The organism is Pantoea sp. GABEPS69, from assembly GCF_045780835.1.
Taxonomy (GTDB): Bacteria; Pseudomonadota; Gammaproteobacteria; order Enterobacterales; family Enterobacteriaceae; genus Pantoea; species Pantoea septica.
Genome location: NZ_CP118618.1, coordinates 3280843 through 3511528, shown reverse-complemented (window position 1 = coordinate 3511528; position 230686 = coordinate 3280843). Strand labels below are relative to the sequence as shown.

At 59.9% G+C, this 230686-nt stretch carries 202 protein-coding genes, 3 tRNA genes, 1 pseudogene, 1 CRISPR repeat array, 1 riboswitch and 1 other annotated feature (1 of these 209 cut by a window edge); of the genes and pseudogenes, 111 read left to right on the top strand and 95 right to left on the bottom strand.

Features of this window, described 5'->3' with window-relative positions:
• The first annotated feature begins 164 nt into the window (after window positions 1–164).
• Complete coding sequence (locus tag PVE98_RS17125; RefSeq protein WP_033749368.1) at window positions 165–674, top strand: RcnB family protein; 510 nt, start codon at window positions 165–167, stop codon at window positions 672–674.
• A gap of 252 nt (window positions 675–926) precedes the next feature.
• Here PVE98_RS17125 and PVE98_RS17120 read toward each other — a convergent pair whose 3' ends face one another.
• The 4 genes from PVE98_RS17120 to PVE98_RS17105 form a co-directional block, all read right to left on the bottom strand.
• Complete coding sequence (locus PVE98_RS17120) at window positions 927–2039, bottom strand: FAD-binding oxidoreductase (RefSeq protein ID WP_096072524.1); 1113 nt, start codon at window positions 2037–2039, stop codon at window positions 927–929.
• A gap of 37 nt (window positions 2040–2076) precedes the next feature.
• Complete coding sequence (locus tag PVE98_RS17115) at window positions 2077–2838, bottom strand: amino acid ABC transporter ATP-binding protein (RefSeq protein WP_033749370.1); 762 nt, start codon at window positions 2836–2838, stop codon at window positions 2077–2079.
• A gap of 8 nt (window positions 2839–2846) precedes the next feature.
• Window positions 2847–3659, bottom strand: coding sequence for an amino acid ABC transporter permease (locus PVE98_RS17110; RefSeq protein WP_096072525.1), 813 nt, complete (start codon window positions 3657–3659; stop codon window positions 2847–2849).
• A 72-nt stretch (window positions 3660–3731) separates the two neighbouring features.
• Window positions 3732–4544: an ABC transporter substrate-binding protein gene (locus tag PVE98_RS17105; RefSeq protein ID WP_033749372.1), complete on the bottom strand. Its 813-nt coding sequence runs from the start codon at window positions 4542–4544 to the stop codon at window positions 3732–3734.
• Window positions 4545–4739: 195 nt separating this feature from the next.
• Here PVE98_RS17105 and PVE98_RS17100 point away from each other — a divergent pair, with 195 nt between their 5' ends.
• A complete protein-coding gene (locus PVE98_RS17100) occupies window positions 4740–5810 on the top strand; it encodes a LacI family DNA-binding transcriptional regulator (RefSeq protein WP_096072526.1) in 1071 nt (356 codons plus the stop codon).
• Here PVE98_RS17100 and yfaU read toward each other — a convergent pair.
• The 5 genes from yfaU to PVE98_RS17075 form a co-directional block, all read right to left on the bottom strand.
• Entirely contained in the window at window positions 5804–6604 is an 801-nt protein-coding gene (yfaU, locus tag PVE98_RS17095; protein WP_096072527.1) for a 2-keto-3-deoxy-L-rhamnonate aldolase, read from the bottom strand. The genes PVE98_RS17100 and yfaU overlap by 7 nt on opposite strands.
• Before the next feature lie 13 nt (window positions 6605–6617).
• A complete protein-coding gene (locus tag PVE98_RS17090) occupies window positions 6618–7907 on the bottom strand; it encodes an MFS transporter (RefSeq protein ID WP_096072528.1) in 1290 nt (429 codons plus the stop codon).
• A gap of 51 nt (window positions 7908–7958) precedes the next feature.
• On the bottom strand, window positions 7959–9161 hold the full coding sequence (gene rhmD, locus PVE98_RS17085) for an L-rhamnonate dehydratase (protein ID WP_407568524.1): 1203 nt from the start codon (window positions 9159–9161) through the stop codon (window positions 7959–7961).
• 13 nt (window positions 9162–9174) lie between these two features.
• On the bottom strand, window positions 9175–9957 hold the full coding sequence (locus PVE98_RS17080) for an IclR family transcriptional regulator (RefSeq protein ID WP_096072530.1): 783 nt from the start codon (window positions 9955–9957) through the stop codon (window positions 9175–9177).
• A 154-nt stretch (window positions 9958–10111) separates the two neighbouring features.
• Entirely contained in the window at window positions 10112–11572 is a 1461-nt protein-coding gene (locus PVE98_RS17075; RefSeq protein ID WP_096072531.1) for a PLP-dependent aminotransferase family protein, read from the bottom strand.
• An 87-nt stretch (window positions 11573–11659) separates the two neighbouring features.
• On the opposite strand from PVE98_RS17075, the gene PVE98_RS17070 reads away from it, so the two are divergent.
• Window positions 11660–12373, top strand: a complete 714-nt coding sequence (locus PVE98_RS17070; RefSeq protein ID WP_096072532.1) for a GNAT family N-acetyltransferase — start codon at window positions 11660–11662, stop codon at window positions 12371–12373.
• A 1-nt stretch (window position 12374) separates the two neighbouring features.
• Here PVE98_RS17070 and opgB read toward each other — a convergent pair whose 3' ends face one another.
• Window positions 12375–14666, bottom strand: coding sequence for a phosphatidylglycerol--membrane-oligosaccharide glycerophosphotransferase (gene opgB, locus PVE98_RS17065; RefSeq protein ID WP_096072533.1), 2292 nt, complete (start codon window positions 14664–14666; stop codon window positions 12375–12377).
• A gap of 199 nt (window positions 14667–14865) precedes the next feature.
• Window positions 14866–15255: a tautomerase family protein gene (locus tag PVE98_RS17060; RefSeq protein ID WP_033749377.1), complete on the bottom strand. Its 390-nt coding sequence runs from the start codon at window positions 15253–15255 to the stop codon at window positions 14866–14868.
• A 186-nt stretch (window positions 15256–15441) separates the two neighbouring features.
• Here PVE98_RS17060 and PVE98_RS17055 point away from each other — a divergent pair, with 186 nt between their 5' ends.
• The gene (locus PVE98_RS17055; protein WP_407568599.1) at window positions 15442–16359 is read left to right on the top strand and encodes a LysR family transcriptional regulator; all 918 of its coding nucleotides are present in this window, start codon (window positions 15442–15444) and stop codon (window positions 16357–16359) included.
• Here PVE98_RS17055 and PVE98_RS17050 read toward each other — a convergent pair.
• Complete coding sequence (locus PVE98_RS17050) at window positions 16333–17352, bottom strand: glycosyltransferase family 32 protein (protein WP_096072534.1); 1020 nt, start codon at window positions 17350–17352, stop codon at window positions 16333–16335. The genes PVE98_RS17055 and PVE98_RS17050 overlap by 27 nt on opposite strands.
• Before the next feature lie 429 nt (window positions 17353–17781).
• On the opposite strand from PVE98_RS17050, the gene PVE98_RS17045 reads away from it, so the two are divergent.
• Complete coding sequence (locus PVE98_RS17045; RefSeq protein WP_333620440.1) at window positions 17782–18735, top strand: YncE family protein; 954 nt, start codon at window positions 17782–17784, stop codon at window positions 18733–18735.
• On the opposite strand, the gene PVE98_RS17040 is transcribed toward PVE98_RS17045, so the two are convergent.
• Window positions 18728–19282, bottom strand: a complete 555-nt coding sequence (locus PVE98_RS17040; protein ID WP_096072536.1) for a histidine phosphatase family protein — start codon at window positions 19280–19282, stop codon at window positions 18728–18730. The two genes, PVE98_RS17045 and PVE98_RS17040, sit on opposite strands and share 8 nt — an antisense overlap.
• A gap of 576 nt (window positions 19283–19858) precedes the next feature.
• Here PVE98_RS17040 and PVE98_RS17035 point away from each other — a divergent pair.
• The 4 genes from PVE98_RS17035 to PVE98_RS17020 all read left to right on the top strand — a co-directional run bounded on the left by PVE98_RS17035 (window position 19859) and on the right by PVE98_RS17020 (window position 24760).
• On the top strand, window positions 19859–21247 hold the full coding sequence (locus tag PVE98_RS17035; protein WP_096072537.1) for an MFS transporter: 1389 nt from the start codon (window positions 19859–19861) through the stop codon (window positions 21245–21247).
• A gap of 124 nt (window positions 21248–21371) precedes the next feature.
• Window positions 21372–22361, top strand: coding sequence for a LacI family DNA-binding transcriptional regulator (locus PVE98_RS17030; RefSeq protein WP_051905596.1), 990 nt, complete (start codon window positions 21372–21374; stop codon window positions 22359–22361).
• Window positions 22358–23344, top strand: a complete 987-nt coding sequence (locus tag PVE98_RS17025) for a nucleoside hydrolase (RefSeq protein WP_033749382.1) — start codon at window positions 22358–22360, stop codon at window positions 23342–23344. Before PVE98_RS17030 ends, PVE98_RS17025 begins: the two co-directional genes overlap by 4 nt.
• Before the next feature lie 195 nt (window positions 23345–23539).
• Entirely contained in the window at window positions 23540–24760 is a 1221-nt protein-coding gene (locus PVE98_RS17020) for an MFS transporter (RefSeq protein ID WP_096072538.1), read from the top strand.
• Here PVE98_RS17020 and PVE98_RS17015 read toward each other — a convergent pair.
• The 3 genes from PVE98_RS17015 to PVE98_RS17005 form a co-directional block, all read right to left on the bottom strand.
• Window positions 24757–25221 carry a YbaK/EbsC family protein gene (locus tag PVE98_RS17015; protein ID WP_033749384.1) on the bottom strand — a complete coding sequence of 155 codons (465 nt, stop codon included), beginning with the start codon at window positions 25219–25221 and terminating at the stop codon, window positions 24757–24759. The two genes, PVE98_RS17020 and PVE98_RS17015, sit on opposite strands and share 4 nt — an antisense overlap.
• 93 nt (window positions 25222–25314) lie before the next feature.
• Window positions 25315–26106 carry a siderophore-iron reductase FhuF gene (fhuF, locus tag PVE98_RS17010; protein ID WP_096072539.1) on the bottom strand — a complete coding sequence of 264 codons (792 nt, stop codon included), beginning with the start codon at window positions 26104–26106 and terminating at the stop codon, window positions 25315–25317.
• 127 nt (window positions 26107–26233) lie between these two features.
• Complete coding sequence (locus PVE98_RS17005) at window positions 26234–27328, bottom strand: diguanylate cyclase (RefSeq protein ID WP_096072540.1); 1095 nt, start codon at window positions 27326–27328, stop codon at window positions 26234–26236.
• 228 nt (window positions 27329–27556) lie between these two features.
• On the opposite strand from PVE98_RS17005, the gene PVE98_RS17000 reads away from it, so the two are divergent.
• Window positions 27557–27841, top strand: a complete 285-nt coding sequence (locus tag PVE98_RS17000; RefSeq protein WP_096072541.1) for a DUF1435 domain-containing protein — start codon at window positions 27557–27559, stop codon at window positions 27839–27841.
• A 45-nt stretch (window positions 27842–27886) separates the two neighbouring features.
• Here the strand turns inward: PVE98_RS17000 and PVE98_RS16995 are convergent.
• From PVE98_RS16995 to rsmC, 4 genes are all read right to left on the bottom strand, one after another.
• Window positions 27887–27973, bottom strand: a tRNA-Leu gene (locus PVE98_RS16995).
• Between the two features lie 33 nt (window positions 27974–28006).
• Window positions 28007–28093 (bottom strand) — tRNA-Leu (locus tag PVE98_RS16990).
• 32 nt (window positions 28094–28125) lie between these two features.
• Window positions 28126–28212 (bottom strand) — tRNA-Leu (locus tag PVE98_RS16985).
• A gap of 130 nt (window positions 28213–28342) precedes the next feature.
• Window positions 28343–29374 (bottom strand): 16S rRNA (guanine(1207)-N(2))-methyltransferase RsmC, encoded by a 1032-nt coding sequence (gene rsmC / locus PVE98_RS16980; protein WP_096072542.1) that lies wholly within the window; start codon window positions 29372–29374, stop codon window positions 28343–28345.
• Window positions 29375–29481: 107 nt separating this feature from the next.
• Between rsmC and PVE98_RS16975 the strand changes: the two genes are divergently transcribed.
• The 3 genes from PVE98_RS16975 to yjjG are packed head-to-tail and all read left to right on the top strand — an operon-like array spanning window position 29482 to window position 31002.
• Entirely contained in the window at window positions 29482–29892 is a 411-nt protein-coding gene (locus tag PVE98_RS16975) for a DNA polymerase III subunit psi (RefSeq protein ID WP_033749389.1), read from the top strand.
• Window positions 29864–30304, top strand: a complete 441-nt coding sequence (rimI, locus tag PVE98_RS16970; protein WP_033749390.1) for a ribosomal protein S18-alanine N-acetyltransferase — start codon at window positions 29864–29866, stop codon at window positions 30302–30304. The genes PVE98_RS16975 and rimI overlap by 29 nt, the downstream gene beginning before the upstream one ends.
• Window positions 30305–30321: 17 nt before the next feature.
• Window positions 30322–31002: a pyrimidine 5'-nucleotidase gene (gene yjjG / locus PVE98_RS16965; RefSeq protein ID WP_096072543.1), complete on the top strand. Its 681-nt coding sequence runs from the start codon at window positions 30322–30324 to the stop codon at window positions 31000–31002.
• A 195-nt stretch (window positions 31003–31197) separates the two neighbouring features.
• On the opposite strand, the gene PVE98_RS16960 is transcribed toward yjjG, so the two are convergent.
• Complete coding sequence (locus PVE98_RS16960) at window positions 31198–31857, bottom strand: YtjB family periplasmic protein (RefSeq protein ID WP_033749392.1); 660 nt, start codon at window positions 31855–31857, stop codon at window positions 31198–31200.
• A 108-nt stretch (window positions 31858–31965) separates the two neighbouring features.
• Between PVE98_RS16960 and serB the strand changes: the two genes are divergently transcribed.
• The 3 genes from serB to nadR are packed head-to-tail and all read left to right on the top strand — an operon-like array spanning window position 31966 to window position 35625.
• Window positions 31966–32943 carry a phosphoserine phosphatase gene (serB, locus tag PVE98_RS16955; protein ID WP_033749393.1) on the top strand — a complete coding sequence of 326 codons (978 nt, stop codon included), beginning with the start codon at window positions 31966–31968 and terminating at the stop codon, window positions 32941–32943.
• A gap of 10 nt (window positions 32944–32953) precedes the next feature.
• Complete coding sequence (gene radA, locus PVE98_RS16950) at window positions 32954–34336, top strand: DNA repair protein RadA (protein ID WP_033749394.1); 1383 nt, start codon at window positions 32954–32956, stop codon at window positions 34334–34336.
• 50 nt (window positions 34337–34386) lie between these two features.
• Window positions 34387–35625 carry a multifunctional transcriptional regulator/nicotinamide-nucleotide adenylyltransferase/ribosylnicotinamide kinase NadR gene (gene nadR / locus PVE98_RS16945; protein ID WP_033749395.1) on the top strand — a complete coding sequence of 413 codons (1239 nt, stop codon included), beginning with the start codon at window positions 34387–34389 and terminating at the stop codon, window positions 35623–35625.
• 29 nt (window positions 35626–35654) lie between these two features.
• On the opposite strand, the gene PVE98_RS16940 is transcribed toward nadR, so the two are convergent.
• The 4 genes from PVE98_RS16940 to deoR form a co-directional block, all read right to left on the bottom strand.
• Window positions 35655–36941, bottom strand: a complete 1287-nt coding sequence (locus PVE98_RS16940) for an MFS transporter (protein WP_096072544.1) — start codon at window positions 36939–36941, stop codon at window positions 35655–35657.
• Window positions 36934–38091: a mandelate racemase/muconate lactonizing enzyme family protein gene (locus PVE98_RS16935; protein WP_096072545.1), complete on the bottom strand. Its 1158-nt coding sequence runs from the start codon at window positions 38089–38091 to the stop codon at window positions 36934–36936. The genes PVE98_RS16940 and PVE98_RS16935 overlap by 8 nt, the downstream gene beginning before the upstream one ends.
• A 230-nt stretch (window positions 38092–38321) precedes the next feature.
• Window positions 38322–39989 (bottom strand): energy-dependent translational throttle protein EttA, encoded by a 1668-nt coding sequence (ettA, locus tag PVE98_RS16930; RefSeq protein ID WP_033749401.1) that lies wholly within the window; start codon window positions 39987–39989, stop codon window positions 38322–38324.
• Between the two features lie 132 nt (window positions 39990–40121).
• Window positions 40122–40895 (bottom strand): DNA-binding transcriptional repressor DeoR, encoded by a 774-nt coding sequence (deoR, locus tag PVE98_RS16925; protein WP_096072546.1) that lies wholly within the window; start codon window positions 40893–40895, stop codon window positions 40122–40124.
• 347 nt (window positions 40896–41242) lie between these two features.
• On the opposite strand from deoR, the gene sltY reads away from it, so the two are divergent.
• Complete coding sequence (gene sltY / locus PVE98_RS16920; protein ID WP_096072547.1) at window positions 41243–43162, top strand: murein transglycosylase; 1920 nt, start codon at window positions 41243–41245, stop codon at window positions 43160–43162.
• Between the two features lie 45 nt (window positions 43163–43207).
• Window positions 43208–43555 carry a trp operon repressor gene (gene trpR / locus PVE98_RS16915; protein WP_033749406.1) on the top strand — a complete coding sequence of 116 codons (348 nt, stop codon included), beginning with the start codon at window positions 43208–43210 and terminating at the stop codon, window positions 43553–43555.
• On the opposite strand, the gene yjjX is transcribed toward trpR, so the two are convergent.
• On the bottom strand, window positions 43530–44048 hold the full coding sequence (gene yjjX, locus PVE98_RS16910) for an inosine/xanthosine triphosphatase (RefSeq protein WP_333620439.1): 519 nt from the start codon (window positions 44046–44048) through the stop codon (window positions 43530–43532). The two genes, trpR and yjjX, sit on opposite strands and share 26 nt — an antisense overlap.
• A 51-nt stretch (window positions 44049–44099) precedes the next feature.
• Between yjjX and gpmB the strand changes: the two genes are divergently transcribed.
• Complete coding sequence (gene gpmB / locus PVE98_RS16905; protein ID WP_033749409.1) at window positions 44100–44747, top strand: 2,3-diphosphoglycerate-dependent phosphoglycerate mutase GpmB; 648 nt, start codon at window positions 44100–44102, stop codon at window positions 44745–44747.
• A 34-nt stretch (window positions 44748–44781) separates the two neighbouring features.
• Here gpmB and robA read toward each other — a convergent pair whose 3' ends face one another.
• Complete coding sequence (robA, locus tag PVE98_RS16900; RefSeq protein WP_033749410.1) at window positions 44782–45660, bottom strand: MDR efflux pump AcrAB transcriptional activator RobA; 879 nt, start codon at window positions 45658–45660, stop codon at window positions 44782–44784.
• A 193-nt stretch (window positions 45661–45853) separates the two neighbouring features.
• On the opposite strand from robA, the gene creA reads away from it, so the two are divergent.
• Window positions 45854–46330 carry a protein CreA gene (gene creA / locus PVE98_RS16895; protein WP_033749411.1) on the top strand — a complete coding sequence of 159 codons (477 nt, stop codon included), beginning with the start codon at window positions 45854–45856 and terminating at the stop codon, window positions 46328–46330.
• A 99-nt stretch (window positions 46331–46429) separates the two neighbouring features.
• Here the strand turns inward: creA and arcA are convergent, their stop codons facing one another.
• Window positions 46430–47146 carry a two-component system response regulator ArcA gene (gene arcA / locus PVE98_RS16890; RefSeq protein ID WP_033749412.1) on the bottom strand — a complete coding sequence of 239 codons (717 nt, stop codon included), beginning with the start codon at window positions 47144–47146 and terminating at the stop codon, window positions 46430–46432.
• 609 nt (window positions 47147–47755) lie between these two features.
• On the opposite strand from arcA, the gene PVE98_RS16885 reads away from it, so the two are divergent.
• Window positions 47756–48451 (top strand): tRNA/rRNA methyltransferase, encoded by a 696-nt coding sequence (locus PVE98_RS16885; protein ID WP_096072549.1) that lies wholly within the window; start codon window positions 47756–47758, stop codon window positions 48449–48451.
• An 11-nt stretch (window positions 48452–48462) separates the two neighbouring features.
• On the opposite strand, the gene PVE98_RS16880 is transcribed toward PVE98_RS16885, so the two are convergent.
• The gene (locus tag PVE98_RS16880; RefSeq protein WP_127908366.1) at window positions 48463–48678 is read right to left on the bottom strand and encodes a hypothetical protein; all 216 of its coding nucleotides are present in this window, start codon (window positions 48676–48678) and stop codon (window positions 48463–48465) included.
• Here PVE98_RS16880 and thrL point away from each other — a divergent pair.
• From thrL to thrC, 4 genes are all read left to right on the top strand, one after another.
• On the top strand, window positions 48647–48718 hold the full coding sequence (gene thrL / locus PVE98_RS16875; RefSeq protein WP_127908399.1) for a thr operon leader peptide: 72 nt from the start codon (window positions 48647–48649) through the stop codon (window positions 48716–48718). The two genes, PVE98_RS16880 and thrL, sit on opposite strands and share 32 nt — an antisense overlap.
• Window positions 48657–48774 (top strand) — a sequence feature (Thr leader region). (Overlaps the previous gene by 62 nt.)
• 25 nt (window positions 48775–48799) lie before the next feature.
• On the top strand, window positions 48800–51262 hold the full coding sequence (gene thrA, locus PVE98_RS16870) for a bifunctional aspartate kinase/homoserine dehydrogenase I (protein ID WP_096073866.1): 2463 nt from the start codon (window positions 48800–48802) through the stop codon (window positions 51260–51262).
• A gap of 2 nt (window positions 51263–51264) precedes the next feature.
• Entirely contained in the window at window positions 51265–52194 is a 930-nt protein-coding gene (gene thrB / locus PVE98_RS16865) for a homoserine kinase (RefSeq protein ID WP_096073867.1), read from the top strand.
• A 3-nt stretch (window positions 52195–52197) separates the two neighbouring features.
• The gene (thrC, locus tag PVE98_RS16860; RefSeq protein WP_033749414.1) at window positions 52198–53484 is read left to right on the top strand and encodes a threonine synthase; all 1287 of its coding nucleotides are present in this window, start codon (window positions 52198–52200) and stop codon (window positions 53482–53484) included.
• 64 nt (window positions 53485–53548) lie between these two features.
• Here thrC and PVE98_RS16855 read toward each other — a convergent pair whose 3' ends face one another.
• From PVE98_RS16855 to yaaA, 5 genes are all read right to left on the bottom strand, one after another.
• A complete protein-coding gene (locus tag PVE98_RS16855; RefSeq protein ID WP_033749415.1) occupies window positions 53549–54655 on the bottom strand; it encodes a fimbrial protein in 1107 nt (368 codons plus the stop codon).
• 16 nt (window positions 54656–54671) lie between these two features.
• The gene (locus tag PVE98_RS16850; RefSeq protein ID WP_313619337.1) at window positions 54672–57215 is read right to left on the bottom strand and encodes a fimbria/pilus outer membrane usher protein; all 2544 of its coding nucleotides are present in this window, start codon (window positions 57213–57215) and stop codon (window positions 54672–54674) included.
• Between the two features lie 60 nt (window positions 57216–57275).
• The gene (locus tag PVE98_RS16845; RefSeq protein WP_369799147.1) at window positions 57276–57953 is read right to left on the bottom strand and encodes a molecular chaperone; all 678 of its coding nucleotides are present in this window, start codon (window positions 57951–57953) and stop codon (window positions 57276–57278) included.
• Between the two features lie 51 nt (window positions 57954–58004).
• Window positions 58005–58598, bottom strand: a complete 594-nt coding sequence (locus PVE98_RS16840) for a fimbrial protein (RefSeq protein ID WP_096073869.1) — start codon at window positions 58596–58598, stop codon at window positions 58005–58007.
• A gap of 421 nt (window positions 58599–59019) precedes the next feature.
• The gene (gene yaaA / locus PVE98_RS16835) at window positions 59020–59796 is read right to left on the bottom strand and encodes a peroxide stress protein YaaA (protein ID WP_096072550.1); all 777 of its coding nucleotides are present in this window, start codon (window positions 59794–59796) and stop codon (window positions 59020–59022) included.
• Between the two features lie 207 nt (window positions 59797–60003).
• Between yaaA and tal the strand changes: the two genes are divergently transcribed.
• The 3 genes from tal to PVE98_RS16820 all read left to right on the top strand — a co-directional run bounded on the left by tal (window position 60004) and on the right by PVE98_RS16820 (window position 63072).
• A complete protein-coding gene (gene tal, locus PVE98_RS16830; protein WP_033749420.1) occupies window positions 60004–60957 on the top strand; it encodes a transaldolase in 954 nt (317 codons plus the stop codon).
• Between the two features lie 115 nt (window positions 60958–61072).
• Window positions 61073–61660, top strand: coding sequence for a molybdopterin adenylyltransferase (gene mog / locus PVE98_RS16825; protein ID WP_033749422.1), 588 nt, complete (start codon window positions 61073–61075; stop codon window positions 61658–61660).
• Window positions 61661–61770: 110 nt separating this feature from the next.
• Complete coding sequence (locus PVE98_RS16820; protein WP_096072551.1) at window positions 61771–63072, top strand: MFS transporter; 1302 nt, start codon at window positions 61771–61773, stop codon at window positions 63070–63072.
• Between the two features lie 19 nt (window positions 63073–63091).
• Here PVE98_RS16820 and PVE98_RS16815 read toward each other — a convergent pair whose 3' ends face one another.
• The 4 genes from PVE98_RS16815 to PVE98_RS16800 form a co-directional block, all read right to left on the bottom strand.
• Window positions 63092–64390 carry a cytosine permease gene (locus PVE98_RS16815; RefSeq protein ID WP_048782354.1) on the bottom strand — a complete coding sequence of 433 codons (1299 nt, stop codon included), beginning with the start codon at window positions 64388–64390 and terminating at the stop codon, window positions 63092–63094.
• Between the two features lie 20 nt (window positions 64391–64410).
• A complete protein-coding gene (locus PVE98_RS16810) occupies window positions 64411–65100 on the bottom strand; it encodes a PAS and helix-turn-helix domain-containing protein (protein WP_033749426.1) in 690 nt (229 codons plus the stop codon).
• 24 nt (window positions 65101–65124) lie between these two features.
• Window positions 65125–65535 carry an N-acetyltransferase gene (locus tag PVE98_RS16805; RefSeq protein ID WP_033749427.1) on the bottom strand — a complete coding sequence of 137 codons (411 nt, stop codon included), beginning with the start codon at window positions 65533–65535 and terminating at the stop codon, window positions 65125–65127.
• A gap of 147 nt (window positions 65536–65682) precedes the next feature.
• Complete coding sequence (locus PVE98_RS16800) at window positions 65683–66018, bottom strand: hypothetical protein (protein ID WP_096072552.1); 336 nt, start codon at window positions 66016–66018, stop codon at window positions 65683–65685.
• Window positions 66019–66082: 64 nt separating this feature from the next.
• Between PVE98_RS16800 and dnaK the strand changes: the two genes are divergently transcribed.
• The 3 genes from dnaK to nhaA all read left to right on the top strand — a co-directional run bounded on the left by dnaK (window position 66083) and on the right by nhaA (window position 70586).
• Window positions 66083–67993 carry a molecular chaperone DnaK gene (dnaK, locus tag PVE98_RS16795; protein WP_033749430.1) on the top strand — a complete coding sequence of 637 codons (1911 nt, stop codon included), beginning with the start codon at window positions 66083–66085 and terminating at the stop codon, window positions 67991–67993.
• Window positions 67994–68093: 100 nt separating this feature from the next.
• The gene (gene dnaJ, locus PVE98_RS16790; protein WP_033749431.1) at window positions 68094–69239 is read left to right on the top strand and encodes a molecular chaperone DnaJ; all 1146 of its coding nucleotides are present in this window, start codon (window positions 68094–68096) and stop codon (window positions 69237–69239) included.
• A 174-nt stretch (window positions 69240–69413) separates the two neighbouring features.
• On the top strand, window positions 69414–70586 hold the full coding sequence (nhaA, locus tag PVE98_RS16785; RefSeq protein WP_096072553.1) for a Na+/H+ antiporter NhaA: 1173 nt from the start codon (window positions 69414–69416) through the stop codon (window positions 70584–70586).
• A 127-nt stretch (window positions 70587–70713) separates the two neighbouring features.
• On the opposite strand, the gene rpsT is transcribed toward nhaA, so the two are convergent.
• Entirely contained in the window at window positions 70714–70977 is a 264-nt protein-coding gene (rpsT, locus tag PVE98_RS16780) for a 30S ribosomal protein S20 (RefSeq protein ID WP_033749434.1), read from the bottom strand.
• Between the two features lie 317 nt (window positions 70978–71294).
• Here rpsT and ribF point away from each other — a divergent pair, with 317 nt between their 5' ends.
• The 10 genes from ribF to PVE98_RS16730 all read left to right on the top strand — a co-directional run bounded on the left by ribF (window position 71295) and on the right by PVE98_RS16730 (window position 84242).
• The gene (ribF, locus tag PVE98_RS16775) at window positions 71295–72218 is read left to right on the top strand and encodes a bifunctional riboflavin kinase/FAD synthetase (protein WP_033749435.1); all 924 of its coding nucleotides are present in this window, start codon (window positions 71295–71297) and stop codon (window positions 72216–72218) included.
• A gap of 28 nt (window positions 72219–72246) precedes the next feature.
• On the top strand, window positions 72247–75066 hold the full coding sequence (ileS, locus tag PVE98_RS16770; protein ID WP_033749653.1) for an isoleucine--tRNA ligase: 2820 nt from the start codon (window positions 72247–72249) through the stop codon (window positions 75064–75066).
• Window positions 75066–75569: a signal peptidase II gene (gene lspA / locus PVE98_RS16765; protein ID WP_033749436.1), complete on the top strand. Its 504-nt coding sequence runs from the start codon at window positions 75066–75068 to the stop codon at window positions 75567–75569. The genes ileS and lspA overlap by 1 nt, the downstream gene beginning before the upstream one ends.
• A gap of 3 nt (window positions 75570–75572) precedes the next feature.
• Complete coding sequence (gene fkpB / locus PVE98_RS16760) at window positions 75573–76043, top strand: FKBP-type peptidyl-prolyl cis-trans isomerase (RefSeq protein ID WP_033749437.1); 471 nt, start codon at window positions 75573–75575, stop codon at window positions 76041–76043.
• Window positions 76024–76977 (top strand): 4-hydroxy-3-methylbut-2-enyl diphosphate reductase, encoded by a 954-nt coding sequence (gene ispH / locus PVE98_RS16755; RefSeq protein ID WP_033749438.1) that lies wholly within the window; start codon window positions 76024–76026, stop codon window positions 76975–76977. The genes fkpB and ispH overlap by 20 nt, the downstream gene beginning before the upstream one ends.
• Window positions 76978–77191: 214 nt before the next feature.
• Window positions 77192–78007, top strand: a complete 816-nt coding sequence (dapB, locus tag PVE98_RS16750) for a 4-hydroxy-tetrahydrodipicolinate reductase (RefSeq protein ID WP_096072554.1) — start codon at window positions 77192–77194, stop codon at window positions 78005–78007.
• Entirely contained in the window at window positions 78004–78306 is a 303-nt protein-coding gene (locus tag PVE98_RS16745) for a hypothetical protein (protein ID WP_127908367.1), read from the top strand. The genes dapB and PVE98_RS16745 overlap by 4 nt, the downstream gene beginning before the upstream one ends.
• 170 nt (window positions 78307–78476) lie before the next feature.
• The gene (gene carA, locus PVE98_RS16740; RefSeq protein ID WP_096072555.1) at window positions 78477–79625 is read left to right on the top strand and encodes a glutamine-hydrolyzing carbamoyl-phosphate synthase small subunit; all 1149 of its coding nucleotides are present in this window, start codon (window positions 78477–78479) and stop codon (window positions 79623–79625) included.
• Window positions 79626–79639: 14 nt separating this feature from the next.
• A complete protein-coding gene (gene carB, locus PVE98_RS16735) occupies window positions 79640–82864 on the top strand; it encodes a carbamoyl-phosphate synthase large subunit (RefSeq protein ID WP_033749444.1) in 3225 nt (1074 codons plus the stop codon).
• Window positions 82865–83102: 238 nt separating this feature from the next.
• Window positions 83103–84242 carry a porin gene (locus PVE98_RS16730; protein WP_033749446.1) on the top strand — a complete coding sequence of 380 codons (1140 nt, stop codon included), beginning with the start codon at window positions 83103–83105 and terminating at the stop codon, window positions 84240–84242.
• A gap of 39 nt (window positions 84243–84281) precedes the next feature.
• On the opposite strand, the gene PVE98_RS16725 is transcribed toward PVE98_RS16730, so the two are convergent.
• Window positions 84282–84659 (bottom strand): DUF805 domain-containing protein, encoded by a 378-nt coding sequence (locus PVE98_RS16725; RefSeq protein ID WP_096073870.1) that lies wholly within the window; start codon window positions 84657–84659, stop codon window positions 84282–84284.
• 263 nt (window positions 84660–84922) lie between these two features.
• Between PVE98_RS16725 and folA the strand changes: the two genes are divergently transcribed.
• The gene (gene folA / locus PVE98_RS16720) at window positions 84923–85402 is read left to right on the top strand and encodes a type 3 dihydrofolate reductase (RefSeq protein WP_096072556.1); all 480 of its coding nucleotides are present in this window, start codon (window positions 84923–84925) and stop codon (window positions 85400–85402) included.
• 220 nt (window positions 85403–85622) lie between these two features.
• On the opposite strand, the gene apaH is transcribed toward folA, so the two are convergent.
• The 6 genes from apaH to lptD are packed head-to-tail and all read right to left on the bottom strand — an operon-like array spanning window position 85623 to window position 92439.
• A complete protein-coding gene (gene apaH, locus PVE98_RS16715) occupies window positions 85623–86477 on the bottom strand; it encodes a bis(5'-nucleosyl)-tetraphosphatase (symmetrical) ApaH (protein WP_033749448.1) in 855 nt (284 codons plus the stop codon).
• 58 nt (window positions 86478–86535) lie between these two features.
• Window positions 86536–86913 carry a Co2+/Mg2+ efflux protein ApaG gene (gene apaG / locus PVE98_RS16710; RefSeq protein WP_033749449.1) on the bottom strand — a complete coding sequence of 126 codons (378 nt, stop codon included), beginning with the start codon at window positions 86911–86913 and terminating at the stop codon, window positions 86536–86538.
• 3 nt (window positions 86914–86916) lie between these two features.
• A complete protein-coding gene (rsmA, locus tag PVE98_RS16705; protein ID WP_096072557.1) occupies window positions 86917–87738 on the bottom strand; it encodes a 16S rRNA (adenine(1518)-N(6)/adenine(1519)-N(6))-dimethyltransferase RsmA in 822 nt (273 codons plus the stop codon).
• A complete protein-coding gene (gene pdxA / locus PVE98_RS16700) occupies window positions 87731–88723 on the bottom strand; it encodes a 4-hydroxythreonine-4-phosphate dehydrogenase PdxA (protein ID WP_096072558.1) in 993 nt (330 codons plus the stop codon). The genes rsmA and pdxA overlap by 8 nt, the downstream gene beginning before the upstream one ends.
• Entirely contained in the window at window positions 88713–90008 is a 1296-nt protein-coding gene (surA, locus tag PVE98_RS16695) for a peptidylprolyl isomerase SurA (protein WP_033749453.1), read from the bottom strand. Before surA ends, pdxA begins: the two co-directional genes overlap by 11 nt.
• A gap of 55 nt (window positions 90009–90063) precedes the next feature.
• Complete coding sequence (lptD, locus tag PVE98_RS16690; protein ID WP_096072559.1) at window positions 90064–92439, bottom strand: LPS assembly protein LptD; 2376 nt, start codon at window positions 92437–92439, stop codon at window positions 90064–90066.
• 182 nt (window positions 92440–92621) lie between these two features.
• On the opposite strand from lptD, the gene djlA reads away from it, so the two are divergent.
• Window positions 92622–93422: a co-chaperone DjlA gene (djlA, locus tag PVE98_RS16685; protein ID WP_033749456.1), complete on the top strand. Its 801-nt coding sequence runs from the start codon at window positions 92622–92624 to the stop codon at window positions 93420–93422.
• A 13-nt stretch (window positions 93423–93435) separates the two neighbouring features.
• On the opposite strand, the gene rluA is transcribed toward djlA, so the two are convergent.
• From rluA to polB, 3 genes are all read right to left on the bottom strand, one after another.
• A complete protein-coding gene (gene rluA / locus PVE98_RS16680; RefSeq protein WP_033749457.1) occupies window positions 93436–94089 on the bottom strand; it encodes a bifunctional tRNA pseudouridine(32) synthase/23S rRNA pseudouridine(746) synthase RluA in 654 nt (217 codons plus the stop codon).
• A 50-nt stretch (window positions 94090–94139) separates the two neighbouring features.
• Window positions 94140–97046 (bottom strand): RNA polymerase-associated protein RapA, encoded by a 2907-nt coding sequence (gene rapA, locus PVE98_RS16675; RefSeq protein ID WP_033749458.1) that lies wholly within the window; start codon window positions 97044–97046, stop codon window positions 94140–94142.
• Window positions 97047–97202: 156 nt separating this feature from the next.
• Complete coding sequence (gene polB / locus PVE98_RS16670; protein ID WP_096072561.1) at window positions 97203–99563, bottom strand: DNA polymerase II; 2361 nt, start codon at window positions 99561–99563, stop codon at window positions 97203–97205.
• A 154-nt stretch (window positions 99564–99717) separates the two neighbouring features.
• On the opposite strand from polB, the gene PVE98_RS16665 reads away from it, so the two are divergent.
• Window positions 99718–100482 (top strand): DedA family protein, encoded by a 765-nt coding sequence (locus PVE98_RS16665; RefSeq protein WP_096072562.1) that lies wholly within the window; start codon window positions 99718–99720, stop codon window positions 100480–100482.
• Here the strand turns inward: PVE98_RS16665 and thiQ are convergent.
• The 4 genes from thiQ to sgrR all read right to left on the bottom strand — a co-directional run bounded on the left by thiQ (window position 100459) and on the right by sgrR (window position 105571).
• Complete coding sequence (gene thiQ, locus PVE98_RS16660; protein ID WP_033749461.1) at window positions 100459–101181, bottom strand: thiamine ABC transporter ATP-binding protein ThiQ; 723 nt, start codon at window positions 101179–101181, stop codon at window positions 100459–100461. The two genes, PVE98_RS16665 and thiQ, sit on opposite strands and share 24 nt — an antisense overlap.
• Window positions 101165–102775 carry a thiamine/thiamine pyrophosphate ABC transporter permease ThiP gene (thiP, locus tag PVE98_RS16655; protein WP_033749462.1) on the bottom strand — a complete coding sequence of 537 codons (1611 nt, stop codon included), beginning with the start codon at window positions 102773–102775 and terminating at the stop codon, window positions 101165–101167. Before thiP ends, thiQ begins: the two co-directional genes overlap by 17 nt.
• On the bottom strand, window positions 102751–103737 hold the full coding sequence (gene thiB / locus PVE98_RS16650; protein WP_033749464.1) for a thiamine ABC transporter substrate binding subunit: 987 nt from the start codon (window positions 103735–103737) through the stop codon (window positions 102751–102753). Before thiB ends, thiP begins: the two co-directional genes overlap by 25 nt.
• Before the next feature lie 44 nt (window positions 103738–103781).
• Window positions 103782–103874, bottom strand: a riboswitch (TPP riboswitch).
• 35 nt (window positions 103875–103909) lie between these two features.
• Window positions 103910–105571: an HTH-type transcriptional regulator SgrR gene (sgrR, locus tag PVE98_RS16645; protein WP_096072563.1), complete on the bottom strand. Its 1662-nt coding sequence runs from the start codon at window positions 105569–105571 to the stop codon at window positions 103910–103912.
• A 16-nt stretch (window positions 105572–105587) separates the two neighbouring features.
• On the opposite strand from sgrR, the gene PVE98_RS16640 reads away from it, so the two are divergent.
• Together PVE98_RS16640 and PVE98_RS16635 are read left to right on the top strand one after the other, a co-directional pair.
• Window positions 105588–105857, top strand: a complete 270-nt coding sequence (locus PVE98_RS16640) for a hypothetical protein (RefSeq protein ID WP_127908368.1) — start codon at window positions 105588–105590, stop codon at window positions 105855–105857.
• Window positions 105823–107001, top strand: coding sequence for an MFS transporter (locus PVE98_RS16635; RefSeq protein WP_096072564.1), 1179 nt, complete (start codon window positions 105823–105825; stop codon window positions 106999–107001). The genes PVE98_RS16640 and PVE98_RS16635 overlap by 35 nt, the downstream gene beginning before the upstream one ends.
• 177 nt (window positions 107002–107178) lie before the next feature.
• On the opposite strand, the gene leuD is transcribed toward PVE98_RS16635, so the two are convergent.
• The 5 genes from leuD to leuL form a co-directional block, all read right to left on the bottom strand.
• On the bottom strand, window positions 107179–107784 hold the full coding sequence (gene leuD / locus PVE98_RS16630) for a 3-isopropylmalate dehydratase small subunit (protein WP_048785141.1): 606 nt from the start codon (window positions 107782–107784) through the stop codon (window positions 107179–107181).
• A gap of 2 nt (window positions 107785–107786) precedes the next feature.
• A complete protein-coding gene (leuC, locus tag PVE98_RS16625) occupies window positions 107787–109190 on the bottom strand; it encodes a 3-isopropylmalate dehydratase large subunit (RefSeq protein ID WP_096072565.1) in 1404 nt (467 codons plus the stop codon).
• Between the two features lie 4 nt (window positions 109191–109194).
• Window positions 109195–110286, bottom strand: a complete 1092-nt coding sequence (leuB, locus tag PVE98_RS16620; RefSeq protein ID WP_033749469.1) for a 3-isopropylmalate dehydrogenase — start codon at window positions 110284–110286, stop codon at window positions 109195–109197.
• 2 nt (window positions 110287–110288) lie between these two features.
• Window positions 110289–111845 (bottom strand): 2-isopropylmalate synthase, encoded by a 1557-nt coding sequence (gene leuA, locus PVE98_RS16615; protein ID WP_033749470.1) that lies wholly within the window; start codon window positions 111843–111845, stop codon window positions 110289–110291.
• 90 nt (window positions 111846–111935) lie between these two features.
• A complete protein-coding gene (gene leuL / locus PVE98_RS16610) occupies window positions 111936–112019 on the bottom strand; it encodes a leu operon leader peptide (RefSeq protein ID WP_127908400.1) in 84 nt (27 codons plus the stop codon).
• A gap of 728 nt (window positions 112020–112747) precedes the next feature.
• On the opposite strand from leuL, the gene ilvI reads away from it, so the two are divergent.
• The 22 genes from ilvI (at window position 112748) to mutT (ending at window position 138722) form a co-directional block, all read left to right on the top strand.
• On the top strand, window positions 112748–114472 hold the full coding sequence (ilvI, locus tag PVE98_RS16605) for an acetolactate synthase 3 large subunit (RefSeq protein WP_333620456.1): 1725 nt from the start codon (window positions 112748–112750) through the stop codon (window positions 114470–114472).
• A 2-nt stretch (window positions 114473–114474) separates the two neighbouring features.
• Entirely contained in the window at window positions 114475–114966 is a 492-nt protein-coding gene (gene ilvN / locus PVE98_RS16600; RefSeq protein ID WP_033749472.1) for an acetolactate synthase small subunit, read from the top strand.
• Window positions 114967–115154: 188 nt separating this feature from the next.
• On the top strand, window positions 115155–116165 hold the full coding sequence (gene cra, locus PVE98_RS16595; RefSeq protein ID WP_033749474.1) for a catabolite repressor/activator: 1011 nt from the start codon (window positions 115155–115157) through the stop codon (window positions 116163–116165).
• Window positions 116166–116652: 487 nt separating this feature from the next.
• The gene (mraZ, locus tag PVE98_RS16590) at window positions 116653–117111 is read left to right on the top strand and encodes a division/cell wall cluster transcriptional repressor MraZ (RefSeq protein ID WP_033749475.1); all 459 of its coding nucleotides are present in this window, start codon (window positions 116653–116655) and stop codon (window positions 117109–117111) included.
• Between the two features lie 2 nt (window positions 117112–117113).
• Window positions 117114–118055: a 16S rRNA (cytosine(1402)-N(4))-methyltransferase RsmH gene (rsmH, locus tag PVE98_RS16585; protein WP_096072567.1), complete on the top strand. Its 942-nt coding sequence runs from the start codon at window positions 117114–117116 to the stop codon at window positions 118053–118055.
• Window positions 118052–118372, top strand: coding sequence for a cell division protein FtsL (gene ftsL / locus PVE98_RS16580; protein WP_033749477.1), 321 nt, complete (start codon window positions 118052–118054; stop codon window positions 118370–118372). The genes rsmH and ftsL overlap by 4 nt, the downstream gene beginning before the upstream one ends.
• 16 nt (window positions 118373–118388) lie before the next feature.
• Complete coding sequence (locus tag PVE98_RS16575; RefSeq protein ID WP_033749478.1) at window positions 118389–120155, top strand: peptidoglycan glycosyltransferase FtsI; 1767 nt, start codon at window positions 118389–118391, stop codon at window positions 120153–120155.
• Entirely contained in the window at window positions 120142–121629 is a 1488-nt protein-coding gene (murE, locus tag PVE98_RS16570) for a UDP-N-acetylmuramoyl-L-alanyl-D-glutamate--2,6-diaminopimelate ligase (RefSeq protein ID WP_096072568.1), read from the top strand. The genes PVE98_RS16575 and murE overlap by 14 nt, the downstream gene beginning before the upstream one ends.
• Complete coding sequence (murF, locus tag PVE98_RS16565; RefSeq protein ID WP_096072569.1) at window positions 121626–122984, top strand: UDP-N-acetylmuramoyl-tripeptide--D-alanyl-D-alanine ligase; 1359 nt, start codon at window positions 121626–121628, stop codon at window positions 122982–122984. Before murE ends, murF begins: the two co-directional genes overlap by 4 nt.
• Entirely contained in the window at window positions 122978–124060 is a 1083-nt protein-coding gene (gene mraY, locus PVE98_RS16560) for a phospho-N-acetylmuramoyl-pentapeptide-transferase (protein WP_033749483.1), read from the top strand. The genes murF and mraY overlap by 7 nt, the downstream gene beginning before the upstream one ends.
• A gap of 2 nt (window positions 124061–124062) precedes the next feature.
• Window positions 124063–125379, top strand: a complete 1317-nt coding sequence (gene murD, locus PVE98_RS16555; RefSeq protein WP_096072570.1) for a UDP-N-acetylmuramoyl-L-alanine--D-glutamate ligase — start codon at window positions 124063–124065, stop codon at window positions 125377–125379.
• 20 nt (window positions 125380–125399) lie between these two features.
• A complete protein-coding gene (gene ftsW / locus PVE98_RS16550) occupies window positions 125400–126605 on the top strand; it encodes a cell division protein FtsW (protein ID WP_369799151.1) in 1206 nt (401 codons plus the stop codon).
• On the top strand, window positions 126602–127660 hold the full coding sequence (murG, locus tag PVE98_RS16545) for an undecaprenyldiphospho-muramoylpentapeptide beta-N-acetylglucosaminyltransferase (RefSeq protein ID WP_096072571.1): 1059 nt from the start codon (window positions 126602–126604) through the stop codon (window positions 127658–127660). Before ftsW ends, murG begins: the two co-directional genes overlap by 4 nt.
• 69 nt (window positions 127661–127729) lie before the next feature.
• Window positions 127730–129205 carry a UDP-N-acetylmuramate--L-alanine ligase gene (murC, locus tag PVE98_RS16540; protein WP_033749488.1) on the top strand — a complete coding sequence of 492 codons (1476 nt, stop codon included), beginning with the start codon at window positions 127730–127732 and terminating at the stop codon, window positions 129203–129205.
• On the top strand, window positions 129198–130118 hold the full coding sequence (locus PVE98_RS16535; protein WP_096072572.1) for a D-alanine--D-alanine ligase: 921 nt from the start codon (window positions 129198–129200) through the stop codon (window positions 130116–130118). The genes murC and PVE98_RS16535 overlap by 8 nt, the downstream gene beginning before the upstream one ends.
• Window position 130119: 1 nt before the next feature.
• Window positions 130120–130956 carry a cell division protein FtsQ gene (gene ftsQ, locus PVE98_RS16530; RefSeq protein WP_048783799.1) on the top strand — a complete coding sequence of 279 codons (837 nt, stop codon included), beginning with the start codon at window positions 130120–130122 and terminating at the stop codon, window positions 130954–130956.
• Window positions 130953–132209, top strand: a complete 1257-nt coding sequence (ftsA, locus tag PVE98_RS16525) for a cell division protein FtsA (RefSeq protein WP_033749492.1) — start codon at window positions 130953–130955, stop codon at window positions 132207–132209. The genes ftsQ and ftsA overlap by 4 nt, the downstream gene beginning before the upstream one ends.
• 69 nt (window positions 132210–132278) lie before the next feature.
• Window positions 132279–133433 (top strand): cell division protein FtsZ, encoded by a 1155-nt coding sequence (gene ftsZ, locus PVE98_RS16520; RefSeq protein WP_033749494.1) that lies wholly within the window; start codon window positions 132279–132281, stop codon window positions 133431–133433.
• 101 nt (window positions 133434–133534) lie between these two features.
• On the top strand, window positions 133535–134452 hold the full coding sequence (gene lpxC, locus PVE98_RS16515) for a UDP-3-O-acyl-N-acetylglucosamine deacetylase (protein WP_033749496.1): 918 nt from the start codon (window positions 133535–133537) through the stop codon (window positions 134450–134452).
• 302 nt (window positions 134453–134754) lie between these two features.
• Entirely contained in the window at window positions 134755–135261 is a 507-nt protein-coding gene (gene secM / locus PVE98_RS16510) for a secA translation cis-regulator SecM (protein WP_200879026.1), read from the top strand.
• 70 nt (window positions 135262–135331) lie between these two features.
• Window positions 135332–138037, top strand: a complete 2706-nt coding sequence (secA, locus tag PVE98_RS16505) for a preprotein translocase subunit SecA (RefSeq protein ID WP_313619161.1) — start codon at window positions 135332–135334, stop codon at window positions 138035–138037.
• Window positions 138038–138326: 289 nt separating this feature from the next.
• A complete protein-coding gene (mutT, locus tag PVE98_RS16500; protein ID WP_033749499.1) occupies window positions 138327–138722 on the top strand; it encodes an 8-oxo-dGTP diphosphatase MutT in 396 nt (131 codons plus the stop codon).
• A 24-nt stretch (window positions 138723–138746) separates the two neighbouring features.
• Here mutT and yacG read toward each other — a convergent pair whose 3' ends face one another.
• The 3 genes from yacG to coaE are packed head-to-tail and all read right to left on the bottom strand — an operon-like array spanning window position 138747 to window position 140309.
• Window positions 138747–138944 carry a DNA gyrase inhibitor YacG gene (yacG, locus tag PVE98_RS16495; RefSeq protein WP_033749501.1) on the bottom strand — a complete coding sequence of 66 codons (198 nt, stop codon included), beginning with the start codon at window positions 138942–138944 and terminating at the stop codon, window positions 138747–138749.
• An 8-nt stretch (window positions 138945–138952) separates the two neighbouring features.
• The gene (gene zapD, locus PVE98_RS16490) at window positions 138953–139696 is read right to left on the bottom strand and encodes a cell division protein ZapD (RefSeq protein WP_096072574.1); all 744 of its coding nucleotides are present in this window, start codon (window positions 139694–139696) and stop codon (window positions 138953–138955) included.
• Window positions 139697–139700: 4 nt separating this feature from the next.
• Window positions 139701–140309 carry a dephospho-CoA kinase gene (gene coaE / locus PVE98_RS16485; RefSeq protein WP_096072575.1) on the bottom strand — a complete coding sequence of 203 codons (609 nt, stop codon included), beginning with the start codon at window positions 140307–140309 and terminating at the stop codon, window positions 139701–139703.
• Between the two features lie 216 nt (window positions 140310–140525).
• Between coaE and PVE98_RS16480 the strand changes: the two genes are divergently transcribed.
• The gene (locus PVE98_RS16480) at window positions 140526–141566 is read left to right on the top strand and encodes a GMP reductase (protein ID WP_096072576.1); all 1041 of its coding nucleotides are present in this window, start codon (window positions 140526–140528) and stop codon (window positions 141564–141566) included.
• A 32-nt stretch (window positions 141567–141598) separates the two neighbouring features.
• Here the strand turns inward: PVE98_RS16480 and hofC are convergent, their stop codons facing one another.
• From hofC to nadC, 4 genes are all read right to left on the bottom strand, one after another.
• On the bottom strand, window positions 141599–142798 hold the full coding sequence (gene hofC, locus PVE98_RS16475; RefSeq protein WP_096072577.1) for a protein transport protein HofC: 1200 nt from the start codon (window positions 142796–142798) through the stop codon (window positions 141599–141601).
• A complete protein-coding gene (gene gspE, locus PVE98_RS16470) occupies window positions 142785–144176 on the bottom strand; it encodes a type II secretion system protein GspE (protein ID WP_313619159.1) in 1392 nt (463 codons plus the stop codon). Before gspE ends, hofC begins: the two co-directional genes overlap by 14 nt.
• Entirely contained in the window at window positions 144163–144618 is a 456-nt protein-coding gene (ppdD, locus tag PVE98_RS16465) for a prepilin peptidase-dependent pilin (protein ID WP_033749508.1), read from the bottom strand. The genes gspE and ppdD overlap by 14 nt, the downstream gene beginning before the upstream one ends.
• Before the next feature lie 181 nt (window positions 144619–144799).
• Window positions 144800–145696 (bottom strand): carboxylating nicotinate-nucleotide diphosphorylase, encoded by an 897-nt coding sequence (gene nadC / locus PVE98_RS16460; protein WP_333620457.1) that lies wholly within the window; start codon window positions 145694–145696, stop codon window positions 144800–144802.
• 198 nt (window positions 145697–145894) lie between these two features.
• Here nadC and ampD point away from each other — a divergent pair, with 198 nt between their 5' ends.
• On the top strand, window positions 145895–146446 hold the full coding sequence (gene ampD / locus PVE98_RS16455; protein WP_096072580.1) for a 1,6-anhydro-N-acetylmuramyl-L-alanine amidase AmpD: 552 nt from the start codon (window positions 145895–145897) through the stop codon (window positions 146444–146446).
• Window positions 146447–146462: 16 nt separating this feature from the next.
• Window positions 146463–147317: a beta-lactamase regulator AmpE gene (ampE, locus tag PVE98_RS16450; protein ID WP_033749511.1), complete on the top strand. Its 855-nt coding sequence runs from the start codon at window positions 146463–146465 to the stop codon at window positions 147315–147317.
• Here ampE and PVE98_RS16445 read toward each other — a convergent pair.
• From PVE98_RS16445 to aroP, 3 genes are all read right to left on the bottom strand, one after another.
• Window positions 147299–148258, bottom strand: a complete 960-nt coding sequence (locus PVE98_RS16445; protein ID WP_096072581.1) for a family 43 glycosylhydrolase — start codon at window positions 148256–148258, stop codon at window positions 147299–147301. The two genes, ampE and PVE98_RS16445, sit on opposite strands and share 19 nt — an antisense overlap.
• Window positions 148255–149667 carry a glycoside-pentoside-hexuronide (GPH):cation symporter gene (locus PVE98_RS16440; protein WP_096072582.1) on the bottom strand — a complete coding sequence of 471 codons (1413 nt, stop codon included), beginning with the start codon at window positions 149665–149667 and terminating at the stop codon, window positions 148255–148257. The genes PVE98_RS16445 and PVE98_RS16440 overlap by 4 nt, the downstream gene beginning before the upstream one ends.
• Window positions 149668–149834: 167 nt before the next feature.
• Window positions 149835–151190, bottom strand: coding sequence for an aromatic amino acid transporter AroP (gene aroP / locus PVE98_RS16435; RefSeq protein ID WP_096072583.1), 1356 nt, complete (start codon window positions 151188–151190; stop codon window positions 149835–149837).
• A 515-nt stretch (window positions 151191–151705) separates the two neighbouring features.
• Here aroP and pdhR point away from each other — a divergent pair.
• The 6 genes from pdhR to yacL all read left to right on the top strand — a co-directional run bounded on the left by pdhR (window position 151706) and on the right by yacL (window position 162419).
• The gene (gene pdhR, locus PVE98_RS16430) at window positions 151706–152470 is read left to right on the top strand and encodes a pyruvate dehydrogenase complex transcriptional repressor PdhR (RefSeq protein WP_033749516.1); all 765 of its coding nucleotides are present in this window, start codon (window positions 151706–151708) and stop codon (window positions 152468–152470) included.
• 132 nt (window positions 152471–152602) lie between these two features.
• Window positions 152603–155269: a pyruvate dehydrogenase (acetyl-transferring), homodimeric type gene (gene aceE / locus PVE98_RS16425; protein ID WP_096072585.1), complete on the top strand. Its 2667-nt coding sequence runs from the start codon at window positions 152603–152605 to the stop codon at window positions 155267–155269.
• Window positions 155270–155283: 14 nt separating this feature from the next.
• Window positions 155284–157179, top strand: a complete 1896-nt coding sequence (aceF, locus tag PVE98_RS16420) for a pyruvate dehydrogenase complex dihydrolipoyllysine-residue acetyltransferase (RefSeq protein WP_096072586.1) — start codon at window positions 155284–155286, stop codon at window positions 157177–157179.
• Window positions 157180–157477: 298 nt separating this feature from the next.
• Window positions 157478–158902, top strand: coding sequence for a dihydrolipoyl dehydrogenase (gene lpdA, locus PVE98_RS16415; protein ID WP_033749657.1), 1425 nt, complete (start codon window positions 157478–157480; stop codon window positions 158900–158902).
• A gap of 403 nt (window positions 158903–159305) precedes the next feature.
• Entirely contained in the window at window positions 159306–161903 is a 2598-nt protein-coding gene (gene acnB / locus PVE98_RS16410; RefSeq protein WP_096073871.1) for a bifunctional aconitate hydratase 2/2-methylisocitrate dehydratase, read from the top strand.
• 153 nt (window positions 161904–162056) lie between these two features.
• Window positions 162057–162419, top strand: coding sequence for a protein YacL (gene yacL / locus PVE98_RS16405; RefSeq protein WP_033749520.1), 363 nt, complete (start codon window positions 162057–162059; stop codon window positions 162417–162419).
• Window position 162420: 1 nt separating this feature from the next.
• On the opposite strand, the gene PVE98_RS16400 is transcribed toward yacL, so the two are convergent.
• Both PVE98_RS16400 and PVE98_RS16395 read right to left on the bottom strand, forming a co-directional pair.
• Window positions 162421–162849, bottom strand: a complete 429-nt coding sequence (locus PVE98_RS16400) for a type II toxin-antitoxin system VapC family toxin (protein ID WP_033749521.1) — start codon at window positions 162847–162849, stop codon at window positions 162421–162423.
• A complete protein-coding gene (locus tag PVE98_RS16395; RefSeq protein WP_033749523.1) occupies window positions 162846–163100 on the bottom strand; it encodes a type II toxin-antitoxin system Phd/YefM family antitoxin in 255 nt (84 codons plus the stop codon). The genes PVE98_RS16400 and PVE98_RS16395 overlap by 4 nt, the downstream gene beginning before the upstream one ends.
• A 179-nt stretch (window positions 163101–163279) precedes the next feature.
• Between PVE98_RS16395 and bla the strand changes: the two are divergent.
• Window positions 163280–164147, top strand: a pseudogene (bla, locus tag PVE98_RS16390) (class A beta-lactamase).
• A 51-nt stretch (window positions 164148–164198) separates the two neighbouring features.
• On the opposite strand, the gene PVE98_RS16385 reads toward bla, so the two are convergent.
• From PVE98_RS16385 to PVE98_RS16370, 4 genes are read right to left on the bottom strand one after another with little or no spacing between them, the layout of a single operon-like run.
• Window positions 164199–165518, bottom strand: a complete 1320-nt coding sequence (locus PVE98_RS16385; RefSeq protein ID WP_033749525.1) for an MFS transporter — start codon at window positions 165516–165518, stop codon at window positions 164199–164201.
• A 42-nt stretch (window positions 165519–165560) separates the two neighbouring features.
• Complete coding sequence (locus tag PVE98_RS16380) at window positions 165561–166514, bottom strand: phosphoglycerate dehydrogenase (RefSeq protein ID WP_096072588.1); 954 nt, start codon at window positions 166512–166514, stop codon at window positions 165561–165563.
• Between the two features lie 59 nt (window positions 166515–166573).
• A complete protein-coding gene (locus tag PVE98_RS16375) occupies window positions 166574–167458 on the bottom strand; it encodes a dihydrodipicolinate synthase family protein (RefSeq protein ID WP_033749528.1) in 885 nt (294 codons plus the stop codon).
• Between the two features lie 10 nt (window positions 167459–167468).
• Window positions 167469–168617 (bottom strand): iron-containing alcohol dehydrogenase, encoded by a 1149-nt coding sequence (locus tag PVE98_RS16370; RefSeq protein ID WP_033749529.1) that lies wholly within the window; start codon window positions 168615–168617, stop codon window positions 167469–167471.
• A gap of 189 nt (window positions 168618–168806) precedes the next feature.
• On the opposite strand from PVE98_RS16370, the gene dtnK reads away from it, so the two are divergent.
• Genes dtnK through PVE98_RS16355 form a run of 3 tightly spaced genes read left to right on the top strand, consistent with a single transcriptional unit; the run spans window position 168807 to window position 171807 of the window.
• Window positions 168807–170066 carry a D-threonate kinase gene (gene dtnK / locus PVE98_RS16365; protein ID WP_096072589.1) on the top strand — a complete coding sequence of 420 codons (1260 nt, stop codon included), beginning with the start codon at window positions 168807–168809 and terminating at the stop codon, window positions 170064–170066.
• Window positions 170059–171039, top strand: a complete 981-nt coding sequence (locus tag PVE98_RS16360) for a D-threonate 4-phosphate dehydrogenase (RefSeq protein ID WP_033749531.1) — start codon at window positions 170059–170061, stop codon at window positions 171037–171039. The genes dtnK and PVE98_RS16360 overlap by 8 nt, the downstream gene beginning before the upstream one ends.
• A 6-nt stretch (window positions 171040–171045) precedes the next feature.
• Window positions 171046–171807, top strand: coding sequence for a DeoR/GlpR family DNA-binding transcription regulator (locus tag PVE98_RS16355; RefSeq protein ID WP_096072590.1), 762 nt, complete (start codon window positions 171046–171048; stop codon window positions 171805–171807).
• 329 nt (window positions 171808–172136) lie between these two features.
• Window positions 172137–172459: a CRISPR direct-repeat array (repeat unit 23 nt; unit sequence GTTCACTGCCGTACAGGCAGCTT).
• 90 nt (window positions 172460–172549) lie between these two features.
• Here PVE98_RS16355 and speD read toward each other — a convergent pair.
• The 3 genes from speD to PVE98_RS16340 form a co-directional block, all read right to left on the bottom strand.
• On the bottom strand, window positions 172550–173359 hold the full coding sequence (gene speD / locus PVE98_RS16350) for an adenosylmethionine decarboxylase (RefSeq protein ID WP_033749534.1): 810 nt from the start codon (window positions 173357–173359) through the stop codon (window positions 172550–172552).
• Window positions 173346–174227 (bottom strand): polyamine aminopropyltransferase, encoded by an 882-nt coding sequence (gene speE / locus PVE98_RS16345; protein WP_096072591.1) that lies wholly within the window; start codon window positions 174225–174227, stop codon window positions 173346–173348. Before speE ends, speD begins: the two co-directional genes overlap by 14 nt.
• 107 nt (window positions 174228–174334) lie before the next feature.
• Window positions 174335–174682, bottom strand: coding sequence for a YacC family pilotin-like protein (locus tag PVE98_RS16340; protein WP_033749537.1), 348 nt, complete (start codon window positions 174680–174682; stop codon window positions 174335–174337).
• Between the two features lie 181 nt (window positions 174683–174863).
• Here PVE98_RS16340 and cueO point away from each other — a divergent pair, with 181 nt between their 5' ends.
• Entirely contained in the window at window positions 174864–176456 is a 1593-nt protein-coding gene (gene cueO, locus PVE98_RS16335; protein WP_313620202.1) for a multicopper oxidase CueO, read from the top strand.
• On the opposite strand, the gene PVE98_RS16330 is transcribed toward cueO, so the two are convergent.
• Window positions 176457–177740: a cystathionine gamma-synthase family protein gene (locus tag PVE98_RS16330; RefSeq protein WP_096072593.1), complete on the bottom strand. Its 1284-nt coding sequence runs from the start codon at window positions 177738–177740 to the stop codon at window positions 176457–176459. It lies immediately after the preceding gene.
• 270 nt (window positions 177741–178010) lie between these two features.
• Here PVE98_RS16330 and hpt point away from each other — a divergent pair, with 270 nt between their 5' ends.
• The 3 genes from hpt to PVE98_RS16315 all read left to right on the top strand — a co-directional run bounded on the left by hpt (window position 178011) and on the right by PVE98_RS16315 (window position 180461).
• Window positions 178011–178547, top strand: coding sequence for a hypoxanthine phosphoribosyltransferase (gene hpt / locus PVE98_RS16325; protein ID WP_071997496.1), 537 nt, complete (start codon window positions 178011–178013; stop codon window positions 178545–178547).
• Between the two features lie 223 nt (window positions 178548–178770).
• Window positions 178771–179694 (top strand): ABC transporter ATP-binding protein, encoded by a 924-nt coding sequence (locus tag PVE98_RS16320; RefSeq protein WP_033749543.1) that lies wholly within the window; start codon window positions 178771–178773, stop codon window positions 179692–179694.
• A complete protein-coding gene (locus PVE98_RS16315) occupies window positions 179691–180461 on the top strand; it encodes an ABC transporter permease (protein WP_096072594.1) in 771 nt (256 codons plus the stop codon). The genes PVE98_RS16320 and PVE98_RS16315 overlap by 4 nt, the downstream gene beginning before the upstream one ends.
• Before the next feature lie 180 nt (window positions 180462–180641).
• Here the strand turns inward: PVE98_RS16315 and panD are convergent, their stop codons facing one another.
• The 9 genes from panD to thpR all read right to left on the bottom strand — a co-directional run bounded on the left by panD (window position 180642) and on the right by thpR (window position 187734).
• Window positions 180642–181022, bottom strand: coding sequence for an aspartate 1-decarboxylase (gene panD, locus PVE98_RS16310; protein ID WP_033749547.1), 381 nt, complete (start codon window positions 181020–181022; stop codon window positions 180642–180644).
• 37 nt (window positions 181023–181059) lie between these two features.
• Window positions 181060–181914, bottom strand: a complete 855-nt coding sequence (gene panC, locus PVE98_RS16305) for a pantoate--beta-alanine ligase (RefSeq protein WP_033749549.1) — start codon at window positions 181912–181914, stop codon at window positions 181060–181062.
• A 15-nt stretch (window positions 181915–181929) separates the two neighbouring features.
• Window positions 181930–182724, bottom strand: a complete 795-nt coding sequence (gene panB, locus PVE98_RS16300; protein WP_096072596.1) for a 3-methyl-2-oxobutanoate hydroxymethyltransferase — start codon at window positions 182722–182724, stop codon at window positions 181930–181932.
• 88 nt (window positions 182725–182812) lie between these two features.
• On the bottom strand, window positions 182813–183298 hold the full coding sequence (gene folK, locus PVE98_RS16295) for a 2-amino-4-hydroxy-6-hydroxymethyldihydropteridine diphosphokinase (protein ID WP_033749551.1): 486 nt from the start codon (window positions 183296–183298) through the stop codon (window positions 182813–182815).
• Window positions 183295–184716, bottom strand: coding sequence for a polynucleotide adenylyltransferase PcnB (pcnB, locus tag PVE98_RS16290; RefSeq protein WP_222707493.1), 1422 nt, complete (start codon window positions 184714–184716; stop codon window positions 183295–183297). Before pcnB ends, folK begins: the two co-directional genes overlap by 4 nt.
• 39 nt (window positions 184717–184755) lie before the next feature.
• Window positions 184756–185685, bottom strand: coding sequence for a tRNA glutamyl-Q(34) synthetase GluQRS (gene gluQRS / locus PVE98_RS16285; protein ID WP_096072598.1), 930 nt, complete (start codon window positions 185683–185685; stop codon window positions 184756–184758).
• Between the two features lie 69 nt (window positions 185686–185754).
• Complete coding sequence (gene dksA / locus PVE98_RS16280) at window positions 185755–186210, bottom strand: RNA polymerase-binding protein DksA (RefSeq protein WP_033749555.1); 456 nt, start codon at window positions 186208–186210, stop codon at window positions 185755–185757.
• Window positions 186211–186496: 286 nt separating this feature from the next.
• Window positions 186497–187201: a DNA/RNA nuclease SfsA gene (sfsA, locus tag PVE98_RS16275; RefSeq protein WP_096072599.1), complete on the bottom strand. Its 705-nt coding sequence runs from the start codon at window positions 187199–187201 to the stop codon at window positions 186497–186499.
• Complete coding sequence (gene thpR, locus PVE98_RS16270; RefSeq protein ID WP_407568523.1) at window positions 187180–187734, bottom strand: RNA 2',3'-cyclic phosphodiesterase; 555 nt, start codon at window positions 187732–187734, stop codon at window positions 187180–187182. The genes sfsA and thpR overlap by 22 nt, the downstream gene beginning before the upstream one ends.
• Before the next feature lie 36 nt (window positions 187735–187770).
• On the opposite strand from thpR, the gene hrpB reads away from it, so the two are divergent.
• The 6 genes from hrpB to fhuB all read left to right on the top strand — a co-directional run bounded on the left by hrpB (window position 187771) and on the right by fhuB (window position 198994).
• Window positions 187771–190254 (top strand): ATP-dependent helicase HrpB, encoded by a 2484-nt coding sequence (gene hrpB / locus PVE98_RS16265; RefSeq protein WP_096072600.1) that lies wholly within the window; start codon window positions 187771–187773, stop codon window positions 190252–190254.
• 97 nt (window positions 190255–190351) lie between these two features.
• Window positions 190352–192904 carry a bifunctional glycosyl transferase/transpeptidase gene (gene mrcB / locus PVE98_RS16260; RefSeq protein ID WP_096072601.1) on the top strand — a complete coding sequence of 851 codons (2553 nt, stop codon included), beginning with the start codon at window positions 190352–190354 and terminating at the stop codon, window positions 192902–192904.
• A gap of 193 nt (window positions 192905–193097) precedes the next feature.
• Complete coding sequence (fhuA, locus tag PVE98_RS16255; protein WP_096072602.1) at window positions 193098–195296, top strand: ferrichrome porin FhuA; 2199 nt, start codon at window positions 193098–193100, stop codon at window positions 195294–195296.
• Between the two features lie 35 nt (window positions 195297–195331).
• Window positions 195332–196129 (top strand): Fe3+-hydroxamate ABC transporter ATP-binding protein FhuC, encoded by a 798-nt coding sequence (fhuC, locus tag PVE98_RS16250; RefSeq protein ID WP_369826148.1) that lies wholly within the window; start codon window positions 195332–195334, stop codon window positions 196127–196129.
• A 10-nt stretch (window positions 196130–196139) separates the two neighbouring features.
• Entirely contained in the window at window positions 196140–197015 is an 876-nt protein-coding gene (fhuD, locus tag PVE98_RS16245; protein ID WP_096072603.1) for a Fe(3+)-hydroxamate ABC transporter substrate-binding protein FhuD, read from the top strand.
• Window positions 197015–198994, top strand: a complete 1980-nt coding sequence (gene fhuB / locus PVE98_RS16240) for a Fe(3+)-hydroxamate ABC transporter permease FhuB (protein WP_096072604.1) — start codon at window positions 197015–197017, stop codon at window positions 198992–198994. The genes fhuD and fhuB overlap by 1 nt, the downstream gene beginning before the upstream one ends.
• 189 nt (window positions 198995–199183) lie before the next feature.
• Here the strand turns inward: fhuB and hemL are convergent, their stop codons facing one another.
• Entirely contained in the window at window positions 199184–200464 is a 1281-nt protein-coding gene (gene hemL / locus PVE98_RS16235) for a glutamate-1-semialdehyde 2,1-aminomutase (RefSeq protein WP_096072605.1), read from the bottom strand.
• Window positions 200465–200675: 211 nt separating this feature from the next.
• Here hemL and erpA point away from each other — a divergent pair, with 211 nt between their 5' ends.
• Entirely contained in the window at window positions 200676–201023 is a 348-nt protein-coding gene (erpA, locus tag PVE98_RS16230) for an iron-sulfur cluster insertion protein ErpA (protein ID WP_033749565.1), read from the top strand.
• Window positions 201024–201055: 32 nt separating this feature from the next.
• Here erpA and PVE98_RS16225 read toward each other — a convergent pair whose 3' ends face one another.
• From PVE98_RS16225 to mtnN, 3 genes are all read right to left on the bottom strand, one after another.
• Entirely contained in the window at window positions 201056–201307 is a 252-nt protein-coding gene (locus PVE98_RS16225) for a hypothetical protein (protein WP_096072606.1), read from the bottom strand.
• Between the two features lie 123 nt (window positions 201308–201430).
• A complete protein-coding gene (btuF, locus tag PVE98_RS16220) occupies window positions 201431–202225 on the bottom strand; it encodes a vitamin B12 ABC transporter substrate-binding protein BtuF (protein WP_096072607.1) in 795 nt (264 codons plus the stop codon).
• Window positions 202218–202916: a 5'-methylthioadenosine/S-adenosylhomocysteine nucleosidase gene (gene mtnN / locus PVE98_RS16215; protein WP_033749569.1), complete on the bottom strand. Its 699-nt coding sequence runs from the start codon at window positions 202914–202916 to the stop codon at window positions 202218–202220. Before mtnN ends, btuF begins: the two co-directional genes overlap by 8 nt.
• Before the next feature lie 99 nt (window positions 202917–203015).
• Here mtnN and dgt point away from each other — a divergent pair, with 99 nt between their 5' ends.
• The 3 genes from dgt (at window position 203016) to PVE98_RS16200 (ending at window position 207399) form a co-directional block, all read left to right on the top strand.
• Window positions 203016–204506 carry a dGTPase gene (dgt, locus tag PVE98_RS16210; RefSeq protein ID WP_048781343.1) on the top strand — a complete coding sequence of 497 codons (1491 nt, stop codon included), beginning with the start codon at window positions 203016–203018 and terminating at the stop codon, window positions 204504–204506.
• Window positions 204507–204641: 135 nt separating this feature from the next.
• Window positions 204642–206069 carry a serine endoprotease DegP gene (gene degP / locus PVE98_RS16205; protein WP_033749572.1) on the top strand — a complete coding sequence of 476 codons (1428 nt, stop codon included), beginning with the start codon at window positions 204642–204644 and terminating at the stop codon, window positions 206067–206069.
• 172 nt (window positions 206070–206241) lie between these two features.
• Complete coding sequence (locus PVE98_RS16200) at window positions 206242–207399, top strand: CdaR family transcriptional regulator (protein ID WP_033749573.1); 1158 nt, start codon at window positions 206242–206244, stop codon at window positions 207397–207399.
• A 55-nt stretch (window positions 207400–207454) separates the two neighbouring features.
• On the opposite strand, the gene PVE98_RS16195 is transcribed toward PVE98_RS16200, so the two are convergent.
• The 4 genes from PVE98_RS16195 to map form a co-directional block, all read right to left on the bottom strand.
• Window positions 207455–207847, bottom strand: coding sequence for a DUF3461 family protein (locus PVE98_RS16195; RefSeq protein ID WP_033749575.1), 393 nt, complete (start codon window positions 207845–207847; stop codon window positions 207455–207457).
• 223 nt (window positions 207848–208070) lie between these two features.
• Window positions 208071–208895: a 2,3,4,5-tetrahydropyridine-2,6-dicarboxylate N-succinyltransferase gene (gene dapD, locus PVE98_RS16190; RefSeq protein WP_033793560.1), complete on the bottom strand. Its 825-nt coding sequence runs from the start codon at window positions 208893–208895 to the stop codon at window positions 208071–208073.
• 75 nt (window positions 208896–208970) lie between these two features.
• Window positions 208971–211625, bottom strand: a complete 2655-nt coding sequence (gene glnD, locus PVE98_RS16185; protein ID WP_096072608.1) for a bifunctional uridylyltransferase/uridylyl-removing protein GlnD — start codon at window positions 211623–211625, stop codon at window positions 208971–208973.
• A 67-nt stretch (window positions 211626–211692) separates the two neighbouring features.
• The gene (gene map / locus PVE98_RS16180) at window positions 211693–212487 is read right to left on the bottom strand and encodes a type I methionyl aminopeptidase (RefSeq protein ID WP_313619328.1); all 795 of its coding nucleotides are present in this window, start codon (window positions 212485–212487) and stop codon (window positions 211693–211695) included.
• 316 nt (window positions 212488–212803) lie between these two features.
• On the opposite strand from map, the gene rpsB reads away from it, so the two are divergent.
• The 16 genes from rpsB to dnaE form a co-directional block, all read left to right on the top strand.
• Window positions 212804–213529 (top strand): 30S ribosomal protein S2, encoded by a 726-nt coding sequence (gene rpsB / locus PVE98_RS16175; protein WP_033749579.1) that lies wholly within the window; start codon window positions 212804–212806, stop codon window positions 213527–213529.
• A 181-nt stretch (window positions 213530–213710) separates the two neighbouring features.
• Window positions 213711–214562 (top strand): translation elongation factor Ts, encoded by an 852-nt coding sequence (tsf, locus tag PVE98_RS16170; protein ID WP_033749580.1) that lies wholly within the window; start codon window positions 213711–213713, stop codon window positions 214560–214562.
• A gap of 154 nt (window positions 214563–214716) precedes the next feature.
• Complete coding sequence (pyrH, locus tag PVE98_RS16165) at window positions 214717–215442, top strand: UMP kinase (RefSeq protein ID WP_033749581.1); 726 nt, start codon at window positions 214717–214719, stop codon at window positions 215440–215442.
• Between the two features lie 141 nt (window positions 215443–215583).
• Complete coding sequence (gene frr, locus PVE98_RS16160; RefSeq protein ID WP_033749583.1) at window positions 215584–216141, top strand: ribosome recycling factor; 558 nt, start codon at window positions 215584–215586, stop codon at window positions 216139–216141.
• Window positions 216142–216286: 145 nt separating this feature from the next.
• Window positions 216287–217489 carry a 1-deoxy-D-xylulose-5-phosphate reductoisomerase gene (gene ispC, locus PVE98_RS16155; protein ID WP_033749584.1) on the top strand — a complete coding sequence of 401 codons (1203 nt, stop codon included), beginning with the start codon at window positions 216287–216289 and terminating at the stop codon, window positions 217487–217489.
• A gap of 168 nt (window positions 217490–217657) precedes the next feature.
• On the top strand, window positions 217658–218410 hold the full coding sequence (gene ispU / locus PVE98_RS16150; protein WP_096072610.1) for a (2E,6E)-farnesyl-diphosphate-specific ditrans,polycis-undecaprenyl-diphosphate synthase: 753 nt from the start codon (window positions 217658–217660) through the stop codon (window positions 218408–218410).
• Between the two features lie 18 nt (window positions 218411–218428).
• Complete coding sequence (gene cdsA / locus PVE98_RS16145) at window positions 218429–219286, top strand: phosphatidate cytidylyltransferase (protein ID WP_033749587.1); 858 nt, start codon at window positions 218429–218431, stop codon at window positions 219284–219286.
• A gap of 12 nt (window positions 219287–219298) precedes the next feature.
• Complete coding sequence (gene rseP, locus PVE98_RS16140) at window positions 219299–220648, top strand: sigma E protease regulator RseP (protein WP_033749588.1); 1350 nt, start codon at window positions 219299–219301, stop codon at window positions 220646–220648.
• A 51-nt stretch (window positions 220649–220699) separates the two neighbouring features.
• On the top strand, window positions 220700–223111 hold the full coding sequence (gene bamA, locus PVE98_RS16135) for an outer membrane protein assembly factor BamA (RefSeq protein ID WP_033749589.1): 2412 nt from the start codon (window positions 220700–220702) through the stop codon (window positions 223109–223111).
• 113 nt (window positions 223112–223224) lie between these two features.
• Entirely contained in the window at window positions 223225–223722 is a 498-nt protein-coding gene (skp, locus tag PVE98_RS16130) for a molecular chaperone Skp (RefSeq protein WP_033749591.1), read from the top strand.
• Window positions 223723–223725: 3 nt separating this feature from the next.
• Entirely contained in the window at window positions 223726–224751 is a 1026-nt protein-coding gene (gene lpxD / locus PVE98_RS16125) for a UDP-3-O-(3-hydroxymyristoyl)glucosamine N-acyltransferase (RefSeq protein WP_033749592.1), read from the top strand.
• A gap of 151 nt (window positions 224752–224902) precedes the next feature.
• Window positions 224903–225358, top strand: coding sequence for a 3-hydroxyacyl-ACP dehydratase FabZ (fabZ, locus tag PVE98_RS16120; RefSeq protein WP_013507953.1), 456 nt, complete (start codon window positions 224903–224905; stop codon window positions 225356–225358).
• A gap of 3 nt (window positions 225359–225361) precedes the next feature.
• Window positions 225362–226150, top strand: coding sequence for an acyl-ACP--UDP-N-acetylglucosamine O-acyltransferase (lpxA, locus tag PVE98_RS16115; RefSeq protein WP_033749595.1), 789 nt, complete (start codon window positions 225362–225364; stop codon window positions 226148–226150).
• A 3-nt stretch (window positions 226151–226153) separates the two neighbouring features.
• Window positions 226154–227302 (top strand): lipid-A-disaccharide synthase, encoded by a 1149-nt coding sequence (gene lpxB / locus PVE98_RS16110; protein ID WP_033749596.1) that lies wholly within the window; start codon window positions 226154–226156, stop codon window positions 227300–227302.
• The gene (gene rnhB, locus PVE98_RS16105) at window positions 227295–227921 is read left to right on the top strand and encodes a ribonuclease HII (protein WP_033749598.1); all 627 of its coding nucleotides are present in this window, start codon (window positions 227295–227297) and stop codon (window positions 227919–227921) included. The genes lpxB and rnhB overlap by 8 nt, the downstream gene beginning before the upstream one ends.
• A gap of 31 nt (window positions 227922–227952) precedes the next feature.
• Window positions 227953–230686: the 5' portion of a DNA polymerase III subunit alpha gene (dnaE, locus tag PVE98_RS16100; protein ID WP_096072611.1), read on the top strand. It continues 749 nt past the right edge of the window; 2734 of the gene's 3483 nt are visible here — the first part of the coding sequence; the start codon lies at window positions 227953–227955; its stop codon lies beyond the right edge, outside the window.

Sequence of the window (230686 nt, the reverse complement as noted above, 5' to 3'; positions counted from 1 at the left end):
TCTCTGTTCAGTCGCGCCAGCAGAAACCTGCTTTGGTGTGAGGGTTTATCCCGACAGAGAACTGTAATTAGAACCTTTCCTGCTCTGCTACGGAACTGACAGGCTGTACAGATTGTCTTTATCCTGATCTACTCTTAACAAAATTAATCAACGTGGAAAACATTATGCGCAGGACTCAAAACGCACTCTTTTTAGCGGGATTACTGTTTGGCTCCCTGAGCCTTGTTCCCGCCGCACAGGCTGAAGGCGAGGCCGCCGATACCGTTCCGCCGCCGCCGCAGGTTCAGCAGCAGGCGCCAGCCGATGCGCAGCCGCAGCAGGGCGACGCCACCGACAGCAGCGGTCAGCCGCCGCTGGGACCAAACGCCGAAGAGCCGGAAGCGGGCAGCACCCCGTCCCCCGCGCCGGATGCGAACGCCGGCACTCCGCAGGCGCAGTCGAAATACGATCTCAACCGCATCATCATCGACTATAAAGAGTTCAAAATCGGCGACAACGTGCCGCAGCAGTATCTCGACAAATCCTACAACATCGTCGAGTGGCAGAAGCGTAACCTGCCCGCGCCGGAAACCGGCAGCCACTGGACCTATATCGGCGGCAACTATCTGTTGATCACCAACGACGTCGGCAAAATCCTGAAAGCGGAGTCTGGCGATATCTACTATCGCGGCTAAGCGCGCAATGCAAGCTTATGCAGGTGAGAAGGCTCGATCGCAAAGACGCAAAAACGGCATCCCTGCCAGCTCGACCCGCGCGATTACGCCCCTCATCCCTGAGGGGCCCCCGTAAACGGGCCAACGCGCTGCGTTGTTCAAAAACGCTCCCGGCGTTTTTGTCCTTGTCGCGGGACGCTTTGCTCTTCGAGCCATCTCACCTGCTTGTGGATATTGTCAGTTGGATAAAGCCGGTCACGCGACCGGCTTTTTTTATGCGAACCGTTCCGGCCGGAAGCTCGCCAGCATCGGCTGCTTCTCGCCGGTCACGATCTCTTCCGCCAGCAGCTCACCCGCAATCAGCGCCAGGGTGGCGCCGGAGTGGGTAAAGGCGACAAAGCAGCCGGGCACGCTCTCCAGCTCGCCAAACACCGGCTCGCCGTCGCCGGGGATCGGTTTTAACCCCAGCTTCCAGCTGGCGGCGCGCAGCGGCTCGCCTTTCACTAACTGGCTCGCTTCGGCGGCGAGCTGCGCTACCACGCTCTCATCAATGGCGTAGCTGCCGTCCGCCTGTTGCTGAATATCCTCTTCATACCAGTCGTGATCCAGCGCAAATGTGTTGCCCGGATTGGGACGCACCGCCGCGCGCGGCGTGTTCAGCACCGTCTTCAGCCCGTGCGCGCCCGGCTCGGTGATCACCAGCATCGACACGGGCGAGCCGTTGGGAATGGTGACGCCGAGCGGCGCGACCACGTCGGGCGTTGCCGGGCCGCAGGCGACCAGCACCGCGTCGGCGCGCAGCTGATCCCCGCTCGCCAGCCTGACGCCGCTGGCGCGCGAGCCGTCGCGCAGCACCTCGCATTTTCCGGCGTGCTCGACGATCTCGCCGCCCAGCGCGCGCAGCTGCTGCGCCAGATACGCTACCAGGTGCGGCAAACTGACCCAGCCTTCGCCAGGATTAAAGATCGCCTCCTGCGCCAGCGCCGCGCCCTCGACCTGCGCGTCGGCCTGCGCCAGGCTGCTGCGCGTCACCAGATGCGAGTCGTAGCCGTGCGCCTTCTCATACGCATGCCGCGCACGCGTGCCGCTCTGGTCGTCCGCCGCCCAGAACAGGCCGCCGTCGAAGCGCAGCCAGTCGCGCGTCGGATCGGCGGCGAACAGCGTGCGGTAGCGGTCGATGCCCGCCATGCGCAGCGCGTGATAGGGCAGAGAGCGCTCGCCCGCCGAGTTAAGCCAGGAGAGCGAACGGCCGGAGGCGCCGGAGCAGAGCGCCGCCTCGGTCACCAGCGTGACCGCCGCGCCGCGTTTCGCCAGATGCAGCGCGCTGGAGACGCCCAGCGCGCCGCCGCCCAGTACCACTACGCGACGCAGATCTTCTAATGCCATGATTCAGTTCCTTGTTCAGTTCGAATAGGGGAAGGGCCTACAGCACTTCCGACAGAAAACGTTGCAGGCGCGGCGACTGCGGCGCATCGAACAGCGCGGCGGGCGGGCCCGCCTCGACAATCTCGCCTTCGTCCATAAACACCACCTGATCGGCGACCTTGCGCGCGAAGCCCATCTCATGGGTCACCACCACCATGGTCATGCCGCGCCGACAGAGATCGGCCATCAGCGTCAGCACCCCTTTCACCAGCTCGGGATCGAGCGCCGACGTCGCCTCGTCAAACAGCATCACCTCAGGATCCATCGCCAGCGCGCGGGCGATCGCCACGCGCTGCTGCTGGCCGCCGGAGAGATCGCGCGGGCGGTGATCGGCGCGCTGGCCTAAGCCCACCTCCTCAAGCCGCTGGCGCGCAATCGCCATCGCCTGCGCCTTCGGCAGGCCTTTTACTTTCCAGGGCGCCAGCGCCACGTTCTCCAGCGCGCTGTGGTCGGGAAAGAGGTTGAAGTGCTGAAACACCATGCCGATGCGCAGCCGCAGGGCATCGGGCTTGTCCTGCAGCACCGAGCGTCCCGCCAGCAGCACGTCGCCCGATTTGGGTTCATGCAGGCGGTTGATGCCGCGCAGCAGCGTCGATTTGCCGGAGCCGGACGGCCCGATAATGCAGGTGGTGCTGCCGGGCGCGATACGCAGCGATACGCCGCGCAGCACGTCGATCGGTCCATAGGAGAGCGACAGATCGCGCAGCTCCAGGCTCGACCCTTTCCAGCTCGCCGCAGCGGGCGGCTCGCTCAGTTTCATTGCAACGCTCATGATTGCCCCCGATTGCCGGTTAAGGGTTGTGCGGTCAGCGCGCCCTCGGGGCGCTTTTGCACTTCTTCGACCTCTTTCAGGCCGCTCTGCGGCGCGGTAAGACGCCGACGGCCGGTGCGATAGCGCACGTCGATCACGTTTACCGCGTGGGTCAGCGGCACGGTGATGATCAGATAGAACAGCCCGGCCAGCATCAGCGGCGACAGGTTGCCGCTGAGCACCGCCGCGTCCTGACCGACGCGGAACAGCTCGCGCTGGCCGGTCATCAGGCCGAGCAGATAGACCAGCGATGAGTCTTTGATAATGGCGATAAACTGGTTAACGATGGCAGGCAGCACGCGGCGGATGCCCTGCGGGATCACCACCTGGCGCATGGCGCGGCCGTAGCTCATGCCGAGCGCGCGGCACGCCTCCATCTGTCCGCGCTCGACGCTCTGAATGCCGGCGCGAAAAATCTCGCCCATATAGGCGCTGGCGATCAGGCTGAGGGCGAAGATGCCGAGCGGATAGGGCGTCGGGCCGAACAGTTGATAGCTGAAGCGCGCCAGACCCTGGCCAATCAGCAGAATGGTCAGAATCGACGGCAGGCCGCGAAACAGATCGGTGTAGATACGCGCCGGCAACCGCAGCCAGCGCGACGGCGAAATGCCCATCAGCGCCAGCAGCAGGCCGAACAGAGTGCCGAGCAGCGTAGAGGCGATCGAGATGATCAGGGTGTTGACCAGCCCGGTCGCCAGCAGCTGCGGCAGTACTTCCTTCATTGAGGCGAAGTCAAAGAAGGTGCGGGAAAGCATTGTCAGAAGATCCATCGCCGTACTCCACGGGTACGCGTGACGGGCGCGCCGTCACCGGTAAAAAGCTGAACGCTTAGCGCTCACGCACTACTGTCCGCCAGGCAGATACTGCTCTGGCATCGGCGAGCCGGGAAACCACTTCTGATAGAGCTGTTTCCAGGTGCCGTCCTGCATGGCGGCCTTGATGGCGCTGTCGAGCGCGGCCTTGAATGCCGGTTTGTTTTTGGCGATGGCGACGCCCGCCGGGGCATCGAACGACGGAATATCGGCGGCGGAGATCAGCTTGAAGCGCGCGGCGTAGCTTTTGGCGGCTTCGTAGTCGAGGAAGACCGCGTCCAGCGTGCCGTTGTTGAGCGCCGAGACGGCGGCGTTATTGTCGGGAAAGCGCACCAGGTCGGTCTGGGTGAAGTGCTGCACCGCGTAGCTCTCCTGCAGCGTGCCCTGAATCACCCCAAGGCGGCGCTTCGCCAGCGTCTCGACGTTCTTCACGCCGCTGTCGCTGCGCGTCAGCACCGTCAGGTAGCCCGCCAGATAGCCGGTAGAAAAGTCCACGGTCTTTTCGCGCGCCGGGGTGATGCCGATGGCGGCGACGGCGGCATCGAACTGACCGTTGGCGACGGCGGGCAGGATGGCGGAGAAATCCTGCCCGACGAAATCGACCTGATCGATGCCCATGCGGTGCGCCACGTTTTTAAAGAACTCCACGTCGAAGCCGGTGAACTGGCCGCTGGCGTCGGTGAAGGTATAGGGTTTGGAATCGCCCACGCTGGCGATGCGCAGGTGGCCCGGTTCCAGCAGGCCGTAGGGGTTATCGCTGCTGGCCGCCAGCGTACTAAAGGAGAACGAACAGAGTGCGATTGCGGCGCCGCACAGGGCGCTCAGGTGAATTGGCGATTTCATAGCTCATCCGTTTTTGCAGGTTAAACATCAGAGACGGTTGAGCCGGTAATAATAGTGTTATGAGACCGGTCTCAACGCAGGTAACGACAAGAGAACAGTTGTTGTGAGACCGGTCTCAAGGCGATACAATGAGTTTAAGCACAGCCTTTTTTCGACGTCAATCTCTCTGTCATCAACCTGTGATTCGAATTAATTATGACCAACCAGAAAGCACGCATTAAAGCGCCCACCGTCGCCGACGTCGCCCGGGCGGCCAGCGTATCGAAAGCGCAGGCGGCCAGGGCGCTCGGCGGTTACGGCGCCGTCAGCGAAGAGGTCCAGACGCGAGTCAACCAGGCGGCGGCGGCGCTGGGCTACCGGCCCAACGAGGTGGCGCGCACCATGAACACCGGACGCTCCAACACTATCGGGGTGATCGTCGGCGATATTGAGAACCCGCACTTCGGGCTGGCGCTGCGCGGCATGGCCGACGTGGCGCGCCAGGCGGGCTTTCATCTGCTGCTGGGCAACAGCGACGAGAAACTGCAGGCCGAACAGGATGCGGTGCGCGTGATGCTGGAAAAACGGGTCGACGGCATCATCGTCGCGCCCAGCCACTCGGCGCGCGAAAAAAATGGTCATCTGCTGCAGGTGCTGGAAGAGGGACGCGCGCTCCGGCTGTTCGATCGCGCGGTCATTGGCCTCGATGTCGAAGCGATCTGCTGCGATTTCACCGCCGTGGCGCGCGAGGCGACGCAGCGGCTGCTGGCGGCCGGGCACGAGCGCATCGCCTACATCACCAGCATGGAGCTGGAGGGCGCATATCGCGACGCAGCGGACTTTGGTCTGACGCCGGTGGCGCAGCGCGTCAGCGGCATCATGGACGCTTTTGCGGCGGCCGGTCGGGACTACGATACGTCGCTGATCCAGGCGAACGCCGGCGACGACGCGCAGATTGCGCGCATCGTCGAGGCGCTGTGGCAGCGCGCCGCGCCGCCGACCGCGATTATCGCCTCGGACAGCCTGGTTGCCATGTCGCTGCTGCGCGCCGTGGCGCAGCGCGGACTGCGCATTCCGCAGGATCTCTCCTTTATCATGTACGACAACTTTCCCTGGAGCGAAATCGTCGCGCCGCCGCTGACGGTGGTGGCGCAGCCGGTCTATGAGATGGGCCGTGAAGCGGCGCGCCGCCTGATCGCCGATATTCGCGGCGAGCGCGTCGGACCGCTGCCCGCTTTCGGTGCCGAGCTTATCTTGCGGCACTCCATCGCCGCGCCCGCTCAGTAGCTGCTGCGCGGCGCGCCTGAGGCCTGCTGGCGGAACTGCGCCAGCCGGCGATCCAGCGCATCGGTGTAGAGCATGGTATCAACGCCGATGGCGACAAAGTTCGCGCCCCAGCTAATCGCTCGCTGCGCCATTGCGCTATCAACCGCCAGGAAGCCGGCGGCTTTGCCCGCCTTGCGGATGCGGCGGATGCTTTGCTCGATAACCTGCTGCACTTCCGGATGCGAGGCGTTATCGGGATAGCCCAGCGAGGCGGAGAGGTCGGCCGGGCCGATAAAGATGCCGTCTACCCCCTCGACTTCCAGCAGCGCATCGAGGTTATCAATCGCCGTTTTGCTCTCCGCCTGGATCAGCAGGCAGAGCTCCTCATTCGCGCGCGCCATATAGTTTTCTATCCGTCCCCAGCGCGCCGCCCGCGCCACGCCCGCGCCGACGCCGCGCGTGCCGGCTGGCGGATAGCGCGTCGCCGCGACCAGCGCGCGCGCCTGTTCGGCCGTATCGATCATTGGCACCAGCAGCGTACGCGCGCCGATATCCAGCACCTGTTTAATCAACGCCTGCTGAAACTCCACCGGCCGGATCACCGGCTGGCTGCGGTAGGGCGCGATCGCCTGTAACTGATGGTAAAGATCCTGCACCGTATTCGGCGCATGCTCGCCGTCGATCAGCAGCCAGTCATAGCCGCTGGTGGCGGCGATCTCCGCCAGATAGGAAGAGGTGCTGCTCAGCCAGAGTCCGAGCTGGGTTTCGCCGCGTGCCAGACCAGCTTTAAACGGGTTATGTAAGGGATCCTGCATGGTGCCTCCAGAATTAATGTTTAGCCTGCGATGCCAGCGCAACGCGAGAGTCGGGGTTCAGGCCGAAAATCATCAGCGCGCCTGCGGCGGCGATAGCGGCGAGCACCAGCAGCCCGGAGCTGCCGTTGTTGAACAGCGATTCGGCATTGACGCGGATCAGCGGCGCGAGAAAGCCGCCTGCCGCGCCAAACAGATTGACGAAACCGATGCCCGCCGCCAGCGCGCTGCCGGAAAGCAGCTGCGTCGGCATGGTCCAGAACACCGGCTGTACGGCAATAAAACCAACAGCAGCCACGCTCAGCGCTACGATAGCCAGCACCGGCGAAACCAGCCCGGAAACGCCGATACCTGTGGCGGCGGCCAACAGCGTCACCGCCGCGATACGGCGGCGTTCGCCGCTGCGATCGGCGTAGCGCGGGATCAGCCAGGTGCCGAACAGCGCCGCGACCCACGGAATAGCGGCCACCACGGAGGCGATAAAGCCCACTTTGGTGCCCAGCAGCGCAGCGACCTGCGAGGGTAAAAAGAAAATCAGGCCATAGACCGCAATTTGAATGGTCATGTAGATCAGCGCCAGATGCCAGACGCGTCCCTGACGCAGGGCGTCGCGCAGCCGCGCAGTGGGCTTTTGCCGCTCCTCGCTCTCCAGCTGCTGTTGAAGCGCCGTTTTCTCTTCAGGGCTCAGGAAACGGGCCTGTGCCGGGCTGTTGTCGAGCCAGGCGAAGGTAAACACCCCGGCGGCGACCGCCATCAGCCCCTCGATCATAAACATCCAGAACCAGCCCGGATGGCCGAGAAAGCCGTGCATCTCTAGCAGCGCGCCGGAAAGCGGCGAGCCGAAGGTCAGCGCCAGCGGCGCGCCCATATAAAACAGGCCCATTACGCTGGCGCGCTGCTGCTGCGGAAACCACTGCGAGGTGAGATAGATCATGCCGGGGAAAAAGCCCGCTTCGGCCGCGCCAAGCAGGGTACGCACCAGCAGGAATTTAGCTTCGCTGTCGGCAAACGCCATCGCCGCGGAGAGCACGCCCCAGAGCAGCGTAGTGCCGCCAATCCAGCTGCGCGCGCCGAAGCGGCGCATCAACAGATTGGCGGGCACGCCGAACAGCGCATAGACCACAAAGAAGATGCCCGCGCCCAGCGCATAAGCCTCGTTGCTCAGTCCCGTATCGAGCTGGTACGCCTCTTTGGCGAAGCCGATATTGGCGCGGTCGAGAAACGCCAGCACGTAAAGCATCAGCATAAAAGGAATTAACCGGGCGCGGTTTTTCCGCACCGCCTGTTGCACAAGGCTGTTCATCATCGCGATCCTCGTAGCAGGGTCAGGCGTCAGGCTGCCGCGCAGCCTGCGCACTTAGTGGGTATAGGGACGTTTCAGGCCGTCGCGGTTGAGCTCGACGCCGAAGCCGGGCTTGTCGAGCGCCGACTTGTGCAGCCGGCCGTGCGTCGGTACCGGCTCATTGATGAGCAGCGGATCGAACTGCGGGCGCAGCGTGCTGCAGTCCGGGCTGGTCATCAGAAACTCGCTGAACGGGCTGTTGGTAAAGGTGATCACCGCGTGATGCGAATAGACCGACGAGCCGTGCGGCACTACCAGCTGGCCGCGCGATTTCGCCAGCGCCGCCACTTCCACCAGCGTGGTGAGTCCGCCGCACCAGCCGACGTCCGGCTGCAGGATGTCGATGCCGGTGTCGGCCAGGGTGCGGAACGAGCTCAGCGTACCGTGATGCTCACCGCTGGTGATCAGCATGCCTGGCGGCGCCTGGCGTTTCAGCTGCGCATAGCCTTCATACTGCTGCGGCGGCAAACACTCCTCCAGCCACTTAAGGTTGTAGGGCGCGCAGGCGTGCGCCAGTTTGGTCGCGAAGTTAACATCCTGGCTCATCCAGCAGTCGAGCATTAACCAGAAGTCGGGGCCGCAGGCTTCGCGATAGTGGACGATACGCGCCGCCTCTTTGCGAATGCCTTCGTCGCCGTCGTGCGGCCCCCACTGCACCGCCATCTTGCCGCCGATAAAGCCCATCTCCTGCGCCAGATCGGGACGCGCGCCTGTCGCATAAAACTGCAGCTCATCACGTACTGCGCCGCCCAGCAGCTGATAGACCGGAAGCTGTGTCACCTTGCCGAAGAGATCCCACAGCGCCAGATCGACGCAGGAAAGGGTGTTCATCACTACGCCGCCGGAGCCGGAATAGAACATCGTCGCGTTCATCATCTGGTCATGAATCAGTTTGATATCGCTGACGCAGCGCCCCTCGATAAAGCGGTTCAGATGTTTTTCCACGATAAAACAGCCCATCTCGCCGCCGGTAGAGATAGCGAAGCCGGTCTGGCCATTGTCAGCCTCGACTTCTACCACCAGCGTGCCGAGCACGTTGATGCCGAACGACTGGCGCGACTGCTCATAGGCTTTGTATTTGCTCATTGGCGTAGCGATATGATCGTCGATCCAGTGGCCGCCAGCCTGGTCGTGATAGTCGGCGCCCGCAGCCGCTTTCTCTGCGGTGGCGCCACCGGTAAACCAGGCGCGGACGGTTTTGATTTTTGGCAAGGTCATAGCATTCTCCAGATTAAGAAGCGAAAGATTCCGCCGGGCTGCGCCAGCCCAGGGCGTAAGAGATATCGCGTGCGCAGGCCAGCGCCCGGCCTGCGAGATAGTCGCGGTTGTCGTCGTCGATCTGCAGCCGCGTGCCGACCAGCGAGATCGCGGCGACTAACTGGCGGCGGGCATCGAAAATCGGCGCCGCGACGCAGCGCACGTCGGGATAATCTTCCCCGTTATCGAAGCTCCAGCCCTGACGCCGGATATGCGCCAGCTCGGCGAGCAACCCTTCTGCGCTACGAATCGAGGTCGGCGTGACGGCGACAAAGCGCAGCTGGCTAATGATGTGCGCCTGCTCTTCGGCGGGCTGCCAGGCGAGCAAACATTTACCGATACCGGAGCGGTGCAGCGACAGGCTTTTGCCCTCATGGGAGCGTACGCTGATAGTGGCGGGGGACTCGAGCTTCAGGATGTAGCAGGCGTGTCCGCCGTCGATGATGCCGAGATGACAGAGCAGATTGCTCTCCTGCATCAGCCGCGTCAGGCGCGGACGCGCGATTTCGCGGATATCCATCTTCTCCAGCGCATGCCCGGCAAACTCCACCAGCCGTGTCCACAGGCGGTAGTGATCGTTGCGATCGACGGTGATCAGGCGCTGCTTCTTCAGCTCGGCCAGCAGCAGATAGGCGCTGCTCTTTGGCAGATTCAGACCGTCGATAATCTCGGCCGCGCTGCACGGGCCGTGCTGGGCGATAAAGTTCAGGATGGCAATGCCGCGCGTCAGTGCGGGTACAGGTGTTATTTCCAGCATGCTGGACTCCAGTCTGATTATCTGGAGGCAGTGTTGGTAAATCAGCGATCGGGAAACGTGAGCAGCTTCAAAGAAGCCTGGTCAGGACAGGGTGGTTGCGCGCGCGACGCGCAGAGTGTGAGATGCGCCGCGCTGGCAGTACAGCGGGCTGGACTTAACGCGACGCCCGCGCCAGCAGCCGACCAATCTGCCGCACGCCCGCCTTAAGCTGCGCGCCGCTGGTGTTGCCGTAGCCCAGCACCAGCCCGCGCAGCGGCGTCTCCTCCGCGCAGTAGCTGGAGAGCGCGGCGGGCGCGTAGCCCGCCTGCCACAGCTGCGCCGCCAGCGCGACGTCGTCGATCTCGTCCGCCAGCCGCAGCACCAGATGCATGCCGCACTCGCCGCCCAGCAGCGGAACCTGCTCGCCCAGCGTCTCCTGCAGCGCCTGCCGCAGCGTCTGCTGCCGCTGCCGGTAAAGCCGACGCATCTTGCTGAGATGCCGCGTGAAGTCGCCGCTGGCGATAAAGGCGGCCAGCGCCTGCTGCTCAAGGCGATTGCCGCCGCGCAGCAGCTCGTGCAGCGCCGGGCGCAGCGGCGTCGCCAGCGTGGCGGGCAGCACCATAAAGCCTAGCCGCAGCGCCGGAAACAGCGTCTTGCTGAACGATCCGATATAGATAACCGGCGCGCCGGGCGTCATGCCCTGCATCGCGCCGATCGGCTCGCCGATGTAGCGAAAATCGCCGTCGTAGTCATCCTCGATAATCCACGCCTGATGCGCCTGCGCCTGGGCGAGCAGCGCCAGCCTGCGCGCCGCGCTCATTACCGCGCCGGTCGGGTACTGGTGGGTCGGCGAGCAGAAGATCAGGCGCGGCGGGGCGCTCTGCCACAGCCGCTCATCGGGCGCTAATCCCTGTTCGTCCACCGCCACCGCCTGCACGCGCAGGTTGCCTGCCAGCATGGCGGCTTTCGCGCCGCGATAGCCGGGATCTTCTACCCAGCCGGTATCGCCAGGGTTGCTGAGCAGGGTGACGCAGAGCGACAGCGCCTGCTGCGCGCCCTCGGTAATCACGATCTGCTGCGGCTGGCAGCGCACGCCGCGCGTCAGGCTGAGATGCTGCGCCAGCGCCGCGCGCAGCGCTATCTCGCCCAGCGGATCGCCATAGCCCAGCAGCCGCTGCGGCGTGTCGTTCAGCACGCGGTTAAGGGCGCGTCGCCACGCGGCGAAGGGAAAGTGCGTCAGCGCGGGCACCCCGGCGCGCAGCGGCATCTCTTCGCTGCTGTAGCGATGGCCGGAGCGCAGCATCGCCACGCGCTCGGCCACCGGCGCCTGGCTGCCGACGTCATCGGCGGCCTGTGCGGGCAGCGCAATCGGGCTGACGCGGCTGCCCTGGCGATCGCTAATCAGGTAGCCTTCCGCCTGCAGCTGCGTCCAGGCGTTAATCACCGTATTGCGCGACACCTGGAGATCCTGCGCCAGCTGGCGCGTCGCGGGCAGGCGCGTGCCCGCCGGAAGCTGGCCCGCGAGAATCGCGCGCTTTACGCGCTGGCAGAGCTGCTGCTGCAGGGTTTCGCCGCCGCGCAGAGCGAGCGGGGCGGAGAGCAACTGGACGGGCGAGGTCGAACGGACGTCGGGCATGCGTGGATCCATCATTCTTTTAGGCCGTGGAGCTTTTTAGCCTACCAGAAAAGCGGCACGCTCAGGTGACCACAACAAGGAGATGCTATGTCGCACACCACCAATGAATATGGCCAGCCGGTCGGCCAGCCGTTAACGGACTGGCAGCCGCGTCCGCTGCCGCAGCGCGAAACGCTGGAGGGCCGCTACTGTCGTCTTGAGCCGTTAAGCGTGGCGCAGCACGGCGACGCGCTGCGCCACGCTTATGCGCTGGCGCCGGATGGCCGCGACTGGACCTATCTGTTCGCCGGTCCCTTTGCCAACGAGGCGGAATGGCTCAGCTATGCGCAGCAGATGGAAAGCAGCTGCGATCCGCTGCACTTCGCGGTGATCGATCTTGAGAGCAGGCGCGCCGTAGGCACGCTGGCGCTGATGCGCATCGCGCCCGAGCATGGCGTTATCGAAGTCGGGCACGTCGCCTTTTCGCCGCTGCTGAAGCGCACGCGCCAGGCGACCGAAGCGCACTTTCTGCTGATGCGCTACGCCTTCGAACAGCTCGGCTACCGCCGTTACGAGTGGAAGTGCGACAGCCTGAACGCGCCTTCGCGCCGCGCCGCCGCCCGACTCGGTTTTCAGTATGAAGGGGAGTTCCGTCAGGCGATCGTCTATCGCGGCCGCACGCGCGATACCCACTGGTTCTCGATCATCGACAGCGAATGGCCGCAGGTGAAGCAGGGCTTCACGCGCTGGCTGGCGGCGGATAACTTCGGGGCCGACGGACAGCAGCGCGAAACGCTGGAAGCGCTGCGCCAGCGCCCCTGATCTAGCTCTGCGGCACGATGCGAATATCCACCATGCCGATGCCCAGCCGACGCGGATCCTGGCCGGTAATATTGCCCAGATTGCTCTGCTGCGGCTCCGGCGGCGCGATGGTCAACGTATGCTCGCCTGCCGGATTAGTGAAGTGCAGGGTAGTGGTGGAGAGCTCTTCGCCCAGCGTCAGCAGCTGCTCCCGATCGCCGACGCGCACCGGAATCGGGCGGTGCGCGTTGGGCCCGAAGGCGCGCGCGGTGATCACCAGGTCAAAGCGCGCGGGCAGCGGATCGACATATTCAATCTTAACCTCCGGCGCCAGGTTGGCGTTGGACCAGCGGCCCCAGTTTTCCCAGCGCGAAATGCCGCTGAACCGCTTCACGCTGGCCGGCGCGCCCGGCACCGCGAACAGAAAGCGGTCGGCGTCGTAGCGAATATCGTTATCTTCAACGCGCAGCAGCGACTCATTAAGCTGGTAGTTCGCCGGGCTCAGTGCCGTCTGCGGAAACTGCGCCTGTCCTTTCCACTGCGCTTTATCAATGCGCACGACGCTCGGCTGACCGCCAAGCTGCCCCATCGCCACGCAGAAGTCGGTGGAGAGCGCCAGATCCGGCTGCCACAGCCGCGCCATACGGAAGCAGCGATCGACCCAGACGAACTTCTCGCTGGCGGTGAAGTCCGCCAGCTGGTAGCGCAGCGGCGCGGCATATTCTCCTTCCGGCAGCGGCTCGACGTGGTTCTCGGCGACGCGGAACAAAATCGGCAGCCGGAACGTCGCGCCGGAAAAGCTGAAGCTGTTTTTCGCCGTATCGATAACGAAACGATCGAGCTTTTTCGGGAAGTTCCACAGCTGAATGATATCCGCCTTCCAGCGGCTGATATGGCTCTGAAAATCGGTGAGCTGGCCTGCCAGCGTCGCGCCCGCGAGACTGCTGCGGCCGAGGCCGATCGCCTTATCACCGCCGAGGATATCGAGCACCGTCGCGCCGTTATCCAGCGTGCTGCGCGGCCGATCGATCACCTCTGCCTGCGGCCGATCGCCGCGGATCACCATAAAGAGATCGCGGCGCGGCTGCTTGATCAAATACTGATGGGCGGTGTTGTTCATCGCCAGATGATCTGAAGTCACTACGATCACGGTGTTTTTAAAGTAAGGGGACGCCTGGATGCGGGCGATCAGCCGCGCCACATGCTCCTGCGAACAGGCCACCGCGCTGAACGACTGGTTGGGCTTGCCCTCGTAGCTGTAGCTTTTACGCTGGCAGCTGCGCGACACGAAGCCGTCGGGATGGTGCGTATCCACGGTCAGAGCAAACAGGGCGAAGCGTTTCTGCTGGCGCGACAGCGCCTCATACTTCTCGAATACCTCATCCATCACCGTATCGTCGTAGTAGCCCCAGTTGTTGCGGTAGGCGGGATCGGCGACGCGATCTTTCAGCTCCTGCGAGCCCACCATGTTAGCGGCATCGAAACCGTGCGATTTCAAAAAGATATCTTTACCGGCAAAGCGCAGATCCGCACCCTGAATAAACCAGTTCTCATAGCCGGAATTTTTCAGAATATCGCCGAGGCAGACGTTTTGCGGGTAGAAGCTGGAGAGCGCGGCGGAGGCGTTGCCGTCGAAGGGCGCGAACAGCGGGATGCCGCACTGCGAGGCGACCATGCCCGCAATGGTGTAGTCGGTGCCGGGCAGCTGCACGGTGTCGCTGAAATCCAGGCTCTGCGCCTTTTGCTGGCTCAACTCCGGCGTCAGGCCGGGGAAAACCTGCTCATCGAAGTAGGTGCGTTCCAGGCTTTCGCCGTAGATATAGACCAGATTGAGCTGCGGATTGTTGATGACCTTCTGCGGCACTTTGTAGTAGCTGTCGAAGTCGGAGTCCGCCAGCCGGGTGTGCGAGGCGACCAGGCTGGCGACCTGGCGAAAGGCAGGCGTGGTCTGTACCGAGCCGGCGGCGCAGGCCACCGCCAGCAAACTCCAGCCGAGATGGTGCGGCCGCTCGTGGCGGCGCAGCAGCCAGCTCAGCAGGCAGATCAGCAAAAAGAGCAGCAGCAGCAGCCCGAGAGCGGGCACCACATATTTACTGACGCCCGCGCCGGTCAGGCTGTTGGTCAGGGTATAGAGCACCGCATCGTTGATGCCGTCGCCGGTGAAGTAGTTGCTGGCGAAGAGCGTGGCGTTGAGCAGAACGAACAGCACCAGCAGAAGCAGCACAAAGGAAAACCAGAGCTTATGGCGACCGGCTTTCCACGAGTAAACGGCAATGGCCGCCAGGAACAGCGCCACTGAAACACATTCGGACAACGTCAAATCCTCTCTTGAAGTGAATGAGCGCTTCCTGCGCAGCCCGCGATGAGCATAGACAGACTGGCGTCAATCTATAATGGCTGTCATAGCGCTGCAACATATGCCGTCAGAATTGTGCAGTGGGTAATCTTTCAGAGAGAAAAGCAGGCGACGACCGCGCTGGTCGTCGCTGATAGCGGAGAAAAATGGCGGGAAATCAAAGCCGACCGGTAAGGTATTGCGCTTCGCCGTCGGCAAAGCTCCAGTCGCCTTTGTCATTGGTAATAAAGCTGATCATCAGATCCTGGCCCTGCACGCCGCAGCTTTCGCGCAGCTCGCGCGCCAGCTCCGCCATAAAGCGCTGTTTCTGTTCGGCGCTGCGCGGGCTGGTATAGACGCGCACCATCACCAGATTATCGCTGCGGCTAAAGCCGAGGCCGGTATCCTGGAAAACCATCTGGTAAGCCTTGTTTTCGTGAACAATCTGATAGCGGTCGCGTTCCGGCACCTGAAAGGCGGTCAGCACTGCGCGGTGCGCCGCGTCCAGCAGCGTGCGCAGTTCAGATTCGGAACGTCCCTGGATCACGTCGAATTGCAGTAGCGGCATCGGTTTCTCCTGTTGAGGGCATCATTTAGGTATGCTGTACGTTGGCTGACAGCGTGCTGATGCAGGTAAGATGGCCCGCATACCGGCGCTGGCAGTGCGTTGCTGTGACCGTTATCCTGACCTTTTAAACGGCAAAGAAAAAGCGCCCCTGCTGAATTGATTATTCAATATAGTGAACAATGCATGATGAAAGAGATAAAAACGGACGCGCTCTGGATCCATCTGCACTGGCTGCTGGTGCTGGCGGAGCAGGGCAGCTTTACCCGCGCGGCGGAGCGGCTCGAGGTGAGCAAAGCGGCGATGAGTCAGAGGATTAAAGAGCTGGAGCAGGCGGCGGGTACGGCGCTGGTGCAGCGCACCACGCGCAGCGTCCGGCTGACGGCGGCAGGCGAAAAGCTGGTGGAGGAGCTGCGCGACCCTTTCGCGCGTATCGAGCAGAGCTTCTTCGGCGTGCGCGACGCCGCCGGACCGGTGCGCGGGCTGGTGAGAGTCACCGCGCCAGTGGCGTTTGCGCGCCAGCAGCTGGTGCCGATCGTCGGGGATTTTCTGCGCGCCTGGCCGCACATCCGGCTGCAGCTCGACGTGACGGATCGCCTCGTCTCGCTCAGCAGCGAAGGGTTCGATCTGGCGATTCGCCACAGCAGCGCGCTGCCGGACACCCACGTCGCGCTGCCGCTGTGCGAGACGCGCACGCTGCTGGTGGCTTCGCCGGGCTATCTGGCGGCGCACGGCGCGCCGCAGACGCCGCATCAGCTGGCGCAGCACAACTGCTTATACTATCCGCGCGGCGTGGAAACCCCGCGCTGGACCTTTGTCGACGCGGCGCAGGAGCGGGTGCAGGTGAGCGTGCAGGGCAGTTTCGCCACCAACAACAGCGAATCGATACGCGATGCGGCGCTACAGGGGCTGGGCATCGCCATGCTGCCGGACTTCAGCGCCCGCGAGGCGCTCGCCCGCGGCGCGCTGCGGCAGGTGCTGCCGCGCTGGCGAGCCGTGGAGGCCTTTGCGGAGACGCTCTGGATCGTCAGGCCGTACGCCGCGCAGGTGCCGCGCGCGGTCACAACCTTTACGCACTGGCTACGCGCGCGCTTTGTCGACGCCTGACGGCAGCGCCAGCGTCGGGCGCGTCGGCGTCTGCATCATTTCGCCCAGCAGGCTGGCGCGGTTATAGAGGCCGATACGCAGGTTAAAGTCGAGGTGCAGCCGCTCGTCGCCGCTCAGGCGGATAATGGGCGGCGGGGTTTGCGGCCGCTGACGAAACAGCACCGAACAGGCGAACGCGTCGCTGTTGCCAGCGTGCAGCTGCTGATAAAACCAGGCGTTGGCGTCCGCTTTGCGTAAGTGGAAATTGACGCGGCGATACTCTTTTACCGCCACCTGCTGCGCCAGCGACAGCACCGCCTGCGCCGGGTGGTGAATTTTCTGCACGATAAGCGGATAGTCGTCGCGCTTCTTCAGATCGTTAATATAGTTCTGCACGCCGAGATTTTTAACCGGCGCCAGCTGCTTCAGCCATTCGCGAATAAAGGCGTTGCCCGGCGCGGCGGCGATAAACCAGCCTTCGATAACCGGCGACAGGAAATTAAGCGTGCTGTTCTCGCGATAATAGCCAATAACGTCCATCGGCTTATCCTGCTGAACCTGGTGCACCCAGTCGAGCTTCTCAAATAACAGCGTGCCGCAGTCGATGCCGATGCCGCCGAAGCGGTGCAGCAGCTCCAGCCGGATAATTTCGCTTTTATGCGCTGACGTCAGATCGGCGGAGATAAACGTCATCTCCGGCAGCCACTGCGCCAGCGTGCTCTGCGTCACCAGATGCAGCGTGTGGTCGGGATTATCCTGACGCAGCTGATTGATATTCAGGCGCAGCGACGGCGGCAACTGGTCGTCGAGCCAGACCATCCAGATGGTTTTCGGGATCGCCGCAGGCGCTTTCTCGGCGGAGAGGATCACCAGATTCTCCTCCTGGCTGGCATCATATTCCGGCGCGGAGAGGGCGCGATGCTTTTTCTTCTGCCACAGCATTTGGCTGCTGAAAGAGACGCGTTTCCAGCTGCGCCAGAGAGAGTGTGCAGGATGTTGACGGTATGGATTCATGAGGCACCTGTTATTTTGATTATTGCGGCGGAGGTTTCCCCGGTGAGGCGTAGCGCAGCGCGCGCATTCATCTCCTCACGACTGTGTATAAAATCTCTTCATCAGTTTAATAAAGCATTATTTATATGCGCGCTACGACTTTTGCTGAATTTCAGATAATCCGGAAAGCGGCAGGCCATATTGTCGATTATCGCCTTACCGTCTGCCTTATATTTAAATAAGCCGATTTATCTCTTTATTTATCGTCGCGGCTAAAGATAATCCTGGTTTTTATCTCTGCGCTGCAGAAATAACAGGGGCTGGCTGATTATTTCATCGCGCCTGGGGATTATGGCGCTTGTTTAACCGTGCTGATGTATTCATCCGGGGATGGTGGCATAAGCGCAGTTGTCTACGCTTAAGGAAGGCTTACTGAGAAAAGGAGTCGCTATGTCTGAACCCACCCGCGGATTACTGGCGGTCGATAAGCAAGGCAATCGCGTGCTGTTTCTCAATCCCGAGACCTTTGCCGTCGAGCGCGAGCTCAACGCTTTTCCGCCGCGTCCGCATGAGCTGCTGATGCTGCCGGCGTGGCAAAAAGCCTATGTGCCGATCTACGGCGATGGCGCGCACGGCGACAATCCGCATCCGGGCCACAAAGTAGCGGTAATCGATCTGGCGAAGCGCGAAATCAGCGGCTTTATCGATCTTTCGCCGCTGCGCGCGCCGCATAGCGGTCAGCTGGGGCGCGACGGCAAGGTTTATCTCTGCTGCGAAAGCAGCGCGGCGGTGGCGGTAATCGATCCGGCGACCGACCGCGTGGAAAAAACCATTCCCGTTCCTTCGCATAATGCTCACCGCCTGACGCTCTCGCCCAGCGGCCGCAAGCTGTTTACCGAAAATGAAGAGGACGCCAGCATTACCGTGGTGGATCTGTGCGAAGCGGAAGGGCGGGTGATCGATACGATACTGCTGCCAAGCCCTATCGCCGGCATCGCGGCGTCGCCGAAGCACCCCTATCTGGTGGCCAGCGCGGCGGATGCGCCTTATCTCTACGTTATCGACCGCCAGAGCCACCGCGTGCGCCAGCGGCTGGCGCTGCCGGGACACCAGCAACCTTGTCAGGTGGTGCGTTTCAGCGCGAACGGCGAGCGGCTGGTGGCGATAGGCGATGGCGAGCCGATCATTACGCTGTTCGACGATCTGCTCAATCCGCTGGGCGATATTCCGGTAGGAAACAAACCCATGGACGGCTGTTTTAGCCCCGATAATCAGCAGTTGCTGATCGCCAATGAAGGTGACGGCACCTTAAGCGTGGTCGATCTGGCGCAGAATCGCGTTATCGCCACGCCGCGCGTCGGCACCGGCTGCGAGGTGCTGAGCTTTTTCGATCTGGTCAGATAAAAGGGCGGTGATAGATCGCGGAGCTCCAGTGGCGGCTGCTGGCGTGTTTTTCCGCCTGCCAGCCGCGCTTGCGCAGTTCGCGCGCGATCATTTTATTCATCAGGCCATGGCCGAGCAGCAGCACCGTGCCCTGCTCCGACAGCGTAATGAGCCGATCGGCGGCGCGCGCGGCGCGTTCGCGTGCCCGCAGCAGCGACTCGCTTTCGCCTGCATAGCCGCACAGCCACAGCATGCGCAGCAGCGCCAGCCAAAGTGCAGCCGGCATTTCAAGGCGGCGCGAGGCGATCAGCGGAACCGAGATTTCGCTGAACAGCGCATCGACGTGGATCGGCTGCAGGCCGAGCCGCGTCAGCGAAGAGCGCGCGCGCGGCAGCGGGCTGCAGACGATCACCGACGCCTGACGTGCGATGGTCAGGCTGCGCTCGGGTGGCATGTCGCACACCGGCGCCATGTCATACGCCTCGCACCAGTCGGCCAGGCCCTGGGCGCTGAGCCGACCGGCGGCGCGATGGTCCGGCTTGCCGTGTCGCATCAAGATAATGGTCATAGGACTCCTGCTTCGTTCTTCTCTTAGCCTAATGCAAAGCAGCGCAATGTTAAAACCTGACTTAACCTGACGAAACAGCCGAGGCTGTCATCCCCCCGTCATGTTTCCAGGCGATAACTCTGTGCGCTGCGCTTTAACAGGTTACGGCCAGGTATTATTAAGGGAAAATGTTAAGTATCAAATGACACTGATTGAATTATGCGCGGTCAATTTATGTTAAGTTTATGTATTATATAGATAAATTGGTTTTAAACCCTTGCGGAGCTGTATGATTTTTAACAGTTATGGCTAAATTTACTTGATTTATCTACGCGCGTAGATAAACTGGCCCTCAGTGATTACTCGCGGCGGACGATGCGAGAAAGGCCCAGTAGGTTTAGTGCTTTGCCTGCTTTTAAACGACCGATGATTAACATCGGCAGAGCAGGCAAAGTCAGAGATTCCAACACCAGGGAATCCTTTACTGACCGCAACAAGGGTTAGCCAACCAGTACATCGCCACCCGGGGAGTTCTGATTGCCATCAAAGAACCGTCCCACGGAAGGGCGTTCACGATCACTGAAACAGGGAAATGGTATGACGGCACAACACTCCGTTGAGCGCGATTCCACGCGTTTGCACTCCGCCGCCGATGAGCGGCTGACCACCTCTTCCGGGCGCAAAGATTTCTGGCGCGCCACCTTATCCTGCTGGCTCGGCACGGCGATGGAGTATGCGGATTTCGCGCTCTATGGCCTGGCGGCGGGCATTATCTTCGGCGATGTTTTCTTCCCTCAGGCGACGCCTGCGATGGCGCTGCTCTCCAGCTTCGCCACCTGGTCGGTCGGGTTTATCGCGCGTCCTATCGGCGCGGTGCTGTTCGGCTGGATCGGCGATCGCAAAGGGCGAAAAACGGTCATGGTCATCACCATTATTCTGATGGGCGCTTCCACTACCTTGATCGGCCTGATCCCCAGCTACGCCGCTATCGGCGTCTGGGCGCCTGCCTGCCTGGTGCTGTTACGGTTTACCCAGGGGCTGGGCGCCGGCGCGGAGCTTTCCGGCGGTACGGTCATGCTGGGCGAATATGCGCCGGTCGAGCGGCGCGGGCTGGTCTCGTCGGTGATTGCTTTAGGCTCCAACAGCGGCACGCTGCTCGCCGCGCTGGTGTGGCTGGCGGTGGTGCAGATGGATCAAGAGAGCCTGCTGGCCTGGGGATGGCGCATTCCTTTCCTCAGCAGCGTGCTGATCGCCCTGGCGGCGCTCTGGATCCGTCGCCATCTGCGCGAAACCCCGGTGTTCGAGCGCAGAAAGCAGGAGCTGGAAGCGGAACGCGCCGCGACGCGCGACGCACAGCCGGCGACGGACGCACGCGGATTCTGGACGCGCACGCGCGCTTTCTGGACGCTGGTCGGCCTGCGTATCGGCGAAAACGGCCCTTCTTATCTGGCGCAGGGCTTTATGGTCGGCTATGTGGCGAAGGTGCTGATGGTCGATAAATCCGTGCCGACCACGGCGGTCTTTATCGCCTCGGTGCTGGGCTTTGCGGTGATCCCGCTGGCGGGCTGGCTCTCGGATCGCTTCGGCCGCCGCATCACCTATCGCGGCTTTTGCCTGCTGCTGATGTTCTACGCCTGGCCTGCCTTTTATCTGCTCGACAGCCGCGAACCGGCCATCGTGATTCCGGTGATTGTGGTCGGCATGGCGCTGGCGTCGCTCGGCATCTACGGGGTACAGGCCGCGTGGGGCGTAGAGCTGTTCGGCGTTAAACATCGCTATACGAAAATGGCGGTAGCCAAAGAGCTGGGCTCGATTCTGTCGGGCGGCACCGCGCCGCTGCTGGCGGCAGCGATGCTCTCCTGGAGCGGTCACTGGTGGCCGATAGCGGTCTACTTCTCCGCGATGGCGGCTATCGGTTTCTTCACGACCTTTGTCGCGCCAGAGACGCGAGGGCGCGATCTCAATCTGCCGGAAGACGCCATCTAGTGCGGCGTCGCTTCCCGCACGCTAACGAGCAGGCCGTGATGATTCACGGCCTTTCGTGTTTACATCGGGAGCTAAAAGCTTGAAACAGCCGTCAGGCAAAGTCACACGCAGCGACGTGGCAAAAATGGCCGGCACATCGGTGGCGGTGGTCAGCTACGTCATCAACAACGGTCCGCGTCCGGTGGCGGAAAGCACGCGTCAGCGCGTGCTGGAGGCCATCCGACTGACCGGCTATCGCCCCAACGGCGTGGCGCGCGCCCTGGCGTCGGGCAGCACCAAAACCTATGGGCTGATCGTGCCGAATATCGGCAATACTTTCGTCGCCTCTATGGCGCACGTTTTGCTGCAGGCCTCGCTGGATCATGGTCACGTGATGCTGCTCGGCGACGCGGGCGACGACCGCCAGCGTGAGCTGGAGCTGATCCACAGCCTGCTGAACCGTCAGGTCGACGGCCTGTTTTACAACAGCGTCGACCGCCATCCCTATATCGACGTGATTCAGGCCAGCGGCACCCCGTTTGTCATGCTGGATCGCGTCGAGCCGCAGCCCGGCGTCAGCATGCTGCGCGTCGATGAACGACAGGCGGCATTTCAGGTCACCTCCCATTTGCTCAGCCACGGCTATCGGCAGGTCGGCATCATCAGCGGGCCGCTGGAGATGCTTAACGCGCAGGATCGTATTCAGGGCTGGCGCGATGCGATGGCGGCGCACAGGACGCCGGTCGATGAGGCGCTGATCTTTCCCGCCAGCTATACGCGGCAGGGCGGCTACGAAGCGGCGCAGCGCATGCTGGCCGGTCCCGGCGCGCCGCGCGCGCTGTTTGCCAGTAACGAAGGGCAGGCGATCGGCGCGATTCGCGCTTTCTCCGAGCACAACATTCGCGTGCCGCAGGATGTGGCGCTGGTCTGTTTCAACGGCACCGATCAGTCCGCTTTCCATGTGCCGACCTTAACCACCGTGCGCCAGCCGCTGCGGGATATGGCGCGCTGCGCCATCGGCATGCTGCAAAACTGGGACGGCGAGGCGAAGCTGCATGAGTTTCCGCACTACCTTGAAATCGGCGAATCCTGCGGCTGTACGCCGCACATTAAAACCAACGCGACGACAACATGAAAAGAGTGATTATTGACTGCGATCCGGGCAACGGCATCCCCGGCGCCAATACCGACGACGGTCTGGCGCTCGCGCTGGCCCTTGCTTCGCCAGCGCTGTCGGTGGAGCTGATAGCCACCGTCGCAGGCAATACGCCGAGCGACATCGGCGCGCAGGTAACGAAAGATCTGCTGACGCGCCTCGGCTCGGCCATTCCGGTGGTGCAGGGCGCCGCTCAGGCGCTGAAAGAGGATCATGCGCCCTGGCGCGCGGCGCTCGATAACCGCGTAGAGCAGCTCGATATGGTCAGGCTGTGGCAGGGCGTGCGCGCGCCAAAGCCGATGGCAGCGGATGGCTACGATGCGGCCGAGGCCATCGGCAGACTGATTTGCGACAACCCCGGCGAAATTACCCTGGTGGCGCTCGGCCCGCTGACCAACGTAGCCATGGCGCTGCAGCGCTATCCGGCGATGGCGGAAGCGGTGGCGGAGATTGTGGTGATGGGCGGCGTATTCGCGCTGGACGACTACATCAAAGATACCAATTTCGGTCTCGATCCCGAGGCGGCGCATCAGGTGCTACACAGCGGCGCGGCTATCACGCTGGCGCCGATGGACGTGACCACGCAGACGCTGCTGACCCATCAGGATCTGTCACGCATCACCGCCAGCGATCATCCGCTCTCTCATTTCGTGCGCGACACGCTGCGTCCGTGGATCGATTACTCTATCCGCACCCGCAATCTGCCGGGCAGCTGGATCCATGACGCGCTGGTGGTCGCCTGGCTGCTGAATCAGCGCGTGGCGAACGGCACCGACTACCGCGTGGATATCGAACTGCGTCCGGGCGCGACGCGCGGCAAAAGCTGGCGCTACCGCACGCCGCTGCGCGTCGACGTCGGCATCCCTGTCGACAGCGGCGCGCTGGTCCATGTGCTGCACCACGTCGATAACGCGCTGCTGCTGGAAATCCTCGAACAGGCCCTGACGCAGCTGAAACGCTAATCCTCAGGACGATTCCCTCGACGTGACATGCGCCGACACCCTTAGTTACATCCTGACGTCAGGGATGCCAGCATTTGAACGCGCTCGCGTTTAGCAAAGTGCTATAAACAAAACGTTAACAGTATCGTAACCGTCTCGGCGGTTACGCCTCTTTCTTTCGGACCTTTATCCGAATGGCACTGACAGGATACGTTTATGTTTAACTGGACCCCGACCCAGCGGAATGTGGCGTTTGCCAGCTTCGCCAGCTGGACGCTGGACGCGTTTGACTTTTTTATACTGGTGTTTGTTTTAAGCGACCTCGCGCAATACTTTCACGCCTCGGTTTCAGAGGTGTCGATCGCGATTATGCTGACGCTGGCGGTGCGCCCGATCGGCGCGCTGCTGTTTGGACGGCTGGCGGAAAAATATGGCCGTCGGCCGATTCTGATGCTCAATATCGTGCTGTTTTCCCTGTTTGAGCTGCTCTCCGCCTGGTCGCCGAGCTTCAGCGCCTTTCTCGGCTTTCGCATTATTTACGGCGTGGCGATGGGCGGCATCTGGGGCGTCGCCTCGTCGCTGGCGATGGAGACCATTCCCGACCGCTCGCGCGGGCTGATGTCCGGCATCTTTCAGGCGGGCTATCCGTGCGGCTATCTGCTGGCCTCGGTGATCTTCGGGCTCTTTTTCGACGCGGTAGGCTGGCGCGGCATGTTCCTGATCGGCGCGCTGCCGATTTTGCTGCTGCCGTTTATCTACTTCAAAGTGCCGGAGTCGCCGGTCTGGCTGGCGGCGCGCGAGCGCCAGGAGAGCAGCGCGCTGCTGCCGATCATCCGCCAGCACTGGAAAATGTGTCTCTACCTGGTGCTGCTGATGGCCTGTTTCAACTTCTTCAGCCACGGCACTCAGGATCTCTATCCCACCTTCCTGAAGGTGCAGCATCAGTTCGACGCACACACCGTCAGCCTGATCGCCATCAGCTACAACATCGCGGCGATGCTGGGCGGCGTCTTTTTCGGCGCGCTGTCGGAGCGTATCGGGCGTAAAAAGGCGATTATGCTGGCGTCGCTGCTGGCGCTGCCGGTGCTGCCGCTCTGGGCCTTCTCCAGCGGTTCCTGGGCGATTGGGCTGGGTGCGTTTCTGATGCAGTTTATGGTGCAGGGCGCATGGGGCGTGGTGCCGACGTATCTCACCGAGCTGGTGCCCGCCAACGCGCGCGCGGTGCTGCCGGGCTTCGTCTATCAGCTGGGCAATCTGATCGCCTCGGTCAACGCTACGCTGCAGTCGCGCATCGCCGAGGCGCATAACGGCAACTACGGTCTGGGGATGGCCATCGTCGCCGGTACGGTAGCAGTGCTAATCTGCCTGTTTGTCGCCTTCGGCCGCGAAACGCGCGGCATCGAAATATCAGGCGCGGTGTCGAAGCCGACGCACTAGAGCGCTTCGCACACGTCTACCCACTGCGCCTGCGTCAGCTCGGCCATGCGCTGTGGGGTAATACGCACGGCGCTATGGACGGCGCCTGCGGCGGGCAGCACTTCGTCGAAGCGGCGCAGCGACTCGTCGCAGTATACCTTCAGCGGATTTTCCAGCCCGAACGGGCAGACGCCGCCAACCGGATGGCCGGTCCAGTTCACCACCTCATCGACGCTCAGCATGCGCGCTTTAGCGCCCAGCGCCGCTTTCAGCTTGCGGTTATCGAGCCGCGCATCGCCGCGCGTGACGATCAGCACCACCTCGTCCTTAACTTTCAGCGACAGCGTTTTGGCGATCTGTCCCGGCGCAACGCCGTGAACGCGCGCCGCCATCTCCACGGTAGCGGTGCTTTGCGACATCTCGATAATGTCGATATCAGGTGCGTGTTCGGCGAAAAACTGCCGTACCGACTCCAGGCTCATCTTTTTCTCCATGCAGGTCGAAGGCGTAAAAACTGCCACAAGGGAGAAAAAGTGTAAACGAGAGAAAAGGAGAAAGTGCGTCGGGAGACGGTTTTATACGCTGAGCGTGCAGTTGCCGCAGCGTTCGACGTCGGGAATACGGTAGCGCTGGCAGCAGCTGCGTCTGACCATCTCGCCGCCGCGCGGCAGCATAGTGCGGTAGAGCGGATTGTCGCTGCCGTCCTGCAGGCGGCTGGTAAAAAAGAGCGTCTGCTCAAGCTGCAGAATCGTCGCTTCGTCCAGCAGGGTTTTCAGCTCGCCGAGAAACCAGTGAAAAGAGAAGCCCATATTATTCCAGATTAGCCTGACGTTGATGCCGCCGTGCTGGGCGATACCGTTCACCGCCGGGATCAGATGCTGCTGGATCAGGCGATCGATGCGCTGCGGCGCGGTAAGGTAGCGCGCCTCTTCATCTTCGTGCATCGCGATCCAGAAGGCGCAAGGGTGGCCATGCTCGTGGAACTGAACGTGGATATGCTGCGGCGAGCAGTCGAGCGCGCGCGATTCCGCCAGCAGCGCCAGCATCAGCGGCGGCAGCAGCAGGCCGAAATACCACTGCGCCCAGAGCGACTGAACCGGCTTCGCCTCCTGGACAGCATCGGGATGCTGACGATAGAGATAGTCGCTGTAGCGCTGCGCCAGCGCAGGGAACTGTTCCGGGCTCGCCCACTCCGCCAGCGTCAGAGCGTCTGCGGGTGCGGCTTCATCAAGGTGGATGCTCTCCAGCATATAGGGGTGCTGCTCGCGCATCAGATCGCGCAGGGCGCGCGCCAGCGATCGATCGCCCTGCATAAAAATAGGCTGAGCGTACTGAAAGCGTTGAGATTGCTGCCTGATGTTCGCCATGCTGAATAACACGCCCTGGAAGCAGAGAAGAAAGAATGATAATCGTTCTTAGTCCTATTCACAAGTCGGCGGAAAGGCCGGCGCGGCCGGGGGCTTACCGCGCACCGCCGCGATGGCGGGCGAAGAGTTAAAGCGCTTCGCCGCTGACGGTCAGGGTTTTAGGCAGGTCTTCCCAGGCGAGAATAGTATTTCGGCCCTGATTTTTGGCGACGTAGAGCGCGCGATCGGCGTTGGCAACTGCCTGATCGAACTCGTCGTCGAAGATTGGCGCAATGCCGGCGCTGACGGTCACGTGGGTAGAGACCTTTTCGTTGAAACGGTGGGGGATCTCCAGATCGAGTACATACTGGCGAATGCGCTCCGCCAGCTTCATGGCGATCGACGCGTTGACGTTGGTCATCAGCACCAGAAACTCTTCGCCGCCGTAGCGCACCACCACATCTCGCGAACGCACGGCATCACGGATCGCCACCGACACGCGCGCCAGCGCCTGATCGCCCATGGCATGGCCGTAGTTGTCGTTGTACGCCTTGAAGTGGTCGATATCGAGCAGCAGCACGAAGTGGCTGCCCGCGTGATTCTCCAGAATATTATCCAGCCGGTTTTTCAGCCCGCGGCGGTTATAAAGGCCGGTCAGCGGGTCCAGCATGCTGAGATCGCTGAAGGTCTCTTTTTCTTCATAGAGCTGGCGCATCAGACGACGGGTGAAGCGATCGACGCGGCGGCGCATCAGGTGCTGCAGAGAGAAGCCAATCAGCGGCAGCGAAATGGTCAGCAGCAGCATCGCCAGATGCGCGCCCTTATCCAGCAGCAGCACCGTGACCACGGGTGGGGTGATATGCAGACAAAATGCCGGCAGGTAATCGCTCAGGGCGATTGCGCTGATAAAAAATACGCTCAGCAGACTAATCATCAAAAAATTGTCGTCAAAAAAGAAAACCTGCTGATATTTGAGCTCAATATGCCAGGCCCAAAAGACGCCAAGCAGCAATGCTACAGGATTTAATAAAGGTAATTTCAGTTTGGGCCTGATTAAACACGCTATTAACGTCGAGGCGCTAAATAGCGCGACGGTAATAATCGGAACAGGCAAGTCCGCTGCCGGGCTGCCGGCGAAAGGGATCAGGCAAAAAAGCGATACGGCGACATTTAAAAACAGAAAGAGCATCAGCGACAGCCGATATTTGCTCTGTTTCAATTCATCGTAAGATTGTAATTTCATTATTAATACTCGAAACGGCCCTGAAATATCAAAGCGCATTCCGGCAAAAATAAATTCATTTGCCGGACAATGAGCAAATTTGCTGTGTTATGAAAGGTGTTATCGGCCGCAATCTAGCATTTTCCAACTGGTCTGTCATCTTCCCGCCCGAGGGCGAAAAAAACAGGCTGCAAGATAAGATTTATTATCATATGATAATGCGAATTCTTATCATTTGAGGTCGACGCCATGTTAATGGCCGTGTTCGCCGCCTGCGGCTTGTGGGGGTTCAGCTGGGTGATGGGGAAAAAACTGGACAGCGCCTGGGGCGTGCTGTTGCCCTGCGCGGCGATGCCATGCTTTGCGCTATGGGAGCCGAGCTTTAGTCAGTGGCGTCTCGTGATGATCGTCGCGCTGCTGTTGACGGTGGTGATGCTGTTCCATCGCCGGTTGCGTCACTATCTGCTGCTGCCTTCATGTCTGGCGTTAGCGGGCGGATTAGCGGCCGTTGCGGTGAATTTTCATGGGGCCTGAAACAGAGAGAGCAAAACAGAGAGGTGGAGCAGGGGAGGACAACTCTGGTGCGAAGAGAGGGACTTGAACCCTCACGTCCGTTAAGACACTAACACCTGAAGCTAGCGCGTCTACCAATTCCGCCACCTTCGCATTTGAGTTATCTTGCTTTTCATATCGCCGCATTGGTGCGAAGAGAGGGACTTGAACCCTCACGTCCGTTAAGACACTAACACCTGAAGCTAGCGCGTCTACCAATTCCGCCACCTTCGCGCAGTGCGATGCGAGATGAAAATCGTGGTTGTTGGTGCGAAGAGAGGGACTTGAACCCTCACGTCCGTTAAGACACTAACACCTGAAGCTAGCGCGTCTACCAATTCCGCCACCTTCGCGTACCAGCAATACATGACAGTATTGCAACCACGGAGGCGCATTCTAGAGATTTTACACCCGGCGTCAACAGATATTTCGCGACGGCGAATCGACTGCTGTAAAAAGCAACGTTTTCACCGTCGCTGCTGCTTAGCGCGCTTTCGCGCCGCGGCCGTAAACGGCGCGGTAAACCTTGAAGCGTCCGTTTTGCGCCAGCACTTCATGGCTGCCGAAGGTTTCGTCCAGCACCTGCGGATAGGGCAGGAAGGCGTTGGCCACAATGCGCAGTTCGCCGCCGGTGTTGAGGTGCTTCACCGCGCCGCGGATCAGGGTCTGCGCCGCGTCCAGGCTGGTTTCGCGCCCTTCGTGGAACGGCGGGTTGGAGAGGATCAGATCGAAGCGGCCGGTAACGTCGGAGAAGACGTTGCTCGGGAAAACGTCGCCCTCGAAGCCGTTGATCGCCAGCGTCGCCTTGCTCGCCTCAATCGCCGCGGCGTGCACGTCGCACAGGGTCAGACGCACTTTCGGCGAGTGGTTGGCCAGCACCGCCGACAGCACGCCCGTGCCGCAGCCGATATCCAGCACTTTGCCTTTGGTGTGCGGCGCCAGGGTGGTGAGCAGCAGCGCGCTGCCGATATCGAGGTCGTCGCGGCTGAAGACGCCCGGCAGGGTGCAGATGGTCAGCGGGTCGAGATCGTAGCTGTCGCGGAAGCTTTCGGCGTCGAACGTCGGCTGGCTTTCCAGGCGGCCGTGATAGAGTCCGCAGCGGCGCGCGCTGTCGATTTTGTCCAGCGTCGCCCACTCTTCGACCATGCCTTCGGCGCTGCGCACGCCGCTGCGGTTTTCGCCCACGACGAAAATGTCGCAGCCCAGCGGCAGCAGGGAGAGCAGGTTCATCAGCTGGAACAAGGCTTCCGGCTTGTTTTTCGGCCAGTAGTAAATCAGCGTGTCGCAGCCTTCAACGTCTTCCTGCGTTGCCACCAGACCGTAACGCGCCCGTTCGCCCAGACGGCGACTCAGGTTTTGCCAGTGATGATACTGCTGGGTATGCGCGCGCGACGAGGCGGTCTCCAGCTGAGCGGGCAGGTCATCCTGCATGTCGCCAGCGAACAAGACGTGGCGGGCGGTAAATTCATCACTGTGGCGCAGTATGACTTCGCTGGCCGGGGTAAAAGCAGACATGAAAGGCTCCTGTTAGATCAGAGCGGCGATTATAGTGGTTTGTTGGCGCATGTTCGATGGGTTTGCTAGCATAGCGTCGCATTCCGGCAGCACATCAAGGGTAAATCATGACGTCCAGGCGCGACTGGCTGTTACAGCAAATGGGAATAACGCAGTATCAACTGCGACGCCCGCGCGTGCTTCAGGGCGAAATCGCGGTACGGCTGACGCCAGGCACAAAACTGATTATCGTCGCCGACGTCGCGCCCGGCCTGCACGAGCCGCTGGTGCGCGACGTGCTGCACGTGCTCGACCTGCAGCCCGCCCAGGTAATGGCGCTGACGCCCGATCAGCTGCAGATGCTGCCCGAATCGCTCGACTGCGCGGGCTGGCTGATTGGTATCGACGGGCCGCACCCCTTTAGCGGCGTCGCGCTTCACTCAGCCTCTTTAAATGAACTCTCCAGCAGCGGCGCGGCGAAACGCGCGCTCTGGCAACAGATGTGTAACCATGACAGCGATCTCTTTCCTCACCCCTGAGGACACCGCCCAGGCTTTCGCCATCGAGTGCCGCAGCCACGCTTTTCCGTGGCGCGAACAGACCTTCGCCAGCAATCAGGGCGAGCGTTTTCTTAACTATCGCCTCGACGTCGATGGCGTGATGGCCGCCTTCGCTATTACGCAGGTGGTGCTGGATGAGGCGTCGCTGTTCAATATCGCCGTCGATCCCGCTTTCCAGCGGCGCGGCTACGGACGTCAGCTGCTGCAGCATCTTATCGCCGAGCTGGAGAAGCGCGACGTGATGACGCTGTGGCTGGAAGTGCGCGCCTCTAATCATCCCGCTATCGCCCTGTACGAGCAGCTCGATTTCCACCAGGTGAGCCGCCGCCCCAACTACTATCCCACCGCCAGCGGACGTGAAGACGCCATCATCATGGCGCTGACGCTGTAGGCTTTTAAGGAGCTGTAATGTTAAAAGACTGGGATTGCATCCTGTTTGATGCCGATGACACCCTGTTCCACTTCGACGCGTTTGCCGGGTTGCAGCGTCTCTTCGCCGGCTACGACGTTCAGTTCACCGATCAGGATTACGTCGACTATCAGGCGATCAACAAGCCGCTGTGGGTCGATTACCAGAACGGCGCCATCTCTGCGCTCCAGCTGCAGACGCGGCGTTTCACCGGCTGGGCGGAAAAGCTGAGCGTGGCGCCTGACGTGCTTAACAGCGGCTTTCTGAGCGCCATGTCGGAGATCTGCATGCCGCTGGAGGGCGCGGTCAGCCTGATGCACGCGCTGCACAACAAGGTGCCGATGGGCATTATCACCAACGGCTTTACCGCGCTGCAGCAGGCGCGTCTGGAGCGCACCGGCTTCCGCGACTACTTTTCGGCGCTGGTGATCTCCGAGCAGGTCGGCGTGCCTAAGCCGGACGCGGCTATTTTCAACTACGCGCTGGAGAAGATGGGCAACCCGGATCGCAGCCGCGTGCTGATGGTGGGCGATACGCCGGAGTCCGATATTCTCGGCGGCATGAACGCCGGTTTAAAAACCTGCTGGATCGATCACGGCACGCGACCGCTGCCAGAGACGATTCGTCCGACCTGGACGGTGACCTCGCTGGGCGAGCTAAAGGCGCTGCTGCTCGCCTGAGTATCTATGCACCGTAGCAGCTGATTTAAAGCTAAGAAGCCCGCAAAGCGGGCTTTTTTTTCATTTAAAAACTATTCACGAATCTATTCACGAATCTATTCATTCGACGTGAATGGACTTGCACTTTTGCTTGAATACGCTCTGGTTGACCCCATATTAAATGGCGAAAACCGATAAACAGGGCGTGCCTGTGGCTTAAGGCACCGATTCTTTCTTCTCGCCTTCGTCGTCGCCATCCTCTTTAACCGGCGTGCTGGCGGTCAGCAAAAACGGCGACTGCTGCCAGCGGGTGCGGCGATCGCGCAGTAGCGTGCGCGACAAAATAATGCCGATGGCCAGCGCCAGCAGCATCATCAGGCGCAGAATATTGGTGGTGTTGTCGACCTGACGCGATTCGGTGACCAGCACATGGGTATCCAGCGTCACGCGCAGAAAGCCGAGCGGGCCGTCGCTGTTGCCGAGCGGCTCCACCAGCTGATGATTGAAGTAGCTGCCGGCGCGCTTGCCGTCGAGCGCGAGGCGATCGCGCACGTTGATGTTTTCGCCGCTGTGCGCCACAAGGCTGCCGTCGTCGGCGTAAACCGAGGCGTCGAGAATGCGGCTGTTGGTGGTCATCTGATTGAGGATGGCTTCGATCTGGCTGCGGTTATCGTCGCTGTTGTCCATCAGCGGCGACAGGCTAAAGGCGACCTGTTTCGTCAGCGTCTGCGCCAGCTCTTCGACCTGCTCGGAGCGCGCCATCTGATGGCCGAGGCTAAACCAGGAAGCGCCCTGCATCAGAACGACTAACAGCGCCAGCGAGATCAGCACAATCACCGTGCGATGTAAGCGAAATTTCAGTGCCCTTTTAGCCATCGATAACCTGTGTCACGTTACAACAGAAACCAGGAGATTATGTTGCCAGAAGCGGCGCAGACAAGGTAGCCTCTTGCGTGGTTTTGTTGTCCCCCTACAGGAGCTCTGATGCCGAACCGTCTTACCTGGTGCGATCTGCCCGCCGAACTCTCCGAATGGCCGGGTTTACCCCTTTCCCTTAGCGGCGACGAAGTGATGCCGCTGGACTACCGTGCCGGTCGGACCGGCTGGCTGCTGTATGGTCGTGAACTGACTAAACAACAGCTTACCGATTATCAGCATCAGTTAGGCGCGGCGATGGTGATCGTCAGCGCCTGGCGCGTCGACGAGTATCAGGTGGTGCGTCTGGCCGGTTCGCTGACGCCGCGCGCCGCGAAGCTGGCGCACGAGAACGGTCTCGACGTCGCGCCGCTCGGCAAGATCCCGCATCTGAAAACCCCGGGCCTGCTGGTGATGGACATGGACTCCACGGCGATTCAGATCGAGTGCATCGACGAGATCGCCAAACTGGCGGGCAGCGGCGAGCTGGTGGCGGAAGTGACCGAGCGCGCGATGCGCGGCGAGCTGGACTTCGCCGCCAGCCTGCGCCAGCGCGTGGCGACGCTGAAAGGCGCCGACGCCAATATTCTGAAGCAGGTGCGCGACGAATTGCCGCTGATGCCGGGTTTGACCGAGCTGGTGCAGAAGCTGCAGGCGCTGGGCTGGCAAGTAGCGATCGCCTCCGGCGGCTTTACTTATTTCGCGGAATACCTGCGCGACAGGCTGCATCTGGCGCACGTCGCCGCCAACGAACTCGAAATGCGCGACGGCAGGCTGACCGGCGAAGTGCTGGGACAGATTGTCGACGCGCAATACAAAGCGGATACCCTGAAGAAGCTGGCGCAGCGTTTCGACATCGCGCCGGAGCAAACCGTCGCCATCGGCGACGGCGCCAACGACCTGCCGATGATTAAGGCTGCGGCGCTGGGTATCGCTTATCATGCTAAACCCAAAGTGAATGAGCAGACGCAGGTGACTATCCGTCACGCCGATCTGATGGGCGTATTTTGCATCCTCAGCGGCAGCTTGATTCACGAAGAGCGTTAGAGGTACTGATTTGGCCAAAGCGGCAAAACGCGCCTTCGTTTGTAACGAATGCGGCGCAGACTATCCGCGTTGGCAGGGGCAATGCAGCGCCTGCCACGCCTGGAACACCATCACCGAAGTGCGTATTGCGGCGTCGCCAGCGGCGGCGCGCAATGAGCGCCTGAGCGGCTACGCCGGTAGCGCGGGCGTCAGCCGGGTGCAGAAGCTGTCGGAAATCAGCCTGGAGGCGCTGCCGCGCTTCTCCACCGGCTTCAAAGAGTTCGACCGCGTGCTGGGCGGCGGCGTGGTGCCGGGCAGCGCCATCCTGATCGGCGGCAATCCCGGCGCGGGGAAATCGACGCTGCTGCTGCAGGTGATGTGTCGCCTGGCGCAGGAGATGAAAACCCTCTACGTCACCGGCGAAGAGTCGCTGCAGCAGGTGGCGATGCGCGCGCACCGTCTCGGCCTGCCGAGCGAAAACCTCAACATGCTGTCGGAAACCAGCATCGAGCAGATCTGCCAGATCGCCGAGCAGGAAGAGCCGAAGCTGATGGTGATCGACTCTATCCAGGTGATGCACATGGCGGATATTCAGTCGTCGCCGGGCAGCGTGGCGCAGGTGCGCGAAACCGCCGCCTATCTGACGCGCTTCGCCAAAACGCGCGGCGTGGCGATCGTGATGGTCGGCCACGTTACCAAAGATGGCTCGCTGGCGGGTCCGAAAGTGCTGGAGCACTGCATCGACTGTTCGGTGCTGCTGGACGGCGACGCCGACTCGCGCTTCCGCACGCTGCGCAGCCATAAAAACCGCTTCGGCGCGGTTAACGAACTGGGCGTATTCGCCATGACCGAGCAGGGGATGCGCGAAGTCAGCAATCCGTCGGCGATCTTCCTGTCGCGCGGCGACGAGGTGACCTCCGGCAGCTCCGTCATGGTGGTATGGGAAGGCACCCGTCCGCTGCTGGTGGAGATCCAGGCGCTGGTGGATCACTCGATGATGGGCAATCCGCGCCGCGTCGCGGTGGGACTCGAGCAGAACAGGTTAGCGATCCTGCTGGCGGTGCTGCATCGCCACGGCGGCCTGCAGATGGCCGACCAGGATGTTTTCGTCAACGTGGTGGGCGGCGTGAAGGTGACCGAAACCAGCGCCGATCTGGCGCTGCTGCTGGCGATGGTATCGAGCCTGCGCGACCGTCCGCTGCCACAGGATCTGGTGATCTTCGGCGAAGTCGGGCTGGCGGGCGAGATCCGTCCGGTGCCGAGCGGGCAGGAGCGTATCTCTGAAGCGGCCAAGCACGGCTTCAAGCGCGCCATCGTGCCGGCCGGCAACGCGCCGAAAAAAGCGGTCGACGGCATGAAGGTTTACAGCGCGAAAAAACTGGCGGACGCGCTGGCGATACTGGATGAGCTTTAAAGGCTGAGCGGGTAAACTCGCAGGCAACTTCAATCCATGCAGGAGGCAGCATGACGTCGTTCGACTATCTGAAAACCGCCATTCGCCAGCAGGGGCATACCCTGCAGCAGGTGGCCGACGCCAGCGGGATGACCAAGGGCTATCTGAGCCAGCTGCTCAACGCCAAAATCAAAAGCCCGAGCGCGCAAAAGCTGGAAGCGCTGCATCGCTTTCTGGGGCTGGAGTTTCCGCGCCGCGATAAAACCGTCGGCGTGGTGTTCGGCAAGTTCTATCCGCTGCACACCGGCCATATTTACCTTATCCAGCGCGCCTGCAGCCAGGTCGACGAGCTGCATATCATTATGGGGCACGACGAGCCGCGCGATCGCGAACTGTTCGAGAACAGCGCCATGTCGCAGCAGCCGACCGTCAGCGATCGGCTGCGCTGGCTGCTGCAAACCTTCAAGTATCAAAAAAATATCCGCATTCACTCGTTCAACGAAGAGGGCATCGAGCCCTATCCGCACGGCTGGGATGTCTGGAGCGAAGGGGTAAAAACCTTTCTTAGCGATCAGGGCATCGCGCCCGACTGCATCTACACCAGCGAGACCGCGGATGCAGAGATGTATCAGCAGCATCTGGGCGTGCGCACCGTGCTGGTCGATCCGGCGCGATCCTTTATGAATATCAGCGGCGCGCAGATCCGTCAGGATCCCTTTCGCTACTGGGAATATATTCCGACCGAGGTTAAGCCCTTTTTCGTGCGCACCGTCGCCGTGCTCGGCGGCGAATCCAGCGGCAAATCGACGCTGGTCAACAAGCTGGCCAACATTTTCAACACCACCAGCGCCTGGGAGTATGGCCGCGACTACGTCTTCTCTCACCTTGGCGGCGACGAGATGGCGCTGCAATATTCCGACTACGACAAGATCGCCCTCGGTCAGGCGCAGTACATCGACTTTGCGGTGAAGTACGCCAACAAAGTCGCCTTTATCGACACCGACTTCATCACCACCCAGGCGTTCTGCCTGAAGTATGAAGGCCGGGAGCATCCCTTCGTGCAGGCGCTGATCGACGAATATCGCTTCGACCTGGTGATCCTGCTGGAGAATAACGTGCCCTGGGTGGCGGACGGCCTGCGCAGCCTGGGCAGCTCGGTGGACCGCCGCGAGTTCCAGTCAATGCTGGTCACCATGCTGCGGGAGAACAACGTCGACTTTGTGCACGTGCGCGAGGACGATTACGACACGCGTTTCCTGCGCTGTATCGAACTGGTGAAAGCGATGATGGACGGCAAAAACCCTGCCTGAAAGCGGGGGGCCTCGCCCCCGCTGTTGTTTCAGTTCGCCGCCAGCGCGCGCAGCGTATTGACCCCTTTCTGCCGCACCAGCAGCGCCAGCAGCAGCATGCCCGCCACCGCCAGCGCGCTCGCCAGCAGAAACGCCGTATGGTAGCCGCCGCCATACTGAATCAAAAAGCCGGTAATGCCCGGCGACAGAATCCCCGCCAGATTAGCCAGCAGATGAACAAAGCCGCCCGCGGTGCCGATGCGTCCCGCCGGAACGATATCCTGCAGCAGCGACCAGCACGCCTGCGGCGTCATATAGGCGAACACGCTGGCCAGCGTAATCAGCGTCACCGCGCTCACCACATCCCGGCTCCAGGCGGTGAGCAGCACGCAGAGCGCCGCCACCGCCAGGCCGACGAAGATCACCAGCTTGCGCGACAGCAAAAAGTTTTGCGTGCGGCGGAACAGCATATCGGAAACGATGCCGCCACCGAGAAAGCCCGCCGTCGCGCCCAGCCAGGGCAGCACGCCGATAATGCTCATGCTTTTGATATCCAGATGCTGGAAGTCGGTGAGATAGCTCGGCAGCCAGGAGAGAAAGAAATACTGGATATAGTTAAAACAGAAAAAGGCGCTCGCCACGCCCAGCACCGGCAGCGAAAAGACGTAGCGCCACAGGGAATGGCGGTCCTGCTGCGGCGCGGCGGCTGGCTGGGTCGCCGGGCGCTGACGGCTGATCAGCTCGCGTTCAGCCGGGCCGACGCGCGGATGATCTTCCGGCTTATCGCGGAACAGCCAGAGCCAGCAGGCCACCCAGACAAAGCCGAGCAAGGCGATAACGATAAAGGCGATACGCCAGCCGTAGTGCAGCCCCACCAGCCCGACCACCGGCGCCGCGATCGCCGCCCCGAGCGGCTGCCCGGCGTTGGTAAAGCCGACCGCGCGTCCCGTCTCTTTTTTCGGAAACCAGTTGGCGATGGATTTATTGGTGGTGGTGCCCATCGGCCCTTCGCCGATGCCGAACAGCATGCGTACGATCAGCAGATGGGTAAAGCCCGTGACCAGCGCGGTGGCGCCGCAAAACAGCGACCAGACGCCCGCCGCCCAGGCGTAGACGCGGCGCGGGCCGAAGCGGTCCGCTGCCCAGCCGCCGAGAAAGCAGAAGGCGCAGTAGCCGATAAAAAAGCAGCTAAACAGGATGCCCATCTCCGCGTCGTTGATATGGAGATCGCTTTTAATCAGCGGCGCCATCACCGAGAGCGCGGCGCGGTCGAGATAGTTCAGCATGCCGGCGAAGAAGAGCAGCAGCGCGATCACCACGCGATAGTTTTTACGCATAGCGGCGCACTCCTTTATCGGTAATCTGACTCAGCGAGAGACGGTAGTGGCGCAGTACCTCTTCATCCGGCGCATAGCCCAGGCCGGGGCACGAGGAGAGGGTAAAGGCGACGTCGCGCGGCAGATCGGGGTAGAGGCGCGCTTCGAAATCGATCCAGGGCGTCTCCAGCTTTATATCGTCGGGCAGCAGCGCGACCAGATGCGCGGTCGCCAGCAGGCCGGCGCCGTAATAGAAACAGTGGGGCACCACGCGCACGCGGTACTGCTGCGCGGCAGTGAACACGCGCAGCGCCGCGCTGATGCCGCCTACTTTCGCCACGCTGGGCTGCGCCACATCCACCGCGCCGTTTTCCAGCAGATGCATAAAGCCCCAGTCGCCGTCGACGTTTTCGCCCGCCGCCAGCGGCACGCCGACGCGCTTGAGCTGCGCCAGCCCCTGATAGTCGTCGGGCGGCCAGATCGGCTCTTCCAGCCAGCCAAGCTGGAGCGAACGCAGCTCATGCGCCTGCTGGGCGGCCTCTTCACGCGTCCAGGGGCAGTTGACGTCGACCAGCAGTTCCGCCTGCGCCGGCAGCGCGGCGCGCGCGGCCTGGATCGCCTCGAAGGTGGTTTCGTGCAGCTTGAGCGTGGTAAAGCCCTCATCCCAGGCGCGTTTTACCTGGGCGGCGACGGCGGCGGGCTGATTGTCGTAGCTTACCAGGCTGGCGTAGCGCTCAATGCGCTGCCGCGCGGCGCCGAGCAGCTGCCAGAGCGGCTTTTGTTGTCGCTGCCCGAGCGCGTCCCACAGGGCGATATCCACCGCAGAGAGGGCGTAGCGGACCGGACCGCTGCGGCCAAAGGCGTGCAGCGCTTTTTCCGCCTGCTGCATCAGGGCGGCGATGGCGTCTGGCGAATCCGGCAGCGGTTTGCCGATAAAGGCAGGCGCCACCAGCGTGCAAATCGCCTGTTCTGTGACGGGATTAGCCAGATGGCCGAAGGCTTCGCCCCAGCCGCACAGGCCGTTGTCGCAGGTGATTTTAACCAGCAGCGTTTCCATGCGGCGCAGCGAAGAGGAGGCTGCATTAAAGGTGGTTTCCTGGTGTTCGGGCGCGCGTCGCTGCGCGTCAAACGGGATGGCGATACGCGTGACGTCGACTGAAGCTATTTTCATGCCATAGACCTCGTAAGATGACCTCCGGCGCGAATTATTATCAGAGCCTGCCGGAACGGTAAGGTGGATCGGGTCAGATCATCAGCGAGTATAAAAAGCGGGTGTTAACGCGGCATCAGGCAGCAGCCCAGGGTTAAAGGCGCAATAGCGGGAAGAATTGGGCGAAGCGACAGGAAAAGGCGCAGGCAGTCACAAAAAGAGAAAAGGCGGCATCGCTGCCGCCTTTTTAATTACTTGGTAATACGCTTGTATTTAATACGCTTCGGCTCCAGCGCGTCCGCGCCGAGTGTGCGTTTCTTATACTCTTCGTACTCGCTGAAGTTGCCTTCGAAAAACTCCACCTTGCCCTCATCCTGATAGTCGAGGATATGGGTAGCGATGCGGTCGAGGAACCAGCGGTCGTGCGAGATCACCATGGCGCAGCCCGGGAACTCCAGCAGGGCGTTTTCCAGCGCGCGCAGGGTTTCGATATCCAGGTCGTTGGTCGGTTCGTCAAGCAGCAGCAGGTTGCCGCCAACCTGCAGCAGTTTCGCCAGGTGCAGACGACCGCGCTCGCCGCCGGAGAGTTCGCCGACGCGTTTGCCCTGGTCGGTGCCTTTGAAGTTAAAGCGGCCGACATAGGCGCGGCTCGGCATCTCGAAGGTGCCGATACGCATGGTGTCCAGTCCGCCAGAAACCTCTTCCCACACGGTTTTAGAGTTATCCATCGCGTCGCGGAACTGATCGACCGACGCCAGCTTGACGGTTTCGCCCAGCTCGATGCTGCCGGCATCGGGCTGCTCCTGACCGGTCATCATGCGGAACAGGGTCGATTTACCCGCGCCGTTCGGACCGATAATGCCGACGATAGCGCCTTTCGGCACCGAGAAAGAGAGATCGTCGATCAGCACGCGGTCGCCGTAGGATTTGGTCAGGTTCTTCACCTCGACCACTTTGTCGCCCAGACGCGGACCCGGCGGAATAAAGAGTTCGCTGGTCTCGTTACGTTTCTGGTATTCGGTGCTGTTCAGCTCTTCAAAGCGAGCCAGACGCGCCTTGCCTTTAGACTGGCGGCCCTTCGTACCCTGACGCACCCATTCCAGCTCTTTCTCGATCGATTTGCGACGGGCGGCTTCAGCAGAGGCTTCCTGCGCCAGACGCTGATCTTTCTGCTCCAGCCAGGAGGAGTAGTTGCCTTCCCACGGAATGCCTTCGCCGCGGTCCAGCTCAAGGATCCAGCCGGCAACGTTGTCGAGGAAGTAACGGTCGTGGGTAATCGCCACGACGGTGCCTTCGAACTCGTGCAGGAAGCGCTCCAGCCAGGCCACGGACTCGGCGTCCAGGTGGTTGGTCGGTTCGTCCAGCAGCAGCATGTCCGGTTTTTCCAGCAGCAGGCGGCACATCGCCACGCGGCGACGTTCGCCGCCGGAAAGGTTGCCGATTTTGGCGTCCCAGTCCGGCAGGCGCATCGCATCGGCGGCGCGCTCCAGCTGCGTTTCCAGGTTATGGCCGTCGTGCGCCTGAATAACCTCTTCCAGACGACCCTGTTCGGCCGCCAGCTTGTCGAAGTCGGCGTCCGGCTCGGCGTAGAGCGCGTAAACCTCATCCAGACGCTTCAGCGCGCCGACCACTTCGGAAACCGCTTCTTCGATAGATTCGCGTACCGTCTGTTCCGGGTTAAGCTGCGGCTCCTGCGGCAGATAACCCACTTTGATGCCTGGCTGCGGACGCGCTTCCCCTTCGATATCTTTATCGATGCCCGCCATAATGCGCAGCAGCGTGGATTTACCCGCGCCGTTCAGGCCGAGCACGCCGATTTTCGCGCCCGGGAAAAAGCTGAGGGAGATGTTCTTTAGAATATGACGCTTCGGCGGAACCACTTTGCCGACGCGATGCATGCTATAGACGAATTGAGCCACGTTGTAATGAGCCTCTGATTCTGGTGGGTGAATTAGTGACGAAGTTTAGCCTTTTTGCCTGGCTAATCCCAGCCGCGCGCCGGGATAATTCCGGGCGCGCCGTGTTGTTACGCGTAAAGAGAAAAGGCGGGGTCAGACCGACTCGGGCAGACGCAGCGGCAGCGGCTGCTGCGCCAGCCACGCCGCCAGCGCGCTGTCCGGCGCGCTGTCGCTGACCAGCAGGTCAAAGCGGCGCAGCTCGCCGATGCGTGCGGGCAGCACCTTGCCGAATTTGCTGCTGTCCGCCACCAGAATACGCTGGCGCGCGCGCAGCATGGCGTGATGTTTCATCGCCAGCTCGTTGAGGTTGTAGCAAGTCGCGCCCTGCTCAATGTCGATGCCGGCCGCCGAAATGAACGCCAGCGTCGGGCAGAGGTCGTCAAGAATCGAGTGCGCGCCGATCGGCGTGAACAGGGCGTTGTCGGCGTGGAACTCGCCGCCGCTCAGAATCACGTTGCAGGCCGGTTTCTCTTTAAGCGCGAGAAAAGTATTCATGGCGCAGCAGATAGCGGTAAAGGGCAGATCCTCAGGCAGGGCGTCGACGATATAGGGAATGGTGGTGCCGCAGTCGAAAAACACCGTGTCGTTCTCGCCGATCAGGCTGGCGGCGGCCTGCGCCAGGCGCTGCTTTTTCGCCGCGTTCTGACCATGCTGATCCGAAACGAAATAGTGGCCGCCATGGTTTTTCGGATCGCTGACGATATAGCCGCCCAGCAGCACCACGGTCGATGCCGGTTCGCTCAGATCGCGTCGAATGGTCATCTCCGAAACGCCTAAAAGCTGCGCGGCATCTTTCAGATGCAGCTTGTCGGTGCGTTTTAGCGCCAGGGTCAGTTTCTGAATGCGTTCGTCGCGCCGGGTTTCCATAGAGGTCTCTGTTGTGGTTGATAGCCGAAAGTGATGCGCCGTGGAAGAGAGGGCCCATCCGGTTAACCGCGATAATTGCCGCAATTTTAATGCGTTGCGCGCCCAGGCCGGCAGGCGATCAATCTTACCCGTAATCAGATCGCCCCGCAAACGCCGCCATGCCCGCCTTTTTTTACACGAGTTTTTAATAGAATGTCATTGTCGCGCGCCGGCCAGCAACCCGCTTTTAGCCGACCTGTGCGGCGCGCTGCGTAAATTTTGTGAAGAACATGGCAAGAGCCGGTTCCCCTGGTTAGCATGAAGAATGCCTGGCACGCAGCCGGAGAGCAGCAACAGAGGAGATTTTCGTGGAGAAGTGGCGTAACTGGATGATAGGGATCTGTCTGGCCGGAGCGGCCAGCAGCGCGTGGGCAGACTCGCTGGATCAGCAGCGGGAACGTTATCAACAGATCAAACAAGCGTGGGACAGCAATCAGATGGCGACGGTCGAGCAGCTGCTGCCGACGCTGCGGGATTATCCGTTATACCCTTACCTGCAGTACCGCCTGCTGGCGCAGGATCTCGATCAGGAAACGCCGCTCGCCGTTAACAACTTTATCCAGCAATATCCGACGCTGCCGCCGGCGCGCTCGCTGAAAACCCGCTTCGTCAACGTGCTGGCGCACCGCCAGGACTGGCAGGGCATTCTGAGCTTCAGCCCGGAAGCGCCGACGCCGGTACAGGCGCGCTGCAACTGGCTCTACGCCAAATGGGCGACGGGCGCGCAGCAGCAGGCCTTTGAGGGCGCGAAGGCGATCTGGCTGCGCGGCACCGCGCTACCGAACGACTGCGATCGCCTCTTCTCCGTCTGGCAATCCTCTGGCCAGATGTCGCCGATTACCGTGCTGGAACGCATTCGCCTCGCGATGAAGGCGGGCAACGACAGCCTGGTGAGCTTCCTGGCGAAAAGCCTGCCGGAAGATTACCAGACCATCGCCACTGGCGTGCTCGCCTTGCAGAACGATCCGCAGACGGTGGTGAACTTCGCGCAGAGCGTCGGGCCGACCGATTTTACCCGCCAGGCGACGATTTACGCCTTTACCCGCGTCGCGCGCGCCGACATGGAAAATGCGCGCAGCATGATCCCGCTGCTGGTGCGCGGCCAGAAGATGGAAGCGGATGACGAGCAGGCGCTGAAAGAGATCGTGGTCTGGCGCATGATGGGCAGCGATTTAACCTCAGAGCAGGCGCGCTGGCGCGATGCCGTGGTGATGAACAGCCAGTCGACGGCGCTGATCGAACGCCGCGTGCGCCTGGCGCTGTCGCAGAACGATCGCCGCGGCCTGAATACCTGGATCGCGCGTCTGCCGCTCGAGGCTAAAGAAAAAGACGAATGGCAGTACTGGCAGGCCGATCTGCTCTATTCGCAGGGGCGTAAAGAGGAGGCGGACGAGATCCTGCATAAGCTGATGCAGGCGCGCGGCTTCTACCCGATGGTGGCGGCGCAGCGGCTGGGCGTGAAATATCCGCTGCAGATCGACGAGGCGCCGAAGCCCGACAGCGCGACGGTGCAGGGGCCGGAGCTGGCGCGCGTGCGCGAGCTGATGTACTGGGGGCTGGATAACCTGGCGCGCAGCGAGTGGGCCAACCTTATCGCCAGCAAAAACCATACGCAGCAGCAGATGCTGGCGCGCTACGCCAACGAGCAGGACTGGTGGGATCTCAGCGTGCAGGCGACCATCACGGCGAAGATGTGGGACAGCCTGAAAGAGCGCTTCCCGCTGGCGTGGGAGAGCTTCTATAAGAGCAATACCCGCGACAAAGGCATCGCGCCGAGCTACGCCATGGCGATCTCGCGCCAGGAGAGCGCCTGGAACCCGAAAGCGCGTTCGCCGGTCGGCGCCAGCGGCCTGATGCAGGTGATGCCGGCGACGGCGGCTCATACCGTGAAGATGTATAACATTCCCGGCTATATGAACAGCAACCAGCTGCTCGATCCGCAGACCAATATTCAGATCGGCACCCAGTATCTGGAGTATGTCTATCAGCAGTTCGGGCAGAACCGCATTTTCGCCTCGGCGGCCTACAATGCGGGACCGGGACGCGTACGCAGCTGGCAGAACGTCAGCGCGGGCAATCTTGATGCGGTCGCCTTTATCGAGACCATTCCCTTCTCGGAAACGCGCGGCTACGTGAAAAACGTGCTGGCCTACGACGCCTACTATCGCCACTTTATGGGCGAGCCGGATAAGGTGCTGTCGGACAGCGAGTGGAACCGCCGCTACTAGCGTGCTATGCTTCCGTACTCGTTAGTGAGTACGGAAGCCTGTTTGATGACGCAATCTCCCGCCCGGTCGGCGCAACATTCCCTTTCTGAAGATAACTGGCGGCGCTTTACCGCGCTGATGCAGCAGGCTTACGCCGATGACGTGGCGCTGCCTTTGCTGCAGCTGATGCTGACGCCGGACGAGCGCGAAGCGCTCGGCACGCGCCTGCGCATCGTCGAAGAGCTGATGAACGGCGCGATGAGCCAGCGCGAGCTGAAAAACGAACTGGGCGTTGGCATCGCCACCATTACGCGCGGCTCGAACAGCCTGAAAGAGGCGCCGCCTGAACTACGGCGCTGGCTGGAGACGCAGCTGGGACGCGGCGACCTCAGCGCTGATAAAGCGGATGAGTAAAAGGGCAGAGCGCCAGGATAAGCGCCTGGTGATAAACGCTGGAGCGCGTCAGCAGACCGTGCGTAAAGGCGCCGATAGCGCCGCCTTTGTGTTTAATATTTTCCACGCCGGTCAGCCGCGCCATCTCGTCGCCCAGCTCGCGTCCGGCATGTAGTCCCGCCATCACCACCGGCGGCAGCGTAAAGCTGGCGGAACGCGACTCGCCGCGCCGATCGGCGTTCTCGACCACCATCCAGGCGAAGGCGCAATCCGCTTCAATACCGGCCTCAATCGCCACCCAAAAATCCGCTTCCGGCGCGGCCTGGCGCGCATTGGCGACGCGCTGGCGTGCGCCGGTTCGCGTTTCCGCATCGCTCAGGGGCTGCGCCGCGACGCCGCTATCGACCTCGACCCCGCGAATATGGCAGGATCCTTCGCCGAAAACGTCGTTGAACGCCTGAGAGATTGCGCGAATTTTTGCCGGATTGATGGTGGCTGCGATAACCTGGTACATAATCTATTGAACCCCTTAGGCAAATTTGTCGCAGTATAACGGAAACTCAGCATGCTACAGGTCTATCTTGTTCGTCACGGTGAAACGGTATGGAATGCGCAGCGCCGCATTCAGGGACAATCCGACAGTCCGCTGACGGAGAAAGGAGAGCAACAGGCCCACCAGGTGGGCGAACGCGTAAAACATCTTGGCATTACTCATGTTATCGCCAGCGATCTGGGCCGCACGCAGCGCACCGCCGAGATTATCGCCGACGCCTGCGGCTGTACGGTGACGCTGGAGCCGCGCCTGCGCGAGCTGAATATGGGCGTGCTGGAAAAGCGTCCGCTGGACGGGCTCACCGAAGAGGAAGAGCGCTGGCGCAGCGCGCTGGTGGACGGCACCGTAGACGGCCGCATTCCGCAGGGTGAATCGATGGCGGAGATGGCGGCGCGCATGCACGAGGCGCTGAACGCCTGTCTGGCGCTGCCCGCCGGCAGCCGACCGCTGCTGGTGAGTCACGGTATGGCGCTCGGCGTGCTGATCAGCACCATTCTTGGCCTGCCGGCCCATGCGGAGCGCCGTCTGCGCCTGCGCAACTGCTCGATCTCGCGCGTCGATCACCAGCAGAGCGCCTGGCTGGCGGAAGGCTGGGTGGTCGAAACGGCGGGTGATATTTCACATCTTGACGCGCCCGCGCTGGATGAGCTGCAGCGCTAAAAAAAATGCCGTCGTAATGACGGCATCTTAACGGTCAGCTCGCCTGCTGACGGCGAATCGGGATGAGATACTCGCAGCGGATCTCTTTCGGCGGCTCGGGGCGCTTCTTGCCGCCATGGGTGTAGAAGCGTTCGATATCCTGACCCTGACGGCGCGTCAGGCCGAGCGTCGGCATGCAGGTGCCGTAGAGCAGCAGGATAAATTCCTGCAGCTCGTTGCGCGGGCCGTTATAGGTGAACTGCACGTAGTCGCCCGCTTCCAGCAGCACGCTCTGGCCGGAGTGCAGGTTAACCGCCTGATCGGACGGCACGGCGGTGGTGTAAAGGATCTCCTGCTCGTCATCCTTCTCCTGGCTGGCGCGCACCTGATGCAGGCCGTAAAGCACTGGCGGAACGGTGTCGGTTTCCAGCAGGAACTGCTTCCAGAAGTGGATGCGCATCTCGTCGCGGTAGCTGGAGATCTGCTCCAGGGTGCAGCTATAGGTTTGCGTTTGCCCGACCAGCACGGTTTCCGGCAGGGTGACGAAGGTCGACTCCGGCATGCTGTTGTCGTCGAGGCGAATCGGCGGGCGAATGCCGAACGAATTCCATTCCGAGGAGCGTCGATACCATGCGGGCGTCTGGTTAAACTGCTTTTTAAAGGCGCGGGTAAAGGTCTGCTGGGAATCGAAGCGGTATTGCAGAGCGATGTCCAGAATCGGGCGACTGGTCAGGCGCAGCGCCACGGCCGCTTTAGACAGGCGGCGAGCGCGAATATAGGCACCGATCGCATGGCCCGTTACGTCTTTGAACATCCGTTGTAAATGCCATTTAGAATAACCCGCTTTCAGGGCAACGTTGTCCAGTGAAAGGGGCTGATCCAGATGGCTCTCCAGCCAGACAAGCAAATCTCGAATGATACCGGCTTGGTCCATAAAACATCCTCATACTCTCTGGGTGCGACTAACGCAGTCGCCGAATAATAGCACTAATTGCACATCAGGCGTGGGCCGTTTTGTTGGGAGATTGTGCCATGTCAATGTGGGATAAAACCGGTTCTGGTTTGGTCAACGCGGACAATTGCCAGTACATTACATGCTCGTCTATTAGGTTTGCAATGGTAACGCTATGACAATATCTCGCTTTTTCGCTGCTTCATTCGCCACGCTGCTGCTGGCGTCGCCGGTTCTGGCCGAAGAGATCGGCTCGGTAGATACGGTATTCAAGATGTTTGGGCCCGATCATAAGATCGTGGTAGAGGCGTTCGACGATCCAGATGTAAAAAATGTAACCTGTTATATCAGTCGGGCGAAAACCGGCGGCATCAAGGGCGGCCTGGGGCTGGCCGAGGATACCGCCGATGCGGCGATCTCCTGCCAGCAGGTTGGGCCAGTTGAGCTGAGCGACGCCATCGCGCAGGGCAAGGCGCAGGGCGAAGTAGTATTCAAAAAGCGGACCTCGCTGGTGTTTAAAAAGCTGCAGGTGGTGCGTTTCTTCGATCAGAAGCGCCATGCGCTGATCTACCTGAGCTATTCCGACAGGGTCGTGGAGGGCTCGCCGAAGAATGCGCTGAGCGCGGTGCCGATTATGCCGTGGCGGGAATAAAAAAAACGCCCTTCGGGGCGTTTTTTCTTGCTCTTCGATCCGTCTCACCTGCTTGTTAACCTTCTCAGCCGTCTGGCAGGAATGACAGGGTATCGTCAATTATTCCTGCAGGTCGCCGCAGAAGCGGTAGCCTTCGCCGTGAATAGTGGCGATGATTTCCGGCGTGTCCGGCGTAGATTCAAAGTGCTTACGAATGCGACGAATGGTGACGTCAACGGTGCGATCGTGCGGCTTCAGCTCGCGGCCGGTCATTTTCTTCAGCAGATCGGCGCGGGTCTGAATTTTGCCCGGGTTCTCGCAGAAGTGCAGCATGGCGCGGAACTCGCTGCGCGGCAGCTTATACTGTTCGCCGTTCGGGCTGATCAGCGAGCGGCTGTTGATATCCAGCTCCCAGCCGTTGAACTTATAGCTTTCCACCTGACGGCGCTCTTCGCTCGGCATCGCCAGATTCATGGTGCGCGACAGCAGATTGCGCGCGCGGATGGTCAGCTCACGCGGGTTGAAAGGTTTGGTGATGTAGTCATCCGCGCCGATCTCCAGACCAAGGATTTTGTCCACTTCATTATCACGACCGGTCAGGAACATCAGCGCCACGTTTGCCTGCTCGCGCAGCTCGCGCGCCAGCAACAGGCCGTTTTTACCTGGCAGGTTGATATCCATGATCACCAGGTTGACGTCGTTGTCGGTCAATACCTGATGCATTTCAGCGCCGTCGGTTGCCTCATACACGACATAACCTTCTGCCTCAAAAATGCTCTTGAGGGTGTTACGCGTGACCAGTTCGTCTTCAACGATAAGAATGTGTGGGGTCTGCATGTTTCGCTACCTAAAATTTGCCAACAAATCGAAAACAGGGCGTACGCGGGTATTCAGGCTCGCTAAAAAGCGCGGTGTGTGGCGCTTAACCGTTGTACGAAATTATGTTCTTGATACACCATCTATCAACGTCAACAACAGTGTTAGCTCAGCCAGTCAGAATGAATATTGCCTGCCCCAGGAGAGAATCTTTTGGCGCATATCCTAACCGTATTAACAGCAACCTAACAGCACCAACAACAACCGATAAGCATAAAAACAACGCTTCGTTGACTTATATCAAATGCAATTGTAGCACGTTAACACTTATGTGAAAAACTTCTCTTGTAATGCAAGCTTAGCTCACAAAAAATATCAATTTCGCTACATATTCACATTATGTATACGCAAATGATAATTGCAGCAACCCTTCTCTTATTCGTCTGATTAAAAACATTTTTCAGCGTTTAATTTTAGTTATTGCCGATTCAGATCGCTTTGCTGGCTGACAGGGGCGTTTATTAGATTTTAACATCGTTAACAAATTATTTTCTGAACCTGCGACATTCCGGCTTTAACAGCAGCACGTGCTACTATACGGCGCGATTTCTAAACACAAATGGAATAATCATGCGTTTCCCCCTTATTCTGGTTTCGCCCGCCCGGGCGGAAAATATTGGCGCAGCGGCGCGGGCGATGAAAACCATGGGCTTTAACGAGCTGCGCATCGTCGCCAGCGACGCCTGGCAGGATCCTGCCGCCCGTCGCGTGGCGCACGGTGCGGGTGAGATCCTCGATAACCTGCGCACCTTCGACGCCCTGAGCGACGCGCTGGCCGATATCGACTTCTCCGTCGCCACCACGGCGCGCAGCCGCGCCAAATTTCGCTATTACGCCACGCCGCAGCAGGTCGAAGCGCAACTGCTGGAGAAGCGTCAGTGGGTGAACAGCATGGCGCTGGTCTTTGGCCGCGAGGATAGCGGGCTGACCAATGAAGAGCTGGATCAGGTCGATCTGTTGACCGGCATTCCGATGGCGCAGGATTATCCTTCGCTCAACCTCGGTCAGGCGGTCATGGTGTATTGCTATCAGCTCTCCGCGCTTAATCACGTGGCGCCGCCCGCGGCGCAACAGGCGGACGCGCAGCAGCTGGAGGCGCTGCGTCACCGTTTTGAACGGCTGCTCCAGACGCTTGAGGTCGGCGACGATCGCAAAATGGCCGACTGGATCGATCAGCGTATCGGCCTGCTGGAGCAGCGCGACAGCGCCATGCTGCATCGTCTCCTGCATGATGTAGAAAAAAAACTTATAGATAAATCTTCCTGAAAAAGCGCCTTTCACAGCGGCTGATCGCAAAAAGCGCGCAGCAGGCAAACGATTCTGCAGGCGTTTTCCGGCTCGGCAGGCAGCAGTGCGCAGCGGCGAAAAAGTGGCCGCCGGACAAATTCGTTGACTTGATCGGCGCTTTGCTTTACTTCTGGAAGGCAGACAGACTCTAAAAGACAGACAGAAAAAATCTCAATGCGTAACTCAACCAGCCTGAACATCACCATTATTACAACCACCATTACCACAGGTAAGGGTGCGGGCTGACGCATACAGGAAAAACAGAAAAAAGCCCGCACCTGAACAGTGCGGGCTTTTTTTTCGGCAAAAATTCAGGAGAGCTTTAACATGCGAGTGCTGAAATTCGGTGGGACCTCGGTAGCGAACGCGGAACGTTTTCTTCGCGTCGCTGACATTCTGGAAAGTAATGCGCAGCAGGGACAGGTTGCCACCGTACTCTCTGCACCTGCGAAAATTACCAACCATCTGGTGGCGATGATCGAGAAGACCATCAGCGGCCAGGACGCGTTGCCCAATATCAGCGACGCCGAGCGTATTTTCGACGAACTGCTGCAGGGGCTGGCGCAGCAGCAGCCGGGCTTCGACTATGACGGGCAGAAAACCCGCGTCGACCTGGAGTTCGCCCAGCTGAAACAGGTGCTGCACGGCATCAGCCTGCTGGGACAGTGTCCCGACAGCGTCAACGCCGCCATTATCTGCCGCGGCGAGAAGCTCTCCATCGCCATTATGGAGGCGCTGCTGCTGGCGCGCGGCCACGGCGTTACCGTGATCGATCCGGTGGAGAAGCTGCTGGCCGTCGGCCACTATCTCGAATCCACCGTCGATATCGCTGAATCGACGCGCCGCATCGCCGCCAGCCAGATCCCGCCACAAAATATGATCCTGATGGCCGGCTTTACCGCTGGCAACGAGAAGGGCGAACTGGTGGTGCTGGGGCGTAACGGCTCGGACTACTCCGCCGCGGTGCTGGCCGCCTGTCTGCGCGCCGACTGCTGTGAAATCTGGACCGACGTAGATGGCGTCTACACCTGCGATCCACGTCAGGTGCCCGACGCGCGCCTGCTGAAGTCGATGTCTTACCAGGAGGCGATGGAGCTCTCCTATTTCGGCGCGAAAGTGCTGCATCCGCGCACCATCGCGCCTATCGCGCAGTTCCAGATCCCGTGCCTGATCAAAAACACCGCCAACCCGCAGGCGCCGGGCACCCTGATCGGCGGCGAAGGGGAGCAGGACGAGAACCCGGTCAAGGGCATCACCAACCTGAATAACATGGCGATGTTCAACGTCTCCGGACCGGGCATGAAAGGCATGGTCGGCATGGCGGCGCGCGTCTTCGCCGCCATGTCGCGCACCGGCATTTCGGTGGTGCTGATTACCCAGTCCTCTTCTGAATACAGCATCAGCTTCTGCGTGCCGCAGAATGAGCAGGCGCGGGCGCGCCGCGTGCTGGAAGAGGAGTTCTACCTGGAGCTGAAAGATGGCCTGCTCGATCCGCTGGGGGTAATGGAACAGCTGGCGGTGATCTCCGTGGTCGGCGACGGGATGCGTACCTTGCGCGGCATCTCCGCTAAATTCTTTTCTGCGCTGGCGCGCGCCAACATCAATATCGTCGCCATCGCGCAGGGCTCGTCAGAGCGATCTATCTCGGTAGTGGTGAGCAACGATGACGCCACTACCGGCGTGCGCGTGGTGCACCAGATGCTGTTCGCCACCGATCAGGTGATTGAAGTCTTTGTGGTGGGCGTCGGCGGCGTCGGCGGCGCGTTGCTGGATCAGCTCTATCGCCAGCAGGCGTGGCTGAAACAGAAGCATATCGATCTGCGCGTCTGCGGCATCGCCAACTCGCGCGCGCTGCTGACCAACGTGCACGGCATCGATCTGAGCGACTGGAAAGGCGCGCTGAGCGAAGCCAAAGAGCCGTTTAATCCTGACCGCCTGACACGACTGGTGAAAGAGTATCACCTGCTTAACCCGGTAATCGTCGACTGCACCTCCAGCCAGGCGGTGGCCGATCTCTATGCCGATTTCCTCGGCGACGGTTTCCACGTGGTAACGCCGAACAAAAAGGCCAACACCTCTTCCTGGAACTATTACCAGCAGATGCGCGCCGCCGCTGCGAAATCGCGTCGCAAATTCCTCTACGACACTAACGTCGGCGCGGGACTGCCGGTGATTGAAAACCTGCAAAATCTGTTAAACGCCGGCGATGAGCTGATTAAGTTTTCCGGTATCCTCTCTGGTTCGCTCTCCTTTATTTTCGGCAAGCTGGACGAGGGCGTGTCGCTCTCTGCAGCGACAAAGCTGGCGCGCGAAATGGGCTTTACCGAGCCCGATCCGCGCGACGACCTCTCTGGCATGGACGTGGCGCGCAAGTTGCTGATCCTGGCGCGCGAAGCGGGCCATAAGCTGGAGCTGAGCGATATCGAGATCGAGCCGCTGCTGCCCGCCAGCCTGAACGAGATCGCCGATGTCGAAACCTTTATGCAGCGCCTGCCGGAGCTGGACAGCGCCTTCGCCGCGCGCGTCGCCGCAGCGCGTGACGAAGGAAAAGTGTTACGCTTCGTCGGCGCGATCGAAGAGGGCGGCGTCTGCAAAGTGAAGATCGACGCGGTCGACAGCAACGATCCGCTCTATAAAGTGAAAAACGGCGAGAACGCCCTGGCGTTTTACAGCCGTTATTATCAGCCGATCCCGCTGGTGCTGCGCGGATACGGCGCGGGAAATGATGTGACGGCGGCGGGCGTCTTCGCCGATCTGCTGCGCACCCTGTCGTGGAAGTTGGGAGTTTGATGATGGTAAAAATTTACGCACCGGCCTCGATTGGCAACGTCAGCGTCGGCTTCGACGTGCTGGGCGCGGCGGTGTCGCCGGTGGACGGCGCGCTGCTGGGCGACTGCGTCACGGTAGAAGCGGCGCCGCGCTTTTCGTTGCAGAACAGCGGACGCTTTGTCAGCAAGCTGCCGGACGATCCCAAAGAGAATATCGTCTATCAGTGCTGGCAGCGCTTCTGCGAAGCGATCGGCGAAGAGGTGCCGGTGGCGATGACGCTGGAGAAAAATATGCCGATCGGCTCCGGCCTCGGCTCCAGCGCCTGTTCTGTGGTAGCCGGCTTAATGGCGATGAACGAGTTTTGCGGCAAGCCGCTCAGCGACACCCAGCTGCTGACGCTGATGGGCGAGCTGGAAGGGCGCATTTCCGGCAGCGTGCACTACGACAACGTCGCGCCGTGCTTTCTCGGCGGCATCCAACTGATGCTGGAGGAGAACGGCATCATCAGTCAGGCGGTGCCGGGCTTCGACGACTGGCTGTGGGTGATGGCCTATCCGGGCATTAAAGTCTCCACCGCCGAAGCGCGCGCCATTCTGCCCGCGCAGTATCGCAAAGAGGATGTGATCAAACACGGCCGCCTGCTGGCGGGCTTTATTCACGCCTGTCATAGCGGTCAGCCGCTGCTGGCCGCTAAACTGATGCAGGATGTAATCGCCGAACCTTATCGCACCAAACTGCTGCCGGGCTTTGCCGAGGCGCGGCAGGCCGCCGTCGACATCGGCGCGCTGGCGTGCGGCATTTCGGGTTCCGGCCCGACGCTTTTCGCCGTTTGCAATCAGATGGAAACGGCGCAGCGGATGGCGGACTGGCTGCGCCAGCACTATCTGCAGAATGATGAAGGCTTCGTCCATATTTGCCGTCTTGATACGGCTGGCGCACGTAAACTGGGATAACGCATGAAACTCTATAACCTTAAGGATCATAACGAGCAGGTGAGCTTTTCGCAGGCGGTAAAACAGGGCCTGGGATCGCAACAGGGGCTGTTCTTCCCGCTTGAACTGCCGGAATTCGAGCTGACCGACATCGACGCGATGCTGGAGATGGATTTCGTCAGCCGCAGCAGCAAAATTCTTTCTGCCTATATCGGCGACGAAATCGCGCCGCATCAGCTGGCCGAACGCGTTAAAACCGCCTTTGCGTTTCCCGCGCCGGTGGCGAAAGTCAGCGACGATATCTCCTGTCTGGAGCTGTTCCACGGCCCGACGCTGGCGTTTAAAGATTTCGGCGGCCGCTTTATGGCGCAGATGCTCTCTTACGTTTCAGGCGCGGACGAGCAGATCACTATCCTGACAGCGACCTCTGGCGATACCGGCGCGGCCGTGGCGCACGCCTTTTACGGCATGGAAAACGTCCGCGTGGTGATTCTCTACCCGCAGGGCAAAATCAGCCCGCTGCAGGAGAAGCTGTTCTGCACGCTGGGCGGCAATATCGAAACCATCGCCATCGACGGCGACTTCGACGCCTGTCAGGCGCTGGTAAAGCAGGCGTTCGACGATGAAGAGCTGAAAAAGGCGATTGGCCTGAACTCCGCGAACTCCATCAATATCAGCCGTCTGCTGGCGCAGATCTGCTACTACTTCGAAGCGGTGGCGCAACTGCCGCAGGAGAAACGCAATCAGCTGGTGGTGTCGGTGCCGAGCGGCAACTTCGGCGATCTTACCGCCGGCCTGCTGGCGAAATCGCTCGGCCTGCCGATTAAGCGTTTTATCGCCGCCACCAACGCCAACGACACCGTACCGCGCTTCCTGCAGGGCGGCAGCTGGACGCCGAACGCCACGGTCGCCACGCTGTCGAACGCCATGGACGTCAGCCAGCCGAATAACTGGCCGCGCGTAGAGGAGCTGTTCCGCCGCAAAACCTGGCGCCTGACCGACCTCGCCTACGGCGCGGTGAGCGATGAGACCACCGAGGCGACGATGCGCGAGCTGGCGGAAATCGGCTATATCTCTGAACCCCATGCGGCTATCGCCTATCGTCTGCTGCGCGATCAGCTGCAGGAAGGGGAGTTCGGTCTGTTCCTCGGCACGGCGCACCCGGCGAAATTCAAAGAGAGCGTCGAGGCGATTCTCGGCCAGGCGCTGCCGCTGCCGCAGGAACTCGCGGACCGCGCCGGTCTGCCGCTGCTGTCGCACGCTATGCAGGCTGATTTCGCGCCGCTGCGCGCGTTTCTGCTGAAGGCGTAATCGCTGACGGCGCGAAGCGCGCTGGTTTGCCCGGCTGCCGGGCATTTATCGGCGCGACTCTGCGTTAGTTATAGACGAGGTTAAAGGTCGCCATACTGTCGGCCTTGCCTGCCGTAATCTGCGGCTCCGTCTGGATATATTGCGCTTTGAACTCCAGCGTCTGGGTCTGATTCGGTGTGTTAAGGGTCGCCAGCACGGGCAGTTGATCGGTAGGCGTATTGAGCGGCACCCGTCCGCCAGCGGCAACCTGCAGGCCGGAACCGTAGGAGAGCGCGACGCCGACGCCCGAGGCGGAGTCAGCCTGGGGCGTCAGCGCCAGCGCATCTTTATCCCCGGCGGCAGCCATGCCGAAGAAGCCGACTCTTACCGAGGCGCTGTTTTCGCACAGGATCTGAATCTGAAACGATTTTTCGCTGCCCGCTTTGCTGCCCACGCCGCTAAATTCGCCTTTACTGACTTTCCCCATGTCCACATTGATCGCCGACTGATTCGACGTTACCGCGCAGCTGCCATATTTCACGGTGAAGCTGGATAAAATAATCTTTGGTTTGTCGGCGATCGGCTGACTGCTGGCGGCGCTGTCGCCTGCCAGTAGCGTGGCGGTGCCAATCGGCGTTTCGGGCACGTTAGCGGGCTGATTACCCGGCTGGAGCGGGGAGCCTTGCGACGGGATTTTATAAAAGACCACGTAAGACTGCAGGGTCAGCGTATTGGCCTGATTGATTTGCGCGCTGGTCATCGAGCTGCAGACAGAGCTGCGTTTGCCTTTCGCCGTCGTATCGTAAAACAGGCCGGCACAGTAAGTGGGTTCTTTAAAACCGATGGCGAAACCGATGCCTTCGGTTCCCGCGATACGATAAATCGGCGTGGTGTGGCCGCCGGCCAGCGTCGCCTGCAGGCCACTCTCTTCGGCATCGATCGCATAGCCGATATCTTTGTAGTTCAGGCCGCTCTCCCCGCTGTTTTTGTTGCAGCTAAAGGCGTTGTTGTTATCCAGCGGCATCTGCGCGGAAATGGGCGTGCCGTCAGCGGCGCCGGGCAGATAGTTGACGTCGTGGGTCTGCACCACAATCTGGCTGACGCCGTGGCACTCCTCCTGGGCGAGCGCCTGCTGGCTGAACAGCGCCGCTAAAACCAGCAGCGGCGGAGTTATGAAGGGGATTACGTTCATTTGAAATTCCTGTTGGTTAGCGGCAGACGGCGGAGATCAGTTTGACCGGGCTGGCTGAAGGCGTGTTCGGCAGACGGAAGGGCGCCTTGCAGGTTTTCGCCACGCCGTCTTCTCGCCAGCTCAGCGTAATGGTGCCCTGCGCGGGCACGCCGCTGAGATAAAGCTGCCCTTTCTCGACGACGATGCCGCTGGTGCTGCTGCCTTTTCCCTGCGCCGGCAGATCCAGCTGCGCCGCCGCGCCGAAGGGCGGCGCCCCATCCCGATAGGCCAGCGTAAACAGCACCCGATTGCCGATATGGGTGGCGTAGTCGATCATCACCACCGCGCCGCGGGTGGGAATGGCGGTCTGCGTGCCCAGTTCGACGTCGACGTTATCCGGCAGCGTATCCGCTTCCAGTTCAATGCTGTTTTTGTGGTAGGGCGACAGCGACGGAACCACCGCATAGCCGCGCCGATCGGTGCTAACGTTGCTGGCGCTCTGGATGGTCACGTCGCTGGCGCCGGGCACCCGGACGATGCCGAAGGTGTCGCCCAGCGGCTGGCTCAGGGTGATGCCGTGCGCATGGGCGACGATGCCGCCCGCCAGGCCGTAGCTAAGCTGGCTGCTGCGTTTGTCATGACTGATGCCGAGGCTGGCCGTGCCGCGGCTGCCGCGATAGCTCAGCGAGGCGTTGCTGTTAACGTTCTGTCCTTTGCTGTCGTGACCCTGCTGCAGGCTGTAATAGAGGTTTTTGTTCTCCAGCATCGATCCTGACAGCGCCACCTGCTGGGAGGTATCGCCGCTGTTGTCGGTATTCATGCTGTAGCTGACCGAACTGTCCGGCAGCAGAGCGCTAAGGGGAATGCTGAGGTTAAAGGTAATGGCGCGATCGGCTTTTTTGCTGCCGCTGGAGTCGGTATAAAAGTAACCCACCCCCCAGGAGGCGCTTTTAAAGGTGCTGTAATAGCTGAGATGCAGCGTCCGCTCCTCGCTGCCGGTTCGCCAGTAACTCTGCATATAGGCTGCCAGGCTGAGGCTGCCGTAGTCGCCGAATCCCTGCGACACGGAGAGCTCTGAACGGCTGCGCTTGTTGTTAACAAAAGAGGTCGGACTCATCAGGGCGTTTGCTTCGCTGAATGAGTAAAAGCCGCCGGAGGAGTAGCGATAGTTTGCCATGCTGAAGGTGGTGTTGGTCGACGCGAAACTTTTCTGATACTGCAACCGCACCGACTGGCCGGCGCTGCGCCTGTTCTGAGGCAGCTCGGTTTTCGCCCAGCTCACATCCACCCCGACGGAACCAAAATCGCCAAATCCTTTCCCCAGCCCCGCCGCCGCGGAATGGTAGTTTTGCGCCACCAGCGCGCCGCCGAAAGCGGTGAAATCCATCGGCAGCCCGTAGAACAAGGTAGATTGCATAAACAGGGGCGAACGCAGCGGCGTGCTGCCAGCATAGTGATAGCGGCCGATGCTGACGCTGTAGCGCTTATGGCCCTGGCGGAGCATAAAAGGAATGGCGGAGTAGGGCTGGGTAAACTTGCGCTCCGAGCCGTCGCTCTCTTTGATGACGACTTCCAGATCGCCGCTTTGCGCCGTGGGATAGAGATCCCTGATCTCGAACGCGCCGGGCGCGACCTGAGTTTCATAAATGACGTAGCCATGCTGGCTTACCGTCACTCTGGCGTTACTGTGGGCAATACCATGAATAACCGGCGCGAAGCTGCGCTGACTGTCCGGCAGCATCGTGTCGTCAGACATCATCTGCATTCCGCGAAACTGCACGCTGTCGAACACCTCGCCGGAGGTATAGGTATCGCCCACGCGAAACTGACTGCGCAGCATTTTAATATCGCGCTCAAGATAAGTGGTTTGCGACTGCCAGTGACTGGTCAGATCGTAACGATAGGTAGAGGTATTGCGCAGACGCCAGGCGCCGAGATTGACGCCGCTGCGCAGGCTCAGCAGGGAAGATTGCCAGTCGCTACCCTCATTACGGGAGCGGGTGCCGGAAAGGGTGTAATCAACGAAGGCCGCCGGAACGCCCTCATCCCACCTTGCCGGATCGATATAGTCGCCTTTTTTTTCCGTCAGGGCGATTTGCGGAATACTGATCGTCAGCTGCTGCTGCGAAAAGTCGAACCGCGTCGAGGCGTCGGGGATAAAGTCGCCCAGCTCCTGTATCGTTTCGCCCTCTTTAAGCCGGTCGAAAGCGGAAAACGCGCGCACGTTGACGCCCATCTCCGCCAGCTGACGCACCGTCAGTAGCGGAACCAGCCCATTACGTCCTTCGACAAAGGTCACGTCGCGACTCTCCCAGACATTATTATTCAGCAAAACGGTGACGTGATAGGTGCCCGGCTGCTCGCCGCCTTCCCGGCTGAAATAGTGCAGATCGGCGGTTTTCTGCTGCTCCGAAGAGAACTCCAGCGCCGCGGGATTGAAATAATCCTCTGCAAAAGCGGTACGCGCCGGACTCATCAGTATCAGCACGCCAGGCAGACCCGCCAGCCAGGGATGCAGGGGATAAGCATGGCGTTTTTTCGCCTTAGAGGCGGCGTTGAGCGTCGGGATGCTTACTTTCACGTCGATATGTCCAGAGGCAATCCGCTTCGAGAAAGCTTTACGCTGCGCGGATCGGGAGAATTAACGGGTCTGCTCCGGCGTGGTGCCGCCAAAGTCGTTAATCGCCGACCAGGTCACGGGACCGGTACCGGCGGCTGTCCAGCGCCGATCTTCGCCTGGACCAATCATGCCGGGCTGCTGAATCTCATGGCCGCCGACGCTCAGGCGGTAAAAAGAGACGAAATAGGGCGTCGGGTTATGGCTAATGAGCTGATTGCCCTCGCGGCGAAACGTCAGCTGGCGCCAGGCCTCTGCGGGCGAGCCGGTTAATCCTTTGGGACGGTAAAAAAGTTTGAATTTAGATTTGATATTAATTTGCAGCTGATTGCTTTGATCGCGCGAAGAAGGCGCAATGGATTTAATGTTTAGCCAGAATACGGACTCGCGATCTTTCGGCAGCGGCAGACCGTTATAATTAATACGCAAGATATTCTCTTTTTCCGCGTCGAGACGGAATAGCGGCGGCGTCACGATAAAAGGCACAGGCGTTTTACTGTTATCACTATTTTCAACCCACGACTGCACCAGATAAGGCGTATCTTTATCCTCATTGGTTACGGTCAGCGTGGCTTCTTTTTTTCCTTCCTGGAAAACGACGCGCGTTCCGCCCATCACTATCCCCGCCTGCGCCGCGATGCTCAGCAGAGAGGCTGACAGGAGAACGAGAGGTCTGATTTTTTTTAAAATAAAAAATGTCATTGCGGGTGATCTTTTTCAGGAGGTCGCAGGCAGGGTTTCCCCTGCCGTCGATTAGTTGTAAACCATGACGAAATTAGAGGTGGCGTTCGCGGGTCCCGCGGCGATAGCTGCACCATCGCTTTTATAATCGGCGAAGAAATTCAGGTCGGCAGAACCGCCATCTTTGCCGCTGCCGGCGGTAACGCTAACTGGTTTTGAAATCGAGCCGATGGCCACCGGCGTGGCGCGGTCGGACTCATAGAGTTTGATACCGACGCCGGTCGCGGTACCGGTGGTTTTCAGCAGCGTGCTGTCGCTGCTATCTTTATCACCGTCAAACAGCACGGCCACGCTGGCGACCGACTGAGGGCAATTTTTCACTGAAATCTTGAAAGGGGTTTGCGTGGTCTCGGTGCGGCTTTCAAAGTAGGACTTCGCCCATTTGCCTAAATCCACGGTCTGGCTTTTGCTTGCCGCGGAAATTTCGCAGGAGACGTCGGTGATTTCGCCGGTAAATTTCACTTCGCCACCTGCGCCTTGAGTGCCCGCCTCTGCGCCCGGGTTGGTATGCATAGGCGACGCTCCGTCAGTGGGCGTCGCAAACGCCGCGCCGGAGGTCATCAGACCCGCCAGGAACACTGGCAGCACGCTGTTTTTAATCTTCATTGAAAACATCTCTTTTCAGTTCATGCAAAATAATCAGGGGAAACTTTTCCCTGTGGCCTAATTACATTTCAAAAGCAGCTATAGCCCTTGCTTTCCTGAGTGGGCTATCAGGCGCTTAGTATTCCTGATTTTTTATATATCGAGATTAAACAGGCGAAACTTTGATAAATAACGGCTGTTTTATTATGAAAGGATTGCACGGGATTAACTTTATTTAAAATTAGCTTGCCAATAAAATATCGATGTTAATTTTTTTTGAGGTTGTGTGAAGGGTGGTTATTCTATTAATACTTTTGTTGCTCAGGTGCTAATTAAATGGGAAATACCCGCGCCTGCCAGCACGAATATTGCTTCCAGGCTACGCCGCAGCTGAATCCAGCGCGCTTTTGCCGCCGCGCAGTCGGGCGGCAAAAGCCTGCGCTTATTTCTGCTCGTAACGCTTAAACACCAGCTCGTTTTCGCTGCTGCTCGCCTTATCGAAGAAGTAGCCGTCCACATCGAACTGCTTCAGCGCCTTGGGGTCGGTCAGGCGATGCTGAATGACGTAGCGGCTCATCAGGCCGCGCGCTTTTTTAGCGTAAAAGCTGATCACTTTGAACGCGCCGTTCTTTTCGTCGAGGAACACCGGTTTCACCAGACGACCTTGCAGCTGCTTTGGCTTAATCGCCCGGAAATACTCGTCCGACGCCAGGTTAATCAGCACGTCGTCGCCCTGTTCCTGCAGCGCGGCGTTGAGATGCTGCGTCAGCAGATCGCCCCAGAAGCTGTAGAGATCTTTACCTGCCGGGCTGGCGAGCTTAATGCCCATCTCGAGACGATAGGGCTGCATCAGGTCAAGCGGCCGCAGCACGCCGTACAGGCCGGAGAGCATGCGCAAATGCTGCTGGGCGAAGTCGAAATCCGCTTCGCTAAAGCTCTCCGCCTGCAGGCCGGTGTAGACGTCGCCTTTAAACGCCAGAATCGCCTGGCGCGCATTCTCCGGCGTAAAGTCGGGCTGCCAGCTGTTGAAGCGTTCGGCATTCAGGTGCGCCAGCTTGTCGCTGATGCCCATAAGCGAAGCGATTTGCGCCGGTGAGAGATCGCGCGCCACCTCAATCAGCTGTTGTGATTTTTCTAACAGCGCGGGCTGGGTATAGCGCTGGGTCGCCAGCGGGCTGCTAAAATCAAGCGTTTTGGCGGGTGATATCACCATTAACATAGTCGCTTCCTCGGTTATCCTTTGTCGCTACAGGGAAATGTCACTTGTCAGGCCGCCGAGTGTAACAAAAAAGCCGCAGCGACAGGCAAATCGCAGCCATTCGTTCGCGCTATCGTAAACGGCATTTGGCGACCTTGCGCCTCGGTTGCTGCATGATATTATCGCAACAGCCTTTTTCACCCTGACATTACATAAGAGACAACAGACATGACGGACAAACTGACCTCCTTGCGTCAACTCACCACCGTTGTCGCCGACACCGGCGATATCGCAGCCATGAAGCTCTATCAGCCGCAAGACGCCACCACCAACCCTTCTCTGATCCTGAACGCCGCGCAGATCCCTGAATACCGCAAGCTGATCGACGAAGCGATTAGCTGGGCGCGCGAGCAGAACGGCAGCAAAGATGAGCTGATCTCGCTGGTGTCGGACAAACTGGCCGTCAACATTGGTCTGGAAATCCTCAAGCTGATCCCGGGCCGCATCTCGACCGAAGTCGACGCGCGTCTCTCTTACGACACCGAAGGCAGCATCGCCAAAGCGCGCAGCCTGATCAAACTTTACAACGACGCGGGCATCAGCAACGACCGTATCCTGATCAAGCTGGCGTCAACCTGGCAGGGCATCCGCGCGGCGGAGCAGCTGGAAAAAGAGGGCATTAACTGTAACCTGACGCTGCTCTTCTCCTTCGCACAGGCGCGCGCCTGCGCTGAAGCGGGCGTGTTCCTGATTTCACCGTTCGTGGGCCGTATCCTCGACTGGTACAAAAACAACACCGACAAGAAAGAGTATGCGCCGCACGAAGATCCGGGCGTGGTGTCGGTTTCTGAAATCTACAGCTACTACAAGCAGCACGGCTATGAAACCGTGGTAATGGGCGCGAGCTTCCGTAACGTCGGCGAGATCCTGGAACTGGCGGGCTGCGATCGCCTGACCATTTCTCCGGCGCTGCTGAAAGAGCTGGCGGAGAGCGAAGGCACGGTTGAGCGTAAGCTGAGCTACAGCGGCGACGTTAAAGCGCGTCCGGCGAAGATGACCGAATCTGAGTTCCTGTGGCAGCACAACCAGGATCCGATGGCGGTCGCGAAACTGGCGGAAGGCATCCGCAACTTCGCCGTCGACCAGGGCAAGCTTGAGAAAATGATCGCCGACCTGCTGTAATCCGTTACCGTGGCGGCCTGGCCGCCACGGTTTTCTCTTTGCCTCACTTTCTATTATCCTCTCTGCTATTCCTCTTTTGTCTTACCGCTTTGCGGTTAACCCGGGTAACAACATCATGGATACTTTACGCATTGGCCTGATCTCCGTTTCCGATCGCGCTGCGAACGGCATATATCAGGATCAGGGCATTCCGGCGCTGGAAGCCTGGCTAAGCAGCGCGCTGGCGACCCCTTTTACTACCGAAACCCGTCTGGTGCCGGATGAGCAGCCGTTGATAGAACAGGCGATCTGCGAGCTGGTAGACGAGCGTTTCTGCCATCTGGTGCTGACCACCGGCGGCACCGGTCCGGCGCGCCGCGACGTGACGCCCGACGCCACGCTGGCGGTGGCCGATCGCGAGATGCCCGGCTTCGGCGAACAGATGCGTCAGATTAGCCTGCAGTTTGTGCCCACCGCCATTCTGTCGCGCCAGGTCGGCGTGATCCGCAAACAGTCGCTGGTGCTGAACCTGCCGGGACAGCCGAAGTCGATTAAAGAGACGCTGGAAGGGGTGAAAGAGGCTGACGGCAAGGTGAAAGTGCCGGGCATTTTCGCTGCTGTACCCTATTGTTTACAGTTGCTGGAGGGGCCTTACGTCGAAACGCATCGCGACGTGGTAGCAGCTTTTCGTCCCAAAAGCGCCATAAAGCAGATAAATAACTAAAAATTCGTCATTTCAGGCATAGCCTCTGGCGAGGCTGGTGTAGTGAAAGATGGACGGTATAGTAAGCGTAAATTTACAAATCCACCTTTACCTCTGGAACCTGTACGCTTATGGATGCACATGCTGCCCATCGCCTGAAAAAACAAGATTACAAAACGCTGTCGCTGGCCGCGCTCGGCGGCGCGCTGGAGTTCTACGACTTTATCATTTTCGTCTTTTTCGCCGCAGTTATCGGCGAACTCTTCTTCCCGCCTGATATTCCTGACTGGCTGCGCCAGCTGCAAACTTTTGCGATTTTCGCCGCCGGCTATCTGGCGCGGCCGCTCGGCGGCTTGATCATGGCGCATTTCGGCGACAAGGTGGGGCGCAAGAAAATGTTTAGCCTGAGCATCCTGCTGATGGCGCTGCCGACGCTGGCGATGGGCGTGCTGCCCACCTACGATACGGCGGGCATCGCCGCGCCGCTGCTGATGCTGCTGCTGCGCCTGCTGCAGGGCGCGGCGATTGGCGGCGAAGTGCCGGGTGCCTGGGTGTTTGTGGCGGAGCATGTGCCGGAAAAGCGCATCGGTTTCGCCTGCGGCACCCTGACCGCCGGGCTCACGGCAGGGATCCTGCTGGGTTCGCTGGTAGCGACCGCCATCAACAGCAGCATGACGCCGCAGACGGTCGCCAGCATCGGCTGGCGTATTCCCTTCTTCCTTGGCGGGCTGTTTGGGCTACTGGCGATGTATCTGCGTCGCTGGCTGCATGAGACGCCGGTTTTCCAGCAGATGCAGCAGCGCAAAATGCTGGCTGATACGCTGCCGTTAAAAACCGTACTCACTCAACATAAAGGCGGCGTGCTGCTCTCTATGCTGCTTACCTGGCTGCTTTCCGCCTGTATCGTGGTGGTGATTTTAATGGCGCCTGCGCTGATGCAGAAACAGCATGCCATCAGCGCCGCGCTGAGTTTGCAGGCCAACTGTCTGGCGACGGTGATGCTGCTGGCGGGCTGCGTGATTGCCGGATGGCTGGTGGACTGGATGGGCGCGGCGAAAACCCTGATGGGCGGCTCGCTGCTGCTGGCGGTTTGCAGCTGGCATTTTTTCGCCAGCCAGACGCCGGATGGCGACGGCCTCTTCTTAAACTACGGACTGGCGGGGCTGAGCGTCGGCGTGGTAGGCGTGGTGCCTTATCTGATGGTGCGCGCCTTTCCGGCGCCGGTGCGCTTCACCGGCATCTCTTTCTCCTACAATGTTGCCTACGCCATCTTCGGCGGCCTGACGCCCATCTTCGTTACGCTGATCCTGCGCCTGACGCCGCTGGCGCCGGCCTGGTACGTGCTGGCGCTGGCGCTGGCCGGATTGCTGATCGGGGTATGGCTTTACAATGTCGAACGGCAGGGCGCGCTGGCGAGCGACACGCGCCTGTAGCCAGGCGCGTCAGGAGGGATTAGTCGACGGCGGCCGCTTTCGGCGTCGCCGCGGCGCGCTTCATGAGCGGCGCGGTTAGCAGGTAAACAAGGCAGGCGACGATAATCGAGTTGAAAACCGGCACGCCGCGCTCAACCAGCAGCCCGGTGGCGCTGCCTGCCACGCTGGCGATCAGCGCTGGCCAGCCGATAAGCCGCGAAGTCGCCGGCAGCGCGTTGCTGTCGCGGCTTTGCGCCAGCGTCTGGCGATCGGTCTTCAGCAGATAGTAATCCACAATCATCACGCCCAGCACCGGCGGGAAGATCACGCCCAACAGCTCCAGAAAATCGACGAAGCGATCGAGAATACCCAGCACTGAGCAGAGCGTGCCAAGAAAACCCAGCAGCAGGGTGATGACGCTGTAGCGCGGCTTAAAGCCAGTCAGCCCTTCCGTGGCGTTGGCGATGCCCAGCGCAGAGGAGTAAAGGTTGAGATCGTTAATGCGCAGGGTCGAAAAGACCACCGCGAACAGCCCCAGCGTGCTGGTCGTCTGGGTAATGATGGCGATGATGTCAGAAGTATGCAGCTCTTTCGCAATCAAAATGGCCAGTCCGTTAACGCCATACTCGCCCGCCAGAATGGTCAGCATCGTGATGGCGAAAACGTCTTTGCCGCTGCGTGAGAAGCGCGTTAGATCTGGCGTCATCAGGCTGGCGAGAATGGCGCCGCCAATCACCATGGTAATGGCGGCGCTCACGGTAATGGCCTCTGTGGCCGCAACCGGCGGAATAGTGCTGCCCGTCTGCCCGTGAAACGCGTGCCAGAAGATCCAGCCGACCAGCGCGATAAACAGCGGAACCGCCACGCGCGCGGTAAAGCGCAGCGCCTTAAAGCCAAAGGCGACCAGCAACGTCAGCACCGCGCCCGATAAGGAGGCGGACTGCGCGAAGCTCAGCTTGCCGTCCAGGGCGTAGCTCAGCGACCGGGCGAAAACCGCATTCTGAATGCCAAACCAGCCCAGCAGGCTGACGGCGACCAGCAAACCGATCAGAACCGAACCGTGGCGGCCGAAGCCGCACCAGCGCGCCAGCAGGCTGCCCGACAGACCTTCACGCATCCCGGCGTAGCCGAGCGCGAAAGTCAGAAAGCCAAACAGCAGGCTTGCCAGGGTAATGGCGGTAAAGGCTTCGCCGAGCGTCATGCTGTTGCCGAGCACGGCGCCGAGCATAAACTGATCGAGCGCGGTCAGCATGCCCATATGCACGATAGCGACGCTAAGCAGCGAGAGCCTTTCGCCCGCGGGCACCCGGCTCAACGGGTAGTCATCAAATTTACTCACAACAGGTTTTCCTTGCCGGTTTAAATAAAAGAGACGCCTTTGCTGAGTAGCTTCTCTGGCAGATAGTTCTCCAGCGACTCAGCGCGGCAGTACTGCTCGAACTGCTGCAGCGAATGCACGCCCGCTTTTTGATAGAGGGTGGCGATGCGATTGCCGATGGTTTTCACGCTAAGGTTGTAAATCCGGGCGATCTCTTTGGCGCTGAATCGCCTGAGCAGCAGAAAAATCACATCCAGTTCGGCGGGCGTAAACAGAGGGTGTTCGAGCTGAGTGTTCAGCACTGAGCTCTTTTGCGGATGAATAAACGTCAGTGCGGTAATACTTTCCACCGGACGCGCGTTCCAGATACAGCCCAGAAAAACGTTACGGCTATCAAAGACCGGGTATTTTTCGCTGATAAAAGGAGTGAGATAGTTTTTCCCATACCAGTAATGCGTTTCTATAACGGCGACGCACGCTTTCAGCGTTCTGGCTTTTTCGTCATGCTCGCAAAACTCATCGGCGCAATCGCTCCAGGGCGTGGGAAACTCATTATCTTTTTTTCCCTCTAAAGAATAATTTTTAGGCGTAGCGGTATATAAGCGCGCCGCGCTATTCATATAGAGATGTTGTGACGCCGCATCTTTAAAACCCCATGGCGTAGGTAATAGATCCATGGTGGTAGCAAAGGCGGCAAGAAAATCGTCGATACTGCGATATGGGCTGCCCATAGCGCCTCGCTGATTAGGTGCGGATTATAATCTTTTTGCCAGATAATAACGGGCAAAGCGCTGTGCGTAGCCATCCTGTTCGCCGTAGACGCGATAACCAAGCTTCTCGTAGAAGCCGCGCGCCTGAAAGCTTAAGGTATCCACCACCGCCATATGACAGCCGCGGCGGCGCGCTTCTTCTTCGGCTTTTTGCATCAGCTCGCGTCCGGTGCCGTGCTTGCGGTGCGCCTCGTCGATCCATAAATAGTGAATATCCAGCGTGCCGAACCAGGTGTGCGCCAGCAGCCCGCCCTGAATATGTTGTTCATCGTCATATAATATAACGTTGAGCGGCTTCATATTAACGTCGGCGAAGCGGCTATTATGCTGCCAGAGCTGTTGAATAATATATTCTTCAGTCTGACGATCCTCAATATGGCCGATCTTTATTTCCATATAATAATGTCCATATGATAAAAATTTGAAAAGAGCTGAGGGGATGTAAAATGCTCGGAATTTCCATTATTACCATGAGGTTCGTTCGGACGCAAGAGATAATATCCCCCCTGTGATTTAAGCCACTTAATATTATCATAGGGCCAGTTATTTGATGGTTATGGCAACGCGACTATTCGCCGACATCAGGGAAAAGAGAAAACAAGTTAGCTTTGCAATAATAACGACAATATATTTCTTCGGCTCCTTCGCTGAGCCGATCGCTTCACACTGCACTGAATCAACATGCTGTTCAACAGGCCGCGCTTTGCGCGGCTTTTTTCTTTGCGCAGCCAAAGGCGCGAAGCGCGAACGGCGCAGAAAAGCCGACGGCGAAAAAAAATTTTCTTTTAACCCTTGATGCGCTTCGAAGCGGCCCCATTTAGTTGTCATCGAGCGTTGTGAGCCCGGGAAAAAAAGCGAGTAATGGCGGTTGAAAGCCAACAAAGCGCCCGCATTAAGGGTTCACAACCCAAATTGACAAAGAATTTAAGTGGGAGACGTTTAGATGGGTAAGATTATTGGTATTGACCTGGGTACAACCAACTCTTGTGTTGCGATCATGGACGGCGGTAAAGCGCGCGTGCTGGAGAATGCCGAAGGCGATCGCACCACGCCCTCAATTATTGCTTATACGCAGGATGGCGAAACTCTGGTGGGCCAGCCGGCTAAACGTCAGGCAGTGACCAACCCGCAGAATACGCTGTTTGCTATCAAGCGTCTGATCGGCCGTCGTTTCCAGGACGAAGAAGTACAGCGTGATATCAAAATCATGCCGTATAAAATCACCTCGTCCGACAACGGTGACGCCTGGCTGGAAGTAAAAGGTCAGAAAATGGCGCCGCCGCAGATCTCTGCGGAAGTGCTGAAAAAAATGAAAAAGACCGCTGAAGACTACCTCGGCGAACCGGTGACCGAAGCCGTTATCACCGTTCCGGCCTACTTTAACGATGCGCAGCGTCAGGCGACCAAAGACGCCGGCCGTATCGCAGGTCTGGAAGTAAAACGTATTATCAACGAACCGACCGCAGCCGCGCTGGCTTACGGTCTGGATAAAGGCCAGGGCAACCGCACCATCGCGGTTTACGACCTGGGCGGCGGTACCTTCGATATCTCTATTATCGAAATCGACGAAGTCGACGGCGAAAAAACCTTTGAAGTTCTGGCCACCAACGGTGACACCCACCTGGGCGGCGAAGACTTCGACAGCCGTCTGATCAACTATCTGGTCGCAGAATTCAAGAAAGATCAGGGCATCGATCTGCACAACGATCCGCTGGCGATGCAGCGCCTGAAAGAAGCGGCAGAGAAAGCGAAAATCGAGCTCTCTTCTGCGCAGCAGACCGACGTTAACCTGCCGTACATCACGGCGGACGCGACCGGTCCGAAACACCTGAACATCAAAGTGACCCGCGCGAAGCTCGAGTCGCTGGTAGAAGATCTGGTCAGCCGCTCTATCGAGCCGCTGAAAGTCGCGCTGCAGGATGCGGGACTCTCTGTCTCCGACATCAACGACGTGATCCTGGTCGGTGGTCAGACCCGTATGCCGATGGTGCAGTCCAAAGTAGCTGAGTTCTTCGGTAAAGAGCCGCGTAAAGACGTTAACCCGGACGAAGCGGTTGCCGTCGGCGCTGCGGTACAGGGCGGCGTGCTGGCGGGCGACGTCAAAGACGTACTGCTGCTGGACGTGACCCCGCTGTCGCTGGGTATCGAAACCATGGGCGGCGTGATGACCTCGCTGATCAGCAAGAACACCACGATCCCGACCAAGCACAGCCAGGTCTTCTCAACCGCTGAAGACAACCAGTCTGCCGTGACCATTCACGTGCTGCAGGGTGAGCGTAAGCGCTCCAGCGATAACAAATCGCTGGGTCAGTTCAACCTGGACGGCATTCAGCCAGCACCGCGCGGCATGCCGCAGATCGAAGTCACCTTCGATATCGATGCGGACGGTATCCTGCACGTTTCGGCGAAAGACAAGAACAGCGGCAAAGAGCAGAAGATCACCATCAAAGCCTCTTCCGGTCTGAACGAGGACGAAATCGAAAAAATGGTTCGCGATGCAGAAGCGAACGCTGAATCGGATCGTAAGTTCGAAGAGCTGGTGCAGACGCGTAACCAGGGCGACCAGATTGCGCACAGCACCCGTAAGCAGCTGGAAGAAGCGGGCGATAAGCTCTCCGCTGAAGACAAAGCGCCAATCGAGTCCGCGCTGAGCGAGCTGGAAACCGCGCTGAAAGGCGAAGACAAAGAGGCGATCGACGCTAAAATGCAGGCGCTGATGCAGGTTTCCAGCAAGCTGATGGAAGCAGCGCAGCAGCAGCAGGCAGGCGGCGCGGATGCAGCCGACGCTTCTGCGAAGAAAGACGACGACGTGGTCGACGCTGAATTCGAAGAAGTGAAAGACAACAAAAAATAATTGCCCCTGACCGGGCGCGACGGTTGGCCTGACAGCCGTTGAAACCAGCACGGGCGTAGGAGATCTCTCCACGCCCGTGCGAGCATGTTAAGGGCTAAAAATGGCGAAGAGTGACTACTACGAGATTTTAGGCGTCTCCAAATCCGCAGACGAACGTGAAATTAAAAAGGCGTATAAACGCCTGGCGATGAAGTTTCACCCCGACCGTAATCCGGGTGACAAAGAAGCGGAAGCCAAATTCAAAGAGGTCAAGGAAGCCTACGAAATCCTGACCGACGCGCAGAAGCGCGCGGCATACGATCAGTACGGTCATGCGGCCTTTGAACAGGGCGGCATGGGCGGCGGTGGATTCGGCGGCGGCGGCTTTGGCGGCGGCGGCGCGGACTTCAGCGATATCTTTGGCGACGTCTTCGGCGATATCTTTGGCGGCGGTCGTCGTCAACGCGCAGCGCGCGGCGCCGATTTACGCTACAACATGGAGCTGACGCTGGAAGAAGCGGTGCGCGGCGTGACCAAAGAGATCCGCATCCCGACGCTGCAGGAGTGCGACGTCTGCCACGGCAGCGGCGCGAAGGCGGGCTCTCAGCCGCAAACCTGTCCGACCTGCCACGGCGCAGGCCAGGTGCAGATGCGTCAGGGCTTCTTTACCGTACAGCAGGCCTGTCCGACCTGTCACGGCCGCGGTTCGGTGATTAAAGATCCGTGCAACGCCTGCCATGGTCATGGACGCGTCGAGAAATCGAAAACCCTGTCGGTGAAAATCCCCGCAGGCGTCGATACCGGCGATCGCATTCGCCTTAGCGGCGAAGGCGAAGCGGGCGAGCAGGGCGCGCCGGCCGGCGATCTCTACGTTCAGGTATCGGTGAAGAAACACCCGATCTTCGAGCGCGAAGACAACAACCTTTACTGCGAAGTGCCGATCAACTTTGCCATGGCGGCGCTGGGCGGCGAGATCGAAGTGCCGACGTTGGACGGACGCGTGAAGCTGAAAGTCCCGGCTGAAACCCAGACCGGCAAGCTGTTCCGCATGCGCGGCAAAGGGGTGAAATCGGTGCGCGGCGGCGCGGTTGGCGATCTGCTGTGCCGCGTGGTGGTGGAAACCCCGGTCAACCTGAACGAGAAGCAGAAAAAGCTGCTGCGCGATCTGGAAGAGAGCTTCGGCGGTCCGACCGGCGAGAACAACAGCCCGCGTTCGAAAAGCTTCTTCGACGGCGTGAAGAAGTTCTTTGATGATTTAACCCGCTAATCCGTATCCGGTAAGCATAAAGCCAGCGCTCAGTCGCTGGCTTTTTTTATGCTGTTTTCGCCGCATAGAGCTTAAAGTTCCGTAAATAGATCTTTTAATAACCGAACAACGGTTTGTTAACTGTTATGATAGCCGCTGCTCTGGAATAGCACAGGTAATGAGTCGGGAGATAACGTGAATATTAAACTTAAAAAATGGCTACAGAATGATGCCACAAGCGGCGTCGTGCTTATCCTGGCGGCTGCGCTGGCGATGTTCCTGGCGAACTACGCTGGCACCCAGCAGGCTTATCAGAACCTGCTGGCCATACCGGTCGAGTTCCGCTTTGGAACGCTCGATATCAGCAAGAACCTGCTGCTGTGGATCAATGACGCGCTAATGGCGCTCTTCTTCCTGATGGTCGGCTTAGAGGTGAAGCGAGAGATGGTGATGGGGGCGCTGGCGAAGCGCGAGCAGGCCATTTTCCCGCTGATTGCGGCGCTGGGCGGCATGCTGATGCCGGGGCTGCTGTTTCTGGCGTTTAACGGCGCGGATGCGGCTACGCGCAGCGGCTGGGCGATTCCCACCGCCACCGATATCGCCTTCGCGCTGGGCATCCTCGCGCTGCTCGGCAGCCGCGTACCGCCGGCGTTGAAAATCTTCCTGATGGCGCTGGCGATTATCGACGATCTCGGCGCGATTGTGATTATCGCGCTCTTCTACACCAGCGACCTGTCGATGGCCGCGCTGGGCGTCGCCGCGCTGGCGATTGTGGTACTGGCGGCGATGAATCTGCTGAACGTGCGCAATACCGGCCTCTATCTGCTGGTGGGCATGGTGCTGTGGACCGCGGTGCTGAAATCGGGCGTGCACGCGACGCTGGCGGGCGTAGTAGTAGGCTTCCTGATCCCGCTGAAAAAGCAGGAGGGCCATTCGCCGGCCATTCATCTTGAGCATGCGCTTCATCCCTGGGTGCGCTGGCTGATCCTGCCGCTGTTCGCCTTCGCTAATGCAGGCGTGTCGCTGGATGGCGTGCACGCTGGGGATATCTTCTCGCTGCTGCCGCTGGGGATTGTCGCAGGACTGCTGATCGGCAAGCCCGTGGGCATCACGCTTTTCTGCTGGCTGGCGGTGAAATTCAGGCTGGCGACGCTGCCGCATAATACCCGCCTGGCGGATATCGCCGCGGTCGGTGTGCTGTGCGGTATCGGCTTTACCATGTCGATTTTTATCGCCTCGCTGGCCTACGGAGAGAGCAATCCGCAGCTTATTACGCTGGCGAAGCTCGGTATTCTGCTGGGATCGATTCTTTCTGCGGTAGCGGGATATGTGATTCTGGGACGGCGTCTGGCGCAGCGAACGGCTTAGCGTGAGTCTTCAAGAGTGCCGCTTCGGGCAGCGTCTGGATCAGGGCGCTTGCCTGAAGCAGGCGCTTGCTTAAGACGAAAAAAACCGGCTAAGCGCCGGTTCTTTTTACAAAGCGATGAACAAAGGCTTACGCCATTTTGTTGATCTGAGCAGTCAGGTTAGCTTTATGACGTGCAGCTTTGTTTTTGTGGATCAGACCTTTAGCAGCCTGACGGTCCACGATCGGTTGCATTTCGTTAAATGCGTTCTGCGCAGCAGCTTTGTCGCCAGCTGCGATCGCCGCGTATACTTTCTTAACGAAAGTACGCATCATAGAACGACGGCTCGCGTTATGCTTGCGACGTTTTTCAGATGTTACGGCGCGTTTCTTAGCTGATTTGATATTAGCCAAGGTCCAACTCCCAAATGTGTTCTATATGGACAAATCAAAGGCCGAGGACTATGCCTTTTGAGCCTTCTTTTGTCAATGGATTTGTGCAAATAAGCGTCGTTTTACAAACCACGCCCGGTTACGTAATTGATGGCGCAAGATTCTACCAGCTTCCCCTCGTTGAATACAGCCTTTCCCAACAAAATTCTCGGATAAACGGGCGGCATGCGTCGGGCCCTGATAAATGGCGCCTTCTGCGCAGGAAAGGTGTGGCTACGGGTTAACCTTAGCCGGTTTCAAGGGTATAATCCGCCGATTTCCACCGGTTTGAGTCAGCCATGAAGTTTATCCGCGGTATTCATAATCTAAACGAGCAGCATCGCGGCTGCGTCCTGACCATTGGTAACTTCGACGGCGTGCATCGCGGCCATCAGGCGCTGATGGCGCGCCTGTGCGAAGAGGGACGAAAACGCCAGCTTCCGGTGATGGTGATGCTGTTCGAGCCGCAGCCGCTTGAGCTGTTTGCCGGAGACAAAGCGCCGGCGCGCCTGACGCGCCTGCGGGAGAAGCTGAAGTTCCTGGCGGAGGCGGGCGTCGATCGCGTGCTCTGCGTGCGCTTTGACCGCCGCTTCGCCGCGCAGTCGGCGCAGTGTTTCATCACCGATCTGCTGGTGGATAAGCTGGGCGTTAAGTACCTGGCGGTGGGGGATGATTTCCGCTTTGGCGCTGGTCGTCAGGGCGATTTCCTGTTATTACAGAAGGCGGGTGCCGAGTACGGCTTTGACGTCGTCAGCACCGAAACCTTCTGCGACGGCGGCAAGCGCATCAGCAGCACCGCCGTGCGTCAGGCGCTGGCCGATGACGACTTAGCGCTGGCGCAAACGCTGCTGGGCCATCCTTTCAGTATCTCTGGCCGCGTCGTGCACGGCGATGCACTGGGACGCACTATCGGTTTTCCTACCGCGAATCTCCCTTTACGCCGCATCGTCTCGCCGGTGAAAGGCGTGTATGCGGTGGAAGTGCTCGGCCTGGGCGCGCCCGTTCCCGGCGTCGCTAATATCGGCACGCGACCGACGGTAAAAGGATTGCGCCAGCAGCTTGAAGTTCACCTGCTTGACATCAATATCAATCTGTATGGAAAGCACATTGATGTGGTGCTGAAGCATAAGATACGTAACGAGCAGCGCTTTGCCTCACTGGAGGCGTTGAAAGAACAAATTGCGAAAGATGTGGTAACCGCCCGGCGCTTCTTTGGGCTTTAACCCCGCAAAATACGGAAACGAGAATCTGATGAGTGACTATAAATCTACCCTGAATTTGCCCGAAACGGGGTTCCCGATGCGTGGCGATCTTGCCAAACGCGAGCCGGGAATGCTGCAGCGCTGGTATGATGACAACCTGTACGGCATCATCCGCGAAGCCAAAAAAGGGAAAAAAACCTTTATCCTGCATGACGGCCCTCCCTATGCCAACGGCAGCATCCATATTGGTCACTCAGTTAACAAGATTCTGAAAGACATTATCGTCAAGTCGAAAGGCATGGCGGGCTTCGACTCGCCTTACGTGCCGGGCTGGGACTGTCACGGTCTGCCGATCGAGCATAAGGTCGAGCAGATGATCGGCAAGCCGGGCGAAAAAGTCACGCCGGCCGAATTCCGCGAAGCATGCCGCAAATATGCCGCCGAGCAGGTGGAAGGGCAGAAGGCGGACTTTATCCGTCTCGGCGTGCTGGGCGACTGGGATCGTCCCTACCTGACGATGAACTTCCAGACCGAAGCCAATATCATCCGCGCGCTGGGAAAAATCATCGGTAATGGTCATCTGCACAAAGGCGCGAAGCCGGTGCACTGGTGTCTGGACTGCCGCTCGGCGCTGGCGGAAGCGGAAGTCGAATACTATGACAAAACCTCGCCCTCTATCGACGTCATGTTCAACGCGGTAGACCGCGACGCGGTGCGCGCGCAGTTCGGCGACGCGCCGGTCAACGGCCCAATCTCGCTGGTGATCTGGACCACGACGCCCTGGACCATGCCGGCCAACCGCGCTATCTCGCTGCACCCTGAGTTCGACTATCAGCTGGTGCAGATCGATGGTCGCGCTCTGATCCTTGCGAAAGAGCTGGTCGAGAGCGTGCTGAAGCGCGCTGGCGTCGCCGAGTGGACCGTGCTGGGCGAATGCAAAGGCGCGGCGCTGGAGCGTCTGACCTTCCAGCATCCTTTCCTGGTGAACATTCAGTCGCCGGTGGTGTTGGGCGAGCACGTTACGCTCGAAGCCGGTACCGGTGCCGTGCACACCGCGCCGGGCCACGGTCCGGACGACTATGTTATCGGGCAGAAATATGGCATCGAAGTGGCGAACCCGGTTGGCCCGGACGGCACCTATCTGCCGGGCACCTATCCGACCCTCGACGGCCTGAACGTCTTCAAAGCCAACGACGTGATCGTCGAGCTGCTGAAAGAGAAGGGCGCGCTGCTGCATGTGGAAAAACTGCTGCACAGCTACCCGCACTGCTGGCGTCACAAAACGCCGATCATCTTCCGCGCCACGCCGCAGTGGTTCATCAGCATGGATCAGAAAGGGCTGCGCGCGCAGTCGCTGAAAGAGATCAAAGGCGTGCAGTGGATCCCGGACTGGGGCCAGGCGCGTATCGAAGCGATGGTGGCCAATCGCCCGGACTGGTGCATCTCTCGTCAGCGCACCTGGGGCGTGCCGATGGCGCTGTTCGTGCATAAAGAGACCGAGCAGCTGCATCCCGATACGCTGGCGCTAATGGAGAAAGTCGCGCAGCGCGTCGAGCAGGACGGCATTCAGGCGTGGTGGGATCTCGATCCGCGCGATCTGATGGGCGACGACGCCGACAGCTACGTGAAGGTGCCGGACACGCTGGACGTCTGGTTCGACTCCGGCTCTACCAGCTATGCGGTAGTCGACGCGCGTCCGGAGTTCGGCGGCCACTCTGCCGATATGTATCTGGAAGGCTCCGACCAGCATCGCGGCTGGTTTATGTCTTCGCTGATGATCTCTACCGCGATGAAGGGCAAAGCGCCTTATCGTCAGGTGCTGACCCACGGCTTTACCGTGGATGGTCAGGGACGCAAGATGTCCAAGTCGATCGGCAACACCGTTTCACCGCAGGACGTGATGAACAAACTGGGCGCGGATATTCTGCGTCTGTGGGTCGCCTCTACCGACTACTCCGGCGAGATGGCGGTCTCTGACGAGATCCTGAAACGCTCTGCCGACGCCTATCGTCGCATCCGCAACACCGCGCGCTTCCTGCTGGCGAACCTCAACGGCTTCAACCCGGAAACCGATATGGTGGCGCCGGAAGAGATGGTGGTGGTGGATCGCTGGGCGGTCGGCCGCGCGCAGGCGGCGCAGGCGGATATCGTCGCGTCGTACGACAACTACGATTTCCATGAGGTTATCCAGCGCCTGATGCAGTTCTGCTCGGTCGAGATGGGCTCGTTCTATCTGGATATCATCAAGGATCGCCAGTACACCGCGAAGGGCGACAGCCTGGCGCGCCGCAGCTGCCAGACCGCGCTGTGGCATATCGCCGAGGCGCTGGTGCGCTGGATGGCGCCGATCATGTCCTTTACCGCCGACGAAATCTGGGGCTATCTGCCGGGCAAACGCGCGCAGTACGTCTTCACCGAGGAGTGGTATAGCGGCCTGTTTGGTCTGTCGCAGGACGAGGCGCTGAACGACGCCTACTGGGCGGAGCTGCTGAAGGTGCGCGGCGAAGTCAACAAGGCTATCGAGCAGGCGCGCAGCGACAAGCGTATCGGCGGCGCGCTGGAAGCGACGGTGACGCTCTATGCCGATGCGGCGCTGGCTGAGAAGCTGCAGGCGCTGGGCGATGAGCTGCGCTTTGTGCTGCTGACCTCAGGCGCGACGGTGGCGGATTACGCGCTGGCGAGCGAAGAAGCGCAGCAGAGCGAGCTGGTAAAAGGTCTGAAAATCGCCCTGCATAAAGCGGAAGGCGAGAAATGCCCGCGCTGCTGGCACTACACTACGGACGTCGGCCAGAACGCGGAGCATCTTGCCGTGTGCGGACGCTGTTACACCAACCTGGCCGGCAACGGCGAAGAGCGTAAATTTGCCTGATGCGTAAACCTATTCTCTCAACCGGCTTACGCTGGGTATGGCTGGTGCTGGCGGTGATCCTGGTCGATTTCGCCAGCAAGCAGTGGGTGATGAACAACATGATGCTGCATGAAACGCAGCCGCTGATGCCGTTCCTCAACCTGTTCTACGCGCACAACTACGGCGCGGCGTTCAGCTTCCTGGCGGATAAAGGCGGCTGGCAGCGCTGGTTCTTCGCCGGCATCGCCATCGCTATCGTGTTGGCGCTGCTGGTGATGATGTACCGCAGCCGCGCCAGCCAGAAAATCGTTAATATCGCCTACGCGCTGATTATCGGCGGCGCGGCGGGCAACCTGTTCGATCGTGCTTATCACGGATTCGTTGTCGACTTTATCGACTTCTATATCGGTGACTGGCACTTCGCCACCTTTAATATCGCTGACTGCGGCATCTGTATCGGCGCCGCGTTAGTGGTGCTGGAGGGCTTTCTCAGCCCCGCCGGCAAACAGGCAAAACAAGGGTAAGACATGACTGTCTCTGTAGAGCGCGACAGCGCGGTGCTGCTGCATTTCACGCTGAAGCTTGAGGATGGCTCCGTCGCGGAGTCGACCTCCGCGTCCGGCAAACCGGCGCTGTTCCGCCTGGGCGACGGCAGCCTTTCCGCCGCGCTGGAGCAGGAGCTGCTGGGACTGAAGGCGGGCGACAAGCACGCCTTTACGCTGGAGCCGGAAGCGGCGTTCGGCGCCGTCAGCCCGGATCTGATCCAGTACTTCTCGCGCCGCGACTTTATTAATGCGGGCGAGCCGGAAATCGGCGCCATCATGCTCTTTACCGGCATGGGCGGCAGCGAAATGCCCGGCGTGATCCGCGAAATCTCCGGGGATTCTATCACCGTGGATTTCAACCATCCGCTGGCCGGTCATCAGGTTCACTTCGATATCGACGTGCTGGAAGTCAATCCGGCACTGGAGGCAAACGATGCAAATCCTGCTGGCTAACCCGCGCGGCTTCTGCGCCGGCGTCGATCGCGCCATCAGCATTGTCGAGCGTGCGCTGGAGATGTACGGCGCGCCGATCTATGTGCGTCATGAAGTGGTGCACAACCGCTACGTGGTGAACAGCCTGCGTGAACGCGGCGCGATCTTTATCGAAGAGATCAGCGAAGTGCCGGATAACGCCATTCTGATTTTCTCGGCGCACGGCGTATCGCAGGCGGTTCGCGCCGAAGCGAAAGCGCGCAGCCTGACCATGCTGTTCGACGCCACCTGTCCGCTGGTGACCAAGGTGCATATGGAGGTGGCGCGCGCCAGCCGTAAAGGGGTGGAAGCGATCCTGATCGGCCATGCCGGGCATCCGGAAGTCGAAGGCACCATGGGCCAGTACAGCAACCCGAACGGCGGCATGTATCTGGTGGAGTCGCCGGAAGATGTCTTTAAGCTGCAGGTAAAGGATGAGAGCAATCTCTGCTTTATGACGCAGACCACGCTGTCGGTGGATGATACTTCTGACGTGATCGATGCGCTGCGCGCGCGCTTTCCGGCAATTATCGGCCCGCGTAAGGACGATATCTGCTATGCCACCACCAACCGGCAGGAAGCGGTGCGCGTGCTGGCGCGCGATGCGGAGGTGGTGCTGGTGGTCGGTTCGAAAAACTCCTCAAACTCCAATCGGCTGGCGGAGCTGGCGCAGCGCGCCGGCAAGCTGGCGAAACTGATCGACTCCGCGGACGACATCCAGGAAGAGTGGGTAAAAGGCATTGCGTGCATCGGCGTAACCGCTGGCGCATCGGCGCCCGACATTCTGGTGCAGCAGGTGATCCAGCGCCTGCGCGAGCTGGGTGGCGAAGCGGCCATCGAACTGATTGGCCGTGAAGAGAACATTGTTTTTGAAGTGCCGAAAGAGCTGCGCGTCGAAGTGCGCAACGTGCAGTAATCCTGCACCCTCAGCTTGCTGAAAGGCCGACGACAGTCGGCCTTTTTTATGGGCGAAAGGGTTGAGTTCCAGCCAGCGGAATTGCTTTTACTGATAATCGGTAAGCGCTACCCTGAAATTCTAATTATCCCGGTTTAGTAGTGGCGCGTCTGTTAACCGACCGTTAACCTGATTGCGCTTTGCATGCATAGTTTTGTATCAGGAATGAATAAATATGAGTAATTACCGCATTGCCATCGTAGGCGCCTCAGGCCGTATGGGGCGCAATCTGATTGAGGCGACGCAGCAGGCTGAAGGCGTCGAGCTGGGCGCCGCGCTGGTGCGTCCCGGATCCTCGCTGACTGGCAGCGACGCCGGCGAACTGGCCGGGCTGGGAAAAAACGGCGTGATTATCGTCGACGATTTACGCAGCGTGATGGATGACTTTGACGTGCTGGTGGATTTCACCCGCCCTGAAGGCACGCTGCACTATCTGGCGCTTTGCCGCGAATACAACAAGGCGATGGTGATCGGCACCACCGGCTTCGACGACGCGGGCAAAGCGGCGATTCAGGCCGCCGCCGCCGATATCGGCATCGTCTTCGCCGCTAACTTTAGCGTCGGCGTGAATCTGGTGCTCAAGCTGCTGGAAAAAGCGGCGAAGGTGATGGGCGACTACGCCGATATCGAAATTGTCGAAGCGCACCACCGCCATAAGGTTGACGCGCCTTCCGGCACGGCGCTGGCGATGGGCGAAGCGATTGCCGACGCCATGAACTGGGATTTGAAGGATCATGCTGTCTACGCGCGCGAAGGGCATACCGGTGAGCGCAAGCCGCAGACTATCGGTTTCGCCACGGTGCGTGCAGGCGACATCGTCGGCGAGCATACGGCGATGTTTGCAGACATCGGCGAACGCGTTGAGATAACCCACAAGGCTTCAAGCCGCATGACCTTCGCAAATGGCGCGGTTAAGGCAGCATTGTGGCTGAAAGAAGAGAAATCCGGCCTTTATGATATGCGTGACGTGCTGGATTTATCGATGCTGTGAATGTTGTGAACCATCGTGATGTGGTTATTTCAATCAGTAAGAGATTGATTGAGAAGGGTGATATTATTATCGCCCTTTATTTTTTATATAAATACCGGCTTTGGTTTCTATTTGTTGTAAAAGCTCTAAAATATTGTGTTTTACCTGTATATGAGATTAAAAAAAGACCTCTTTTGACCATTTGGTCAAAAATAGTGGTCTCAACGGCCCGCTTTTATTTTATTTCTCTCAGGCAACCGTTTATTCCCGCCGCTAATATCGCTTTTTTGCGACTTATTCCTGGTTTTTACCTTCAGTGACTCGAAAAGCACTAAAAAATCACGCTTCAGGGTAGACAAGCCAGGGTGCGATCATTAGAATGCGCGCAATTTGCCAAAAATCGACCACTCAGGCGGTTTTTGCCTTGATTCAGGGCCAAATTTTGAATTAATATGCAAATATTGTGACTGTTTATTCCCTGGAGGATGTTTTGATTAAGTCAGCGCTCTTGGTTCTGGAAGACGGAACCCAATTCCACGGTCGGGCCATAGGGGCAACGGGATCGGCAGTGGGGGAGGTCGTTTTCAATACGTCAATGACCGGTTATCAAGAAATACTCACTGATCCCTCCTATTCCCGCCAGATCGTCACCCTCACTTACCCCCATATCGGCAATGTCGGCGTCAACGCCGCTGACGCGGAATCCACGCAAATTCACGCGCAAGGCCTGGTCATTCGCGACCTGCCGCTGATTGTCAGCAATTTCCGCAGCGAAGAGAGCCTGTCAGCTTACCTGCAGCGCAATAACGTAGTGGGCATCGCCGATATCGACACCCGCAAGCTGACGCGTCTGCTGCGTGAAAAAGGGGCGCAAAACGGCTGCATCATCGCGGGCGACAACCCCGACGCGGCGCTGGCGCTGCAGAAAGCGCAGGCGTTCCCGGGGCTGAAAGGGATGGATCTGGCGAAAGAAGTCACAACGGCGGAGACCTATAGCTGGCAGCAGGGTTCCTGGACGCTGAACGAGGGCCTGCCGCAGGCGAAGAGCACGGAAGCGCTGCCGTATCACGTCGTGGCCTACGATTACGGCGTGAAATTCAATATTTTCCGCATGCTGGTGGATCGCGGCTGTCGCCTGACGGTGGTGCCGGCGCAGACGCCTGCCGAAGAGGTGCTGAAGCTTAACCCAGACGGGATTTTCCTCTCTAACGGACCAGGCGACCCGGAGCCGTGCGATTACGCTATCAGCGCGATCAAAGCTTTCCTCGAGACGGACGTTCCGGTGTTCGGCATCTGTCTCGGCCATCAGCTGCTGGCGCTGGCGAGCGGCGCGAAAACGGTGAAGATGAAGCTTGGTCACCACGGCGGCAACCATCCGGTGCAGGATCTCGACAACAACCGCGTCATGATCACCGCGCAAAACCACGGCTTTGCCGTCGATGACGCCAGCCTGCCGGCGAACCTGCGCGTGACGCACATTTCACTGTTCGACAAAACGGTGCAGGGCATTCACCGCACCGATAAACCGGCGTTCAGCTTCCAGGGACATCCGGAAGCGAGTCCGGGCCCGCACGACGCTGCGCCGCTGTTCGATCACTTTATCGAGCTGATCGAAGCCTACCGTTCGAAAGCTAAGTAATCAGGAGCCAGAAAATGCCGAAACGTACAGATATAAAATCCATCCTGATCCTTGGCGCAGGCCCGATTGTTATCGGCCAGGCCTGTGAGTTTGACTACTCTGGCGCGCAGGCGTGTAAGGCGCTGCGCGAAGAGGGCTACCGCGTCATTCTGGTAAACTCCAACCCGGCGACCATTATGACCGACCCGGAGATGGCCGATGCGACCTATATCGAGCCGATTCACTGGGAAGTGGTACGCAAAATTATCGAAAAAGAGCGCCCGGATGCGGTGCTGCCGACCATGGGCGGCCAGACCGCGCTGAACTGCGCGCTGGAGCTGGAGCGTCAGGGCGTGCTGGAAGAGTTCGGCGTCACCATGATTGGCGCCACGGCTGATGCGATCGACAAAGCAGAAGATCGCCGTCGTTTCGACGTGGCGATGAAAAGCATCGGACTGGATACGGCGCGTTCAGGCATCGCCCATACCATGGAAGAAGCGCTGGCCGTGGCTGAAGATGTCGGCTTCCCGTGCATTATTCGCCCCTCGTTCACCATGGGCGGCACCGGCGGCGGTATCGCCTACAACCGTGAAGAGTTTGAAGAGATCTGCGAACGCGGCCTCGACCTCTCGCCGACCAACGAGCTGCTGATCGATGAGTCGCTGATTGGCTGGAAAGAGTATGAGATGGAGGTGGTGCGCGACAAGAACGACAACTGCATCATCGTCTGCTCTATCGAAAACTTCGACGCCATGGGCATTCACACCGGCGACTCCATCACCGTCGCGCCGGCGCAGACGCTGACCGATAAAGAGTATCAGATCATGCGTAACGCCTCGCTGGCGGTGCTGCGTGAAATCGGCGTGGAAACAGGCGGCTCCAACGTCCAGTTCTCGGTTAACCCGAAGGACGGCCGTCTGATCGTGATCGAAATGAACCCGCGCGTCTCGCGCTCCTCGGCGCTCGCCTCTAAGGCGACCGGCTTCCCGATCGCCAAAGTGGCGGCCAAGCTGGCGGTCGGCTTCACGCTGGACGAGCTGATGAACGACATCACCGGCGGTTTGACTCCGGCGTCGTTCGAACCCTCTATCGACTATGTCGTCACCAAGATCCCGCGCTTTAACTTTGAGAAATTCGCCGGCGCGAACGACCGTCTGACCACCCAGATGAAATCGGTCGGCGAGGTGATGGCGATTGGCCGCACTTTCCAGGAGTCGATGCAGAAAGCGCTGCGCGGCCTGGAAGTGGGCGCTAACGGCTTCGACCCGAAAGTGCACCTTGACGACGCCGATGCGCTGACCCGCATTCGCCGCGAGCTGAAAGATGCCGGCGCCGAGCGTATCTGGTATATCGCCGATGCGTTCCGCGCCGGGATGTCGGTCGACGGCGTCTTTAACCTGACCAATATCGATCGCTGGTTCCTGGTGCAGATTGAAGAGCTGGTACGTCTGGAAGAGCAGGTGGCGCGCGAAGGCGTCAACGGTCTGAGCCAGCCGTTCCTGCGCGTGCTGAAGCGCAAAGGCTTTGCCGACGCGCGTCTGGCGGCGCTGGCGGGCGTCTCGGAAGGCGAGATCCGCAAGCTGCGTCAGCAGTACAACCTGCATCCGGTCTATAAGCGCGTCGATACCTGCGCCGCCGAGTTCGCGACCGATACCGCCTATATGTACTCCACCTATGAAGAGGAGTGCGAGGCGAACCCGAATCAGGATCGCGACAAGATTATGGTGCTGGGCGGCGGACCAAACCGCATCGGGCAGGGCATTGAGTTCGACTACTGCTGCGTGCACGCGGCGCTGGCGCTGCGCGAAGATGGTTTCGAAACCATCATGGTGAACTGTAACCCGGAAACGGTCTCTACCGACTACGACACCTCTGACCGTCTCTACTTCGAGCCGGTCACGCTGGAAGACGTGCTGGAGATCGTGCGCATCGAGCAGCCGAAAGGCGTGATCGTGCAGTACGGCGGCCAGACGCCGCTGAAGCTGGCGCGCGCGCTGGAAGCGGCGGGCGTGCCGGTTATCGGCACCAGCCCGGACGCGATTGACCGCGCCGAAGACCGCGAGCGCTTCCAGCAGGCGGTCGATCGCCTGAACCTGAAGCAGCCGGCTAACGCCACCGTCACTACGCTGGAGCAGGCGGTCGAGAAAGCGGCCAGCCTCGGCTATCCGCTGGTGGTGCGTCCTTCTTATGTGCTGGGCGGCCGCGCAATGGAGATCGTCTACGACGAGATCGACCTCAAGCGCTACTTCCAGACTGCCGTCTCTGTCTCCAACGACGCGCCGGTGCTGCTGGACCGCTTCCTGGACGACGCGGTCGAAGTGGACGTGGACGCGATCTGCGACGGCGAGCGGGTGCTGATTGGCGGCATCATGGAGCACATCGAGCAGGCAGGCGTGCATTCAGGCGACTCCGCCTGTTCGCTGCCCGCCTACACGCTGAGCCAGGAAATTCAGAACGTGATGCGTCAGCAGGTCGAGCGCCTGGCGTTCGAACTCAACGTGCGCGGCCTGATGAACGTGCAGTTCGCGGTGAAGGACAACGAGGTTTACCTGATTGAGGTCAACCCGCGCGCGGCGCGCACCGTGCCGTTCGTCTCTAAAGCCACCGGCGTGCCGCTGGCGAAAGTGGCGGCGCGCGTGATGGCGGGCAAAACGCTGGCCGAGCAGGGCGTCACTAAAGAGGTGATCCCGCCGTACTACTCGGTGAAAGAGGTGGTGCTGCCGTTCAACAAATTCCAGGGCGTGGATCCGATTCTCGGCCCGGAAATGCGCTCCACCGGTGAAGTGATGGGCGTGGGCCGTACCTTTGCCGAAGCCTTCTCGAAAGCGATGCTGGGCGCTCAGAGCAATATGAAGAAGAGCGGCCGCGCGCTGCTGTCGGTACGCGAAGGCGATAAGAAGCGCATCGTCGATCTGGCGGCCAAGCTGCTGAAGTTCGGCTTTGAGCTGGACGCCACCCACGGCACCGCCGTAGTGCTGGGTGAAGCGGGCATTAATCCGCGTCTGGTGAATAAGGTGCACGAAGGTCGTCCGCATATTCAGGATCGCCTGAAGAACGGTGAATATACCTATATCGTCAACACCACTGCCGGTCGTCAGGCGATTGAGGATTCGCGCGTTATTCGCCGCAGCGCGCTGCAATATAAAGTGCACTACGACACCACGCTGAACGGCGGTTTCGCCACGGCGATGTCGTTGAATGCGGATCCGACGGAAAAAGTGATTTCCGTACAGGAAATGCACGCGCTTATTAACGGTTAATTTCCGTGCATAATTAAACGGCCCTCCGGGGCCGTTTTTTTTATTTTTTTATCGCCAGCTTTGATAATAAATAACTAAAAACGATTAAAGTTTTGCGCATTTGTCTTTAGGCTTAGCGCGCAATGCTATTGCTGCTATTTTCTGTAAAAACCGCACAAATTTATAAAGCGAAAGCCTGTCTGCTCAACGTAATATTTCGCCGCCTATTCTTCCGGGCCAATCAGGGATTTATAAAAAAATGAAAATGCGTGCTTTCACACTGAGCGCTATTGCTGCGTTAATGGCGGCTGCGCCTTTTGCCAGCCAGGCTGAAATTACTCTGCTTAAACAAGATCCGCAGGCGGGCGATCCGCTGAGCCGACTGAACTTCACCGTAGGCGGCAGTATTCGTCCGCAGTTCGAACACCAGACCGGCGTCAACGATAAATCTTACAAGCGTAATGGCTTTGACGGCGGCACCCGCTTCCGTTTCGCCGCCGACTATTATCTGTTCGACGATATTAGCTGGGCGAGCTACTACGAAGTCGGCGTTAATATTCCTGCCGTATTTGACTGGGACAATCACTATAAAGACGGCGCTAACGACACCACGCGTCGCCAGCTTTATACCGGCCTGAAAAGTAAAACCTGGGGCGAGATCTATTTCGGCCAGCAGAACAGCGTCTTCTATGATGTTGTCGGCGCGAAGACCGATATCTGGGATTACGACATGAAAGGCCAGGCGCCGGGCAACGGCATCAACGGCGACTACGACGGCTCTTACCGTTCGCGCAAACAGCTGAAGTATAAAAACACCTTCGGCGCGGTCGACCTCTACGCCTCTTATCTGTTCAGCGACAACGAATACCTGCCGGGCAACGGCCTGCGCTACAAGCGCAAAGGCGGCGGTTCGCTGGGCGTGGATTACCATATTACCGACGACCTGACCTGGGGCACGGCGTGGAACTATACCCGCGCGGAGATGCGTAATCCGGGCAATAGCGACAGCGGCGACTACAACCAGAATATCTACGGCACCGCATTAAGCTGGAAGCCGGGCAACTGGACGCTCTCTGCGGGCGGCGGCTGGTATCAAAACTTCCTGCTGACCAAGCGCAGCAACGTCAACGACTACTTTGCCGATGACGCATGGGGCCTGGAATACTTCGCCGGCTACAAGATTCCGGTCAAGCAGTACGGTCTGAAAGCGGTGCAGCCTTACGTAATGGGCGATCGTCTGGAGTATGTTAACGGCCGGAACTACCAGCGCATCGACAACGGCGTGGGCGTCACGCTGTTCCTCGACTACGGCTTCCGCGTCGACTACGAACACGTCTTTACCTCCAGCACCGACAACCTGGGCGATATGAACCTGGTGCGTCTGCGCTACGATTTCTAATCGTCAAAACCTAAAACGGCTCCCTCGGGAGCCGTTTTTTTAGGGGGCGATCGCGGCTTTATCCAGCGGATCGGGGCCAAATCGGTTGGGACCGACCGTGCCGCGCAGGCAGAAATAAATCAGCAGCAGCAGCGTGCCCAGCAGCGGAATCAGCATAATCAGCAGCCACCAGCCGGAGCGATCGAGATCGTGCAGGCGGCGTACGCCGACGGCGACAGAGGGGATCAGGACGGCGACGGAGTAGATGAACGAAAGCAGCCCCTGATCAGAAAAAATCTTCAGTCCGAGCAGTTCATCGACTGCGCTGCAGGCCAGAGAAATCAGCGTGCTGAATAATAAAAACAGCCAGAACGTTTTGCGACGACAGCGACCGTTGACGACCGCATACATTTTTAAAACCGTCAGATAGTGATTCACTTTATTGGTCCCTTTTTTAATCAAATCAGAGCAGGCGTTCCCGTCAGGTCAAGGTGAAACGCGCTATTCCCGCCCTTGTGCCAGGTAACCTATTTTATCTGGCGGCTTAGGGCGCCGCACAGGAAAAAAGCGGTGTAAAACTCTGCTGAGTAAGAAAAATGCGGTGGCAAAAGCCCTTTACGTAATTACACTCTTCCCGCTATCGACGAAAGTTTCGCCTTTACGTATGATGGCGCGAATTTTTTATCTGTGAGTCTCTTAACATGATTAGTCTGATCGCGGCATTAGCAGCAGATCGCGTCATTGGTATGGAAGGTGCCATGCCGTGGAATCTGCCTGCAGATTTGGCGTGGTTTAAACGTAACACCCTGAATAAGCCGGTGATTATGGGTCGTCTGACCTTTGAATCCATCGGTCGTCCGCTGCCGGGACGCCTTAATATCGTCGTCAGCAGCCAGCCGGGCGCGACGGAAGGGGTGACCTGGGTGACCTCGCTGGACGAGGCGATTAAAGTGGCCGGCGACGTGCCGGAGATAATGGTGATTGGCGGCGGGCGGATCTACGAACAGATGCTGAAGCGCGCCGATCGTCTCTATCTCACCCATATCGACGCCGAGGTAGAAGGGGACACGCAGTTCCCGGATTACGAACCGGACGAATGGCAATCAACCTTTAGCGAGTTTCATGACGCCGACGAGCAGAACTCCCACAGCTACTGCTTCGAAATCCTCGATCGCCGCTAAGCGTTAATCAGCAAAACGCCTTGTTGAAGGGCATTTGGCAAATGATTAAAACGTTTGCAAGTGGTAGACAGGGATCGGAGAGCAAAGCGTCCCGCGGCATGGATGGCGCGGGCCGAGCGAGCATGGATGCCTTGAGCGACTTTGCGATCGAGCCCGGTCTACCGCGTCGGCACTATTTCACGCCTTGTCTTCCGACAAGGCGTTTTCTTTTGCGCCTCTCTCAGGCGGACTGCTGCGGCGGGACGCTGTCGGTTGTCGACGACTGACGGCTGGAAGGCTGCGTATAGTAGCGCTGGCTTTCCCAGTGCAGCAGCGTCAGCACGCCGCCCCAGCAGCAGCCGGTATCCAGGCCGATCACGCCGGGCGGCGTGCCTTTGCCCTCCAGCGAGGCCCAGTGGCCGAAAACCTGCGTGTAGTCGTCAGGCAGCTTGCCGGGGATGGTGAACCAGGGCCTGAGCGGCGGCGGCGCGGAGTCCGGCGCCTCTTTGCAGATCATATCGAGCTGGCCGTTGGGGAAGCAGAAGCGCATGCGCGTCAGGGCGTTGGCGGAAAAGCGCAGGCGCGCCAGGCCGCTCAGCTCCGGCGTCCAGTTATTCGGCATATCGCCATACATGGCGTCCAGAAACAGTGGATAGCTGTCGCTGGAGAGCACCGCCTCCAGCTCGCGCGCGCAGGCCTGCGCCGTCTCTAAATCCCACTGCGGCGTCACGCCGGCATGCGCCATTACCAGTTTCTTCTCTTCATCGACCTGCAACAGCGGCTGACGGCGCAGCCAGTTAAGCAGCTCGTCGGCGTCCTCCGCTTCGAGCAGCGGCGTCAGGCGATCCTTGGGTTTGTTGCGGCTGATGCCGGCGAACACCGCCAGCAGATGCAAATCGTGATTGCCCAGCACCATACGGACGCTCTCGCCGAGCGATTTTACGTAGCGCAGCACCTCAAGCGAACCCGGGCCGCGCGCGACCAGATCGCCGGTCAGCCACAGCCTGTCCTGCTCAGGCGAAAAGTCGACCTGCTCCAGCAGAGCGCGCAGCTCATCGTAACAACCGTGAACGTCGCCAATCAGATATGTGCTCATAGAGAATTATCCGCAATAAAAAACCGCGCCCGGCAGAGCCGGGCGAAGGGTGAAAAGATCAGTGTATATGGGTTTCTACGGCGAGGCGGAACACCGGGATGTCGATGTGAAAGGTTTCTCCCTCTTCATCCTGCATCACATAGTGTCCCTGCATGGTGCCCATCGGCGTTTCGATAACCGCGCCGCTGGTGTACTGAAATTCGCTGCCGGGCGCAATCACGGGCTGCTCGCCGACCACGCCTTCGCCCTGAACTTCGGTTTCGCGCCCGTTGCCGTTAGTGATAAGCCAGTAGCGGCCCAGCAGCTGCACGGCGTTTCGGCCCAGATTGCGGATGGTAATGGTATAGGCAAAGACGAAGCGCTCCTCTTCCGGCGAGGATTGAGAAGCGATATAGAGACTTTGTACCTGAACAGACATCCGGGCCGATTCACTCATGCGTTACTCCAGCGGTTCAACGTTGTGGGTCGCCAGCCAGTTGGCTAACTGACAGTATTGCGCCACCGACACGTTTTCCGCGCGTAGTCCTGCATCGATGCCCAGCTCCTCCAGCGCGCCGGCGGCGAACAGATAGCCGAGGCTGTTGCGCAGGGTTTTGCGGCGCTTGCCGAAGGCTTCGGTGGTGATGCGGCTCAGTACGCGAATATCGCTGACCGGATGCGGCGGCTCCGTAAACGGCACCAGGCGCACCACTGCCGAATCCACCTTAGGCGGCGGCGTAAAAGAGTGCGGCGGCACTTCAAGCACCGGGATAACCTGACAATAATATTGCGCCATCACGCTGAGGCGGCCGTAGGCTTTGCTGCCTGGCCCGGCGACGAGGCGGTTAACCACCTCTTTCTGCAGCATGAAGTGCATATCTTTAATCGAACCAGTATAGCTGAAAAGGTGAAACATCAGCGGGGTCGAAATATTGTAAGGCAGGTTGCCGAAGACGCGCAGCGGCTGGCCTTTCTCTTTCGCCAGCGCGGCGAAATCGAAGGTCATCGCATCCTGCTGATAGATCGTCAGCTTCGGACCGAGGAACGGATGGGTCTGCAGACGCGCAGCCAGATCGCGGTCCAACTCGACCACCGTTAAGGCGTCGAGACGCTCGCCGACCGGTTCGGTCAGCGCGCCGAGGCCTGGGCCGATCTCCACCAGCGCTTCGCTGCGCTGCGGATGAATGGCGGAGACAATGCTATCGATAATGTACTGATCGTTCAGAAAGTTCTGCCCGAAACGTTTACGGGCGTAGTGCCCCTGATGGACGCGATTATTCATTACTGCTCTTGATCATAGTGATGGCGAGGTTAAGCGCCGTAATAAAGCTGCCCGGCTCCGCCTGGCCCAGACCGGCTAGCTCCAGCGCAGTGCCGTGGTCGACGGAGGTACGGATAAAGGGCAGGCCGAGGGTGATATTCACCGCGCGGCCAAACCCCTGAAATTTTAGCACCGGCAAACCCTGATCGTGATACATCGCCAGTACCGCATCGGCGTGCTGCAGATATTTCGGCTGAAAAAGGGTATCGGCCGGCAGCGGCCCGGTAAGCTGAATGCCCTGTTCGCGCAGCGAGTCGAGCGCCGGAATAATCGTATCGATCTCTTCGCGCCCTATGTGGCCGCTTTCGCCCGCGTGGGGATTAAGCCCGCAGACAAAGATATGCGGCTGTGGGATGGCGAATTTCTGCTGCAGATCGCGATGCAGGATGGTAATCACTTCGCGCAGGCTGGCGTGGGTAATGGCCGCAGAAACATCTTTCAGCGGCAGATGCGTAGTCGCCAGCGCGACGCGCAGCTCTTCGGTCGCCAGCATCATCACGACGCGATGACCGCCGGCGCGATCGGCGAAGAATTCGGTATGGCCGGTAAAAGGAATGCCGGCATCGTTAATCACGCCTTTATGCACCGGACCGGTGATCAGCGCGGCGAATTCGCCGTTGAGGCAGCCGTCGCAGGCGCGCGCCAGGGTCGCCAGCACATAGGCGCTGTTGGCCGGCTGGAGTTCGCCCGGCGTGACCGGCTGTGCGGTCTCTATCGGCAGAATAGTCAGCGAGCCGGCCTGCTGCGGCTGCGCCGCGAGGCCGGGCTGATAGTCGCGCAGCGTCAGCGGCAAGCCGAGCTGAGCGGCACGCGCATACAGCAGTTGCGGCGACGCGCAGACCACCAGTTCAACCGGCCAGTTTTGCTGAGCCAGCTGAATGGCGAGATCGGGACCAATCCCGGCGGGTTCGCCGGGCGTGATGACGACGCGATAATTACTGGGCATTGCCGTCCAGGATTTTCACGTAGGCGCTGGCGCGCTGTTCCTGCATCCAGGTTTGCGCTTCTTCGGCAAACTTGCGGTTGAACAGCAGGCGATAGGCGCGCTCTTTCTGCGCCGCGTCGGTCTTATCGACCTGACGGGTATCAAGCAGCTGAATCAGGTGCCAGCCGAAAGAGGAGTGAACCGGCTGGCTGGTCTGGCCTTTCTGCAGCTGCAGCAGGGCGTCGCGGAACGCCGGATCGTAGGCTTCCGGCGAGGACCAGCCCAGATCGCCGCCCTGGTTAGCGGAGCCCGGATCGTCAGAGAACTGTTTAGCTGCCGCCGCGAAACTGGTTTTACCGCTGCGAATATCGGCGGCGATCTGTTCCAGCTTCGCGCGCGCCTGCTCGTCGGTCAGGATCGGCGACGGTTTGATCAGGATATGGCGCGCGTGCACTTCGGTGACGGAGATGTTTTTGCTCTCGCCGCGCAGATCGTTGACCTTCAGGATATGGAAGCCGACGCCGGAACGGATTGGGCCGACGATATCGCCTTTTTTGGCAGAAGAGAGCGCCTGCGCGAACAGGGTCGGCAGCTCTTCAATTTTGCCCCACCCCATATTGCCGCCTTTCAGCGCCTGCGGATCGGCGGAGTAGGTCACGGCCAGCTTGCCGAAATCCGCGCCGCCTTTCAGTTCGCCTACCAGCTGCTTAGCCAGCGCTTCCTGATCGTCGACCTGCTGCTGCGTCGGGTTTTCCGGCAGCGGCAGCAGAATCTGGCTGACGTTCAGCTCGGTGCCCTGAGCGTTTTGCGCGCCGACCTGAGTAGCCAGCGTATCGACTTCCTGCGGCAGGATGGTGACGCGACGACGCACTTCATTGTTGCGTACTTCGGCGATCAGCATCTCTTTGCGGATCTGGCCGCGATAGTCGCTATAGTTAACGCCGTCGTAGGCCAGGCGGCTACGCAGCTGATCGAGGCTCATATGGTTCTGCGCGGCGATATTGCCGATCGCCTGGTCGAGTTGCTGATCGCTGATCTGCAGCCCCGCTTTTTCGCCCATCTGCAGGATGATGTTGTCCATGATCTGACGTTCAAGGATCTGGTGACGCAACGTCTTGTCGTCCGGCAGCTGCTGTCCGGCCTGCTGCGCCTGCGCCTTTACGGTGCGCAGCATATTGTCTACGTCACTCTCCAGAACGACGCCGTTATTGACAACGGCAGCGACTTTATCAACCACTTGTGGTGCTGCGAACGCGGTGTTGGCGGCTACCGCCACACCCAGAATCAGCATTCTCCAGTTCTTCATACTTTTTCCATAGTTGTTTCCGCAGTGCGGGAATTACCAGTCAAACATCGCAACATCAGAAAGCGCGCTGGTAAGGGATAATGCCCTGACGCAGCATCTGGTCGGTGCCTAAGCCATAACCGGAGCTCAAACCACGCAGCTCAATGTTGAATGAGATTTGGTTGTCATACTTACTGTCGTTGTTTTCCCAACCGTTGATCTTGCGTTCGTAACCGACGCGGATCGCGTAGCAGCAGGAGCTGTACTGCAGGCCAACCAGCTGCGAAGCCGGTTTCTGGTTGCGCGTATCGTAGTAGTACGCGCCCACCACTGACCAGGCGTCCGCAATCGGCCAGCTGGCGGTGCCGCCTACCTGTGAAATCCCCTTTTTGTAGATCGGGTTGTTCACCAGGTCGGAGTTGTTCAGCGCGCTGGCCACATATTCCGGGCTGCTGTAGCGATAGCTCAGCTGCAGAACGCGGTCGGCGTCGCGACGATACTCCAGCACGGTATTGCCCTGCGCGACGTTGTCGAGACGGGTGTCATACTGCAACCCGCCGCGCACGCCCCAGCGATCGCTGACTTTCCAGTAGGTGTCGCCGGCCCAAATCAGGCTGCCGGTGTCATCCTCTTTGTTGGTCTGGTTTACGCCGGTACGCGCAGGGGTAAACGAGTAGATTTGACCCACGGAAACGTTAAAACGTTCAACCAGATCCTGATCATAAATACGCGTGGTGACGCCGGTCGATACCTCGTTGGCCGAGGCGATGCGATCCAGGCCGCTATAGGTGCGGTCGCGGAACAGGCCTGTATAATCGGTCTGCAGCAGCGTCGAGTCGTACGGATAGATATCGCTCTGGTTGCGGTATGGAATATAGAGATACTGCACGCGCGGCTCGAGCGTTTGGGTATAGCCTTGCGCCCAGTCCATATCGCGGTCGAATACCAGACGGCCGTCGACCTTGAACTGCGGCATGGTGCGGTTCACCGTGCTTTTCAGCTGGCCACTCTGGCTGTTAGCCGCACCCGCCAGGTTGGCGTTGTAGTAATCGAGCGAATCCTGTTCATAGTGTGTCGCAAGGAACTTCGCTTCGGTATCCAGGCTCGCCCAGCCGTTGGAGAGCGGCAGGTTCAGCGTCGGCTCGACGTGCAGGCGAGTCGCTTCTGGATAATCATTATTGACGTTGGTGAACTTCACCGCCTGCGCGTAAATGCGACCGTCAAACGGACCCATGTCGTTCTGGTAGAAGTTCAGATCGAGCTGCGGCTGCGCACGATAAACGTTTTTATTGGTTTCCCCGAAGACCTGGAAGTCGCGGCTGGAGAGCGTGGCGTCCCAGTTGGTATCGGCGTAGCCGAAGCTGAACTTCTGCGTCGCATAGCCGTCGGTGGAGTTGTAATATTTCGAGTCGAGATCGTTAAAGTAGTAAGGATCGCTGACTTTGGTGTAATCGGCGTTGAAGCGCCAGTGCTGGTCGTAGACCCCGGCGTGGCGCCAGTAGAAGAGCCAGCGGTCGTTGCTCTTGTCTTCCGCGATATTACGCGCCGCTTTATCTTTATCGTACTGGTCATCCGACGGCAGGTAGTCAAACTCCATCAGGCCGGCGCCGAACTGCGTCAGGTAGCGGAATTCGTTTTCCAGCTGCATGCCGCGCTTCGACATGTAGTGCGGCGTAATGGTGGCGTCCGCCTGCGGCGCGATGTTCCAGTAGTAGGGCAGGACAAACTCGAATCCTTTGCTGCTGCCATATTTCGCGTTCGGGATCAGGAAGCCGGAGCGGCGGCGATCGCCAATCGGCAGCTGCAGATAGGGGCTATAGAAGATCGGCACCGCGCCCAGCTTAAAGCGGGCGTTCCAGATCTCCGCCACCTCTTCTTCGCGATCCTGGATAACCTGCGAGCCTACGACGCTCCAGCTGTTGTAGCCGGGCAGACAGGAGGTGAAACTGCCGTTTTCCAGAATGGTGTAGCGGTTATCGGCACGCTGCTTCATCAGATCGGCGTCGCCGCGTCCCTGACGACCCACCATCTGGTAGTTGCCGTTCCAGACGTTGGTATCTTTGGTATTCAGATTCGACCAGGCTTTCGGACCTTTCAGGATGACCTGATTGTCGTCATAGCGCACATTACCCAACGCATCGACGGTGCGAACCGGCGTGGTTTGTCCTTCCTGCTGGCGCTGATGCAGCTGCATCTCATCCGACTGCAGGCGGCTGTTGCCCTGCTGTACATCCACGTTGCCGGTGAATACCGCGTCGTCCGGATAGTTTCCCTTCGCCGCGTCGGAATGAATCGTGACCGGCAGCTGGTTCGTCTGGCCAGTGACCAGCGGGCGGTTATAGCTCGGCACGCCCAGCATACACTGCGACATAAGATCGTCGGCCAGAGCAGACTGACTGGATATCGCTGCGCCAATCATGGTGGCCAGCAGGGTAGGTAGTCGTTTATTCATACGCGGTATCGAGAATTCCATGAAAACTGGCATCATGCCGACAATCGGCTCAGAGACTAACGTACTGCCCGGCGTTGTGCCAGTGTTAATCCGTGTCTGTCCGCGTTGCCGTTAGGCGCTGGGATAAATGACAGGTATGATAATGCAATTTTCAGCCGCAAGCATGGCGAATTGAGGAGTTTATGCGCTACTGGGGAAAAGTTATTGGGCTGGTGCTGGGGCTGCTTTCCGGCGCCGGTTTTTGGGGCATTGTGTTCGGCCTGGCGATTGGCCATCTGATCGATAAGGTTCGCGGCGCAAAAGGTCAGGCCTGGTTCGCGAATAACCAAACCCGCCAGACGCTGTTTTTTCAGACCACTTTTCAGGTAATGGGCCACCTTACCAAATCGAAAGGGCGCGTTACCGAAGCCGATATTCAAATCGCTTCTTTATTAATGGATCGCATGCAGCTGCACGGCGATGCGCGCACCGCCGCGCAGCGCGCCTTCCGTGAAGGCAAGCAGGGCGACTACCCGCTACGCAGCAAACTGCGCGAACTGCGCAGCGCCTGTTTCGGCCGCTTCGATCTGATTCGGATGTTTCTGGAAATTCAGATTCAGGCCGCCTTCGCCGACGGCTCGCTGCATCCGAACGAGCGTCAGGTGCTTTATGTGATCGCCGAAGAGCTCGGCATCTCGCGCATTCAGTTCGATCAGTTCCTGCGCATGATGGAGGGCGGCCAGCAGTTCGGCGGCGGGCAAGGCGGCTATCAGCAGGCGCAGCGCGGGCCGACGCTGGAGGACGCCTGCAGCGTGCTGGGGGTGAAAAGCAGCGACGACGCCACCACCATTAAGCGCGCCTATCGCAAGCTGATGAGCGAGCATCATCCCGATAAGCTGGTGGCGAAAGGCTTGCCGCCGGAGATGATGGAGATGGCGAAGCAGAAGGCGCAGGAGATTCAGGCGGCTTACGATCTGATTCGCCGCGAGAAAGGCTTTAAGTAGCGCGCTGGCCCGCTTAAAAATCGGCGGGCTGGCGGAAGGTCATGCTGTTGCCGAATGCCGGATGCGTGATGGTCAGCGATTCGGCATGCAGCAGCAGGCGCGGTGCGCGGGCTTTCGCGTCGGGATGGGCGTAGAAGCCGTCGCCCAGGATGGGATGGCCCAGCGCCAGCATGTGCACGCGCAGCTGGTGCGAGCGGCCGGTAATCGGCTTCAGCGCCACGCGCGCGCTGTTGTCGTCCAGATAGGCCAGCACTTCATACTCGGTCTGCGCCGCTTTGCCGGTTTCAAAGCAGACTTTCTGTTTCGGCCGGTTCGGCCAGTCGCAGATCAGCGGCAGATCGATGACCCCTTTTTCCGCTGCTGGATGGCCCCAGACACGCGCCACGTAGCTTTTTGACGGCTCGCGCTCGCGAAACTGGCGCTTCAGCTCGCGCTCCGCCGCCTTGGTTAAGGCGACCGCCAGCACGCCGCTGGTGGCCATATCGAGGCGATGTACCGATTCCGCCTGCGGATAGTCGCGCTGAATGCGCGTCATTACGCTGTCTTTGTGCTCTTCCAGACGGCCAGGCACCGACAGCAGCCCGCTCGGCTTATTGACCACCATAATGTGCGCATCCTGATAGAGGATGTGCAGCCAGGGCTCGCGCGGCGGATTGTAGGGTTCCATGATGTATTCGCTTTCTGTCTAAAGTAAAAGGGGCCAAATGGCCCCAAAGATTACTGATGCGTGACCACGATCAGGCGCAGCGCGTCGAGACGCCAGTTGGCCTGACTCAGGCTTTCCAGCACCTGCTGACGATTGCTCTCCAGCGCCTCGATCTCATCTTCGCGGATGTTCGGGTTGACCGCTTTCAGCGCCTCAAGACGCGACAGCTCCGCGCCCAGCTTCTCATCCGCTTCGGCGCGCGCCGCGGCGATCAGCGCCTGCGCTTCCGGCACCACTTTCTCTTCCGCCTGCACCAGAATCGCGTGCACATCCTGCTGTACCGCGTTGACCAGCTTGCTGCCGGTATGGCGATTCACCGCGTTAAGCTGGCGGTTGAAGCTTTCAAACTCCACCTTGCCCGCCAGGTTGGTGCCGTTGCGATCCAGCAGCATACGGATCGGCGTCGGCGGCAGAAAGCGCGTCAGCTGCAGATGCTTAGGCGCCTGCGCTTCGACCACGTAGATCATCTCCACCAGCAGCGTGCCGACCGGCAGCGCCTTGTTTTTCAGCAGCGACAGCGCGCAGCTGCCGGTGTCGCCGGAGAGGATCAAATCCAGGCCGTTGCGGATTAGCGGATGCTCCCAGGTGATGAACTGGGTATCTTCGCGCGACAGCGCCTGGTCACGGTTAAAGGTGATGGTGCAGCCATCTTCCGGCAGACCGGGGAAATCGGGCACCAGCATATGATCGGACGGTGTCAGCACGATCAGGTTATCGCTGCGATCCTCCTGGTTGATGCCGACGATATCGAACAGGTTCAGCGCAAAGTTCACCAGTTCGGTGTCGTTGTCCTGTGCGGCGATCTCTGCCGCCAGCGCCTGCGCCGACTCGCCGCCGTTGGAGTTGAGCTCCAGCAGGCGATCGCGACCGTGTTCCAGCTGCGACTTCAGCGACTCGTGCTGCTTGCGGCACTCGGCGATAAATTCATCCAGGCCTTCGCTGTTTTCCGGCGCGGCGAGGAAATCGATCAGCGGCTGATGCACGCTGTCGTAAATGGTGCGGCCGGTCGGGCAGGTGTGCTCGAAGGCGTCGAGCCCTTCGTGATACCAGCGCAGCAGCACCGCCTGAGCGGTTTTCTCCAGCCAGGGCACCATGATCTGAATATCGTGCGCCTGGCCGATGCGATCGAGACGGCCGATACGCTGCTCCAGCAGATCCGGGTTAAACGGCAGGTCGAACATCACCAGACGGCTGGCGAACTGGAAGTTGCGCCCTTCGGAACCGATTTCGGAGCAGAGCAGCACCTGCGCGCCGTTCTCTTCCGAGGCGAACCAGGCGGCGGCGCGGTCGCGTTCGATAATCGACAGCCCCTCGTGGAATACCGCCGCGCGGATGCCTTCGCGCTCGCGCAGCACCTGCTCCAGCTGCAGCGCAGTGGCCGCCTTGGCGCAGATCACCAGCACTTTCTCTTTACGGTTGCTGGTCAGGTAGCCGAGCAGCCACTCGACGCGCGGATCGAAGTTCCACCAGGTGCCGCTGTCGCCTTCGAACTCCTGATAAATTTGCTCGGGATAGAGCAGGTCGCGCGCGCGCTCTTCCGCGCTTTTACGCGCGCCCATAATACCGGAGACCTTGATGGCGGTCTGATACTGCGCTGGCAGCGGCAGGCGGATCTGATGCAGTTCGCGTTTCGGAAAGCCCTTCACGCCGTTGCGCGTGTTGCGGAACAGCACGCGGCTGGTACCGTGGCGATCCATCAGCATGGCGATCAGCTCTTTGCGCGCGTCGAGTTTGCCGTCGCGTTCGCTGTTAGCGACCTGCAGCAGCGGCTCGATATCCTGCTCGCCCACCAGATCGTTGATGATGTTCATCTCTTCCTGCGAGATCGCTTTGTCGGCCAGCAGCGAGGAGACCGCGTCGGCGACCGGACGGAAGTGCTGCTGCTCTTCGACAAACTGCGCGAAGTCGTGGAAGCGATTAGGATCGAGCAGACGCAGACGGGCGAAGTGACTCTCCATGCCCAGCTGTTCCGGCGTCGCGGTCAGCAGCAGCACGCCGGGGATCTGCTCCGCCAGCCGTTCGATAACCGCATATTCGCGGCTCGGCTCGCCTTCGCTCCAGGCGAGGTGGTGCGCTTCGTCGACCACCATCAGATCCCACTCGGCCTCTGCCAGCAACTCAAGGCGCTGCTTGTTGCGGCGCACGAAATCGAGCGAGCAGATAATCAGCTGTTCGGTCTCGAAGGCGTTGTCGCTGTCGTGCTGCGCTTCAGCGTAGCGGTCGTCGTCGAACAGCGAGAAGTGGAGGTTGAAGCGGCGCAGCATCTCGACCAGCCACTGGTGCTGCAGGGTTTCCGGCACGATGATCAGCACGCGCTCGGCGCGCCCGGCCAGCAGCTGCTGCTGGATGATCATGCCGGCTTCAATGGTTTTGCCGAGGCCCACTTCGTCCGCCAGCAGCACGCGCGGCGCATGGCGGCGGCCCACGTCGTGGGCGATATGCAACTGGTGTGGGATCAGGTTGGTGCGCATGCCGCGCAGACCGCTTACCGGCAGACGATACTGCGCGCTCTGATATTTGCGGGCGCGATAGCGCAGGGCGAAGCGATCCATACGATCGAGCTGGCCAGCGAACAGGCGATCCTGCGGTTTGCTGAATACCAGCTTGCTGTCGAGCATCACTTCACGCAGCACCACCTCGCTTTCGTCCGTATCGAGACGCGTGCCGATATAGGTCATCAGGTCATTTTCGTTGCGTACTTCATCGACGCGCATCTGCCAGCCTTCGTGGCTGGTCACCGTATCGCCCGGATTAAAGATAACGCGAGTCACCGGAGAGTCGTTACGGGCATACAGGCGGTTTTCGCCCGTCGCCGGAAACAGCAGCGTAACCATGCGGGCGTCCGCCGCCACGACCGTTCCGAGCCCCAGTTCACTTTCCGTATCACTAATCCAGCGCTGACCTAATGTAAAAACCATATTTTTCTAGCTCGAATTTTTAAGGTGTTTTTGGTGAAGTTTCCCCGCCACAGGCAATACCTTTTCCCCAGACAAAGGGAGGTCTGGTCAGGTTTTAAGAGCGGTGAGATGCAGGAAGGGCGCTATGGTACTGGAAGGCAGGCCGTTCGTCACCTGTCAAAAAAGCCCCAGCTGCCCAGTAATCAGTGTAGCAAAGTCGCCGTCGACGAAAGGCAAAATGCCGTCGGCCACCGGCTGCAGCTGCTTGCTGACGTAATGATCGTAATCCAGCGGCGTGACGCGCGCCTCCAGCGGTTCAGGGCCTGCGGTGGCCATCACGTAGCGGATCGAGCCGCCGTTTTGATACTGCAGCGGGCGGTTCAGCTTGCGGTTCTGCTCATCCGCCAGCCGCGCGGCGCGCACGTGCGGCGGCACGTTGCGCTCATAGTCGGCCAGTGGGCGGCGCAGCCGTTTTTTATAGACCAGCAGGTCGTCCAGCTCGCCCGCCAGCAGCCGCGCCACGGTGTCGCGCACGTAATCCTGCCAGGGCTCGCCGCGAAAAATATGACCGTAGAGCGCCTGCTGAAACTGCTGCGCCAGCGGCGTCCAGTCGGTGCGCACCGATTCCAGCCCTTTGAACACCAGCCGCTCGTTTGCGCCGTCGCGAATCAGCCCGGCGTAACGCTTTTTGCTGCCCTGTTCGGCGCCGCGAATGGTCGGCATCAGAAAGCGGCTGAAGTGGTTTTCATACTCCAGCTCCAGCGCGCTGTCGAGACCGTACTGCTGCTGCAGATGTTCGCGCCACCATGCGTTGATCTGCTCCGCCAGCCTGCGGCCGATGGCGGCAGCTTCCGCTTCGCTGTGCGGCGACTTCAGCCAGACGAAGGTCGAATCGGTATCGCCGTAAATGACATCAAAGCCCTGCGCCTCTATCTGCTCGCGCGTCTGCTGCATAATGGCGTGACCGCGCAGCGTAATCGACGAGGCGAGGCGCGGATCGAAGAAGCGGCAGGCGCTGGTGCCGAGCACGCCGTAAAAGGCGTTCATAATGATTTTCAACGCCTGCGACAGCGGCTGATTGCCCTGTTTTTTCGCCGCCTCGCGCCCCTGCCAGATCTGCTCGACCATGGCTGGCAGGCAGTGGGTGTGGCGCGAAAAGCGCGCTTCGCGGAAGCCGGGCACCGAATCGGCATCGTCGGGGTGGGCCAGACCTTCGACCAGTCCGACCGGATCGATCAGGAAGGTGCGGATAATCGAGGGATAAAGGCTTTTGTAATCGAGCACCAGCACCGAATCGTAGAGGCCGGGACGGGAATCCATCACGTAGCCGCCGGGGCTCGCTTCCGGCGCGACCTCGCCGAGGTTGGGCGCGACGAAGCCTGCGCGGTGCATGCGCGGAATATAAAGATGGCTGAAGGCGGCCACCGATCCGCCGTGGCGATCCGCCGCCAGGCCGTTGACCGAGGCGCGCTCCAGCAGAAACGGCATGATCGCGGTTTTATGGAAAATACGCGTCACCAGCTCGCAGTCTTTGAGGTTGTAGCGCGCCAGCGCCGGCTTATCGTTGGCGAAGCGCCAGTTGATCTCCTCCATGCGGTGCCAGGGGTTATCGATCGCTTTGCCTTCGCCCAGCAGGGTTTGCGACACCGCCTCCAGGCTAAAGGAGGGAAAGGTCCAGAAGGCGGATTTCAGCGCTTCGATGCCGTCGATAATCAGGCGGCCGGCCGCGCTGGCGGAAAAGACGCCGGGCTTGAAGCCGTGCTCGCGCCACTCCAGCGGCGTACTCTCACGCCCGAGGCGTAGCGGAATGGCGTAGCGGTCGGCATGTTTTTGCAGCACGCGCAGGTCAAATTGCACCACGTTCCAGCCGATCAGCACGTCAGGGTCGTGCTCGGCGAACCAGGCGTTGAGCGCCTCCAGCAGCTGCGGACGGGTATCGAAATAGATCAGATCGAAGTCGAGCGCGCTGGCGTCGCCGTTGGGTGGCCCCAGCATAAAGACCTGCCGCTGGCCGCAGCCTTCCAGGCCGATGCAGTAGAGCTCGCCATGCTGGGTGGTTTCGATATCCAGCGACACCCACTTCAGCGGCAGGCGATAGTCGGGATGGGGCTTCAGGCGGGCGTTGACCAGCGCGTCGCCCTGCGGCTCGCCGCTGAACCATACCGGCGCGGTGATAAAGCGCTCCATCAGGAAGCGCTCCGGCGGGCGGATATCCGCTTCAAACACCGGAATGCCCTGTTCGCGCAGCAGCTTTTCCAGCCGCTGCAGCTGGCGATACTGACGACAGTAAAGACCGAAGACCGGGCGGCGGCGAAAATCCTTCAGCGCCAGCGGCTGCAGCCGCACCTGACGCTCGTCGCGCAGCAGCGCTTCTACCTGCGGCTGATAGTCGCACGGAATAAAGGCGACCGACTCCTGCGCCGGCAGCGCCAGACGCTGCGGGCCGCTGTCCGTCGCCAGCCAGAAAACGATTTCGGTGCCCTGGGCGCTGTCGCGCCAGTGGCGGGTAAGCAGGAATCCTGCGCGGGGCGTATTCACATCGGCTCCAGACGAAAAAACAGCCAGAGTATAACATGGTTATTTATCCAGTGCGCGCGGCGCGCTTTTGTCAACGTCGCCCTACAATTCTTACCTTGACGCTGTCGTGCCGCCTCTGGACAATCCAGCATCCAAAGTGTGAGTAAGGAAGGTTATGGAAGCCTGGATTCAACATCTGTTTACGCAGTCGCTGGAGTACGCGCTGATCGCCGTTGCGCTGGTGACCTTTCTTGAATCGCTGGCCTTTGTTGGCCTGCTGCTGCCGGGCACCGTGATGATGGCCAGCCTGGGCGCGCTGGTCGGCAGCGGACAGATTGGGCTTTATCCCGCCTGGGCGGCGGGCTTTGTAGGCTGTCTGCTGGGCGACTGGATCTCATACGGCATCGGCTGGAAGTTTCAGGGGCCGCTGCACCGCTGGAAATATTTGCAGAAATACAAAGGGCTGCTGGATAAAACCGAGCACGCGCTGCATCAGCACAGCATGTTCACCATTCTGGTCGGACGGTTCGTCGGGCCGACGCGTCCGCTGATTCCGCTGGCGGCCGGCATGCTCGAGCTGCCGGTGCGCAAGTTTCTGCCGCCGAACCTGATTGGCTGCGTGCTGTGGCCGCCGCTCTATCTGCTGCCAGGCATTCTGGCGGGCGTGGCGATCGACGTGCCGAAGGACGCGCAGAGCGGCGCGTTTAAATGGCTGTTGCTGCTGGTGGCGCTGCTGGTCTGGCTGGGCTGCTGGCTCGGCTGGCGCTGGTGGCGCAGCGGCAAAAGCCGCGACTGGGCGACGGCGTATCTGCCGCCTGCGCGCCTGCGCTGGCTGGCGCCGCTGGGCATCGTTATTGCTGTCGCCGCCTTCGCAGCGATCCAGTTCCATCCGATGATGCCGCTGTTCCGCCAGCTGTTATGGCAGGTGTTCTTTGCCTGACGCGCGGGCGATGCCGAGCACGTCGGCCTCGCGCGTGTCGCCCGACAGCAGCGTCTCGGTGGCGCCGTCCCAGTAGACGCGGCCATCGACGATCACCAGGCTGCGCGGCGCAATTTGCTGCGCATCCTCCAGGCTGTGCGACACCATCAACAGGGTAATCGCTCGCGCCTCGCAGACGCGCCGCACCAGCTGCAGCATCTCGTTACGCAGCGCCGGATCGAGCGCCGAGAAGGGTTCGTCCAGCAGCAGCACCGGTCGGTCGCGCAGCAGACAGCGCGCCAGCGCCGCGCGCTGGCGCTGGCCGCCGGAGAGCTGGCCCGGCAGACGCGTCAGCAGATCGCTCAACCCCACCTGATCGGCAATCTCCTCCAGCTGCCGCCGCTGCGCGGCGTTCAGCTTCAGTCCCGGATGCAGACCCAGCGCCATGTTCTGCTGCACGCTAAGGTGCGGAAACAGGTTGTTCTCCTGAAACAGCATCGATACCGGACGCTGCGACGGCACGCTATGGGCGTGATCCGCACCGTCGATGCGCAGCGCGCCCTGGCTCACCGGTAGAAAGCCGGCGATCAGGCTAAGCAGCGTACTTTTGCCCGCGCCGCTGGGGCCGAGCACCGCCAGCCGCTCGCCACGTTCGGCGCTGAAGCTGAAACGCATCGGCAGATGCTGGTAGAGGTAGGTCAGATTAGTCAGTGTCAGCATGGCGGCCAGGTAATTTTTCCATCAGGGTAAACAGCAGCAGACAGATCGCTAACAGCAGCAGAGCGGTAACCGCGCCGTCGGCGCCGCGATAGGCGCCGGTCTGCTGATAAAGGTAAAAGGGCAAAGTACGGAAGTCTGCGCTGCCGAACAGCGCCACCACGCCGAAGTCGCCGACAGAGAGCACGCAGGCGAAGGCGAGCGCCTGCGCCAGCGGACGCTTCAGCGCGCGCAGCTCAATGAGCCGCAGTCGGTTCCAGCCAGCGATCCCCAGTGACGCGCACAGGTGCGAATAGCGCTCGGCGCTGTCGCGCATCGGGTTTTCCAGCACCTTTAGCGCATAGGGAATGGCGAGCAGCGCGTTGGCGAAAATCACCAGTCCGTCGGGCGAGTCTGGCAGGCCGGTGGTGGCGTTGAAGAGTAAAAAGAAGCCGGTCGCCAGCACGATGCCCGGCATCGCCAGGATCAGCATGCCGCTGGTCTCCACTACCTGCGCAGGCAGCAGGCGCTGGCGCAGGCGCAGCTCGCGGCTGCTCCACAGCAGCATCATGGTAAGCGTGACGCAGAGCGCGCCCGCGCCGAGGGCGATACGCAGCGAGGTGAGCGTCGCCTGCCACAGCGCCGGCTGCGCCAGCGCGCCGCCCGAGACGCCGCGCAGCCCGTCAACGATCACCGCCAGCAGCGGCGGCAGCAGCAACAGCAGCGCCAGCGCGATAAGCAGGCCGTCGCCGATGCGCGCGCGCCGCGAATCGTGCGGATCGCGCCAGCCGCGCAGCTGCGCGCTGCCTGCCGGAATCGCCTTGCTGAAGCGCTGGCTCAGCAGCACCAGCGTCAGGCAGAAGGCGAGCTGGATCAGCGCCAGCAGCGCGGCGCGGCCGGGATCGTAGTCGTAGCTCAGCGCCTGAAAAATCGCCAGCTCGATGGTGGTGGCCTGCGGGCCGCCGCCCAGCGAGAGCACGGTCGCGAAGCTGGCGAAGCAGAGCATAAAAATCAGCGCGCCGGTTGGCAGCAGCTGTCGGCGCAGCCAGGGCCACTCCAGCAGGCGGAATAAGTGCCAGCCGCGCAGTCCGAGCTGAGCGGCGAGCTGACGCTGTTCGCCTGGAATATTCTCCAGCGTCTGCAGCATCAGGCGCGTCGCCAGCGGCAGGTTGAAAAAGCAGTGCGCCAGCAGAATGCCCTGCAGCCCATAGGGCGAGAAGCGGTAGTCGATGCCGAACAGCTGGCAGAGCTGCGCCAGCCAGCCGACGCGGCCATAGACCGTCAGCAGGCCGAAGACCGCCACCAGCACCGGCAGCACCAGCGTCATGGCGCAAAGGCGCAGCAGCAGCTGACGGCCGGGAAAACGCCTGCGGTAGAGGGCGCGCGCCAGCGGGATCGCGGGCAGCAGCGACAGCAGGGCGGAGAGCAGCGCCTGGGTGAACGAGAAGCGCACCACGTGGCGCAGATAGCTATCATGCAGCAGCCCACGCCAGTCGCCTGCCGGCGCGCTGGCCCAGAGCGCGCCGAACGCCAGCAGCGCCACGCCGCACAGCAGCAGCGCGGCGGCACTGCCCGGCACCATCCACAGCGGGATTAGCGGCTGACGGCGCGTTGCCATGCGTTAATCCACTCTGGGCGCTGCTGCGCCACTTGCTGCGGACTATACTGCAGCGCGGTTTGCGGCACGCTCAGCGTCTGGAAACCCGCTGGCAGCTCGCTTTTAATGACCGGATACATCCAGTTGCCGGTCGGGATGGCGTTCTGGAAGGCGGGCGTCAGCATAAACTGCATAAACTGCTGCGCCAGCTTCGGCTGCTTGCTGCCGGCAAGCTGCGCGGCGACTTCAACCTGCAAATAGTGACCTTCTGCAAACGGCGCGGCGGCGTAGTTCTCTTTTTTCTCTTCGATGAGGTGATAGGCGGGCGAGGTGGTATAGCTTAGCACCAGATCGCCTTCGCCTTTCAGGAACAGGCCGTAGGCTTCGCTCCAGCCCTTGGTCACGGTAACGGTTTTTTGCGCCAGCTTCTGCCAGGCCTGCGGCGCGCTGTCGCCGTAGACTTTCTGCATCCAGAGCAGCAGGCCCAGACCCGGCGTGCTGGTGCGCGGATCTTCATAGATCACGCGCCATTTCTCCGGGCTTTCCACCAGCTCTTTCAGGCTGGTCGGCGGGTTTTTAAGGCGCGTTTTGTCATAAACGAAGGCGAAGTAGCCGTAGTCAAAGGGCACGAAGGTTTGATCCTGCCAGCCGCCCGGCAGCGTCAGGTTATGGAGATCGACCGCGCTTTTGGCGAACAGGCCGGTCTGCTGCGCCGCCTGCAGCAGATTATTGTCGAGGCCGAGCACCACGTCGGCCTTGCTGTTCTTGCCTTCCATGCGCACGCGGTTCAGCAGCGAGACGCCATCTTCTAGCGCCACATAGCGCAGCTCGCAGCCGCACTGCGCTTCAAAGGCTTTTTTCACCGCCGGGCCGGGGCCCCATTCGGCGGAGAAGGAGTCGTAGGTGTAGACGGTCAGGGCTGGTTTTGCCGCCAGCGCCGGCACGGACAGCAACATCAGCAGAGGGAGAATCTGTTTAACCACTTTGCGCTCCAGGGGAGAGTTGTTATGAGTCGCAAAGGATCTGAGCGTAGCAGCCTCTCAAATCCCTACGTCGGTATTAACCGAATCAGGTTCGACGGGTTTTTCTCAGCCTTTCGCAGGCACCCCGTTGAGAACGGCTCATTCTAGACATTTCGGCGCCAGGGGGAAAGCGTCACAGCGTCGGCGGCGCGAACCAGGCGGATTTAAAGTCGAACCAGCCAAGCGTATTGAGCCGCACGCCGCGCATGCTGCGCTGACCTTCCAGCAGCAGCCAGTGATGAAACAGCGGATGCAAACCATCCGCGTCGAGCAGCCGCTTGCTCCATTCGGCGAGCGGCAGCGCTTTGCGCCGCCAGCGCGCGGCGTCCTGTTCCCAGTCGAGCGGCAGACAGTGATGCAGCAGCGGGATCTCGTAGAGCTGGGCAAACAGCGCATACTCCAGCGGCAGAGTGAAGTTGACGCTGCCGAGCCAGACGTCGCTTTCCGCCTCGCCCTGATGCCAGGTTTCATAGTCGACTGCACGGGTAATTAGCCGCACATTGTGCTGCGCCAGCAGTGGGCGCAGCGCATTGGCGATGCCCTCATGCTCGACGTGCTGGCTGTACCAGGTCAGCGTCAGGCTCTCCAGACCGGGCGGCCTGGTCGCTGGCGTCAAATCGCGGCGGTGGTGCCAGCGCGGCAGCAGGCCGTAGGCAGGATACCAGTAGCGCTGATAGCCGGCCTCGGCATAGTTGAGCAGCGCGATGGGATTCAGCAAATGGCAGAGCCAGCGCCGGACGTCGGCATCGCGTCCCAGGGCGGAGCGCTGATCGAACAGGAGAAAATAGCAGCCCTCTTCAAGGCGGCTCTCTTCCGACTTTTCATCCTCGGCGGCGCCCTGGAGACGCACGCCGGAGTAGACCAGTTCGTCGCTGATCTCCGGCAGTACCCAGATTGAGACGTCGTCAATCAGCGCGCGAAAGCCGAAATAGTCGTCAAACGCCTCGATCTTCAGCTGGCTCTGCTGGTTGCGCACCACGCGATAGGGGCCGGTGCCAACGGGATGCCGCGCGAAGTCGCGCATTTGCGGCCATTCGCGCGGCAGAATCATGGCGCTGACGCTGCCGAGCAGCCAGGGCAGCCAGTCGTCCGGTTCGCTGAGATGGAGATCCAGCGTCCAGGGCGCGGGCGAATCGATGCGTCGAATATGGGAGAAGAGCGGCAGCGGGCGCAGGCGTTCCAGGCTCGACGTGACGTCCGCCATCTCCAGCTCGCGGCCATGATGAAAGCGGATCGCCGGGCGCAGGTAAAAACGCCAGTGCAGCGGCGATATCGCCTGCCAGTGATGGGCGATATCCGCCTCGACTTCCCCGTTTTCCTCATTTATACGCGTCAGACCGTTAAAAATCTGCCGCGCCAGATGGGTTTCGGAGCGGCGCAGCGGCGAGCCGGGCAGCAGGTTAAGCAGCGGGCGGTAGTAGAGCACGCGCAGAATATGTTTGCCCTGGCGGAAGCTGCGGCCGAGATGGGCGCGGATCATCTGGCGTACCTCCGCCTTGTCGCCGACCAGCTGCACCAGCTGATCGATACGATCCTGCGCCAGCAGATCCTCGGCGCGCTGCTGCTGCAGCGCCAGGCCGGTGTAGCAGAAGCTGAGCTGCGAACGCTTGCCGCGTCCCGCCTCGGCCTGCCAGGTGAGCCAGCCCGCCTCCTGCATCGCATTCAGCAGGTTGCGCATATGGCGACGCGAGCAGTGCAGCCGTTCGGCCAGTTCGCTGAGCGTAACCAGCTGGCTTTCGCCCTGGCAGCTTTGCCACAGGCGGATGAACTGCTGCTTAAGGCGTGATGAGGACATAAAAGAGGAACTCCCTGTGAAAAGCGCTCAGTTTTTCCTGCCTCATATTACGGGCAAACTTAGCGCTATTGGAAGAGCGGGAGGCATTCCGCACGGAATGGCGCTCGACCATGATGCCGCTGCGGCGGGATCTTTTCTGAGTAGGGTGCAATTACACCGCCAGCAGAGATTTTTCCTGCTGGCTTTTTTCTGTTGCGCTAGAATCCTTTCTCCTGTTTTTCCTGCTCTCGCCACCGCAAAGGGATCTCGCTATGAAGTCGCCGTTAACCCGGAAGCGCCGTATTAATCCGGTCTTTCTCGCCTTTATGGCCGCCTCTTTTATGATCGGCGTCGCCGGCGCGCTGCAGGCGCCGACGCTGAGTCTGTTTTTGACGCGCGAGGTGCAGGCGCGTCCCCTTTGGGTCGGGCTCTTTTTTACCGTCAACGCCATCGCGGGCATCGTGGTCAGCATGCTGGTGGCAAAGCGCTCCGACAGCCGCGGCGATCGTCGTACGCTGATCCTCTTTTGCTGCGCGATGGCGTTTTGCAACGCGCTGCTGTTCGCCTTTACCCGCCACTACCTGACGCTGATTACCCTTGGCGTGCTGCTCTCGGCGCTGGCCAGCGTGTCGATGCCGCAGATTTTCGCGCTGGCGCGCGAGTATGCCGACCAGTCGGCGCGCGAAGCGGTGATGTTCAGCTCGGTGATGCGCGCGCAGCTTTCGCTCGCCTGGGTAATCGGTCCGCCGCTGTCGTTCGCGCTGGCGCTTAACTTCGGCTTTGTGACGCTTTTTCTGGTGGCGGCCGCGCTGTTTCTGGTCTGTATCCTGCTGATCAAGTTCACCTTGCCGTCGGTGCCGCGCGCCGAGCCGCTGATGAGGAGCGGCGGCATGCCGCTGAGCGGCTGGCGCGACCGCGACGTGCGCCTGCTGTTTATCGCCTCGGTAACGATGTGGACCTGCAATACCATGTATATCATCGATATGCCGCTCTATATCAGCGTCACGCTCGGTCTGCCGGAGAAGCTGGCGGGTCTGCTGATGGGGACAGCGGCCGGGCTGGAGATCCCGGTAATGCTGCTGGCCGGGCACTACGCGAAGCGCGTCGGCAAGCGCAATCTGATGTTGATCGCGGTGGCGGCGGGCATTCTGTTTTACGCCGGGCTGGCGATGTTCGCTTCGCAGACGGCGCTGATGGCGCTACAGCTGTTTAACGCGGTGTTTGTCGGCATTATCGCTGGCATCGGCATGCTGTGGTTTCAGGATCTGATGCCGGGTCGGCCGGGCGCGGCGACTACCATGTTCACCAACTCTATCTCGACCGGGATGATTCTGGCAGGCGTGATTCAGGGGACGCTGAGCGAGCGCTTCGGGCATATTGCGGTGTACTGGCTGGCGCTGGGGCTGGCCGTCGCGGCGTTCGCCATGTCGGCGCGCGTGAAGAACGTCTAAGAGGGCACTGTTTTTCTTACAGGCAGCGCTAAAGCTTAAAACGCGGGTGGCTGGGTCCGAAGAGCAAAGCGTCCCGCACCAGGGATGGTGCGGGACGAGCGAGCAGGGATGCGTTTAGCGACTTTGCGATCGGACCCTGCCACTCGCGTTAGCTCCTGACCTGCAAACAGCGATGCCTTAATTCAAAAACGCAGGCTGGCGCTGTTCGTAATCGGTAATCGCCGCTTCGTGCTGCAGCGTCAGGCCGATGCTGTCGAGGCCGTTCAGCATGCAGTGACGACGAAAGCTATCGATCTCGAACGAGTAGACTTTGTCGCCTGCCGTTACCGTCTGCGCTTCCAGATCGACGGTAAAGCGGATGCCCGGCTGCGCCGCCACCAGCTTAAACATCTCGTCCACCTGCTCGTCGCTGAGGCGCACCGGCAGCAGCTGGTTGTTAAAGCTGTTGCCGTAAAAAATGTCGGCGAAGCTCGGCGCAATCACCACGTGAAAACCGAAATCGGTCAGCGCCCATGGCGCATGCTCGCGCGACGAACCGCAGCCGAAGTTTTCGCGCGCCAGCAGAATGCTGGTGCCCTGAAACTCAGGCTTGTTCAGCACAAAGCTGGCGGTCGGCACGGTGCCGGCGTCGTCATCGAAGCGCCAGTCGTGAAACAGATGGGCGCCAAAGCCGGTGCGCGTCACCTTCTGCAGGAACTGCTTGGGAATAATGGCGTCGGTGTCGACGTTCGCCGCGTCCAGCGGGGCGACGATGCCGGTATGCTGAGTAAATTTATTCGCCATGATTATGCTCCTGTCAGTTCACGGATATCGGCAAAGTGGCCGGAAACAGCGGCTGCGGCGGCCATCGCCGGGCTGACCAGATGAGTACGTCCGCCGCGGCCCTGGCGACCTTCAAAGTTACGGTTGCTGGTCGAGGCGCAGCGCTCGCCTGGATTCAGGCGGTCGTTGTTCATCGCCAGGCACATCGAGCAGCCCGGCAGGCGCCATTCGAAACCGGCTTCGAGGAAAACTTTGTCCAGGCCTTCCGCTTCCGCCTGCGCTTTCACCGGACCGGAGCCTGGCACCACCATCGCCACTACGCCCGGCGCGACTTTGCGCCCTTTGGCGATGGCCGCTGCGGCGCGCAGATCTTCAATGCGCGAGTTGGTGCAGGAGCCGATAAATACCTTGTCGATCGCCACGTCGGTCAGGCGGATGCCCGGCTGCAAATTCATATAGGCGAGCGCCTTCTCAGCTGAGGCGCGCTCAACCGGATCGGCAAACGAGGCCGGGTTCGGGATCAGCTCGTCCACGGCGATCACCTGGCCCGGGTTGGTGCCCCAGGTCACCTGCGGCGCGATATCGGCGGCGTTCAGCGTTACCACCGCGTCGTAGTGCGCGCCTGCGTCCGACTTCAGAGTGCGCCAGTATTCTACCGCCTGCTCCCACTTCTCGCCCTGCGGCGCGAACTGACGGCCTTTCAGATAGTTAAATGTGGTGTCGTCTGGCGCCACCAGGCCCGCCTTGGCACCCATCTCGATCGCCATATTGCACAGCGTCATGCGACCTTCCATGCTCAGGGCTTCGATAGCCGGACCGCAGAACTCCACCACGTGGCCGGTGCCGCCCGCGCTGCCGGTTTTCCCGATAATCGCCAGCACGATATCCTTCGCGGTGATGCCCGGCGCGGCGTCGCCCAGCACTTCGATTTTCATGGTCTTCGCGCGACCCTGCTTCAGCGTCTGGGTCGCGAAAACATGCTCGACTTCCGAGGTGCCGATGCCGAAAGCCAGCGAACCGAACGCGCCGTGGGTAGCGGTGTGCGAATCGCCGCAGACGATGGTCATGCCCGGCAGCGTCATGCCTTGCTCCGGCCCGATGACGTGCACGATCCCCTGGAACGGGTGGTTCAGATCGTAGAGCTGCACCCCGAACTCGGCGCAGTTCTTCATCAGCTCCTGCATCTGGATGCGCGCCATTTCGCCGGAGGCGTTGATATCTTTGGTCTGGGTCGAAACGTTATGGTCCATGGTGGCGAACGTCTTCGACGGCTGACGCACTTTGCGGCCGTGGGCGCGCAGACCGTCGAAGGCCTGCGGCGACGTCACCTCATGAATCAGGTGACGATCGATATAGAGCAACGGCGTCTCGTTAGGCGCTTCGTGAACGACATGTGCATCAAATAACTTCTGGTATAAAGTTTTCATTATTTTATTTTTCCTCGGCGATAAAGCGGGCAATCACGCTGCCCATCTCATCCGTGGTGACGGCGGGGCCGTCACCGGCCAAATCTCGGGTGCGGTAGCCTTCTTCCAGCGCGCGGCTGACGGCGCGCTCAATGCTGTCGGCGGCGGCATCCGCATTCAGGCTGTAGCGCAGCAGCAGCGACAGCGACAGGATCTGCGCCACCGGGTTCGCGATATTCTGTCCGGCGATATCGGGCGCGGAGCCGCCCGCCGGCTCATACAGACCGAAACTCTCTTCATTCAGGCTGGCTGACGGCAGCATGCCCATCGAGCCGGTGATCATCGCGCACTCGTCAGAGAGAATGTCGCCGAACAGATTGGAGCAGAGCAGCACGTCGAACTGCGACGGGTCTTTAATCAGCTGCATAGTGGCGTTATCGATATACATATGGCTCAGCTGCACGTCGGGATAATCCTGCGCCACTTCATTAACGATTTCGCGCCACATCACCGAGGTCTGCAGCACGTTGGCTTTATCGATAGAGGTGACTTTATTGCGACGCTTGCGCGCCGACTCGAAGGCAATGCGGGCGATGCGTTCAATCTCGAAACGGTGATAAACCTCGGTATCGAAGGCGCGCTCATGCGGACCGTTGCCTTCACGCCCTTTCGGCTGGCCGAAATAGATGCCGCCGGTCAGCTCGCGCACGCACAGAATATCGAAACCTTTCGCGGCGATATCGGCGCGCAGCGGGCAAAAGGCCTCCAGCCCCTGATAGAGCGCGGCGGGACGCAGGTTGCTGAACAGTTTGAAATGCTTGCGCAGCGGCAGCAGCGCGCCGCGCTCTGGCTGCGAGGCGGGCGGCAGATGCTCCCATTTCGGGCCGCCGACCGAGCCGAACAGAATGGCGTCGGCCTGCTCGCAGCCGGCGACGGTGGCAGGCGGCAGCGGTTCGCCGTGGCGGTCGATGGCGATGCCGCCGACGTCATACTCGCTGGTAGTGATACGCATATCAAAGCGGTGACGAATGGCGTCCAGCACTTTCAGGGCCTGCGCCATGACTTCCGGGCCAATACCGTCGCCGGGCAATACTGCGATATGAGAAGAGGTAGACATAGTTACACCGTTTCCTTCTGAAATTTGCGCTGCAATTCTTTTTCGACTTCTTTGGCGCGCCAGATATTGTTCAGCGCGTTCACCATCGCCTTCGCGGAGGATTCGACGATATCGGTCGCCAGACCCACGCCGTGGAATTTGCGGCCGTTATAGTTGACCACGATATCTACCTGGCCCAGCGCGTTCTCGCCGTGGCCTTTCGCCGTTAACTTGTAGTTCACCAGCTCGGCTTCGAAGCCGGTAATGCGGTTAATCGCCTGGTAAACCGCGTCGACCGGGCCGTTGCCGGTGGCGGCGTCTGCTTTGGTCTCTTCGCCGCAGCCCAGCTGCACCGAGGCGGTCGCCGTGACGCTGGAGCCGGTCTGCACGTTGAATTCGTTCAGCTGGAAATATTCCGGCTCTTCATGCTGTTTGTTGATAAAGGCCAGCGCTTCCAGATCGTAATCGAACACCTGGCCTTTCTTGTCGGCCAGCTTCAGGAAGGCGTCATACAGCGCGTCCAGACTGTAATCGCTCTCTTTGTAGCCCATCTCTTCCATGCGGTGTTTCACCGCAGCGCGGCCGGAGCGCGAGGTCAGGTTCAGCTGGATTTTATGCAGGCCGATCGATTCTGGCGTCAGGATTTCGTAGTTCTCGCGGTTTTTCAGCACGCCGTCCTGATGAATGCCGGAGGAGTGGGCGAAGGCGTTAGAGCCGACCACCGCTTTGTTCGCCGGGATCGGCATATTGCAGATCTGGCTGACCATCTGACTGGTGCGGTAGATTTCCTGATGCTGGATGTTGGTATGCACGTTCAGGATCTGCTGGCGGGTTTTGATCGCCATGATGACCTCTTCCAGCGCGCAGTTGCCGGCGCGCTCGCCCAGACCGTTCAGCGTGCCTTCCACCTGCCGCGCGCCCGCCTGGACGGCAGCCAGCGCGTTGCCGGTCGCCATGCCTAAATCGTCATGGGTGTGCACCGACAGAATGGCTTTGTCGATATTGGGCACGCGATTGATCAGCTGGCTGATGATGCTGGCGTATTCACCCGGCAGGGTGTAGCCCACGGTGTCCGGGATGTTGATGGTGGTGGCGCCGGCGTTGATCGCCGCCTCCACAACGCGACACAGATCGTCGATCGGCGTGCGGCCGCCATCTTCGCAAGAGAACTCGACGTCGCTGGTATAGTTGCGCGCGCGTTTCACCATATGCACCGCGCGCTCGATTACCTCAGGCAGGGTGCTGCGCAGTTTAGTGGCGATATGCATCGGCGAGGTGGCGATGAAGGTGTGGATACGATAGGCCTCCGCCACGCGCAGCGCTTCATAAGCGGCGTCGATATCTTTCTCGACGCAGCGCGCCAGCCCGCAGACGCGGCTGTTTTTAATGGTGCGCGCGATGGTCTGAACGGATTCAAAGTCGCCCGGCGACGAGACCGGAAAACCGACTTCCATCACGTCGACGCCCATGCGCTCCAGCGCCAGTGCGATCTGCAATTTTTCTTTCACACTCAGGCTGGCCTGTAATGCCTGCTCACCGTCGCGCAGAGTGGTATCGAAAATAATGACTTGCTGGCTCATCGTATTCATCCTTATGCGTTAACTTCACCGTGCAACGAGCATAAAAAAACCCGCGCAAGGCGCGGGTTTTTAACTTTCAGCAGGTTCGAATCAGTGTTTGATTCTGCCCACGAGTCTACCGCGCAAACTGAATGCGTTAAGTAGTAGACCGAGTAGGCGGAATGAATGAAACATGGATTCGAACCTCGTAAAATTTTGTGCTGCACATATTGGTACTGGAATCGGGACGGGATGTCAACCATAAGTAAAAGGGTATTTTCGGCGGACGTTAAGGAAATAATTCTGCGTTTTCGCGCCAGATCAGTGGAACAGACAATGAGTGGAAAAATGGCGCGCAGAAGCGGCGATACGCTGCGATGACTTTATTATATGTATTTGATTTTATGATTTTTTTAAGGGTTTACTCACTGACTTAAGCAGAACTGTTTTACCGCTGCGCGGCAGCACAATGTCGTGCATCGCCTTTATTTCAGAGTTAATAACGCCAGAAATGAATTTCACAGTAAAATTGTGGGCTGATGCAGGCGGAATTAATTTTTTATTATTTCTTATAACCCGCTGGAAATGATTTCGTCTCCAGCATTTTCTTCTGCCTAACTTCCGGTGAATTAGATAATTCCTCGCGCGCTTAACTTATCGCGCAGAGGCTTTACGGCCGGCTTAACGATAAGCGCAGACTCTGACGTTTGCCTGTCAGGTTTTCTACGGTTATGGTAATCGACCAACTCTTAAAACAATCAACCAAGCAGATTTCTCTGTATCTGGATGTCGGAAAGGCGTTCCGGCGTCTGCGCATAAACATAAGGTTTTGATCTTAACTGGCGAACGTGGGGCAGGATGCCAGTGGCGCGCAGGAACAGCGAGCGTCAGTGGATTCAGTTCCTCAAGCCTGGAGGCAGAAAATGGAGATGTTGTCAGGAGCCGAGATGGTCGTCCGGTCGTTAATCGATCAGGGCGTAAAGCAGGTGTTCGGTTATCCGGGCGGCGCGGTGCTGGATATTTACGATGCGCTGCAAACCGTCGGCGGAATCGATCACGTACTGGTGCGCCATGAGCAGGGCGCGGTGCATATGGCGGACGGGCTAGCGCGCGCGACCGGCGAAGTCGGCGTGGTGCTGGTGACGTCGGGTCCGGGCGCCACCAATGCGATTACCGGTATCGCCACTGCCTATATGGATTCGATTCCGCTGGTGATCCTGTCGGGACAGGTGCCGTCCTCGCTGATTGGCTACGACGCCTTTCAGGAGTGCGACATGGTGGGGATTTCCCGCCCGGTGGTGAAGCACAGCTTTCTGGTGAAAAGCACCGAAGAGATCCCGACCGTACTGAAAAAAGCGTTCTGGCTGGCCGCCAGCGGACGTCCGGGTCCGGTGGTGATCGATCTGCCGAAGGATATTCTGAATCTGGCCAACAAGCTGCCTTACGTCTATCCGGAATCGGTGAGCATGCGCTCCTATAATCCGACGATTCAGGGCCACAAAGGACAGATCAAGCGCGCGCTCAATACGCTGCTCGCCGCGCGTAAGCCGGTGATGTACGTCGGCGGCGGCGCGATTACCTCGGCGTGCGAGGCGGAGCTGTTGCAGCTTGCGGAGCAGCTGAATATTCCGGTCACCAGTTCGCTGATGGGGCTGGGCGCTTTCCCCGGCACCCATCGCCAGTCGGTGGGCATGCTCGGCATGCATGGCACCTACGAAGCCAATATGACGATGCACAACGCCGATCTTATCTTCGCCGTCGGTGTACGCTTTGACGATCGCACCACCAATAACCTGGCTAAATATTGTCCGAACGCGACGGTGCTGCATATCGACATCGATCCTACCTCGATCTCGAAAACCGTGGCGGCGGATATTCCTATCGTCGGCGATGCGAAGCAGACGCTGCAGCAGATGCTCGATCTGATGGCGCAGAGTGAGACGAAGCAGGATCTCGATAGCCTGCGCGACTGGTGGCAGAGCATCGAGGGCTGGCGCAGCCGTAAATGCCTGGCATTCGATCGCAACAGTGAAAAGATCAAGCCGCAGGCGGTGATCGAAACGATCTTTCGCCTGACCAACGGCGATGCCTACGTGACGTCGGACGTCGGCCAGCATCAGATGTTCGCGGCGCTCTATTATCCCTTTGATAAACCGCGCCGCTGGATCAACTCCGGCGGGCTCGGCACCATGGGCTTCGGGCTGCCGGCCGCGCTGGGCGTGAAAATGGCGCTGCCGGAAGAGACGGTAATCTGCGTGACCGGCGACGGCAGCATTCAGATGAATATTCAGGAGCTCTCCACCGCGCTGCAGTACGATTTGCCGGTGCTGGTGCTGAGCCTGAACAACCGCGTGCTCGGTATGGTGAAGCAGTGGCAGGATATGATCTACTCCGGCCGTCATTCGCAATCTTATATGGAATCGCTGCCGGACTTCGTGCGCCTGGCTGAGGCGTACGGTCACGTCGGCATCGCGATTCAGCATCCTTCCGAGCTGGAAGAGAAGCTGCAGCTGGCGCTGGATACGCTGGCGAAAGGGCGGCTGGTGTTCGTCGACGTCACCGTCGACGGCAGCGAGCACGTCTACCCGATGCAGATCCGCGGCGGGTCGATGGATGAGATGTGGCTGAGCAAAACGGAGAGGACATAATTATGCGTCGTATTTTATCGGTTCTGCTGGAGAACGAATCCGGCGCATTGTCTCGCGTGGTGGGACTCTTTTCCCAGCGCGGCTATAACATCGAGAGCCTGACCGTTGCGCCGACCGACGATCCCACTCTGTCGCGTATGACCATCCAGACCGTCGGCGACGAAAAGGTGCTGGAGCAGATCGAAAAGCAGCTGCACAAGCTGGTGGATGTGCTGCGCGTCAGCGAGCTGGGGCAGGGCGCCTATGTCGAACGCGAAATCATGCTGGTGAAACTTCAGGCCACCGGTTACGGCCGCGAAGAGGTGAAGCGCAGCGCGGAGATCTTCCGCGGTCAGATTATTGACGTGACGCCGACGCTGTACACGGTTCAGCTGGCGGGCACCAGCGACAAGCTCGACGCCTTCCTGAATACCGTGCGCGAAGTAGCGGAAATCGTTGAAGTGGCGCGTTCCGGCATCGTCGGCGTGTCGCGCGGCGATCGCATTATGCGGTAATTGCTCAAGGTGACAGTCTCTAACCCGGCGTAATGCCGGGTTTTTTTATTTTATGCGCTATGCGGGGATCGCTGAGAAAAGCGGTTGCTCAGCGCGAAGTTCTGCTGTTAGATGTTACAAACGAGTTACCCTTAGCTTAGTTGCGGACATCTGCCGCAACGCGGCTCGCCGTGAAGTATGGAGTTATCGTGAAACTGGATGAAATCGCGCGCCTGGCAGGCGTGTCGCGCACCACGGCCAGTTATGTCATCAATGGCAAAGCGCGGCAGTATCGTGTCAGCGAAAAAACCGTCGAGAAAGTGATGGCGGTGGTGCGTGAGCATAACTACCACCCCAACGCCGTGGCGGCGGGCCTGCGTGCCGGCCGTACGCGCTCGATCGGCCTGGTGATCCCCGATCTGGAAAACACCAGCTATACCCGCATCGCCAACTATCTTGAACGTCAGGCGCGTCAGCGCGGCTATCAGCTGCTGATCGCCTGTTCGGAAGATCAGCCCGACAACGAAATGCGTTGTATTGAACATCTGCTGCAGCGCCAGGTCGATGCGATAATCGTTTCAACCTCTTTGCCGCCTGAGCACCCTTTCTATCAACGCTGGATCAACGATCCGCTGCCGATTATCGCGCTGGACCGCGCGCTGGATCGTGAACACTTCACCAGCGTCGTCGGCGCCGATCAGGACGACGCCTTTACGCTGGCGGCTGAATTGCGTCAGCTTCCGGTGAAAAACGTGCTGTTTCTCGGCGCACTGCCTGAGCTTTCCGTCAGCTTCCTGCGCGAAATGGGCTTCCGCGACGCCTGGAAAGAGGATCCGCGCCCCATCGACTATATCTATTGCAACAGCTTTGAGCGCACGGCGGCGGCGGCGCTGTTTGAGAAGTACCTTGACGATCATGATATGCCGGAAGCGCTCTTCACCACCTCGTTCGGTCTGCTGCAGGGCGTTATGGACGTAACGTTAAAACGTGACGGACGCCTGCCGACCGACCTCGCGATCGCCACATTTGGCGACCACGAATTACTGGACTTTTTAGAGTGTCCGGTGCTGGCGGTGGGGCAGCGTCATCGCGACGTGGCGGAGCGCGTGCTGGAGTTAGTTCTGGCTTCGCTTGATGAACCACGAAAACCGAAACCGGGATTAACGCGTATTCGACGAAATTTATTTCGTCGCGGTCAGCTCAGCCGCAAAGTTAAATAGCTGACGGGCAGCAATACCGCTGCCCTTAAATTTTCGCGTATTAATATTCATCATTTTTTAGGGTAAAAAAGCGTAAAGCTGCGACATCTCGTCTAACAAATTAGCGGCGATGTGATTGTTAAATGTCCATTTCTTTGGGCTGGCGCGCACTCCTGACCTGCCTGAAGCGGCAGGCGCCGCTTTCGGAACTCCCCTAAAATGCAGCCCCTGTCTCAGAAATAGTGAGGAATATTAGCGCAGGTCGTCAGGCTTATTTTTAAGCATTTTCTAAAACGTCGTGCTTTTTATTCCATTATTCATCAGGTTAATTTTTAAAATTGACCTTTTGCCCCGTTTGCCGCTTTTCAATCAGCGAAATCACCCCTTGTAAATAGTTATATTCCCGCCGCGCTTCGGCTTGACAACGATTTCATCGCCTCCGTAAACTCGTGGCGTGGTAAAAAGTGGGGTAAAGTGGTGAAAATGGGGAGCTGAGGGGAAGACTGGCATGTTCCGTGGAGCAACGTTAGTCAATCTCGACAGCAAAGGGCGACTGGCCGTACCAACGCGCTATCGCGACACGCTGATCGGGGAATCTCAAGGGCAGATGGTTTGTACCATCGACCTTCATCAGCCATGCCTGTTGCTTTATACCCTGCCCGAATGGGAAATCATCGAAAAAAAGCTGTCTCGCTTATCCAGCATGAACCCCGTTGAACGACGCGTACAGCGTCTGCTGCTGGGACATGCCAGTGAGTGTCAGATGGACAACGCAGGCCGTTTGCTGCTGGCGAATACCCTTCGGCAACACGCGCACCTGACGAAAGAAGTGATGCTGGTCGGCCAGTTCAACAAGTTTGAACTGTGGGATGAACAGACCTGGTATCAACAAGTCAAGGATGACATTGACGCAGAACAGTCGGCTCAGGAACCTTTATCTGAGCGGTTGCAGGACTTGTCGCTATAGCTATGCAGGAAAATTTTAAACATACCACGGTGCTGCTGGACGAGGCGGTTAACGGCCTCAACATCAGGGAAGACGGCATCTACATCGACGGCACCTTTGGTCGCGGCGGACATTCACGTTTGATTCTGTCGCAGCTGGGCCCGCAGGGACGGCTTATCGCCATCGATCGCGACCCGCAAGCTATCGCCGCCGCCGCCGAGATCGCCGATCCGCGCTTCTCGATCGTGCACGGTCCCTTTTCCGCACTGGCCGACTATGTCGAGGAGCTGGGCTTAAGCGGCAAAATCAGCGGCATCCTGCTCGATCTGGGCGTCTCGTCGCCGCAGCTGGATGATGCGGAACGCGGCTTCTCCTTTATGCGCGACGGGCCGCTGGATATGCGTATGGACCCGACGCGCGGGCATTCGGCCGCCGAATGGCTGCTGCAAGCGGAAGAGGCGGATATCGCCTTCGTGCTGAAGACCTACGGCGAAGAGCGTTTTGCTAAACGCATCGCGCGCGCCATCGTCGAGCGCAACCGCGAACAGCCGATGACGCGCACCAAAGAGCTGGCTGACGTCATCGCGGCGGCCACGCCGGTGAAAGATAAGTTCAAGCATCCGGCAACGCGCAGCTTTCAGGCGATCCGTATCTGGATCAACAGCGAGCTGGAAGAGATTGAAAAGGCGCTGAAAGGCGCGTTAACGGCGCTGGCGCCCGAAGGACGCCTCTCCATTATCAGCTTCCACTCGCTGGAAGATCGCCTGGTGAAGCGTTTTATGCGCGACCAGAGCCGCGGCCCGCAGGTGCCGGCGGGTCTGCCAATGACCGAGTCGCAGCTTAAAGCGCTGGGCGGACGTCAGCTGAAGCTGCTCGGCAAGATGACGCCGGGCGATGCGGAAGTCGCGGACAACCCGCGCGCGCGCAGTTCGGTTCTGCGCATTGCGGAGAGAACCGACGCATGATCGGCAATGAACGTCACAGCCTGCCCGGCGTCATCGGCGGCGATCTGCTGCGGTTCGGCAAAATCCCGCTGATTTTGCTGATCGCCGTACTGGTGTCGGCCGTGATGGTGGTGACGACGACGCACAAAACGCGTCTGCTGACCGCGCAGCGCGAACAGCTGGTGTTAGAGCGCGACGCGCTAGACATTGAATGGCGTAACCTGATCCTTGAGGAGAACGCGCTGGGCGATCACAGCCGGGTGGAGCGCATCGCCACCGAGAAGCTGCAGCTACAGCATGTCGATCCATCCCAGGAAAATATTGTGGTACAGAAATAAGGAACGCTAAATCGCAATGAGCGGCGCAAGCAAAACGCTGAAGTTGAAAAAACAGGAAGATAAAGCCAGCTTTGTAAGCTGGCGTTTTGCGTTGCTGTGCGGCTGTATTTTACTGGCGCTGTTCGGTCTGCTCTCCCGCGTCGCCTGGCTGCAGGTCATCAGCCCGGACAAGCTGGTGAAAGAGGGCGATCTGCGCTCGCTGCGCGTGCAGGCGGTGCCTACCGCGCGCGGCATGATCAGCGATCGCGCCGGTCGTCCGCTGGCGGTCAGCGTGCCGGTCAACGCCATCTGGGCTGACCCGAAAGAGCTGCACGACGCGGGCGGCGTGACCCTCGACGGCCGCTGGAAAGCGCTTGCCGACGCGCTCTCTATTCCTCTCGATCAGCTGGCGACGCGCGTCAACGCCAATCCCAAAGGACGCTTCATCTATCTGGCACGGCAGGTCAATCCCGCCATCAGCGACTACATCAAGAAGCTGCGGCTGCCCGGCATCCATCTGCGCGAAGAGTCGCGCCGCTACTATCCGGCCGGTCAGGTGACATCTCACCTGATCGGCTTTACCAATATTGACGGCCAGGGTATCGAAGGCATCGAGAAGAGCTTCGATAAATGGCTGACCGGTGCGCCGGGCGAGCGAACGGTGCGTAAAGATCGCAACGGCCGCGTGATCGAAGATATCTCATCGGTGGACAGCCGCGCCGCCCACAACCTGACGCTCAGCATCGATGAACGCCTGCAGGCGTTGGTCTACCGCGAACTTAACAATGCGGTAGCGTTCAACAAAGCCGAGTCGGGCACTGCCGTACTGGTGGACGTCAATACCGGCGAAGTGCTGGCGATGGCCAACAGCCCGGCCTACAACCCCAATAACCTCAGCAACACGCCGAAAGAGATGATGCGCAACCGCGCCATTACCGACATCTTCGAGCCAGGCTCGACCGTCAAGCCGATGGTGGTGATGACGGCGCTGCAGCGCGGCGTGGTGCGGGAAAACAGCGTGCTTAATACCGTGCCGTACCGCGTTAACGGTCATGAGATCAAAGACGTGGCGCGCTATAACGAATTGACCCTTACCGGGGTTCTGCAGAAGTCGAGTAACGTCGGCGTTTCACGGCTGGCGTTAGCGATGCCCTCCTCAGCGCTTGTAGATACTTATGCGCGCTTTGGCCTGGGTAAACCGACCAATTTGGGGCTGGTCGGGGAAAGTAGTGGCTTATACCCTCAAAAACAACGGTGGTCTGACATAGAGAGGGCCACCTTCTCTTTCGGCTACGGGCTAATGGTAACGCCGTTACAGTTAGCGCGTGTCTACGCGACCATCGGCAGCTACGGTATCTCCCGGCCGCTGTCGATTACTAAGGTCGATCCGCCTGTCGCGGGCGAGCGCGTCTTCCCGGAATCGCTGGTGAAAACCGTGGTTCATATGATGGAAAGCGTCGCGCTGCCGGGCGGCGGCGGCGTAAAAGCGGCAATTAAAGGCTATCGCATCGCGATTAAAACCGGCACGGCGAAAAAAGTCGGGCCGGACGGCCGCTACGTTAATAAATATATCGCATACACCGCAGGCGTCGCGCCTGCCAGTCATCCTCGTTTTGCGCTGGTGGTGGTGATCAACGATCCCCAGGCCGGCAAGTATTACGGTGGTGCGGTTTCCGCGCCGGTGTTCGGTGCCATCATGGGCGGCGTTCTGCGCACCATGAACATCGAACCGGACGCGTTGCCGACCAATGACAAAAACGAGCTGGTGACAAACAGAAGTGAGGAAAAAAGTGACAGATCGTAACCTGCGCGACTTGCTGGACCCGTGGGTGCCAGGCGCGCCGGCGCGTCCCCTGGGTGACATGACACTGGATAGCCGCAAGGCGGCGTCCGGCGATCTGTTCGTGGCCGTCGCAGGCCACCACGCCGACGGACGGCGTTTTATTCCGCAGGCCATCGCACAAGGCGTTTCCGCCGTGATCGCAGAGGCGGAAGGCGAAGCCAGCGATGGCGATATCAAAGAAATGCACGGCGTGCCGGTGATCTACCTGGCGCAGCTGCCGCAGCGTCTCTCCGCGCTGGCGGGCCGCTTCTATGGTCAGCCTGGCGAAAAGCAGAAGCTGATCGGCGTGACCGGCACCAATGGCAAAACGACGACCACGCAACTGCTGGCGCAGTGGGCGCAGCGGCTGGGCGAAACCGGCGCAGTAATGGGCACGGTCGGCAACGGCCTGCTCGGCCAGCTGACCGCGGCCGAGAATACTACCGGCTCGGCCGTGGAGGTTCAGCATCTGCTGCAGGAGCTGGCGCAGCAGGGCGCGACGCTGACCGCGATGGAGGTCTCCTCGCACGGTCTGGTGCAGCATCGCGTTGCAGCGCTGCCGTTCGCCGCCGCGGTCTTTACCAATCTGAGCCGCGATCATCTCGACTATCACGGCGATATGCAGAGCTACGAATCGGCTAAGAAGCTGCTGTTTACCGATCATCAGGTTGGCGAAATGATCCTTAACGCCGACGACGAAGCAGGGCGCCGCTGGCTGGCGACGCTGCCCGACGCCGTCGCCGTCACCATGGAGAATAATCTCCAGCCGGGCTGTCACGGCCGGTGGGTAAAAGCCGAAGAGATCACCTATCAGGACAATGGCGCGCATATCCGCTTCAGGTCAAGCTGGGGCGAAGGTGAATTCGACAGCCGCCTGATGGGTGCCTTCAACGTCAGCAACCTGCTGCTGGCGTTCGCCACGCTGCTGGCGCTTGATTATCCGCTCGCCGATCTGGTGCGGACGGCGCCACAGCTGCAGCCGGTATGCGGGCGCATGGAAGTCTTCAGCGCGCCGGGCAAGCCGACCGTAGTGGTGGATTATGCCCATACGCCGGACGCGCTGGAAAAGGCGCTGGAAGCAGCGCGCCTGCACTGCAAAGGCAAGCTCTGGTGCGTGTTCGGCTGCGGCGGCGATCGCGACAAAGGCAAGCGTCCCCTGATGGGCGCTATCGCCGAGCAGTTCGCGGACGTCGTGGTGATTACTGACGACAATCCGCGCAGCGAAGATCCGCAGGCTATCGTTGACGACATTTTGACCGGCCTGCTTGAGCCGCACCGCGCGCGCGTCGTCGCTGGACGGGCGCAAGCGGTCACTAACGCCGTTCTGCAGGCGCAGCCTGACGACATCGTGCTGGTAGCAGGCAAAGGTCACGAAGATTATCAAATCGTGGGACATCGTCGTCTGGATTATTCCGACCGCGCCACGGTTGCCGCATTATTAGGAGTGACGGCATGATCCCGGTTTCCCTTACCACGCTGGCCGACATCAGCGGCGGCGCGCTTCACGGCAGCGATCTCGTCCTGAGCGACGTCACTACCGATACGCGCAAAGTGACGCCCGGCAGCCTGTTTGTCGCGCTGGTCGGCGAACGCTTCGACGCCCATGACTTTGCCGCTGACGCTATCGCCAGCGGCGCGCAGGCGTTATTAGTGAGTAAGCATTTACCTCTTTCTGTCCCGCAGGTGGTGGTTGCCGACACGCGTATCGCGTTCGGCAAGCTGGCCGCCTGGGTACGCCAGCAGTCGAAGGCGCGCGTCGTGGCGCTGACCGGTTCCTCCGGCAAAACTTCGGTTAAAGAGATGACCGCCGCCATCCTGCGTGAGTGCGGCGAAACGCTCTATACCGCCGGTAACCTGAATAACGATTTCGGCGTGCCAATGACGCTGCTGCGTCTCACCGAGCAGCACCAGTATGCGGTTATCGAACTGGGCGCCAATCATCAGGGCGAGATCGCCTATACCACCGAGCTGACGCGTCCAGAGAGCGCGCTGGTGAATAACCTGGCGGCGGCGCATCTGGAGGGCTTCGGCTCGCTAGCGGGCGTGGCGAAGGCGAAAGGGGAGATCTTCAACGGTCTGCCGGCTAACGGTACCGCCATTCTCAACGCCGACAGTAACGACTGGCCGCACTGGCAGACCAACCTGCACGGCAAGCGCGTCTGGCGCTTCTCGCCGCAGGCTGCCGACAGCGATTTCACCGCGCGCGATATCCGCCTGGGCGTAGACGGCACCCACTTTATCCTGCAGACGCCGCGCGGCGACATCGACGTCACGCTGCCGCTGCCTGGCCGCCATAATATCGCCAACGCGCTGGCCGCCGCCGCGCTGGCGCTGTCGGTCGACGCGCCGCTTAGCGCCATTCAGAGCGGGTTAAAAAACCTGCAGGCCGTGCCGGGCCGTCTGTTTCCCATTCGCCTCGGCGAGCATCAGCTGCTGCTTGACGACAGCTATAACGCCAACGTCGGCTCGATGACGGCCGCCGCGCAGGTGCTGGGCGAGATGCCCGGCTATCGCGTGATGGTGGTCGGCGATATGGCCGAGCTGGGCGAAGAGGCGGAACAGTGTCATCGCGAAGTCGGGCTGGCGGCGAAAGCCGCGGGCGTCGATCGCGTGCTGAGCGTCGGCGCGCTGAGCGCCAACATTAGTGAAAGCAGCGGAGTTGGCGAACATTTCGCCACTAAAACCGCGCTGACTGAACGTTTACGGACGTTGTTGTCCGAACATCGGGAATTAACCGTTTTGATTAAGGGTTCGCGGAGTGCTGCCATGGAGCAGGTCGTGCAGAACCTACAGGAGATGGGAACATGTTAGTCTGGCTGGCCGAGCATCTGGTCGCTTTTTATTCCGGCTTCAACGTCTTTTCGTATCTGACGTTTCGCGCCATTGTCAGCCTGCTGACCGCTTTATTTATCTCTCTATGGATGGGGCCGCGCCTGATCGCCTGGCTGCAAAAGCTGCAAATCGGCCAGGTAGTGCGCAACGACGGTCCGGAGTCGCACTTCAGCAAGCGCGGCACGCCGACCATGGGCGGGATTATGATTCTCACGTCGATTACCGTTTCGGTGTTGATGTGGGCTTATCCCTCTAATCCCTACGTCTGGTGCGTACTGGTCGTGCTGGTAGGCTTCGGCATCATTGGCTTTGTCGATGACTATCGCAAAGTGGTGCGCAAAGATACCAAAGGGCTGATCGCACGCTGGAAATATTTCTGGATGTCGGTGATTTCGCTCGGCGTGGCGTTCGCGCTCTACGCCGCAGGCAAAGGGACGCCTGCCACGCAGCTGGTGGTGCCGTTTTTCAAAGACATCATGCCCCAGCTTGGCCTGTTCTACGTCGTGCTGGCCTACTTCGTTATCGTTGGCACCGGCAACGCCGTTAACCTCACCGACGGTCTGGACGGCCTGGCGATTATGCCAACCGTGTTTGTCGCGGCCGGGTTCGCGCTGGTGGCCTGGGCGACCGGCAACGTCAAGTTCGCCGAGTATCTGCATATTCCCTATTTACGCCATGCGGGCGAGCTGGTGATCGTCTGTACCGCCATCGTCGGGGCAGGGCTGGGCTTTCTGTGGTTCAACACCTATCCGGCGCAGGTTTTTATGGGCGACGTGGGATCGCTGGCGCTGGGCGGCGCGCTTGGCACGCTCGCCGTGCTGCTGCGCCAGGAATTTCTGCTGGTGATCATGGGCGGCGTGTTCGTGGTTGAGACGCTGTCGGTGATCCTGCAGGTAGGATCGTTCAAGCTACGCGGACAGCGCATTTTCCGCATGGCGCCGATTCATCATCACTATGAACTGAAAGGCTGGCCGGAACCGCGCGTCATCGTGCGCTTCTGGATCATTTCGCTGATGCTGGTGCTTATTGGCCTGGCCACGCTGAAGGTACGTTAATTATGGCTGACTATCGGGGCAGAAAAGTCGTCATTATCGGGCTGGGCCTGACGGGCCTCTCCTGTGTTGATTTCTTTTTAGCGCAAGGCGTAACGCCGCGCGTGATGGATACCCGTGTGTCGCCGCCGGGACTCGACAAGCTGCCTGAGCAGGTGGAGCGCTATACCGGCGGGCTTAACAGCGACTGGCTGCTGGCGGCGGATCTGATCGTCGCCAGCCCGGGCATGGCGCTGGCGCATCCGGCATTAACTGAAGCGGCCGAGGCGGGCATAGAAATCGTCGGCGATATCGAGCTGTTCTGCCGTGAGGCGCAGGCGCCGATCGTGGCGATCACCGGTTCCAACGGCAAGAGTACTGTCACCACGCTGGTCGGCGAGATGGCGCGCGCCGCGGGCTGGCAGGTCGGCGTCGGCGGCAATATCGGCCTGCCGGCACTGTCGCTGCTGAAATCGCCCGCGCAGCTTTACGTGCTGGAGCTCTCCAGCTTCCAGCTCGAAACCACCTGGAGCCTGAAAGCCGCGGCGGCGACCATTCTCAACGTCACCGAAGATCATATGGATCGCTATCCGCTCGGCATGCAGCAGTATCGCGCCGCGAAGCTGCGCATCTATGAAAATGCGCGCGTCTGCGTGGTGAACGCCGACGATGCGCTGACCCTGCCGGTGCGCGGTGCCGATGCGCGCTGCGTCAGCTTCGGCATCGATTTCGGCGATTACCACCTCAATCGTCAGCAGGGCGCCATCTGGCTGCGCGTGAAGGGCGAAAAAGTGCTGAATACCGATGAGATGAAGCTGGTAGGCCAGCATAACTATACCAACGCCCTGGCGGCGCTGGCGCTGGCCGACGCCGTGGGTCTGCCACGCGCTTCCAGCCTCGCGGCGCTGACCAGCTTTGGCGGGCTGGCGCATCGCTTCCAGCTGGTGCATGAAGCCAGGGGCGTGCGCTGGATCAACGACTCGAAAGCCACCAACGTCGGCAGCACCGAAGCGGCGCTTAACGGCCTGCAGGTTAACGGCCGTCTCTGGCTGCTGCTGGGCGGCGACGGCAAATCGGCGGATTTCACTCCGCTGGCGCGCTATGTGCAGGACGAGAAGGTTCGCCTCTACTGCTTCGGCCGCGATGGCGACGCGCTGGCGGCGCTGCGCCCCGACAACGCCGTGCGCACCGAGACGATGCAGCAGGCGATGGAGCTGATTGCGCCGCAGGTTCAGCCTGGCGATATGGTGCTGCTGTCGCCCGCCTGCGCCAGCCTCGATCAGTTCCGTAATTTTGAACAGCGCGGCGATCGCTTCGCGCAGCTGGCGAAGGAGTTAGGCTGATGCGTATTCCTGGCGGCGCAATGCTCATCGGACTCTTCGCCTTTATCGGCAGCCGGCTGAAAGACTGGGTAATGGGCGCGCGCGAAAGCGACGATTCCGCCCTGGTGCTCTACGACCGCACGCTGCTGTGGCTCACCTTTGGCCTGGCGATCGTCGGCTTCGTGATGGTGACCTCGGCCTCGATGCCTGTGGGCCAGCGTCTTAACGACGATCCCTTTTACTTCGCCAAGCGCGACGCTTTCTATATCGTGCTGGGGCTCGGCATCGCGCTGGTCACGCTGCGCGTGCCGATGGATTTCTGGCAGCGCTACAGCAACGCGATGCTGCTGGCCACGGTGGTAATGCTGCTGATCGTACTGGTGGTGGGCAGCTCGGTGAACGGTGCTTCGCGCTGGATCGCCCTCGGCCCGCTGCGTATCCAGCCGGCGGAACTGTCGAAGCTGTCGCTCTTCTGCTATCTCGCCAGCTATCTGGTGCGCAAGGTGGAAGAGGTGCGCAATAACTTCTGGGGCTTCTGCAAACCGATGGGCGTGATGGTGGTGCTGGCGGTGCTGCTGCTGGCGCAGCCCGACCTCGGCACCGTAGTCGTGCTGTTCGTCACTACGCTGGCGATGCTGTTTCTGGCGGGCGCGAAGCTGTGGCAGTTCCTGGCGATTATCGGCTCCGGCATGTTCGCCGTGGTGCTGCTGATTATCGCAGAACCCTATCGTATGCGCCGCGTGACCTCGTTCTGGAATCCCTGGGAAGATCCTTTCGGCAGCGGCTATCAGCTGACGCAGTCGCTGATGGCGTTCGGCCGCGGCGAATTCTGGGGGCAGGGGCTCGGCAACTCGGTGCAAAAACTGGAGTATCTACCGGAGGCGCATACCGACTTTATCTTCTCTATCATCGGCGAAGAACTGGGTTATATCGGTGTGGTTTTAGCCTTGTTGATGGTATTCTTCGTCGCTTTTCGTGCGATGTCGATCGGCCGCCGCGCGCTGGAGATCGATCAACGTTTTTCCGGCTTTCTCGCCTGTTCTATCGGCGTGTGGTTCAGCTTCCAGGCGCTGGTTAACGTCGGCGCGGCAGCGGGCATGCTGCCGACGAAAGGGCTGACGCTGCCGCTGATCAGCTACGGCGGCTCCAGTCTGCTGATTATGTCGACGGCGATCGTGTTTTTACTGCGTATTGATTATGAAACGCGCCTGACCAAAGCGCAGGCGTTTACCCGAGGTGCCCGATGAGTGGGAAGCGTTTGATGGTGATGGCGGGTGGAACCGGCGGACATGTTTTCCCCGGTCTGGCCGTCGCCCATCATCTGATGGAACAGGGGTGGCAGGTTCGCTGGCTCGGTACGGCCGACAGAATGGAAGCGGATCTGGTGCCGAAACACGGTATCGAGATTGAGTTTATCCGCATCAGCGGTCTGCGCGGCAAAGGTCTGAAAGCGCTGCTGCTGGCGCCGATGCGTATTTTCAACGCCTGGCGTCAGGCGCGCGCCATTATGCGGGCGTGGCAGCCGGACGTGGTGCTGGGCATGGGCGGTTACGTTTCCGGGCCCGGCGGCCTCGCGGCCTGGAGCTGCGGCATTCCGGTGGTGCTGCACGAGCAGAACGGCATTGCCGGGCTGACCAACAAGTGGCTGGCGAAGATCGCCAGCAAAGTGATGCAGGCCTTTCCCGGCGCCTTTCCGCATGCGGACGTCGTCGGCAATCCGGTGCGCACCGACGTGCTGGCGCTGCCGCTGCCGGACGCGCGTCTGGCCAACCGCAGCGGTCCGATCCGCGTGCTGGTGGTCGGCGGAAGCCAGGGCGCGCGCGTGCTGAACCAGACGCTGCCGCAGGTCGCGGCCGCGCTGGGCGACAGCGTGACGCTGTGGCATCAGACCGGCAAAGGCGCGCTGCAGGATGTGCTTAAGGCGTACCAGCAGGTCGGCCAGACGCAGCACAAGGTCACGGAATTTATTGACGATATGGCGGCCGCCTACGCCTGGGCGGATGTGGTGGTGTGTCGCTCCGGCGCGCTCACCGTTAGCGAAATCGCCGTGGCGGGTTTACCGGCGATTTTCGTGCCTTTTCAGCATAAAGATCGTCAGCAGTACTGGAATGCGCTGCCGCTGGAAAAAGCGGGCGCGGCCAAAATTTTTGAGCAGCCGCAATTTACCGCGGATGCCGTGGCGGAGACGCTGCGCCGCTGGGATCGCCCAACGCTGTTGAGCATGGCGGAAAAAGCCCGTCAGGTGGCGATCCCCGATGCGACCGACAGGGTCGCGCGTGAAGTGGCGCGCGCCGCGAAGTGAATAATCGGGCCAGCGTAGCTGGCCGGTGCCGCAACAGGCACGGATAAAGATGACAGGTAACTGAGAACGATGAATACACAACAACTGGCAAAACTGCGCTCCATTGTGCCCGAGATGCGTCGCGTCCGGCACATTCACTTTGTCGGCATCGGCGGTGCCGGCATGGGCGGTATTGCCGAAGTGTTGGCGAACGAGGGTTACCATATTAGCGGCTCCGATCTGGCGCCGAACGCGGTGACGCAGCATCTGGCGGCGCTGGGCGCCACCATCTATTTCAACCATCGCCCGGAAAACGTCACCGATGCCAGCGTGGTGGTGGTCTCCAGCGCGGTGGCGCAGGACAACCCGGAACTGGTTGCGGCGCGCGAACAGCGTATTCCCGTAATCCGCCGCGCCGAGATGCTGGCGGAGCTAATGCGTTTTCGTCACGGCATCGCTATCGCCGGCACGCACGGCAAAACCACCACCACGGCGATGGTGTCGAGCATCTATGCAGAGGGCGGTCTGGATCCGACCTTCGTCAACGGCGGACTGGTTAAGGCGGCGGGCACGCACGCGCGGCTCGGCAGCAGCCGTTACCTGATTGCGGAAGCGGACGAGAGCGACGCCTCTTTCCTGCATTTGCAGCCGATGGTGGCGGTGGTGACCAATATCGAAGCTGACCATATGGACACTTACCAGGGCGACTTCGAAAACCTGAAGCAGACGTTTATCAACTTTCTGCACAACCTGCCGTTTTACGGCCGTGCGGTGATGTGCATCGATGATGCGGTGATCCGCGATCTGATCCCGCGCGTGGGGCGTCACATCACCACCTACGGCTTCAGCGATGACGCCGACGTGCGCATCGAACACTACGAGCAGCGCGGCGCGCAGGGACACTTTACCCTGGTGCGCCATGACAAGCCGCTTCTGCAGGTGACGCTGAATGCGCCAGGCCGTCATAACGCGCTCAACGCGGCGGCCGCCGTTGCGGTGGCGAGCGAAGAGGGCATTGACGACAACGCTATCCTTGCCGCGCTGGAAAGCTTCCAGGGCACAGGCCGTCGCTTCGATCTGCTGGGCGAATTCCCGACGGAGCCGGTAAACGGCAATCCAGGCACGGCGATGCTGGTCGACGATTACGGCCATCATCCGACCGAAGTCGACGCCACCATTAAGGCGGCGCGCGCTGGCTGGCCGGATAAAAAACTGGTGATGGTGTTTCAGCCGCACCGCTATACCCGCACCCGCGACCTGTTCGACGACTTCGCCAACGTGCTGTCGCAGGTCGACGTGCTGCTGATGCTGGATGTCTATTCAGCGGGCGAAACGCCGATTCCGGGCGCGGACAGCCGCGCGCTGTGCCGCTCTATTCGCGGGCGCGGCAAGGTCGACCCTGTGCTGGTACCGGATCACGACGCGCTGCCGGAAATGCTGGCGCCGCTGCTGTCGGGCAAAGATCTGATTCTGGTGCAGGGCGCCGGCAACGTCGGCAAAGTGGCGCGCAAGCTGGCGGATTGCAAGCTGCAACCTGAGCGCAAAGCGGAGGAGCGTCATGGCTGATAAAGTCGCCGTCCTGATGGGCGGCACCTCGGCGGAGCGCGACGTCTCGCTGATGTCGGGCAGTGCGGTGCTGGCCGGCCTGCGCGAGGCGGGCGTTAACGCGCATGCAATCGATACACGCGACGTTTCGGTGCTGACGCTGAAAGAGCAGGGCTTCGACGCCGCGTTTATCGCGCTGCACGGCCGCGGAGGTGAAGACGGCACGCTGCAGGCGGTGCTGGAATTTTTACAGCTGCCCTATACCGGCAGCGGCGTGATGGCGTCGGCCATTACCATGGATAAGCTGCGCACGAAACTGCTCTGGCAGGGGCGCGGGTTGCCCTCTGGCCGTTTTGTCTGGCTGACGCGCGAGCAGTATCAGGCGGGGCTGAACGCGGAAACACGCGGCGCCGTCGAGGCGCTGGGCCTGCCGCTGTTCGTCAAGCCGAGCAGCGAAGGCTCCAGCGTCGGCATTAGCCGCGTCAATACGCTGGCAACGCTGCCTGCTGCGCTTGATGAAGCGTTCCGCCATGACGATAACGTGCTGATCGAAGCGTTTCTCAGCGGCGAGGAGTATACGGTCGGCATTATTGGCGACCAGATCCTGCCGGCGATACGCATTCAGACCGCCAGCGAATTTTATGACTATGAAGCAAAATACATTTCTGACGATACTCAATACTTCTGCCCGGCAGGATTGAGCGCGGAGCGGGAAGCGGAACTGCAGAATCTGGTCTGGGACGCATGGCGCGCGCTGGGCTGTAGCGGCTGGGGACGGGTAGACGTGATGGCGGACGGTGAAGGCAACTTCCAGCTGCTGGAGGCGAACACCTCGCCGGGCATGACCAGCCACAGTCTGGTGCCGATGGCGGCCAGCGTTGCGGGCATGAGCTTCTCGCAGCTGGTGGCGCGCATTCTGGAACTGGCTGACTGATATGTCACAGGCGGCACTTAACGCACGGAACCGCGAGCCCCAGGAGCGCGTGCGCACGGGGCGCAGCAACGGGGCCAGACTGTTCGGCATCGTTTTTTTGCTGATGGTCATTGGCATTATGATTTTCGGCGGCCTGGTGGTGCTGAAGTGGATGAACGACGCGTCGCGCCTGCCGCTTTCACGGCTGGTGGTGACGGGCGAAACCCACTACACCACGCATGATGATATTCGCCAGGCGATTTTGTCGCTGGGCGCGCCGGGCACCTTTATGTCGCAGGATGTCAACATCCTTCAGCAGCAGATTGAGCGGCTGCCGTGGATTAAACAGGTCAGCGTGCGCAAGCAGTGGCCTGACGAGCTGAAGATCCATCTGGTGGAGTATGTGCCGGTGGCGCGCTGGAACGATCTGCATATGGTGGATGCGGACGGCGTCTCCTTCAGCGTGCCGGCCAGCCACATCGGCAAAGAAACAATGCCGATGCTGTACGGACCGGAAGGCAGCGAAAAAGAGGTGTTGGCGGGCTACCACAGCATGAGCGACGTGCTGAAGGCCAACAAATTTACCCTGAAGGTCGCGTCGATGACGGCGCGGCGATCGTGGCAGCTGGTCACCAGCGACGATGTGCGCATCGAGCTGGGGCGCGGCGAGCCCATGAAGCGTCTTAACCGATTTATCGAGCTCTATCCGGCGTTGCAGCAGCAAGGGCAGAACGAGCACAAGCGTATCAGCTATGTGGATTTGCGGTATGACTCGGGTGCAGCCGTGGGCTGGACGCCGGAGCCCGTAGAGCTCCAGGACAGTAATCAGCAACAGAACCAGGCACAGGCTAAACAATGATCAAGGCAACGGACAGAAAACTGGTAGTTGGACTCGAAATTGGCACCGCGAAGGTCGCCGCCCTGGTTGGGGAAATTCTGCCCGATGGTATGGTCAACATTATCGGGGTGGGCAGCTGCCCGTCTCGCGGTATGGATAAAGGCGGCGTAAACGACCTTGAGTCGGTGGTGAAATGCGTACAGCGCGCCATCGATCAGGCCGAGCTGATGGCGGATTGCCAGATCTCTTCCGTCTATCTCGCTTTATCGGGCAAACATATCAGCTGCCAGAACGAAATCGGGATGGTTCCGATTTCAGAAGAGGAAGTGACTCAGGATGATGTGGAAAACGTCGTACACACTGCGAAGTCAGTGCGCGTGCGCGATGAGCACCGCATCCTGCATGTTATTCCTCAGGAATACGCTATCGATTATCAGGAAGGCATCAAAAACCCGGTTGGTTTGTCGGGCGTGCGCATGCAGGCGAAAGTGCATCTGATCACATGTCACAACGATATGGCGAAAAATATCGTCAAGGCCGTTGAACGTTGCGGCCTGAAAGTTGACCAACTGATTTTTGCCGGTCTGGCGTCCAGTTTCGCGGTGCTGACCGAAGACGAACGTGAGCTTGGCGTCTGTGTTGTTGACGTCGGCGGCGGTACAATGGATATCGCTGTTTATACAGGCGGCGCGCTGCGTCACACTAAAGTGATCCCTTATGCGGGTAACGTGGTCACCAGCGACATCGCCTATGCCTTCGGCACGCCGCCGACAGACGCGGAAGCGATTAAGGTTCGCCACGGCTGCGCGCTGGGATCGATTGTCGGCAAAGACGAAAACGTCGAAGTGCCGAGCGTGGGGGGACGTCCGCCGCGCAGTCTGCAACGGCAGACGCTGGCCGAAGTAATTGAGCCGCGCTACACCGAATTGCTGAATCTGGTCAACGACGAGATTTTGCAGCTACAGGAACAACTGCGACAGCAGGGCGTGAAGCACCATCTGGCAGCCGGGATCGTGCTGACCGGTGGCGCAGCGCAAATTGAAGGGCTGGCCGCCTGCGCGCAACGCGTTTTCCATACGCAGGTGCGCATCGGGCAGCCGCTCAATATCACAGGATTGACGGATTACGCGCAGGAACCTTATTACTCGACCGCAGTGGGACTGCTGCACTATGGCAAAGAGTCCCATATGAACGGCGATGCAGAGACAGAAAAACGCGCATCGGTGGGCAACTGGTTCAAGCGCATCAATAGCTGGTTGAAGAAAGAATTTTGATTTTAGAAAGGAGACCATGCTGGCACTGTTTATGGTCTCCAGGCGACAGGCACATAACGGAGAGAAATCATGTTTGAACCGATGGAATTAACCAATGACGCGGTGATTAAAGTCATCGGCGTCGGCGGCGGCGGCGGCAACGCCGTAGAGCACATGGTGCGCGAGCGCATCGAAGGTGTGGAATTCTTCGCTGTGAACACCGACGCCCAGGCGTTGCGTAAAACAGCGGTTGGCCAGACTATCCAGATCGGCACCAATATCACCAAAGGTCTGGGTGCCGGAGCGAATCCGGAAGTTGGTCGTACCTCGGCGGAAGAAGATCGCGAAGCACTGCGTTCTGCGCTGGAGGGAGCAGACATGGTCTTTATCGCTGCCGGCATGGGCGGCGGTACCGGCACCGGCGCTGCGCCGGTGGTGGCGGAAGTGGCCAAAGACCTGGGCATTCTGACCGTTGCGGTCGTGACCAAGCCGTTCAACTTCGAAGGTAAAAAGCGCATGGCTTTTGCTGAGCAGGGCATCGCCGAGCTCTCTAAGCATGTTGATTCACTGATTACCATTCCGAACGATAAGCTGCTGAAAGTGCTGGGTCGCGGCATCTCTCTGCTCGACGCCTTCGGCGCGGCAAACGACGTGCTGAAAGGCGCGGTACAGGGCATCGCCGAACTGATTACACGTCCGGGCCTGATGAACGTCGACTTCGCTGACGTGCGCACCGTGATGTCCGAAATGGGCTACGCGATGATGGGCTCCGGCGTCGCCTGTGGCGAAGACCGCGCGGAAGAGGCGGCGGAAATGGCGATCTCCAGCCCGCTGCTGGAAGATATCGACCTGTCTGGCGCGCGCGGCGTGTTGGTCAACATCACGGCGGGCTTCGACCTGCGTCTGGATGAGTTCGAAACCGTGGGTAACACTATCCGCGCCTTCGCCTCCGACAACGCGACCGTGGTTATCGGCACCTCGCTGGATCCGGAGATGAACGACGAACTGCGCGTTACCGTGGTGGCAACCGGCATCGGCATGGACAAGCGTCCGGAAATCACCCTGGTGACCAACAAGCCAGCTAGCCAGCCTGTGATGGATCATCGCTACCAGCAGCACGGCATGTCGCCGCTGCCGCAGGAGCAAAAGCCGGCGGCCAAAGTGGTCAACGACCAGACCGCGCAGTCAAACAAAGAGCCCGATTACCTTGATATTCCAGCGTTTCTGCGTAAGCAGGCAGATTAGGAATAAGCTGAGAATTGGGATTCTCCGCTCTTTGTGCTAAAGTGTTCGCCCGCTGGTAAAGTATACTAGCGGTCGGATGGGTAATATTGCGAGATAATACGATGATCAAACAAAGGACATTAAAACGTATTGTTCAGGCGACTGGCGTCGGTTTGCATACCGGCAAGAAAGTCACGCTGACTCTACGCCCTGCGCCGGCTAATACCGGGGTCATCTATCGTCGCACTGACTTGAATCCACCGGTTGATTTCCCGGCTGATGCAAAATACGTGCGCGACACCATGCTGAGTACCTGCCTGGTGAATGATGAAGGCGTACGTATTTCGACGGTTGAGCATTTGAACGCCGCGCTGGCTGGTCTGGGTATCGACAACATTATCGTTGAAGTGGATGCGCCGGAAATCCCGATTATGGACGGCAGCGCCGCGCCCTTTATCTATCTGCTGATGGATGCGGGCATCGAACAGCTGAACAGCGCGAAAAAATTCGTGCGCGTTAAGCAGACTGTTCGCGTGGAAGATGGCGACAAGTGGGCCGAGATCAAGCCGTACAACGGTTTCTCTCTCGACTTCACCATCGACTTCAACCATCCGGCGATCGACTCCAGCTCTCAGCGCTATCAGCTGAACTTCTCTGCCGACTCTTTTGTTCGTCAGATCAGCCGCGCGCGTACTTTCGGCTTTATGCGTGAAATCGAGTATCTGCAATCCAAAGGCCTGTGCCTGGGCGGTAGTCTGGATTGCGCGATCGGCCTCGACGATTTCCGCGTGCTGAATGAAGAAGGCCTGCGTTTTGAAGATGAATTCGTTCGTCACAAAATGCTGGATGCGATCGGCGACCTGTTTATGTGCGGCCACAATATTATCGGCGCGTTTACCGCGTTCAAATCAGGCCACGCTCTGAACAACAAGCTGCTGCAGGCCGTCCTGGCGAAACAAGAAGCCTGGGAATGGGCTACCTTCGAAGACGAAGCGGAACTGCCGCTGGCGTTCAAGGCACCGAATCTGGTTCTGGCTTAATTACCCCGGAATCTTTAAAGGCTGGTATCTGCTGACAACCCTCTCCGGTCAGCAGCGCCAGCCTTTTTTATTGCGCTTTTTATGGTCCCCTGAAATTGTCGACATGCTTCGCAGCAAAGCGCGCAACGTTGCTGAAACGCTGAACAAACAGGCGGCTTTTCTTCCAGAGCGACTTTAAACACTGATGTGGGCGCCCCACATTAATGGTACTATCAGGCGCTCTGAGAAGCTGAGCGCCGCTGTTCAAAGAGAGCGGCAAACCCCTGACAACGACGCGATCGTTGATGCGCAATGGAAGAGTTGTGATCGGAATTTTTCTACGCTGGCGACATTTAGGCAGACGCTATTTCTGGCCTCATCTCCTGTTGGGGATGGTAGCGGCCAGCTTTGGCTTGCCTGTCTGCGCCCAGAGCGCCGAATTCAACACCTCATCCGAATCTTCTTCCAGCAGCCTTTTCGTCGGCAATGCCGCGCGCTTCGATCATCTGATCCGGCTGCAGGAAACGGCGCGCCGTCCCAGCTTTACGATAGATTACTGGCATCAGCACGCCATCCGCACCGTTATCCGCCATCTTTCCTTTACCCTGACGCCGCAGGCGGAAACGCCCGACAACCTGCCGCTGGCTGCGCACAAGCTGGCGTTGATCGATTCGCTTCAGGCGTTGCTGACCACCCATACTTCTTTACGCCAGCCGTCGCAGCCGGTCGCCAACGCGCCGCGCGATGCGCTCGCACCTGCCACTTCTCTGGCCGACTGGCGCAGTAAAACCCATGCAATTCGCGCCGGACCGTCTACGCTGCTTGTCTGAAACGCCTTTTAAAATACCTTTATTCATTATCGCAGTCCGCATTACGCGGCTGAATTGAGAAGTTTTTAATATGTTAATCAAGCTTTTAACCAAAATGTTTGGCAGCAGCAACGATCGTACCCTGCGCCGCATGCGCAAAGTCGTAGACGTCATCAACAAGATGGAGCCGGATTTCGAAAAACTTTCTGACGATGAGCTGAAAGCGAAAACCGACGAGTTCCGCGAGCGCCTGAAAAAGGGCGAGACGCTGGAAAGCCTGATCCCGGAAGCGTTCGCCACGGTGCGTGAAGCAAGTAAGCGCGTCTTCGGCATGCGTCACTTTGACGTGCAGCTGATTGGCGGCATGGTGCTGAACGATCGCTGCATCGCGGAGATGCGTACCGGTGAAGGTAAAACGCTGACCGCGACTCTGCCGGCCTACCTCAATGCGCTGAGCGGTAAAGGCGTGCATGTCGTGACCGTCAACGACTACCTGGCGCAGCGCGATGCGGAAAATAACCGTCCACTGTTCGAGTTCCTGGGGCTGAGCGTCGGCATTAACCTGCCGGGCATGCCTTCGGTGGCGAAGCGTGAAGCCTACGCGGCGGATATCACCTACGGCACCAACAACGAATATGGCTTCGACTATCTGCGCGACAACATGGCGTTCAGCCCGGAAGAGCGCGTGCAGCGCAAGCTGAACTATGCGCTGGTGGATGAGGTCGACTCCATTCTGATCGACGAAGCGCGTACGCCGCTGATTATCTCCGGTCCGGCGGAAGACAGCTCGGAAATGTACACCAAAGTTAATAAAATCATTCCTAGCCTGGTGCGTCAGGAGAAGGAAGATTCTGACAACTTCCAGGGCGAAGGCGATTTCTGGGTTGACGAGAAAGCGCGTCAGGCGCACATGACCGAGCGCGGCCTGGTCAAGGTGGAAGAGCTGCTGGTAAGCCAGGGCATTATGGAAGAGGGCGAATCGCTCTATTCACCGACCAACATTATGCTGATGCATCACGTCACCGCGGCGCTGCGCGCCCATGCGCTGTTTACGCGCGACGTAGATTACATCGTGAAGGACGGCGAAGTGGTTATCGTCGACGAACACACCGGACGTACCATGCAGGGTCGCCGCTGGTCGGATGGTCTGCACCAGGCGATTGAAGCCAAAGAGGGCGTGGAGATCCAGAACGAGAACCAGACGCTGGCTTCCATCACCTTCCAGAACTACTTCCGTCTCTACGATAAGCTGGCCGGTATGACCGGTACCGCGGACACCGAGGCCTTCGAGTTCAGCTCTATTTATAAACTCTACACCATCGTCGTGCCGACCAACCGCCCGATGGTGCGTAAAGATCTGCCCGATCTGGTCTATATGACCGAAAAAGAGAAGATCGACGCAATTATCGAAGATATTCGCGAGCGTACCGCTAATGGCCAGCCGGTGCTGGTGGGTACGATTTCTATCGAAAAATCGGAAGTGGTCTCTAACGAGCTGACGCGCGCAGGCATCAAGCACAACGTGCTGAACGCCAAGTTCCACGCCCGCGAAGCGGATATCGTCGCTCAGGCGGGCCAGCCGGGCGCGGTTACTATCGCCACCAACATGGCGGGTCGTGGTACCGACATTATGCTGGGCGGCAGCTGGCATGCGGAAGTCGCCGAGCTGGTAGAGCCGACCGAAGCGCAGATTGAAGCGATCAAAGCGGCCTGGCAGCAGCGCCACGATGCGGTGCTGGCTTCAGGCGGCCTGCATATTATCGGCACCGAGCGCCACGAGTCGCGTCGTATCGACAACCAGCTGCGCGGCCGTGCCGGTCGTCAGGGCGACGCCGGCTCTTCCCGCTTCTATCTGTCGATGGAAGATGCGCTGATGCGTATTTTCGCCTCGGATCGCGTCTCTAACATGATGCGTAAACTGGGCATGAAGCCTGGCGAAGCGATCGAGCACCCGTGGGTGACCAAAGCTATCGCCAACGCGCAGCGTAAAGTCGAGAGCCGCAACTTCGATATTCGTAAGCAGCTGCTGGAGTATGACGATGTGGCGAATGACCAGCGTCGCGCCATCTACAGCCAGCGTAACGAGCTGCTGGACGTTTCCGACGTCAGCGAAACCATCAACAGCATTCGTGAAGACGTGTTTAAAACCACTATCGACACCTACATTCCGCCGCAGTCGCTTGAAGAAATGTGGGACGTGCCGGGTCTGGAAGAGCGCCTGCGCGCTGACTTTGACCTCGACCTGCCGATCGCCGAGTGGCTGGACAAAGAGCCGGATCTGCATGAAGAGACGCTGCGCGAGCGCATCATGACGCGCGCCCGCGAGAGCTACGCCAGCAAGGAAGAGATTGTCGGCGTCGAGATGATGCGCAACTTCGAAAAAGGCGTGATGCTGCAGACGCTCGATTCGCTGTGGAAAGAGCATCTGGCGGCGATGGACTATCTGCGTCAGGGCATCCATCTGCGCGGCTATGCGCAGAAAGATCCTAAGCAGGAGTACAAGCGTGAATCCTTCGCGATGTTCGCCGCCATGCTCGAGTCGCTGAAGTATGAAGTGGTCAGCACGCTGAGCAAGGTGCAGGTGCGCATGCCGGAAGAGGTGGAAGCGATGGAGCAGCAGCGTCGCGAAGAAGCGGAACGTCTGGCGCAGCAGCAGCAGCTTAGCCATGTTGACGATGAAGCGGCCGCGGCCGCATCGCTGGCCGCACAAAGCGGCGAGCGCAAAGTCGGACGCAACGATCTTTGCCCGTGCGGCTCCGGTAAAAAATATAAGCAGTGTCACGGCCGACTGGCCTGACAGTCGCGAAAAAAGGCGCTTCGGCGCCTTTGAGCTTGTGAGAAAAGTGCAGACGCGGTTGACAAGGCCCGATCGCAAAGGCGCAAAAGCGGCATCCATGTCAGCTCGGCCCGCGCAGTCCCTTGCGCGGGACGCTTTGCTCTTCAGTCCATGTCATCCGCGTTTTAAATATGTCAGCTGTTTGAAAGGCGCTCAGGCGCCTTTTTTCTTGTCGACGCGGCGCGGTTAACTTCGCGCCATCCATGCTTTAAAATCAGCGCACATTCACCTACCCGACGTGGAAAATTTTATGAAGCACCTGCAGGTTGCCGTTGGCATCATCCGTAACGCCGATAAAGAGATCTTTCTGGCTCAGCGCCCGGCGTCGTCCCATATGGCGAATATGTGGGAGTTTCCCGGCGGCAAAATCGAGGCTGGCGAGAGCGCGGAAGAGGCGCTGAAACGCGAACTGCTGGAAGAGACCGGCATCGAAGTGACGCAGGCGACGGCGATTGGCGCGGCGGATCATACCTATGACGCGCTGCGCGTAACGCTTAACTTCTTTCTGGTGGAAGGCTGGGAAGGCGAGCCGTGGGGACGGGAAGGGCAGCCGCAGCGCTGGGTCGCGCAACGCGAGCTGGTCGCGGAAGAGTTCCCGCCGGCTAACCATTCGCTGGTTGCGCGTCTGGTCGCCGGCGAGCTTTAATATCAGGGGCGCGAGCCCCTGCTGTCAGTGCTGTTCTTCGCTCCAGTCGTCGCTTTCGTTCAGATCGCCTTCGCTGGGGATCCGCTTCTCTTCGTCCGCCCATTCGCCTAGATCGATCAGCTGGCAGCGCTTGCTGCAGAACGGGCGCCACGGACTGAGCTCATCCCAGATTACATCTCTCCCGCAGTGCGGACACTGAACGGTAATCACTTCATTTTGCATAGCTACCTCTAACAACAGGCCAGTTCAAAGTTGAGTCGTGCAGGTACTTCGCCGCGTTCGCTGTCCAGCGGCAGAAAGCGGATGGCGTAACGACTTTTGTGGCCGGAAACCTGGGGATAAAGCGCATCTTCCAGCTGGAGCTGCAGGCGCAGCAGATCCGCGCCCTCGGCGTTGTCCTGATAAAAACCGTTCAGGCTGGTCTGATGACGGAACGCGCCTGACTGGCGAATAAGATCCAGAATCATCGCCAGGCTCTGATGCAGCGGCATCAGCGTCTCCAGCCAGGCGGAAACGTGACCGTCGCGCACCTCCTGAGGCTGATGCAGCCAGATATGCAGTCCTGGCAGATCGAAGCTGCAACAGCCGCCCGGAATGCTGAGCCGCTGACGCACCAAGCCGATAAGGCGATCTTCGCGCAGCTGCTGTCCCATCCGCGGCGCGCTGTTGAGCTGAACCGCCTGCGCTTTCAGCTTGTCGCGCAGCGCATCGACCACGGCCATATCGACGCCAGGCACGTCTGCCCAGGCGCGCAGCTTTTGCTGCTGACGCTCCAGCTCCTTCAGCAGTTCGGTACGCATATCGCCGCGCTCGAAAATATCCAGCAGCTCGCCGATGATGCGGAAAAAGGTCAGCGCCGAGGCGGTGCGGGTAACCGGGACCGTTTCATGCAGTTGCTGGATTAAGAATTCCACGCGCAGCCAGGTGCGCATTTTTTCATTCAGGGGATGTTCAAACAGAACGACTGTACTCATGGCGTTAATCCTGTTGCGTTGCCGCCAGTGCCAGATAGCGCTGGTGCAGAGCGGCAACCTGCGGCAGCGCCTCATCGGGCGTGCCGCTGTTATTAATGACGTCGTCGGCTACGGCGAGGCGCGCGCTGCGCGTCGCCTGAGCGGACAGAATATTTTGCGCCTGCTGGCGATCGATGCCGTCGCGCTGGATGGTGCGTCTGAGCTGCGTCGCTTCATCGACGTCGACCACCAGAACGCGATCCGCCTGATGCTGCAGGCCGTTCTCGACCAGCAGCGGCACGACCCACAGCACATAGGGCGCGGTCGACAGCGCTTTCAGCTGCTGCGTGCGGGCGTTAATCAGGGGATGAAGCAGATTGTTTAGCCAGGTTTTTTCATCGGGCGACTGAAAAATAATTTCTCTCAGTCGGGCGCGATTCAGCGCGCCTTGCTCCGTCAGGATGCTTTCGCCGTGCCGCTCCGCTATTTGCCGCAGCGCCGCCGTTCCCGGCTCGACCACTTCGCGCGCGATAACGTCCGCGTCGATAATGGGCACGCCAAGCGCCGCAAAAGCATTGGCGATGGTGCTCTTTCCACTGCCGATTCCTCCGGTCAGCGCCACGGTATAAGGCATATTACTCTCTCAGGCGCGCTACGCAGCGGGCAAGCCGAAGCGCAAAACTGTGTGCGCGATCACAATGAAAATTCTCAGCTAAATTTATCGGATTGTAGCTTAAATAAAGTGAAATTCGCAGTCTTGTCGGCAGACGTAGGGCGCGTATGATTATGCCACTGGAGCCGTGTGCGCTACCCGAACTGCGATTCGCTGCCACTTACCAGGACAATTTTTATGCGTATTGAAGAAGATTTAAAGCTGGGTTTTAAAGACGTGCTTATCCGTCCTAAACGCTCCACGCTGAAAAGCCGCTCTGAGGTCGAACTGGAGCGTCACTTTACCTTTAAGCATTCCGGCCTGAGCTGGAGCGGCGTGCCGGTGATCGCTGCGAATATGGACACCGTCGGCACCTTTAGCATGGCGGAGGCGCTGGCCAGCTTTGATATCCTTACGGCCGTGCATAAGCACTACGGCGTCGAGAAATGGCGCGCCTTTATCGAGCGTTCGCCGGTGGCGGTGCTGAATCACATTATGGTGTCGACCGGCACATCCGAGGCCGACTTGCAGAAGCTGACGGCGATTCTGGCGCTCTCCGCCGATCTCAAATTCATCTGTATTGACGTAGCGAACGGTTATTCCGAGCACTTTGTCACCTTCCTGCAGCGCGCGCGCGAACGCTTTCCGGATCGCACCATTTGCGCAGGCAACGTGGTCACCGGCGAAATGGTGGAGGAGCTGATCCTCTCCGGCGCAGATATCGTTAAGGTCGGCATTGGCCCGGGTTCGGTCTGTACCACACGCGTGAAAACCGGCGTCGGCTATCCTCAGCTCTCTGCGGTGATCGAGTGCGCGGATGCGGCGCACGGCCTGGGCGGCCAGATTGTCAGCGACGGCGGCTGCGCGGTGCCGGGCGATATCGCCAAAGCGTTCGGCGGCGGTGCCGATTTCGTGATGCTGGGCGGCATGCTCGCCGCGCATGACGAGTGCGAGGGAACCGTAGTCGAGGAGAACGGCGAGCAGTTTATGCTGTTTTACGGCATGAGCTCGGAATCGGCGATGAAGCGCCACGTTGGCGGCGTCGCGCAGTATCGCGCGGCGGAAGGCAAAACGGTGAAGCTGCCGCTGCGCGGCCCGGTTGCCGAGACGGCGCGCGACATCCTCGGCGGCCTGCGCTCAGCCTGTACCTATGTCGGCGCAGAGCGGCTGAAGGAGCTGACCAAGCGAACCACCTTTATTCGCGTCGCCGAACAGGAAAACCGCGTTTTTAATCGTTAACCTCTCTCCGTCATCAGGGTGCCTTGCGCACCCTAATGAATCACATTTCCCAGCCCAAACACAGGCAGATACATCGCGATCACCAGCGTGCCGACGATGGCGCCGACGATCACCATCATTGCGGGTTCCAGCGAGGCGGCAAGCGTATCGGCCAGCGCCAGGGTTTGCGCCTCATGCCACTCCGCCAGCCGCGCCAGCATGGTGTCTAGCGCGCCAGCCTCTTCCCCCACATGCACCAGCTGCATGCAGAGCGGCGTAAATAGCGGATGATCCTGCATCGCCTGATGCAGCGGCGCGCCCTGCGCAATATAGTGCTGAAGCGCCACGACGGCGTCGCGCCACAGCCGCGCGGTCAGCGTCGCCTCCGCCGCCTGCAACCCCTGCAGCAAAGTAATGCCCGCCCGCTGCGTAAGCTGCAAAACCGCATAGATCTGGCTGAGCTGGCTGCCGCGCCACAGATCCGAGAGCAGCGGCAGACGCAGCATCAGACGCTGCTCCCACAGCTGCCACGCCGGCGAGCGACGACGCAGCGCGCGCCAGGCGACTGCGGCCAACAGCAGCGCGACCGCGAGCCAGCCGCCCCAGCGCTGCAGACCGACGGAGAGCGCCATCACCGCCGCGGTAAAGGCGGGGAGCGGGGCGTTGAACGAGGCGTAGACCGAGACGAATTCCGGCAGTACGAACAGCAGCATGCCGACGCTTACCGCCACGGCCACCAGTAAAATAAACAGCGGATAGCGCAGCGCCTTGATCACTTTATTCCACAGATGCTGCTGACGCGCCTGCTGATCGGCCAGCTGCGCGCAGCAGACGTCAAGCTGGCCGGTCAGTTCGCCCACCTGCATCAGCGCGGCGAACAGGGGCGGAAAAATCTGCGGCCACTGGCTTAACGCCTGAGAAAAGGGCTCACCGCGCAAGATTCGCAGCCGCAGCGCATGCAGCAGCAATTGCCAGCCGGGATGCGGATGACCTTGCGACAGCAGCGCCAGCCCCTGCGCCAGCGGCAGGCCCGCTTTGAGCAGCGTGGCAAGCTGTCTGACAAAATCGATTTTCTGCTGCCACTTCCAGTCGCGCGCATGCCACGTCTTGCGGCGCTGCCAGCTAACTGGCAGCAGATCCTCTTCAGCCAGCTGGCGCAGCAGGCTCTCTTCATCAGCCGCCAGCAGCTGGCCTTCATGCAGCTGCTGCTGGCCGTTGATCGCCTGCCAGCGGTAGAGGCTAAGCCGGGACATCTTCCAGACCGGTCACGCGCTGCATCTCCTCCAGCGAGGTTTCGCCGCGGCTGACCGCCTCCAGCCCGCTGCTGAACAGGGTGCGCATACCCTGTTTTTTCGCCAGCGCCAGCACGCTGTCGAGCGGCATCTCGGCGGCGATGGCGTTTTGCAGCTTGCTGCCGATCGGTAATATCTCAAACAGCGCCAGCCGTCCGAAATAGCCGGAAAAGCAGTGGTCGCAGCCGGGGGCGCGCCAGGTTTGCAACGTGCCGGGCCAGATGTCGGGCGGAAAATGCGCCATCGCCTGCGCTGGTTGACGACAGTGCGGGCAGAGCCGCCGCACCAGTCGTTGCGCCACGATCAGCCGCAGCGCCGGACCGAGCAGATAGCCGGGAATGCCCATCTGACGCAGCCGCGTCAGGGTTTCCGCCGTGGAGTTGGTGTGCAGCGTCGATAATACCAGGTGGCCGGTCTGCGCCGCTTTGACCGCAATCTCCGCCGTCTCCGCATCGCGGATCTCGCCTACCATAATGACGTCGGGATCCTGACGCAGCAGGGCGCGCAGCACCCGATTGAAGTCGAGCCCGCATTTAGGGTTGATCTGCGTCTGGTTAATGCCGGCCAGCGGAATTTCTACCGGATCTTCGACGCTGCTGACGTTCATTTCCGGCCGGTTCAGCGTGCTCAGGCAGCTGTAGAGCGTAAAGGTTTTCCCGCTGCCGGTCGGGCCTGTTACCAGGATGAGTCCCTGCGGCTGCGCCAGCGCGGCGCTCAGCAGACGGCGCTGCGCGGCGGGCAGGCCCAGCTTATCCAACGATAGGGTGCTGCTTTCGCTCTGCAGCAGGCGGATCACCGCTTTTTCGCCGTACTGCACCGGCAGCGTCGCCAGACGGAAGGCGGCGGGTTTGCCCTCCAGCGTCAGAGTAAACTGTCCATCCTGCGGCAGCCGTCGTTCGGCAATATCCAGCCCGCCTAGGATTTTCAGCCTGGCGATCAGCGCGGCGGGCGGCGCCTCGCTCAGAGGCGTCAGCGGCTGTAGCACGCCGTCGATGCGCAGACGTATGCGTACGCCGTCGCGCTGCGGTTCGATATGAATATCGGACGCCCGCCGCCGCAGCGCCTGCTGCAGCATCTGGTTGACGGCGTCGACCGCCGATTCCGGCAGCGCCTCGCGCGGCGCATCCGCTAAGGCGCTGCCGTGCTGGTGAAGATCGAGCCGCGCCTGCGGCCAGCATTCGATCTCGATCTGACACTGGCTGGCGAAGTGCAGCGCCTCGCTGAGCCCCTCCGGCACCGGTTCCGCCACGGCGACGCGCAACAGCGTCGCGTCATGATGCAGCAACACGGCCCGATAGCGCTGGCACAGCGCACGTATAGCGGAATCAGGCATCGCCATCGTCAGCTCCTTTATCATCGAAGCGGAACTGCTCCAGGCAGTTATCGCGCAGGCTTTCGCTGCTGCTGGTACAGCTGCGCTGCCATCTCAGGCTACCTTCCACGCTGTCCCATACCGGCGTCATTTCGACGCTCAGGCCGTTCAGGCTCTCCTGACCGGTCAAGGTAATCACGCCGTTTATCACGCTGAGCGCGGAGACGTAGCGCGAGCCTTTCGCCGCCGGAATGCCCTTCTCGCCAGCCTGGCACTGCGCTGGGCCGCCTCGCTCCAGGGCGCACAGCTCGACGGCCGTTTTGTATGGCACCATGGTTTGCAGCATGTCGGTGAGCGCCGCGCGCTGCAGGTAGTTTTGATAGGCTGGTAAGCCGATAGCGCTGAGGATCGCGACGATCCCCACCACAATCATCAGCTCGACCAGGGTAAAGCCCTGTTGATTGGTCATTGCATCGCCTCTCTCATGAATAAGAGAGGGCAGAGTAGAAAAGCATGGGCGCTAAACCCAGCGGCGGATTTCCAGACCGGAAAAAGGCGCGCAGTAAAAGGGCTGGATTGCAGCGCGGAGAACCACGAAGCGGAAGCGGGCGCGCAAAAAAGGCCGTGCACGGCGGCACGGCGCAGGGAAGTTACAGGCTGGTGAAGCGCATTGAGAGATCGAGCGCGCGCACGTGCTTGGTGAGCGCGCCGACGGAGACGTAGTCGACGCCGGTCTGGGCAATCTGCGGCAGCGTCGCTTCCGTTACGTTGCCGGAGACCTCAAGCTGCGCGCGTCCCTGCGCGCGCGCCACGGCGTCGCGCATCGCGTCGAGGGTGAAGTTATCCAGCATAATGATGTCGGCGCCTGCCGCCAGCGCCTGATCCAGCTCCTCCAGCGACTCCACTTCAACTTCTACCGGCACGTCCGGGTGCAGCCAGAACGCTTTCTCTACTGCCTGGCGAATCGACCCGCTGGCGATAATATGGTTTTCCTTGATGAGGAAGGCGTCCGAGAGGCCCAGGCGATGGTTCGCGCCGCCGCCGCACAGCACCGCATATTTCAGCGCGGTGCGCAGGCCCGGCAGGGTTTTGCGCGTGTCCAGCAGCTGCGTGTTGCTGCCTTCCAGTAGCTGCACATAGCGTCGGGTTTCGGTCGCCACGCCAGACAGCGTCTGGACGAAGTTCAGGGCGGTGCGTTCGGCGGTCAGCAGCAGGCGAGAAGGGCCGCTCAGGGTAAACAGCGTCTGATCGGGCGCCAGGCTGTCGCCATCTTCGACCTGCCAGCTCAGCGTCGCATGGCCGCCAAGCTGATTAAACACCTCTTCCACCCAGCGTTTACCACAGAAAACTCCCGCCTCGCGCGTGATGACCCGCGCCTGCGCCTGGCTCTCTTCGGGAAGCAGCTGGGCGGTGATATCGCGGTCGGCGTCGATCTCGCCGCCTAAATCCTCCTGCAAAGCGCGCGCGACCGTGGCTGGAATGTCCTGTTCGATGCGGGCGATCAGCGTCTGGCGACGGCTATCGGCATTATAACGGCGGGTTGGCATAGCGATTTCGCTCCTGATGACCTGAACAAAGAGGAAGCCACAATAGATCGAAACGACGCTTTTCACCAGCCGAAGCCGAACTTTTGTTTAGTATACTTAACTTGAATGCAGCGGGGCAGGGCCGCCGCACCTTTAGGCTGCAAAAAGTTATCGTAAATCATGCTATTCTCAGCCGGACTCTGCTAAGGAAAAACCAGCATGAAACTGGAACAGGGCTGGCTGACCGACATTCGTCAGGTGCCGTCGCCGCATTTTAATCAACGTCCCAACGACGAGGTTCCCTCGCTGTTGGTGATCCACAACATCAGCCTGCCGCCGGGCGAATTCGGCGGGCCGTGGATCGATCGGCTGTTTACCGGCACCTTGCCGCCCGACGCCCACCCCTATTTTGCCGATATCGCCCACCTGCAGGTCGCCGCGCACTGCCTGATTCGTCGCGACGGCGAAATCGTGCAGTATGTCTCTTTCGATCATCGCGCCTGGCACGCCGGGGTTTCTTGCTATCAGGGCCGCGAAAACTGCAACGACTTTTCCATCGGCATCGAGCTGGAAGGCACCGACTATCTGCCTTACACCGATGCGCAGTACCAGGCGCTGGCCGCCGTTACGCAGCTCCTGCTGCAGCACTATCCTTTGACGCCCTCGCGCATTACCGGACACAGCGATATCGCCCCGACGCGCAAGACCGATCCGGGGCCGGCTTTTGACTGGGAGCAGTATCAGCAGCTGTTGGCGCAGACTTCTTTTTGATTTTCGCGGAGTGGGTATGACGTTGTTTTCCTTGTTACTGGTTTTAGGTTGGGAACGCCTGTTTAAGCTGGGCGAGCACTGGCAGCTCGATCACCGGCTGGAGCCTATTTTTCGCCGCCGCCGCCGTTTTTCGCTGCTGCGCACGCTCGGCATGACCCTGCTGGCGATGGCGCTGACGGCGCTGGCGATCTGGAGCGTAAAAGGGCTGCTGTTCGGCATCGCGCAGCTGCTGTTCTGGATCCTGATCGGGCTGCTCTGCATCGGCGCCGGATCGGCGCGCCTGCACTATCACGCCTATTTAAAAGCGGCGAGCCATGATGATGTCGCGGCGCATCAGGCGATGGCGGCCGAGTTGACGCTGATCCACGGCGTGCCGGTGGAGTGCAGCGAGCGAGAGTTCCTGCGCGAGCTGCAAAACGCGCTGATCTGGATTAACTTCCGCTTCTACCTGGCGCCGATGTTCTGGTTTGTGGCGGGCGGCCCCTACGGGCCGGTGCTGCTGGTGGGCTACGCCTTCCTGCGCGCCTGGCAGAGCTGGCTGGCGAAGCATCAGTCGCCGCTGGAGCGCGCGCAGTCAGGCGTCGACGGCCTGCTGCACGTTATCGACTGGATCCCGGCGCGGCTGGCCGGCGTTGCCTATGCGCTGCTGGGGCACGGCGAAAAGGCGCTGCCCGCCTGGTTCGCTGCGCTGACTGACCGTCACCGTTCGCAATATCAGGTGCTGACCAGCCTGGCGCAGTTTTCGCTGGAGCGCGATCCGCACCTGGACAAGGTCGAAACCCCGCGCATTGCGGTGGCGCTGGCGAAGCGCATCTCGCTGGTGCTGGTGGTGGTGGTCGCGCTGCTCACCATCTACGGCACGCTGGTATAATCCGCAGGCGGCACGCCGAAATCGGGCGTGCCGTCGTCGCGCCAGACAAAACTTTTCAGCCGCGTATGACGATTGGGATCCCACAGCGGATCCCCTTCGATTTCCGTGTAGTTGCGGGCGTGATAGACCAGCACATCCTCGCCGTTTTCATCCTGAGTAAAGCAGTTGTGGCCCGGACCGTACTGGTGGTTATCCCAGTTAGAGGTAAAGACCGGCCGCGCCGACTTGCGCCAGTTAGCGGCATCCAGCAGATCCTGCTCAATGCCGATCGACAGCAGCCCCATGCAGTAATTTTCGTCGGTGGCGCTCGCGGAATAGGTGACGAACAGCCGATTGCCGTGCTGGATCACCGCCGGTCCTTCATTGACGCTAAACCCAGCGCACTCCCACTCATATTCCGGTCGGCTCAGCATCGTCGGCGCGCCTTTCAGCGTCCAGGGGTTAAGCAGCTCCGCCAGATAGAGGTTGGAGTTGCCGGGGATGGCCGGATCCTTCTGCGCCCACAGATACCAGTTTTTGCCCTGATGCACGAAGTGCGTGGCGTCCAGCGCAAAGGTATCGAACTGACTAAACACCCGGCGCGGCGCCTGCCAGCGTCCGCTAAGCGGATCGGCGTCGTCGCATACCAGCGCGTACATGCGATGCTGAAACAACCCATCTTTAATGTCGCGCGTCGGCGCGGCGGCGAAATAGATCACCCACTGTTCGTCGATGCGGTGCAGCTCCGGCGCCCAGATCAGCTCGCTGCAGGGGCCGCTCTCCGGCTTGCGCCAGACCACGACCGGTTCGGCATGGCGCAGATCGAGCAGCGTGCTGGCGCGACGCAGCTCTAGCCGATCATAGGCGGGCACAGAAGCGATAAAGTAGTAGTGCTGCTCATGGCGCAGGATAAAGGGATCGGCCCGCTGTTCAATAAAGGGATTCGGCCAGGGTGTGCTCATTTCGCTTCTCCGGGTTGGGTGACGGCGCCGTCGCGCTGACGAATGTCATGCAGTTCGCGGAAGTTGGCGCGGCGCAGTGCGAGATCGTTCTGAATCGTGCACATGAGCGCGCGGTCGACCTTCAGCAGGCGCACGACGCCTGCGGTAATCAGGTAGCCTACGCCCGGGATAACGGTGAACAGCAGCATAATGCCGTTTACCGCCTGCGAAGATTGCTGTTTCGCGCCCGCGTCGTAGCCGTAAATCGAGAGTAAAAAGCCGACCATCGCGCCCGCGACCGCCAGGCCGACCTTGAGGAAAAACAGGTTGCCGGAGAAGCTGATGCCGGTGATGCGCTTGCCGGTTTTCCACTCGCCATAGTCGTCGACGTCGGCCATTAGCGACCAGTGCAGCGGCGACGGGATTTGATGCAGCACGTTCAGCAGGAAGTAGGCGACGACCACGGCGACGGTGGCGTGCGGATCGATCCAGTAAAAGCCGCAGGAGAAGAAGGCCAGCGCGATATTGGTCCAGAAAAAGACTTTCAGCTTGCACCAGCGGTCGGTGAGCAGCTTCGCCAGGGTGCTGCCGATCATCATGCCTACGACGCCCAGGCTAATAAACAGCGTGGCGAAGTGAGTCGTCTGGCCCATCACCCAGGTCACGTAGTACATGGTGGCGGCCATACGGATAAAGCCGGGGCAGACGTTGCAGAAGGTGAGCAGCAGAATGCGCACCCACTGGTCGTTTTTCCACACGTCGCGCAGATCGCTTTTCAACGCGTCATGGGTCGGTACTGCCGGGCGAATACGTTCGCGCACCGTGGCGAAACAGAACAGAAACATCCCCAGCCCAATCAGCGCCAGCACGCTCATCGCCAGCTGATAGCCGCGCGCCTTGTCGTCGCCGCCGAACCACTCCGCCATCGGCAGCAGCGACAGAGAGAGGATCAGCGTCGCAATGCCGACCATGACAAAGCGATAGGACTGGCAGGAGACGCGCTCGCCGGGATCGCTGGTGATCACGCCGCCCAGCGAACAGTAGGGGATATTGATGGCGGTGTAGGTCAGAGACATCAGAAAGTAGGTGACGAAGGCCCAGATCACCTTGTTTTCGTAGCTCCAGTCCGGCGTGGTGAACATCAGCACGCTAAAGAGCACATAGGGCACCGAGATCCATAGCAGCCAGGGACGGAAGCGGCCCCAACGGCTCTGGGTACGATCGGCGATGGCGCCCATAATCGGGTCAGTAATCGCATCCAGCACGCGCACCGAGAGCAAGAGCGTTCCTACCAGCGCAGGCGCCAGGCCAAAAACATCGGTGTAGAAATAGTTAAGAAACAGCATGATGGCGCCGCCAATCATATTACAGCCGGCATCGCCCATGCCGTAACCCAGCTTTTCGCGAAAAGAGAGGGCGGAATCCTTCATGGTAGTTATCCTGCGCATTGGGTATGAGCAGAGGATTATCGTTGCTATATCAGCGGGATGGCTGGCAACAAATAGTCGGTAAGATGGACAAATCAGGCGCGGCGGGAAAAGTGTGAGCTGGATCGAAAGGGAAAAGGCCCGCCGACGCAGGTCGGCGGGCTTAAGCGTCAGGCGCGCTGCACCTTGTTTTTGATGGCGTAGCCGATGGCCAGGATCACCAGCCAGACCGGGATCAGCCAGACCGATATCGCCATGCCCGGCGTCATCAGCATAATCACCAGAATGCCGGCCAGAAACGCCAGGCAGAGCCAGTTGCCGAACGGATAGAGCAGCGCCTTAAAGCGCGTCGTCACGCCCTGCTGATCTTTCTTACGGCGGAACTTCAGGTGAGCAAGGCTAATCATCGCCCAGTTGATCACCAGCGCGGAAACCACCAGCGACATCAGCAGGCCGAAGGCTTCGCCCGGCATCAGATAGTTAATCAGCACGCAGAGCGCGGTCGCCACGGCCGAGACCAGAATAGTGGCCACCGGCACGCCGCGACGGTCGACTTTCAGCAGCGCTTTCGGTGCGTTGCCCTGCTGCGCCAGGCCGAACAGCATGCGGCTGTTGCAGTAGACGCAGCTGTTGTAGACCGACAGCGCGGCGGTCAGGATCACCACGTTCAGCGCGTTCGCCACCAGCGCATCGCCCAGCTCATGGAAGATCAGCACGAAGGGGCTGGTGTCTGCGGTAACGCGCGTCCAGGGCATCAGCGACAGCAGCACGGCCAGCGAGCCGATATAGAAAATCAGGATGCGATAGATCACCTGATTGGTGGCTTTAGGGATGCTCTGCTCGGGATTATCGGCTTCCGCGGCGGTGATGCCGACCAGTTCCAGGCCGCCGAAGGAGAACATAATAATGGCCATCATCATTACCAGCCCGCTGAAGCCGTGCGGCAAGAAGCCGCCCTGCGCCCAGAGGTTGCTGACGCTGGCCTGTGGGCCGCCGGTGCCGCTGAGCAGCAGCCAGCCGCCGAACAGGATCATGCCGATCACCGCGACCACTTTAACGATAGAGAACCAGAACTCCATCTCGCCATAGACTTTTACGTTGGTCAGGTTAATGGCGTTGATCAACATGAAGAAGACGGCGGCGGTAATCCAGGTCGGAATATCGGGCCACCAGAACTGAACGTATTTGCCGACGGCGGTCAGCTCGGCCATGGCCACCAGCACATAGAGCACCCAGTAGTTCCAGCCCGACGCGAAGCCGGCGAAGTTGCCCCAGTATTTGTAGGCGAAGTGGCTGAAGCTGCCGGCGACCGGCTCCTCGACCACCATCTCTCCCAGCTGTCGCATAATCAAAAAGGCGATAAAGCCGGCGATGGCGTAGCCCAAAATAACGCCTGGACCGGCCGCCTGGATCACCGATGCGCTGCCCAGAAACAGGCCGGTGCCCACCGCGCCGCCCAGCGCGATAAGCTGAATATGACGGTTTTTCAGCCCGCGCTTCAGCGTATCGCCATGCTGTTGTTCCATACGAACCTCATGTTGTTTTAATTCTTCTGTTGCAGCGCGCGATGGCTGTCAGGAAGTGGTTACAATAACGTACTGATTTATTTACGGTATCAGGCGCCTTCTCTGTAAGCGGATGCTACCCTGGCGACAAGAATAGTGATATGCGGTGCGCTTTGCACCTGCTTTCTCTTTTCGTGCTGAGACTTGACTGAAAAAGCATCGTCGCCATCACACTGCCGCCTGCGCCTGTTCTGCCATGAATTGTTCCCAAAGACGAATAAGGTTGTCTTATGGTAAGCGAGAACATCGCCCTTAACGCAGTGTAAGGTTTGGTAAAAGTAGCGAGATTTAACATCTCCCGCGGCGCGCCATTTCTGTTTTTCCCGCGGCAACTTAAGGCTGCGCACCGCCCTCCAGCACAAGGAATGTGACCGGCGTCATATAGACACAAGGTGAATACTTTGTTACTTTACGGCCAACTTTTTGGAATTGGTATTACCAATTTACTCCGGACGACGGCTTGATAAGAAGGGAAGATGGCTTACAGTAAGATTCGCCAACCCAAGCTCTCAGATGCCATTGAGCAGCAGCTGGAATCGCTGATTATGGAAGGGACGCTGCGTCCTGGCGAGAAGCTGTTGCCTGAGCGCGAACTCGCCAAACAATTTGATGTCTCACGTCCATCCCTTCGCGAAGCCATACAGCGTCTGGAAGCGAAAGGTCTGTTGCTGCGCCGTCAGGGCGGCGGCACTTTCGTCCAGCAGAATCTCTGGCAAAGCCTGAGCGATCCGCTCGTCAGCCTGCTTACTAAGCATCCGGAATCTCAGTTTGATTTACTGGAAACGCGCCATGCGCTGGAAGGGATTGCGGCGTACTACGCGGCGCTGCGCGGCACGGAAGAGGATATTGAGCGTATCCGCCACTGCCACGTGCAGATACAGCAGGCTCAGGATAGCGGCGATCTCGACGCCGAGGCGGATGCGGTGATGCAGTATCAGATCGCTGTCACAGAAGCCGCCCATAATGTGGTGCTGCTGCATTTGCTGCGTTCGATGGGCCCTATGCTGGAACAAAACGTTCGACAGAATTTTGAATTGCTCTACTCGCGCCGGGAAATGCTGGCGAAAGTGAGCGGTCACCGCGCCAGTATTTTCGAGGCGATTGTGGCTCGCGAGCCGGAACAGGCGCGCGAAGCCTCGCATCGTCACCTGGCGTTCATAGAGGAAATCTTGCTGGACAGAAGTCGGGAGCAGACTCGTCGTGAACGCTCCCTGCGTCGTTTACAGCAACGTAAGGAATAACGCGCGACACAGAACGCGCGGATATCAACGACGGGCCTGTCTCCTTGTGCTTTGGCGAGCCACACAAGCAGAACACATGGAGACAGGCTCCTGACAATTCAACGTATTAGACACAGATAAGGAATACCCCCCATGTCAGAACGTTTACAGAATGACGTGGATCCGATCGAAACTCGTGACTGGCTACAGGCGATCGAATCGGTCATCCGTGAAGAAGGTGTTGAGCGTGCGCAGTATCTAATCGATCAGGTGCTGAGCGCAGCCCGCAAAGGCGGCGTTAAAGTGGCGGCAGGCGGTAATGCCGTTAGCAACTATATCAACTCTATCGCCGTTGAAGACGAGCCGGAGTATCCGGGCAACACGTCTCTGGAGCGTCGTATCCGTTCCGCAATTCGCTGGAACGCCATCGTATCGGTACTGCGCGCCTCGAAGAAAGATCTGGAGCTGGGCGGCCATCTCTCCTCATTCCAGTCTTCCGCGACCATCTATGAAGTGTGCTTTAACCACTTCTTCCGCGCGCGCAGCGACAAAGACGGCGGCGATCTGGTTTACTTCCAGGGTCATATCTCGCCGGGCATCTACTCACGCGCCTTCCTTGAAGGTCGTCTGACCGAAGAGCAGATGAACAACTTCCGTCAGGAGGTGCACGGCAACGGCCTCTCATCTTATCCGCACCCGAAACTGATGCCGGACTTCTGGCAGTTCCCGACCGTTTCCATGGGTCTGGGTCCGTTGAACGCCATCTACCAGGCGAAGTTCCTGAAATATCTGGAGCACCGCGGCCTGAAGGACACCTCTAACCAGACCGTTTACGCCTTCCTCGGCGACGGCGAGATGGACGAGCCGGAATCCAAAGGGGCGATCACCATCGCGACCCGCGAGAAGCTGGACAACCTGGTGTTCATCATCAACTGTAACCTGCAGCGTCTGGACGGTCCGGTTACCGGCAACGGCAAGATCATTAACGAACTGGAAGGCATCTTCGCGGGCGCCGGCTGGAACGTCATCAAAGTGATCTGGGGCGGTCGCTGGGACGAGCTGCTGAAGAAAGACACCAGCGGCAAGCTGATTCAGCTGATGAACGAAACCGTCGACGGCGACTATCAGACCTTTAAATCCCGCGACGGCGCCTACGTGCGCGAACACTTCTTCGGTAAATACCCGGAGACGGCGGAGCTGGTTAAAGACTGGTCAGACGAAGAGATCTTCGCCCTGAACCGCGGCGGCCACGATCCGAAGAAAATCTACGCGGCACTGAAGAAAGCGCAGGAGACCAAAGGTCAGCCGACGCTGATTCTGGCGCATACCATTAAAGGTTATGGTATGGGCGACACCGCGGAAGGTAAGAACATCGCGCACCAGGTCAAGAAGATGAACATGGATGGCGTTCGCTACATCCGCGATCGCTTCAATGTGCCGGTTGCCGACGAAAAAATCGAAGAGCTGCCGTACGTCACCTTCGAAAAAGGCTCGGAAGAGTACAACTACCTGCACGGCCAGCGCGAGAAGCTGGGCGGCTACCTGCCGACCCGTCAGGCGCAGTTCACTGAAAAACTGGATATGCCGAAGCTGGAAGAGTTCAAAGCGCTGCTGGAAGAGCAGAGCAAAGAGATCTCGACCACTATCGCTTTCGTGCGCGCCCTGAACGTGATGCTGAAGAACAAGTCGATCAAAGATCGTCTGGTGCCGATCCTCGCGGACGAAGCCCGTACCTTCGGTATGGAAGGTCTGTTCCGTCAGATTGGTATCTACAGCCCGAACGGTCAGCAGTACACCCCGCAGGACCGCGAGCAGGTTGCTTACTATAAAGAAGACGAGAAAGGCCAGATTCTGCAGGAAGGGATCAACGAGCTGGGCGCAGGTTCATCCTGGCTGGCGGCGGCGACCTCTTACAGCACCAACAACCTGCCGATGATCCCGTTCTACATCTACTACTCCATGTTCGGTTTCCAGCGTATCGGCGACCTGATGTGGCTGGCGGGCGACCAGCAGGCGCGCGGCTTCCTGGTGGGCGGTACCTCCGGTCGTACCACGCTGAACGGCGAAGGTCTGCAGCACGAAGATGGCCACAGCCATATTCAGTCGCTGACTATCCCGAACTGTATCTCTTACGATCCGGCTTACGCCTATGAAGTTGCCGTCATCATGCATGACGGTCTGGTGCGTATGTACGGCGAAGCGCAGGAGAACGTTTACTATTACATCACCACGCTGAACGAAAACTACCACATGCCAGCGATGCCGGAAGGCGCCGAAGAGGGTATCCGCAAGGGTATCTACAAGCTGGAAACCGTGGAAGGCAGCAAAGGCAAAGTGCAGCTGCTGGGCTCAGGCTCTATCCTGCGTCACGTGCGTGAAGCGGCGCAGATCCTGGCGAAAGATTACGGCATCGGTTCCGACGTCTACAGCGTCACCTCGTTCACCGAACTGGCGCGCGACGGCCAGGACTGCGAACGCTGGAACATGCTGCACCCGACCGAAGAAGCGCGCGTGCCGTACATCGCTCAGGTGATGAACGACGCGCCGGCGGTGGCATCGACCGACTACATGAAGCTGTTCGCTGAACAGGTTCGCAGCTATGTTCCGGCCAGCGATTACCGCGTGCTGGGCACCGACGGCTTCGGCCGCTCCGACAGCCGCGAAAATCTGCGTCACCACTTCGAAGTGGACGCCTCCTACGTGGTCGTGGCTGCGCTGGGCGAACTGGCTAAACGTGGCGAAATCGACAAGAAAGTGGTGGCGGACGCGATCGCTAAGTTCGACATCGATGCCGATAAAGTTAACCCGCGTCTGGCTTAAGAGGTAAGAGAGTAATGGCTACTGAAATTAAGGTACCGGATATCGGGTCTGATGAAGTTGAAGTCACCGAAATTCTGGTGAAGGTTGGCGACAAGGTGGAAGCCGAGCAGTCGCTGATCACCGTAGAAGGCGACAAAGCCTCTATGGAAGTTCCTTCGCCGCAGGCAGGCGTAGTGAAAGAGATCAAAATCGCGACCGGCGACAAAGTCGAAACCGGCTCCCTGATTATGATTTTTGACGCAGAGGGCGCGGCGGCAGACGCTGCGCCAGCGGCGGAAGAGAAGAAGGCCGAAGCCGCTCCGGCGCCGGCGGCCGCCTCTACCGCAGCCAAAGATGTCAACGTTCCGGATATCGGCGGCGACGAAGTTGAAGTCACCGAGATCCTGGTGAAAGTCGGCGATAAAATCGAAGCTGAGCAGTCGCTGATCGTGGTCGAAGGCGATAAAGCCTCGATGGAAGTGCCTGCGCCGTTCGCCGGTACGGTGAAAGAGATCAAAATCGAAACCGGCGCGAAAGTGAGCACCGGCTCGCTGATCATGGTCTTCGAAGCGGAAGGCGCAGCGCCTGCCGCGGCACCGAAGCCAGAGCTGAAAGAAGAGGCGACCTCAGCACCGGCGGCAACCGCTGGCGCGAAAGAGGTGAACGTGCCGGATATCGGCGGCGACGAAGTCGAAGTCACCGAAGTGCTGGTGAAAGTCGGCGACAAAGTTGAAGCCGAGCAGTCACTGATCGTCGTTGAAGGCGACAAAGCGTCAATGGAAGTGCCCGCGCCGTTTGCCGGCACCGTCAAAGAGCTGAAAGTCTCTACCGGCGATAAAGTGAGCACCGGCTCGCTGATCATGGTCTTCGAAGTGGAAGGCGCGGCGAAAGCTGAAGCGCCGAAGCAAGAAGCCGCGCCCGCTCAGGCTCCGGCCAAAGCTGAAGCGCCTGCTGCACCGGCAGCGCCGAAAGCTGATGCGAAAGGCGACTTCGCCGAGAACGACGCCTACGTGCACGCGACGCCGGTTATCCGTCGTCTGGCGCGCGAATTCGGCGTTAACCTGGCGAAGGTGAAGGGCACCGGACGCAAAGGCCGCATTCTGAAAGAAGACGTGCAGAGCTACGTGAAGGACGCGGTGAAACGCGCTGAAGCGGCGCCGGCTGCTGCCGCCAGCGGCGGAAGCCTGCCTGGTTTGCTGCCGTGGCCGAAAGTGGACTTCAGCAAATTCGGCGAAGTGGAAGAGGTGGAGCTGGGCCGCATCCAGAAAATCTCTGGCGCTAACCTGAGCCGTAACTGGGTGGTTATCCCGCACGTTACGCACTTCGACAAAACCGATATCACCGACCTGGAAGCGTTCCGCAAGCAGCAGAACGCCGAAGCGGAGAAGCGCAAGCTGGACGTGAAGTACACCCCGGTGGTGTTCATCATGAAAGCGGTCGCGGCCGCGCTGGAGCAGATGCCGCGCTTCAACAGCTCGCTGTCTGAAGATGCGCAGCGCCTGACGCTGAAGAAGTACATCAACATCGGCGTGGCGGTCGATACGCCGAACGGTCTGGTGGTTCCGGTCTTTAAAGACGTGAACAAGAAAGGCATCACCGAGCTCTCTCGTGAGCTGATGGCGACCTCGAAGAAAGCGCGCGACGGCAAGCTGACCGCCAGCGACATGCAGGGCGGATGCTTCACCATCTCCAGTCTTGGCGGCCTCGGCACCACGCACTTCGCGCCGATCGTCAACGCGCCGGAAGTGGCTATCCTCGGCGTCTCCAAATCGGCGATGGAGCCGGTCTGGAACGGCAAAGAGTTTGTGCCGCGCCTGATGATGCCGATCTCCTTGTCCTTCGACCACCGCGTGATCGACGGAGCTGATGGTGCGCGTTTCATCACCATCATCGGCAATATGTTGTCCGACATTCGCCGTCTGGTGATGTAAGCACAATCAAGGCCGGCAATCGCCGGCCTTGTTGTAAAGATTCGTGGCATCGCGGTTTGCAGTTTGTTAACAATTCTGTAAACTCTTGCGGTGATAAATGTCCCGGTGGAGCAAAGGACATCGTGAGCCTGTTTCGTCAGGCGTACCTGGCGCAGTCAGTTGTTGACGCCCAGCGCGCAGAACCCGCAGCGTACTCAAGATACGCAAGGCGCCGCGCACTGCCCGGATGCAAGTGGCCGACCAGCCTGATGAGAAGCGCTCTACGTCTGACCCGCCGGATCACAACTAAGAGGTCATGATGAGTACAGAGATTAAAACCCAGGTCGTGGTACTTGGGGCTGGTCCTGCAGGTTACTCTGCAGCCTTCCGTTGCGCTGATTTAGGTCTGGAAACCGTACTGGTAGAGCGTTACAGCACCCTCGGCGGTGTCTGTCTGAACGTGGGCTGTATCCCGTCAAAAGCGCTGCTGCACGTTGCTAAAGTGATCGAAGAGGCGAAAGCCCTGGAAGAGCACGGCATCGTGTTTGGTCAGCCCTCTACGGACATCAACAAAGTCCGCACCTGGAAAGAGAAGGTGATCAACCAGCTGACCGGCGGTCTTGCTGGCATGGCGAAAGGTCGTAAAGTCAAAGTGGTTAACGGCCTGGGCAAATTCACCGGTGCAAATACTCTGGTTGTGGAAGGAGAAGGCGGCGCGACCACCATTAACTTCGACAACGCTATTATCGCGGCCGGTTCTCGTCCGATCACGCTGCCGTTTATTCCGCACGACGACCCGCGCGTATGGGACTCTACCGATGCGCTGGAGCTGAAAGAAGTGCCGGAGCGCATGCTGGTGATGGGCGGCGGTATTATCGGTCTCGAAATGGGTACCGTTTACCATGCGCTGGGTTCGCAGATTGACGTGGTCGAGATGTTCGATCAGGTTATCCCGGCCGCCGACAAAGATGTGGTGAAGGTCTTTACCAAGCGTATCGCGAAGCAGTTCAATCTGATGCTGGAAACCAAAGTTACCGCGGTTGAAGCGAAAGAAGACGGCATCTACGTCACCATGGAAGGCAAAAAAGCGCCAGCCGAACCGCAGCGTTACGACGCGGTGCTGGTGGCGATCGGCCGCGTGCCGAACGGTAAAGGTCTGGATGCCGGTAAAGCGGGCGTGGAAGTGGACGATCGCGGCTTTATTCGCGTCGACAAGCAGATGCGCACCAACGTGCCGCACATCTACGCTATCGGCGATATCGTCGGTCAGCCGATGCTGGCGCATAAAGGCGTGCATGAGGGCCACGTGGCGGCAGAAGTTATCGCCGGCATGAAGCACTACTTCGATCCGAAAGTGATTCCGTCAATCGCCTACACCGAGCCAGAAGTGGCATGGGTAGGCCTGACCGAGAAAGAAGCGAAAGAGAAGGGCATCAGCTACGAGACGGCGACCTTCCCGTGGGCGGCCTCTGGCCGTGCTATCGCCTCTGACTGCGCTGACGGCATGACCAAACTGATTTTCGACAAAGAGACGCATCGCGTCATCGGCGGCGCGGTTGTCGGCACCAACGGCGGCGAGCTGCTGGGCGAAATCGGTCTGGCGATCGAAATGGGCTGCGATGCGGAAGATATGGCGCTGACTATCCACGCGCACCCGACGCTGCACGAGTCGGTGGGCCTGGCGGCTGAGATCTTCGAAGGCAGCATCACCGACCTGCCGAACCCGAAAGCGAAGAAGAAGTAAGTTTTTCGCTGGTTCAGAGAAAGCCTCCGAAAGGGGGCTTTTTTATGGGCACCGCCATGCGATACCCCATAACCCAGACAGCGACAGGCGCGAAAACCCGCCTGCAAAAAGTTATACCTTCGGCGGCAGGGCTGCTACGCCGCACCTGCACGTGCGCTATGCAAAACTTCGCGGTTGACCCACGCGGCTCTGACGTGACGCCCGCTCACCCCAGCTAGCCCATAAACCCCAAAACCGCACTTTTTTACCCTGTTAATTATGTTGTGTTTTTGTAAACAGATTAACAAACAGCCTGAACCCTGCTATGCTGCCCCACGCGGAACCGGGCACCTTACCCTACTCATGGAATGCTTTGTCACCAGGGTGCACCGGAAACCCATACAATGTGAGCGAGGAGAACGTCGTGCTAGTAGAATACCGTAAGCACGTTGCCGAGCGTGCCGCCCAGGGGATCGTACCTAAGCCGTTAGATGCTTCCCAGATGGCCGCGCTGGTTGAACTGCTGAAAAACCCGCCAGCGGGTGAAGAAGAATTCCTGACCGATCTGTTGGTCAACCGTGTCCCACCCGGCGTTGATGAAGCCGCCTACGTTAAAGCGGGTTTCCTTGCCGCGGTGGCTAAAGGCGAAACGACCTCTCCTCTGGTATCCCCCGAAAAAGCGATTGAACTGCTGGGCACCATGCAAGGCGGTTACAACATTCATCCGCTGATTGACGCGCTGGACGACGCGAAGCTGGCGCCGATTGCCGCCAAAGCGCTGTCGCACACGCTGCTGATGTTCGACAACTTCTACGACGTTGAAGAAAAAGCGAAAGCGGGCAATACCCATGCGCAACAGGTCATGCAGTCCTGGGCGAATGCCGAGTGGTATCTGTCACGTCCCGAGCTGGCAGAAAAAATTACCGTCACCGTGTTCAAAGTGACCGGCGAAACCAACACCGACGACCTCTCTCCGGCGCCGGATGCATGGTCTCGTCCGGATATTCCACTGCACGCGCTGGCAATGCTGAAAAACGCCCGTGAAGGCATCAATCCGGATGAGCCAGGCAACGTCGGCCCGATCAAACAGATTGAAGCGCTGCAGGCCAAAGGCTATCCGCTGGCTTACGTCGGCGACGTCGTCGGCACCGGCTCTTCCCGTAAATCAGCGACTAACTCCGTACTCTGGTTCATGGGCGACGATATTCCGAACGTCCCGAACAAAAAGGGCGGCGGTCTGGTGCTGGGCAGCAAAATCGCGCCAATCTTCTTCAACACCATGGAAGATGCGGGCGCGCTGCCAATCGAAGTTGACGTCGGCGAGCTGAACATGGGCGACGTGATTGACGTCTACCCGTACAAAGGCGAAGTGCGCAATCACGAAACCGGCGAACTGCTGGCCAGCTTTACGCTGAAAACCGACGTACTGATCGACGAAGTACGCGCCGGCGGCCGTATTCCGCTGATTATCGGCCGCGGCCTCACCAGCAAAGCGCGCGAATCGCTGGGCCTGCCGCACAGCGACGTCTTCCGTCAGGCGAAAGACGTGGCGGAAAGTACGCGCGGCTACTCGCTGGCGCAGAAAATGGTCGGCCGCGCCTGCGGCGTTGATGGCGTTCGTCCCGGCGCTTACTGCGAACCGAAGATGACCTCGGTAGGTTCTCAGGACACCACTGGACCGATGACGCGCGACGAGCTGAAAGATCTGGCGTGCCTCGGCTTCTCCGCCGACCTGGTAATGCAGTCGTTCTGCCACACCGCCGCCTATCCGAAGCCAGTCGACGTCAATACGCACCACACGCTGCCAGACTTCATCATGAACCGCGGCGGCGTCTCGCTGCGTCCGGGAGACGGCGTGATCCACTCATGGCTGAACCGCATGCTGCTGCCGGATACCGTTGGCACCGGCGGCGACTCGCATACTCGCTTCCCGATCGGCATCTCCTTCCCGGCCGGTTCTGGCCTGGTGGCCTTTGCCGCCGCGACCGGCGTGATGCCGCTCGATATGCCTGAATCCGTGCTGGTGCGCTTTAAAGGCAAAATGCAGCCGGGCATCACCCTGCGCGATCTGGTGCACGCTATTCCGCTGTACGCCATCAAACAGGGTTTGCTGACCGTTGAGAAGAAAGGCAAAAAGAATATCTTCTCTGGCCGCATCCTGGAGATCGAAGGTCTGCCGGATCTGAAAGTCGAGCAGGCGTTCGAACTGACCGACGCCTCGGCCGAGCGTTCAGCGGCGGGCTGTACCATCAAGCTGGATAAAGCGCCGATCATCGAATACCTCAGCTCCAACATCGTGCTGCTGAAGTGGATGATCGCGGAAGGTTATGGCGATCGCCGTACGCTGGAGCGCCGTATCCAGGGCATGGAAAAATGGCTGGCAGATCCGCAGCTGCTAGAAGCGGACGCCGACGCCGAATACGCGGCGGTGATCGAGATCGATCTGGCCGATATCAAAGAGCCGATCCTGTGCGCGCCGAACGATCCGGATGACGCGCGACTGCTCTCTGACGTGCAGGGCGAGAAGATCGACGAAGTGTTTATCGGTTCGTGCATGACCAACATCGGCCACTTCCGCGCGGCAGGTAAACTGCTCGACAGCCATAAAGGCCAGCTGCCGACCCGCCTCTGGGTGGCGCCGCCGACCAAGATGGATGCGGCTCAGCTGACCGAAGAGGGCTACTACAGCGTATTCGGCAAGAGCGGCGCGCGTATTGAAATCCCGGGCTGCTCGCTCTGCATGGGTAACCAGGCGCGCGTGCAGGACGGCGCGACGGTGGTCTCCACCTCGACGCGTAACTTCCCTAACCGTCTCGGTACCGGCGCCAACGTCTACCTGGCATCGGCTGAACTGGCCGCGGTCTCTTCGCTGCTCGGCAAACTGCCGACGCCGGATGAGTACCAGCAGTTCATGGCGCAGGTGGATAAAACCGCCAGCGACACCTACCGCTACCTCAACTTTGACCAGCTGGATCAGTACACCGATAAAGCGGACAATGTGATTTTCCAGACTGCGGTCTGAGTGACTGACTAAAAACCAAAGGGGCGATAATCGCCCCTTTTTCTTTTGGCTTTTCCCCGCAATAATGTCGCCCCGATCTCACTTTAGCGTTGATGATGCGCACACACTATTTTGGTGCGGATTCACTCGCGTCATTAACCAAAGGGTTAGCCCATGGAATACGAATTTTTACGCGATCTCACCGGGCAGGTGAAAGTACGCATGTCGATGGATCACGAAGCGGTGGGCCACTGGTTCAACGAGGAAGTGAAGGAAAATCTGGCGCTGCTGGACGAGGTTGAAGCTGCGATGCGCGGCATCAAGGGCAGCGAGCGCCAGTGGCAGCGCATCGGCCACGAATATACGCTGTGGATGGACGATGAAGAGATCATGATCCGCGCGAACCATCTCGCCTTAGAGGATGACGGGCTGGAAGAGGGCATGAACTACTACGACGAAGAGAGCCTGTCGTTCTGCGGCGTGGAGGATTTTCTCGCCGTGATGAACGCCTACCGTCAGTTTTTACAGGGACGCTGAGTCAGCGCGGCCATTCCCAGGGATTAAGCAGCTGCGCGCCCATGCCGGTAAAATCCTTCACGTTGCGCGTGACCAGCACCATATCGTGCTGCCAGGCGATGGCGGCAATAATGGCGTCGTTCGCGGCACGTTTATCCGGCACGTGCAGCCGGGCGCAATAGCGCGCCGCTTCTGTTTCAAAAGGCAGAATGCGATCGCTGAACTCTGTCAGCACCGCCGTTTCAAACCACTCTCGCAGGCGGGCAGCCTGAGCAAGCTCGCGACGCGCCACCTGAGCAATGCCTTTCTCTATCTCCATAATGGCGATCGCCGAGATAAACAGATCGCCCGCATCGACGCTATCGGTCCACGCAGAGACGGCAGGATCGATCGCGCGCGTGCGCGCCTTGCGCAGCTCGGAAATTACGTTGGTATCCAGCAAATATCTCATGACAAATCGACGTCCCTGAAGCCGATGTCGCCGCGTTCCGGCGCAAAGTCGATCGCCGCCACATCGGGCATCGCCAGCGCGTCCTGAATATTGCGACGCGTGCCAGTCAGTTTTTTATATGCCTCGAACGTCAGTAAAACGTGGGCGGGTTTGCCGCGATCGGTAATGTAGACCGGGCCTTCCTCTGCCGCTTTTTTCGCGTTCGACACCTGCTGGTTAAACTCTCTGCTCGACAGCGTGAAGATTTTCATCGCGCGCCTCCTGCTTTGTAGTGACGTTGCTACATTTTAACCGGGTCGAGCCTTTTTTCAACTACCAGCAGAGCGAATATACCGCTGACAGGCTGAGCTAACGACTTTGCGGTTTAAGCTTTGCGTAGCGGCACGCAAAAGGGCAAGCTCTGTGGAACCCTACATTAAGGACAATCATGATGTTTTCAGTGACAAAACTTCTTGCCGCTTCGCTGCTGTTCAGCGCCGCGCTCGCTCAGGCTTCGATAAACGATGAGGGGCTGGCGGCCGTTGCGCAGCAGGAAGAGCAGGCGCTTAAGGCGCGTATCGGCATTGCCGTCATCGATACCGGCGCGGAAAGCGTCGCCAGCTATCGCGGCAACGAGCGCTTTCCCCTTAACAGCACGCATAAAGCGCTGCTGTGCGGCGCGCTGCTCAGCGCGCAGGATCAAGGCAAACTGCGGCTTACGGAGCGCACGCAGTTCGATCGCGCCGCGCTGGTCACCTATTCGCCGGTAACCGAAAAGTTTGTCGCGCCCGCCGGGATGAGCTGGGGGCAACTCTGCGAGGCGGCTATCGGCTACAGCGATAATACCGCGGCGAATCTGCTGGCGAAAAAACTGGGGGGGGCCAGAGGCGGTGACGCGTTTTTTCGCCGATCTGGGCGACAAGGCCACACGGCTCGACCGCTTCGAGCCTGAGCTAAACAGCGCCGTACCGGGCGATATGCGCGATACCACCACGCCGCTGGCCGTCAGCGAGACGCTGCAAAAGCTGACGCTGGGAACGGCGCTGACGCCCGCTTCTCGCGCGCAGCTGCTGCAGTGGATGCGCGACGACAAAGTGGCGAATGCGCTGTTGCGTTCTGTTTTACCGGCTGGCTGGTCTATCGCTGATAAAACCGGCGCAGGAGAGTATGGCTCGCGATCGATTATCAGCGTGGTATCGCCGGAAAACGGTAAGCCGCTGATTATCGCTATCTATATTACGCAAACAGAGGCGACGCTTGCGCAGAGTAATGCGGCAATCGCCCGCATCGGCAAGACGATTTTCGCCGCCGCGCGCTAGCCGGAAAAATAAAAAGGCGCCTCACCATCAGCGCCTTTTTACTCGCGCCTGTCAGACGCCGCTGGCGACCGCCTGCGGCTCCTGCGCCTTCTCTTCATCGACAATCGGCTCAACCTTGCCCATCAGGAACAGATAGTTGAGGATGCCGATCACCACCAGCACGGCGGAGAAGACCAGCGCCCAGGTAAAGTTGCCGGTGGCGCCGACAATGGCGCCGGTAATAATCGGGCCGACCGCGCCGCCCATATTCGACACCGTGTTCTGTAGCCCGGCGACAATAGAGACGCTGTTCTTCGGCGCGACATCGCCCGGCAATGCCCAGACCTGCGAGGCGGCGACGGTGGTGCCCGATTTAGCGATACAGAGCAGCAGCACCGTCATAAATACCGATTCGGTAAAGGGCGCGAAACCGATACAGAGCGCCATCAGCAGGCCAATGGTCAGGAAGAGCTTGCGCGTGGCGGTCAGCGACAGCACCTTTTTATGCACCATGCGATCCGACGCCCAGCCCGCCAGCACCTCGATCACCATGCCGCAGATCAGCGGCAGCGCGGCGACGAAACCCATCTTCAGAAAGTCCATGCCCTTGTCTTTTACCAGGTAGGTCGGCAGCCAGGTAATAAAAAAGTAGGAGGTGTAGTTGATGGTGAAAAAGCCGATGCACATTGCCCAGATATTGCGGTAGCGCAGCAGCCTGTACCACTTCATCGGACGTACGCCTTTCTCGCCGTGCTTCTGCGCCTGGCCGTCGCGGATCAGCCGCACTTCGTTCTGATCGATCTTTTTATGATCTTCCGGATTCTCGGCGTAGATAAAATACCAGGCGATCACCCAGAACAGGCCGATGGCGCCGATAACCAGGAAAGTGATGCGCCAGTCCACCATGGCGATCATCCAGACGATCAGCGGCATCGCCACCGCGCCGCCAAACTTCGAGGCGCTGTCGAACAGCCCCGATACGGTGGCGCGCTCGCGATCCGGGAACCAGCGCGCGGCAATGCCTGCGTTGCTGGGATAGGCGGCCGCTTCGCCGACGCCCAGCGCCAGGCGCAGTGCCAGCAGCGATTTAAAGCCGGTCGCCAGTCCCATCGCCATGGTGGCGATCGACCACCAGCCGACCGCGATGCCGAGCCCTTTTTTCTGACCGAAGCGATCGGCGAACCAGCCCGCCGGGATTTGCAGCAGCGCATAGGACCAGAAGAAGGCGGCCATAATCAGGCCCATCATCTCCGGGTTGATCTCCAGCTCGGTGATCAGATGCGGCGCGGCGGCGGAGAGCACCGTCCGGTCAATATAGTTAATGGCGACTGCCAGCCACATCAGGCCAGCGATCCACCAGCGAATTTTGGTCGAGCGCAGCGTAGGGTTCATCATTATTTTCCACTCGAATCAGGTTGCAGGCGAGGGCGGCGCTTATGCCAGCCCGTTCATGACGTTTACCGGCCGCTCGCCCTGACGGACGCACTGCACAATCTGCGCCACGCAGCGTTCGCCGATGGCGCTGATGGCGCCGTCGGTGTAGCCGGCGATATGCGACGTCGGGATAAAATTCGGCAGGCTAAACAGCGGATGCGAGGTCAGCGGTTCCTGGATAAAAACGTCGGCCGCCGCACCGGCAATCACGTTGTCCTGTAGCGCATGGAAGAGATCCTCTTCATTCACGACGCCGCCGCGCGAGACGTTAATCAGGAAGGCGCGCTTCTTCATGCGACGCAGGCGCGCGCCGTCGAACAGATTGCGCGTCTCGTCGGTCAGCGGCGTATGCAGCGTAATGAAATCGCTCTCTTCGGTGAGCTGGTCGAGGCTGACAAAAGTGACGCCGTGCTCGGCGGCAAAGGCCTCGTCAGGATAGAAATCAAAGGCGATAACGCGCATGTTGAAGCCTTTCGCGCGCAGCGCCACCTGCTTGCCAATATTACCCAGGCCGACAATACCCAGCGTTTTGCCGTAGACGTCGGTGGCGAAGATACGCGGCCAGCCGCCCGCGCGCGTTTCCGTCACTGCCTGGGTCACCTGGCGCGCGGCGTTGAGGATCAGCGCAAAGGCGAAGTCGGCGACGGCGTGCTTGTTGGCGTCCGGTACGTTGGTGACGTAGATGCCGCGCGCGCGCGTGGCGTCGAGATCGATATTATCGACGCCGACGCCGTGCTTGCAGACGATCTTCAGCTGCGGCGCCTGCGCCAGCAGCGCCTCGTTTACCTCGGTAAAGGCGACAATCATCGCCACGGTCTCTGGCAGATGCGGCGCCAGCGCTTCAGGCGTCGCGTCGGCGGGCAGGGTCACCAGCTCAAAGCCGTGCTGTTTCAGGGTATCGATCGGCGTCGTGTCATATTTAGCGAACGACGGCGAGGTGCAGATTATTTTCATCGCGTTTCCCGGTGTGTAAGTCGAACTGGCAAGGGCAGCAACGGCTGCCCTGACGGCCGTTACTTCAGATACTGATTGACGACCTGACGGATTTTTTGCTCTTCGTCGGCGCTGAATCGCACCGCATAACGGCTGTCGCCGACGTCGTAGCCCAGCAGCGAAACCGCTTTTTTTACCGCCGCTGGCGAAAAGCCGATGCTGTAGAGATCGGTGCGCAGGCCGGTAACGTTCTCCTGCGCCGCGCGCGACCCCTCGATATCACCTGCGTTGAAGCGCGCCCAGATGGCGTTGATCTCTTTTGGCGCGGCGTTGGCCAGGCCGGAGATACAGGCGGAGCAGCCGTCGACGAAGCCCTGATGGATCAGCGAGTCCGGCCCGTTGAGGACGTCGAAGTTATCGATGCCTTCCGCCGCCTTGATAAAGCCGCTCAGGCTTTCATAGCTGCCCGCCGAGTCTTTGATGCCGATAATGTTGGGGTGAGACGCCAGGGTACGTACGGTTTCCGGCTGCAGCGTGTTGCCGGTTCGTGCCGGAATGTTGTAGAGAAACAGCGGCACGTCGAGCGCGTCAGCCACTGTCTGATAGTGATAGATCAGCTCGTCCTGCTTAAGCGGCACGAAGTAGGGCGTTATCACCGATACCGCATCCACCCCGAGCTTCGCAATCTGCCTGCCGAGACGGATAGTTTCGCGTGTTGAAATTTCGCCAATATGCGCGACAACCGGCGCGCGACCGTTCACTTCATCAACGCAGGTTTCGGTAACTGCGATCTTTTCCTGCTCGTTGAGCACAAAGAACTCGCCGTTGGTGCCGCCGCAGAAGATGCCGTTGCCCGCATCCAGCTGGCGTTTTACCTGTTCGCGCTGGGCTTCAGGGTTATAGGCGCCTTCCCGATCGAAACAGGTGACGATAGCGGTCAATACGCCGGTAATTTTCTGGCTCATACAATCCTCTTTATTCCTGATGTGAAGGAAACAGCGTCAGGTAGACGTCGCGAACGTCATGCGCGCTGACGGCAGCGGGCACGTTCTTCATCAGACGCTGCACGTCGAGCGCCGCTTCCACTAAATAGGGCAGGTGATCCGGGCCGATGCCAAGCTCTTCAAGGCTGGCAGGCAGCTGCAAACGTTTAACCAGCGCGGTGAAATAAGCCACCAGCGCGTGCGATTTGCTCTCGTTATCCAGCGAGGTATCCGCATCCGGCAGCAGATCGTAGGCCTGAGCGAATTTGTTCACCGCGGCCGGCCGCACAAAGGCCATGCAGGGCGCCAGCAAAATGGCGTTGGCGACGCCGTGCGGCAGATGGTATTTGCCGCCCAGCGGATAGGACATGGCGTGCACCAGATGCGTGCCTGCATGGGCGATCGCCGCGCCGCCGTAATAAGAGGCCCACAGCATATCCAGCCGCGCCTGCAGGTTGTGCGGCTCGGCAACGGCGGTTTCGAGGCTGGCGAACAGCTTTTTCATGCCGATCAGCGCGTAGTTGTCGCTTACCGGGTTCGACACCGTGGCGGTGAAGCATTCAATCAGATGACAAAGCGCGTCGATGCCGGTCGAAGAGGCGATATGCGGCGGCATGCTGGTGGTCAGCTCCGGCACCAGCGCCACAAAATCGGGCAGCATCACCGGCGAGATAATGCCGACTTTGGTTTCGCGCTCCGGGATCGCCAGAATGGCGTTCGGCGTCGCTTCCGAGCCGGTACCTGCGGTGGTCGGGATCAGCAGCGAGGTGGTGCGCGCGGTCGGCTTTTCGCCCGCCAGCAGCGCCTCCAGCGACGGGGCATTGTCGACGCACAGCACCGACAGCAGCTTGGCGACGTCCAGCACGCTGCCGCCGCCGACGCCGATCACCAGATCCACATCGCGCGTAGGCAGCGCCGCCAGCACCGCGGCGACGTCGTGCTGGCTCGGCTCCGGCGGCACGCTGTTAATCACGCTGACGCTGGCGATATGCTGTTTCAGCTGAGCGATAAGCGCCTGCACCGCCGGAATGGTTTCAATATTTTTGTCCGTCACCAGCAGCGCGCTGGCTTTTCCTTTCAGCAGATAGCTAATGTCGTTCAGCGCCTGGAAGCCGCTAATTACCGTGCTGTTGATATTCATCTCATACCCTTATTACTACGAAGCTGGAGCGAATGATTAGGTTTGCTCATAGTGGTGCGATTTCTGTCACTTACTGTGGGTCAATTTATAGGACATATCGATTTCGATTAATTTGATCTTGCTCACATATAATCAATCATGATTGAATATAATCATTCACAGCGGCATACCGCCGAATCAGGAGAGAAGATGACGCAGAGGTCATGGAAAACGCCAGTGCTGGTGATAGCCGATGACTTTACCGGCGCGAACGACGCAGGTAGCGGACTGGCGCAGGCGGGTGCTCGCGTGCATGTCCTGTTCAGCAGCGAGACGCCGCTGGATAGCGCCGCTGCCGACGTCTGGGTGATCAGCACTGACAGCCGCGCCGTCAGCCCCGCAGAGGCAGAGGCGCGTACCGAAGCGGTGGTGCGTCAACATCAGGCTTTTATCGCCCAGGGCTGGCTGTTTAAAAAGATCGACTCCACGCTGCGCGGCAATATCGGCGCCGAAGTGCGCGCCGCGCTGGCCGCCAGCGGCAAAAAGCGGGCGCTGATCGTGCCCGCCGTCCCTCGGCTGGGCCGCGTCACGCGCCGCGGCGAAGTGCTGGTGAACGGCGTGTCGCTGACCGAGACCGAATACGCCAGCGATCCGAAAACGCCGGTGATCAGCGCGCGGGTATTAACGCAGCTCGGGATCGCAGGCAGCGAGATCGATCTCGCCGCGCTGCGCAGCGATCGTTTTGCCACGCTGCTGGCGGAGCAGCAGGGCGCGGTGGTGATCGATGCGGAAAGCGAGAGCGACATCGCGCTTATCCTGGCCGCCGCCGCGCAGCTTGACGAAACGCCGCTGCTGGTCGGCGCGGCCGGACTAAGCGACGCGCTCGGCGCACAGCTGGCGGCACGCAACTCCGCGCCGGTACTGGCCGTTATCGGCTCGATGAGCGCCAGCGCCCAGCAGCAGATTGCGCGGCTGGCGGCGCAGCGAGATATCGCGCTGGTGGATATCGATATCCGCCAGCTGTTTGAACGCCCTTGCTGGCCGAGTAGCGCGCAGTGGACAGAGCAGGCGCTCGCCGCGCTGCGCAATGGCCAGCATACGGTGATCCGCACCTGCCAGTGCGCCGATCAGCGCCATGAGATCGACGCGCTATGTCAACAGCAGCAGATCACGCGCCAACAGCTTGGCGAGGCGATTTGCCAGTTTCTGGGCGAACTGACCCTGAGGCTTTGCCGCGCGCAGCGCCCGGCCGGGCTCTATCTCTCCGGCGGTGACGTGGCGATTGCGGTCGCGCAGGCGCTGGGCGCCAGCGGCTTTCAGATTCAGGGCATCGTGGCGGGCTGCGTGCCGCACGGCGTCCTGCTTAACAGTGAATTTACCCTGCCGGTGATGACCAAAGCGGGCGGTTTTGGCGACGAAAACACCCTGGTAGCAGCCATTCGTTTTATTGAGGAGAAGTCGAGTGAGTAAAATTATTGCGGTGACCATGGGCGATCCGGCGGGCATCAGCCCGGAGATCATCATCAAAGCGCTGGCGGAAGGCGACCTTAACGGCGCGCCGGCGGTGGTGGTGGGATGCGCGGCGACATTGCGCCGCATCCTTGCCCTGAATATTACGCCGCAGGTCGAGCTGCGCGTGCTGGATAGCGTAAAAGAGGCGCACTTCGCGCCAGGTATCGTCAATGTTATCGACGAGCCGCTGGCCGATCCGGAAGCGCTCAAGCCAGGCGTGGTGCAGAAGCAGGCGGGCGATCTCGCCTGGCGCTGCGTGAAGCGCGCCACCGAGCTGGCGCTGGCGGGGGACGTTCAGGCTATCGCCACCGCGCCGCTGAACAAAGAGGCGCTGCACTCGGCGGGTCATCTCTATCCGGGCCATACCGAGCTGCTGGCGCATCTGACCGATACCAAAGATTACGCGATGGTGCTCTATACCGATAAGCTGAAGGTGATACACGTTACGACGCATATCGCGCTGCGCAAGTTTCTCGACACCCTGAACCGCTCGCGCATTGAGACAGTAATTGGCATGGCGGACACCTTCCTGCGCCGCGTCGGCTTTGAGAAGCCGCGTATTGCGGTAGCGGGCGTTAATCCGCACGCCGGAGAAAACGGCCTGTTCGGCGACGAGGAGATCACTACCGTCGCGCCTGCGGTGAAGGCGATGCAGGCGCAGGGCATTGAGGTTTTCGGCCCCTGTCCGCCGGATACGGTGTTCCTGCAGTGTCAGGAAGGGCAGTATGACATCGTGGTGGCGATGTATCACGATCAGGGGCATATCCCGCTGAAACTGCTGGGCTTTTACGACGGCGTCAATATCACTGCCGGTTTGCCGTTTATCCGCACCTCTGCGGACCACGGCACCGCTTTTGATATCGCATGGACAGGTAAAGCGAAGTCTGAGAGCATGGCGATCTCCATTAAACTCGCGATGCAGCTAGCATAGGGAAATATGAAGGGACAAAGTCGCCTTGACCAGATTATGGACTATCTGAAAAGCCATAATCTGGTGACTGTTGATCAGCTGGTGAGCGCCATTTCCGCCTCGCCAGCAACCATTCGACGTGATTTGATTAAGCTGGATAAAGAAGGGGTGATTAGCCGCAGTCACGGCGGCGTCACGCTGAACCGTTTTATTCCGGCGCAGCCCACCACGCTGGAGAAGATGCAGCGTAACCTGGCGGAGAAGCAGGCTATCGCCCATCACGCCGCCACCTTCGTACAGTCGGGCGACGCGGTAGTGCTGGATGCCGGCACCACCATGCTGGAGCTGGCGCGTCAGTTGACTCATTTACCGCTGCGCGTCATTACCGCCGATCTGCATATCGCGCTGTTTCTCTCGGAATTCAAACAGATTGAAGTGACCATTATCGGCGGCCGCATCGACGACTCGAGCCAGTCGTGCGTCGGCGAGCACGGGCGCCGCCTGTTGCGCAGTATCAATCCCGATATCGCTTTCGTCAGCTGCAACTCCTGGAGTCTGGAGCGCGGTATCACCACGCCGACGGAAGAGAAGGCCGGGCTGAAGCGCGATCTGCTGGCGAATGCGCGCCGCCGCATCCTGCTGGCGGACAGCAGCAAATATGGCTCCTGGTCGCTGTTCTGCGCCGCGCCAGTGGATGAGCTGACCGATGTGGTGACCGACAGCCGGTTAGACGAAGACGTCTGCCGCACGCTGCGCGAGCGCGGCATTGCGCTGGCGCTGACGGCTTAATATTGCTGGCAATTTAACTGGCACGCGCCGTATCCGCTCTTTACTTGCTGGAATAAGAGTGAAGGGCGGGGGACACTGCGCGCGCTTATTAGGGATGAGCGTTATCAAGCGCTGTACGGATAAGTGCGCTACTGCTGTTTGTTGTGAGAGTAAAGAGCATTTCCCACCTCAGGTTTGATTTTTGAGTGCTTCTCTAAACCCTTTTTTTTGCAGTGCTTTATAACTTATTGAAAAATATGGTGAATTTTCGCATGCTAAATAAAGGGGTTAAAGCCGCGTAAATGCGGTTTTTTGCTGGGATATGAATAGGTTAGTTTGGTAAAGTAACAGTTCACTGCCGTACAGGCAGCTTAGAAACGAAAGGCTTTCCGCGCGACAAAATTGTCGATGTTCACTGCCGTACAGGCAGCTTAGAAATAAATCTTGGTCGAGATTTAGCTGAGCAATATGTTCACTGCCGTACAGGCAGCTTAGAAATGGAAGGTTATCGGGACGTCACGACGACGGCAGTTCACTGCCGTACAGGCAGCTTTAAAACGAAATAGCTGACCTCGGTGCGCCGCTGCTGGGTTTACTGCCGTACAGGTAGCTTAAAAAATCAGCCCCTAACCGACGGGTCCGAAACCCCTGTGCACTGCCGTACAGGCAGCCTCAATCCTGCCCGCAGCCCCTATAAAACTAAAACCCCAAAGCCAAAAAAGCGCGCGCCTGCCGTCATTGCCAGGCATCGCGCGCCTAATCATTAAAACGTCTTTAATCCCACCGCCGGAATATTGCGGCCGTAGTAAATCTCGCGCATCTCCTTCCACAGCAGGTCGGTAATGCGCTTATGTTCCGCCGGGCTGAGATCTTCAGGACGGGTATTGAACAGGTAGTGCTTCAGGTCGAACTCTTTCAGCAACATTTTGGTGTGAAAGATATTTTCCTGATAAACGTTCACATCCACCATGTCATACATCGCCTTCATATCTTCCGACATAAAGTTCTGGATCGAGTTGATCTCATGGTCGATAAAATGTTTCACGCCGTTCACGTCGCGGGTAAAGCCGCGCACGCGATAGTCGACGGTCACAATATCGGACTCCAGTTGGTGGATCAGGTAGTTCAGCGCCTTCAGCGGGGAAATCACGCCGCAGGTTGAAACTTCGATATCCGCGCGGAAGGTGCAAAGACCGCCTTCAGGATGGCTTTCCGGATAGGTGTGCACGCAGATATGGCTCTTATCCAGGTGCGCCACCACGGAGTTAGGCAGCGGACCGGGATGTTCCGAATTATCGATATCTTTTGGATCGATCGGCTCTTCGCTCACCAGAATGGTGACGCTGGCGCCCTGTGGTTCATAATCCTGGCGCGCGATATTCAGCACGTTGGCGCCGATGATCGAGCAGGTTTCCGTCAGGATCTCGGTCAGACGAGTGGCATTGTACTGCTCGTCGATATAGGCGATATAGCCATCGCGTTCGGCTTCAGTATTCGCATAACAAATATCGTAAATACAAAAACTCAGGCTTTTGGTCAGGTTGTTGAAGCCATGCAGTTTAAGCTTTTGCAATTTGGTTCACCTCCTTATAAAGGGCGTTCAGCAGGTACTGCGGCAGCGCGAAACTACCGACATGGATCGCTGGATTGTAGTAGCGGCACGGCAGGCCAGCCTCAGCGAAACGCGCCTGCAGCGTGGCGAGATCGAGCTGACGCAGCGTCGAATTATCGCTCGCCCAGGCGAAGGTCATAATGCCGCCGTAGTATGTCGGTATCGCCGCCTGATAAAAACTGACGTCGGCGAAATAGTGGCTCAGTTTACGATGGCTGTTGATCGCCTCTTCCTGCTGCAGAAAGCAGACGCCGTTCTGCGCCACGAAAATCCCGCCGGGATTGAGAGCGTTTTTACAGCCCGCGTAAAATTCCGAGGTGAACAGGCTCTCGCCCGGACCGACAGGATCGGTGCAGTCGGAGATGATCACGTCGAATTTTTCCTGCGTCTGGTTGACGAAGTTTACGCCGTCGTCGATCACCAGATTGAGACGCGGATCCTGATAAGCGCCCTGGCTGTGATTAGGGAGATATTGCTGGCAGAAGGTTACGACGCCGGCGTCAATCTCCACCATCGTGATGCTTTCCAGCTGCTGATGACGCGCTACCTCGCGCAGCATCGCGCCGTCGCCGCCGCCGATAATCAGCACGCGCTTCGCCGCGCCGTGCGCCAGCAGCGGCACGTGCGTCATCATTTCGTGATAGATGAATTCGTCGCGCTCGGTGGTCTGCACCACGCCGTCCAGCGCCATTACGCGGCCCATCTGCGCGTTTTCGAAGATGATCAAATCCTGATGCGCGGTCTTTTCCCGGTACAGCTCTTTGTCGACCGTGAAATATTGTCCGAAACCGGCATGAAGGGTTTCATACCACATTTCTTTTTGCGCCATGGAGGGCTCCTCTCTGATGACTTCGCCATGAAAAAGAGCGACACATCATAACCAGGAGTGACCGTGCATGCACGGTCGAATGATCGGCGAAGAGGCGGGCTTACGGCTTATTTAACGTAGGCGAGCAGGCTGAGAGAATCGCGCGCCAGCGACTTACACTTCTTGTCGTTGGTAATGGCGATGCCGCTCAGATCTTTGTAGCTCGCTTCGCCAAGCGCCTTCATATTGTAGGCAGCGTAATTACTCAAATCCCAGCGGTTCTGCTGGGCGAAAAACACCAGAGCTTTGCGGATTTGCGCATCAGGCAGATCCTGATAGCCGCAATCATTTTTCAGATAAACGAATACCGCGGTGAGATCGGCCAGATCTTCTGCTTCGGATTCGCTCAGAGCGAAACTGGTGGAGGAGAAGCCAAGGAGTCCTGACAGCAACAGGATCTTGATGCTTTTCTTCATAGTGGTTCTCATTCATTAATCATCATGTGACGATAGCACAGTGCCTGGCAGGATTCCGATTATTTTGCCGCTGGACGCCGGCTTGAGCACTTTTTTCAGGCGTTTCCGCTATCAAGAGCTTGACCCTCCCGCAGGGGAAGGGTTTAGGCTGTGATCCCCTTATCACACGGATGAATAAGCTATGCATCGTCGCCACTTTCTTAAGCTGACCGCCGCGCTGAGCGCAGCCGGGGCGCTGCCGCTCTGGAGTCGATCCCTGATGGCGGTCAGCCGCCCGCTGCTGCCGGTTCCTTCAAGGCTGGAGCCCGATCCACGTGGCCAGATCCAGATCACCGCCATGACCGGCACCAGCCAGTGGCAGGGCAAGGATGTGCCGACGTGGGGCTACAACGGCGCGCTGCTGGGGCCGGCCATCGTGCTGCGTCGCGGCAAACCGACCACGGTCAATATCCTTAACCGGCTGCCGGAAGCGACCACGCTGCACTGGCACGGGCTGGCGATCCCGGGCGACGTCGACGGCGGGCCGATGGCGCGCATCGAACCTGGCGCGGCACGGCAGGTCAGCTTCACGCCGGATCAGCCTGCCGCCACCTGCTGGTTCCATCCGCACCTGCATGGCAAAACCGGCCATCAGGTGGCGCAAGGGCTGGCGGGCCTGATCCTGCTGCAGGACGATGAGACCGACAAGCTGCGTCTGCCGTCGCAGTGGGGCTCGGACGATGTGCCGCTGATTTTCCAGGACAAGCGGCTCACTCAGGACGGCAGCCGCATCGACTACCAGCTCGACATCATGAGCGCCGCGGTAGGCTGGTTCGGCGATATGATGCTGACCAACGGCGTTCAGTATCCGCAGCAGGCGGTGCCGCGCGGCTGGCTGCGCCTGCGCCTGCTGAACGGCTGCAATGCGCGCTCGCTGCATATCGCCGCCAGCGACAACCGACCGCTCTATGTTATCGGCAGCGATGGCGGCCTGCTGGCGGAGCCGGTGAAGGTGGCATCGCTGCCGCTGCTGCCGGGCGAGCGCTTCGAGGTGATGGTCGATACCTCCGACGGCAAAAGCTTCGATATCGTCACGCTGCCGGTTGAGCAGATGGGCATGACGCTGGCGCCGTTCGACCAGCCGCTGCCGCTGGTGCAGATCCTGCCGCTGCGCGTGATGGCGAGCGCGACGCTGCCGGACAGCCTGGTGCAACTGCCGCCCGTGCCCTCGGCGGAAGGCGCTAACGCGCGCTGGCTCCAGCTGATGATGGATCCGCAGCTCGATCAGCAAGGCATGGCGGCGCTGATGCAGCGCTACGGCGATAAAGCGATGGGCAAGGCGGGCGGGCATCACGCCATGCCGGCAGAGAGCGGCGGCGAGGCGATGCAGATGGAAGGACATGATATGTCGATGCATGACGCGCACGGCGATGCATCCAAAGGCTATGACTTCCACAGCGGCAACAAGATCAACGGCCAGGCCTTTAATATGGCGAAGCCGATGTTTAACGTGACGCCCGGCCAGCTGGAAAAATGGACCATCTCCGGCGAAGGCGACAAGATGCTGCATCCTTTCCATATTCACGGCACGCAGTTCCGCATTCTCTCAGAAAACGGCAAGCCGCCTGCGCCGCACCGCCAGGGCTGGAAAGATATGGTCAATGTCGACGGCTGGCGCAGCGAAGTGCTGGTGCGCTTTGACCACCGCGCCGCCGCTGAACACGCCTTTATGGCGCACTGTCATCTGCTGGAGCATGAAGACACCGGCATGATGCTGGGCTTTACAGTCGGCTAATCAGGCTTTCTCGAGCGCCAGGCGAATGTCCTCCACCAGATCGCCGGCGTTCTCAATGCCTATTGAGAGGCGGATCGTGGCGTCGCTGATGCCGATACGCTGCCTGACCGCCTCCGGCACGCCGGAATGGGTAGTACTGCCGGGATGGCTGGCAAGCGACTCGGTGCCGCCCAAGCTCACCGCCTGCTTAAACAGCGCCAGCGCGTTAAGGAAGCGGAATGCGGCGGGCTGTCCGCCGACGATATCGAACGAAAAGGTCGAACCGGCGCCGCTGCACTGCTGGCGGAAGGTGCGGCCTTCGGCGCTGTTCTCGTCGAGGTAGGGCAGCCACTGCAGCTTCGCCACTTTCTCATGGTCGCGCAAAAAGGCGGCCACCGCTTCGGCGTTCTGCCAGGCTTTCTCCATACGCAGCGACAGCGTTTCCAGCGAACGGCCGATCATCCAGCTGGAGTGCGGATCGAGCTGAGTGCCGATGGCGCTGCGTAGCGAGCGTATCTGGGTAATCAGCGCTTTGCTGCCCATCGCCGCGCCGGCGATCAGATCGGAATGGCCGCCGACATATTTGGTCAGCGAGTAGAGCGAGATATCGGCGCCGAAGTGCAGCGGCCGCTGAAACAGCGGGCCGAGCAGCGTATTGTCGCAGGCGACTACCGGACGCGATCCCTGCTGCTGGCCGATCTCGTCGGCGATGCGCGCGATCAGCGCGATGTCCACCAGGCTGTTAGTGGGGTTGGCGGGCGTCTCGATCAGAATCAGCGCGACGCGCCCCAGTCTCAGCGCCTTCTGCGCGGCGGCGCGCACTTTCTCCTCATCGGTGCCGTCGCTGAAGCCGACCGGCTCGATATTCAGGTTGTGCAGCGTTTTACTCAGCAGCGTCTCGGTGCCGCCGTAGAGCGGCTGCGAATGGAGGATCACATCGCCCGGGCGCGCAAAGGTCAGCAGCGTAGTGGAGATGGCCGACATGCCTGACGAGAAGAGGGCGCAGCTCTCTGCTTCCTCATAAATCGCCAGGCGATCTTCGACGATTTCGCTGTTGGGATGGTTAAAGCGCGAATAGACCAGGCCGCCGCTTTTGCCTTCCGGCGGTTGGCGCCGTCCCGACACGTAATCGAAGAAGTCGCGTCCCTCTTCGGCGCTGTTGAAAACAAAGGTCGAGGTCAGAAACACCGGCGGTTTGACCGCGCCTTCCGACAAGCGCGGATCGTAGCCGTAGTTCAGCATCTGGGTTTCAGGATGCAGCTTACGATCGCCAATATGGGTTTTTTTACTGGAGTTGTGGGACATGGGATCTCCTGCTCAGGGCAGATGTAAGGTAACGATATATTGGGCATAAGCTAACATGCAGCGGAATGTTCTGGTAAAGGCCGGTAAGTTCTAAGTTTATATCATCCAGGCACGATGAGGCTGGCGGCGCCTTAGCGCTGCATCTCGCCGCGTCTGGCAAGCTGTGATACTCTCCTGCAAATCGCTACCCGCTCAGGTCTGAGCGGGTTCTCTCTGTTCATCCGCTGCTAGGATGGACGATCCCTTTAAAATCAACGAGAAGTACAGGTTTTGAAACATACTGTTGAAGTGATGATTTCCGAAGAGGCGATCGCAACGCGCATTGCCGAACTGGGTAAAGAGATTTCCGAGCGCTATCGCGACAGCGGCAGCGAGATGGTGCTGGTCGGGCTGCTGCGCGGCTCCTTTATGTTTATGGCCGATCTCTGCCGCGCCGTCGAGGTGCCCCACGAAGTCGACTTTATGACCGCCTCCAGCTACGGCAGCGGCATGTCCAGCTCGCGCGACGTGAAAATCCTCAAAGATCTCGACGAAGATATTCGCGGCAAAGATGTGCTGATTGTCGAAGATATCATCGACTCCGGCAACACGCTGAGCAAGGTGCGTGAGATCCTGCGCCTGCGCGAGCCGAAGTCCCTCGCCATCTGCACGCTGCTGGATAAGCCCGAGCGTCGCGAAGTGGACGTGACGGTGGAATATGTCGGCTTCGCCATTCCTGACGAGTTCGTGGTCGGCTTCGGCATCGACTACGCCCAGCGCTATCGTCATCTGCCCTATATCGGCAAAGTGGTGCCGCTCGAATCCTGAGCCTGACCGCACAATCTTCCAAGGCTGACCGCCTCAGCCTGGTGTAGGCTGTGCTCCGATTCAGGAGTTCAGCCTTCACCTCCGCAAAAAAATGCCCATCCAGGAAGATTTTACGCTCAGGGTGGCTCATCATAAGTAGCAACGTTGCGGCGACATCGCGTCAGCCAGCGGCTCGCTATGTCCATCGCGACACACCGACATTAAAACAGGATATGGATTCGGAATGACTTATGCACTGGAACTTTCCCGGCTGACCAAGACCTATTCCGGCGGCGTACAGGCGCTGAAAGGGATAGATCTTAACGTCGAAGCCGGCGATTTTTATGCGCTGCTGGGACCAAACGGCGCGGGCAAATCGACCACCATCGGGATTATCAGTTCGCTGGTGAACAAATCTGGCGGCAGCGTGCGCGTGTTCGGCTACGACCTGGAAAAAGAGGTGGTCAACGCCAAACGCCAGCTCGGCCTGGTGCCGCAGGAGTTCAACTTCAACCCGTTCGAGACCGTGCTGCAGATCGTGGTGAATCAGGCGGGCTACTACGGCGTTGAGCGCCGCGAGGCGCAGCAGCGCGCAGAGAAGTATCTGACGCAGCTCGATCTTTGGGGCAAGCGCAACGAGCGCGCGCGGATGCTTTCCGGCGGCATGAAGCGTCGTCTGATGATCGCCCGCGCGCTGATGCATGAGCCGAAGCTGCTGATCCTCGACGAACCGACGGCAGGCGTAGATATCGAGCTGCGTCGTTCGATGTGGACCTTCCTGAAAGAGCTGAACGAAAAAGGCACCACCATTATTTTGACCACGCACTATCTGGAAGAGGCAGAGATGCTGTGCCGCAACATCGGCATTATTCAGAGCGGCGAGCTGGTGGAGAACACCTCGATGAAGGGGCTGCTGGCCAAGCTGCAGTCGGAAACCTTTATTCTCGATCTCGCGCCGGGCAGCGCGCTGCCGACGCTGGAAGGGTTCCAGTATCGTCTGGTGGACGCCTCGACGCTGGAGGTCGAAGTGATGCGCGAGCAGGGGCTGAACAGCGTGTTTGGCCAGCTTAGCGCGCAGGGCGTGCAGGTACTGAGCATGCGTAACAAAGCAAACCGCCTGGAAGAGCTGTTTGTCAGCCTGGTGCAGGGCAAAGGAGCGAAAGCATGACACATTTGTACTGGGTAGCGCTGAAGAGTATCTGGGCCAAGGAGATTAACCGTTTCGCGCGCATCTGGATCCAGACGCTGGTGCCGCCGGTGATCACCATGACGCTCTATTTTATTATTTTCGGCAACCTGATCGGCTCGCGCATCGGCGATATGCACGGCTTCAGCTATATGCAGTTTATCGTGCCGGGCCTGATTATGATGGCGGTGATCACCAACGCTTACGCCAACGTCGCCTCGTCGTTCTTCAGCGCCAAGTTTCAGCGCAATATTGAAGAGCTGCTGGTGGCGCCGGTGCCGACGCATATTATTATCGCCGGCTATGTCGGCGGCGGCGTGGCGCGCGGTCTCTGCGTCGGGGTGCTGGTCACGGCGATTTCGCTGTTTTTCGTGCCGTTCCACGTCCACTCCTGGGCGATGGTGGCAGTGACGCTGCTGCTGACGGCGATCCTCTTTTCGCTGGCTGGCCTGCTGAACGCGGTGTTCGCGCGCACCTTCGACGATATCAGCCTGATCCCGACCTTCGTGCTGACGCCGCTGACCTATCTGGGCGGGGTGTTCTATTCGCTGACGCTGCTGCCGCCGTTCTGGCAGGCGGTGTCGAAGCTGAATCCGATTGTTTATATGATCAGCGGCTTCCGCTTCGGCTTCCTCGGCATCAACGATGTGCCGCTGGTGTTTACCCTGTCGGTGCTGATCGCCTTTATCCTGGTGTTTTATATTCTGGTCTACACGCTGATCCAGCGCGGACGCGGCCTGCGCACCTGATAAAAAAAGCAGCCGGATGGCTGCTTTTTTTTCAGACGGCTCAGTAGCCTGACAAGTGGGCGACGTGAACCGAAGAGCAAAGCGTCCCACGCCATGGAAGGCGTGGGCCGAGCAGGCAGTGATGGCGTCTTTTGCGTCTTTGCGATCGGTTCACGCCGCCCACGTCAGAACCTTGCCCCTTCAGGCGACCTGCACCGGCAGCGCTTTCGCCAGACGCTTCATCTCGTTGTCGCCTTCGAAATAGGCGACCTTCGGCTGCCACTGGCGCGCCTCCGCGTCTTCGACCTGCACGTAAGAGCAAATAATCAGGATATCCCCTTCGCAGGCGCAACGCGCCGCCGCACCGTTGACTGAAATAATCTTCGACCCGCGTTCGGCGGCGATAGCGTAGGTGGAAAAACGCTGGCCGTTGGTAACGTTATAAATATCAATGGCCTCATATTGCAGAATGCCCGACGCGTCGAGGAAGTCCTGATCGATGGCGCAGGAACCTTCGTAGTTCAAATCTGCCTGGGTCACCTTCACGCGGTGCAGCTTGCCTTGTAAAACGGTACGAATCATAAAAGACCTTATTGTTCTTTCTGACAATGACCTGCGCTTACTGCGTGAGGTCGACCTGTTGATTATCAATCAGACGCGCTTTGCCCAGCCATGCCGCCATCAGGATCACCGCGCGACGGCTCTCGACCGTCAGCGGCTCCAGCGTATCGGCGTCGCAGATGGCAAGCCCGTCCGGGCGTAATCCTTTCTCGCTAAGCTCCGCCTCAGCGGCTTCAATAATCTCTTCGATATGGCGCTCGCCGTTGGCGAGGCGCGCCGCCATACCGTTCATCACCTGCGCCAGAACCGGCGCGAGCTGACGCTCATCTTCGGTGAGGTAGCCGTTGCGCGAACTGAGCGCCAGGCCGTCTTTGGCGCGCACCGTCGGCACGCCGACAATCTCGATATCGAAGCCCATATCCGCCACCATCTTGCGGATGATCGCCAGCTGCTGAAAATCCTTCTCGCCAAAGCAGGCGATATCGGGCTGCACCAGATTAAACAGCTTACTGACGATAGTGGCGACGCCGCGAAAATGGCCGGGACGGCTGGCGCCTTCCAGCAGCGACGAGAGCACCGGCACCTCGACAAAGGTCTGGTTCGCCAGCCCGTGCGGATAAACCTCTGCCGGCGCGGGCGCGAATACCACATCGACGCTGCGGCGATTCAGCTTCTCGCAATCTTCCTGTAGCGTGCGCGGGTAGCGCGCCAGATCGTCGGCGCGATCGAACTGCATCGGGTTGACGAAAATCGACACCACGACAATATCGCCGCGCTCGCGCGCCTCGTCTACCAGCGTTAAATGGCCGTCATGCAGATTGCCCATGGTCGGCACCAGCGCGATGCGTTTTCCTGCCTGCCGCCAGCGACGAATTTCACGGCGCAGCATCGGCAGCGTTTCAATGATCAGCACGGTAAGGCTCCCTAATTACTGGAAACTGTGTTCAGCCGCAGGATAGGTTCCCGCTTCGACTTCGGCGATATAGTGACGGATAGCGGCGCGTATGTCGCCCGCCTCGGCGAGAAAGTTCTTGGCAAATTTCGGGATATGGCCGCCGGTAATGCCGAAGGCGTCATGCATCACCAGAATCTGGCCGTCGGTGACGTTGCCCGCGCCGATGCCGATAACCGGGATCGTCAGCGCCTGAGTGATGCGCTGCGCCAGCGAAACCGGCACGCACTCCAGCACCATCAGCTGCGCGCCCGCGGCTTCCAGCGCCAGCGCGTCAGCCAGCAGCCGCTCGGCGGCCGCCTCGTCGCGGCCCTGCACCTTATAGCCGCCGAAGATATTCACCGACTGCGGCGTCAGGCCGAGATGGCCGCACACCGGCACCGCGCGCTCGGTCAGCATGCGCACCGTCTCCGCCAGCCATGCGCCGCCTTCCAGCTTCACCATATTGGCGCCGGCGCGCATCAGCTGCGCGGCGTTGTCGAAGGTTTGCTGCGGCGTGGCGTAACTCATAAAGGGCAGGTCGGCCATGACCAGCGCCTGCGGCGCGCCGCGGCGGACGGCGGCGGTGTGATAGGCGATATCAGCGACGGTAACCGGCAGCGTCGACTCATGACCCTGAACGGTCATGCCGAGCGAATCGCCGATCAGCATCACCTGGATGCCTTCGTCGGCGAACAGGCGGGCAAAGCTGAAATCGTAGGCGGTCAGTGTGGCGAACTTACGTCCGCTCGCTTTCCACTGACGCAGATGAGAAATAGTGGTGGGTTTCATTGCGCTCTCAACTCAGGTATTGCAGATGGGCGCAGTGTACTGGATAGCGCAGGAGAGCGAAATCTCTTACGTATCAATCTGTGCGGCGTCAGCCGTGCCAGGGGCGAATGGCGCTGGCGTCGAGGCGCGCCATCAGGTCGCGCAGCGGACGGCCGTCCGGCAGCGTCGCGTCAGGCGCGATCTCCAGCAGCGGCACCAGCATAAAGGCGCGGTTGTGCATATCGTAATGCGGCACGATCAGACGCGGGGTGTTAAGGCTCTGCTGGCCGAAGAGCAGGATATCGATATCGAGCGTGCGCGGTCCCCAGCGTTCCGCTTTGCGAACGCGGCCGTGCTCAAGCTCGATGCGCTGGGTGTGATCCAGCAGCGCTTCCGGCGCGAGATCGGTATCCAGCGCCACCGCCGCGTTCAGGTAATCGGGCTGGTCCGGCGGACCGTAAGGCGGCGTGCGGTAGAAAGAGGAGGTCGCGACGCGCGCCGTCTCCGGCAGCGCGTCGAGCGCACGCAGCGCCGCGTCGACCTGTTGCAGCGGATCGGCAAGGTTGCTGCCGAGCGCCAGGTAAACGCGTGTCACGACGCGTTTTGGCTGTCGCGGCGCGGCGCGGCGGGGCGGCGGCGCGGACGACGCGTTTTGCGGCGCGGCGCCGGGTCGTCGCCCAGCGTATTAAGCATGGTTTTCTGCTGCGTCGGCGCGGCGGCCTGGAATTCGCCCCACCAGTGGCTAAGGCGGATCAGTTCCGGATTGTTCTCGACCTCGGCGCGCAGCGCCAGCAGATCGTAGGCGGCGCGGAACTTCGGATGTTCCATCAGCTTCCAGGCGCGCTTGCCGTGGCGGCGCGACATGCGCAGCTGCAGCTGCCAGATATCGCGGATCAGCGTGGTAATGCGTTTCGGGATCGCCAGCGCGCGGCAGGCTTCATCCAGCGTATCGTTCATCGCCATCGCGAAGGCGTCGAAATAGGTCAGGCCGCTCTCCTGCGCGATGCGCTGCGCCGCTTCGAGCTGCGGATACCAGAACATCGCCGCAAACAGGAAGGCTGGATTGACGCGCATATCGTTGTGGATGCGGTTATCGGTGTTTTTCAGCACCTGCGCCACCATCCGCTCCATATAGCTATCGCCATCTTCGGTGAAGTTGCGCGTAATGGTAGGGAACAGCGGCTGGAACAGCTGAAACTCGCGCAGCTTGATATAGGTGCTGTAGCCGTAGCCCGCCTGCAGCAGCTTCAGCGCCTCTTCAAACAGGCGCGCCGGCGGGATATCGCGCAGCAGCGTGGCGAGACGCGGGATCGGTTCGGCGGTTTCCGCCGCGATGGTCATATCGAGCTTGGCGGCGAAGCGCACTACGCGCAGCATACGCACCGGATCTTCGCGGTAGCGCGTCTCGGGATCGCCAATCAGGCGAATGATGCCCTGCTGCAGATCCTGCAGGCCGCCGACGTAGTCGCGTACGGTAAAGTCGGCGACGTTGTAATAGAGGCTGTTGATCGTCAGATCGCGGCGCTGCGCATCGTCTTCGATGCTGCCGAAGATATTGTCGCGCAGCAGCATGCCGCTCTGGGCGCGCTGCGACTGATTGCGATCCTCTTCGACGTCCTCTTCAGCCTGATGATGGCCGCGGAAGGTCGCGACTTCGATCACCTCAGGGCCGAACATGACGTGCGCCAGACGGAAGCGACGCCCGACCAGACGGCAGTTGCGGAACAGCTTACGCATCTGCTCTGGCGTGGCGTTGGTGGTGATATCGAAGTCCTTGGGCTTTTTACCCAGCAGCAGGTCGCGAACGCCACCGCCCACCAGATAGGATTCATAGCCTGCTTTGTTCAGGCGATAGAGTACCTTGAGGGCATTTTCGCTAATGTCTTTGCGCGAGATGTTATGGCTCTCACGAGGGATAATGGTCATCTGATGACGCTCAGTTTCAACCTCGACAGGCGCCTCCTCATCACGCATGAGGACTTTCCGGCAAAAATTAGCAACTCGGGTAAAAATGGGACACCTCGACAGCGACGTAAAGTGGTGTAAATAAAATCAGCGGCTAATCATAGCCTGTTGCGAATCATTTAGGAATGGTGTTGTCGGCTCAGCCGGTTTCAGGGCGTTCTCCCGGGGTATCAAAGCGATATTCCACTGCGAGACCGCGCTTTCCAGCAGTTTCTCCTGCGTTTCGTCTTCCCATCCTGTTGCGACAGGCTGCCCCAAAAAACGTAGCGCCTGCACCAGCAGCGGTCGCGGGTCGCCGGCGGGCAGCGAAGGGGCATGATTCTGCTTCGACAGTTTATTGCCGTCGGGATTGATCGCCAGCGGCAAATGCAAATATGCAGGCAGCGGCCAGCCGAACTGCTGATACAGGGCGGTCTGCCGCACCGTCGGCTCAATCAAATCCGCGCCGCGCACGATCTCCGTCACGCCCTGAAAATGGTCGTCGACCACCACCGCAAGGTTGTAGGCGAACAGGCCGTCGCGGCGATGGATAATAAAATCTTCCTGCGCCAGGCGCGCATCCACCGCTAAATGGCCGCGCAGCCGATCGTCGAAGCTAAAAACCGGCGCGTGCTGGCGTAGCCGCAGCGCGGCGTTCTCCGGCCCCAGATGGCGATCGCGACAGTGGCCGTCATAGAATCCGCCGATCTGCTGGATGCGGCGACGCGTGCAGGTGCAGTAATAGCTCTGGCGATGCGCCTGCAGCCAGGCCAGCGCCTCGCGATAGGCGTCATGACGCTGCGACTGCCATAAAACGTCGCCGTCCCAGTGCAGGCCGTAGTGCTCCAGCTGATGCAGAATGCGCGTGGCGGCGCCGGGGACTTCGCGCGGCGGATCGATATCTTCGATGCGCACCAGCCAGCGGCCGTTTTGCGCGCGCGCGCTCAGATAGCTGCCAAGGGCGGCAATCAGCGAGCCGAAATGGAGATCGCCGGAAGGCGAGGGGGCGAAACGCCCGATGCAGGGATGCGTAGACACAGGCTTTAAAAGTCACCGCACAGCGGCACAACAACGTGCTTTCCGCAGTGCGGTGAGTCAGGCGTGGCGTTAGCCAGCCATCTGTTTTTCGCGGATTTCTGCCAGCGTCTTGCAGTCGATGCAAAGATCGGCGGTCGGACGCGCTTCCAGACGGCGGATGCCGATTTCCACGCCGCAGGACTCGCAGTAGCCGAAGTCGTCATCTTCGACTTTCTTCAGCGTCTTCTCGATCTTCTTGATCAGCTTACGCTCGCGGTCGCGGTTACGCAGTTCAAGGCTGAATTCCTCTTCCTGCGCGGCACGGTCAACCGGATCCGGGAAGTTCGCCGCTTCGTCCTGCATATGCGAGACGGTGCGGTCAACTTCATCACGCAGCTGATTGCGCCAGGCTTCCAGAATCTTGCGAAAATGTTGCAGCTGGGCTTCGTTCATATACTCTTCGCCCGGCTTCTCCTGGTATGGCTCCACCCCAGCGATGGCGAGAATACTCAGGGACGATGTTTTACGGTTTTGCCCTTCTTGCATGTTGTTTCTCCTGGATAACACGCACTATACCTTTTGTGGTTCAGCGCCAGCGATTAGGCGTCAGGCGGATGAGTGTAGCCAGTGGGCTACATTTTGCCTGGCGGATTTCGCCGCGTTGCCGCAAATGGGTACATCGATCCCCCTACGGGGAAAAACAGGCCGCTATAAATAACAGAAGCAGTCAAGGTTGGCAATTATTGATGATCGCACCTTGACAAGCCTGTGAGGAACAGCGTATTTGGCGCCTCGCGTTAACCATTCATACCACAACAATTTGCAAAAGATATTACAAGGTTACGGCAACCGGCTTTTTCAGAAACAGGCCTGCCGGTGATAAATCCGCGCGATACGCCAAAATCTCTACGCCGTCCTGCTGCGCCTGGACCAGTTGGTCTGCGTAACGTGCATCGATGTGACGCGCGGGGGAGACGTCCTCAATCCCCGAGTGCAGAACCGCAAACAACAAAACAGCCCGATGGCCGGCAGCCGCGACGGCGCTTAGCTCGCGCAGGTGCTTCTGGCCTCGGACCGTCACCGCATCCGGAAAATAGCCTTTTCCTTGATGTAAAAGGGTCACGGACTTGACTTCAATATAGCAGTTGCGTCTGCCGCCTGCCTGAAGCAGGAAATCGATTCGGCTCTTTTCCTCGCCATACCTGACTTCAGCCTGGCAGCGCTCATAGCCCGCTAATTCCGGAATTGCAGCGGCGAGCAGCGCCTCTTTAACCAGCTGATTCGCGCGCAGCGTATTGATGCAGATCCAGTGGGCCTGCTGCGTTTCGGTCAGCTCCCAGCTGTGCGGATATTTGCGCGTCAGGCTGTCGGAGGTGGAGTACCACACCGTATCGCCCGGCGTGGCGCAGCCGGTCATCGCGCCGGTGTTGGCGCAGTGGATCGTCAGGGTTTCTCCTTCCGGCGTCACCACGTCGGCGAGAAAACGTTTATAGCGGGCAATCAGTCGGGCGGACTTTAACGGCGGTGAAAACAGCATAGCGCTCCAGAGGTCAGCGGCCAGCTCGCCAGCGCCTGATAGCGCGTGCGGCCCCGCGCGTAGTGCGAGGAAAACAGCGAGAAATGGTCGACGCGAAAGCGCCAGTGAAAGTCGCGCGGCGGCAGCGCGATGCGCGATGCGGCGTCGCGCAGCAGCGTGACGTGCGGATGAAACGGCTGTGCGCTCTGGGCGCAGCCGTGGCGCGCCGCCTGGGCGCGCAGCAGATCGGCGAGCTGCAGCAGGCCGCGCGGCGGCCGCCGACAGCCGATCCACACCACGCCTGGACGCGGCCAGTGGCCGGCGTCGTCGAGATCGATATCGAAGGCGGGCTGCTGAATGCGCGCCGCCAGCTGTTGCAGCTTCTGCGCGGTCTCGCTTTTCACCTCGCCGAGAAAGGCGAGCGTCAGGTGCAGATTGGCCGCGACGATGGGGCGGCCGGCGTCGTCGGCGAAGCTATCGGCGCGCCAGCGCACCAGCTGCTGCTGCAGCGCGTCAGGCAGCCCTATGCCAAAAAACAGGCGTTGCGTCTCCATGGCGGTCTCCGGCAATCCTCGCGGATGAGTGCTACAATGCGCGCCATCTTAACACAGGCTGAACGGGAGTTTGCCGTGAGTGATTTACCGGTCAGCGCCGTGCTGCCCGACCTGCTTCAGGCGCTCGACGCCGCGCCGCAAATTCTGCTGGCGGCCCCGACCGGCGCGGGCAAATCGACCTGGCTGCCGCTGCAGCTGCTGCGGCAGGCGAACCTGCCGGGCCGCATTATTATGCTGGAGCCGCGTCGGCTGGCGGCGCGCAACGTGGCGCAGCGCCTGGCGGAGCAGCTCGGCGAGCAGCCCGGCGCCACCGTCGGCTTCCGCATGCGCGGCGAGAACTGCGTCGGGCCGTCCACCCGGCTGGAGGTGGTGACGGAAGGCATCCTGACGCGCATGCTGCAGCGCGATCCTGAGCTAAGCGGCGTGTCGCTGGTGATCCTCGACGAATTCCACGAGCGCAGCCTGCAGGCGGATCTGGCGCTAGCGCTGCTGCTCGATGTGCAGCAAGGGCTGCGGGACGATCTGAAAATCCTCTTGATGTCGGCGACACTCGACAACGCGCGCCTCTCGGCGCTGCTGCCCGACGCGCCGCTGATCGTCTCCGAAGGACGCAGCTATCCGGTGACGCGTCGCTTCGCCTCGCTCAGCGCCACGCTGCGCTTTGAAGAGGCGGTGGCGCGCGAAACGGCGCAGCTGCTGCGCGAAGAGAGCGGCTCGCTGCTGCTGTTTCTGCCCGGCGTGGCGGAGATTGAGCGGGTGAAGCGCGAGCTGGAGTCGCGCGTAGCGGACAACGTCGATTTGACGCCGCTCTATGGCGCGCTACCGCTGGCGGCGCAGCGCCGCGCAATCCTGCCCGCGCCGGAAGGGCGCCGCAAAGTGGTGCTCGCCACCAATATCGCTGAAACCAGCCTGACCATCGAAGGCATCCGGCTGGTGGTGGACAGCGCGCTGGAGCGCGTCGCGCAGTTCGACGCGCGCAGCGGCGTGACGCGGCTGCTGACCCAGCGCGTCAGCCAGGCGTCGATGACGCAGCGCGCCGGTCGCGCCGGTCGTCTGATGCCCGGCATCTGCCTGCATCTGATCCCTGAAGAGCAGGCGTCGCGCGCCGCCGCGCAGAGCGAAGCGGAAATCATGCACAGCGATCTCGCTGCGCTGTGGATCGAGCTGCTGCAGTGGGGCTGCCAGCAGCCGGATCAGCTGACCTGGCTCGATGCGCCGCCGGAAAAACACCTGCGCGCGGCGCGCGAGCTGCTTAGCCGGCTTGGCGCGCTGGACGACAGCGGCAAGCTGAGCGCGACGGGACGCCGCATGGCGCAGCTCGGCGGCGATCCGCGCCTCAGCGCCGTGCTTTGCGCCGCCGGCCAGGAGCCCGACGCGGCCGCCAGCGCCGCGCTGCTGGTGGCGATTCTGGAAGATCCGCCGCGCAGCGGCTCGCCCGATCTGCGCGACGCGCTGCATCGCCCGCAGCCGCAGTGGCTGCGGCGCGCGAAGCAGTGGCAGACGCGGCTCGGCGTCAGCGGCGGCCGCGTCGATGAAGATCGCTTTCCCGCGCTGCTGGCGGCGGGCTTCGGCGACCGACTGGCGCAGCGCCGCGACAGTGGCGGCCGCTACCAGCTCGCCAACGGCCTGGGCGCGATGCTGGATGCGCAAGAGGGGCTGAACCGCTACGAATGGCTGATCGCGCCCGCCCTGCTGCAGGGCAGCGCGGCGCCGGATGCGCGCATGCTGCTGGCGCTGCCGATCGATATCGACGCGCTGCGTCAGGCGCGGCCGGAGCTGGTAGAGGTGCGCGCCGAAGTCGAGTGGGACGAAGAGAAGGGCACGCTGCGCGCGCTGCGCCGCGAGCAGATCGGCGCGCTGGTGCTGAAGGCGCAGCCGATGGCGCGTCCGGAACCCGAGGTGCTGCACGCCGCAATATTACGCTGGGTGGCGCAAAAAGGTTTGGGCGTGCTGGGCTGGAGCGAGGCGGCGCAGCAGCTGCGCGTGCGGCTGCAGTGCGCCGCGCACTGGCTGCCTGAAGAGAAATGGCCCGCCGTGGACGACGAGTCGCTGCTGGCAACGCTCGACCGCTGGCTGCTGCCGGAGATGGGCGCGGTGCGCGATCTGAAATCGCTGCAGGCGGTCAACCTTGTCAGCGCGCTATTACATTTGCTCACATGGTCGCAACGCCAGCGGCTGGATAGTGCGCTGCCAACTCATTACACTGTGCCGACCGGCAGCCGGCTGCCCATTCGCTACCATGCCGATAAGCCGCCCGCGCTGGCGGTGCGCATTCAGGAGATGTTCGGCGAGGCGAGCAATCCCGCCGTGGCGGAAGGGCGCGTGCCGCTGGTGCTGGAACTGCTGTCGCCCGCGCAGCGGCCGTTGCAGATTACCCGCGATCTGGCCGCCTTCTGGCGCGGCGCTTATCCGGAGGTGCAGAAAGAGATGAAAGGGCGCTATCCCCGCCATCCCTGGCCCGACGATCCGGCCAGCGCGCTGCCCACAAAGCGCACCAAAAAATATTCCCCGCAAGGTTGAGCCGACTGGATCGATTTCAGAGGGTTCCGCCATGCGGAAAAGGTAAAAGCCGCTAGAGTATCGGCGCAGCCAACGTAATGCCTGGAGAATGAAACCAATGTCTGGGAACGATCGCGAACCCATTGGGCGCAAAGGAAAACAACCCAAGCCGCCGCGTAACGCTACGCGTCGGGGTCGCCGCAGGGATGAAGACGATTTTGAAAATGATGATTTTGCCGATGAAGTTGAGGAGAAAGCGCCTGTGCCGCGTAAAAGTAAAGGAAAGCGTCCGCCGCGCGGGAAGCGTCGCTGGCTAGGCTGGCTGATCAAGCTGTTCCTCGTGTTTGTGGTGATTATGGCCGCCTGGGGCGTCTACCTCGACTCGGAGATCCGCGCCCGCATCGACGGCAAAGTGTGGCAGCTGCCCGCGACCGTCTACGGCCGCATGGTCAGCCTGGAACCAGGCATGGCCTACAACAAGAAAGAGATGATCGCGCTGCTGGAAGGCACGCAGTATCGCGAGGTGTCGCGCATCACGCGTCCCGGCGAGTTCTCGGTTAAAGGCAACACCATCGATCTGCTGCGCCGTCCGTTCGACTTCCCGGACAGCAAAGAGGGTCAGGTGCACGCCCAGATGGTGTTCGACGGCGATGAGCTGGGCGAGATTAAAAACCTCGATTCCGGCCGCGACTTCGGCTTCTTCCGTCTCGATCCGCGCCTGATCACCATGCTGCAGTCGCCGAACGGCGAGCAGCGCCTGTTCGTGCCGCGCGCCGGCTTCCCGGATCTGCTGGTCGATACGCTGATCGCGACCGAAGACCGTCATTTCTACGAGCATGACGGCATCAGCCCTTACTCTATCGGCCGCGCCTTCCTCGCCAATATCACGGCCGGGAAAGCGGTGCAGGGCGGCAGTACCCTGACGCAGCAGCTGGTGAAAAACCTGTTCCTGACCAACGAGCGTTCACTGTGGCGTAAAGCGCGCGAAGCCTATATGGCGGTGATTATGGACGCGCGCTACAGCAAGGACCGCATTCTGGAGCTCTACCTGAACGAGGTCTATCTTGGCCAGGCAGGCAACGACCAGATCCGCGGCTTCCCGCTGGCGAGCCTCTACTACTTCGGCCGTCCGGTCGACGAGCTGAGCCTCGATCAGCAGGCGATGCTGGTGGGCATGGTGAAAGGCGCCTCGCTCTATAACCCGTGGCGTAATCCGAAGCTGGCGCTGGAGCGACGCAATCTGGTGCTGCGCCTGCTGCAGCAGCAGAAGGTGATCGACCAGGAGCTCTACGACATGCTCTCGGCGCGCCCGCTCGGCGTGCAGCCGAAGGGCGGCGTCATCACGCCGCAGCCCGCCTTTATGCAGATGGTGCGTAACGAGCTGCAGGCGAAGCTGGGCGACAAGGTCAAAGATCTCTCCGGCGTGAAGATCTTCACCACGCTCGATCCGGTCTCGCAGGACGCGGCGGAAAAAGCGGTGCTCGACGGCATTCCGGCGCTGAAAAAACAGCGCGGCCTGAAAGATCTGGAAACCGCGATGGTGGTGGTCGATCGCTTCAGCGGCGAAGTGCGCGCCATGGTCGGCGGCGCCGATCCGCAGTTCGCCGGCTATAACCGCGCGCTGCAGGCGCGTCGCTCTATCGGCTCGCTGGCGAAACCGGCGACCTATCTGACCGCGCTCAGCCAGCCGAACACCTATCGTCTCAACAGCTGGATCGCCGATGAACCGATCGCGCTGAAGCAGCCGAACGGCACCGTCTGGAAACCGATGAACGACGATCGTCGCTTTAGCGGCAAGGTGATGCTGGTGGACGCGCTGACCAACTCCATGAACGTGCCGACGGTCAATCTCGGCATGACGCTGGGGCTGGACGCGGTAGTGGATACCTGGACCAAACTGGGCGTGCCGAAAGATCAGCTCAACCCGGTGCCGTCGATGCTGCTCGGCGCGCTTAACCTGACGCCGATCGAAGTCGCGCAGGCGTTCCAGTCGATCGCCAGCGGCGGCAACCGCGCCTCGCTGTCGGCGGTACGCTCGGTGATTGCTGAAGACGGCACCGTGCTCTTTCAGAGCTTCCCGCAGGCGCAGCGCGTCGAGCCGGCGCAGGCCGCCTATCTGACGCTCTACACCATGCAGCAGGTCGCCGATCACGGTACGGCGCGCGCGCTGGGCGCGCGTTATCCGAAGGCGCATCTGGCGGGCAAAACCGGCACCACCAACGACCTGATCGACAGCTGGTTCGCCGGGGTCGACGGTAAAGAGGTCGCCATTACCTGGGTGGGCCGCGACAATAACCAGCCGAGCAAGCTGTACGGCGCCAGCGGCGCGATGCAGATCTACCGCCGCTACCTGGATAACCAGGCGCCGATGCCGCTGGTGCTGACGCCGCCGGAAGATGTCTCGATGATGAACGTCGATTCCGCTGGCAACTTCGTCTGCGGCAACGGCAGCAGCACCTGGCGCTCGCTGCCGGTATGGTCGCTCGATCCCGACGCGCTCTGCCAGCAGCAGCAACAGCTGTTCCAGCAGCAACAGCAGCAGTTGCAGGAGCAGCAGAACCAGCAGCAAAATCAGCAGCAGATGCAGCAGCAACAACAGCAGCAGCAGCCGGAGAAGAAAGAAGGCGACGGCGTCGCGGGCTGGATCAAAGATATGTTCGGCGGCAACTAAACCGTCGGTTAAAAAGGGCGCTACGGCGCCCTTTTTTTGTGCCCGATCAATACTGCGCGAATGGCCGCCAGGCGGCGCTGCGCGCGGGATTATCCCTTGCAGAAAGCAAAGCGTTTCGCCTAGAATCCATTCGGCATAATAATCATTCTCGTTTCCATTCGCCTGCCGACTACTTTATTCAAGAGACACTACTATGAATGCGCGAACGACTTTTCCTTGTTATCTGCGCGGCGTTTTTTTCCGCCGCCCGCTGGCTTTGAGCATTGCCGTGATTTTGGGTTCAGCGAGCGCCTCCGCGCTGGCTGAGGAGACGCTAGTGGTTTCGGCGGACGCCCCCTCCGGCGCGGCGCAGGAGAGCGCGTGGGGCCCGGCGCCGACCATCGCCGCGAAACAGAGCGCCACCGGCACCAAAACTGACACCCCGATCGAGAAAAACCCGCAGTCGGTTTCGGTGGTCACGCGCGAAGAGATGGAAAAGCGGCAGATAACCACGGTAAAAGAGGCATTCAACTACACGCCGGGCGTACTGACCGGCAACCGCGGCAGCTCGCAGGTGATCGACGCGCTGTCGATTCGCGGCTTCAGCGAAACCAACACCAACCAGTATCTTGACGGCCTGAAGCTGCAGGGCGACAACTATTCCGAATTCGCCATCGATCCTTACTTCCTTGAGCGCGCCGAGCTGCTGCGCGGCCCGGTTTCGGTGCTCTACGGCAAGAGCAATCCCGGCGGCGTGGTGGCGCTGGTGAGCAAGCGCCCGACCCAGGAAACGCTGCGCGAAGTGCAGTTTCAGATGGGCAGCGACAACCTCTTCTCGACCGGATTCGATTTCGGCGGCGCGCTGGATGACGACGGCGTCTACAGCTACCGTCTGACCGGCCTCGCGCGCAGCGCCGACGCGCAGCAGGAGAGCAACAAAGAGAAGCGCTATACCATTGCGCCCGCGTTTAGCTGGCGCCCGGACGCGAATACCCGTTTCGACCTGCTGACCTATTTCCAGAATGAGCCGGAGACCGGCTATTACGGCTGGCTGCCGCGTCAGGGCACGGTGGTGCCGATTACGCGCGCGGACGGCAGCGAGTACAAACTGCCGACCAATTTCGACGAAGGCGAGCAGAGCAATAAAATTTCGCGCAACACCAAAATGGTGGGCTACAACGCTGAGCACAGCTTCAACGACACCTGGACGGTGCGCCAGAACCTGCGCTACGCCGATCTGCGCACCGACTACCGCAGCATTTACGGCAACGGCTTCGACGCCGCTACGCAGTCGATTACGCGTGCTTCCGCAGTGTCGCAGGAGAGGCTGAATCAGTTCGCCGTCGATACCCAGGCGCAGGCGAAATTCGCCACCGGCGCGCTGGATCATACCCTGCTGCTGGGCGTGGATTTCCAGCGCACGCGCAACGATATTGATGCGCAGTTTGGCACCGCCAGCAGCCTGAACGCCGTTAATCCGCAGTATGGCGATGAGAGCAGTATCCCGTTCGATCCCTATCAGCATCTTAATAAACAGCGTCAGACCGGCCTGTATGCGCAGGATCAGATGGAGTGGAATCGTTGGGTGCTGACGCTGGGCGGCCGCTACGATTACGCCATGACGTCGGTATACGATCGTTATAAAGGAACAACCGACCGCCAGAACGATCAGGCCTTTACCTGGCGCGGCGGTCTGAACTACGTATTCGATAACGGCATCGCGCCTTACTTCAGCTACAGCGAAGCCTTTATTCCCAACTCCGGTTCTACCTATGAAGGGCAGGCCTTCGATCCGTCGCGCGCGAAACAGTATGAGGCGGGCGTGAAGTATGTGCCGAAGGATCGCCCGATTACGTTAACCGCCGCGCTTTATCAGCTGACCAAGACCAAAAACCTGACGGCGGACCCGGTAAATTCATCCTTCAGCGTGCAGAGCGGCGAAATCCGTTCGCGCGGCGTTGAGCTGGAAGCCAAAGCGGCGCTAAACGCCAATATCGACCTGACGGCCGCCTACACCTATACCGACGCGGAATATACCGAAGACAATAAATTACGCGGCCGTACGCCGGTGCAGGTGCCTAAGCATATGGCGTCGCTCTGGGCCGATTATACCTTCCATGAGACCGCGCTTTCCGGCGTTACCGTCGGCGCAGGCGTGCGTTACGTCGGCGAAAGCAAAGGGCTTTACAGCACCGGCACGCAAAACAACCAGAACTTCGACGTCGCCGGATACACCACGGTGGATGCGATGCTGAAATATGACCTTGGCCGCTTCGGTCTGCCTGGCTCGTCGGTGGGCGTCAACGTGAAAAATCTGTTCGACCGCGACTATGTCGCCAGCTGTTACCGCGACTACGCCTGCTACTGGGGCGCAGAGCGTCAAATCGTCGGCACCGCCACTTTCCGTTTCTGATACAACCGGGCGCCGCGGCGCCCGTTTAACCTGGGATGATCATGCAGCCTCCGCACGACGCAGCCACTTTTACGCTGGATAATGTCAGCTTTCACGTGCCCGGCCGCACGCTGCTGCATCCGCTCTCGTTAACCTTTGCGCCGGGCAAAGTGACCGCGCTTATCGGCCATAACGGCTCCGGCAAATCCACCTTGCTGAAAATGCTGGGACGGCATCAGAGCCCCAGCGAGGGGCGCGTGCTGCTTAACGCGACGCCGGTCGAGGCGTGGAACGGCAAAGCCTTCGCGCGCGAAGTCGCCTATCTGCCGCAGCAGCTGCCCGCCGCCGAAGGTATGACGGTGCGCGAGCTGGTGGCGATAGGCCGCTATCCGTGGCACGGCGCGCTGGGCCGCTTCAGCCACGAAGATCGCGCGCGGGTCGAAGAGGCGATTGCGCAGGTGGGGCTGAAGCCGCTGGCGGCGCGCCTAGTGGACAGCCTCTCCGGCGGCGAGCGTCAGCGCGCCTGGCTGGCGATGCTGGTGGCGCAAAACAGCCGCTGTCTGCTGCTGGACGAACCGACCTCGGCGCTGGATATCGCGCATCAGGTTGAGGTGCTGGCGCTGATCCAGCGGCTCAGCCGCGAGCGCGGCCTGACGGTGATCGCCGTGCTGCACGATATCAATATGGCGGCGCGCTACTGCGACCATCTGGTGGCGCTGCGCGATGGCAAGATGATTGCCGAAGGCGCGCCGGACGTCATTATGCAGGCCGAGGTGCTGGGCGCGATTTACGGCATTCCTATGGGTATCCTGCCGCATCCGCAGGGCGGCGCGCCGGTCAGCTTTGTCTACTGAGGGCCTGAGCATGGAGATCACTCGTCGTCGCCTGCTGGCGGCGCTGGCGCTGACGCCGTGGCTGAGCGCGCTGCCGCTGCGGGCCGCCCTGCCTGAGCAGCAGCGTATTATTGCGCTGGAGTGGCTGCCGACCGAGCTGCTGCTGGCGCTCGGCGTCGCGCCGCTGGCGGTCGCCGATACGCGCAACTACAACATCTGGGTCGGCGAGCCGCCGCTGCCGCCACAGACTGTGGACATCGGGCTGCGCACCGAACCCAATCTGGAGCTGATGACCCAGCTGCAGCCCTCGCTGATCCTCTGCTCGAACGGCTACGGCCCGCCGCCGGAAAAACTCAAGCGCATCGCGCCGATCATGGGCTTCGACCTCAACCGCGGCGACGGCAAACCGCTCTCCGCTGCGCGCGATTCGCTGCGCGCGCTGGCGACGCGTATCGGCCGCGAAGCGGAAGCAGAGGCGCATCTGCAGCTGCTGGATCGCGAACTGGCCGCCGCGCGCCAGCGTCTGGCACCCTATGCCGCGCGTCCGGTGCTGCTGATGTCGCTGATGGACAGCCGGCATGCGCTGGCGTTCGGCAAAAACAGCCTGTTTCTGGAGGTGATGGAGCAGCTGGGGCTGACCAACGCGTGGCAGGGCGAAACCAACTTCTGGGGCAGCGCGGTGATCGGCATTGAACGGCTGGCGCATCTGCGCGACGTCGAGGCGATTTGCTTCGATCACGCTAACGACGCCGATATGGCGCAGCTCAGCCGCAGCCCGCTGTGGCAGGCGCTGCCGTTTGTTCGTGCCGGACGCTTTCAGCGTGTTCCGGCGGTGTGGTACTACGGCGCGACCCTGTCGGCGCTGCACTTTGTTCGCGTGCTGGAACGCGCGCTGGAGACGCGCTGATGCGCCATCGTTATTTCCCCGCCGCGCTGCTGAGCCTGCTCTTCCTGCTGGCGCTGCTGTTGAGCGTTATCAACCTGCGCGCGGCGCTGCCGTCGGCGCAGTGGGCGCAGGCGCTACTGTCGCCGGATCTCAATAACATCGATCAGATGCTGTTTCACTACAGCCTGCTGCCGCGGCTCGGGCTGGCGCTGCTGGTCGGCGCCGGACTGGGGCTGGCGGGCCTGCTGTTCCAGCAGGCGCTGCGCAATCCGCTGGCGGAGCCGACCACGCTGGGCGTCTCTTCCGGCGCACAGCTCGGCATTACCGTCGCCACGCTGTGGCAGCTGCCGGGCGGCGCGGCCACTACGCAGCTGGCGGCGCTGATCGGCGCGCTGGCGGTTGGGGCGGTAGTGTTCGGCGTCGCCTGGGGCAAACGGCTGTCGCCGGTCACGCTGATCCTCTCGGGGCTGGTGCTGAGCCTCTACAGCGGGGCGGTAAACCAGATCTTCGCCATTTTCAATCACGACCAGCTGCAGACAATGTTTCTGTGGAGCACCGGCACGCTCAACCAGATGGGCTGGGAGAACGTCAGCCTGCTGTGGCCGCGTCTGCTGGTCGCCTTCGCGCTGGCGCTGGCGCTGCTGCGTCCGCTCACGCTGATGGGGCTGGATGACGGCGTGGCGAAAAATCTCGGCCTGGCGCTGGCGCTGGCGCGCGTCGGCACGCTGGCGCTGGCGATCCTGCTCAGCGCGCAGCTGGTGAGCGTGGCGGGCATTATCGGCTTCATCGGCCTGTTCGCGCCGCTGCTGGCGAAGCTGCTGGGCGCGCGTCGGCTGCTGAGCCGCATGCTGCTGGCGCCGCTGATCGGCGCGCTGCTGCTGTGGCTGGCGGATGCCTGCGTGCTGTGGCTCACCGCGCACTGGCGCGAAGTTTCTACCGGCACCCTGACCGCGCTGACGGGCGTGCCGCTGCTGCTCTGGCTGCTGCCGCGCCTGCGCACCGGCTCGGCGCCGCCCCCGCTCGATATGGGCGATAAGGTGCCGGCGGAGCGGCATGCGGTGCGGCGCTGGTCGCTGGTCGGTCTGGCGCTGCTTGGGTTACTGGCGTGGATCGCGCTCGCCTTTGGCCGCGACGCACACGGCTGGGTATGGTCAGGCGGCGAACTGTTCCATCAGCTGCTGCCGTGGCGCGCCCCGCGTCTGCTGGCGGCGCTGGCGGTAGGGCTAATGCTCGGCGTCGCGGGCTGTTTGATTCAGCGTCTGACCGGCAATCCGATGGCCAGCCCGGAAGTGCTGGGCATCAGCTCCGGCGCAGCGTTCGGCGTGGTGGTGATGCTGTTTTTCGTGCCGGGCGACGCGCTGGCGTTTCTGCTGCCGGCGGGCGCGCTGGGCGCGGCGGGAACGCTGATGATTATTATGCTGGTGGCGAGCCGCGGCGGCTTTTCGCCGGAGCGTATGCTGCTGGCGGGCATGGCGCTGAACAGCGCGTTCGTCACGCTGCTGATGCTGCTGCTGGCGAGCGGCGATCCGCGTATGGGCGGCTTGCTGAGCTGGATTTCCGGCTCCACCTACAATATCAGCGCAAAGGCGGCGATGCAGAGCGCCATGCTGGCGCTGGTTTTGATCGCGCTGGCGCCGCTCGCCAGCCGCTGGCTAACGCTGCTGCCGCTGGGCTCCGCTACGGCGCGTTCGGCGGGCATGGCGCTCAACGCTTCGCGTCTGGCGCTGATGCTGCTGGCGGCCGCGCTGACCGCCGCGGCGACGCTGACCATCGGGCCGCTGAGTTTTGTCGGTTTGATGGCGCCGCATATCGCGCGCATGCTCGGCTTCCGCCGCGCGCTGCCGCAGATGGCGATGGCGGGGCTGTTCGGAGCAGGGCTGATGCTGCTGGCCGACTGGTGCGGACGCATGCTGGCGTTTCCGGATCAGCTGCCGGCGGGACTGATGGCGACCTTTATCGGCGCGCCTTATTTTATCTGGCTATTGAGACGCTCGCGGTAAAAAAAGACGGGCAATATGCCGGTCTGACGTTGTTGACTGCGTGCTCACGCGGATGACAGGGTCTGATCGCAAAGTCGCTCAAGGCATCCCTGCTCGCTCGGCCCGCGACATCCTTGTCGCGGGACGCTTTGCTCTTCAGCCCCTGTCATCCGCTTTTTGACAGGCTAGCCGTCTGAGCGAATAACGCGTTTACAATTTTGCAAAACAGCGACGCGCGGCGTCGACGGTGCGGTCAATGTCCTCGGCGCTGTGCGCCAGCGACATAAAGCCCGCTTCGAAGGCGGAAGGCGCAAGGTAAACGCCTTCTTCCAGCATCAGGTGGAAGAAGTGCTTAAAGCGCTCAACGTCGCACTTCGTCACGTCGGCGTAGCAGGTCACGCTGTCGGCGTCGGTGAAGAAAATGCCGAACATGCCGCCGACGTGATTCACCACCAGCGGAATATTTTCCGCCTCTGCCGCCGCCAGCAGACCCTGCGCCAGCTGCGTGGTGCGCTCGGTCAGCGTTTGATGGGTGCCTGGCTGGGCGATCTGCGTCAGGCAGGCGAAACCAGCCGCCATCGCAATCGGGTTGCCGGAAAGGGTGCCCGCCTGATAAACCGGCCCCGTAGGCGCCAGCGCATCCATTACCTCGCGGCGTCCGCCGAAGGCGCCCACCGGCATGCCGCCGCCGATGATTTTGCCGAGGCAGGTCAGATCCGGCTTCACGTTGTAATATTCCTGGGCACCGCCCAGCGCCACGCGGAAACCGGTCATCACCTCGTCGATAATCAGCAGCGCGCCGAATTCGTCGCACAGCGCGCGCAGGCCCGGCAGGAAGCCCGGCTGTGGCGGAATACAGTTCATATTGCCCGCGACCGGCTCGACGATAATACAGGCGATCTCTTCCGGATACTGCTCGAACGCGGCGCGCACCGAGTCGAGATCGTTATAGGTGCAGGTCAGGGTATGGCGGGCGAAATCGGCCGGCACGCCAGGGGAGTTCGGCTGGCCCAGCGTCAGCGCGCCGGAGCCCGCTTTCACCAGCAGACAGTCGGCATGGCCGTGATAGCAGCCTTCGAACTTCACAATCTTGTCGCGGCCGGTAAAGCCGCGCGCCAGGCGAATAGCGCTCATGGTCGCTTCGGTGCCGGAATTCACCATGCGCACCATATCCATGCTCGGTACCAGCTCGCACACCAGCTGCGCCATCTTTACTTCCATCTCGGTGGGCGCACCGAAGCTCAGGCCGCGCGTGGCGGCTTCGATCACCGCGTTGCGGATCGCGACGTTGTTGTGGCCCAGCACCATCGGTCCCCATGAACCGACATAGTCGATATAGGCTTTGCCGTCGGCATCATACAGCCAGGCGCCGTCGGCGCGCTCGATGAACAGCGGCGTGCCGCCTACGCCGTTAAACGCGCGCACCGGCGAGTTAACGCCGCCGGGGATCAGGCGTTGCGCTTCGGCAAACAGGTTTTCGGACTTACTCATTTATTCGGCTCCAGCGGTTCATAAAAAATCTCGCGCCATTCTACGGGAAGAGTGCGGCAGGACGAAAGGCCGGAAAGGGCGCGCTATACTTACCTTAGCTGAAGGCTGGCGGCACAGAGTGCGAAGGGCAAAACTTGATTGCGCTATCGCGCTGGCGGATAATACGGCAATTGAGGTCGTTTTATGGCCTGGACCTTTACCGGAGTATAAGATGAGTGATGATGTTGCAGCACTGCCGTTACAATTTACCGATGCGGCGGCCAGCAAGGTAAAGAACCTGATTGCCGACGAAGAGAATCCCGATCTGAAACTGCGCGTCTATATTACCGGCGGCGGTTGCAGCGGCTTTCAGTATGGTTTCACCTTTGACGACAAAATGAACGATGGCGACATGACTATTGAGAAACAGGGCGTGGCGCTGGTGGTGGATCCGATGAGCCTGCAGTACCTGGTCGGCGGCTCGGTTGACTACACCGAGGGTCTGGAAGGATCGCGATTTATCGTTACCAACCCAAACGCCAAAACCACTTGCGGCTGCGGCTCCTCTTTCAGTATCTGATGCAAAAAGGCCGTCTTGCGACGGCCTTTTTCTTACCATTCAACGGTTACCAGCTTCGCCGTTTCCTTACGCATACTATCCTTCTTTAGCACGCTTTCCGTTACGCGCGGCTGCGCGTTGATGCGGCGACCGCAATCGATCTGCGGCATTGCCCGTTGCGGCTGGCTGTTAACTTCACAGCGCGAATAGATAATCAGCTGAACGCCTATCGTTCCCGTGGTCGACGCTGCCGCAAAGGGCGCGACGAGTGCGAGCGCGAAGGCCAGCAGCAAGGCTCTGGTCATGTTTGATTCCTGGTGTGCAAAATGCGCGGTGCGCATAAAAGGACGCTGAGCTTACGTGGCGTCGGCGTCTCGTTTATTGATTAACGGCAAAAGTAGCGGGATCTTTAATCGCTTTCTGCTGATTTATTGTTCTGGGTGCAGGGCGGCGCAGAGCTGTTTTGCCGCCAGCAGCATACGCGGGCCGGGGCGACTGATCCAGTCATCCTCGATGGCGATGACCGGCACGGTGAGTTGAGGCTGCCAGAAGCGCGCCACGCTCTGCGCCTGTGCGGCGTCGCCAGCCACCACAATCGCCTGCGGATGACGCATCAAAACCTGCTCGCGACTGACCTGCGGCCAGCTGACGCGACTGTCGGCGAAAATATTCTTTCCGGCGCACAGCGTGATGATGTCGTTTTGCAGGGTATCGCGCGCGGCGGTAAACAAGGGTTGCTGACCGAACTGCAGAAAAAGCGGCACGGCGGGCAGGGCGGCATAGCGCGCGCGCAGGGCGTTTTCCTGCTGCTTCAGCTGTTGCGCGCTCTCCAGCGCCTGCTGCGGATGCGGGCTCCAGCGCTGCAGCGCCGCGACGGCGTCCGCCATCTCGTCCAGCGAGCCGGGATCGAACCACTCGACCTTAACGCCGAGCCGCTGCAGCTGATCGATCTGGCGCTGCGGATTGCCGCCGCGCCAGGCAAGCACCACATCCGGCTTCAGCGCCAGAATGCGCTCGACCTTGACGCCTTGCCAGTTGGCGACCTGTTCCAGCGCTTTCGCGGCGGGCGGATAGTCGGACCAGGCGCTGACCGCGACCGGCGTGATGCCGGCGGCGAACGCCATTTCGGTGAGATGGGGGGCGAGCGAGATAACGCGCGGAGCGGCGGCGAACAGGCTGCCGCAAAACAGCAGCAGCCCGATCGGCCAGAGCGATTTAGCCACGCGCCAGGCGCGCCAGCAGCTTCTCCACCATCAGCGACGACTGCTGCGCCGCGACGCTGAGAAACTCTTCAAAGCTCAGATGCGACGCTTTGTCGGCCACGTCGGAAATGGCGCGCACCACCACGAAAGGCACCTTGAACTGATGACAGACATGGCCGATGGCGGTGGCTTCCATCTCCACGGCAATCGCCTGCGGGAAGGTAGCGCGAATGCGCGCCAGCGGTTCGGCGCCGTTGATAAAGGCGTCGCCGCTGACCACCAGGCCGCGCACCGCGTTCAGGTTCAGCTCGCTGATGCAGGCTTCCGCGGCGGCAATCAGCTGCGCATCGGCGGTAAAGGCCGCCGGACAACCCGCCATCTGGCCTGGCTCGTAGCCGAAGGCGGTAACGTCGGCGTCGTGATAGCGCACCTCGTCCGAGACCACGATATCGCCGACCGAGAGCGTCGGCGCCAGGCCGCCGGCCGATCCGGTGTTGATCACCAGGTCCGGCTTGCACAATTCAAGCAGCAGAGTAGTACCCAGCGCCGCCGAGGTTTTACCGATACCCGATTTCAGCAAAGCGACCTCAACGCCGTTCAGCGTGCCGGTGTAAATTTCGCAGCCGGCCAGCGTCAGGGTCTGGCGGTTCTCGATTTTGTCACGCAGCAGGGTCACTTCCTGCTCCATCGCGCCAATAATGCCTGCTTTCATAAAAGAGTCTCGCTAATGTGGTGGAAGTGGTCGTAAAAAGTGAGGCATAGTCTAGCATGGCTGGCAGGGGATTGATTCACGAAGGTATAAGGGGAAACGATGGCGACGGTTAATTTCAGGAAGAAGATCAGTTTTACTCGCCCTTATAACACGCGCAAAGAGCCGGAAGGGGAATACTATATTACCCGCCACTTTGAGAGCGATCGCGGCCGTATTATCAACTCGGCGGCGATTCGCCGACTGCAGCAAAAAACGCAGGTTTTTCCGCTGGAGCGCAACGCCGCGGTACGCTCGCGCCTCACCCATTCGCTGGAAGTACAGCAGACGGGACGTTACATCGCCAAAGAGATCCTGCAAACCCTGAAAAATCAGGGCGGTCTGGCGCAGTACGGGCTGGACGAAATGGAGGGCGCGTTCGAAAGTCTGGTGGAGATGGCCTGCCTGCTGCACGACGTCGGCAATCCGCCGTTCGGCCATTTCGGCGAGGCGGCCATTAACGACTGGTTTGAAGAGCACCTTCCGCTGGAGCTGGTGGACCCGCTGGTGGCCGGCGTCGAAGGCGAGCAGCAGCGCGCCGATTTCAGCCAGCTCAACGCCATGATCCGCCAGGATCTGTGCCACTTCGAAGGCAATGCGCAGGCGATCCGCATGGTGCATACCCTTCTACAGCTAAATCTCAGCTATTCGCAGGTCGCCTGCATCCTGAAATATACCGCGCCCGCCTGGTGGCAGGGCGAGAAGCCCGAGCAGTTCAGCGCACTAATGAAAAAGCCGGGCTTTTACCTCTCCGAACGCGACTATATCGCCGATCTGCGCGCAGCGACCCATATGGATGAGCATCATCGTTTTCCGCTGACCTATATTATGGAAGCAGCGGATGATATCTCTTACTGCATCGCCGATCTGGACGACGCCGTCGAAAAAGATATATTTAACATTGATGCGCTTTATGACTATTTATGTAAGAACTGGGGGCCGATTAAAAATAATGACGCCTTCAGCCGAACGGTCGGCGATGCCTGGCGCGAAGCCTGTAACAAAAAGCGTCGCAGCAGAAGCGATCAGTTCTTTATGTCATTGCGCGTTAACGTACAGAACGTCCTGGTCAGCCATGCGGTAAAGCGTTTCGTCGATAATCTGCCGGCTATTTTCAACGGCGATTTTAATCATGCGTTATTAGAGGACGACGGCGAAGAGGGCAGGTTATTACAGATGTTTAAAACGGTGGCGCGCCGCCACGTATTTAACCATGCCGAAGTTGAACAGCTGGAATTACAAGGTTATCGTGTCATTAAGGGATTGTTAGAAATATATCAGCCTTTGATGACGCTAACGTACGAAGCCTTTACTACGCTGATTAACGAGGACTTTCTGCGACAGCACCCGATTGAAACGCGGCTGTTCCATAAACTTTCCGGGAAACATCGTAAAGCCTATCAGCAAAAAATGCGCACGCTGGTAGTCGAGCATAAATATCAGCGACTGTTATGGGAAAGATATTATCGCTTCCGCCTGATTCAGGATTATATTAGCGGCATGACCGATCTTTATGCGTGGGATGAGTATCGACGTCTGATGGCGGTAGAATAACTGGACTTTTGTAAAGCGCGTGCATAAATTTTTACCTTTGCCGCAAACTTTTGCTGGAACTTCGCGTTAAAAGATTAATCTCATAACTGACCACAGCAAGGGTCTGGCGTTTATTACTGGATGAGACTAATACGAATGAAAAAAAACACCCTAACGTTGAGCGCGCTGGCGCTCAGTCTTGGCCTGGCGTTAAGCCCTGCCGCCGTTTTCGCCGCTGAATCGGCTTCTTCTACCAGTCAGCAGCTGCCGAGCCTGGCGCCGATGCTGGAAAAAGTGATGCCGTCAGTGGTCAGCATCAGCGTCGAAGGCAGTACCACGGTGAAAACGCCGCGTCTGCCGCCGCAATTTCAGCAGTTCTTTGGCGATAATTCGCCATTCTGCCAGGAGGGCTCGCCTTTCCAGAGCTCGCCGATGTGTCAGGGCGGCGCGGGCGGTGCTGGCCCCAACACTCAACAGGAAAAATTCCGCGCGCTTGGCTCCGGCGTCGTGATCAACGCCGAAAAAGGCTATGTGGTGACCAACAACCACGTTGTCGACAACGCGACCAAAATTCAGGTGCAGCTCAGCGATGGCCGTCGCTATGACGGTAAAGTGATTGGCAAAGATCCGCGTTCCGATATCGCGCTGGTGCAGCTGATCGACGCGAAAAACCTGACGGCGATTAAAATCGCCGACTCCGACAACCTGCGCGTCGGCGACTACACCGTCGCCATCGGCAACCCGTACGGCCTGGGCGAAACCGTCACTTCAGGCATCGTTTCTGCGCTGGGACGCAGCGGGCTTAACGTCGAAAATTATGAAAACTTTATTCAGACCGATGCGGCGATTAACCGCGGCAACTCCGGCGGCGCGCTGGTGAACCTTAACGGCGAGCTGATCGGCATCAACACCGCGATCCTCGCGCCGGACGGCGGCAATATCGGCATCGGCTTTGCTATCCCGAGTAATATGGTGAAAAACCTCACCGGACAGATGGTGGAGTTCGGTCAGGTGAAACGCGGCGAGCTGGGTATTCTGGGTGCTGAGCTGAACTCCGAGCTGGCGAAAGCGATGAAGGTCGACGCGCAGCGCGGCGCCTTCGTCAGCCAGGTGCTGCCGAACTCCGCCGCGGCGAAGGCGGGCGTGAAGGCGGGCGACGTGGTGGTGTCGATGAACGGCAAGCCGCTGAGCAGCTTTGCCGCCCTGCGCGCCGAAGTCGGTTCGCTGCCGATCGGCACCAAATTGCAGCTTGGCCTGCTGCGCGACGGCAAACCGGTGAGCGTGACCGTCGAGCTGCAGCAGAGCACGCAGGATAAAGTGCAGTCTGCCACCATCTACACCGGCATCGAGGGCGCCGATCTGAGCAACGACAGCGGCAGCGATAAAGGGGTGCGCGTAGACAACGTGAAGCCTAACAGCGCCGCAGCGCGTATCGGCCTGAAAAAAGGCGACATCATCCTTGGCGTCAACCAGCAGCGCGTCGCCAACCTGGGCGAACTGCGTAAAATCCTCGACACCAAACCGTCGGTGCTGGCGCTGAACGTTAAGCGCGGCGACAGCAGCATCTATCTGCTGATGCAGTAACGCTATTTAGCTTATCAGGCGGACTTCGGTCCGCCTTTTTTATGGGCGCGGTTCAGAGTGTGACCGGAGCCGCAAAACCTGTAAATCCCCGTCTGGCTCTGTGCATTTGCACAATGCCTGGCCTCGTCGCCATGCGTATGCTGTAGCATCCACTCTCTGTCAGGATTTACAGATGGCAACCTATCATCTCGATGCGCGCCTTGCGCAGGATATCGTGGCGCGCACCATGAAGATTATTGACAGCAATGTCAACGTGATGGATGCGCGCGGCCGTATCATCGGCAGCGGCGATCGCGAGCGTATTGGCGAATTGCACGAAGGCGCGCTGCTGGTGCTCTCCCAGGGGCGCGTAGTGGACATCGACGAGGCGGTGGCGAAACATCTGCACGGCGTACGGCCAGGCATCAATCTGCCGCTGCGCATCGACGGCGAGATCGTAGGGGTAATCGGGCTGACCGGCGATCCGGTCGCGCTGCGCCACTACGGCGAGCTGGTTTGCATGACGGCAGAGATGATGCTGGAGCAGACCCGACTGCTGCATATGCTGGCGCAGGACAGCCGTCTGCGCGAGGAGCTGGTGCTGAACCTTATCCGCAGCGAAAGCCTGACGCCGCAGCTCACCGAGTGGGCGCAGCGTCTCGGTATCGATCTCAATCAGCCGCGCGTGGTGGCGGTGGTAGAGGTCGACAGCGGTCAGCTCGGCGTCGACAGCGCTATGTCGGAGCTTCAGCAGCTGCAAACGCTGCTGACTACCCCGGAGCGCGATAACCTGATCGCCATTGTTTCCCTGACGGAGATGGTGGTGCTGAAGCCAGCGTTGAATACGCATGGGCGCTACGATCAGGACGATCACCGCAAGCGCGTTGAACAGCTGCTGCAGCGTATGAAAGAGAGCGGCCAGGTGCGGATGCGTATCGCGCTCGGCAACTATTTTACCGGGCCGGGCAGCATAGCGCGCTCGTATCGCACCGCGCGCACTACCATGATGGTGGGCAAGCAGCGTATGCCGGAGCTGCGCAGCTATTTCTATCAAGATTTAGTCTTGCCGGTGCTGCTCGACAGCCTGCGCGGCGGCTGGCAGGCGAACGAGCTGGCGCGTCCGCTGGCGCGGCTGAAAAGCATGGATAATAACGGTCTGCTGCGGCGCACGCTGGTGGCCTGGTTTACTCATAACGTGCAGCCCAGCGCTACGGCACGCGCGCTTTTTATCCACCGCAATACGCTGGAGTATCGGCTGAACCGCATTTCCGAGCTGACCGGGCTGAATCTTAGCCAGTTTGACGATCGTCTGCTGCTCTATGTGGCGCTGCAGCTGGACGAGCAAAGCTGAGACGACAAAAAGGCCAGCGTTGGCTGGCCTTCTGTAGCAAGCAACAGCAGGCGCGTTACCGGTTATTGCGCGTCAGCTTGTCCAGATCGCCTTCAATCTCAGCAATTTTGTTGGTCACCACGCTCTCCAGATGGCGCAGATCCGCCAGGATCTTACGCTTCAGATCCACTTCCACCTGATCGCGCTGGCAGATCTGATCCAGTTCGTCGATCACATAGCGCAGGTTCGGGCTGATCTCCTGAACCTCTTTGTAGCCCTGATTGATATTGTCTGCGACCACGGTTTTGCGCTGGCGCGGATATTTAAACTTCACGCTCTTGGCGAAGAACTCGCCTTTGTCTTTGCGAAAGTAAATTTTAAGGATGTCGTTGTTGGCTTCCTGACGCAGGCTATAGCGATCGATATCGTCCGGGTTATTAATGCCTAAGCTTTTAAGGTTGTCATACATAGCGATTTTTCCACCAAAAAGAGAGAAGCGCGCATCTGTGTTCATGGCACAAAAATAACTGTAGACAAAAAACGGATTGAACACTGCGCGACGGGAGATAACTGGCGCGGATTATGACCTGGGTAAAAAGTAAACGCACCTGTTAATTCGTTTCGCGAATCAGGTTGTAAGAGAGAGAAGTGTAAAGAAAAAATGACGGGCCGGATGGGCCCGTCACAGCGGCTTAGTCGATGGTGCGCAGCAGTTCGTTGATGCCTACTTTACCGCGCGTTTTCGCGTCGACTTTCTTCACGATAACCGCGCAGTAGAGGCTGTAGCTGCCATCTTTAGAAGGCAGGTTGCCGGACACCACCACGGAACCCGCCGGTACGCGGCCGTAGTGCACTTCGCCGGTTTCGCGATCGTAAATTTTGGTGCTCTGGCCGATGTAAACGCCCATCGAAATCACCGCGCCTTCTTCCACGATCACGCCTTCGACGATCTCGGAGCGCGCGCCGATAAAGCAGTTATCTTCGATGATGGTCGGGTTCGCCTGCAGCGGCTCCAGCACGCCGCCGATGCCAACACCGCCGGAGAGATGAACGTTTTTACCAATCTGCGCGCAGGAACCTACGGTCGCCCAGGTATCGACCATGCTGCCTTCGTCGACATAAGCGCCGATATTGACGTAGGACGGCATCAGCACGGTATTGCGTGCGATATAGGCGCCCTGGCGAACCGCCGCCGGCGGCACGACGCGGAAACCAGCCGCTTTAAAGCGCGCATCGTCCCAGCCGGCGAACTTCATCGGCACCTTGTCGTAAAAGCGGGTTTCTGCGCCTTCCATCACCTGGTTTTCGTTAATGCGGAACGACAGCAGAACCGCCATCTTCAGCCACTGATGCGTTACCCACTGACCGTCGATCTTTTCTGCTACGCGCAGTGCGCCGCTGTCCAGCTGAGCGATCACCTGGTTGATAGCTTCACGGGTCACCGGATCGACGCTTGCCGGAGTAATCTCGGCGCGACGCTCGAAGGCCGTTTCAATAACGCTCTGTAACTGTTGCATAATTTTTTCCTGATCTGTCTGGTGCATGCCGGACCACGTCCCGGCACAAAGAGTAAATAAGTAAATCGATTGCGGTCACACTTTATCGTTTGGATTAAGGGCTTCTGTCAACCGTTGTTGCAATGCTTTGCGCATTTCCGCGTCAAGCGCGCGCCGCTCGCTGTTGGCGAGAATAAACAAATCCTCGACGCGCTCGCCGATGGTGCTGATGCGCGCGCCGTGCAGCGAGACGCCCATATCGGCGAAGACTTCGCCCACGCGCGCCAGCAGGCCGGGCTGATCGAGCGCCACCAGCTCCAGATAGCTGCGACGATCGGTATGGGTTGGCAAAAAGTTGACTTCGGTATCGACGCTGAAGTGGCGCAGCTTCGCCGATGGACGGCGCGTGCGCGGCGGATTCCAGCTGGTCTGAGCGATCGCCTGCTCCAGCGCCTGGCGGATCATCAGGTGGCGATCGGGCGCCAGCGGACTGCCGTCCGGCTCCAGCACGATAAAGGTATCCATCGCCATGCCGTCGCGGCTGGTGAAAATCTGCGCGTCGTGCACGCTGAGATTGCGACGGTCCAGCTCGCCCGCCACGGTCGCGAAGAGATAAGGGCGGTCGGGACTCCAGATAAAAATCTCGGTGCCGCCGCGCGTCGCCTGCGGGCTGACCAGCACCAGCGGCTGGCGCAGATCGTGCTCCATTAAATGACGCGCATGCCACGCGAGCTGGTTCGGCGTGTGGCGCAGGAAATAGTCGGCGCGGCAGCGGTTCCAGATATTGTGCAGCCGCTCTTCGTCGATATTGTCCATGCGCAGCAGCGCCAGCGCCTGCAGCCGGTGATGACGCACGCGCTCGCGCAGATCCGGGCTGTTCTCCATGCCGCGCCGCAGCTGCTTCTCGGTGGCGAAGAAGAGCTCGCGCAGCAGACTCTGCTTCCAGCTGTTCCACAGCGTTTCGTTGGTGGCGCAGATATCGGCCACGGTCAGGCAGACCAGATAGCGCAGCCGGTTCTCGTTCTGCATCACTTCAGCGAACTGCTGGATCACGGTGGGATCCTGAATATCGCGGCGCTGCGCCGTCACCGACATCAGCAGATGATGGCGCACCAGCCAGGCGACCAGCTGGGTCTCGCGCGAATTGAGGCCGTGCAGCTCGGCGAACTCCAGCGCGTCCTGCGCGCCGAGAATCGAGTGATCGCCGTTGCGGCCTTTGGCGATGTCGTGCAGCAGCGCCGCCATCAGCAGCAGCTCCTGCTGCGGCAGACGCGGCCAGAGCTCGACGCAGAGCGGATGCATCGGGCGCGTCGTCTCGCTGGCGAAGCTCTCCAGCTTTTGCAGCACGCGGATGGTGTGCTCATCGACGGTGTAAGCGTGGAACAGGTCGAACTGCATCTGTCCGACGATATGTCCCCACAGCGGCGTGTAGGCCCAGAGCACGCTGTGGCGGTGCATCGGCAGCAGCGCGCGCTTGACCGCGCCCGGATGACGCAGAATCGACATAAAAAGCTGGCGCGCCTCCGGAATCTGACACAGCGGCTGTTTGAGATGACGACGCGCGTAGCGCAGCTGGCGCAGCGTGGTGGAGTAGATGCCGCGAATGTTTTCGTTGCGCACCATCACGTAGAACATGCGCAGGATCGCCTGCGGTTCGCGCTCGAACAGCGTTTCGTCGCGCAGGTCGATCAGGTTGCCGCGCAGCTGAAAGGTGTCGTCCAGCGGACGCGGCTTTTCGGTGGTGGAGAGCGCCAGGATCGCTTCGTCGAACAGCTGCAGCAGCATCTGGTTCAGCTCGCCGATGCGGCGCGTGACGCGGAAGAAATCCTTCATCATGCGTTCCACCGGCTCGTTGCCTTCGCCCTGATAATTAAGGCGCTGTGCGACGTTGAGCTGACGGTCGAACAGCAGCCGGTTGTCGTAGCGCGTCAGCGTCAGATGCAGCGCGAAGCGGATGCGCCAGAGAAAGGCCTGACATTCGTTAAGCTCGTTGCGCTCCGCTTCGGTGAGGAAGCCGAATCCCACCATTTCATCCAGCGTGGTCGCGCCGAAGTGACGGCGCGCCACCCACTGCAGCGTATGGATATCGCGCAGGCCGCCTGGACTGCTTTTGATGTCAGGTTCAAGGTTATAGCTGGTGCCGTGATAGCGCTGATGGCGCGCCTGCTGCTCTTCGATCTTGGCGGCGTAAAAGGTCGCCGACGGCCAGAAGCCTTCGCTGAAGATATTTTTTTGCATCTCCAGAAACAGGGCGACGTCGCCGGTCAGCATGCGCGACTCGATAAGGTTGGTGGCGACGGTCAGGTCGGCCAACCCTTCCAGCAGACACTCTTCCAGCGTGCGCACGCTGTGGCCTACCTCTAGCTTGAGATCCCACAGCAGCGTCAGCAGTTCGCTGGTTTGCTGCGCGCTCGCGTCGTCGAGCGGATCGCGGCTGAGGATCAGGATATCGACGTCGGAAAGGGGATGCAGCTCGCCGCGGCCGTAGCCGCCGACCGCCACCAGCGCGATAGCGGGCAGGGCGTCGAAGCCGTAAAAGCGCCACAGGCGGCGCAGCAGACGGTCGATAAACAGGGTGCGCGCGTCAATCAGCGTTTCTGCCGATTCGCCGGCGTCGAACGCCGTCGAGAGAAAGGCGTTAAAGGTTTCCAGCTTCTGCTTCAGGGCGTCGCGGGTCAGCACCGCGTCATCCCAGTGCGCCGGGGAGTCTTGCAGGCCGTCAATGACCTCATCCGTCAGGATAGCGCTCATACCGCTTCTCTCTTCTTGAACCATAAAAAAACCGGCGCAGGGCCGGCTTTTTATCTGTGGAGGACGATTACCCTTCGTTGACCAGCACCGCGTCGATGGTGTCGTCGCTACGCAGGGTCAGGATTTCGCAGCCGTTATCGGTCACCACAATAGTATGCTCGTACTGTGCGGACAAGCTGCGATCTTTGGTTTTTACCGTCCAGCCGTCTTTCATGGTGCGGATGCGGTAGTCGCCGGCGTTGACCATCGGCTCCACGGTAAAGGTCATGCCCGCCTGCAGCACCACGCCGCCGTCGTCTGCGTCGTAGTGCAGCACCTGCGGCTCTTCGTGAAAGCCTTTGCCGATGCCGTGGCCGCAGTACTCGCGCACGACGGAGAAGTCGTGCGATTCGACATATTTCTGAATGGCGCGGCCCAGCTCGCGCAGACGAATGCCCGGCTTCACCAGACGCAGCGCCAGGTAGAGGCTCTGCTGGGTGATGTGGCACAGACGCTCGCCCTGGATGGTCGGCTTGCCGACGATAAACATCTTCGAGGTGTCGCCGTGGTACTCGTCTTTAATCACGGTCACGTCGATGTTAATGATGTCGCCATCTTTCAGCAGGCGATCGTCGCTGGGAATGCCGTGACACACCACTTCGTTAACCGAGATGCAGACCGATTTCGGGAAGCCGTGATAGCCAAGGCAGGCGGAGACGGCGTGCTGCTCGTTGGTGATGTAATCGTGGCAGATGCGGTCCAGTTCGCCGGTAGAGACGCCGGGTTTGACGTGCGGGGCGATCATCTCCAGCACCTCGGCGGCCAGTCGGCCGGCGACGCGCATTTTTTCGATTTCTTCAGGGGTTTTAATTGAAATTGCCATTAAATTAATCCGCAGTTGCCGAAAATTTCAGCAATAATGAACGATGTGCTGTCATGTTAGCAGCCGAAAACAAGGCCGCCAAACAGTTCGCGTCGCGCGGCCGCGCGCTGAACAAATTCTGGCTTCAGCAGCGTGGTTGTGATATAAAGCGCGCCGACGATTCTCTGTCAGGCCGTTATGGTCGGCGAGAAACGCGAAAAACTCACTTTGTGTACTAAAACACACATGTATCGACACATACGCCGGGGTGCTTCGAAAGAGGTCGGTCGTATGGGATACATGGAGGCCCAACCCCAAACTTAATCTAGAGGTAATCATGGCAACTGTTTCCATGCGCGACATGCTCAAGGCTGGTGTTCACTTCGGTCACCAGACCCGTTACTGGAACCCGAAAATGAAGCCGTTCATCTTCGGTGCGCGTAACAAAGTTCACATCATCAACCTTGAGCAGACTGTACCGATGTTCAACCACGCTCTGGCTGAGCTGAACAAAATCTCTGCCCGTAAAGGCAAGATCCTGTTCGTCGGTACCAAGCGCGCTGCCAGCGAAGCGATTAAAGAGTCTGCACTGAGCTGCGACCAGTTCTTTGTAAACCACCGCTGGCTGGGTGGTATGCTGACCAACTGGAAAACCGTTCGTCAGTCTATCAAACGTCTGAAAGATCTTGAGACTCAGTCTCAGGACGGCACCTTCGACAAACTGACCAAGAAAGAAGCGCTGATGCGCGGTCGCGAACTGGCCAAGCTGGAAAATAGCCTGGGCGGTATCAAAGACATGGGCGGTCTGCCGGACGCGCTGTTCGTTATCGACGCCGATCACGAGCACATCGCGATCAAAGAAGCGAACAACCTGGGCATCCCGGTATTCGCGATCGTTGATACCAACTCTGATCCAGACGGCGTTGACTTCGTTATCCCGGGTAACGACGATGCGATCCGTGCTGTTAGCCTGTACCTGACTGCCGTTGCCACTACCGTGCGCGAAGGCCGTTCACAGGACCTGGCTGAGCAGGCTGAAGAAGCGTCTTTAGAAAACGCTTAATAAGGTTCGCTCTGACAAAGAGCCCTTAGACATCAGATGTAATCTGTTAAGGGGCCAGTCTTGGCCCCTTTATTTTATCTCCGTCTGTCACGCCTCCTTATCAGGCGGGCGGGACAGAGTAAATTTTCCGCAACAGGTGCCTTAGTGCGTAAGCACGGGGGTACGAACCGAGGATTCTGGAATGGCTGAAATTACCGCTGCACTGGTAAAAGAACTGCGCGAGCGTACTGGCGCGGGCATGATGGACTGCAAAAAAGCGCTGACCGAAGCGAATGGCGACATCGAGCTGGCGATTGAGAACATGCGTAAGTCCGGCGCGATCAAAGCGGCGAAAAAAGCAGGCAACGTGGCTGCTGACGGCGTGATCAAAACCAAAATCGACGGCAACTACGGCGTGATCCTGGAAGTTAACTGCCAGACTGACTTCGTTGCGAAAGACGCTGGTTTCCAGGCCTTCGCTGACAAAGTGCTGGACGCGGCGACCGCAGAACGCATCACCGACGTTGAAGCGCTGAAAGCGAAATTCGAAGAAGAGCGCGTTGCGCTGGTAGCGAAAATCGGCGAAAACATCAACATCCGTCGTATCGCAGTGCTGGAAGGCGAGCAGCTGGGTTCATACCTGCACGGCGCGCGTATCGGCGTACTGATCTCCGCGAAAGGCGCTGACGAAGAGCTGATCAAGCAGATCGCTATGCACGTTGCAGCCAGCAAGCCGGAATTCGTTAAGCCGGAAGACGTCTCTGCCGACGTGGTTGAGAAAGAGTACCAGGTTCAGCTGGACATCGCGATGCAGTCTGGCAAGCCGAAAGAGATCGCAGAGAAGATGGTTGAAGGCCGCATGAAGAAATTCACCGGCGAAGTCTCTCTGACCGGTCAGGCTTTCGTTATCGATCCGAGCAAAACCGTTGGCCAGGCGCTGAAAGAGCAGGGCGCTGACGTCATCAACTTCATCCGCTTCGAAGTGGGTGAAGGCATTGAGAAAGTCGAAAGCGACTTCGCTGCTGAAGTAGCGGCAATGTCCAAACAGTCTTAATGCTGTGAAAGGAACCGCCAGAAGGCGGTTCTTTTTTGTCTGCTACGCTAAGCAGACGCTTTTCAGTCTCATCCCAATAGTAATTTACGCGCGCTAAGCGGATGATCGATCAGATTTAACTTCTCCTTTTCAACTCTTCCAGGAAGAACCGACCATGGCGACCAACGCAAAACCTGTATATCAACGTATCCTGCTGAAACTGAGTGGCGAAGCACTGCAAGGTGCCGAAGGTTTTGGTATCGACGCGAGCGTGCTTGACCGCATGGCGCAAGAGGTGAAAGAACTGGTCGAGCTGGGCATTCAGGTAGGCGTGGTGATTGGCGGCGGCAACCTGTTCCGCGGCGCAGGTCTGGCGCAGGCGGGAATGAACCGCGTCGTAGGCGACCATATGGGCATGCTGGCGACCGTAATGAACGGCCTGGCGATGCGCGATGCGCTGCATCGTGCCTACGTCAACGCGCGCCTGATGTCCGCTATTCCCCTCAACGGCGTGTGCGACAACTACAGCTGGGCCGAAGCGATCAGCCTGCTGCGCAACAACCGCGTGGTGATTTTCTCCGCCGGCACCGGCAACCCGTTCTTCACCACCGACTCGGCGGCCTGCCTGCGCGGCATCGAGATCGAAGCGGACGTGGTGCTGAAGGCGACCAAAGTCGACGGCGTTTACTCCGCCGATCCGGTGAAAAATCCGGATGCGACGCTCTACGATCAGCTCTCCTACGCCGAAGTGCTGGAACGCGAGCTGAAAGTAATGGATCTGGCGGCCTTTACGCTGGCGCGTGACCACCAGCTGCCGATCCGCGTATTTAATATGAACAAACCTGGCGCGCTGCGTCGCGTAGTAATGGGCGAAAAAGAAGGCACCCTGATTACGCATTAATACCCGACGCAAGATAAAATAAGGTATATTCTGTCGGCGCGGTGAACGTCACCGCGCACCATTCAGGATTATCGCTCAACAGCGATACCGCTTCCGGCGCCGCCGGAATGGCCAGGTCAAACCGAATCCAAGGGTTTCAACGTGATTAACGACATCAAAAAAGATGCTGAAACGCGCATGGACAAATGCGTCGAAGCGTTTAAAAACACCATCAGCAAAGTGCGCACCGGTCGCGCTTCACCTTCACTGCTCGACGGTATCGTGGTCGAATACTACGGTACGCCGACGCCGCTGCGTCAGCTCGCTTCCGTCACCGTAGAAGACTCACGCACGCTGAAAATCAACGTGTTCGATCGCTCTATGGGTCCGGCAGTGGAAAAAGCCATTATGGCTTCTGACCTCGGCCTGAACCCGAACTCAGCCGGTAGCGACATTCGCGTTCCGCTGCCTGCGCTGACCGAAGAGCGTCGTAAAGATCTGATCAAGATCGTACGCGGCGAAGCCGAGCAGGGCCGCGTTTCCGTGCGCAACGTGCGCCGCGACGCCAACGACAAAATCAAAGCCTTGCTGAAAGATAAAGAGATCAGCGAAGACGATGAGCGTCGTACTCAGGAAGAGATCCAGAAAATGACCGATGCGCGCATCAAGAACGTCGATGCGGCGCTGGCCGAAAAAGAGAAGGAGCTGATGGAGTTCTAATCCCATCGGTTGCTCTCTATACCCGATATCCTTGGGTATAAAACGCCGTTCAGGGCTGTGTTCATTGCGAATGCGCTCTGGCGGCGTTTTACATTATACCTTCCGCGCTTGCGGAGTTATTCGACGTCTTCACAGGGATAGCTTAATGAAGCGATTAACCTTGCTGGGTTCTACCGGATCAATCGGCGCCAGCACGCTGGCGGTGGTTCGCGCCAATCCTGAGCTCTATCAAATCACCGCGCTGGTGGCCGGACAGAACGTTGCGCTGATGGCGGAACAGTGTCAGGCCTTTCAGCCGCGCTATGCGGCAATGGCGGATGAAGCTTCCGCGCAGGCGCTGCGTGAACGACTGAAAGCACTCAACGTCTCTACCGAAGTGCTCTCCGGCGTTCAGGCCGCGTGTGAGCTGGCGGCGCTCGACGAGGTCGACCAGGTGATGGCGGCGATCGTCGGCGCCTCGGGTTTGCTGCCGACGCTGGCGGCGATCCGCGCCGGGAAAAGCGTGCTGCTCGCCAATAAAGAGTCTCTTGTCACCTGCGGCCGTTTGTTTATGGAGGCTGTACGCCATCATCAGGCGCAGCTGCTGCCCGTCGACAGCGAGCATAACGCGATTTTTCAGAGTTTGCCCGCTTCCATCCAGCATCAGTTAGGATACGCTGACCTGCGAGAAAATGGCATTGAGTCCATTATCCTTACGGGATCGGGTGGTCCTTTTCGTGACACGCCGCTGGCTGACCTCGCGACCATGTCGCCAGAGCAGGCCTGCGCGCATCCGAACTGGTCGATGGGACGTAAAATCTCCGTCGACTCGGCCACCATGATGAATAAAGGTCTCGAATACATTGAAGCCCGCTGGTTATTTAACGCCAGCGCAGCGCAAATGGAGGTGATCCTGCATCCGCAGTCGATGATCCACTCCATGGTGCGCTACTGCGACGGCAGCGTGCTGGCTCAGCTCGGTTCACCGGATATGCGCACCCCCATTGCACACTGCATGGCCTGGCCCGCGCGTATTTCGGCAGGCGTCACGCCGCTGGACTTCACCCGCATGTCCGCGCTGACGTTCGCTGAACCTGACTTTGCCCGCTACCCTTGCCTGAAACTGGCGATAGATGCCTGCGAGGCAGGGCAGGCGGCGACCACGACGCTGAACGCGGCCAATGAGGTTGCGGTGGCGGCCTTTCTGGATAACCAGATCCGCTTTACCGACATCGCGGCGATCAACAGCGAAGCGCTGGCGGCGCAGACGTTTGCGGAGCCGGACTCGGTGGACGCCGTACTGGATATCGACCGCGCCGCGCGCGCCAGCGCCACAGAGATGCTGCCGCGTTTCGCGACCTCGCGTTAACGCGCGCCGCTATTTGTTCGCCTGTAGCGAAAATGGTATAGTCGCTCGCTCGCGTTTCCGGGTATGGCATCGCATCTGATGCGCCTCGCCCCTTTTGGGTGAGAGAAGACCGGGCGCAATGTATTCAGAAACCACAGCATTTCTGACAACAGGAATTAATTACGCGTTATGTCGTCCAATAATCACAACAAAACCGATGACCAACAGGGAACAGGCCCGCGTCACGTGGCTATCATTATGGATGGCAATGGTCGTTGGGCTAAAAATCAGGGAAAACTGCGTATTTCCGGCCATAAAGCGGGCGTTAAAGCGGTACGCCGCTCCGTCAGCTTCGCCGTCAGCAATAATCTTGAAGCGCTGACGCTCTATGCCTTCAGCAGTGAAAACTGGAGCCGACCGGCTTCGGAAGTCACGGCGCTGATGGAGCTGTTTGTCTGGGCGCTCGACAGCGAAGTGAAGAGCCTGCACAAGCACAACGTGCGTCTGCGCGTTATCGGCGACGTAAGCCGTTTCAGTAACCGTATTCAGGAGCGTATTCGTCGCGCCGAGGAACTGACTCAGCAAAATAGTGGACTGACTCTCAATATTGCCGCGAACTATGGCGGACGTTGGGATATTATCCAGGGAGTGAAAAAACTCGCTGAGCAGGTTCAGGAAGGTTTGCTGCGTCCTGACCAGATCACCGAGGAAAACCTGTCTGCCCATCTGTGCATGCAGGGACTGGCTCCAGTGGATCTAGTGATAAGGACCGGGGGAGAGCATCGGATTAGCAACTTCCTGCTGTGGCAGATCGCCTATGCTGAGTTTTATTTCACCGATGTTCTCTGGCCTGATTTTGATGAACACGTTTTTGAAGGTGCACTGAATGCATTCTCTCTGCGGGAGCGTCGTTTTGGCGGCGCTGCACCAGGCGGCGCCTGAGCAAACAGGGGGTAACCTTTGCTGAAGTCTCGTCTGATTACCGCGCTTATTCTCATTCCGCTGGTGATTGCTGCGCTTTTCTGGTTACCGCCCGTTGGTTTTGCGATTACGACGATTATCATCTGCATGCTCGGCGCCTGGGAATGGGGCCAGCTTGCGGGCATGGCGTCGCGCCAACAGCGCATCTGGCTTTCTCTGCTGTGTGGGCTGCTGCTGGCGGGGATGCTCTTTACTCTTCCTCCCTATCAGCGTGACGTACATCTGCCGCAGGTCGCCACGTCGCTCTGGGCGTCGCTGGCGTGGTGGATTGTGGCGCTGTTCCTGGTTCTCTCTTATCCCGCCTCGGCCTCTCTGTGGCGCCATTCGCGCCCCTTGCGCCTGGTATTCGGCATTCTCACGCTTATCCCCTTTTTCTGGGGCATGATGGCGCTGCGTCAGTATCACTACGAGAGCGATCATTACGCCGGCTCATGGTGGCTGCTGTTCGTGATGTTCCTGGTGTGGGGCGCGGATTCCGGCGCCTACATGTTCGGCAGGCTGTTCGGCAAACATAAGCTGGCGCCTAAGGTCTCGCCCGGTAAAACCTGGGAAGGCTTTTTCGGCGGCCTGGTTTCTTCCGCGCTGATCGCCTGGCTGTTCGCCAGCTTAGCGCCGCTGACCGTTTCCGCCGGTACGCTGATCGTCTGCGCCGTGCTGGCGACGCTCGCCTCGGTGCTGGGCGATTTAACGGAAAGCATGTTCAAACGTGAAGCGGGCATTAAAGACAGCGGCAGCCTGATCCCGGGTCACGGCGGCATACTCGATCGCATCGACAGCCTCACCGCGGCGGTGCCGGTTTTCGCCTGTTTACTGCTGCTGGTGTTCCGCACTCTCTGAGGACAGGCGTAGATGTTGAGTATATTGTGGAGTTTTGTCGCCTTTATCATCGCCCTTGGCGTGCTGATCACCGTTCACGAGTTCGGCCATTTTTGGGTAGCGCGCCGCTGCGGCGTGCGCGTTGAACGCTTCTCTATCGGCTTCGGTAAGGCGCTCTGGCAGCGTCGCGATAAGCAGGGCACCGAATACGTTATCGCGCTGATCCCGCTCGGAGGCTATGTCAAAATGCTCGACGAGCGCGTGGAAAGCGTGCCCGCCGAACTGCGTCATCAGGCTTTCAACAATAAAGCCATCTGGCAGCGCGCCTCGATTATCGCCGCCGGTCCCGTCGCCAATTTCATCTTCGCCGTGTTCGCCTACTGGGTCGTGTTTATTCACGGCGTTCCGGGTGTGCGCCCGGTCGTTGGCGAAATTGTGAACGGATCGGTGGCGGCGCAGGCGCAAATTGTCAGCGGGATGGAACTTAAAGCAGTCGACGGTATCGAAACGCCTGACTGGGATGCCGTGCGTATGGCGCTGATCGGCAAAATCGGCGACGCGCAAACGGTGCTGACCGTCTCGCGCTTCGGCGAAGAAGCGACGCAACAGAAAGCGGTCGATCTGCGCAACTGGCAGTTCGAGCCAGACAAAGAGGATCCGGTTGTGGCGCTGGGCATTCGTCCGCGCGGGCCGCAAATCGAAACCACGCTGGCGGAGGTGCAGGCTGACTCGCCCGCAAGCGTCGCCGGTTTGCAAGCGGGCGACAGGATCGTTAAAGTCGATGGTCAGCCGTTAACGCAATGGCAAAGTTTTGTCATGCAGGTGCGGGATAATCCTGGCAAAGAGATGGTCCTGGACGTGAATCGCAACGGCGAAACGGTGCAGCTGCACCTGACGCCGGAAGCCAGGCCGGGCGCGAAGGCAGAGGGTTTCGCCGGGGTTATCCCGCGCGTAGTCCCGCTGCCGGAAGCCTACAAAACGGTAAGGCAGTATGGCGCATTTGACGCCGTCGGTGAGGCCAGCGCGAAAACCTGGCAACTGATGAAGCTGACGGTCTCCATGCTGGGCAAGTTAATTACCGGCGATGTAAAGCTGAACAACCTGAGCGGGCCGATTTCGATTGCGCAGGGCGCAGGATTGTCAGCGGAATACGGGATGATTTACTACCTGATGTTTCTGGCGTTGATTAGCGTCAACCTTGGAATCATCAACCTCTTCCCGCTGCCGGTGTTAGATGGTGGGCATTTGCTCTTCCTGGCGATCGAAAAGATCAAAGGTGGACCGGTGTCCGAGCGAGTTCAGGACTTCAGTTATCGCATTGGCTCAATCCTGCTGGTGTTGTTAATGGGGCTTGCACTTTTCAATGATTTCTCACGTCTGTAATCGCTGGAACGCAGACAGACGCGGGATGTGTTAGGAAAACGCATAATAACGATGGCGATGAAAAAGTTGCTCATAGCGTCGCTGCTGTTTAGCAGCGCCACCGTTTACGGTGCAGACGATTTCGTGGTGAAGGATATTCATTTCGAAGGGCTGCAGCGAGTCGCCGTCGGCGCGGCTCTGCTGAGCATGCCGGTACGAGTTGGCGATACGGTTAATGACGAAGATGTCAAAAATACCATTCGTTCACTGTTCGCTACCGGCAACTTTGAGGATGTTCAGGTCCTGCGCGACGGAACTACGCTGATTGTTCAGGTGAAAGAACGTCCTACCATTGCCAGCATTACCTTTACCGGCAACAAAGCGGTGAAAGAGGAGCAGCTCAAGCAGAACCTTGAGGCCTCTGGCGTACGCGTAGGCGAAGCCCTGGACCGCACCACCATCTCTTCGATTGAGAAGGGACTGGAGGATTTCTACTACAGCGTCGGTAAATATACCGCCAACGTGAAGGCCGTGGTGACGCCGCTGCCGCGCAACCGCGTCGACCTGAAACTGGTCTTCACCGAGGGCGTCTCCGCCAAGATTCAGCAGATTAACATCGTCGGCAATAAGGCGTTTAGCTCTGACGAGCTGATCTCTCGTTTCCAGCTGCGCGACGAAGTGCCGTGGTGGAACGTGGTCGGCGATCGCAAATATCAGAAGCAAAAACTGGCGGGCGACCTTGAGACGCTGCGCAGCTTCTATCTCGATCGCGGCTATGCGCGCTTTAACATCGATTCGACGCAGGTCAGCCTGACGCCGGATAAAAAAGGCATCTACATCACCGTTAACATCACCGAGGGCGATCAGTACAAAATCGCCGGCGTGATCGTCAACGGCAGCATGGCGGGCCACTCGGCAGAAATCGAACATCTGACGCAGATTCCATCGGGCGAGCTCTATAACGGCACCAAAGTCACCCAGATGGAAGATGACATCAAGAAGCTGCTGGGTCGTTACGGCTACGCCTATCCGCGCGTTATGACGCAGCCGGAAATCAACGACGCCGATAAAACGGTGAAGCTGCATATCAGCGTCGATGCCGGCAACCGTTACTACGTGCGCAAAGTGCGCTTCGAAGGCAACGACACCTCGAAAGATGCGGTGCTGCGTCGCGAAATGCGCCAGATGGAAGGCGCATGGCTGGGCAGCGACCTGGTGGAGCAGGGCAAAGAGCGCCTGAATCGCACCGGCTACTTTGAAACCGTCGATGTGGACACGCAGCGCGTGCCGGGTGCGCCCGATCAGGTAGACGTGGTCTACAAGGTGAAGGAGCGCAACACCGGTACCTTTAACTTCGGCGTCGGCTACGGCACCGAAAGCGGCGTCAGCTTCCAGGTTGGCGTCACCCAGGACAACTGGCTGGGCACCGGCAACACGGTGAGCATCAGCGGTACCAAAAATGACTATCAGACCTATGCCGAATTCTCGCTGACCGATCCGTACTTTACGGTCGACGGCGTGAGCCTGGGCGGCCGCGTCTTCTATAACGACTTTAAAGCAGACGATGCCGACCTGTCCGACTACACCAACAAAAGTTACGGCGTAGACGGCACCCTGGGCTTCCCGGTCAACGAAAACAACACGCTGCGTGTGGGTCTGGGCTATGTGCACAACGACCTTTCCAACATGCAGCCGCAGGTGGCGATGTGGCGCTATCTCGATTCGGTCGGCAAGCCGCAGGAGCTGAACGACAAAGGCGATTTCTCGGCGGATGACTTCACCTTCAACTACGGCTGGACGTACAACACCCTGGATCGCGGCTTCTTCCCGACCTCGGGTAACCGTACCAACCTGAACGGCAAGGTCACCATTCCGGGATCGGACAACAGCTTCTACAAAGCGACGCTCGATACCCAGCAGTACGTGCCGCTTAACCGCGATCGCACCTGGGTGGTGTTAGGCCGCGGCCGCGTCGGTTACGGCGATGGTCTGGGCGGTAAAGAGATGCCGTTCTATGAGAACTTCTATGCGGGTGGCTCGAGCACGGTGCGCGGTTTCCGCTCTAACACCATCGGTCCGAAAGCGGCTTACCTGAACGACCGTTCGTCTACCTGTACGCTGAGCGATCCGAACGGAATTTGTAAGTCGGACGACGCGGTCGGCGGCAACGCGATGGCGGTGGCCAGCCTGGAGCTGATTACGCCGACGCCGTTCCTGAGCGAAAAATACGCCAACTCGGTACGCACCTCGCTGTTCGTGGATGCGGGTACCGTCTGGGATACCAAGTGGGAGAATACGGCTGAAACCCGTGCCGCCGGCATCCCGGACTATAGCGATCCAAACAATATCCGCGTTTCAAGCGGTATTGCGCTGCAGTGGATGTCCCCGCTGGGGCCGCTGGTCTTCTCTTATGCCCAGCCGGTCAAAAAAGTGGAAGGGGACAAATCAGAACAGTTCCAGTTTAACATTGGTAAAACCTGGTAAGGTTCTGAGCAAGGAAGCATAAGCTGAAGTCTTGCTACCGAACCGCGGTTTTTAGTGCGGTTCAGAGCAAACACTGTGTCGCTGACACAAACGTTGATGGTAAGGAGTTTATAGTGAAAAAGTTGTTGTGTGCCGCAGGACTGGGTCTTGCTTTAGCTGTATCCGCAGGCGCTCAGGCTGCTGACAAAATCGCAGTGGTAAACGTGTCCAGCATTTTCCAACAGTTACCGCAGCGTGCGACCGTTGCTAAACAGCTGGAAAACGAGTTCAAAGGCCGCGCAACCGAGCTGCAGAGCCAGGAACGCGATCTGCAGACCAAAATGCAGCGCCTGCAGCGTGACGGTTCAACCATGAAGGCCAGCGATCGCAGCCGCATGGAAAAAGACGTCATGTCTCAGCGCGAAGCCTTCTCTTCTAAAGCCCAGGCTTTTGAGCAGGATAACCGTCGTCGTCAGATGGAAGAGCGTAACAAACTGCTGAGCCGCATTCAGGACGCCGTGAAGAAAGTCGCGAGCGACGAAGGTTATGACGTGGTGATCGACGCCAACGCGGTGGCTTACGCGGCAAACGCGAAAGACATTACTGCTGACGTGCTGAAACAGGTTAAATAATCGATGTCATCAATTCGACTGGCTGATTTAGCCCAGCAGTTGGATGCAGAATTGCACGGAGATGGCGACCTCGCCATCTCCGGCATTGCTTCTATGCAATCCGCCCAAACCGGCCAAATCACATTTCTCAGCAACAGCCGCTACCGCGAGCAGCTCGCCCAGTGTCAGGCTTCGGCCGTGGTGCTGACGGAAGCGGATCTGGAGTGGTGCCACTCGGCCGCGCTGGTGGTGAAGAATCCCTATCTGACCTATGCGCGCATGGCTCAGCTGCTGGACACCACGCCGCAGCCTGCGCAGAATATCGCGCCCAGCGCGGTAATCGATCCCAGCGCGAAGCTGGGGCAGAACGTCTCTGTCGGCGCCAACGCGGTGATTGAATCGGACGTGGTGCTTGGCGACAACGTCGTCATCGGCGCAGGTTGTTTCGTTGGCAAAAAGACGCGCATCGGCAACAATAGCCGCCTGTGGGCCAACGTCACCGTCTACCATGAAATCGAAATCGGTCAGGATTGTCTGATTCAGTCCGGCACCGTGATCGGCGCGGACGGTTTCGGCTACGCCAACGATCGCGGCAATTGGGTGAAAATCCCGCAGCTTGGCGCTGTAATTATCGGCGATCGGGTAGAAATCGGCGCCTGTACCACTATCGATCGTGGCGCGCTGGATAACACTCTGATCGGCAATGGTGTTATCATAGACAACCAGTGTCAGATCGCACACAACGTGGTTATTGGCGACAATACCGCGGTTGCGGGTGGTGTGATCATGGCGGGTAGTTTGAAAATTGGACGTTACTGTATGATTGGCGGCGCCAGCGTCATTAACGGCCATATGGAAATCTGTGACAAGGTGACCGTTACCGGTATGGGCATGGTTATGCGTCCTATCACAGAGCCTGGGGTATACTCCTCCGGCATTCCGCTACAACCCAATAAAACCTGGCGCAAAACTGCAGCGCTGGTGATGAACATCGATGACATGAGCAAGCGCTTAAAAGCCATCGAGCGGAAGGTCGGCAAAGACGACTAAACGCCATCCCACATGCGACCGGCTTGCTAATAAAAACTGTTAAGCAGGCAAGCCAGGCGCCATTGAACCGATTTCGGCCTGCGGAGGATCATATTGATCTGTGCAGGCCGTGTTATTGATGTCATCAGATTTTTAGGACAGGAAGAGTATTTTGACTACTGAAACTCATACTCTGAAAATTGAAGAAATTTTAGAGCTGCTGCCGCACCGCTACCCGTTTCTGCTGGTTGATCGCGTGCTGGAGTTTGAAGAGCACAAGTATCTGCGCGCGGTAAAGAACGTCTCTGTTAACGAACCGTTTTTCCAGGGGCACTTCCCTGGTAAACCGATTTTCCCTGGCGTTCTGATCCTCGAAGCGATGGCGCAGGCTACCGGTATCCTGGCGTTTAAAAGCGTGGGTAAACTGGAGCCGGGTGAGCTCTACTATTTCGCCGGCATCGACGAAGCCCGTTTCAAGCGTCCGGTCGTACCGGGCGATCAAATGATCATGGAAGTGACTTTCGAGAAAACCCGCCGCGGTTTGACGCGTTTTAAAGGCGTTGCTACCGTTGACGGCAAGATCGTCTGTGAAGCGACCATGATGTGTGCCCGTAGCCGGGAGGCATAATCTGTGATTGATCCAACCGCCACTATCCATGCCAGTTCCGTCATCGAAGATGGGGCCATCATCGGCCCCAACGTCCACATCGGCCCGTTCTGCTTTATCGGCGCGCATGTGGAAATCGGTGAAGGGACGGTCCTGAAGTCGCATGTGGTCATCAATGGCCACACGCGTATCGGGAAAGATAACCAGATCTATCAGTTCGCCTCTATCGGCGAAGTGAACCAGGATCTGAAATATGCCGGCGAGCCGACGCGCGTTGAAGTAGGCGACCGCAACCGCATCCGCGAAAGCGTGACCATTCACCGCGGCACCGCGCAGGGCGGCGGCGTCACCACGATCGGCAGCGATAACCTGCTGATGGTGAATGCGCACATCGCACACGACTGCGTGATCGGCAACCGCTGCATTTTCGCCAACAACGCCACGCTGGGCGGTCACGTCACCGTGGACGATTTTGCGATTATCGGCGGAATGACGGCGGTGCATCAGTGGTGCACCATCGGCGCGCATGTGATGGTCGGCGGGTGTTCAGGCGTCGCGCAGGATGTGCCGCCGTACGTTATCGCGCAGGGCAACCACGCGACGCCGTTCGGTATCAATATCGAAGGCCTGAAGCGTCGCGGCTTCAGCAAAGAGGCGCTGCACGCTATTCGCAACGCCTATAAAGTGCTGTACCGTAGCAACAAAACGCTGGAAGAAGCCAAGCCGGAAATCGAAGCGCTGGCGAAGCAGCATAGCGAAGTGCAGCCTTTCTACGACTTCTTCGCTCGTTCTACGCGTGGGTTGATTCGTTAATTCATGTCAGTGCGTCCCCTTACGATAGCCCTGGTCGCCGGAGAAACTTCCGGCGATATTCTTGGTGCTGGTCTGATCCGCGCGCTCAAAGCGCGTCATCCCGATGCCCGTTTCGTCGGCGTGGCTGGCCCGCGCATGCAGGCCGAAGGCTGCGAAACCTGGTATGAGATGGAAGAGCTGGCGGTGATGGGCATCGTGGAAGTGCTCGGCCGTCTGCCGCGCCTGATGAAAATCGGCCGCGACCTGACGCAGCGCTTTACCGAGCTCAAGCCGGATGTCTTTGTCGGCATTGATGCGCCCGATTTTAATATCCGGCTGGAAGGGCGACTGAAGCGCAACGGCATTCGCACCATTCACTACGTCAGCCCCTCGGTCTGGGCGTGGCGACAAAAGCGCGTATTTAAAATTGGTCGTAATACCAATCTGGTGCTCGCCTTCCTGCCGTTTGAAAAAGCCTTTTACGATCGCTTCAACGTGCCGTGCCGCTTTATCGGCCACACCATGGCGGATGCGATGCCGCTGCAGCCGGATAAGTCTGCCGCACGCCGCACGCTAGGCATTAGCGACGAGGCGCTCTGCCTCGCGCTGCTGCCCGGCAGCCGACATGCGGAAGTCGAGATGCTCAGCGCCGATTTTCTGCGGGCGGCCCAGCTGCTGCGCGTACGCTATCCGGCGCTGGAAATCGTCGTGCCGCTGGTCAACGCGAAACGTCGCGCGCAGTTCGAACAGATCAAAGCCGACGTCGCTCCTGAAGTGCCGATGCATCTGCTGGACGGCCAGGGACGCGAAGCGATGATTGCGAGCGACGCCGCGATTCTGGCATCAGGCACCGCCGCGCTGGAGTGTATGCTGGCAAAATGCCCGATGGTGGTCGGCTATCGTATGAAGCCCTCAACCTTCTGGCTGGCGAAGCGGCTGGTGAAGACGCCTTACGTCTCGCTGCCCAATCTGCTGGCGGGGCGCGAGCTGGTGAAAGAGCTGCTGCAGGAGGAGTGCGAACCGCACGCGCTGGCGGCGGCGCTCGAGCCGCTGCTGCATGCCGGTGCGCAACGCGATGCGCTGCTCGCGACCTTCACCGAACTGCATCAGCAGATCCGCTGGAACGCAGACGAACAGGCAGCGGACGCCGTACTGGAGATCGCCAATGGCTGATTTTATCTATCCCAATGCCCGCCTGATTGCGGGCGTTGACGAAGTGGGCCGCGGTCCGCTGGTCGGCGCGGTCGTCACGGCGGCGGTTATCCTCGATCCCGCCAACCCGATTCAGGGGCTGGCGGACTCGAAAAAACTGTCGGAAAAGCGCCGTCTCGCCCTGTTCGACGAGATTAAAGAAAAAGCGCTGGCGTGGAGCCTGGGCCGCGCCGAGCCGGAGGAGATCGACCGGCTCAATATTCTGCACGCCACCATGCTGGCGATGCAGCGCGCGGTCGCCGGCCTGGCCATCGCGCCCGATTTCGTGCTGGTGGATGGCAACCGCTGCCCGGCGCTGCCGATGCCTTCGCAGGCGGTAGTGAAAGGCGATAGCCTGGTCGCGGAGATCAGCGCGGCGTCGATTATCGCCAAGGTGTCGCGCGATAGCGAAATGGCGGAGCTGGATCGGCTCTTTCCCCAGTATGGCTTCGCGCAGCACAAAGGCTATCCTACCGCGCTGCATATGGAAAAACTGACGCAGCACGGCGCCACGCCGCACCATCGCCGCAGCTTTGCGCCGGTGCGCAACGCCCTGATCGACGCTGAAGTTTTGGCCGCAGGCCAGCCAGCTACGCTTTAATAGCCTGACGCTGTTTTAACCGGAAACCGATATGGCTGAACCCCGTTTTATACATCTGCGTGTCCACAGTGACTACTCTATGGTCGATGGCCTGGCGAAAACCGGGCCGCTGGTCAAAAAGGCGGCTGCGCTTGGCATGCCGGCCCTCGCTATCACGGACTTTATGAACCTGTGCGGGCTGGTGCGTTTCTACGGCAGCGCGCACGGCGCGGGGATTAAACCGATTATCGGCGCGGACTTTAAGGTCGCCAGCGAACTCATGGGCGACGAGCTGACCCAGCTGACGGTGCTGGCCGCCAACAATACCGGCTATCAGAATCTGACGCTGCTCATCTCGCGCGCCTATCAGCGCGGCTACGGCATCGCCGGTCCGGTTATCGATCGCGACTGGCTGCCAGAGCTGGGCGAAGGATTAATTCTGCTCTCCGGCGGACGCTGCGGCGACGTGGGCCGCAGCCTGCTACGCGGTAACAGCGCCCTGGTGGCGCATTGCCTCGACTTCTATCAGACCCATTTTCCCGATCGCTACTACCTTGAACTGACGCGCACCGGTCGCGCCGACGAGGAGAGCTATCTGCACGCCGCGGTTGAGCTCGCCATCGCCGAAGGCGTGCCGGTAGTCGCCACCAATGAAGTCTGCTTCCTGAACCAAGAGGATTTCGACGCCCATGAAATCCGCGTGGCGATCCACGACGGTTATACGCTGGACGATCCCAAACGTCCGCGCAACTACAGCCCTCAGCAATATATGCGCAGCGAACAGGAGATGTGCGAGCTGTTCTCGGACATCCCGGAAGCGCTGGAAAACAGCGTAGAGATTGCTAAGCGCTGCAACGTCACGGTACGCCTTGGCGAGTACTTCCTGCCGCAGTTCCCGACAGGCGATATGTCCACCGAAGATTTTCTGGTGATGAAGTCGCGGGAAGGGCTGGAAGAGCGCCTTGAGTTTCTCTTTCCCGATCCGGCCGTGCGCGCGGAGAAGCGGCCGGAATATGACGAGCGTCTGGAGATTGAGCTCAACGTTATCAACCAGATGGGCTTCCCTGGCTACTTCCTGATCGTGATGGAGTTTATCCAGTGGTCGAAAGATAACGGCATTCCGGTCGGTCCGGGACGCGGCTCCGGCGCCGGTTCGCTGGTCGCCTACGCGCTGAAGATCACCGACCTCGATCCGCTGGAGTTCGATCTGCTGTTCGAACGCTTCCTTAACCCGGAACGCGTCTCGATGCCTGACTTCGACGTCGACTTCTGTATGGAGAAGCGCGATCAGGTGATCGATCACGTCGCCGAGATGTACGGGCGCGAGGCGGTATCGCAGATCATCACCTTCGGCACCATGGCGGCGAAAGCGGTTATCCGCGACGTCGGCCGCGTGCTGGGTCATCCGTACGGCTTCGTCGATCGCATCTCCAAGCTGATCCCGCCGGATCCCGGCATGACGCTGGAAAAAGCCTTCGCCGTCGAGCCGCAGCTGCCGGAAATGTACGACGCGGACGAAGAGGTCAAAGCGCTAATCGATATGGCGCGCAAGCTGGAAGGCGTCACGCGTAACGCCGGCAAGCACGCCGGCGGCGTGGTGATCGCCCCGACGCGGATTACCGACTTCGCGCCGCTCTACTGCGACGAAAACGGCAACCATCCGGTCACGCAGTTCGATAAGAATGACGTCGAATACGCCGGTCTGGTGAAGTTCGACTTCCTCGGTCTACGCACGCTTACCATCATCGACTGGGCGCTGAAGATGATCAACCCGCGCCGGGAGAAGCAGGGGCTGCCGCCGATCGATATCGCCGCTATCCCGCTGGAGGATAAAAAAAGCTTCGACATGCTGCAGCGCGCGGAAACCACGGCGGTGTTCCAGCTTGAATCGCGCGGCATGAAAGACCTGATCAAACGTCTGAAGCCGGACTGCTTTGAAGATATGATCGCGCTGGTGGCGCTGTTCCGTCCCGGTCCGCTGCAGTCGGGCATGGTGGATAACTTTATCGACCGTAAGCACGGGCGCGAGGCGATCTCCTATCCCGATATTCAGTGGCAGCATGAAAGCCTGAAGCCGGTGCTCGAACCCACCTACGGCATTATCCTCTATCAGGAACAGGTGATGCAGATCGCCCAGGTGCTCTCCGGCTATACCCTGGGCGGCGCGGATATGCTGCGCCGCGCGATGGGTAAAAAGAAACCGGAAGAGATGGCCAAGCAGCGCTCGGTGTTTAAAGAGGGCGCGGAGCGCATGGGCATCGACGGCGAGCTGTCGATGAAGATTTTCGACCTGGTGGAGAAATTCGCCGGCTACGGCTTTAACAAATCGCACTCCGCCGCCTATGCGCTGGTTTCCTATCAGACGCTGTGGCTGAAGGCGCACTATCCGGCCGAGTTTATGGCGGCGGTGATGACCGCCGATATGGACAACACCGAGAAAGTGGTTGGCCTGGTGGACGAGTGCTGGCGCATGGGGCTGAAGGTGCTGCCGCCCGATATCAACTCAGGTCTCTATCAGTTCCACGTCAACGACGACGGCGAGATCGTCTACGGCATCGGCGCGATCAAAGGCGTCGGCGAAGGCCCGATCGAGGCGATCCTCGAGGCGCGCAACCAGGATGGCTATTTTCGCGAACTGTTCGATCTCTGCGCGCGCACCGACACCAAAAAGATCAATCGTCGCGTGATGGAGAAGCTGATCATGTCTGGCGCCTTCGATCGTCTCGGGCCGCATCGCGCGGCGCTGATGAGTTCGCTCGGCGACGCGCTGAAGGCAGCGGATCAGC

Coding starts and splice junctions, on each gene's coding strand:
- PVE98_RS16730 (WP_033749446.1), top strand. CDS start 83,103: ATGAAAATGCGTGCTTTCACACTGAGCGCTATTGCTGCGTTAATGGCG.
- lpxC (WP_033749496.1), top strand. CDS start 133,535: ATGATCAAACAAAGGACATTAAAACGTATTGTTCAGGCGACTGGCGTC.
- mrcB (WP_096072601.1), top strand. CDS start 190,352: ATGTCTGGGAACGATCGCGAACCCATTGGGCGCAAAGGAAAACAACCC.
- dapD (WP_033793560.1), bottom strand. CDS start 208,895: ATGCAACAGTTACAGAGCGTTATTGAAACGGCCTTCGAGCGTCGCGCC.
- apaG (WP_033749449.1), bottom strand. CDS start 86,913: ATGAGTGAATCGGCCCGGATGTCTGTTCAGGTACAAAGTCTCTATATC.
- apaH (WP_033749448.1), bottom strand. CDS start 86,477: ATGAGCACATATCTGATTGGCGACGTTCACGGTTGTTACGATGAGCTG.
- ispC (WP_033749584.1), top strand. CDS start 216,287: ATGAAGCGATTAACCTTGCTGGGTTCTACCGGATCAATCGGCGCCAGC.
- PVE98_RS16385 (WP_033749525.1), bottom strand. CDS start 165,518: ATGAACCCTACGCTGCGCTCGACCAAAATTCGCTGGTGGATCGCTGGC.
- trpR (WP_033749406.1), top strand. CDS start 43,208: ATGACGCAATCTCCCGCCCGGTCGGCGCAACATTCCCTTTCTGAAGAT.
- PVE98_RS16940 (WP_096072544.1), bottom strand. CDS start 36,941: ATGCGTAAAAACTATCGCGTGGTGATCGCGCTGCTGCTCTTCTTCGCC.
- nadC (WP_333620457.1), bottom strand. CDS start 145,696: ATGCCAACCCGCCGTTATAATGCCGATAGCCGTCGCCAGACGCTGATC.
- ftsW (WP_369799151.1), top strand. CDS start 125,400: ATGCTCATCGGACTCTTCGCCTTTATCGGCAGCCGGCTGAAAGACTGG.
- erpA (WP_033749565.1), top strand. CDS start 200,676: ATGAGTGATGATGTTGCAGCACTGCCGTTACAATTTACCGATGCGGCG.
- dtnK (WP_096072589.1), top strand. CDS start 168,807: ATGACGCAGAGGTCATGGAAAACGCCAGTGCTGGTGATAGCCGATGAC.
- map (WP_313619328.1), bottom strand. CDS start 212,487: ATGGCAATTTCAATTAAAACCCCTGAAGAAATCGAAAAAATGCGCGTC.
- pyrH (WP_033749581.1), top strand. CDS start 214,717: ATGGCGACCAACGCAAAACCTGTATATCAACGTATCCTGCTGAAACTG.
- PVE98_RS17105 (WP_033749372.1), bottom strand. CDS start 4,544: ATGAAATCGCCAATTCACCTGAGCGCCCTGTGCGGCGCCGCAATCGCA.
- creA (WP_033749411.1), top strand. CDS start 45,854: ATGACAATATCTCGCTTTTTCGCTGCTTCATTCGCCACGCTGCTGCTG.
- ispU (WP_096072610.1), top strand. CDS start 217,658: ATGTCGTCCAATAATCACAACAAAACCGATGACCAACAGGGAACAGGC.
- lspA (WP_033749436.1), top strand. CDS start 75,066: ATGCGTAAACCTATTCTCTCAACCGGCTTACGCTGGGTATGGCTGGTG.
- PVE98_RS17005 (WP_096072540.1), bottom strand. CDS start 27,328: ATGAAATTACAATCTTACGATGAATTGAAACAGAGCAAATATCGGCTG.
- ispH (WP_033749438.1), top strand. CDS start 76,024: ATGCAAATCCTGCTGGCTAACCCGCGCGGCTTCTGCGCCGGCGTCGAT.
- PVE98_RS16375 (WP_033749528.1), bottom strand. CDS start 167,458: ATGAGCCAGAAAATTACCGGCGTATTGACCGCTATCGTCACCTGTTTC.
- secA (WP_313619161.1), top strand. CDS start 135,332: ATGTTAATCAAGCTTTTAACCAAAATGTTTGGCAGCAGCAACGATCGT.
- mog (WP_033749422.1), top strand. CDS start 61,073: ATGGATACTTTACGCATTGGCCTGATCTCCGTTTCCGATCGCGCTGCG.
- PVE98_RS16480 (WP_096072576.1), top strand. CDS start 140,526: ATGCGTATTGAAGAAGATTTAAAGCTGGGTTTTAAAGACGTGCTTATC.
- PVE98_RS16340 (WP_033749537.1), bottom strand. CDS start 174,682: ATGAAGAAAAGCATCAAGATCCTGTTGCTGTCAGGACTCCTTGGCTTC.
- dnaK (WP_033749430.1), top strand. CDS start 66,083: ATGGGTAAGATTATTGGTATTGACCTGGGTACAACCAACTCTTGTGTT.
- PVE98_RS17090 (WP_096072528.1), bottom strand. CDS start 7,907: ATGATGAACAGCCTTGTGCAACAGGCGGTGCGGAAAAACCGCGCCCGG.
- thpR (WP_407568523.1), bottom strand. CDS start 187,734: ATGGAGACGCAACGCCTGTTTTTTGGCATAGGGCTGCCTGACGCGCTG.
- lpxB (WP_033749596.1), top strand. CDS start 226,154: ATGTCAGTGCGTCCCCTTACGATAGCCCTGGTCGCCGGAGAAACTTCC.
- carB (WP_033749444.1), top strand. CDS start 79,640: ATGCCGAAACGTACAGATATAAAATCCATCCTGATCCTTGGCGCAGGC.
- fhuB (WP_096072604.1), top strand. CDS start 197,015: ATGCGCCATCGTTATTTCCCCGCCGCGCTGCTGAGCCTGCTCTTCCTG.
- PVE98_RS16820 (WP_096072551.1), top strand. CDS start 61,771: ATGGATGCACATGCTGCCCATCGCCTGAAAAAACAAGATTACAAAACG.
- PVE98_RS16225 (WP_096072606.1), bottom strand. CDS start 201,307: ATGACCAGAGCCTTGCTGCTGGCCTTCGCGCTCGCACTCGTCGCGCCC.
- lptD (WP_096072559.1), bottom strand. CDS start 92,439: ATGAATAAACGACTACCTACCCTGCTGGCCACCATGATTGGCGCAGCG.
- yacG (WP_033749501.1), bottom strand. CDS start 138,944: ATGCAAAATGAAGTGATTACCGTTCAGTGTCCGCACTGCGGGAGAGAT.
- leuD (WP_048785141.1), bottom strand. CDS start 107,784: ATGGCGAATAAATTTACTCAGCATACCGGCATCGTCGCCCCGCTGGAC.
- thrB (WP_096073867.1), top strand. CDS start 51,265: ATGGTAAAAATTTACGCACCGGCCTCGATTGGCAACGTCAGCGTCGGC.
- mraY (WP_033749483.1), top strand. CDS start 122,978: ATGTTAGTCTGGCTGGCCGAGCATCTGGTCGCTTTTTATTCCGGCTTC.
- rsmH (WP_096072567.1), top strand. CDS start 117,114: ATGCAGGAAAATTTTAAACATACCACGGTGCTGCTGGACGAGGCGGTT.
- gpmB (WP_033749409.1), top strand. CDS start 44,100: ATGCTACAGGTCTATCTTGTTCGTCACGGTGAAACGGTATGGAATGCG.
- mraZ (WP_033749475.1), top strand. CDS start 116,653: ATGTTCCGTGGAGCAACGTTAGTCAATCTCGACAGCAAAGGGCGACTG.
- nadR (WP_033749395.1), top strand. CDS start 34,387: ATGACGTCGTTCGACTATCTGAAAACCGCCATTCGCCAGCAGGGGCAT.
- PVE98_RS16665 (WP_096072562.1), top strand. CDS start 99,718: ATGGAAGCCTGGATTCAACATCTGTTTACGCAGTCGCTGGAGTACGCG.
- PVE98_RS17080 (WP_096072530.1), bottom strand. CDS start 9,957: ATGCTGGAAATAACACCTGTACCCGCACTGACGCGCGGCATTGCCATC.
- fhuA (WP_096072602.1), top strand. CDS start 193,098: ATGAATGCGCGAACGACTTTTCCTTGTTATCTGCGCGGCGTTTTTTTC.
- ilvI (WP_333620456.1), top strand. CDS start 112,748: ATGGAGATGTTGTCAGGAGCCGAGATGGTCGTCCGGTCGTTAATCGAT.
- yacL (WP_033749520.1), top strand. CDS start 162,057: ATGGAATACGAATTTTTACGCGATCTCACCGGGCAGGTGAAAGTACGC.
- lpdA (WP_033749657.1), top strand. CDS start 157,478: ATGAGTACAGAGATTAAAACCCAGGTCGTGGTACTTGGGGCTGGTCCT.
- aceE (WP_096072585.1), top strand. CDS start 152,603: ATGTCAGAACGTTTACAGAATGACGTGGATCCGATCGAAACTCGTGAC.
- PVE98_RS17075 (WP_096072531.1), bottom strand. CDS start 11,572: ATGCCCGACGTCCGTTCGACCTCGCCCGTCCAGTTGCTCTCCGCCCCG.
- PVE98_RS16330 (WP_096072593.1), bottom strand. CDS start 177,740: ATGTCCCACAACTCCAGTAAAAAAACCCATATTGGCGATCGTAAGCTG.
- dksA (WP_033749555.1), bottom strand. CDS start 186,210: ATGCAAGAAGGGCAAAACCGTAAAACATCGTCCCTGAGTATTCTCGCC.
- tsf (WP_033749580.1), top strand. CDS start 213,711: ATGGCTGAAATTACCGCTGCACTGGTAAAAGAACTGCGCGAGCGTACT.
- PVE98_RS16880 (WP_127908366.1), bottom strand. CDS start 48,678: ATGGTGATGTTCAGGCTGGTTGAGTTACGCATTGAGATTTTTTCTGTC.
- PVE98_RS16315 (WP_096072594.1), top strand. CDS start 179,691: ATGACACATTTGTACTGGGTAGCGCTGAAGAGTATCTGGGCCAAGGAG.
- pdhR (WP_033749516.1), top strand. CDS start 151,706: ATGGCTTACAGTAAGATTCGCCAACCCAAGCTCTCAGATGCCATTGAG.
- PVE98_RS16840 (WP_096073869.1), bottom strand. CDS start 58,598: ATGAAGATTAAAAACAGCGTGCTGCCAGTGTTCCTGGCGGGTCTGATG.
- ftsA (WP_033749492.1), top strand. CDS start 130,953: ATGATCAAGGCAACGGACAGAAAACTGGTAGTTGGACTCGAAATTGGC.
- djlA (WP_033749456.1), top strand. CDS start 92,622: ATGCGCTACTGGGGAAAAGTTATTGGGCTGGTGCTGGGGCTGCTTTCC.
- PVE98_RS17060 (WP_033749377.1), bottom strand. CDS start 15,255: ATGCCGCTACTGCAATTCGACGTGATCCAGGGACGTTCCGAATCTGAA.
- murF (WP_096072569.1), top strand. CDS start 121,626: ATGATCCCGGTTTCCCTTACCACGCTGGCCGACATCAGCGGCGGCGCG.
- deoR (WP_096072546.1), bottom strand. CDS start 40,895: ATGGAAACCCGGCGCGACGAACGCATTCAGAAACTGACCCTGGCGCTA.
- PVE98_RS16320 (WP_033749543.1), top strand. CDS start 178,771: ATGACTTATGCACTGGAACTTTCCCGGCTGACCAAGACCTATTCCGGC.
- PVE98_RS17020 (WP_096072538.1), top strand. CDS start 23,540: ATGTTTAACTGGACCCCGACCCAGCGGAATGTGGCGTTTGCCAGCTTC.
- PVE98_RS16635 (WP_096072564.1), top strand. CDS start 105,823: ATGAAGTCGCCGTTAACCCGGAAGCGCCGTATTAATCCGGTCTTTCTC.
- PVE98_RS17025 (WP_033749382.1), top strand. CDS start 22,358: ATGAAAAGAGTGATTATTGACTGCGATCCGGGCAACGGCATCCCCGGC.
- PVE98_RS17050 (WP_096072534.1), bottom strand. CDS start 17,352: ATGAATCCATACCGTCAACATCCTGCACACTCTCTCTGGCGCAGCTGG.
- hofC (WP_096072577.1), bottom strand. CDS start 142,798: ATGTCCCGGCTTAGCCTCTACCGCTGGCAGGCGATCAACGGCCAGCAG.
- PVE98_RS16855 (WP_033749415.1), bottom strand. CDS start 54,655: ATGAACGTAATCCCCTTCATAACTCCGCCGCTGCTGGTTTTAGCGGCG.
- PVE98_RS16935 (WP_096072545.1), bottom strand. CDS start 38,091: ATGAAAATAGCTTCAGTCGACGTCACGCGTATCGCCATCCCGTTTGAC.
- sfsA (WP_096072599.1), bottom strand. CDS start 187,201: ATGCTGTTTTCACCGCCGTTAAAGTCCGCCCGACTGATTGCCCGCTAT.
- sgrR (WP_096072563.1), bottom strand. CDS start 105,571: ATGTCCTCATCACGCCTTAAGCAGCAGTTCATCCGCCTGTGGCAAAGC.
- rapA (WP_033749458.1), bottom strand. CDS start 97,046: ATGGTTTTTACATTAGGTCAGCGCTGGATTAGTGATACGGAAAGTGAA.
- ampD (WP_096072580.1), top strand. CDS start 145,895: ATGAAACTGGAACAGGGCTGGCTGACCGACATTCGTCAGGTGCCGTCG.
- serB (WP_033749393.1), top strand. CDS start 31,966: ATGCCGAACCGTCTTACCTGGTGCGATCTGCCCGCCGAACTCTCCGAA.
- PVE98_RS17045 (WP_333620440.1), top strand. CDS start 17,782: ATGTCTGAACCCACCCGCGGATTACTGGCGGTCGATAAGCAAGGCAAT.
- PVE98_RS17110 (WP_096072525.1), bottom strand. CDS start 3,659: ATGGATCTTCTGACAATGCTTTCCCGCACCTTCTTTGACTTCGCCTCA.
- PVE98_RS17035 (WP_096072537.1), top strand. CDS start 19,859: ATGACGGCACAACACTCCGTTGAGCGCGATTCCACGCGTTTGCACTCC.
- ftsL (WP_033749477.1), top strand. CDS start 118,052: ATGATCGGCAATGAACGTCACAGCCTGCCCGGCGTCATCGGCGGCGAT.
- murG (WP_096072571.1), top strand. CDS start 126,602: ATGAGTGGGAAGCGTTTGATGGTGATGGCGGGTGGAACCGGCGGACAT.
- ftsZ (WP_033749494.1), top strand. CDS start 132,279: ATGTTTGAACCGATGGAATTAACCAATGACGCGGTGATTAAAGTCATC.
- aroP (WP_096072583.1), bottom strand. CDS start 151,190: ATGGAACAACAGCATGGCGATACGCTGAAGCGCGGGCTGAAAAACCGT.
- ppdD (WP_033749508.1), bottom strand. CDS start 144,618: ATGACCAATCAACAGGGCTTTACCCTGGTCGAGCTGATGATTGTGGTG.
- hemL (WP_096072605.1), bottom strand. CDS start 200,464: ATGAGTAAGTCCGAAAACCTGTTTGCCGAAGCGCAACGCCTGATCCCC.
- dnaJ (WP_033749431.1), top strand. CDS start 68,094: ATGGCGAAGAGTGACTACTACGAGATTTTAGGCGTCTCCAAATCCGCA.
- thiQ (WP_033749461.1), bottom strand. CDS start 101,181: ATGCTGACACTGACTAATCTGACCTACCTCTACCAGCATCTGCCGATG.
- arcA (WP_033749412.1), bottom strand. CDS start 47,146: ATGCAGACCCCACACATTCTTATCGTTGAAGACGAACTGGTCACGCGT.
- PVE98_RS16975 (WP_033749389.1), top strand. CDS start 29,482: ATGACGTCCAGGCGCGACTGGCTGTTACAGCAAATGGGAATAACGCAG.
- gspE (WP_313619159.1), bottom strand. CDS start 144,176: ATGGCGATGCCTGATTCCGCTATACGTGCGCTGTGCCAGCGCTATCGG.
- yjjG (WP_096072543.1), top strand. CDS start 30,322: ATGTTAAAAGACTGGGATTGCATCCTGTTTGATGCCGATGACACCCTG.
- murD (WP_096072570.1), top strand. CDS start 124,063: ATGGCTGACTATCGGGGCAGAAAAGTCGTCATTATCGGGCTGGGCCTG.
- rluA (WP_033749457.1), bottom strand. CDS start 94,089: ATGGAACCCTACAATCCGCCGCGCGAGCCCTGGCTGCACATCCTCTAT.
- PVE98_RS16370 (WP_033749529.1), bottom strand. CDS start 168,617: ATGAATATCAACAGCACGGTAATTAGCGGCTTCCAGGCGCTGAACGAC.
- PVE98_RS16885 (WP_096072549.1), top strand. CDS start 47,756: ATGCGTTTCCCCCTTATTCTGGTTTCGCCCGCCCGGGCGGAAAATATT.
- PVE98_RS16355 (WP_096072590.1), top strand. CDS start 171,046: ATGAAGGGACAAAGTCGCCTTGACCAGATTATGGACTATCTGAAAAGC.
- PVE98_RS16805 (WP_033749427.1), bottom strand. CDS start 65,535: ATGGAAATAAAGATCGGCCATATTGAGGATCGTCAGACTGAAGAATAT.
- PVE98_RS17120 (WP_096072524.1), bottom strand. CDS start 2,039: ATGGCATTAGAAGATCTGCGTCGCGTAGTGGTACTGGGCGGCGGCGCG.
- aceF (WP_096072586.1), top strand. CDS start 155,284: ATGGCTACTGAAATTAAGGTACCGGATATCGGGTCTGATGAAGTTGAA.
- tal (WP_033749420.1), top strand. CDS start 60,004: ATGACGGACAAACTGACCTCCTTGCGTCAACTCACCACCGTTGTCGCC.
- PVE98_RS16380 (WP_096072588.1), bottom strand. CDS start 166,514: ATGAAAATAATCTGCACCTCGCCGTCGTTCGCTAAATATGACACGACG.
- thrC (WP_033749414.1), top strand. CDS start 52,198: ATGAAACTCTATAACCTTAAGGATCATAACGAGCAGGTGAGCTTTTCG.
- folA (WP_096072556.1), top strand. CDS start 84,923: ATGATTAGTCTGATCGCGGCATTAGCAGCAGATCGCGTCATTGGTATG.
- rsmA (WP_096072557.1), bottom strand. CDS start 87,738: ATGAATAATCGCGTCCATCAGGGGCACTACGCCCGTAAACGTTTCGGG.
- bamA (WP_033749589.1), top strand. CDS start 220,700: ATGGCGATGAAAAAGTTGCTCATAGCGTCGCTGCTGTTTAGCAGCGCC.
- PVE98_RS17040 (WP_096072536.1), bottom strand. CDS start 19,282: ATGACCATTATCTTGATGCGACACGGCAAGCCGGACCATCGCGCCGCC.
- leuA (WP_033749470.1), bottom strand. CDS start 111,845: ATGAGCCAGCAAGTCATTATTTTCGATACCACTCTGCGCGACGGTGAG.
- rseP (WP_033749588.1), top strand. CDS start 219,299: ATGTTGAGTATATTGTGGAGTTTTGTCGCCTTTATCATCGCCCTTGGC.
- speE (WP_096072591.1), bottom strand. CDS start 174,227: ATGGCGCAAAAAGAAATGTGGTATGAAACCCTTCATGCCGGTTTCGGA.
- lpxD (WP_033749592.1), top strand. CDS start 223,726: ATGTCATCAATTCGACTGGCTGATTTAGCCCAGCAGTTGGATGCAGAA.
- mutT (WP_033749499.1), top strand. CDS start 138,327: ATGAAGCACCTGCAGGTTGCCGTTGGCATCATCCGTAACGCCGATAAA.
- PVE98_RS16810 (WP_033749426.1), bottom strand. CDS start 65,100: ATGGGCAGCCCATATCGCAGTATCGACGATTTTCTTGCCGCCTTTGCT.
- leuB (WP_033749469.1), bottom strand. CDS start 110,286: ATGTCTACCTCTTCTCATATCGCAGTATTGCCCGGCGACGGTATTGGC.
- PVE98_RS17115 (WP_033749370.1), bottom strand. CDS start 2,838: ATGAAACTGAGCGAGCCGCCCGCTGCGGCGAGCTGGAAAGGGTCGAGC.
- rhmD (WP_407568524.1), bottom strand. CDS start 9,161: ATGACCTTGCCAAAAATCAAAACCGTCCGCGCCTGGTTTACCGGTGGC.
- rnhB (WP_033749598.1), top strand. CDS start 227,295: ATGGCTGATTTTATCTATCCCAATGCCCGCCTGATTGCGGGCGTTGAC.
- hrpB (WP_096072600.1), top strand. CDS start 187,771: ATGCGCGCCATCTTAACACAGGCTGAACGGGAGTTTGCCGTGAGTGAT.
- PVE98_RS17055 (WP_407568599.1), top strand. CDS start 15,442: ATGAAAGAGATAAAAACGGACGCGCTCTGGATCCATCTGCACTGGCTG.
- robA (WP_033749410.1), bottom strand. CDS start 45,660: ATGGACCAAGCCGGTATCATTCGAGATTTGCTTGTCTGGCTGGAGAGC.
- PVE98_RS16440 (WP_096072582.1), bottom strand. CDS start 149,667: ATGAAGGATTCCGCCCTCTCTTTTCGCGAAAAGCTGGGTTACGGCATG.
- surA (WP_033749453.1), bottom strand. CDS start 90,008: ATGAAGAACTGGAGAATGCTGATTCTGGGTGTGGCGGTAGCCGCCAAC.
- fkpB (WP_033749437.1), top strand. CDS start 75,573: ATGACTGTCTCTGTAGAGCGCGACAGCGCGGTGCTGCTGCATTTCACG.
- rimI (WP_033749390.1), top strand. CDS start 29,864: ATGACAGCGATCTCTTTCCTCACCCCTGAGGACACCGCCCAGGCTTTC.
- PVE98_RS16400 (WP_033749521.1), bottom strand. CDS start 162,849: ATGAGATATTTGCTGGATACCAACGTAATTTCCGAGCTGCGCAAGGCG.
- PVE98_RS16535 (WP_096072572.1), top strand. CDS start 129,198: ATGGCTGATAAAGTCGCCGTCCTGATGGGCGGCACCTCGGCGGAGCGC.
- PVE98_RS16195 (WP_033749575.1), bottom strand. CDS start 207,847: ATGTATGACAACCTTAAAAGCTTAGGCATTAATAACCCGGACGATATC.
- fhuF (WP_096072539.1), bottom strand. CDS start 26,106: ATGGCGAACATCAGGCAGCAATCTCAACGCTTTCAGTACGCTCAGCCT.
- coaE (WP_096072575.1), bottom strand. CDS start 140,309: ATGCCTTATACCGTGGCGCTGACCGGAGGAATCGGCAGTGGAAAGAGC.
- PVE98_RS16445 (WP_096072581.1), bottom strand. CDS start 148,258: ATGAGCACACCCTGGCCGAATCCCTTTATTGAACAGCGGGCCGATCCC.
- PVE98_RS17100 (WP_096072526.1), top strand. CDS start 4,740: ATGACCAACCAGAAAGCACGCATTAAAGCGCCCACCGTCGCCGACGTC.
- PVE98_RS17125 (WP_033749368.1), top strand. CDS start 165: ATGCGCAGGACTCAAAACGCACTCTTTTTAGCGGGATTACTGTTTGGC.
- cueO (WP_313620202.1), top strand. CDS start 174,864: ATGCATCGTCGCCACTTTCTTAAGCTGACCGCCGCGCTGAGCGCAGCC.
- ilvN (WP_033749472.1), top strand. CDS start 114,475: ATGCGTCGTATTTTATCGGTTCTGCTGGAGAACGAATCCGGCGCATTG.
- glnD (WP_096072608.1), bottom strand. CDS start 211,625: ATGAGCGCTATCCTGACGGATGAGGTCATTGACGGCCTGCAAGACTCC.
- dapB (WP_096072554.1), top strand. CDS start 77,192: ATGAGTAATTACCGCATTGCCATCGTAGGCGCCTCAGGCCGTATGGGG.
- PVE98_RS16395 (WP_033749523.1), bottom strand. CDS start 163,100: ATGAAAATCTTCACGCTGTCGAGCAGAGAGTTTAACCAGCAGGTGTCG.
- dgt (WP_048781343.1), top strand. CDS start 203,016: ATGGCGACGGTTAATTTCAGGAAGAAGATCAGTTTTACTCGCCCTTAT.
- ileS (WP_033749653.1), top strand. CDS start 72,247: ATGAGTGACTATAAATCTACCCTGAATTTGCCCGAAACGGGGTTCCCG.
- PVE98_RS16575 (WP_033749478.1), top strand. CDS start 118,389: ATGAGCGGCGCAAGCAAAACGCTGAAGTTGAAAAAACAGGAAGATAAA.
- yfaU (WP_096072527.1), bottom strand. CDS start 6,604: ATGCAGGATCCCTTACATAACCCGTTTAAAGCTGGTCTGGCACGCGGC.
- ribF (WP_033749435.1), top strand. CDS start 71,295: ATGAAGTTTATCCGCGGTATTCATAATCTAAACGAGCAGCATCGCGGC.
- thiP (WP_033749462.1), bottom strand. CDS start 102,775: ATGGCAACGCGCCGTCAGCCGCTAATCCCGCTGTGGATGGTGCCGGGC.
- PVE98_RS17000 (WP_096072541.1), top strand. CDS start 27,557: ATGTTAATGGCCGTGTTCGCCGCCTGCGGCTTGTGGGGGTTCAGCTGG.
- PVE98_RS16200 (WP_033749573.1), top strand. CDS start 206,242: ATGGCAACCTATCATCTCGATGCGCGCCTTGCGCAGGATATCGTGGCG.
- yjjX (WP_333620439.1), bottom strand. CDS start 44,048: ATGTACCAGGTTATCGCAGCCACCATCAATCCGGCAAAAATTCGCGCA.
- thrA (WP_096073866.1), top strand. CDS start 48,800: ATGCGAGTGCTGAAATTCGGTGGGACCTCGGTAGCGAACGCGGAACGT.
- PVE98_RS16845 (WP_369799147.1), bottom strand. CDS start 57,953: ATGACATTTTTTATTTTAAAAAAAATCAGACCTCTCGTTCTCCTGTCA.
- mtnN (WP_033749569.1), bottom strand. CDS start 202,916: ATGAAAGCAGGCATTATTGGCGCGATGGAGCAGGAAGTGACCCTGCTG.
- PVE98_RS17070 (WP_096072532.1), top strand. CDS start 11,660: ATGTCGCACACCACCAATGAATATGGCCAGCCGGTCGGCCAGCCGTTA.
- ftsQ (WP_048783799.1), top strand. CDS start 130,120: ATGTCACAGGCGGCACTTAACGCACGGAACCGCGAGCCCCAGGAGCGC.
- degP (WP_033749572.1), top strand. CDS start 204,642: ATGAAAAAAAACACCCTAACGTTGAGCGCGCTGGCGCTCAGTCTTGGC.
- PVE98_RS17030 (WP_051905596.1), top strand. CDS start 21,372: ATGGCCGGCACATCGGTGGCGGTGGTCAGCTACGTCATCAACAACGGT.
- PVE98_RS16960 (WP_033749392.1), bottom strand. CDS start 31,857: ATGGCTAAAAGGGCACTGAAATTTCGCTTACATCGCACGGTGATTGTG.
- leuC (WP_096072565.1), bottom strand. CDS start 109,190: ATGAAAACTTTATACCAGAAGTTATTTGATGCACATGTCGTTCACGAA.
- panB (WP_096072596.1), bottom strand. CDS start 182,724: ATGAAACCCACCACTATTTCTCATCTGCGTCAGTGGAAAGCGAGCGGA.
- pdxA (WP_096072558.1), bottom strand. CDS start 88,723: ATGCCCAGTAATTATCGCGTCGTCATCACGCCCGGCGAACCCGCCGGG.
- yaaA (WP_096072550.1), bottom strand. CDS start 59,796: ATGTTAATGGTGATATCACCCGCCAAAACGCTTGATTTTAGCAGCCCG.
- fhuD (WP_096072603.1), top strand. CDS start 196,140: ATGGAGATCACTCGTCGTCGCCTGCTGGCGGCGCTGGCGCTGACGCCG.
- rsmC (WP_096072542.1), bottom strand. CDS start 29,374: ATGTCTGCTTTTACCCCGGCCAGCGAAGTCATACTGCGCCACAGTGAT.
- murC (WP_033749488.1), top strand. CDS start 127,730: ATGAATACACAACAACTGGCAAAACTGCGCTCCATTGTGCCCGAGATG.
- rpsB (WP_033749579.1), top strand. CDS start 212,804: ATGGCAACTGTTTCCATGCGCGACATGCTCAAGGCTGGTGTTCACTTC.
- ampE (WP_033749511.1), top strand. CDS start 146,463: ATGACGTTGTTTTCCTTGTTACTGGTTTTAGGTTGGGAACGCCTGTTT.
- panD (WP_033749547.1), bottom strand. CDS start 181,022: ATGATTCGTACCGTTTTACAAGGCAAGCTGCACCGCGTGAAGGTGACC.
- fhuC (WP_369826148.1), top strand. CDS start 195,332: ATGATCATGCAGCCTCCGCACGACGCAGCCACTTTTACGCTGGATAAT.
- PVE98_RS17015 (WP_033749384.1), bottom strand. CDS start 25,221: ATGAGCCTGGAGTCGGTACGGCAGTTTTTCGCCGAACACGCACCTGAT.
- leuL (WP_127908400.1), bottom strand. CDS start 112,019: ATGTTTCATTCATTCCGCCTACTCGGTCTACTACTTAACGCATTCAGT.
- zapD (WP_096072574.1), bottom strand. CDS start 139,696: ATGAGTACAGTCGTTCTGTTTGAACATCCCCTGAATGAAAAAATGCGC.